Source organism: Variovorax monticola (assembly GCF_051216855.1).
GTDB lineage: Bacteria > Pseudomonadota > Gammaproteobacteria > Burkholderiales > Burkholderiaceae_C > Variovorax.
The window spans coordinates 671,312-896,289 of record NZ_JBPJZP010000001.1; the positions used below are offsets into that span (position 1 = coordinate 671,312).

The window sequence follows — 224,978 nt, forward strand, 5'->3', positions numbered from 1 at the left end:
ACGCTGCTCGGCACGCTCTGTCATTTCGACCTGCTGGAGCGCTCGTTGAGCGATGCCGAGTTCGAGCACTTGCGCAGCGTCGGCCTGGCGTTGCCGCCGTATCTGCATCCGTAGCGCAGGCAGGGTCAGCCGCCGCTGCCCTCGGGCAGCTTGGCGATCACCTTGATCTCGAACTTGAAGCCATAGAGCCACGTCACGCCGATGCCGGTGAGCGTCGGGTGCGGCGCGTTGCCCCAGTACTCGGGCACGAGTTTCCAGATGGTTTCGAAGTTCGCTTCCGGGTCGACGACGAACACCGTGACATCGACCACATCGTCGAACGTGCAGCCTGCGGCCCCCAGCACCGCGTTCAGGTTGTCGAAAGCGAGCCGCACCTGCGCCTTCAGGTCGGGCTCGGGCGAGCCGTCTTCGCGGCTCCCGACCTGCCCCGAGACGAACAGGAAGCCATTGGCGCGGACCGCGGGCGAATAGCGGTTCTTTTCATAGAGCGCCTGGCGCCCGGGCGGAAAAACCACGTCACGTTGAGTCATTGGATTGCCTTGTCGAAGCGGTTGAAGAAGAACGATGAAGGGACTTTAGGGAACCGCGTCTCGCGGATAAACAAGCAACATCAACAATCACTGTTTGCAGAACCCAAACAATCCGCGACATCAGGAGCAGACATGGACCGTTTCGATGCGATGCAGGCCTTTGTCCGCGTGGTGGAAGCAGGCAGCTTCACCAAGGCGGCCGACACGCTCCACCTGAGCAAGACCAGCGTGACGCAGCTGGTGCAGCAACTGGAGGCCAGGCTGCGCGTGAAGCTGCTCAACCGCACCACGCGCAAGGTGAACGTCACGGCCGACGGCGCGGCCTACTACGAGCGCGTGGTGCGCCTGCTGGCCGACATGGACGATGCGGAGACCAGCCTGTCGAGCGCTTCGGCGTTGCCCCGCGGTCACCTGCGGGTGGACGTGCCCAGCCCGCTGGCCCGCATGATCCTGGTGCCGGCGCTGCCGGCGTTCCACGCGCGCTACCCCGACATCCAGCTCGACATGGGCGTGAGCGATCGCATGGTGGACGTGATCGGCGACAACGTGGACTGCGTGGTGCGCGGCGGCGAACTCACCAACCCCTCATTGATGGCGCGCCGCGTGGGCGACCTGCAGCTCGGCGTGTACGCGGCGCCGAGCTACCTGGAACGCGCCGGCACGCCCGCGCACCCGAGCGAGCTGGAAGACACGCACCACCGGGTCGTGGGCTTCCTGTGGTCGCGCACCGGCAAGGCCTTTCCGTATGCGATGCAACGCGGCGGCGAGCGCATCGAGGTGCACGGCCGCCACGTGTTCTCGGTCGACGACGGCAATGCCTACCTGGCCGCCGGGCTCGCCGGGCTGGGGGTGCTCTGGCTGCCGGACTACATGTCGCAGGCGCACCGGCTGCGCGGCGAGCTGGTGCCGCTGTTCGAAGCCTGGCGCCTCGACCCGATGCCGCTGTACGTCGCTTTCGCGCCGAACCGGCATGTCAGCGCCAAGCTGCGCGTGTTCATCGATTGGGTGGCTGAGTTGATGGCGCGGCATGCGCCGCCCGCTGTGGGTCGCCCGGTGGTGAATGGCTAGCTAGCCCGCCAAGGCTTCGCACTGGCCTTCGATGCGGGCGTGAAGAAGACTCAGGGATGCAGAGAGCAGCCGCTGCAGCGATGCACGCTGGGCGACATCGAAGAGCGGTGCCGGATCTGCATCGGACGCGGCGGCTGCGCGGCGGTCTTCGTCCCAGTCGAGCAGCTGCACCAGCGTTTGCGCGCCTTGCACCACGTCGCGCGCATCATTGAGGAATGCGGCCTGGCTTTGTCGGGACGCATCGAGTTGGTCGGCTTGAACCCAGTCGAAGGGTTTGAACTGGGCGGTGGGACGGTAGGACGAGGCAGGGCTTCCGGTGTGGGTGTCGGTGCCGGCGTCTGAAGCATGGGCCATGGGGCCTCCAGGGATGTCGATTTGCAACAACCGACGCACCCGCTGCTAAACGGGGGCGGCAGCTCGAACGGGTTAGCAGACCGGGACATCCTTGCGAACACCGGCAGGGCGCGAGCCCTCCCGTTCGAGCCGCCTAAAAAAGGCACGAACGCAAAAGCCGCAGACCTGTGCGGTGACTGCGGCTTTCGTCGCAGGATGTCAGCGGGCTGCTAAACCCGGCCTCGCTCATCACGAGGCGTTGGCAATGTAAGCGCTCTCTATGGAGCGCGTCAAGTTTCGGAGGCTATGGGTACTGGGATAGCGCGGCGTGTTGAGTCGAAGAACGCTGTATCCGGCGCGCTCGCAATTTTTTTGCGCGGGCGGAGCGTCGAGCGGCAGTCGATGGCGTCACGCGATGCAGACGATGGAGGATGGCAGTTCCTGACGGGGGATGCGTTTCAAATCGCAGAAGCAATGCTGGTCACTTTGGAAAGCATGGTCGCGCGGGACCAGACGCTGCTTGAGCTTGCAGCAATGCAGCCAGGCTGGATGGCTTGGCGTGAGGCGCCCGATGCTCCTTGGACCCTCCAGGCCGAAGCCCAGCAAACAGCAGAGTAAGGCAGCGGGTACAACGCGGCCAAAACCAGCCAGTTAGCTGGTCACTTAAATGAACCCCGTAACCTTGGTCGAGGGCAGGACTGTCAGTTTGCGCAGCTGCGCTGCCCGCCAGCCTGCTCCAACTGCTCCACAAACCCGTCGAAGGCATCCAACAAGGGCTGGAACCGCGCCGCATCACCTTCCAGTTGGCACAAGGCGTAGCAGGTCGCCTCCAGCGTGGACAGTTGGTCGGGCCCATGGGCTTTGCGGATGCGGTAATGCGAAGGCGGCAGGTTGCGCAGGGCCAAGCGGGGCAACTGTTGCAGTGGCGGGCTTTGGTAGAGCATCTTTCGGCTTTTGCGCCAGGTGCCGTCCAGCACGACCAGGCGCAGGCGCGACGGGGCTTGCGGCCACTCGGGCGGTAGCGGAGGTGGGACCCGCAGGTCCGGGGCGGTATCTTGCAGACTGTCCGGGTACAGCAGCAGCGTGTGCTTGCCGTCCACCGGCCAGACCGGCACGGCAAATGCCTCACCCACCACCCAGCGGCAGTGCGCCAGGCTGAGGTGCAGCAGGCGGGCACTGCCTTTGGTCTGTTGTACCTCCAGCGGGTGCTGCAGCACCAGTACCTCCACCGCGTGCGCGGTGGGCGCGATCCAGCGGCAAATGCAGGCGCTGAGCGGGCGCAGGCAAGCGGTGCACTGGGGGCGCGGGACTAAAGCGGCGGACATGGCCGGATTTTATTCAGCGTGCCTGGCCAGACGATGCGCGGGAGTAGATGTCTCTTGGCTTTGGCGCGACGACCGGCAGCTTTGGACAATGTCGGAAGACTGCAGTGGGCCCTGAGCTGCCGTACGATTTGCCCTGAAGCGGACCTTCATGTCCTGGCGACCTATTGATCATCGGGCGTATGCCGCCGCGCCTACGAGCATCAATGCGGCCCACGTTAGACCAACCAGCGCAGTAAGGCAAATAAGCGCAGCCACTACAAATGCCCGCGCATCCGAAAGCGCCAGATATACCGCCATACACAAGCAAAAGCCGGCAGGGACTAGCCCGATGCCCATGATTCCAACCATAGAGAATGCGAGAACCCCCAAGCCATAGATCGACACAAGGAGCCACCGAAATAGGGACCATCCGATTGGGAGTTTGGGCAATGTTGAAGACTCATCGGCATCTAGCGCGCGCGTCGTTCTGCGATGGAGGGCCACACTGCGCAACCACATCGAGGCAAGCAAGGCGACCCCTGCTCCCCCGATAGAAAGTGTAGGCCAATGTTGAAACGCATTCATTCTTATGGCCGTCTCGTTAAGTGCTCGACCTTGGAGTACCGACTCGAATAGGCTCACGCCAAACACTGCTATCACCAATATAAATACGCCCAACGCGCGTCGAAACCAGTAGCGGGGTGGGCGTGGACCGCGTTTTTCCGTGTGCATGGTCGGCTAAATGGTGGAGGAGTAAAAAATTATTAAATAGGGCGCTTGCCACGCCTGTGTACCGTCGAATGTTTCCGGCTGGCCGGCTCTAGCCGTACGTTTTCATCTTCGCCGATATGTCCCGGTACAGTCGGCAGAATTCGGCCGAATGTAGCCGGTCGCGCCGCTGTCGTGAACGGGCCCCAAGCTGCCGGTCGAAACTCCGAGAAGCAGACATTTGCACGCGCCCAAACTGAACCCTGTACCAATCTGCACAGGTCTAGAACGTTGCTGGAGTGCGCGACGAGTACCAAGCACCACCGCTACCGCCGAATAGCAGGACCAATGCAACAAGCTCCATGACGAAAAGCGCGCCCGCCAGCAACCAACCCCAACTGACATAGTCGTCAAGGCGCTGCGGGTAGACGAACCAGAGGGACCATGAGCCCACTGTCCAAACCAGGAGAGAGATGCGCGCCCAGTTTCTGCGTCTTGACAAGTGGAAGATGAGCAGTGCTGTGAGCGCATTGGCGGCGAGCGCCACAGCAATCCAAACGATAGCGAATGTCATGCTTGTGCGAACCTCGCTGTCCACCGCTATGCGCCATAAGTTCTCTGCAGTTTCGACAAAAAGCACTACCAGCGACAGAGCAATCGCAATCTGAATTTGCTTCGGGGCTTTCATGGCGCGTTGTCAGTAAGGAGTCAGTGGCTTCACGGCTCGCTTCGAGCTGCGGTGACGGCCGATCACAACGATTTTTTCGTATCCGTCACCCCAGCCCGGGAGCACGCAGTGAACTCTGGTTCCTGCTGAAAAGTGTGGGTGATGACGACCCGCCAGTTGCTGAATCGAGCCAATAAGGCACCACCGCGATTCGATTTGATCAGCAGCATCATCGGGCATCACTTCCCCCAGTTTCGTTTCGCCTATGAGTTGGGCGCTGCCGGCGAACGACGGCTTCTGGCCGACCGTAGCTGGTCAAGCCGCCATCGTGAACGGGCCCGAAGCGGCCACTGAGAACGTGCGGGCCCAGTCAGCGTCGCGTGCAGTCTGCGGGCTCAGAAATGACCTCGATACCGCCGGCCGCAGCGTACTTTATCGATGGCCTAAGCCTAAACATGAATACCGCAGTGTCCAACTCAGAGGCTCTTGCGGTGAAGCTCACATAGGTTGGCGCAAGTGCGGCGCCTTGCAGACCAGACTTTTCGAGGACGCGCTTAAAAACTTCTCCACGCGCCAGTGCGAGTGCGCGCTGGCCGTCGTCGGATGTGCCCGCGCGTTGAGCGTCCGCAGTGACTTGGACGAACATATCGAGAACGCAGTTAGGTTTGGCGGACGGCTGTTTGAGATCTTTCGATTCCTTTTCAATTTGCGCTTCATGACCTGCCTGAAGATGAAGTGTTCCAGGAATGAACTTCGCCTCGATAAGATAACTTGCAGGCGATATGCACCACGCCGGTGTCGCGCACAGCAGGAAAAGAGCGAGGACGGTCGGACGGGATGGCAGGTATCTGTCGGTGCTCAGCATGGTCGATTTGCCTTGGCTGCGAGATGTCTGCTTTTGGCCGATCTCAGTCCGTCAGCATTCTCCGCGCTGAACCGCGAGCGCAATGCCATACGCTGCCCGCTCTGCCTGGCCCTTACCAGGGTAGTCGTCCGGAACCACCTCAATAGCTTCGACTTCGAGGCTGCCGCCGGTCTCGGCATTCGCTCGTGCCACGCCCGCTAGGACCTCCGACACATGTTCGGCCAAGTCGAACTTGATAGCACTGTCCTTGTCCAGCGATACCAAACGAGTCACCGTCGGGCCAGATGCTGGCGTTTTTCCGAAGCCAATCGAAACGAGCACGGCCGTTGGGCCTGTGATGCGCTGGGCACGGTAGAAAACGACGCGGTGGACTTGCATTGGCACTTTGGTGTGAATGACGGGTCATGGCCGACTCCAGAAGTCGAGCAGATCGTGATGCTTTGCTGACCGGCTAAGCGTGGCCTGGGCTGAAGCCGCTTTTTGTCGCCGATGTCGGCGCTTCAAGTTCGTCTTGCAACGACTCAAGGAGGCTGGCAATAGTGTCTGATGGGGCTTGTCCATAGCTCTCCTGGAGCGCATTGGCGATGTGGCGGATGGCATCAGCCAGCAATATGCCCCAAGCGGGCGCCTCACTACGACCATTCTCTTGCCACATGCCGATCTTGAGGGAGCAATGCAATCCGTTCTCTGCGATCCAAGCGCTGAGCATCTGAATTGACTTCTCGTCACGCTGTGCTGCCGGAGGAACGACCAGAGGTGTCATGAGGTTGAAATGGGTTGAAGGGCGGTTTGGCGTTCTGTTGGGCTGCGCCGAAGGTCGGCTTCTGGCCGACTGTAGCCGGCCTCACTGCAGTCGCGAAGGGGCCCTAAGCCGAAGTTCAGTTCTGCCGAAAGCAGACATCCAAGGCACATGGCGCGTTCACCAAAGTCGCTTGGGCGCCCCGGGCAAATTCTCCAGAAGAAACGGAAACGTGGGCTCCATGCGGCATTCCTTCATCGTTGCCACCAATGCTCGGTACCGCTCGAGCAACGCTCCCCGAGCGCCCCAATCTTCGTTCTCATCCTCAACATCGGGTTCGAGGAAGCTCGCCCCGGCGTCACCAACCATCCCTGAGGAGTAGTTCCAGTCGTAGCGAAACACGACTTCAAAGGCACCGACGAATTCGGAGATGGCACATTGCAACTCATCTTGTTGCTGCGAAGAAAGTTTGACCATAGGAGTGCGGGCGTCAGATTCCAAATGAAGAAGTGAGCAACTTGAGCCTGACTTTTGCTGGTTCGCTGGTCACGAATGTTGAAGGTCGGCTCCTGGCCGATAGCGGGAGTCAGGCGAGCAACGCGGTCACAACGCCCACGCCAACTATTCTGCTGCCTTCCAAAACTTGGAACTGGTGCCCAACGGCGAGGGCCGCGTAGTTGACGCCAGCGTTGTGCAGAAATACCACCTCCGCGGGGATTGGAACGCCCGGACAAACTGGTCCGATTGATTCATCTCCACAGAACTCCACTCCCAAGTACTCGCCATCGCCAACCCGAAGGTGTGGCCGATAGGACTCGAGAAGAGCAACAGGTGTAGCGCGGCCTCCAACGCCCTCTGTCAGGAACTCGACTACTACCTTTGCGCCTGCCATAGCTGGTGTTCTATTCGATGTTGGAAAAAGGAGCGGATGTCTGCTTTGGCCGTTTGTGCCCTATTGGGGCGCTTGCCAACTTCTTCCCACGCCGTTGATTGCCACTTCGGCGAATACCGTGAACTCACGATTCGCGATTCGGACGTTGCTGCGGCCTACCTTGCTCCGGAGGTAAGGGATGACTTCGCCAATGAGCAGCTTGTCCCCGACCTTCCGCTGAAACTCTATCAGCACCTCTTCGACGCCTCGCTCCACGAACGGCGCCAGCAGCACGGCCTGCGCCCGAATTTCCATGAGAAGGCCATGTTCGTCAACGAGGTTGGTCCATTCAGACTTCGCGGCGTCTGTCGTCGCAAAGTGAGAACGCATGAGTTCGTGGACGCAACGTGGGTTCATCAGATAGAAATTGGAGGTCGCAAGTGTATGTCCGGTGTTGGCCGCAAGGCGAATTGAGGCAAAGCTCTATGCGCCTTTAATGGTCACCAAGATTCCGGTTTGTGCGTCGGGTTTCGAATCGGCGAAGTCCAATGAGACATCGCACCGTCCTGTTTCTCTCAGTGCTTTTGCAGCACATGCAAAGAACCCCGCTAGAGCGTCCAACTCTGTCGCCGTGGCGTAGAGGTCGATGTCTTGTGCGTCCATGGGAACAAGGCCCTCTTCCTTGTTCCAAGCAGTGGGTAACGCAACGATACGCATGTGTTCAACCCTTGTATTGAGTGACTACTTCGGCCGACTGTAGCCGGTCATGCCGCCTTCGCGAGGGCTCAAAGCGAGCCTTGCGAGCGACTCACTACGTCCTCGGCTCTAGCGCTCGGTTGACTGCGTACCAAAATGCGGCTGCCCCGGCATCGCCAGCGTCCTTCGCTTGCTCAGATAGACGCAGTGCATACCTGTGTGCATCCCGGCCGTGGCGGAGCGCCAGTTCGTGCGACTCACGACCGACTTCGACGTAGTCCACTATTGCAGGTGCCGGGCAATTTTCTGACCTCATGGCGAAGGTCTGGTTGTGGCCGACTGCAGCCATGGCAACGGCTCGCTCAATGCTACGGAAGCACAAAAATTGAGAACGCGTGACAACCGACCGGTTAAGGCCGAAGGGAGTCGTCCTCAATCTTCACTAGGGCGGGCTACGACTCGGCGTGCATGTCCCCGATACGCACTCTTCCCACTCCCTGGATGTCTCTTGATGGGAGATGCCATCTGCCGAAGCCAAGTACTCACGGATTTCAACTTGATACCGCCCGGAGCGTTGATTTTCTAAGGACGATCTACTTTGGACAGTAACGCGGTACCTGCCCAAACCTGCTTCGTCACGTTCGAATTTCGAGGAGGAAACGCTGACAACATTGTGTTCGCATCGCAAACCGCGCTCGGACGCAAACCGTTCACAGAACCGCTGAGCAACCGCCTGCTGCGATAGGACGCCCGGCATATAGTCGACCTTGCCAGTGATTCCTTTCATCCGCTCGTTTTCCGCACAGTCGATTAGCTCACCGGCGAAGGGCGGTTTCATGGAAAGCACGGAGCAGTACCGATCACCTTGACGCTCGATGAGCCTGTCGTAAAAGACGTCGTTGTCCGGTCTCGCCATGCCACCACCCCGCGAAGGGTCGTACTTGAGTTGCGAGTACATCAGAAGCTCGGCGTAGTTCGTCCATGCAGGAAACTCGCCGAGCGCCACAAGCTTTCCGTCAGGGGGCTGCAGAAAGTAGACGATGATTGGGGCTATCACGTCGTAGCTTTTTCGACGGCCCGCATAAACAGTGGCAAGGGTTGCATTCGAAGTTTTCCCGCCTGAGTCTCTGAACTTCACCAACGAGGCGCCGCACCTTTTGGCCTTGTTGACTGCGGCAATTTCAGGTTTGTTGCACAGTTCCGAGTTTGGCGTGGTTACTCGCTCTGCCGGGGCACACGCAAGTAGAAACACACTTGAAAGCCCTGACACAACGGCTCTGATCGAAATGCGGAGCGCATGACTTCGTGAGCGGTTGTACATGCTATGAAATTCCTTGATCTGGCTCGTTGCATCGGTGCGTGCGGGGACTGGATTGTGCGGCATCAGCGAAGGTCTGCTCTTGGCCGTTCTGTGTCCTTGGAGGGTCAGCGCGGTCCGAACATGACATCCGAGCGCAGCGCGTACTTGATGCCCTTCAGGACCTCGGCACCCTCGTGTATCAGGCCATGCTCAAAGACCAACGCTTGCCCTACATTGCCCATGACCTTCGCGCCTTCAAATCGAGTCGCGCCGCCTTCATAGCCAGAGTTCAGATAGACCATGAATGTCAGCAGGCTGATATCCCCGTTCGGTCGATGAAATGGTGCGTCTGAGTGCCACTTAAAGCGCTGGCCCGGGCTGTAGCGATAGAGGCGAAAGCGTTCATTTAGACCGACCGCTTTGCGCCCGTTTATCGCGCCGGGAATCATGCCTTGGGCACGCAGCCAGAGCGATTCTGAGAGTGTCGAATCATCAAAGACGTAGCGGTCGTTGTCTCGTGTCGCGGCGTCCACCTGCGTGCCGCGAGCCGTGATTATGGGAGCCGCCTCGAACCCATTTTCTTCACCTCGCCGAACAAGCGCCTCGCATTCGGTCAGGTCGACCAACCGGTCGATTACGAAAATCCCACTGGCTATATGGATTCGGTTCATGCGACATGTCGAGGTTGAAGAGCATGTGAATCCTGCCACAAAGGCGGATGACCTCCTGGCCGAGGCTGTGTGAAAACGCTGGTGCTGCGCCCCTTGCGTGAAAGTCGACCTCTCAGATCGCGCCAGGATCGACGATCGAGGCTTCGGGAATGGTTTGGCTACCCATGAAAACATGACCTTCGAACGTTTTCACACAGCCTCGGCCGGATTGTGCCGTTGACTGCGACTGCGACTGCGACTGCGACTGCGTGGTGATAGCGTAGACAACCGCCTACGAGCACGCTATTTCGTATCGGCTTTCATATTTAGCTCACGGAAAATCTTGAGGGCAAGAGCGCCGTATCCGACGCCCGTACCGCGGTTGTGTTCGTCGAAATTCTGTTGATTCGATACGTCGTGCCATCTATCAGGTTGAGTCAGGTCGGCATCCAATTCAACGGCAAACTCGATAAAGCGCTCATCCTGGGAGAGAAGTAAGCCGAAGTAGGTCGGCATGCCCGGGAGGTCAACATCAAGGCTCAAAATGATTGAGCGGCTCCACTGAACTCCGTGAAGCTCACAGACTTTTGCCAATTGGAGCGGCGCATCGTGTGTGCGCCAGTAGATGGCCTCCATTCGCAGTCCTTCTTCAGTACGAGCATTCTGCTGCTGCACGTTCAACTGGAGCGGCGTTCGTTGTGCCATCTTGGTTCTGGAAATGGATTGACTCTGGGTCGGTACTCGGTGTTGACGGTCGGTCGAGTCGACCCGCCGCTATCAGCCGCATTCTGCCCCTCGCTATCGCGCCCCCTCAAGGCCTCCAACACGCGCGCGCACAAATCGCTAGATGTGCAACGCGGTCTCCTCTGGAGGCGCATCGCTCCGAAACCGGGTGCATCGCAAAGCCATCAGCTTCGGGAACCGCTCCCGTATCCGTCGCTCCTCGCTTGCTCTATTGCCAGAAAGGTAGGGTCTCGAGAGCTGCCGTCGCACGATGATTTCAACGCATGCTTCGAGCTCGAATGCGGGCAGCAGCAGCGCGGTCAATGGATCGGCTTCGATGGAGCGAAGGAGCGCTGGATACTCGGCGTCAATTTCGTCGGGGTACGTCAGAAAGCCGGACGAGAGTGCCAGAACGCTTGGGACCGCGAGTGAGTGCCTGACCGCGCGATACACAGCGACGTTCCGCTTCGCATAGCCCCTGTAGCCGGACGCCTCGATGGAAGCGCCAATGCTCCCTTCACGTGACATGAAGCGCTCATCAAGGTCGACGAACTGCCAACCGAGCCGCTGAGCCAGCAAAGGGCCCGCAGAGCTCTTTCCAGCGCCGCCAGGGCCGACGAGGTGAACAATGGGTGTCACGTTCGAGAATGTGTGGTGTCGAGGTGGAATTCCGCTTCCTGCCGCATTCGGCACGCAGGTGCACCGGCGTCAGCGGTCCCGTGATCGTTCTTCACGACGAAGAAGCTGTGACCGAGCTTGCGACAAATCAACACACGCGGCACAGTCACATTTTTACCTCGAGCTCACGAAGAGAAGATCAAATGCCAAAAGCCTACTGGGTCAGCGCGTATCGCGCAGTCAACGATCCCGAAAAACTTGCCGCTTATGCAAAGCTGGCCGGCCCGGCACTCACTGCCAACGGTGCGCGCTTCCTGGCGCGCGGCGAACCGTCCAAGGTCTATGAACTCGGCGTGATGCAACGCACCGTACTGATTGAGTTCGATAGCGTCGAACAAGCAGTTGCCGCGCACGACAGTCCGGCCTACCAGGCCGCATTGGCTGCACTGGGCGACGGAGCCGACCGGGAGATTCGCATCATCGAAGGCGTTTGAGCGCCCGCCGCGCGACGCGCTCCCTTTGAGTACCCGCGGGCAAGACAAGCTCTCGCCAAGGCGTGGTTGCAAGACACTTGGCCCGCGACCCTCGGCTACCCGCCGCCAGTCAACCTCCCGCCTCCATGCACGAGAAAGATTCCCGCGACCCCCTCATGGATCAATCCCACGCGCCGATGGCAGCGTGGGAAAACTCACTGCGGCCAGCGAAGTCATCCCATCGAGCGTGGCTGTCGGTCGGGGCGGCTGTGCTCGCGGTCGGGGCGTACCTGGCGTTCGACAGTTGGCGGAACTCGAGCCAGCTCACGAATCCAGGCACGCGCCAAGTGGCGCCGCCTGCGTCGTCGAGGGTCGCGCCTCCGTCCGCACAGCGGAACGAGCCGCGGCAGACGGCGCCAGAGTCACCGCCGCAGCGCACGCAGCGCGTCGCCAAATGCACTTCTCCTGCGGGCGCAACGACCTATTCGGACGGACCATGCCCCCACGGCACACAGGCCGGTGAAGTGTGGCTAAGGCCCGATCTCAATCTGGCCGATGGAATGTCCGAGGATGCGAGGCAAGCATCGATGCGCGACAACAGCGCCGTGGCCCAGTCTGTCCTGGCACACGAGCGTCGGGTCGCCATGAACGTCGACAGCGCGACTTCGGAGTGCGCCCAGCTGAACGCCTTGATCGCCTCGATCGACGCCGCGGCTCGCCAGCCGCAGCCGCCGTTCGAGCAGGACCGGCTCAAGGACGAACGCAGGCGCGCACACGACCGCCGATTCGCGCTGCGCTGCGGCTGATCCCCTGCGGGCAGGCCCCGCGCGTAGCGTTCGGCGTGTGAATCGTCTGCGGCGCCTCGGGGGTTCAGGAGGAATGAGGCATCTGCCACGCGCGCCGAGGGACGCCAAGCGCAGGGACGGCTTCAACAAGCCACGGCAGCGCGCAATGGCAGCAAACCCGACACCCCGCGCAGCCGCTCGTGCGCAACCCCGTCCCACGCAATGGGCTGCTGGTTCTTCGCACGCAGGTAGTGGTGCGTGAACACGGCCAGGTAGGCCTCCAGCGTTTGCCCCGCGACGTGTTCGCCTGCCAGGTCCATGCACAGGGCTGCCACCTCGCTGGTGCAGAAGTGGTCGTCGCGCCCGGAGCGGCGCAACTGGTACTGCGTGATCTGCTCCGGCTGCAGGCTCAGCACGGGCAGCGGGTCGAGATACGGGCTTCTGCCGAACATCTTGCGGGCCTCGCCCCAGGTTCCGTCCAGCAGGATGAAGAGCGGACGCTTCGCGGGCTCGCCGCCGGAGGAGTCGGCGGCGTCGGGCAAGGGCACGGTATGCACGACGCGCCCGGGCGCCGCGTACTGCCCCGGAAACACCACATACGGCTGCCACTGCGGGTCTTTCAGCAAGGCCAGCAGCGCGGGGTCGGTCTCGGTGCGCGCCCAGCCGAAGGCGAAGGTGTCGGCCACCACATCGGCGATCAGCCAGCCCGTGTTGGTCGGCTTGAGCGGCTCGATGTCGGCCATGAGCAGGCACACGCCCGCGCGCGTGGTCAGCAGGGGCCGCAAGGCACACATGCAATGACTGGGCACCAGCCGGCAACCGGCGCAGCGCTCGCGCTTGAAACCGCCGCGGGCAAGAAAGGGCTTGGCGCTCCGCGCCAGGCGCGCGGCGCGAAGGAGGGAGACGGCGTGGGGCATGCAGGGATTCTCGGCGGTGTCCGAAACCGGGTGGGCGGTCAAGAGTCCGAGTGCCGCCAGCGGCTAGGCCATCGCGGGCGGGCCAGCCGTCGGAAGAAACTTCCTGACATGCGCCGCGAATGCAGCCGTCAACGCCGTCGGCTCGTCGCGAGCGAATGCAAGCTTGACCCCGACGCCCGGCAGATCGGGGAACCCCTGGTCCGACGTCAGTATCTCCAGATCGTCAGGAACGGCGGTTCGCGTCAGCACGATGACGGCCAGGCCGGAACGCGCCATGCCGACCAGGCCCGAGAGACTGCTGCTGGCATAGGCCAGCCGGTACGCGCGACCTGCGGCCTCCAGCGCCTGCCTGGGCAGCAGATGGTCCAGCGCATCGGGCGCGCCCAGCGCCAACGGCAGCGGATCGATCGCCGCGGCGGCACCGCCACGCTGCGCCACCCAGACCAGCGGCTCGTGGCGGATCACGTCGCCACCCACCGCACCGCCCGCATCGGCCACCGACACCGACACCAGCGCCAGGTCGACCGCATGCCGGGCCAGAAGCTCATGCAGGCGCGGTGTCGGCGCGCACATCACTTCCAGTTGCACGCGCGGGTGGATGCTCGCGAAGCCTTGCAGCAGGTACGGAAGGAACACGACGGCATAGTCGTCCGGGCAACTGAATCGCAGCACGCCGGACAGTTGCTCACCCCGCAGTTCGGCCAGGGCCTCGTCGTGCTTGCGCAGCAGTTCCCCCGCGCGCACGAGCAGCCGCTCGCCGGTGGCAGTGAGCGTCACGCCTCGCCCGGTGCGATGCAGCAGCGGTTGCTCGACGATGCCTTCGAGCCGATGCATCTGCATGCTGAGCGCCGACTGCGTGCGCCCCACGCGAAGCGCAGCCTGGCCGAGCACGCCGGTCTGCGCAATGGCGACGAAGCTGCGAAGCAGGTCGATGTCCAGGGATTGGCTCACGGCATGAATTCTCCTGATAGCTGAGTTCAAAACAATTCGCTTCCCGACGCGGGCGGTGCTGCGTAACGTGCGTCATTTTGATCGGGAAGCATCGACATGAGCAGGAACAACGACCCCCAGTTCTGGCAGCAGGCCCAACGGCACCTGGTGCGCTACGGCGGCAGCTTCGAGCCGTTGATCATCGAGCGCGCGCAGGGCAGCTTCGTCTACGACGCGGACGGCCGGGGCATCCTCGACTTCACGTCGGGGCAGATGAGCGCCTTGCTGGGGCACTCGCATCCGGACATCGTCGCGGTCGTCTCGGAACATGTGCGCACGCTCGATCACCTCTTCAGCGGCATGCTGTCGCGCCCGGTCGTCGAGCTGGCCACGCAGATCGCGCGGCACGCGCCCGGAGACCTGGAGCGCTGCCTGCTGCTGAGCACGGGCGCCGAGTCGAACGAAGCGGCGATCCGCATGGCCAAGCTGGTCACGGGGCGCCACGAGGTGGTGGCCTTCACGCAGTCGTGGCATGGCATGACCGGCAGCGCGGCTGCGGCCACCTACAGCGCGGGCCGCAAGGGCTACGGCCCCACGGCGGCCGGCTCCTTCGCCCTACCGGCGCCCAACGCCTATCGGCCCCGCTTCACCACGCCGGACGGCGCGCTCGACTGGCGCCGCGAACTCGACGACGGTTTCGAGCAGGTCGACCGGCAGTCGACCGGCGCGCTGGCCGCGTTCATCGCCGAGCCCATCCTCAGCAGCGGCGGCATTCTCGATCTGCCGCCGGGCTACATGGCGGCGCTGAAGCACAAGTGCGAAGAGCGCGGCATGCTGCTGATCGTCGACGAGGCGCAGACCGGTGTCGGGCGCACCGGCCTGATGTTCGCGTGCGACCGCGACGGCATCGCGCCCGACATCCTCACGCTGTCGAAGACGCTGGGCGCGGGCCTGCCGCTGGCCGCGATGGTGACGACCGCCGCCATCGAAGAAGAGGCGCACGCGCGCGGCTTCCTTTTCTACACCACGCATGTCTCCGACCCGCTGCCCGCGGCAGTCGGCCTGAAAGTGCTGGAGGTGGTGGAGCGCGACGGGCTCGTCGAACGCGCACGCACCGCCGGCGAGCGCCTGGCGCAGGGGCTGCATCACTTGCAGCAACGCCACGAGTGCATCGGCGATGTGCGTGGGCGCGGCCTGCTGCGCGGGCTGGAACTCGTCACCGATCGCAAGACCCGCGAGCCGGCCTTCGAACTCGGCGAGGCCATCACGCGTGAGTGCATGCGGCTCGGGCTGAGCATGAACATCGTGAAGCTGCCTTCGATGGGCGGCGTGTTCCGCATCGCACCGCCGCTGACGATCAGCGACAGCGAGCTCGACCTGGGGTTGGAACTGCTCGACAAGGCGATAGACAGCGCCGTGCGAGCGGCGCCGCGCAACCGGCAACCCGTCGCGTAGCAGCAGGCAAGGTCGACGGGTTGCGAAAGCGGGCGCCGAAGATCAACTATGCAGCCCAGCGAAACCGTGCCGTGAAGTTCCGCAAGAGCTCGGGCTCGTAGGTGAAGTCCAGCCCCCGGATGGCGTGCGCGCGCCCGGCCACCGCGGCAAGTGCGTCCGCGACATAGTCCATGTGGTCGTTGGTGTAGACCCTTCGCGGGATCGTCAGCCGCATCGACTCGAGCGGCGCTTTTTCTTGCACGCCGGTGAGCGGATTGCGCCCGAGGAGCAGAGATCCGATTTCGACGGCCCGCACGCCGGACTCGATGTAGAGCTCGCAGGCCAGCGCATGTGCGGGAAACTGCTCGGAGGCGATGTGCGGCAGCAAGGCTGCGGCATCCACGAACACTGCATGACCGCCAGTGGGGTATTGAATCGGGATGTCCGCAGCGCGAAGACGTTCGCCGAGATAGGCGACCTGCCCGACCCGGTAGTTCAGGTAGTCCGGATCCATCGCCTCTTCGAGGCCGACTGCCAGCGCCTCCAGATCGCGGCCCGCCATGCCTCCGTAGGTGATGAAGCCTTCGCTGACAACGCATCGCTCCTGCACTGCGCGGAACAGATCTTCGTCGTCGCGAAATGCGCAGAACCCGCCTATGTTGACCAGTCCGTCCTTCTTGGACGACATGACGGCGATGTCGGCGCACGACATCATCTCGCGCACGATCTCCGGGATGCTGTGCTGCGCGAATTCCGGTTCGCGCTCCCGGATGAACCAGGCGTTCTCCGCGAAGCGGGTCGCGTCGATCACCACCGGAATGCCGGCCCGGCGCGCCATTTCAGAGGCCGCCCGCAGGTTGGCCAGCGCGACCGGCTGGCCCCCGGTGGTGTTGCAGGTGACTGTGGCCACGATGGCCGCGACATTGGAAGCGCCTTCGGTTTCGATGAGCCGGGCGAGCTCGACCAGATCGAAGTTGCCCTTCCAGTCGTGGTACGCCCTGGTGTCGAGGGCTTCCTTGTTGAGTGCGTTGAGGGCGCGCGCCCCGGCCAGCTCGATGTGCACCTTGGTGGTATCGAAATGGAAGTTCGACAAAAACACCGGCTGCTTGGAGGCGCGCCGCTTGACGAGCTCGGGGTAGAGAATTTGCTCCGCGCCGCGTCCCTGGTGGGCGGGCACCAGGTACGGGTAACCAAACACCTTGTCGATGGTCGCCACCAGTCGGTAGTAGCTCCGGCTGCCGGCATACGCCTCGTCGGCGGCCATCATGGCGCTCCACTGGCGATCGCTCATGGCGCCGCTTCCGCTGTCGGTGAGCAGGTCGATGTAGACGTCGTCGCTGCGCAGCAGGAAAGGGTTGAGTCCTGCCTCGCGCAGCGCCTTCTCGCGGTGCTCTCGCGTCGTCATCGCGATTCGCTCGACGGTCTTGATGCGGAATGGCTCGGGGATGCGTTTCATGAAATTCCAGTCTTGGGTTGGACGAAGCAGTGGCAATCTGAAAAGGAAGGAAATTGCGTCGATTGGCTGCATGACGCTCTTTCGTTGTGAAAGCCATTCAAATTATTCGAGCTAGGGCTGGAAATGAGTTTTCATTTACTTCCGAATGGAGACGATAAAAGAGGAAAGCTTGTACGATTCGCTTCTTCCAAGAGAACATATTGCACATGCTAAAACTCGATAAGACCGACGTGCGAATTCTTGGCCTTCTTCAAGAAAACGGCCGAATGTCGAACCTCGAGATGGCCGAGGCGATAGGTCTTTCTCCGGCGCAGTGCAGCCGGCGCCACCACCGCCTGGACGAGGGCGGCGTGATAGCCCGGTACGAGGCGCGCCTTCGACCCGCCGCGGTCGGGTTGCTGGTGACCGCGTTCGTCCATATCGGCATGGAGCGGGGCCACATGCGCGATCTCAAGCTGTTCCGGCAGGCCCTGGCGCGAATGCCCGACGTGCTCGAGTGCCATTCGGTCACGGGAGACTTCGACTACGTTCTCAAGGTCATCGCGCGCGATCTGGAGGGGCTCAACGTCTTCCTCACGGAACGGCTGGTCGCGTTGCCGGGCGTCAACTTCGTCAGGTCGAGCGTTTGCCTGGAAGAAATAAAGCCGCGATCGGGGCTGCCCCTGCCAGAGTAGCGATGCGGCAGAGCGAACGAAAAAGCCGCATACGCAAGGCGAAACTACCTGGAGCGGGGTGCACGCATGCAGGTAGAACCCGCTTCTTCACCGGAGCGGAACAGAAACCTGCGATTGAGGCATGCCTGTTGTCGACGCGCTCATTCGACGCCCCCGAACATTCCGGGTTGAAGGTGCAAGGGGCCTGCTATCAGGCCCTTGCCGAACCGCTACCTCACGAAGGCCGCGAGCGCACTCAGCTTCAGGGTCGGGTGCTTGCTGTTCCGAGGCGAAGACAGCCGCAAGGGCGCATGGTGTTCATTCACTGAACCAGAAGGCGAGCCACGAGCAAACCGAGGCCAGCACGGCGAGCAAGGCCAGTGAATTCGACCGGCTGATAAAAGCGCGGGCACACAACAGACGAAGGCTGTTCGACATTGCAGAGTCCTCCCCAACATTTGCTCCCTTCGCGTAGATTGCACGATGCAGATGTCCGGGTCAATGACACCTTAGTTCGCATCGCCGTCACTTCGATGGCGAAGCCCGATCTGAAGATCATGGCCCCAGGGAAACCCTGACTTCGCAGGCGTCTCTCGCGTGGTGAGCATGCCGGTCAGATCAACTGCAGGTCCTTCGGTGCGACGCCATCGAACACCCGCGCCAGCTGCGCGGGCGACAGCCCATACATGCGCTGGAACAGCCCGCCGAACACCGCCCGGTATTCATTGAGCACCGGATAGTCGCGGTTCTGGAACAGCGTGGCCTGCGTCAGCGCCTGCTGCTCGCCGACGACGCGCCCGCCGGCCTGCGCCGAGAGCCCGCCGCCGAGCACCCAGTAGACGGTGCCGTGCCCGTGGTCGGTGCCGCGGTTGCCGTTCTCGCGGAAGGTGCGGCCGAACTCGCTGATGACGACCACCACGGTCTGGCGCCAGGCGTCCTCGCCCATCTCCTGCGCGAAGCCGGCCACGCCGCGGCCCAGTTCCTCGAAGCGGTTGGCCAGGTAGCCCATGGCGGCGCCCTGCCCCACGTGCGTGTCCCAACCGCCGACGTCGACAAAGCCCAGGTCGTAGCGGTCGCGCATCAGCAGCGCCATGCGGCGCGCCACCAGCTCGAAGCCCTTGGCGGTCATGGCGTTGCGGCTGGCGGCGTCCATCTCGGCCTGCACCGCGCGCATCACCTCGTCGCGCACCTGAAAGCCTTCGGCCACCGGCTGGGCCAGCGCGGTGTTGCGGTACATGGCCGCAATGACCTGGCTTTGCCGCGCGTCGATGCCCGAGCGCGCATTGCCCGCGAGCGCCATGTTGGCCGCCTTGGCGTTGCCGCGCATCGAGATCGGCAACTGGTCGGTGAAGGCGATGGGCGACACGTCGGTGACGGGTCCGGCGCCGAGCACGCCGGCCAGCCGGTTGAGAAAGCCCGAGCGGTAGTCGCGGCGCTTGTCGAGCGCCTGGCCGAGCTCGATGGAGTCTTGCGTCTCGAAGTGGCTGCGCGTGAGGTCGTCGGTGCCGGCGAAGGCGATGAAGGCGGCCTGCTTCTGCTGGAACAGCGGCATCACGCTTTGCGCCAGCGCGGGGTGCAGGCCCCAGTTGCCGTCGAGCGGCAGGGCGCCGTTGGGCGTGCCGGGGCGCGCGATGGCGATGTTGGGGCGCGAGGCGTAGTAGAAGTCGCTGGCGGTGGGCACGAGCAGGCTGCTGCAGTCGTACGCGCCGCGCAGGAACACGACCAGCAGCTTGGCACCTTCGGCCGAGGGCGCGGCCATGAGCTGGCCGGCGGCGCCAGCGAAGGGGGCGGCGGCCATGAGCCGCAAGAGTTCTCGACGTTGCATGACGATGTGTCCTTTGTTCTGCCTGCCTTGCTCCTTCCCCCTTTGGGGGAAGGTTGGGATGGGGCACGGCGGCGCTTGTTTCGCCGCAGCGCTTCATCGAACGCCGCTTGCCCCCACCCCTGCCCTCCCCCAGGGGGGAGGGAGAAAAACCGAAAGCCAACCTCAGCGACGCATGAGCTCCGGCGACGCCAGCAGGAAGGTGTTCCACTCCTGCGGATTCTTCGCCTGCGCCAGCGCCTCGCGCGTGTCCGCGCTCAAGCCGCCCTGCATCGCACGCACCGCGCGCGACTCGGCCAGTTGCGGGAACGCGGGCTTCTCCAGCGGCGCCTTGTCGTCCGCACGGAACAGCACCGCGCCGTTCGCACCGATGGCGCGCGCGATCTCGAAGCGCGTGTTCATCTGCCCCGCGCTCGCCCAGGCCGCCTCGTTCAACGGATAGCCGTCGGGCGTCTCGTGGCCGTACAGCGGCTCGCCCATGCGGTTGATCCAGCCGAGCATCGGGTTCACGTTCAGCGCCACTCGGTCGTCGTACGCGAGCCGCACACCGGCCATCACGTAGTGCACCGGATCGCGGAACTTGCGGCCCAGCGAGGCCGTGAACTCGGGCGACTCGAACAGCGCCTTCAGCGTGACGGCAATGTCGCCGTCGCTGCCCGTGAAGGCCGCGGCCATGCGCTCGACCAGCGCCTGCGGCGGATCGTCCGACACGAAATACACGGCGAGCTTGCGCGACACGAAACGCGCGGTGGCCGGCGCTCGCGCCAGGCGGTCGAGTGCCTCGTCGGCCTCGGCCAGGCCGTGGCTCTGGACCGGTTGCCCGAGCAGCGTCTTCGGCCCGTAGTCGTGCCGGTTCGGGTTGAACTCGAAGAGGCCCTTGCGCACATAGTCGGCGCGCAGCGCGGGCCGTACGTTGGGCGGCGGCGCATCGAGCGGCTGCAGGGTCACGCCGACGCCGGTGAGCACGCGCGCCAGCTCCTGCACGTCGGCCTGCGAATAGCCGCTGCCCACGCCCAGCGTGTGCAGCTCCATCAGCTCGCGCGCATAGTTCTCGTTGATGCGGTTGGCCGCGTTCTGCGCGTTGTCCAGGTAGCGCAGCATGGCCGGGTGGTGCAGCGTGGCGCCGAGCAGGTCGCGGAACTTGCCGAGCGCGTGCGGGCGAATGGCGTTCTCTTCGTAGTCGCCCACCATCGCGCGGATGTTGTCCTTGCGAAGGTTGACGTTGAAGTGGTTCATCCAGAACCAGGTCATCTGCTCCTGCAGCTGGTTGGGCGAGTACAGCGCGCGCAGCACGAAGCGCGTCTGCGCCTCGCGCGCCAGGTTGTTGAGCTGCTGCTGGTAGGCCTGCCGCGCGGCCTTCTTCTGGTCTTCGTCGGGCAGCGCATCGGCGGCCTTGCGCTGCGCGTCGAGCTCGGTCACGAGCTGGTCGAGCGGCGTGCGGGAAATGGCCATGGCGTCGATCTGCGCCTGTGCGGCAGCCGGCAGCGGCGCAGGGCGCGGGTTGAGCTGGTCGCGCATCCACAGCGGCAAGCCGCGCTGCGCGAGCTGCGCGTCGCTGCTGGCGTTGGCGCCCCAGCTCACGCGGTCGAGCCAGCGCAGGCGCGTGGCTTCGTTCACCGGCGCCGAGGGCAGCGACACCGACACCAGCGCGCGCCGGTCGCCCGGTGCGCTCGCGCAGGCCGCGAGCAGGGCCAGCGCGCACGCGCCCAGCGCCATCGAGGCTCGGCGCGTGAACAACGAAGAGGCAATGGCAGGCACCGCCCTCACTCCCTGCGCATGTCGTGGTGGCGCACGTCGCCGATGGCGTGCTGCGCGGTGTTGAGCGCCAGGTCGACGTGCGCCAGGCCGCGTTGCTGGAACGGCCGCGAGCGCGGGTCGTCTTCTTCGCGCGCCACGTCGGAGCGCACCTTGCGCAACAGGTCGACCGCCACGTGCAGGCGGCCTTCGCGCGGCAGCCATGCATCGGTGGGCTCGCGCCATTGCACCGGCTTGCCGTCGAGCCAGGCGGCGTGCTGCAGGTCGCCGATGGCGGCATGGATCTCGTCGACCACCACCTGCTCGTCGCGCGAGACCTGGCCGTCTTCGGGACGGCGGTGCTCCACCTGCCACGCAGCCGTACGCAGGTCGGACAAGGCATGCAGGTAGAACGGATGCTTGCCGTATTCGTCGGCCCGGGCGGGCAGCGAAACCGCCGCCATGAGGGCAAGGGCGGCGGCAGAGACGGCCATGAGGCTTTTCTTTTTCATCTTCGGGCTCCTGAGGGTGACAGCAAATTCAAGGATGCCTCCTCAACCGCTGAAGCCCACGCCGCGTTGACGCTCTTTACCTTCGTAACGCTGCGCAAAGATGGCGCCGTGGCGCCCCTCTGGTCAGGCTACGGACAGGCTGGCCGGTGCAGCGCCGGCAATCTGCCGCAGCGCACGCTCGAACACCTCGACGGGCTGCCCGCCGGAGATGAGGTGCTGGTCGTTGATGATGATCGCGGGCACCGAGTGGATGCCGGCGTCGGTGTACATGCGCTCGCGTTCGCGGGTTTCCTGCGCGAACTCGTCGCTGTCCAGGATCTCGCGGGCACGCACCGCGTCGAGCCCCGCTTCGGTTGCCGCGCGCACCAGCACCTCGGGGTCCGAAGGGTTTTGGCTGTCGGTGAAGTAGGCCTTCAGCAGCAGCTTCTTCAGCGCCGCCTGCGTGGCCGGGCTTTCCAGCTCGGCCCAGTGCAGCAGGCGGTGCGCGTTGAAGGTGTTGTAGACACGCGGACGGCCTTCGGCGCTGAACTCGAAGCCGACGGCCGCGCCGCGCTGGCGGATCATTTCGCGCGACTGCGCCTGCTGCTCGCGCGTGGAGCCGTACTTTTCGTTCAGGTGCTCGAAGGTGTCCTGGCCTTCGGGCGGCATCTGCGGATTCAGCTCGAAGGGCTGGAAGTGCAGCTCCGTGGTGACGTCGGGCGCCACCCGCCGGATGGCCGCCTCGAGGGAACTCAGGCCCACGGCACACCAGGGGCAGGACACATCGGAGACGAAATCGATCTTGAGGTGAGAGGTCATGACGTCATTCTTCACGCGGCCCCAAGCCTTGGTGCGCGCAAGGTTTTCAGCTCAGGCGCGGGCGGTGGCCTTGGCCATGCGGGCGTCCGACAGCGTCTGCTCGCGCAGGCGGTCGTATTCCTGCTTGCCGACGGGCACGGCGTTGGCGTTGCCCAGGTCCTTCATGTGCACGCGGTACGTCTCGCGCGCGCTCATCGCGGCCAGCGCCGCAAGAATGGTCACGGCGAAGGTGATGGCGCCCACGGTGAGCCACACATTGGTCGAGCCCGGAGGCGCCACGGCGGCGAACAGGGCCGGCAGCAGCGCGGTGATGGTGGTGCCCACGTTCTGCGAGATGGCCATGGCCGACACGCGGTTGCGGGTGCGGAACAGCTCCGGATAAAAGCTCGGAAAGGTGGCGTTGTAGCCCTGGTACACGATGCCCCACATGAGCAGCGACATGCACACGGCCAGCGGCACGTTCTTGATGCTGATGGCGTACAGGTACGCGAACGACAGCAGGCCCGAGGCCAGCGCACCGAAGATGATGGGCGGGCGGCGGCCGATGCGGTCCGACAGGTTGCCCACGAACGGAATCACGATCACCGCAAGGATGTTGCCCAGCACCGGAATCCACAGGTACACGTCTTTCTGGAAGCCGATGCCGTAGGCGGCCTGCACGGCGTAGGCCGCGCCGAACACCGTGGCCACCACCGGAATGACGTTCATCAGCGCCATGCACACCACGCGCAGCATGTCGCGCCAGCTGTCGGTGAAGGCCTGGACGATCGGCGCCTTGGCGACTTCGCCCTTCTTGTCGACTTCGGCGAAGGCCGGCGTTTCGTCGACTTCGCGGCGAATGATGTAGCCGGCCACGATCACCAGGAAGCTCAGCAGGAACGGAATGCGCCAGCCCCACGAATTGAAGGCTTCCTCGGGCATGTAGTGAGCGAGCGGCAGGAACACGGCCGCCGCCAGAATCTGGCCGGCCTGCACGCCCTGCAGCGTGAAGCTCGCGAAGAAGCCGCGGCGCCCGAACGGCGCGTGCTCCAGGATCATCGAGCTGGCGCCCGAGATTTCGCCGGCCACGGCAAAGCCCTGCACCAGGCGCAGCAGCACCAGCAGCGCGGGTGCCAGCAGGCCGACCTGGTCGTAGGTCGGCAGCAGGCCCACGGCCACGGTGGAGAAACCCATCAGGAACATGCACAGCACCAGCACCTGCTTGCGCCCGTGCGTGTCGCCCCAATGGCCGAGCACGAAGGCGCCGATGGGGCGCGCGACGTAGCCCACGCCGTAGGTCGCGAGCGACGCGATGATGGCGGTCTTGGGGTCACCCTTGGGAAAGAAGATCTGCGGAAAGATCAGCGCCGCCGCGGTGGCGTAGATGAAGAAGTCGTAGTACTCCAGCGCCGAGCCGATCCAGCCGCTTGCCGCGGCCTTCTTCGACTGGTGCCTGCCTTGCGGCTCATGGGCTGTGGTGTTGGCCATGTGTTGTCTCCAGTGTTGACAGGTAAGTGATCAGAAAAACCCGGCGAATCAGTCTTGCGCCTGCGACGCCATGCGCGCCGGTGCATTGAGGGCACCGTACGCGTCGTAGCGGCCCACGCGCTGTGCGACCTCGAAGAACAGTCCGCCCTCGAAACTCTCGGTATAGATGTGCAGGTAGTCGCCGGCCGGCGAGCGGTCGAACAGCACGCCCGCTTCGCGCATGCGCGCCAGCAGTTCGGGTGCGAGCTCGATGCGCGTGGCCAGGTCGTCGTAGTAGTTGTCCGAAATGGGCACGAAGCGCGTGCCGTTGGCACGCAGCTTCGCGGCCGTGGCGAAGATGTCCGCGCAGCTCAGCGCGATGTGGTGCACCGCGCCGCCGCCGGTCACGCTCAGCGTGTGCGCGGTGCGGGTGCGCTGGCTCAGCGACACGTTCAGCACCAGGCGCAGGCTGCGCTCGGCATTGGCCACGCCGCGGCTGCGGATCAACCCGAAGGGGTCGGCCAGCTCCAGGCTTTCGCCGGGCTCCAGGCCGAGCACGGCGCGGGTGAACAGCACCCAGGTGTCGAGCTGGTCGAGCGCCAGGCCCAGGGCCACGTGGTCGATGCGCTGCAGGCCGGCGTCGTTCGCTTCCGCACCCGCGTCGTCGAGCACGAAGTCGGCTTCGTAGAGGCCGTTGGCGCCCAGCGCCTCGGGCACGAAGTGAATCAGGTTGCCGCCCGGCGCGACGATGGCCGGCACGCGCAGCTCGTTCGGCCCGACCGGGCTGTCATGCCGCTGCGAACGCATGGCGGTGGCGCGTCCGACCGCCGCGAGCGGGTCGTCGCAGCGCACGCCCAGCGCGCACACCGAGGTGCCGTGCGCGTCGAAGCGCTGCCGCGCGAAGGAATCGGGCTGCGCATTCACGATCAAGTTGATCTCGCCCTGGCGGTACAGCGTCACGGCCTTGGAGCGGTGCTGGCCGATGCGGCGAAAGCCCAGCTGGGTTACCAGCGTGGCCAGCGTCTGCCCGGAGGCCTCGTCGGCCGCGAATTCGATGAACGACAGGCCCGACAACGCCGGTGCCGACGGCGGGTTGAACAACTCCACGCGCTGCGGCTGCACGGGCTCGGCGGCCGCCATGCGCTGGCGCGTCTCGCTCTCGAGGTACAGCAGCGAACGCATCGCATCCACGGCGGTGCGGCGGTTGGGCGTCTCGCGAAAGATGTCGTTGAAGATCTCCAGCGACAGCGGCCCGGTGTAGCCGGCGCGCAGCACCTGCGCGAAGAAGCCGACGACGTCGAAGTCGCCCTGCCCCGGAAACGAGCGGTGGTGGCGCGCCCACTGCAGCACGTCCATGGCCAGCAGCGGCGCATCGGCCATCTGCAAAAAGAAGATCTTGTCGCCCGGAATGTCGGCGATGCCGGCCGGGTCGTCCTTCAGCGACAGCGTGTGGAAGCTGTCGAGAATCAAGCCCAGGTGCGCATGGTCCGCCTGCTTCACGATGTGCCAGGCCTGGCCGTACAGCGAAGTGTGGCGGCCCCAGGCCAGCGCCTCGAAGCCCACGCGCAGGTTGCGGCGCGCGGCGCGCTCGGCCAGCGCGTGCAGCTGCGCGGCGGCCAGCGCCGGGTCGTTCAGGCACAGCGGCGAGGTGTTGGAGCAGCACAGCACCAGCGGCGCACCCATGGCCTCCATCAGGTCGAACTTTCGCTCGGCGCGCTCCAGGCTGCGGCGGAACTGCGGCTCGGGCATGGCCTCGAAGTCGCGAAACGGCTGGTACAGGTCGATGCTCAGGCCCAGGTCGGCCGTGATGCGGCGCAGGTCGGCGGCCGTGCCCTTGAAGTTGATGAAGTCGGCCTCGAACAGCTCGATGCCGTCGAAACCGGCGGCCGCAACGGCTTCGAGCTTCTGGCGAAGGGTGCCGCTGAGCGACACGGTGGCAATGGAGCGGTGCATGGGGGTGGACTTTAGAAACACCCGGCCCGCGCCACAACCGATTCAGCGCCCTGTTGATCGATCATCGATCAAATACGTCCGTTAATCGCACGTAATACGGGATACACCTAGGATCCGAGGGGGCTGGCGTTGCGCCGACCACCCGCTCCCGCCCCGCCTTCTTCAGTCGAGTTTGACTTTCGCTTCACGAATCACCTTGCCCCACATCGCGCGGTCGGCATCGATGAAGGCCCTGAACTCGGCAGGCGTGTCGCAGCGCAGTTCACCGCCGTAGTCGCGCCACTTCTTGATGAGGTCGGGCGAGGTGCAGGCCTTCTGCATCGCGGCGTTGAGCTTGTCGATGATGGCCTTGGGCGTGCCGGCCGGCGCGAGGATGCCCTGCCACGCGATGGGCGCGTAGTCGGGCAGGCCCGACTCGGCAAAGGTGGGCACGTCGGGAAAGCTGGGGTGGCGCTCCTTGCCGGTGATGGCCAGCAGCTTGAGCTTGCCCGCGCGGATGTTGCTGGCCGCCGCCGGCAGGCCGTCGAACATCAACTGCACCTGGCCCGCGATGAGATCGGTGTAGGGACTGCTGCTGTTGTAAGGCACCAGGTTGGTACTGACGCCCGCGGCAGCGTTGAACCATACGGCCGACAGATGCGAATAGCTGCCGATGCCGGCGGTGGCCACATTCATGCTGCCTGGATTGGCCTTGAGCGCGGCGACCAGTGCGTGTTCGTCCTTCACGGGGAGGCCCGGTGTGGCGACCAGACCGGTGTTGAGCACGCCCAGCAGGCTCACGGGCGCGAAGTCGCGCTCGGCGTTGAAGGGCAGCTTCGAATAGAGATGCGGCACCACCGACAGCGAGCTGGTCGTGCCGATGTAGAGCGAGTAACCGTCGGCCGGTGCCTTGGCCGCGACCTCGGTGCCGATGATGTTCGACGCGCCCGGACGGTTCTCCACATAAAAGGTCTGGCCCAGGATGCGGGTGAGTTCGGCCGCGATTTCGCGCGCATTCGCATCGGGCCCGCTGCCCGCCGGGAAGGGGGCAATGATGCGCACCGCCTTGGTCGGGTAGTCGGACTGCGCCCAAGCACTCACACCCGCAGAGGCGCACAACGCCAGCGCCACTGCAACGCAGCAGCGGCCAACAGTCAAATTTCTGAATCTCATGGATTGTCTCCTGATGTGATTTCGTGTCTTCAAAATCTTCTTAAATCATACAAACACATGCTTTATTGTCAATATATGAGAATATTGATATTATTTGCTCAAGCCGAGCCAGAACCAGCTCGCCCTTTTTCGCGTGGAGACAAAACCGATGCCCGACCCGACCCCTTCCAACCTGCAGTTCAGCCATATCGGCCTGTATGTGAGCGACCTGCCCCTGATGGCCGGCTTCTACAAGAAGGCGCTTCGCTTCACGCAGACCGATGCCGGCGACCTGGGCACGGTGCAGCTCGTGTTCCTGAGCCGCGACCCGCGCGAGCACCACCAGCTCGTGCTGGCCACGGGGCGGCCCGCGGACATGGGCTTCAACGTGGTGAACCAGATCTCGTTCCGCGTGCCCGACATCGCCACGCTGCGCCAGTACCACGACCGCTTGCTGGCCGGGGGCGCGAGCGACATGCACCCGGTCACGCACGGCAACGCCGTCTCGGTGTACTGCCGCGACCCCGAGGGCAACCGCCTCGAGCTGTTCATGGACACGCCCTGGTACTGCGACCAGCCGCTGCGCGAACCCGTGGACCTGTCGCAGCCCGACGAGGCGATCCTTGCGCAGGCCGAGGCCATCGCCAAGCGCTTGCCCAGGTTCATGAGCCGCGCGCAATGGCAGGCCGACGTGGCGCGCCGCATGCAGGAAGACCAGCGTGACTGAGGCCCCCGTGCACGAGATGCACGACGTGGCCATCGTCGGCCTGGGCCCGACCGGCGCAATGCTGGCCAACCTGCTGGGCGCGGCGGGGCTGTCGGTGGTGGTGCTCGAAAAAGAAGGCGGCATCTTCGCGCTGCCGCGCGCCATTCATTTCGACGGCGAGGTGCTGCGCATTCTTCAGGGCGCGGGGCTGCGCGACGCGGCGCTGGCCATCGCGCGGCCCGGCGAAGAGGGCATGCACTTCGTCAACGGCGCGGGCGAGACCATGCTGATTCGCGGCGGCACCATGGCGCTGGGGCCGCACGGCGGCGCCAACAACTACTACTTTCACCAGCCGCAGCTCGAAGCGGTGTTGCGCGAAGGGCTCGCGCGCTTCGCCAATGTCGATGTGCGGCTGCGCCACGAAGTCCTGAGCGTCGACCAGGACGCCGACAGCGCCGTGCTGCAGGTGCGCGACCTCGAAGGCGGCCACGCATCGCGCGTGCGTGCCCGCTACGTCGTGGGCTGCGACGGCGCGCGCTCGCCGGTGCGAGCGCGCATCGGCAGCCCGATGACCGACCTCGGCCTGAAGCAGCCGTGGCTGGTGTTCGACGTGGTGCTCGCGCAAGACGTGGCATTGCCGCGGCACACGGTCCAGCACTGCGACCCGGCGCGACCCATGACGTATTGCAACGTCGTGGGCAACCGCCGGCGCTGGGAAATCATGGTCCTGCCCGGCGACGACCGCGAAGCGATGCTGCGGCCCGAGGCGCTGTGGCGCATGGTCGCGCCGTGGCTGCGGCCCGACCAGGCGCGGCTGGAGCGCGCCGCGATCTACACCTTTCATTCGGTGATCGCACAAGGCTGGCGCAGCGCGCGCCTGTTGCTGGCCGGCGATGCCTGCCACCAGACCCCGCCCTTCCTCGGCCAGGGCATGTGCGCGGGCATCCGCGATGCGGCCAACCTCGCGTGGAAGCTCGAGGCCGTGCTCCGGCGCAAGGCGGCGTCTTCATTGCTCGACACCTACGAGTCGGAGCGCGCCCCGCACGTGCGCGCCCTCATCGAACTGGCCGTGCGCCTGGGCAACATCATCCAGACCACCGACCCCGCGCTGGCCGCCGAGCGCGACGCCAGGTTTCGCACCGGCCGCCCCGAGATCTTCGAGCTGCCGCCGCAGATGCTGGGCGCGGGCGCGTTCGACGCCACGCCCGGCACGCCCGCCGGGCGGCCCTTTCCGCAGCCCCGGCTGGACGACGGGCGCCTGCTCGACGAAGCACTCGGCCCGCGCAGCGCGGTCATCGGCCATGCGCGGGCGCTGGCCTGCGCGGCACCCGCCACGGCCGAGCGGTGGCGCCGTGCCGGCGCCGTCGTCATCGACCGTCCCGACGCGTCGTTGAGCGCCTGGCTCGCGAGCAACGAGGCCCAAGCGGTGATACTGCGGCCCGACCGATACATCGTCGGCGTCGCGCGCACGGGGCTCGATCTGGATCGCATCTCGCAATACCTTCCCGCCGCGCCATGAAGTTCAAACCATTCGGAAGGAATCGGCGTGCCGGAAAAATCCATGTCCAGCCTGGGCCGCATGCTGGCCGTGCTGGACCTGTTCGACGACAGGCACCTCACGCGCACCGCGGACGACATCGCCGTGCAGCTCGAGGTGTCGCTGCCCACGGGCTACCGCTATGTGCGGCTGCTGCTGGAGGCCGGGCTGCTGCAGCGCGTGGAAGATTCGCACTACGCGCTGGGGCCGCGCATCATCTTGCTGGACCACTACATCCGCAAGGCCGACCCCGTGCTGCGCGAAGGCATTCCGGTGATGCGCGAGCTGGTCGCGGCCACGGGCTTCGACTGCGTCGCCTCGGGTGTGTTCGGCATGCAGGTGCTGGACACGCACCGCGAGATGGGCAGCACGCCGCCCACGCTGTCCTACGGGCGCGGCCGGCCACGCCCGCTGTTCCTGGGCGGCGCGCCGAAGGTGCTGCTGGCCAGCTTCACTCCGCCGCAGCTGCGCAAGGTGTTCGATGCACGCCAGCAAGAGGCCGTGCGCAGCGGCCTGCCAGCGGAATGGAGCGAGTTCCGCAAGCACTACGCGGCCATCCGCAAGGCGGGCCACTACGTGTCGATCGGCGAGCTGGAGCCGCAACTGGCGGCCGTGGCCGCGCCGATTCCCAAGGCCGACGGGGGTGCATGGGCCGCGATCTCGCTGGTCTTCGACACGTCCCGGCTGTCCATCGTCGACCTGGACAAGATGGTCCAGCTGATCACCGAAGGCGCCGCGCGCATCGGAGGTCGACTGGCCCGGTAAACCGTTTCTTCAACCCAACCGCCTGCGAAGGCAGACCATGAAACTCATCAGCTACCAACACAACCGCCAGGACAGCTACGGCGCCGTGCTCGGCGACCGCATCGTCGACCTGCGCGACGTCTTCGGCGCACGCGCCGCAGACCTCAAGGCCCTCATCGCCGCCGGCCTGCTCCGGGAAGCGGCGCAGGCCGTGGCCGGCGCCAAGGCCACGCTGCCGATGAGTGAAGTGACGCTGCTGCCGGTGATTCCCAACCCTGGAAAGATCGTGTGCGTGGGGCTGAACTACGGCGACCATGTGCGTGAAACGGGGCGCGAGATCACCGAGAAGCCGACACTGTTCCTTCGCGTCGCCGAATCGCAGGTTGCGCATGGGCAAGACATCGTCATGCCGCCCGAGTCGAGCAAACTCGACTACGAAGGCGAGATCGCGATCGTCATCGGGCAAGGCGGGCGACGCATCGACGAAGCGCACGCCTGGGACCACATTGCCGGGTACGCCTGCTACAACGACGGCTCCATCCGCGACTGGCAGACCGCCACGCCGCAATGGACGGCCGGCAAGAACTTCTGGCGTACCGGCGGCTTCGGGCCCTGGCTGGTGACGAGCGACGAAATTGCGCAGGGCCAGGTCATGACGCTGGTCACGCGGTTGAACGGCCAGGAAATGCAGCGCACGACCACCGACAAGCTGATTCACAGCATTCCGCGCCAGATTGCGCATATCTCGGCGTTCATGCCGCTGGCCCCGGGCGACGTGATCGTCACCGGCACGCCGGGCGGCGTGGGTGCCAAACGCACCCCGCCGGTGTGGATGAAGCCGGGCGACGTGGTCGAGATCGAGGTCGACGCCATCGGCATCCTGCGCAACGGCATTCGCGCGGAATGAGCGCGACCGTCCTCTTCAGAGACTGCGCCAGAAATCGATCAGCAGCTGCGTGAACTCCACCGGGCGCTCGACCGCGCTCACGTGCGCCGCGTCGATGGTGGCCAGGCGCGCACCCGGAATGGCCGCGGCCATGGCCTCGGACATGGCCAGCGGCGTGGCCTCGTCCTGCAGGCCGCCGATGACCAGCGTGGGCACCGCGATGCGGCGGTTGCTTTCGCGAAAGTCGATGGCGGCCACCGCGTTGCAGCTTTCGATGTAGCCCTGTGCGTCGGTGCGAACCAGCGTGTCGTGCAGCGCCCGGGCGGCCACCGCGCCTTCGGGCGTGCCCGCGAAGGCCGGCGTGAGCCAGCGCGACACGGCGCCCGGCGCAATGGCGGCCACGCCCTTGGCGGCGACTGTTTCGGCGCGCGCGCGCCAGGGCGCCTGGTCGGGGTAGTGGGCCGACGAATTGGCGATGACCACGGTCTGCAGCAACTCGGGGTGCCGCACGGCCAGCGCCTGCGCGGTCATGCCGCCCATCGACAGGCCGACGAAATGCACCGGCTCACCGCCCGCCTCGCGCGCGATGAGCTCGGCCGCGTCCTGCGCCAGCGTCTCGATGCGCAACGCGCCGGGCACCACGTCCGATGCGCCGTGGTTGCGGTGGTCGTAGCGCACGACAGTGTGGGCGCGCGACAGCAGCGCGGCCACGGCGTCCCACATGTGCAGGTTGCAGCCGAGCGCATGGCTGAGCACGACGATGGGGCCGTCGCCCTCGCGAACGACGTTCAAACGGGTCATGGTGTGGTGTCCTTTGTCGGGTCTGCAGGGTGTGCAGGGGGTTGAAAGTGCTGCAGGCGCGGCAGCCAGAAGAATGCAATGGCCATCAGCACGCAGCCGGCCAGCAGCATGGGCACGACCATCGGCCAGGCGCCGTGGGAGTAGCCGGGGTCGACGAACAGCGCGGCCACCTGGCCCACGCAGAACGCGACCATCATCATGCCGAAGCCCGACCACGACACCGCCCGCCCCGCCAGGTGCGGCAGGTCGCCCACGGCGCCCGCCTGCCCGCACGGCTGGTGGATGCCGTGGCCCAGGCAGTACACCGCGTGGCCCACCAGCAGCGGCACCGCGCTCAGCGGCAGCAGCAGGCAGCCCAGCGCCTGGACGACCGGGCCGGCCAGGCTCAGCGACGCGCCCAGCCGCACCGTGCGCACCGGCCCGTAGCGGCGCAGCAGCGTGCGGCACAGGATGGTGCTGAAGATGTAGACCAGCGAGCCCCCGGCCGGAATCCACCCGTACTGCGCGGGCGACCAGCCCAGGTAGCCGATGTAGACCATGGGCGAGAGCAGCAGAAAGCAGAACAGCCCGCCGTAGGTGGTCGCGGCCAGCGAGGCCCAGGCGCGGAACGACCGGCTCGCGAACACGGCGCGCGTGCTGCCGCGCGGCGCGGACAATTCGCCGCCGCTGCCGCCGCCGGGCGCGAATGGCCGGCGCGTTTCACCGAAAGAGCGCCAGCACAGCGCGAGCAGCACCGAGGCGTAGAGCGCCATCGCCACCATCACCCAGCGCCAGCCCGCCCCTTGCACCAGCCAGGCGCCCAGCAGCGGCGCGGCCAGGCCGACCACGCCCAGTCCCGTGAGGCCGCGCGCCATCACGTGCGGGCCTTCGTGCGCCGGGTACAGGTCGCGCACCGCCGCGCGCGAGCACACCAGGATGGCCGCCATCGAAAAGCCCTGCAGCGTGCGCCAGCCCGCGAGCAGCGCCACGCTGCCCGCGAAGGCGCCGCCCAATGCGGCCAGCACATAGCAGGCGAGCCCCGCCAGCAGCACCGGCCGCCGGCCGAAGCGGTCGGCCAGCGGGCCGCACAGCAGCTGCGCAAAGCCGAAGGCCAGCACGAACAGCGTGAGGCTGGTGCTGGCCGAGCCGAGCTCGCTGGCAATGGCCGGGAGCGCGGGCAGGTAGCTGTCGGTGGCCACCGGCTGCGCCGCGAGCAGCAGCGGCAGCAGCAAGGTGAAGCTGACGTCGAACCGGCCCTTGCGGGCGACCGGCGCGCTCACCTGGTGGCGGGTTGCGGTGACGGGGCGGCGGCCAGCAGGCCCTTCTCGCGCAGGATGTTCGTCGCAATGCCGAAGGCATGGTTGGCCACCGGCACGCCGCAGTAGATGGCGGCCATCATGATCACTTCCTTGATGTCTTCCGGCGTGAGGCGCGACTCGGGCGGGCCGTCGAGCGCGGCGCGCACGTGCATCGCGAACTCTTCGTACGCATGGATGCCCAGCATCATCGACAGCACCATGTAGCGGCGCGTCTTGTCGCCCAGCGCGGGGCGGCCCCAGATGTCGTTCCACGCATGGCGCGTGATGAGTTCCTGGAACTCGGCGTTGAACTCGTTGCGGTTGGCGAGCGACTTGTCGACCCAGGCGTCGCCCAGCACGCGGCGGCGGTTGAGCAGGCCGTCTTCGTAGTCGCTGCTCGGGGTATCGGGGGCGGTCATTGCGAAAGTTCCTTGTGTTCGATGAGCCGGGCCTGCAGCGCCTTCACTTCGGCGAGCGCGGTCTGTCCGGCATGGTGGGCGAGCGCGGGGTCGAACCATTCGTCGGCCGCGTCGCGTGGGAGTTCGGCGCGCAGCCGGTCGATGTTGGCGCGCATGCGCGCGGCGTCGACCTGCAGCCCGGGCAACGCACCGGCCATGGCGCGCACGCTGCCGTGCGCGGACATCAGCAGCTGCGGCCATTCGGCCAGTTCGGCCTGCCAGGCGCCGAGCGCGCGTTCGTGTTGTTGCGGCATGGCGCCGAGCAGCGCGGCCACGCGCTGCGGCGCGCGGTGCGCGGCGGCGATGGCCACCATCGAGGCCACCGGGTTGCGCTTGTGCGGCATGGCCGACGAACCGCCGCGGCCGGGCTCGCTGGGCTCGGCCACCTCGGCCACTTCGTACTGGCCGAGCAGCGCGATGTCGACCGCGATCTTGCCGAGGCTGCCCGTCATCAGGCCGAGCTCGCAGCCCAGCGCGACCCATTCGTCGCGCTGCGTGTGCCAGGTGGCGCCGGGGTCGGCCAGGCCCAGTTCCTTGGCCATGCGCTGTCTCACGGCCGGGCCGTGGCCCTTCATCTGCGCGAGCGTGCCCACGGCGCCGCCCAGCTGCAACTGCAGCGCGTGCTTCGCGGCCTCGCGCAGCCGGATGCGGCTGCGCACCAGCGGCGCGGCCCAGCCCGCGCACTTGAAGCCGAAGCTGGTGACCGAGGCCGGCTGCATCAGCGTGCGCGCGAGCATCGGCGTTTCGGCATGCGTCACGGCCAGGCGCAGCAGCGCGTCGGCCGCCTTGGCCAGGTCGGTTTCCACCAGCGCCACCGCCTCGCGCGTGACCAGCGACATGGCGCTGTCGATCACGTCCTGGCTGGTGCTGCCGAAGTGCACGAAAGGCGCGGCGTCTGCATTGAACATGCCCACCGCGTCGCGCAGCGCCTTCACCAGGGGAATGGCCACGCTGCCTGCACGTCCGCTCTCGCGCACGATCTTCGCGACGTCGAACAGCTCGACCTTGCAGCTGCCGAAGATCGAATTCGCGGCGCTCTCGGGGATCAGCCCCTCGGCGGCCTGGGCACGTGCCAGCGCGGCCTCGAAGCGAAGCATGGCGTCGACGAAGGCGCGGTCGCTGAAGGCGCCGAGCGTTTCCGACGTGGAGAGAAAGCCTTCAAAAATACTCATGCGGGAACCTGCTCTTTCAATACTTCAATTGGGCCACGGCGCGCAGTTCTTCCGGGGACGCCGTGCCGAATCCGAAGAACTCCAGGTACGCCGGAATCATCTCGAACAGCATGTCCGTGCCCACCTGCACCTGGCAGCCCTTGGCCTTGGCGGCGAGCAGCAGCGGCGTGAACTCGGCCTTCATCACGACCTCGCCGACGAAGGTGCCCGCATCGATGCGGTCCACGTCGAAGGGCAGCGGGTCGCCCTCCTTCATGCCCAGCGGCGTGGCGTTGACGACCACGTCGCAGCCGGCCGGGTCCTTCGAGCCGGTGCTGACCTTCATCTGCGGGTAGTTGTCGCGCAGCCGCGCGGCCAGTGCGTCGGCGGACGCCGCGCTCATGTCGAACAGCATCAGCTCGGCGGCGCCGGCCGCGGCGATCGACGCGGCAATGGCCGAGCCCACGCCGCCCGTGCCCGACACCAGCACGCGCGTGCCCTTGAACAGGCGCCCCTTGCGCTCCACGCCGCGCACGAAGCCCGCGCCGTCGAACTGGTCGCCCAGCAGCGTGCCGTCGGGGCGCTTGAGAATGGCGTTGCACGCGCCCGCCACGCGCGCAGTGGGCGTCACCTCGTCGACCAGCGACATCGTCGTGACCTTGTGCGGCATGGTCACCAGCGCCCCGCGCAGGTTGCTGAACCTGAAGATCTGCGGCAGCGAGGCCGCGTAGTCCTCGGGCTTCACGCCCATGGGCACCACCACCGCGTCGATGCCCTGCTTGTCGAACCAGGGGTTGTAGATCATCGGGGCCTTGAAGGCCTCGGTGGGAAAGCCCAGGTGGGCGATGAGCGTGGTCTTGCCGGAAATCATGAAAGTCGTTTCGTTGAAAGGTTCAGGGCCTCAGGCGACGCTGGGCGAGTGGTAGCGAAAGGGATTTGCAATCTCGGCCTGCATCGCCGGCGGATAGACGATTTCGCGCAAGAAATCGGCGTCGGCCTGCAGCGCCTCGGCTGCGTCGAGATGGCCGAAGTAGCGCAGGTAGTGCGGCATCTGCTGAATCAGCATCTCGAAGCCGGCCTGCGCATTGAGCCCGCGCGCACGCGCGGCCTGCACCAGCGGCGTGGGCTGGTTGCGCAGCAGGATGTCGAAGAGCGCCGCGTGACCGTCCATGCGCGACACATCCACCGGCATCGCATCGCCTTCGACCAGCCCGAGCGGCGTGGCGTTGATGACGAGGTCGTAGCCTTCGGGCGCACTGCTGTCGACCGCCACCACGGTCGCATCGAAAAAAGCATCGAGCTTGGCCGCCACGCCCGCCGCCTTGCCGGCCGCGCTGTCGAAGAAGGCGATGTGTTCCGCGCCGTTCACCGTGCCGCCTTCGGCCAGCGCCACGCCGATGGCCGCTGCGCTCACGCCCGCGCCCAGGATCAGCACGCGCTTGCCGCGAAAGGGAACGTTGCAGTGGTCCAGCGCGCCGATCAGGCCTTCGCCGTCGAACAGGTCGCCCTCGAGCTGGTCGCCCTCGGTGCGCCGCACCACGTTGACCGAGCCCGCCACGCGCCCGAACAGGCCGCAGCCGTCGAGCAGGTCGACCACCAGCGGCTTGTGCGGCGGTGCGATCACCATGCCGCGCACGTTGCGCGCCAGGAAGGCCGACTTGAAGAACACCGCGAAGTCGCGCACGGGCACCTGCATGGGCAGCAGCACCGCGTCGATGTCGTAGCGCTCGAAGGCGGCGTTGAACATGCGCGGCAGCCGAACGTTGCGAACCGGGTCGCCGGGAATCAGGTACGCCTGGGTGCTGCCGCGGATGGAATGGCTCATGTGCTTGCTTCCGTTCGTCAATCGCTCGTTTCGAGGCCGGATGCCTCGCTTTATAGACCCTTCGCTTCGCCCTTGCTGCCCTGGGGAGCTTCAAACGTGCGATTATCGAACTGTAAAAATCGATGATCGTTCGATTCAAGGGTTTTCAGGGATGCCGAGGGCACCCGTCGCCCGCTCTGCCGAAGGCACACTTCCGCCCATGACGAAGGACAGCAAGGACCCGGACAAGGACGACGGCGCCCCGCCCGCGGGGCTGGACAAGCGCGACTGGATCGCCGGCCTGGAGCGCGGCGTGAGCATCATCGAGGCCTTCGACGACGCCAACCCGCGCCTCACCGCCAGCCAGGCCGGCCAGCGCACGAACATGACCCGCACCGCCGCACGGCGCTACCTGCTCACCTTGCAGCACATGGGCTACGTGGCGAGCGACGGCAAGCTCTTCTGGCTCACGCCGCGCGTGCTGCGGCTTGGGCAGTCGTACCTGGAATCGGCCCGCCTGCCGCGCGTGGTGCAGCCCTTTCTGCAGCGCGTGGCGGCGGGAACCAACGAGTTTGCGTACCTGAGCGTGATGGACGGCGACGAGGTGGTCTACATCGCGCGCAACGGCCCCAACCGCAGCATGAGCACCGGCTACGTGCTGGGCGCGCGGGTGCCGGCGCAGGTCACGGCGTCGGGCATGCTGATGCTCGCGCTGCGCAGCGACGCGGAGCTGAACGAATGGCTGGCGACCAAGACGCTGACCGTGTTCACCTCGCACACCATCGCGAGCATGGAGCGCATGCGGCTGGAGCTGGCGCGCATCCGAGCACAGGGCTGGGCGCTGTCGGAACAGCAGCTCGACCTGAACTCGCGCGGCATCGCGGCGCCGCTGCGCGACCGGCACGGCACGCTGGTGGGAGCGCTGAACATCACGATGCCGATGGGGCATGAAAGCTCGGAAGACGCGGTGGCGCGGGTGTTGCCGGTGCTCCGGGAGACGGCGCAGGCGATGCGCAACCTGATCTGAGTTCGTGCGCTGGCGCGGACCGCGCCAGCGATCAATTCCGCTTGCTCGACCACCCGCGCTGTAGGACGCCGGTGCTGGTGGCGTCGCTCAGGGGAACAGTCGATTTCTTCTGGGTGGTTTGACTGCTCATGGATTGCGCTCGCGGGTACTGACCGCCTTGGCTGCATCGACCAGCGTCTTGCGTTCGCCATCCCAGAAGGGCAAGGAAGCGGGTGGCAATGGCAGAACCTTGTCGAGGTATGGGAAGCGAAGGTCGGGGTTGAGCTCAATGGCGTCACCTAGTTCGCTGTAACGCTTCGCTCGTGCCGTGTCGATGATGTTGCCTGTGAGAGGCGTCGCTCTGTCGAATCGGACAGACAAGGCGTTTGCACAATCCTGACAGTCCAGCTTCACACCCTCGTGATAGATCTGGAGCGCACGGGCATAGTACTCTGGTGTTTTCCCATCCCTGTTGGCAAGTGTCATGGCCAGCTCGTAAGCGCCCTCTGCGCTACCTTGCGCGAAAGAACACTGCAGCATCTTGAGTGCGACCTCGCGGTTGCCCCAGAAGCCCTGGCTTGGGTTGTCGTACGTGCCTTTGAGCTTGGCGCCCAGATAGGCCTGCGACGCCGAACTCCCCATGTCCGCCGCCAGCTCCCAGAATGCATAGGCTCGGCTGGCATCGCCGTTCACGCCGATGCCACGCTGGTGGTAGGTTCCCATCTTGTCGAAGGCAGCAGGCACGCCTCGTTTCATCAAACCTTCGACAAGAAGCACTGCCTGCTCGGTGTCAGGCTCGACGCCCAAGCCCTGTTCGTACAGCCCAGCCAAGTTCATGGCAGCTTTCCAATGTCCCAACGCCGCCGCCTGCTTCCACAGTGCAGCTGCCTTGGCATGGTCGCGCTTGTCGGGCCAGAGTTCGTAGCTGGTGGCGGCCATTCCCTGCTGGAACAGCACTTCCGCTTCCGCCGTGACGGGCGGATTGGCGTCGGCTTCGTACTTGCAGGTGTAGTCGGCCCGGTGCGGGTCGAACGCTTTCAAATTCATGTTGCGCGGCAAACTGTTCATGGAGCAGGCGGTCAAACCAGCAAGCACGAAGACGGCAGCCAACAGCGAAGCGAGAAAACGAAGGTGCATCTTCTTCATCACGTCCTGATCGATTGCATCAGCGTCACATGCACATGCCCCGAGGCATCCAATTGATTGGCATCGCCTACCCAACGCCAACGAATGTCTCGCGCCGCCACGTTCAACCCGCCCGACTCGTGCAGCGTGGTCAACGCCGGGAAAGGCTGGCCCCTCTCGACGTAGGCTTGCCGCCATTGCTCATAAAACACCGCAGCGTGTATGTGCCCCTTCTTCAGGCGCGCCGACCAGATGCCGGTCTGCGGACAAGAAACGGTACCGCTGCAGCTGTTGGGCACTTCCGGCGCAGCAACATAGCGCGCAATGCCCTGTGCAACGTACGGACTGATCGATGTCGCTTGCTGCACAGGCACACCCTTGTAGTGCCAGGACACGTCGCCGTAGCCACGCGGGATCTTGTCCGCGAAATTGGGAAGCGCCTCGCCGCGCTTGAAATTCCATGGCACCTGTGCCGCATTCCAGTCGATTTGCCAATCGCCACGGACCACGTCGATCTGGGGCAACCAATAGCCGGTGAAGTAAGCCTGTTGCTTGGCTTTGAGGCCCCATGGCCTGCCGTGGTTGTCGTGGGCGTTCTCGCCGGGGGGCAGCGTGATGTTGCCGGTCAGCACGTAGCCCTGGGGAATGTGGGTTTTGCCTGTGCGGCCGGCCCCCGGCGTGGCCGGCGTTGGTTGCTTGACGATGACCGCCTTGGCTGCATCGACCAGCGTCTCGCGCTTGCCATCCCAGAAGGGCAATGCGGCAGGCGGCAATGGCAGAACCTTGTCGAGGTTCGGGAAGCGAAGGTCGGGGTTGAGTTCCAACGCACCTCTCAACTCTCGATAGCGGTCGGCACGTACCTTGTCAATTGTGTTTCCCGTTAAAGATTCAGCGAGGCGAAAACTAACGGACAGGTCGCGTGCACAATCCTGGCAGCCCAGCTTCACACCCTCGTGATAGATCTGGAGCGCACGGGCATAGAACTCCGGTGTTTTCCCATCCCTGTTGGCAAGTGTCATGGCCAGCTCGTAAGCGCCCTCTGCGCTACCTTGTGCAAAAGAACACTCCAGCATCTTGAGTGCGACTTCGCGGTTGCCCCAAAAGCCTTGGTTGGGGTTGTCGTAGGCCCCTTTCAGCTTGGCGCCGAGATAAGCCTGCGCCGCCGAACTCCCCATGTCCGCCGCCAGCTCCCAGAATGCATAGGCTCGGCTGGCATCGCCGTTCACGCCGATGCCACGCTGGTGGTAGGTTCCCATCTTGTCGAAGGCAGCAGGCACGCCTCGTTTCATCAAACCTTCGACAAGAAGCACTGCCTGCTCGGTGTCAGGCTCGACGCCCAAGCCCTGTTCGTACAGCCCAGCCAAGTTCATGGCGGCCTTCCAATGTCCCAACGCCGCCGCCTGCTTCCACAGTGCCGCTGCCTTGGCATGGTCGCGCTTGTCGGGCCAGAGTTCATAGCTGGTGGCGGCCATTCCCTGCTGGAATAGCACTTCCGCTTCGGCCGTGATGGGCGGATTGGCATCAGCTTCGTACTTGCAGGTGAAGTCAGGTCGATGCGGGTCGAAGGCTTTCAAATTCATGTTGCGGGGCAAGCTGTTCATGGGGCACGCGGTCAGATTAGAAAGAGTGAAGACGGCAGCCAGCAGCAAAGCGGGCCAGCGACAGCGGGAGAAAAAACACAGGAGCGGGGCATTCACGTTCATGCCAATCTGACGTTGCTGGTGCGTTCGTCAAGGAACTTGACGAGGAAACTGCAAAGCGGATCCCCCGCAGCTTTCTTGTCCAAATTGGCACTGGCCTCTTTTTCCCAGCTGTCGAACGTCTCCGACATTGCCACCTGATCCGTCGCATCGCCGCCCCCATCGAACTGCCCTCTCGTGTGCTGCCGCCACACCCGCTGCCGCAAATCCTTGGACTTCTCCGCGTTGTCACTGGCAATGTTGATTTCGCTGTCCACCGCAAAGCTGCGCAGGTTCAAGTTGGCGCTCCCCAGCGTGAACATGCTGTCGTCGATGATCATCAGCTTGCTGTGAACGTAGATCTCGCGGTAGCGCAGCGCAGCCGCGTCCTTGATCTGTTTGCTGCGGTCGGCCGGCGGAATGGGTTTGATGCGGGAGTTTGTCGAAACACCCCAGCCTCCGGCATCGATGCTGCGAGCCCTTGCGTCGGCCTGTTCGGCCTGGTAACGCGTCCACTCCTTCAACTCCTGTTCGTAGCGCAGCCTCTCCTGATCGGCCTTCAGTGCCACGGGCGTGCGGCTGGCAGACCCGTCCGCGTCGAACGTCCAAAGGCTTGCAACCAGCGTTCGCATGGCCATGTTGTGGCTCAGCGCGTCGCGCACCTTCTGGCTGTCCTTGGCACCCCCTGCCTTCTTGTAGCTCTGCGCAATGTCCGACAGTGGTGGGGGTGGCCCGGGATCCACCTGCGGCTGCAGCGCGCCGCTCTGCCCCGATTCGTAGGCAAGACGCCGCCTGGTGTATTCGTCCAGATCATGCTCGGCCTTGGCGTGGCGATCCAGTTCCTTGCGGATCTGTTTTTCCTGGTTGGGCACCGAGTCGCCATGCCCCAGTTCAGCCACGATGTCATGCGTGCGCGACACCATGAATCCGTGCTCGGGCGTGGGCGCGACCACCATCACATGCAACACGGGTACTTGGTCCTTCGGAACGTTGGCCGCGGCGCAGCCGTTCACGAATTTCTCGCGCTGCGTCTTCAGGTCATGCGCCCAGTCCGCATGCTGCAAATATTGATTCTCGATATAGAGGTAGTGGCGCGCGAAGCTGCCGGCCTGGTAGTACAGCCGGCTGACGGAGCGTTCACCGCCTTCTGCGTCGGGCATCGTGCGCAGAATCTGCGCCCGCTGAAAAGGTGCCGAGACATTCTTGATGAGGTTTTTGGGCGGATTTTTCAGATCCAGCGCGCGGCCCTTGATGGCGCTCCCTGCGCCAGGACCATCCGCTCGGGCGGTGTTCCACGCCTCGGTGAAGTTCTTGCACACAGCCACCACGGCATCGCCTTCCACACGGCAGACAAAGTCTTGATAAGGCTTGAGCGTGGTCTTGTCGGCGGAAGGGCTCTCCCAGCCTTTGCCCGCAGAGTGGTCCTTGTTGACGCCCTCGAAATTTCGGCCGCGCTTCGCATCGTTGAAGAGATGTTCTTCCGTGTCCCAATACTCGGAAACGGAGTTCAGGCCCATCACGTAGGCCCGGGGATGGGCGCCCTCGTAGTCGATGACGATCGTTTTTTGATGATGGGTCGCCACCAGTTCGAAAGAGACGCGCTCGGTTTGGCTTGGTGAGGCGGCACGCCCCCTGAACTCGCCTTCGAGGCTGCTCGCCACGGCATCGTTGACCCCGCCGCGCGTGCGCAGCGACAGGCCGTCGATCTTTCCGGCCACGGCCTCCCGCCACCACCGGCTGTTGAACATTTCCCTTTGGTCGCTCACGGTGGGCCCGGGCTGCGGGGCAAGGATGGGACGGCTGGTCGCGTGACCAGCGCCGGCTTCGAGTCTGGCGCGCGCCGCAGCGTCCACCACGGGCACGTTGTGCTTATACCCGGCTTCTTCCTTGTAGCCCGGCAGGTTGCCGGCGATGGCTGTGCCGATCTTGTCCTGCCACACCAGGAGGCGCACCTGAACCTTCTTCTTGCTGGTGTTATGCCCCCGCGTGGCGTCGCGCAGCAGGTCGCCCCAGGTCATACCGCGCGGCCACTCGCCGCTGTTGCGGGTCAACTCCATCGCCGGATCGAAGCCCCAGAAAGCGAGATCGACAGACTGCTCGGCGGACTGAATGTCTTCGGCGATGCGTTTGAAGCTGTGCTCGCCGCAGATGTAGACGGTCAGGTTGTTGAAGTGAAAGACGGGTGTCTTTTCGTCTTCGTTCTTTTCCAGCTTCCATTGAAGGCTGCCGGTGGCCGTGCGACTGATATCGCTCAACGGGATCTTGGATTTCTGCTGGGTATCGGGAGCTCTGGACATGTGGGTGTCTTCGATTTTCAAGTTTGGTCAGCGTTGTCTTGACGATGCTGGTAGTGCTGCAAGCGGTCCTTCAGGTCGTTCTGGGCAGCGCGGTAGCCTTGGGCGGCAAGCCTCTGGTCCGAGCCCTTCAACTGCGCCGTGACCAGCAGCTCGAACTCGTTGCCGTTGGTCAGCTTGACCTTGTAGGAACCCGTGCCTTCCTGGTGGTCCTCGATCAACACCTGGCCGTGCGCGTCGGTGACGCCTTTCGTTACCTCGGCACCGTCCTTGTAGAGCGTGTAAGGCTCCATCGCGATGGCGCGCCCGTCTTCGGCATGCGAGCGCAGCACAAAGGTGCGTGCCGTCTTGCTGTCCTTCAGGCTGGAGCTTCCGCTCGCAGCCAAGGTGGGCGCGTTCTTTGGCCCCACCATGCTGTGCACCGCGGCGTACTCGGTGTGCTTGCCCGAGGTGGCCTCTTCGATGCCTGCAGCAGTCAGGCGGATGGTGCTCCCCCCGCCGTTGAGCACGAGTTCTTCCTTTGCGGTGATCGTGATGCTGTCGGCGACCTGCACGATGTTCAGCTTGGCAACGATGCTGATGCTGTCCTTGAGCGCCTTGATGTCGATGTCGCCGCCGAAGGCAAACAACCTGATGCCCGCCTGGTAAGCGAAAAGACGCACGGCCTGCCTGGCGCTGGCCAGAAAACTTTTGACGGCAGAGACGCTGATATGCGCGCCGCTGGTGAGTGCGACATGCTCGCCAGCATGCACATGGGTGCTTTGCACGCTGGTGCTCGCGATGCCCGCAGACGAGGCCAGTACCAGGTGCGGCTCGTCAAGCTCAGGAAACTGGCCCGCTTCAGGCTTGCTTTTCTTGCCAGCACCCGCGATGGCGTTGTTCTGGCCCTTGAGTGCCCCGACAACTTCGCCCTGGTCGCTCGCATCCTGGGCCCTGGCTTCTTGCGCGGCGCTGCCGAGCGACTCGTGCAAATCACGCCCCTGCGTCAGACGCGCCACGGTCTCGCCCATGTCGGTGAGATGGGCCTCGGCGTTGGGGCGTCCCTCGGTGGAAATGAGCAGGCCGTCTTTGGCGCGCAACGAAGCGTGACCGTCGGTGCGCAGTTCGAACCCCTGCCCTCTGTCGTCCTCGCGGCCCGCGTTGTCTTCCAGGCGAGCGATGTGTCCCAGGCTCAGCTGGCTGTGCTGATGATCGCTTTTGAGCTGGACCTGGATTCTTCCGGCCGTGTCGTCGAGCGTGAGGTTGTTCGAGCGCCCGGCGGCACTGTTGCCGCCCTCCTTGGTGAGCTCCCTGCTTTTGAAGCCCGAGAGTGCCTGCTGGCTGGGCAACGCCCATGGCGGCTTGTTATTTTGGTTGTACGCCCGTCCGGTGCAGATGGGCAGGTCCGGATCGCCACCGAAGAAATCGACAATCACTTCCTGCCCGATGCGCGGAATCTGGATGCCGCCCAGCTGGTTGCCTGCCCAAGGGCTGGACACCCGTATCCAGCACGTGCTGTGCTGGTCGCCCTGGCCAAGACGGTCCCACGGGAACTGCACCTTGATGCGGCCCAACTCATCGGTCCAGATGTTCTGGCCGGCAGGGCCGACCACCACCGCCGACTGCGGCCCTTGGGTCAGAGGCTTGGCTCGGGTCGAGATCGGGCGCAGCGGCTGCACCATGGGGTGCGCGGTGAAGTCGACCTCCACCTTCCAGTGCTGGTTTCTGCCGGACGCCGCATTGCGAATCTGGCTGTCCTGCGCGACATCTTCGATCAGGAAGTGGGTGCCCAGAATCAGGTATTCCGTATTGGCTTTCTCGCGCGGATGCTCGACCAACTGAAAGGAGCATCCCGGCACCATGCCCCGCAGATTGCCGCTGGCCTGCGCCCTCGTGCCGTGGGTGCGCAGGGCCTGCATGCGCATCAAAGCCAGCTGCCGGCCTTCGTCTTGAGGATCGTTGGCATCCGCGCTGCCCGCGCGCGGTTGAACATAGTGGCTGCCGGCCTGGCTCGCATGCCATTGGTAGACCTCGCCATCGGCATGCCCGGTGGCGCGCGGATCGCTGCGGCCAATGCCCAGAGCTGCCTTGGGCCGGGTGTAGTCGAAATCACGGGCCGCATACTTGCCGCTCGTGAGATGGCTGTGCGGAACAAAGCTGTGGACATACTCGCTGTCGGTCTTCCAGCCCGGCGCGTGGTACTCGACTTGCCGGTAGGCCGCGCTGTCGTTCCTCTTGTGCGCGCCCATGTTGTCAATGAGCACCAGGCGATGCTTTCCTTCGCTGTGCTCGAAGAAATAGTTGATTCCCCAGTATTGCGTCAGGCGTTCGAAGAAGGCGAAGTCGCTTTCGTTGAACTGGACCTGATAGTCGCGCAACGGGTAGCTTTCGATCAGGCGCTTGTCCACGGGAAAGTGGTAGTCGGCCAGCAGCTCGTCGAGGATCTGAACGACGGTCTTGTTCTGGTAGATCCGGCAGTCGGTGGTGAGCGTCGCGCGGTGTAGCCAGGGGCGCAGCGTGAGCTTGTATTGAACGTGGCGGCCTTCTTCGCCCCACAGCGATGCATCGGTGATGAGCCCGCAGATCTGGCGCACGCCGGCGCCGACGTGATCGACCGACGCACCCACGGCACCAGGCAAAAACTGGCCGAAGCCGTCGAGCTGGATGCTGCATGCGATCTGCTGACCGATGAAGCCATCGAGATCGAAGTCCATCGCACTGCTGGCGCCGAGGTTCAGGGTATCGGGTGTCTTGAGCACCAGTTCATACGCAAACAGGCTGTTGACGCTTTCGCGGCCTGCCAGGCTCACGGGCTCCAGCGCAGGCCGGCCCGCTATCACGGGAATTGCCGTGCTCTCTACGGTCAAAGTGCGCGTCATTCGAGTTTTCTCCTTTGAGAACTTGAAACCCGGGCAAAAGTCGACGCGCAGTTTGAGACCCATCGGTCCCGCACCATTGCAAACAACGGTCAAACGTCAGTCGCCCGGCAAGCCGGCCTGTCAGAGCGTGGAAAATTCACGCCGCCAGCGCCCGACTGATGCACATGCATCCGGAAACTGACAGCATTCCGACAGCAACCACCGGGCACGATGCGCACTTTCCCCAAAAAGACGGAGACAAGCACCATGTCGCAACCCTTCCTGAACGACGCACACACCCGCCGCCACTGGCTGCAAGCCGGCGGCGCCCTCACCCTGGGCGGCCTGCTGCCGTCGCTGGCCTCGGCGCAAGACACCTGGCCCAGCAAGTCGATTCGCTTCGTCGTTCCCTTCGCCCCGGGCGGCAGCTCTGAAATCGTCGCGCGCTCCACCGCCGCCGAACTCTCGCGCACCCTGGGCCAGAGCGTGTTCGTCGACAACAAGCCCGGCGCGGCCGGCAACATCGCCATGAGCGAAGTGGCGCGCAGCACCGACCAGCACACGGTCATCCTCGGCCACATCGGCACGCTGGCGGTCAACCCGTACATCTTTGCCAAGCTGCCCTACGACGCCAACAAGGACTTCAAGCCCGTGAGCCTGCTGGCCAAGGTGCCCAGCCTGTATGTGGTGCACCCCGACGTGCCCGCGAAGAACCTGAAGGAGTTCATCGCCTACGCCAAGTCCAGGCCAGGCAAGCTCAGCTATGGTTCCGCCGGCAACGGCAGCGCGGGCCACCTGGCCTTCGAGTACCTGAAGATGACGGCCGACGTGTTCATGCTGCACGTGCCCTACCGGGGCACCGGCCCGATGGTGACCGACCTGCTCTCGGGCCGGCTCGACGCCTCGGCCATCGGCGCGGCGGCGATCATTCCGTTCATCAAGGCGGGCAAGGTGCGCTGCATCGCGACCGGCTCGGCCAAGCGCCTGGCGCAGCTGCCCGACGTGCCCACCGTGGCCGAGCAGGGCTTTCAGGGCTTCGAGATGACGCAGTGGTACGGCATGCTCGCGCCGGCCAACTTCACGCCGGCCAACCTGGCCAAGCTCTCGGCCGAGACCATGAAGGCCGTGAAGTCGCCCGACTCGATGCAGCGCCTGACAGCCGACGCGGCCGAAGCCGTGGGCGGAACGCCGGAGCAGTTCGCGCAGTTCATCGCGGCCGAACAGACCCGGTGGCAAAAAGTGATCGCCCGGGCAAACATCAAGCCGGACTGATCGATTCAGGCCCTAGCATCGGCGCCATGCGCATCCTGCTGGCCGAAGACGAACACACCCTGGGCACCTGGCTCTGCAAGGCGCTGGAGCATGCGGGCATCCAGGTCGAATGGGTGGACGACGGCCGCCTGGCCGACCGGGCGCTGCAGCAGCGCGACCACGATGCGCTGGTGCTCGACCTGGGCCTGCCGGGCATGGACGGCCACACGGTGCTGCAACGCCTGCGCGAACGCGACCAGCGGCTGCCCGCGCTGATCCTCACGGCGCGCGACTCGCTGCACGAGCGCGTGGCCTCGCTCAACGCGGGCGCCGACGATTTCCTTGCCAAGCCTTTTGCGCTGGCCGAACTCGAGGCGCGCCTGCACGCGCTGGTGCGCCGCGCACGCGGCGTGGAGCATCCGCGCCTGGCCTGCGGGCCGCTGGTGTACGACGGCGCACGCAAGCATTTCACGCTGAACGGCGAGGCGCTCGCCCTGTCGCCGCGCGAGCTGGCCGTGCTGCGCGTGCTGGTGCAGCGCAGCGGCGAGCCGCTGTCCAAGCAGCAGATATTGGAGCGCGTGTTCTCCGACGACGAAGAGGTGCACCCCGAGGCGGTGGAGGTGTTCGTCTACCGGCTGCGCAAGCGGCTGGACGGCACCGGCGTGCGCATCGTCACGCTGCGCGGCCTGGGCTATGTGCTGGAAGCAGACTGAATGAGCGTGGTGCAGCGCATGGCCCATCGGCTGCGCCGTGCGAGCCTGTGGCAGCGCTTGGCGCTGCTGCTGTTCCCCGCCCTGCTGACCGTGACCGGGATCGAGCTGTGGATGACACGGCACGACGCGCTGGCCGCCGCCAACGCGGCCTATGACCGCTCGCTGCTGGGCGCGCTCAAATCCATCGACGCCAACATCTCCACCGCCTCGGGCGGCCTGTCGGTCGAGCTGCCGTACACGATGTTCGAATTCTTCGAGCTCACCGCCAGCGGGCAGGTGTTCTTTCGGGTGGCGACCTCCGATGGACTGGTAGAGCTGGGCAGCGCCGACCTGCCCGCGCCGCCTGTCGCGCTTGCCATGGGCGTGCCGGCTTTCTACGACGCCACTTATTTCGGCGAGGCCGTGCGGCTCGCGGCCTACCGGCGCGACCTCGACCGCGCGCCGGCCGGCAGCACCGGGCGCAGCGTGCTGATCCAGGTCGGAGAAAGCACACGCTCGCGCCAGGAGTTCAGCGCACGCTTCGTGCGCAGCGCGGCGCTGCGCGACGGGCTGGTGCTGGCGATGCTGCTGTGCGGCACCGCGCTGGCGCTGGCGGCTGCCTTGCGGCCACTGTCGCGGCTCGCGCGCGAGGTGCAGGCCCGCACGAGCGACGACCTGACACGCATCGCCGAAACCGACCTGCCCGCCGAAGTGCGCCCGCTGGTGGCCGCGGTCAACCAGCAGATGTCGCGCACGCAGGCGCTGGTGACGCAGCAGCGCCAGTTCCTGGACGATGCCTCGCACCAGCTGCGCACGCACCTCACCACGCTGCAGATGCAGGCCGACTACGCGCGGCGCGAGCAAGACCCGGCGCAGGTGCAAGTCGCCCTCGATGCGCTGGGCACCGAGATCGGACGCGCCACGCGCAGCGCGCAGCAACTGCTGGCGCTGGGCCGCAGCGACACGGTGTCGGTGGAGCCCGCCGCGTTCGACATGGCCGCGCTGCTGCGCGAAGTGGCGCTCGACCTTCTGCCGCTGGCACGCGCCAAGCGGATCGACCTGGGCATCGACCTGGGCACCCGTTCGCCCACGCCGGAGTTCACTGCGGTGGCCGACCGCGGCCTGATGCGCGAAGCCTTGAGCAACCTCGTGACCAACGCCATCGCGTACACGCCGGCCGAAGGCACGATCACTCTCTTCGCGGCGGGCGATGCGGCGGGCTGGAGCCTCAACGTCGAGGACGACGGCCCGGGCCTGAGCGACGAAGAACGCACCGCGCTGGGCCAGCGCTTCCGGCGCGGCGCGCGCGCGGGCAAGGGCGGCTTCGGGCTGGGGCTGGCCATTGCGCGCTCCATCGCGCAGCGGCACCAGGGCGAGCTGCGGCTCGAAGCACGCGAGGCCGGGCAGGGGCTGCATGCGATCATCTGGTGGCCGCGTACACCGGCCCCTGCCGCCACCTGACTCGCCTGCCGCGCCTGCCGCGCCTGCCGCCATGCCCTTGCAGACCACCCGCCGCCATGCACTTCGCACGCTGTCAACGCTGCTGATGCCCTGGCTCGGCACGCGCGCAATGGCGGCCGACGACCCTTCCGAAGACGCCGCCGACTGCGTCATTCCCGCCAAGGCCGGCGGCGGTTTCGCATTGACCTGCGCGCTCGCACGCGACGCGCTGCAGGCCGTGCGCCCCACGCGCCCGCCGCTGGGCCAGCGCTACCTGCCGGGCGGCATCGGCGCGGTCGCGTTCGACCGCATCGCCACCGGCAAGCTCGGCGGGCCCGGCACGCTGGTGGCGTTTTCGAGCGGCTCGCTGCTCAACCTGGCGCAGGGCCGCTTCGGTCCGCACCCGCCGTCGGCCGTGCGTTGGGTCGCCACGCTGGGCACCGACTACGGCGTGATCGCGGTGCACCGCGACTCCCCTTGCAAGCGCCTGCAGGACCTGGTCGCCGCGCTGCGGCAAGACCCGTCGCGCATTGCCTTCGGCGCGGGAGGCACCGTCGGCAGCCAGGACTGGGTGAAGGCCGCCCTGCTGGTGCGCGCCGCGGGGCGCGACCACAAGGCCATGCGCTTCGTGTCGTTCGAAGGCGGTGGGGACGCATTGGGCGCGTTGCAGGGCAAGCATGTCGACGCCTTCCCCGGCGACGCGGCCGAGGCGCTGCAGGCCATCGCGGGGGGCGCGGCGGTGCGGCTGCTCGCGGTGCTGTCGGACCAGCGCCTGGGCGGCGCGCTCACCGGCGTGCCGACGGCGCGCGAACAAGGCGTCGACCTGGTGTGGCCGACCGTGCGCGGCCTGTACCTGAGCGCGGACGTGCCCGAGCCGGCGGTGCGCGCCTGGGCCGCCGCCTTTCGCGACGCGGCCGCCGCACCCGGCTTTGCCGCGCTGCGCGAGCAGCACGGCCTGTACCCATTCGCGCTCACCGGCGCCGCGCTCGACGGCTATGTGCAGGCGCAGATCAAGGGCTACCAGCAGCTGGCCGACGAACTGGGGCTGCGGCGCTGGAAGCCTTGACCCCCCCGACACCTCATCTCCCCATGACCGAAGACGACATCACCCAATACATCATCGAGATGCTCGGCGGCGGCCGTTTCGTGGTCACCGACGACAACAGCTTTTTCTTTCGCGGGACGCACGACAAGCTTCCCTTCGCTGCGATCGTCACCAAGGACAGCGGGTCCGACAACGCATCGAACCTGAATCGCCCCGGGGTTTTCAGGCTCGACGTCCAAGTGGGCGAGGAGCGCTTCGGCTTGCTCTTCAGTGAACAGGCACAGGCAGCCACGGCCCTCGATGCGCTCGACCGTCTGATGCCGCACCCGGTGCACGCCGCAACGCACTGGGTGAGCGTGATCAACCCGAGCCAGGGAACCTTCGAGACGCTGAAGCCCCTGCTTGCGCAAGCCCGCGCTTTCGGCCCAGCCCACCAGGCTGACTCGCACTAGGCGCCGCGTCCCACGTCCGGCATGCGGCGTGGGTGCAACCTGCGTTCATGACCGACCCACGCAATGTCGCGCACGACAAAAAAGTGCAACAGGAAAAGAAACACCACGGCGAAGAAATCGCACCGGGCGCCATCCACGCGCCACAGCCCGGCCAGAAGCCCGCGCTGAAGCATGACGACGCGGAGCCACCAGAAGGGGAAAACGCCGCATCGAAGTGATCCTTCCGCCCTACCACCTCGAAGCCCCATGCCTGGGGCTTTTCTTCGAGGTGGCCAACCGGACCGGGGGACAGGGTTTCAAGCGTTGCGACTACAGAAGATGTAAACCAAAGCGCTCAGTTTCCGGTCAACGCCGCGGGGCACCCTGCATGGCTTCCCCGCATGGTCATAGTTGATTTCACAGGAAACAAGAATGCCGGAGCTGGTAATTTCAATCGGTGCCAATCTGTCGCAGGTGGCGCTGACCCAACATCGCACCACGGTCGGGCGCCGTGCCGATTGCGACATCGTGCTCGACAGGTTGACCGTAAGCGCCAGTCATGCCGCGCTGCATCTGCGCGGCAACAAGATCTTCATCGAAGACCTGGGCAGCACCAATGGGACCTTCGTCAACGGCCTGCCCGTCACCGAACAGGCGCTCGAGGACAACGACTTCATCGAGATGGGCGGTTGTCAGATTCTCTTTCTGGATGCCGACGCCGACACTGTGGACCATGGCGCGGCCGGTGAGTCGGCCACGGATCGGCCGGTACCCACGGAATTCGCACCCACGGTGCCGGCCGGCGCGGACACGCCGCGCATGCCCGTGCTGCGCGTGCTGTCAGGACTGGGAGAAGGCCGGGAGCTGCCGTGAGCAAGGTCGTCACCACCGTCGGCACGCCCGGCGTGGCAGTGGCCGCCGTCACCCGGCGCCGGCAGGGCTACGTCGCGGCCAGTGTGATGGGCAGGGTCACGCTCAACGGCAAGCTGCTGGACACCGAAGCGATGCCTTTGAAAGAGCACGACGTGCTCGAACTCGACCGCGCGACGCGCCTCGCGTTCATCGAGGTATGAACGCTGTTTTCAAGTCGGGTCGGGCGGCCGCTCGCCCGGCCTGCCCGGTGATGCAGCCGCCGCAACGGCGCGAGGAATGCGAACCGCAAATGTGGTCCCGTCGGCGTCGCTCGACGCGACGTGAATCGAGCCACCATGCGCCAGCACCGTCTCGCGCGCGATGAAAAGCCCCAGCCCGAGGCTCGTGCGCGGGCGTCCGGGCTGCTCTCCGTCGAGCGGTAGCTGCACCATCGCGCTGAAGATCGTCTTGAGCGATTCAGCGGCGATCGCGGGGCCGCGGTTCGTCACAGACAACACCACCTCGTCGGTTTCGCCCGCAACGTCGAGCAGCACGCTGGTGCCCTTCGCGCGGTACTGGGCCGCATTGGCGAGCAGGTTCACGACCACCTGCTGGAGCCGCACGTCGTCGAAATCGCCCGACAGGTCACCGCGTGCGTTCAGCTCGAACACGCAATCGGGGTTGGCCGCAGAGGCGTTGTACAGGGCAGCCTGAACAATGTCGCCCATGTTCGCCGCCGCAGGCACCATGGGCATCTTGCCGCCGAGCTGCGTGCGCGAGTACTCCAGCAGGTCGTTCACCATGGTTGTCATGGTGGCGGCGCTTCGAACCAGCCGTTTGCCGGTCACGGCGTTGCCGTCGAGGTTCTTCGAGCGCTCCAGCAGCGAGCCCGTCATGCTGATCGCGGCCAGGGGCGTGCGCAGGTCGTGCCCGAGGATGGCCAGGAAGCGCTCGCGCGTGTGCCTGGTGTGCTCGGAAAAGGTCATTGCCGACTCGGCCAGGGCCTCGTCCACGGCTTCGTTGAAGCGCGTCATTTCGTCCACCACCGCGCGGTCGAACACCTCGACGGTGGGCAGCCACAGGCGCAGAACACTCGCGCGCAGCGCGCGAAATTCGGCGGTCAGCTGCACAAGTGAAAAGCCGCTGACCTCTCGCAACGTGCCGTGGACCGCAGCCGCACTGTGGAAACTTCCCTCGTCCGCGGCGTCGCCATGCGACTTGGCCCGTTGCTCGGCCTTGCTCTGGAAGCTTTCGATGTCCAGCGCGATGGCCTTGATGATCTGGTGCGCGTGGTCGCGCAATGCCTCGCTGGTCATCAGGGTGGCGGCGGGCTTCAACGTCTTGGCGAAGGCTTCCCAGTCCACCAGGATGTCTTCGGCGCGCTCCGTGAGAAAGCGGGAAAGCTTCATGCGGTCCTTGGTTTCACCCGGGCGTCATCACCCAGACTTCCCCGAATACTCCCGCGTTCCGTGTGAATTCCGCGTAGGACGAACGAGCCAAGTCTGCCGGCAATTGCCTCACGCAGCCCGTTTAGGCCGTCTTCAGGCCGCCTTCAAGAACACATCGTGGTCCGGCGCGAAGTTGGCGTGCAGCGGCAGCATGGCGCCTCCGAGCGCACACGCCAGCGCTCCCGCCCTGCCGCCGTGCACCTGCGGGCGCCACAGGCCTTCCCAATTGCACCGGTCCAGCGCGGCGCGCGTGCGCTCCAGCAGGGCCTGCAGCAGCAGGCGCGACATCGAGCCGTCCACCACCACGTCGGCCAGGTCGAGCATGGCGGCGCCGCTCACGATGGCATGCGCCAAGGCCTGCGATGCACCGTCCAGCCAGGCCTGGGTCGTGACGGCAAAGGGCGGCTGCAACGCACGGTCGTCGTAGGCGGCCATGGCGTCGAGGCCTTCGCCGGCCAGGCGCTGTTCCAGCTCCCAGAGCGAAGCCTGCGCGATGAGCTGCGTCGGCAGCGCACCGCTGCTTGCGGGCGGCTGCATCGGCAATGAAGCGAGCGCACCCGCATTGCCGTGCGCGCCCGTATGCAGGTGCGAGTTGATGACCAGCCCGCCGCCCACGAAGGTGTCGACGAAGATGTACAGAAAGCTCTTCAGGTCGTGCCCGCGTCCGGCCACCAGCTCGGCCACGCAGGCGGCCACCGTGTCGCGCGCGAAGCTCACCGGCACGTCGGTGCGCGCGCGCACCTCGGCGGCCAGGTCCATCTGGTTCCACAGGTCGGCCTGTGCCTTCGACAGGCCCAGCGTGCGGTGCCAGCCGCCGAGCTGGAACGGCGCGGCCAGCCCCGCGCCCACGTTGCGCACGGCCAGCGAACCGAGGCCGTCGCGCAGGCGGTGGATGTGCTGCGCTATCGCGGGAAGCAAGGCTTCGGCATCGGGAAAGTCGTAGCTGATGGCGTGGCGCTCGCGCACCTGCGCGGTGAAGTCGATCAGCAGCCACTCGGCGCCGCGCCGGCCCACCTTGATGCCGATGGAGAACGCACCGTCGGGGTTCAGCGCCAGCGGCACCGACGGCTGGCCGATGCGTCCGCGCACGCGGCTCTGCTTGACGACCAGGCCGTCTTCCTCCAGCCGCGCTGTGATGAGCCCGATGGTTTGCGCGCTCAGCCCGGTGAGCCGCGCGAGGTCGGCCTTGGGCAGGCTGGTGTGAACGCGCAGTGCCTGCAGCACCGTGCGCTCGTTGAACTGGCGCATGCCGACCTGGTTGGAGCCGCGGGGCCGCAGCAGGTCGGGCATGCGCGCAGGTGCAGTGTCGGCATCAGGCATGCGCCTCCGCGGGCAACTGGTCGGCCGTCATCGCGCCGGTCATCACGGCCACCGTGTCGCTCATGCTGATCTTCTTCGGATTGAGCACCGCCGCGCGCTTGCCCAGCCGCGCCACGTGAATGCGGTCGGCCACCTCGAACACGTGCGGCATGTTGTGGCTGATGAGCACCACGGGCAGTCCGCGGTCGCGCACGCGGCGAATCAGCTCCAGCACCATGTTGCCTTCCTTCACGCCCAGCGCGGCGGTCGGCTCGTCCATGATGACCACGTGCCGCGCGAAGGCCGCGCTGCGTGCCACCGCCACGCACTGGCGCTGCCCGCCCGAGAGCGTTTCGACCGCCTGCGTCATCGACTGGATGCCCACCTTCAGGTCGGCCATGCGTGCGGTGCTTTCGACGAGCATCTTCTTCTTGTCGAGCATGCGCAGCACGTTGCCCAGGAAGCCGGGGCGGCGCAGCTCGCGCCCGAGGAACAGGTTCTCGTAGATGGTCATGGCCGGGGCCACGGCCAGGTCTTGGTACACCGTCTCGATGCCCGCGCGGCGCGCGTCCAGCGGATTGCGAAAATGCACCGGCTTGCCGTCGAGCAGGATCTGTCCTTCGTCGGGCACCACCGCGCCCGACAGCGCCTTGATGAGCGAGGACTTGCCCGCGCCGTTGTCGCCGATCACCGCGAGGATCTCGCCCTCGCGCAATTCGAAGTCGACGCCGTCGAGCGCCGTGACCTGGCCGTAGCGCTTCACCAGGCCCTTGGCCTGCATCACGATCTTGGGGTTGGCAACGGCGTTCATCAGCGTGCTCCCTTGCGCGAGAGCTGGTCGGCCGCCACGGCAAGAATCACGAGCACGCCCGTCACCAGCACCTGGTAGATCGACGACACGCCCATCAGCGTGAGCCCGTTGCGAAACACGCCCACGATGAGCACGCCGATCAGCGAGCCCAGCACGATGCCGCGACCGCCGAACAGGCTGGTGCCGCCCAGCACCACGGCCGTGATGGCGTCGAGGTTCTCGGTCTGGCCCGCGTTGGGGTCGCCCACGCCGGTGCGCGCCACCGACAGCAGCGAGGCAATGCCGTACAGCACGCCCGCGGCCACGTACACGCCCAGCAGCACGCGCTGCGTCGGAATGCCGACCAGCCGCGTGGCCTCCGCGTTGTTGCCCACCGCGTAGATGTGCCGGCCGGCGGCCGTCTCGCGCAGCACAAACCACACGAGCGCATACAGCGCCACCATCAGCACCGAGCCCCACGCCACCTCGGCGCTGCCGATGGTGAAGGTGGTGCCCAGGCCCGTGAGGCCGCCGGGCAGGTCGGTGATGGTCTGCGACGACGAATACAGCTGCGTGATCGCGAAGGCGATGTTCAGCGTGCCCAGCGTCACGATGAACGGCGGCAGCTTGATGCGCGTGACCAGCAGGCCGTTGAGCAAACCGAACAGCGTCGTCACGCCGATGCCGCACAGGATGGCCAGCGGCACCGGCATGCCGAGCTCGGTGGCGAACTTGGTCATGATGATGCTGCCCAGGGCCATCACCATGCCGCACGACAGGTCGATGCCGGCCGTGAGGATGATCAGCGTCTGGCCGATGGCGATCACGCCCACCACCATCACCTGCTGAAGAATCAGCGAGAGATTGCCACCGGTCAGGAACCGGTCGGACTGGGTCGCGAAGAAGATGCACGCGCCCAGCAGGGCCAGCCAGGGCCCCAGGGCACCCCAGGGGATGCGGTGCGTTGCGGGTTGGGTCGCCATCGGTGTGTGCTCCCTGCGTCTACGCTTTTACTTCTTGCCCCAGCACAGCTCGGCACCGGTCTTGGTGTCCTTGCTGTCGACGCCCGCCACGCTCTTGCCGGCAATGAGCGTCACGCCGGTGTCGACGTAGCCCGAAGCCTTCTTGCCCGTCTTGGCGAACTCGACGCCCGCGGCCACGCCCATGGCGGCCATCTTCAGCGGGTACTGCTGCGAGGTCGCGGCGATGACGCCGGCGTTGGTGTCCTTGATGCCCTGGCAGCCGCCGTCCACCGAGACGATCAGCACGCCCTTCTCCTTGCCCGCGCGCTTCAGTGCGTTGTAGGCACCGGCCGCGGCGGGTTCGTTGATGGTGTAGACCAGGTTCACTTCGGGCGCCTTCTGCAGGCAGTTTTCCATCGCGGTCTGCGCCTTGGCCTGGTCGCCGTAGCTGTCGGCCATGCACACGATTTCAGGCGACTTCGACAGCTCGTTCGACTTGGCGTCGTTCGCAGGCAAGCCGAAACCCTTCATGAAACCGTTGTGGCGCTGCGCACCCACCGGGTGGCCCGGCAGCAGGTCGAGCGCGACGATCTTGGGCGTCTTGCCGGCCATCGCGGCCTTGGCGTATTCGCCGATCAGCACGCCGGCGGTGTAGTTGTTGGTGGCGAACAGCGCGTCGGTGGCGTCCGGCGGATCGGCCGGGCTGTCGAGCGCGATCACCATCACGCCCTTGTCGCGCGCCTTCTTGATGGCCGGCACGATCGCCTTCGCGTCGCTGGGCGTGATGAGGATGGTCTTGGCCCCGGCCGCGATCATGTTTTCCATCGCGGTGATCTGGCCCGCGTTGTCGCCGTCGGCCTTGCCCGCGCCCGAGAGCAGCTTGGCACCGAGCTTCTTGGCTTCTTCCTGCGCGCCCTCTTTCATCTTGACGAAGAAGGGGTTGGTTTCGGTCTTGGTGACCAGGCCGATGACGGGCTGGTCGGCGGCGAATGCGCCGCTGGATGCGGCGAGGGACATGGCCGCCACGGCCAGGATGGAGCGGGTGCTGAACATGGGTTGGTCTCCTTGGGCGGGCGGCGATGCGCCTGCGGTCTTGTGGAACCGGATCGCTCGGCCTTCGTTGGAAGTGAAGGCGCGGCGTCCGGGCGCAGCGAGACTATCGGCCAGGAGAGGGACTAAATCAAGATGATTTAGTTATCGGAAACCCGGGGGTCGAACGTTCCATTTATGTTTCGCTTATTTCCAGAATTATTGGAATCTTGATTTTTCGCAAGGACCAATTTCCGCAACTGAATATCGTGCGGTCCAGTAAAAGTCTTCTGCAAATTGATGAAAAGCAATGAGCCGAGGAATGGCGCGTGACAGCCAGGCGCGCCGCGGCTCTGCATGCCGGCCAGCTCGGCATCCCGTCGGGCTGCTGGCGCACCACGCCAACTGGTTTTTCTATCGATCTGCAACCTCAAAGGACTTCACCCATGGAATGGCTGCACGAACTCTTCAAGAAGTCGCCGGAGATCGCGCTTTTTCTGTCGCTGGCGGTGGGCTACTGGATCGGCAAGATCAAGTTCGGCAAGTTCCAGCTCGGCGGCGTGGCCGGCTCGCTGCTGGTGGCGGTGCTGGTGAGCCAGGCGGGTGTGCACGTGGACGCCGGCGTGAAGGCGGTGCTGTTCGCGCTGTTCATCTACGCGGTGGGCTTCGAGAGCGGGCCGCAGTTCTTCAGCTCGCTGGGCAGGCAGTCGGTCAAGGAGATCGTCCTGGCCGCGGTGCTGGCGCTCACCGGCCTGGCGACGGTGGTGATCATGGCCAAGCTGTGCGGCCTGGACAAGGGGCTGGCCGCGGGCGTGGCGGCGGGCGGGCTCACGCAGTCGGCCATCATCGGCACGGCGGGCGACGCCATCGGCAAGCTCGGGCTGGAGGCGGCCGAGACGGCGCGGCTGCAGGCCAACGTGGCCATCGGCTACGCGGTGACCTACGTGTTCGGCTCGTTCGGCGCCATCATCGTGTGCGTCAACATCCTGCCCAGGTTGATGGGCCGCACCATCCGCGACGACGCCATCGCCGCCGAGACCGCCATGCAGGCCGGCGTGAAGGTGCTGGGGCCCGACCAGGAAGAAGCGGCGCCCTCGCTGGTGGGCCGCATCTACGAACTGACGAGCGACCCGAAGCGCACGGTGGCCGACATCGAGAACGCCGACCCGGCCACCACCATCACCCTGGAGCGCGTGAAGCGCGACGGCAAGTTCATCGAGGTGAGCCCCGCGCTGCAACTGCGCCAGGGCGACATCGTGCTGGCTGTCGGCCGGCGCGACGCGGTGGTGGCCAGCGCGCCGCTGCTGGGCAAGGAGGTGTATGCGGTCGACGGCATGGCGCTCACCATGCAAAGGCGCGAGATCGTGCTGACCCACAAGGCGTTCGACGGCAAGACGGTGGCGCAGATCCGCCAGGCCACGGCCGGCGGCGTGCGCCACGGCATCTTCGTGGTGCAGATCAGCCGCATGGGAAAGGTGTTGCCCATGCAGCCCGACACCGTGGTGCAAAGCGGCGACCTGGTGTCGATCTTCGGTGCCGAGCAGGACGTGAAGCGCGTGGCGGCCATCGTCGGCGACGTGATCGTGCCGAGCGCGAAGACCGACTTCGTCTACCTGGGCGCGGGGCTGGTGGTGGGCCTGCTGGTGGGGCTGCTGAGCGTGAAGATCGGCGGCATTCCGCTGACGCTGGGCGCGGGTGGCGGCGCACTGCTGTCGGGCCTGCTGTTCGGCTGGTACCGCGCCAAGCGCCAGACCTTCGGCGCCCTCCCGCCGAGCGCCGTGCAACTGCTGAAAGACCTGGGCTTGGCGGGCTTCGTGGTGGTGGTGGGCCTGTCTTCGGGCCTCCAGGCGGTGCAGACCATCAAGCAGCTCGGGCTGACCATCTTCGGCGTGGGCGTGGTGGTGACCATCGTGCCGATGCTGCTGACCATGCTGTTCGGGCGCTACGTGCTGCGCTACAGCAACACGGCCATTTTCGCGGGCGCGCTCAGCGGCTCGCGCAGCGCCAACCCGGCCTTCGGCGAAGTGCTCGACAAGGCGGAAAACGCCATACCCACCGTGCCCTTCGCCATCACCTATGCGCTGGCGAACGTGTTCCTCACGCTGCTGGGGCCGCTGATCGTGGCGCTGGTGTGAGCGCGGCGACGCGTTTCGCACTTTCGATTTCTTTTTTGTTTCCCCAACCAAGGAGCGTTCCATGGATTTCAGCGACGTGAAGAAACTCGGGGGCCTGAGCCCCTTCGAACTGAAAGACGCACTGATCCAGGTGGCCCGGCAAAGCGACCGCCTGATGCTGAATGCGGGTCGCGGCAACCCCAACTTCCTGGCGACCACGCCGCGCCACGGCTTCTTCCAGTTCGGGCTGTTCGCCATGACCGAGAGTGAGCGTTCATACGTCTACATGGAAGGCGTGGGCGGCTTCCCGCAGCGCGAAGGCATCGAGGCACGCTTCGAGATCTTTGCCAAGGCCAACGAAGGCCAGCCCGGCGTGCGCTTCATCGAGGCGGCCGTGTCGTACGTGCGCGACCAGCTCGGCCTGTCGGCGGGCGACTTCATCTACGAGATGTGCGAGGCCATCCTCGGCTGCAACTACCCGGTGCCCGACCGCATGCTGCGCCTGAGCGAGATCATCGTGGGCCAGTACATCCACAAGGAGATGATCGGCACGCACCCCTTCGTGGGCAGGTTCGACATGTACGCGGTGGAAGGCGGCACCGCCGCCATGACTTACCTGTTCAACAGCCTGCGCGAGAACCACCTGCTGCAGGCCGGCGACACCATTGCGCTGGGCATGCCGATCTTCACGCCGTACATCGAGATCCCGCACCTGAACGACTACCAGCTGATCGAGGCGCTGATCGACGCCCCGCCGGACAACAACTGGCAGTTCACGAAGAAGGAGCTGCAGAAGCTGCTCGACCCGAAGGTGAAAGCCTTCTTCCTGTGCAACCCGAGCAACCCGCCGTCGGTGAAGATCAGCGACGAGGTGCTGGGCTGGATCGCCGACATCGTGAAGCAGCGGCCCGATCTCATCATCCTCACGGACGACGTGTACGGCACCTTCGCGGACAACTTTCTCTCGCTGTTCGCGGTGTGTCCGCAGAACACCATCCTGGTGTATTCGTTCTCCAAGTACTTCGGTGCGACCGGCTGGCGCATGGGCGTGGTGGCCACGCACGAGGACAACATTCTCGACCGCCAGATCGCCGCGCTGCCCGAGGCCACGCGCAAGGAACTCGATGCGCGCTACGGCTCCATCACCATCGAGCCGCGCAAGCTGAAGTTCATCGACCGGCTGGTGGCCGACAGCCGCACCGTGGCGCTGAACCACACGGCCGGCCTGTCGACACCGGTGCAGGCGCAGATGGTGATGTTCTCGCTGTTCTGCCTGATGGACGAGCCCGAGGCGTACAAGAAGTCGATGAAGCACATCGTCGCGCGGCGCAAGGAGGCGCTGTACCGCGAGCTCGGCCTGCCGCTGCCGGCCGACCCCAACTCGGTGAGCTACTACCACCTGCTCGACCTGCACGACATTGCCACCCAGATGCACGGCGAACACTTCGGCACGTGGATCCTGACGAAGCTGGAGCCGAACGAGGCGCTCTTTCGCATCGCCGAGGAGACCAGCATCGTGCTGCTGCCCGGCCGCGGCTTCGGCGGCAAGCAGGCGTCGGGGCGGGTGTCGCTGGCGAACCTCAACGAATACGACTACGCGAACATCGGACGGTCGCTGCGCAAGCTGGCTTCGGAGTACTTTGCGATCTTCGAGAAGGAGAGCGAGGGCGGCAAGGGAAAGGGCGGCAAAGTGAAGACCGCTGTCGTCGAACCCTTGAAGATCGGCAAGAAGAAGTGAGCCTGGCTTCCCGCGCCAGCGGCGCGGTGACGCATGCGTGCTGCGCCCGTGACACATCGCCGGTCCTGTCCTGTGCGGACCGCGCTCAGGCTCGAACCGCTCGCTCCACGCGTTCGAGCTTCACCACCCGCCAGGCGCACAGCGTGCCCGCCACCGCCAGCAAGGCCGCCGCCGCAAACATCGTGCGATACCCGAACACCTGCGCCACCGCGCCACCCAGCAACACACCCAGCACGCCCCCGAAGCCGTAGCCGATCACCGTGAACAGCGCCTGCCCCCGCCCGCGCAAGTGGCCGGGGAAGCGGCGCGACACCACCGCGATGCAGGTGGTGTGGTGCGCGGCGAAGCTCAGCGCATGCAGCCACTGCGCGACGACGAGCGCGGCCATCGAGCCGCCGAGCCCCGCGGTGAGCCCCAGCCGCGCCACGGCCGCGATGCCGCACACCAGCATCCATCGCGGCATCGGCATCAGGCCGATGAGCCGACCCTGCAGAAAGAACCACACGATCTCGGCCACCACCGACAGCGCCCACAGCAGGCCGATGGTGCTCTTGCCGTAGCCGATGGAGTCCAGGTAGAGCGAGAAGAACGCGTACACCGAGAAGTGCGACATCACCTGGAAGAACAGCGCCGCGAAGAACCACCGCACCGCCGGGTTGCGCAGCACCGGCCCGATGGGCGGCTTGACGCTGCCGTGCGCGGCCAACGGCTCGCGCACGTCGGGCAGCTTCATCGTCGCGACCAGCACGATGGCCAGCGTGCCCGCGGCCCACGCCGGAAAGTGCTTCATGCCGAAGCGCTCGAACCACTCGCCCGCCACGAACACCGTCAGCAAAAACCCGGCCGAGCCGCACAGCCGGATGCGCCCGTAGCGGCCCCAGTCGCCGGCCACCAGCTGCGCCATGGCCGCTTCGGTGAGCGACATCATCGAGCTGGTGTGGGTGAACATGACCAGCAGCACCAGCGCGAGCCACCACGCGCCGCCGTGCCACCACAGGCCGAACGAGCTGATGAGCGCCACCGCCGCGCTGAAGCGCAGCAGCTTCACGCGGTGCCCGGTGTGGTCGCTGAGCGCGCCCCAGGCGTAGGGCGCGAACACCCGCGTGATCGACTGCACCGAGGCCAGCAGGCTGATGGTGAAGATCGGCAGCCCCAGGTCCTTCAGCCACAGCGGCAGGTAGGGGTTGAAGAAACCGATGTGCGCGAAATAGCTGGCCGACAGACCAGCGAACGCCAGCAGGTGGCCGCGCCCGGCGGCCACGGGTGGCGCGGCAGGCACTAGAGGAAAGACGCCTGCGGGGACGCTGCTTCGTTCTTCTGGGCTTCGGTCTGCACGTCGCCGCACTGCGCGCGGTTGCGCAGCACGTGCTCCATCACCACCAGCGCGAGCATGGCCTCGGCGATGGGCGTCGCGCGGATGCCCACGCACGGATCGTGGCGGCCCTTGGTGATCACTTCGACGGGGTTGTTGTGGATGTCGACCGACTGGCGCGGGCTGATGATCGAGCTGGTCGGCTTGATGGCGATGCTCACCTCGAGGTCTTGCCCCGAGCTGATGCCGCCCAGGATGCCGCCCGCGTTGTTGGTGGCGAAGCCGGTGGGCGTGATCGAGTCGCCGTGCGTGGTGCCGCGCTGGGTGACGCTGTCGAAGCCGGCACCGATTTCCACCGCCTTCACCGCGTTGATGCCCATCATCGCGTAGGCGATTTCGGCATCGAGCTTGTCGAACAGCGGCTCGCCCAGGCCCACGGGCACGTTCGTGGCGGTGACGCGGATGCGTGCGCCGCAAGAGTCGCCGGCCTTGCGCAGGCGGTCCATGTAGTCCTCCAGCGCGCTCACGTCGGCGATGGGGGCGAAGAAGGGGTTGTGGGGCACGTGGTCCCAGCGCTCGAACGGGATCGCGATTTCACCGATCTGCGTCATGCAGCCGCGAAACACCATGCCGTATTTTTCGGCCAGCCATTTCTTGGCGACCGCGCCGGCCGCCACCATGGGCGCCGTGAGCCGCGCCGAGGAGCGCCCGCCACCGCGCGGATCGCGGATGCCGTATTTCTTCCAGTAGGTGAAGTCGGCATGGCCGGGGCGGAACTGCTCGGCGATCTGCCCGTAGTCCTTGCTGCGCTGGTCGGTGTTCTGGATCAGCAGCGCAATGGGGGTGCCGGTGGTCTTGCCCTCGTACACGCCGGAAAGAATCTGCACCGCGTCGGCCTCGTTGCGCTGGGTGACGTGGCGGCTGGTGCCGGGGCGGCGGCGGTCGAGGTCGCCCTGGATGTCGGCCTCGCTCAATGCCATGCCGGGGGGGCAGCCGTCGATGACGCAGCCGATGGCCGGGCCGTGCGACTCGCCGAAATTGGTGACCGCGAAGAGTGTTCCGAAGGTGTTGCCGCTCATGGCGGGGATTATCCCCACAAAGGGGCGCCCACTCAGTCGGTCGTGTTTTCCATGCGCTTGGTGAGCGTGCCCAGCTGCAGTTCGATGGAGAACAGCCGCTCGTTCAGCACCGCGGTCTGCAGCCGGATGGCCTCGACGATGGCCTTGGTCTGGGGGTCGGTGGTGTTGTCGGCCAGCTCCGCCAGGTCGTGCAGCTTCTTGCGCAGTTCGTTGCTCATGAAAGGCTCCGGTGAAACGCATCGTGGAAGGCCCAGTATGGGGTTTCGCCGGCCCGGGGGCAATGCGGCGGCCTCGGGGTTTTCCGGGGCCTGTGCTTCGCCGAACAGGCGAATGCGCTCACTCGGGCGTATCGCCTCTTTCAGCGTAGCCACCGAGAAACACCTGCACGGCGCGCCGCGTGGTCTCCTTGAGTTCCTTGCGGGTCAAGGGCCCCTGAATGCCCAGCAGGCTCGGCTTGACGGTCTCCGAATCCAGCAGGCCCATCAGGTGGTGCGCCGCCGAGAGGGGGTCGGCCGTTCGCAAGCGGCCCTTGTGCATCTGCTGCGACAGGAAGTCCGCCAGCGCGGCCAGCCCCTTTTTGGGCCCGCCTTCGTAGAAGCGCCGCCCGATGTCGCTGCGGCCCGCTTCGGCGATCACCGCCCTTTGCGCCTGGACGACCTCCTGCGAGCACACCACAGCCAGCACCTTCTCGCCGAAACGCTGCAGCACCTGCGCAAGGTCGTCTTCCCCCTCCTGTGCCAGCGCCGAGAAGATGGGGTCGAAATGCTGGCTCGCGGCGGCGTGGATCGAGGCCACGAACAGTTCTTCCTTCGAGCTGAAGTACCCGTAGAGCGTGGCCCTGGAGCCGCCCACCCGCGCGGCGATCTCCACCATCGAGGCGCCCTCGAACCCGAGTTCCCTGAACACCTCCGAGGCCACCTGAACGATGGCGTCGCGCTTCGCTTCGGTTTTCACCCGCATGTCGTTGCCCTTCTATTTCTGTACACGTTTGATCATTATTGATTGACATGCCCTCCGAGTCAAAATACATTTCAGTACAGCACTGTCTATTTAATCGCCGATCGGGACCTTCCACACCCCGTCGCTTTCCACCGGAGAACCGCCATGCGCCCCCCTCTCACCTACGGCCTGACCTTTGCCGCGGCCCTTGTCTCCACCTGCATGCTCGTGGCGTGCGGCAAGCCGCCGGGCGGGCCGCCGCCGGCGCCCGGCACGCCCCAGGTCGGCGTGGTCACGGTGCAGCCGCAGCGCGTGGCCATCACGACCGAGCTGCCCGGGCGCACCGTGCCCTTCCTCATTGCCGACGTGCGTCCGCAGGTCGGCGGCATCGTCAAGGCCCGCAAGTTCCGCGAAGGCAGCGACGTGAAGGCCGGCGAAGCGCTCTACCAGATCGATCCCGCGACCTACAAGGCCAGCTACGACAGCAACGTCGCCGCGCTGGCCAAGGTGCAGGCCAGCCTGGTCACCACCCGGCTCAAGGCCGAGCGCTACAAGGAACTGGTGGCCATCAAGGCGGTGAGCCAGCAGGACAACGACGACGCCGCCGCCTCGCTGCAGCAGGGCGAGGCGGACGTGGCCGCGGCCCGGGCCAATGTGGAGACGAGCCGCATCAACCTGGCCTACTCGCGCATCGATGCGCCGATTTCGGGGCGTATCGGCAAGTCGGCGGTCACGCCGGGCGCGCTGGTCACGGCCAGCCAGTCGACCGCGCTGGCCACCATCCAGCAGCTCGACCCGATCTACGTGGACGTGAGCCAGCCCAGCACGGCCATGCTCCGGCTCAAGCAGGCGATGGCGCGCGGCGACCTCGAAAAGAGCGGCGCCAACGCCGCCCGGGTGCGGCTGCTGCTCGAAGACGGCAGCACCTACGCGCTGGAAGGCAAGCTGGAGTTCTCGGACGTCACGGTCGACCAGGCCACCGGCGCCATCACGCTGCGCGCGGTGTTCCCCAACCCCAATGCCGATCTGTTGCCCGGCATGTACGTGCGCGCGGTGCTGCAGGAAGGCGTGAAGGAACAGGCGCTGCTGGTGCCGCAGCAGGCGGTGTCGCGCGACGGCGCCGGCAAGCCGACGGCTTACGTGGTCGATGCCCAGCACAAGCTGCAGCAGCGCGCGCTCGAGACCGATCGCGCCATCGGCGACCAGTGGCTGGTGCGCAGCGGCCTGCAGGCCGGCGACCAGCTCGTGGTGGACGGCCAGCAGAGCGCGGCGCCCGGCGTGCAGGTGAAGACGGTGCAATGGGCGCCCAAGCCGAAGGCCCAACCCGACCCCAAGGCGGGCACCGAGACCGCCAAGGCCGCCCCCGCCGGTGCGGCCGGCGCGGCCAACTGATCGAAAGAGACCCTCATGGCACGTTTCTTCATCGACCGCCCCATCTTCGCGTGGGTTCTCGCCATCATCGTGATGCTGGCCGGCGTCATGTCCATCTCCACCCTGCCGATCGCGCAGTACCCGAGCATTGCGCCGCCGGCCGTCGCCATCACCGCCAACTACCCCGGCGCTTCGGCCAAGACGCTGGAGGACACCGTCACCCAGGTCATCGAGCAGAAGATGAAGGGGCTGGACCGCCTGAGCTACATGGCCTCGACCAGCGAGTCGTCGGGCTCGGTCACACTCACGCTCACCTTCGAGAACGGCACCGACCCCGACACCGCGCAGGTGCAGGTGCAGAACAAGCTCTCGCTGGCCACGCCGCTGCTGCCGCAAGAGGTGCAGCAGCAGGGCGTGACGGTCACCAAGTCGGCCACCAACTTCCTGAACGTGCTGGCCTTCGTGTCCGAGGACGGCAGCATGAACGGCTCCGACCTGTCGGACTACGTGGCCGCGAACGTGCAGGACGCCTTGAGCCGCGTCGAGGGCGTGGGCGACACCACGCTCTTCGGTTCGCAGTACGCCATGCGCGTGTGGCTCGACCCGAACAAGCTCGCCAACTTCAGCCTCACGCCGCTGGACGTGAAGACCGCGATCCAGGCGCAGAACGCGCAGGTGTCGGCGGGGCAACTGGGGGGCATGCCGGCGGCGGACAACCAGCAGATCAACGCGACCATCACCTCGCAGACGCGCCTGAAGACCGCGCAGGAGTTCGAAGACATCCTGCTGCGCACGCAGACCAACGGCGCCCAGGTGCGCCTGCGCGACGTGGCCCGCATCGAGCTGGGCAGCGAGTCGTACAACACGGTCGGCCGCTACAACGGCAAGCCGGCCGCCGGCCTGGCCGTCAAGCTGGCCGCGGGCGCCAACGCGCTGGACACGGTCAAGGCCATCTATGCGCGGGTGGCCGAGCTCGAGAAGTTCTTTCCGCCGGGCATGAAGGTGCAGAAGCCCTACGACACCACGCCCTTCGTGCGCATCTCCATCGAGGAAGTGGTGCGCACGCTGATCGAGGCGGTGGTGCTGGTGTTCCTGGTGATGTACCTGTTTCTGCAGAACTTCCGCGCCACGCTGATTCCGACCATCGCAGTGCCGGTGGTGCTGCTGGGCACCTTCGGCGTGCTCGCGGCCTTCGGCTTCACCATCAACACCCTGACGATGTTCGCCATGGTGCTGGCCATCGGCCTGCTGGTGGACGACGCGATCGTGGTGGTGGAGAACGTCGAGCGCGTGATGACGGAAGAAGGCCTTTCGCCCAGGGAGGCCACGCGCAAGTCGATGGGCCAGATCACCGGCGCGCTGGTCGGCGTGGCCCTGGTGCTGGCGGCGGTGTTCGTGCCGATGGCCTTCTTCGGCGGTTCCACGGGCGTGATCTACCGGCAGTTCTCGATCACCATCGTCTCGGCAATGACGCTGTCGGTGCTGGTGGCGCTGGTGCTCACGCCCGCGCTGTGCGCCACGCTGCTCAAGCCGGTGCACAAGGGCCACGCCATGGCGACCACCGGTTTCTTCGGCTGGTTCAACCGCAGCTTCGACCGCGGGAACACGCGCTACCAGGGCATCGTGCGGCACATGGTGGGCAAGGGCTGGCGCTACATGGCGCTGTATGCGGTGTTGCTGGCCGTGGTGGTGTTCGGCTTCATGAAGCTGCCGGTGGGCTTCTTGCCGGACGAAGACCAGGGCACGATGTTTGCGCTGGTCCAGCTGCCGCCGGGCGCCACCAACGCGCGCACGGAAGAAGTGATCCGCCAGGTCGAGCACCACTTCCTGGTCGACCAGAAGGACGCCGTCTCGGGCATCTTCACGGTGGCGGGTTTCAGCTTCGCGGGCAGCGGGCAGAACACGGGCTTCGCCTTCATCAAGCTCAAGCCCTGGGACGAGCGCAAGGGCGAGGCGCTGAGCGTGACGGGCGTGTCGGCGAAGGCCGGCGCCTTCTTCAACACGATTCGCGACGCGAAGGTGTTCGCCTTCGCACCGCCCGCCGTGGCGGAGCTGGGCAACGCGACCGGCTTCGACCTGATGCTGCAGGACCGCGCCAACCTCGGCCACGACGCGCTGATGCAGGCGCGCAACCAGCTGCTCGCCACGCTGGCCAAGGACAAGCGCCTGGTGGCCGTGCGCCCCAACGGGCAGGAAGACACGCCCGAATTCAGGCTGGAGATCGACCCGCACAAGGCGCAGGCCCTGGGTCTTTCGATGAGCGACATCAACGACACCTTCTCGGCCGCATGGGGCAGCAGCTACGTCAACGACTTCATCGACAAGGGACGCGTGAAGAAGGTGATGCTGCAGGCCGACGCGCAGTACCGCATGCTGCCCGCGGACATCGACCGCTGGTACGTGCGCAACAGCGCCGGAACGATGGTGCCCTTCACCTCCTTCGCCAAGGCGGGCTGGAACTCGGGCTCGCCCCGCCTGGAGCGCTACAACGGGGTTCCGTCGGTGGAAATTCTCGGCATGGCCATGCCCGGAGCCGCGTCGAGCGGCGAGGCGCTGGCCATCGTCGAGGCGGCGGTCGCGCAACTGCCGCCGGGCATCGGCTACGAATGGACGGGGCTGTCCCGCCAGGAGAAGGCATCGAGCGGGCAGACCGGCCTGTTGTACGGGCTGTCGATCCTGATCGTGTTCCTGTGCCTGGCCGCGCTCTACGAGAGCTGGGCCATTCCGTTCTCGGTGATCCTGGTGGTGCCGCTCGGCGTGCTGGGTGCGCTCGTTGGCGCGATCCTCACCTGGAAGATGAACGACGTCTACTTCCAGGTAGGGCTGCTCACCACGATCGGCCTCGCGTCGAAGAACGCCATCCTGATCGTCGAGTTCGCCAAAGACCTGCACGCGCAGGGCAAGGGCCTGGTCGAGTCGGCGCTGGAAGCGGCGCGCCTGCGGCTTCGCCCCATCCTCATGACGTCGCTGGCCTTCATCCTCGGCGTGTTGCCACTGGTTCTGGGCAGCGGTGCCGGCGCAGGCGCGCAGCATGCGCTGGGCACGGCCGTGATCGGCGGCATGCTGTCGGGCACCCTGCTCGCGATTTTCTTCGTGCCTCTTTTCTTCGTGCTGGTGCGCCGCCTGTTCAAGGGCAAGAGCGATTCCGCCGCACCGGCCCCGCTTGCACAACCGGCTGCGGCCGCATCCTGAGAGGTCTGTCATGAACCTGTTCCGCTTCACACCGCTCGCGCTCGCCGCCCTGATGGCCGGCTGCAGCCTGATGCCCGCCTACCAGCAACCCGCAGCGCCCGTGCCCGCCAGGTTCGCCGGCGACCCGGGCGCCGACACGGCCGCCACGCCGGTCTCCGATCTCGGCTGGCGCGATGTGTTCACCGATGCCTCGCTGCAGCGCGTGATCGAGATGAGCCTTGCCAACAACCGCGACCTGCGCGTGGCCGTGCTGAACATCGAGAAGGCCCGCGCGCAGTACCGGGTGCAGGACGCGGCGCTCTTGCCCACCGTCAACGCCAGTGCCGGCGGCAGCGGCAGCCGCACGCCGGCCGACCTGTCGTCCACGGGCGCGGCGCTCACTTCGCGCCAGTACAGCGCATCGCTCGGCGTCAGCGCCTACGAACTCGACCTGTTCGGCCGCGTGCGCAGCCTGAGCGCGCAGGCGCTGCAGCAGTTTCTTTCCACCGCCGAGGCGCGCCGCAGCACGCAGATCACGCTGTTGGCCGAGGTGGCGACCGGCTACCTCACGCTCGCTGCCGACCAGGACCGGCTCAAGCTCGCGCGCGACACGCTGCAGAGCCAGAACGACTCCTACAGGCTCAACCGGCGCAGCTTCGAGCTGGGCGTGGCCTCGGCGCTCACGCTGAGCCAGGCGCAGACCAGCGTGGACGCCGCGCGTGTGGACGTCGAGCGCTACACCGCGCAAGTGGCGCAGGACCGCAATGCGCTCGTGCTGCTCGTGGGCGCCGACGTGCCGATCGACCTGCTGCCCAAGGCCTTGCCCGACGGCGCAACCGCAGGCGCAAGCCCGTTGGCCACCATTCCGCCGGGGCTGTCTTCCGATCTGCTGCAGCGCCGCCCCGACATCCTGCAGGCCGAGCGCGATCTGAAGGCCGCCAATGCCTACATCGGCGCGGCGCGCGCGGCCTTCTATCCGAGCATCAGCCTCACCGCTTCGGCCGGCACGTCGAGCAGCCAGCTCTCGGGCCTGTTCAAGGGCGGCTCGGGCGCATGGAGCTTCGCGCCGCAGATCACGCTGCCGATCTTCGACGGCGGCGCCAACCGGGCCAACCTGAAGATCGCCACCGTGAGCCGCGACATCTCTGTGGCGCAGTACGAGAAGGCCGTGCAGACGGCGTTCCGCGAGGTGTCGGACGCCCTGGCCCAACGCAGCACGCTCGGGCGCCAGCTCGACGCACAGCAGTCGCTGGTCGACGCCACGTCCGAGAGCTATCGCCTGTCGCAGGCGCGCTTCCAGCGCGGCGTGGACAGCTACCTGAGCGTGCTCGACTCGCAGCGCTCGCTCTACACCGCGCAGCAAGACCTGATCGGCACGCGCCTGTCGCGCTTCACCAACCTGGTGACGTTCTACAAGACGCTGGGCGGCGGATGGGCCGAAACCACCGACGCGCCCCTTGCCGCCAAGTCTTCGGACAGGCGCTCTTGAGGCCATGCCTTGAAGACGGCGCAGGTGCGCCTCTTCAGGGCGAATGTGCCTCGCCTGCGTTCACGCCGCGCAGCCGCACCGCCACCAGCACGCTCACCGACAGCAGCACCGCGGCGCAGATGCCGGCTGTCAGGCGCAGGCCGTGCATCAGCGCTTCGCGGGCCGTGTCCAGCAGTTGCGCGCCGGCACCGCCTGCACCGGCCGAGAGCTGCCCGGCCAATGCCACCGCGCCGCCCAGCGTGCTGCGTGCGGCCTCCACCTCGGCCGGGCCCGCCAGGCCGGCGGGCACCGCGTCGCCCATCGTGGCGCGGTAGATCGCCGCACCGATGCTCCCGAGAATCGCGATGCCCAGCGCGCCGCCGAACTCCGAGCTGGTTTCCGAAATGGCCGACGCCACGCCCGCGCGCTCCGGCGGCGCGCTGCCCACCACCAGGTCGGTCGCCAGCGTGAACACCGGCGCGAGGCCGAGCGAAGAGACCACGGCGCTCGCCACCATCCAGGCCAGTCCGTCCTGCGCGGGCAGCACCGCCAGCATGCCGAAGCCCAGCGCCGCCACCGCCAGCCCGCCGCCCATCACGAAAGCCGGCGGCATGCGCCACACCAGCGGCGGCACCACCAGCGAGCCGACGATGAAGCCGCCCGCGCTCGGCATGCTCCACAGGCCCGCATGCAGCGGCGACAGGCCCAGCACCAGCTGCAGGTACTGGGCGTTGTACAGAAACATGCCGAACATCACGAAGCAGGCCAGCATGTAGGCACCCAGCGAGACGCCGAAGGCCGGCAGCGCGAACAGGCGCAGGTCGATCATCGGATCGGCGAGCCGTTTCTGGCGGCGAACGAACACCCAGCCGAGCACCGCGCCCACGGCAATGGACAACAGCGCCAGCGCATGCACCCCGTGCTCGGCGATCTGCTTCACGCCGTAGATCGCCGCCAGCACCGCGCCCAGCGAAAGCCCCGCGCTGGCCAGGTCGAGCCGGGCCGCGTCGGGGTCGCGGTACTCGGGCAGCAGCAGCGGCCCGAGCACCAGCAGCAGCACCATCACCGGCACGCCGATCAGGAACACCGAGCCCCACGCGAAGTACTGCAGCAGCACGCCGCCCACCACCGGGCCGATGACGGCGCCGGCCGAGTAGCTGGAGATCCACACGCCGATGGCCACGGTGCGCTGGGCCGGGTCGAGGAACATGTTGCGTATCAGCGAGAGCGTGGACGGCGCCAGCGTGGCGCCCGCCACACCGAGCAGCGCGCGGGTGGCGATGAGCATGTTGGCGCTGGTGGAGAACGCCGCCAGCACCGAGGCCACGCCGAAGGCCGCCGCGCCGATCAGCAGCAGGCGCCGCCGGCCGATGCGGTCGCCCAGCGTGCCCATGGTGACCAGCAGGCCGGCGACGAAGAAGCCGTAGATGTCGACGATCCACAGCAACTGCGAGGCGGTGGGCTTGAGGTCTTCGCTGATCGACGGGATGGCCAGGTTCAGCACCGTGAGGTCCATCGAATAGAGCATGCAGGGCAGCGCGATGACGCCCAGGCCGGTCCATTCGCGTGCCGTGGCGCGGACGGTGGAAGAGTCGGGGGCTGCGTTCGGAGGGATGTGCATGGGACGGGGCAAAAGAGGATGCGCGGGTGCTTCACGCAGCCGTTCAGACGAACCTGGGAATGGGCCCGACCTGCGGCGTGGTGTCGTCGCCCAGGTCCAGGGCCACGCGGTCCACGAAGCACCAGCCCCAGCCTTCGGGTGGGTCGTAGCCTTCGATGATCGGGTGCGAGGTCTCGTGGAAGTGGGCCCGCGCATGGCGGTTCGGCGAATCGTCGCAGCAGCCCACATGGCCGCAGGTGCGGCACAGCCGCAGATGGACCCAGGGGCTGCCGGTCTTCAGGCACTCCTCGCAGCCCTTGGCGCTGGGCACGACGTGGTGGATGCCGTCGGTGTGGGTGCATGGCTTGGGCTTGCTCATTCGGTGTTCCTCATGAAGTGCGAAAAGGTCGATGGCCGAAGGCTACCGCGATGGTGCCTTCACTGTCGGCAGGAACGCTTTATGCGTGCTGCGCCGCAACACCCACCCCCTGCGAAGGAGCGCCCCATGCTGGACCGTACCGCCACCCAGTTCTCCCACGTGAAACCCGACGACACGGAGTTCGTGCCGGGCGGTCTGCGAGACTTTTTTCTCTACCGCGACCTTGGCATTGCCGAAGCCACCCACGGCAAGGTCATCGCGCATCTGGTCAAGGCCAACATGGCACCGGAAACGGGCACCGGCTGGCACCGCCACGAGGCGGACTTCCAGATCGTGATCATGGTCAAGGGCTGGGCCCGCTTCATGTACGAAGACAAGGAAACGCTGGTCGAGGCCGGCGACGTGGTGCACCAGCGCCCTGGCATCCGGCACTACCTGTTCGACTACTCGCCCGACATGGAGTACCTGGAGATCGTCTCGCCGGCGGATTTCAAGAGCATCGACGTGGAGCCGGTGTGCGAGATACCGGCGGCCACGCCCTGGGAGTGATCCGGCAGTTCCCGATGGCGGCCAGGGCGGCTTCCTGAACGAACCTGCCTTTCACCTGACTCGACAGGTAAAGACGCGAGCCTGTCTCGCCGGCCAGACACCCATCGGCATGGGACTACAAATAAGAGTCATTCGCGGCCAGAATTTCCATCTCGGTGGTGCTTTTGTTTGCACCGCACGGCCCGGGCGCTCCAGCCCGTGCACTTATCGGAAATTCGCCCATGACCCGCTCCTCCCGCACACCCGTGGCCCTCGCCCTGCTCAGCCTTTGCGCTTCGCTGCCCGCCGCGTTCGCCCAGCAAGCCCCTGCGCCCACCGCACCTGCCACCGCCGCCGGCACCTCCGTGCCCGCCACGCTGCGCGAGGTGCAGGTGCAAGGCGCGCAGGACAAGACTGGCTTCGGTGCCAACCCCGCCTCCCTGAGCCGCCTGCCGGCCGACCTGCGCGACGCGCCGCAGTCGATCACCGTGATCAACCAGGCCGTGATGCAGTCGCAAGGCGCGACTTCGCTGGCGAGCGCGCTGCGCAACGTGCCGGGCCTGACCATCGGCGGCGCCGAGGGCGGGCAGATCGGCACCAACATCAACCTCAACGGCTTCTCGGCGCGCACCGACATCTACCTGGACGGCGCACGCGATCGCGCCCAGTACTACCGCGACACCTTCGCGCTCGACTCGGTCGAGGTGCTGATGGGCCCGTCGTCGATGCTGTTCGGACGCGGCTCCACCGGCGGCGTGATCAACCAGGTCACCAAGAAGCCGTCGCTCACGCCCGCGGGCGAAGTGTCGGTGTCGGCGAGCACCACGGGCCTCGTGCGCTCGACCATCGACATCAACCGCCCGCTGTCCGACACCTCGGCCTTCCGCATCGCGGCCATGGGCCAGCAGGGCGACGCGAGCACGCGCGACCAGACGAAGCTGAAGGACTTCGGGCTCGACGCCTCGCTGAAGTTCGGCATCAACACGCCCACGCAGGTCACGCTCTCGGCGCTGGTGCAGCACAACCGCGACCAGCCCGACTACGGCGTGTCGCCGCTCAACGGCCACCCGGTGAAGGTCGACCGCGACACGGCCTACGGCTTCAGCGACGACCGCACCATCTCCGACATCCAGGCCTTCAGCGCGGTGGTGCAGCACAAGCTCACGCCCGACACGTCGATCCGCAACCAGACGCAGTACAACGACGTGACCACCGACGCGCGCGAGACCGCGCCGCAGAGCATCGGCACGCTGTCGGCCAAGGGCGTGTTCACGCCGTTCTCCACCGGCACCACGGCCGTGCCGGCGGCCGCCTTCTCGTCGTTGCCGCTCGGCAGCCTGTGGGTGCGCCAGCAAAGCCATGACCGCACGATCCACGACAAGTCGCTGTTCAACCTGACCGAGCTGAACACGAAGTTCGAGACGGGCACCGTCAAGCACACGCTGCTCACCGGCCTGGAACTGGGCCACGACACCTACGACAACCAGGCCTACTACCGCAACGGCACCTGCGCCGGCGTGCCGCTGAACGCAGCGGGCGCCACCAGCGGCTATGCCACCTGCTCGCCGCTGCTGGCGCCCTACCAGGGCAACACGCCCAGCACCGCGCCCTCGCTGCCCGGCAACCTGGCCACGGCCAGCGCAACGACCGTCGCCGGCTATGTGAACGACACCATCGAGCTCAGCCCGCAGTGGAAGCTGGTGGGCGGCGTGCGACAGGACCACTACCGCGCGAACATCGCCAACAGCATCACGACAGCGACCACGCTGGCCGCCGAAAGCCAGACGGTCGACTTCACCAGCGTGCGCGCCGGCGCCATCTGGCAGCCGACGCCCGCGCAGTCTTACTACGTGTCGTACAGCACGTCGTTCAACCCCTCGCTCGAGCAGCTGGTGGCCACCACCGGCAGCACGCAGCCGCTGCCGCCGCAGAAGAACAAGGCCTACGAGCTCGGCGGCAAATGGGACATGAACGACGGCAACCTGTCGTTCACGGCCGCCGCGTTCCAGATCACGCAGACCAATGCGCGCTCGCAGAACAGCGACGGCACCTACAGCGCGACCGGCACGGTGCGCGTGAACGGGGCGCGCGCCGGCGTGGCGGGCCGCGTGACCGACAAGCTGCAGCTGTTCGGCGCCTACACGCACCTGGACGCGACCATCGTCGAGGGCATTGCGCCCGGCACGCTCGGCAAGACGCCCGCCAACACGCCGAAGGACGCGGCCAGCCTGTGGGCCACCTACGCCCTCACGCCCGAGTGGGAAATCGGCGGCGGCACCACCTACAGCGCGAAGCGTTTCGCGAACAACACCGACCTCGTGCAGGTCGGCGGCTATGCGCGGCTGGACGCGATGGTGGCTTACCATCAGCCGAAGTACGACATCCGCCTGAACGTGTTCAACCTGGCCAACCGCCACTACTACGACGCGCTCATTCCTTCGGACGGCGGCCGCGCGGTGCCGGGCTCGGGCCGCGCCGCCACGCTGTCGCTCACCTACCGCCTCTGAGTTGACGAGGAGCCTTCGCCCATGCTGGTCTGCATCCCCGGTGTTCTGGACCGCGAAGCGCTCGCGACGGTGCGCGCGCGCCTCGATGCGGCCGGCGATGCCTGGGTCAACGGGCGCGTCACCGCGGGCCACCAGGGTGCGCCGGTCAAGTTCAACCAGCAGATCGACGAAGGCTCGGCTGTGGCGCACGAGTGCCAGGCCATCGTCGCAAGCGCGCTCGAACGCCACCCGACCTTCATCAGCGCGGCCCTGCCCAACCTGCTGTACCCGCCCATGTTCAACCGCTACGGCGAAGGCATGCACTTCGGCCTGCACGTGGACGGCGGCGTGCGCATCGACCCGCGCACCGGGCGCAAGCTGCGCACCGACCTGTCGGCCACGCTGTTCCTGTCGGACGCCGACAGCTACGACGGCGGCGAGCTGCAGATGGAAGACAAGCACGGCATGCAGACCGTGAAGCTCGCGGCCGGCGACATGGTGCTGTACCCCGCCACCAGCCTGCACCAGGTGACGCCCGTCACGCGCGGCGTGCGCGTGGCGTGTTTTTTCTGGGTGCAGAGCCTGGTGCGCGACGCGGGCGACCGTGCCCTGCTGTTCGACATGGACCACGCGATCCAGCGGCTGAACCAGAGCGGCGCGGACGAGGCGGCGCGGCGCACGCTGGTGGGCACGTACCACAACCTCCTGCGGAAGTGGAGCGACACGTAGGTATTTACACTCTTCTCGCTCGCCAGATTCATAACAACCGAGGAGAGAGAACTTGCGTATTCAAACCGCCCGCCTGACGGCCGGCCTGCTGCTTTCGTGTGCCGCTTTCGTGGCGCATACCGCGCACGCCGCCTCCCCCACCGGCACTTCCACCGGTGCTTCCACCAGCCCTTCCACCACCGCCGCGCCGGCCTCGACCACCGCTTCGCCGGAGGCCGAGCAAGAAGCCGCATTCAAGGCCGCCAAGGCCGTGCAGAAGGCCGGCCCCGCCGACATCGTGCTGCGCGACCAGGCCCACCTGAAACTGCCGGAAGGCTACGTCTGGGTGCCCACGCCCGCTGCCGCACAACTGATGCGCGCCATGGGCAACCGCACCGACGACACCTTCCTCGGCGCGATCTTCCCCGTCGACGACGCCGACTGGATGGCGGTGGTGAAGTTCGTGAAAGAGGGCTACATCAAGGACGACGACGCGAAGGAGTGGAACGCCGACGACCTGCTCAAGAGCCTGAAGGAAGGCACCGAGGCCGCGAACGAGGAACGCGCCAAGCGCGGCATTACCGCCATCGAGGTGACCGGCTGGGCGCAGAAGCCCGAGTACGAGGCCGGCACGCACCGCCTGGTGTGGTCGGCCCTGTCCAAGCGCAAGGGCGGCGCGGACGACAACCAGGGCGTGAACTACAACACCTACGCGCTGGGCCGCGACGGCTACCTGAGCCTGAACCTCATCACCAACGCCCGGGACATCGACAAGTACAAGCCCGACGCCGCCAAGCTGCTCACCGCGCTGCAGTACGACGACGGCAAAAAGTACGCCGACTTCAACGGCTCCACCGACAAGGTCGCGGCCTACGGCCTGGCCGCGTTGGTGGCCGGCGTGGCGGTGAAGAAGCTGGGCCTGTTCGCGATCATCCTGGCGTTTGCCGCCAAGTTCGCCAAGCTGGGCATCGTGGCGGTGGGCGCCGCGCTGTGGGGCTTCGCGAAGATCTTCAAGAAGAAGCAACCCGAGGTGGTGGCCACGCCCGCCGCACAGGTGGCGCCGCCGCCGAACGACAACGCCCCCTTCAACGAGCCGCCCAAGCCCCCCGCGACCTGAGGCACGCGCCATGGTGAAGCTGCTGCTGTTGCTGTTGAGCGCGGGCAAGCTCGGCAAGCTGCTGCTCTCGGGCGGCACGATGCTGGTGTCTGTGCTGGCCTATGCCTTCGTGTTCGGCTGGCGCTATGCGGTGGGCTTCGTGGCGCTGATTTTCGTCCACGAGATGGGCCACTTTCTGGCGGCGCGGCAACGCGGCCTCGACGTGGGGCTGCCCACCTTCATTCCGTTCGTGGGCGCATGGATCGACCTGAAGCAGCAGCCGCACGACGTGGAGACCGAGGCGTGGGTCGGCCTGGGCGGGCCGCTGCTCGGCAGCCTCGCCGCACTGGCCTGCTACTTTGCGGCGCGCGAGACCGACAGCCGGCTGCTGCTGGCGCTGGCCTACGCGGGCTTCTTCATCAACCTGTTCAACCTGATTCCGCTGTCGCCCTTCGACGGTGGCCGCATCACCGCGGTGCTCACGCCGCGCGTGTGGCTGGTGGGCGTGCCGGTGCTGGTGGCGCTGTTCTTCTGGCGACCGAGCCCGATGCTCATTCTGGTGGCCGTGCTGGCCGCGCCGCAGGTCATGCGCGCGTGGAAGTACGACCCGAAGGACCCGGCCAACCAGCAGTACTACGCGGTGTCGGGCGAAACGCGGTTGACGTACAGCGTGTACTACATCGGGCTGCTGGCGTTCCTGGCCGTGATGGCGCACGACACGCACGAGATGCTGGGCAGCGCGCGCCTGCTGGGCGTCTGATTGTTGAAAAGAGAGCGCTGCGTGCACCCGGCGCGCTTCAGGTGCTGGTTTGCTTGACGTGGGAGCGGGCTTTTTCCTGCGCAATGGCCAGGCTGCCCTTGGCGGTGATCACCTTCACCAGCATGGCGTTCAGCGCGATGCCTGATTTGGTGATCCGCATCTGATGCGAGGCCTCGATCATGCCCTGGTCGAGAAGCCGCCTGGCCGCCGCAAAGTCGGCCTGCAAGGTCAGCAGTCGCGGCGGCATCATGCGGTCGAGGCGCAGCAGCAGTTGGATGTCCATGGGTGCTCTCTGAAGTGGAGCCGCGGCAACGCCGCGTGGTGCTCTGCTTCAGCATGGCCGGGCGGCCCTGGTGCTGTCTGTGCGCTTTCGAACATACGCACAGGGGTCACGCACGGTGCGCCTTCGCTGACACCGAGCGTAGCAACAGCCCCACCCGGTTGCTGCGGCGCAGCCCCTCTATTGAAGTCTTCAATTACTTCTTGCAGAGGCTTCCGACATGAACCGAATCACCACCACATTTCTTGCAAGCTGCATCGCCATGGGCGCTGCTTCCGCCATGGCACAAGCAGGCGGAGGCGGCGGGCCGGGCTTGAACAGCCCCGACAGCGGAGCCGCGCAGCAGAAGCCCCTGACCGGCGGAACCGGTCCGACCAACCCGAACGCCATGCGCACTGCGCCTACCGCCACGCCAGGCGATGCGGCCTCGGGCGGAAACCTGTCGGGGAACGCCAAGGCATCGGGCGGTGCGATGAGCTCGGGGCAAACGTCGCGCAGCACGTCGAAGAAGGGTGCCGCCGGCAACACGCAAGGCTCCGGCCAGGCGCAAACGCCGAGTGCGCAGTGAAGCAACAAGCCGACAAGCGCTGCGCCGACGTCGACGCGTCTGTACAGCCGTCCTGATCGAGAAGGCTGCGGGGCACACCCAAGGCTCAGCGTCCGGCAAAACGCGGCACGCGCTTTTCCACGAATGCCAGCACACCTTCGCGCGCATCCGCGCTGCCGGCGCGCTCGCGCAACAGCTTGTGTTCCATCGCAAGGTGTGCCTCGAAAGGCCGTCCCGGCGCGCTGGCGCACAGCGCCTTGATGCCCGCGAACGACGCACTCGCACCGCCAGCAAGCCGCGCCGCCAACGCTTCGGCGGCGGCGGCCAACTCGGCATCGGGGTAGAGCGCGTCGACGGCACCCCAGGCCAGGCAGCGCTGGCTGTCGATGGCGTCGCTCAGCATCAGCAACTGCTGCGCACGCACGGGACCGACGCGGCGCGCTAGGAAGTACGAGGCGCCCGCGTCCGGCGACAACCCGATGGCCGCATAACCCGTGCGCAGCTTCATCGATTCCGCCGCGAGCACGAAGTCGCCGCACAGCGCGAGCCCCACGCCCGCGCCGCCTGCGGACCCGTTCACTGCGACAACCAGCGGTGCCGGCTGGGTCGACAGGCGCAGCAACGCCGGGTGCAGACGGTCGAGGATGTCGTCGACCAGTTCGGGCAAAGCATCGCCCGCCGCCACGAACTCGCCGATGTCGCCACCGGCGCAGAACACGCGGCCCTCGCCGGACAGCAGGATGGCGCGCGGCTTCTGCGCGATCACCTCGTCGATGGCGTGCACCAGCGCGCGGCTGCTCTCCCGCCCGATCGCATTGGCGCGGTCGAGGCGTTTCAGCACGATGCGGCCGATGTCGTCGGCCACGCCCCAGGCAATGCCTTCGCTCTCTTCCATGCTCAGATGCCCGTCAGTCCGCCGGTGCACATCAGCGTCTGCCCGCTCACGTAGTCGGACTCGGGCGCGCACAGCAGGTACACCGCGCCGGCCGCCTCCTCGGGCGTGCCGCCGCGGCCCAGCGGAATCGACTGCTCCATCATCGCCAGCAGCCCCGGATTGATGCCCACCTTGATCTCGCGGCCCTCGATGTTCGCGGTGGAAGCCTCCGCCGTGCTGGCGGTCAGCCGCGTCTGGATGAAACCGAAGGCCACGCAGTTGACCGTGACGTTCATGCGGCCCCACTCCTTGGCCAGCGTTTGCGTGAGCCCGACGATGCCGGCCTTGGCGGTCGAATAGTTGGCCTGCCCCGCGTTGCCGAAGAGGCCGGCCACCGACGAGATGTTGACCACCTTGCGCACCACGCGTTGCCCTGCTTCGGCTTCTGCCTTCGACAGCGCGCGAATCACCGGCTGCGCCGCGCGCAGGATGCGAAACGGCGCCGTCAGGTGCACGTCGATCATGGCGTACCACTGCTCGTCGGTCATCTTCTGCACCACGCTGTCCCACGTGTAGCCCGCGTTGTTGACGACGATGTCCAGCCCCTTGTATTCGTTCACCGCCGTGCCGACGAAGCGCTCGGCAAAGTCCGGCGCGGCCACGCTGCCGACGCAGGCCACGGCCTCGCCGCCCGCCGCGCGAATGGCCTGCACGGTGTCTTCGGCCGGCTCGGCATCGAGGTCGTTCACGACGATGCGTGCGCCCTCCGATGCGAGCTTCAATGCAATGGCCCGGCCGATGCCGCGGCCCGAACCGGTGACAAGGGCGACCTTGCCGGCGAGTTTGGGTGTCATGTCTCTTGTCTTTCCTTGAAGTGATGTCAGCGCAGCGCCACCAGCGCCTCGCCCGCGATGCGCGCCTGACCGTACTGGTTGGCGCTGAGCACCTCGATGCGCACGCAGCGCTCGCCGTCGTGCGCGAGCTTTTCGACCACGCGGCCGGTGCAGCGCACCGCATGGCCCAGGTGCGTGATGCCCTGGAAGCGCACGTCGAAGCGGCGCAACTGCGACTGCGGCGACCACTGCGTGAGCAGCCGGCCCAGCCAGGCCATGCCCAGCATGCCCTGCGCGAACACGTCGGGCATGCCCGCCTTGCGCGCGAAGTCGGTGTCGATGTGAATCGGGTTGTGGTCGCCCGAGGCGCCCGCGAACAGCGCGAGCGCGGTGCGGTTCACCGGCGGCAGCTGCAGTGCGGGCAGTTCGTCGCCGACTTGCACGGCGTCGTAGGTCACGGCGTTCATCGGTGTTCCTTCAGTGGCGGCACACGATCACCGCGCGCAGCTCGGCGACCAGCTCGTCGCGCTGGTTGGTGGCGCGCGAGGTCTTCACGACGAACTCGAGCGCGCCGTTCTTCTTGTCGTAGATGTCGGTGATGGTGGAGCGCACCGTCACCGTGTCGCCCACGCAGGCCGGCCGGTGGTAGCTGAAGCTCTGCTCGCCGTGCAGCAGCTTCGACAGCGGAATCTGCAGGTCGTCCAGCAGCTGGCTGGACGCACCCGAGTCCAGTTCGGCCGCGAACAGGAAGGTCGGCGGCGCGGGCAGGTCGGGGTAGCCGGCGTCGCGCGCGGCGGCGGCGTCGGTGTAGACGGGGTCGGTCTCGCCGATGGCCTTGGCGAAGAACTGCAGCCGGGTGCGCTCGATGGGCAGCACCGAGGGCGGCAGCGCGTGGCCGATCCATTTTTTGTCGATCATGGCGCGGCCTTTACACGGGTTCGACGCGTTCGTACAGCGTGACCACGCATGCGCCGCCCAGCCCGAGGTTGTGCTGCAGCGCCATCCGAGCGCCCTCGACCTGGCGCTTGTCCGCCGTGCCGCGCAGCTGCTGGACCAGCTCGGTGCATTGCGCCAACCCGGTGGCGCCCAGCGGGTGCCCCTTCGACAGCAGCCCGCCCGAGGGGTTGGTGACCACCTGGCCGCCGTAGGTGTTGTCGCCGTCGAGCACGAACTTCTCCGCGCCGCCCACGGGGCACAGGCCCAGCGCCTCGTAGCTGAGCAGCTCGTTGTGCGCGAAGCAGTCGTGCAGTTCGACCACGTCCACGTCGTACGGGCCGACGCCGGCCGCGTCGTACACCTTCTGCGCGGCCTCCTGCGCCATGCTGAAGCCGACCACCTCGCGCATGTCGCGGCTCTCGAAGGTGATGGGCCGGTCGGTGGTCATGGCCTGCGCCTTGATGCGCACGCTGCGGTCCAGGCCGTGGCGCTGCGCGAAGCGCTCCGAGCACACGATGGCCGCGGCCGCGCCGCAGGTGGGCGGGCAGGCCATGAGCCGCGTCATCACGCCGGGCCACATGACCGGTGCGGCCATGACCTCGTCTTCCGTGATGACCGTGCGAAACAGCGCCACCGGATTGTTCGACGCATGGCGGCTGGCCTTGGCGCGGATCTTCGCGAAGGTGGACATCTGCGTGCCGTACTGCTGCATGTGCGCCAGCCCCGCGCCGCCGAAGTAGCGCAGCGCAAGCGGCACCTGCTCGTTGCCGACCAGCTCGTCGGTGAGGGTCTCGAACTGGTCGAACGGACTCGGGCGGTCGTTGAACACCGCGCCCAGCGCGCCGGGGCTCATGTGCTCGAAGCCCAGCGCCAGCACGCAGTCGGCCGCGCCGCTGGCCACGGCCTGGCGCGCGAGGAACAGCGCGGTCGAGCCGGTGGAGCAGTTGTTGTTGACGTTGACGACCGGAATGCCGGTCATGCCCACCTCGTACAGCGCGCGCTGGCCGGCGGTGGAGTCGCCGTACACATAGCCCACGTAGGCCTGCTGCACCAGCTCGTAGCCGATGCCGGCGTCTTTCAGCGCGGCGTTCGTGGCGTGGCTGGCCATCTGCGGATAGGGCTGGTTGGCGCCCGGCTTGGTGAACGGGATCATGCCGACCCCGACGACGTAGACGTCTTGACTCATGAAAGGCTCCTGGGTTGTTGGGTTGGAAGATGAAAGATGAAAGATGAAAGAGGGGCTTACGCAACGCTGCGCTGGCGGTCTCGCCAGAAGGGTTCGCGCAGCTTGGTCTTCAGCACCTTGCCGGCGCCCGACAGCGGCAGCGCGTCGAGCACGGCCACGCTGCGCGGGCACTTGTAGTTGGCGATCAGGGTCTTGCAGTGCGCGATCAGTTCCTCGGGCTGCACGCCCTGCCCCGGCTTGAGCACCAGCACCGCGTGCACGGCCTCGCCCCACTCGTCGCTCGGGATGCCGATGACCGCGCAGGCCGCCACCGCCGGGTGCTGGTTGATGGCGTTCTCGACCTCGGCTGAATAAACGTTCTCGCCGCCGCTGATGATCATGTCCTTCAGCCGGTCGACCACGAAGATGAAGCCGTCGTCGTCCATGTAGGCGCCGTCGCCGGTGTGCATCCAGCCGTCGCGCAGCGCGGCGGCGGTCTGCTCGGGCTTGTTCCAGTAGCCCTGCATCACGTTGGGGCCGCGAACGGCCACCTCGCCCACGGTGCCGCGCGGCACCTCGGCGCCTTCGGCGTCGACCACGCGCACTTCCATGCACACGCTGGCGCGCCCCGCCGAGCGCAGCTTGCCGGCCTTGCGGCCCTCGGCCGTGTGGAAGAACGCGGGGTTCAAGGTAGCGATGGGCGACAGCTCGGTCATGCCGTAGGCCTGCGCGAAGTCGACGCCCGGAAAGGCGTCCATGGCGCGGTTCAGCACCGCCTCGGAAATCGGCGATGCGCCATAGGTGATGTTCTTCAGGCTGCCCAGGTCGCGCGGCTTGCGCATGGCAGGGTGGTCGACCAGCATCTGGATCATGGTGGGCACCAGCAGCAGGCTGGTCACGCGGTCGCGCTCGATGGCGTCGAGCACGCCTTCGGGCGTGAACATCGGAATGACGGCATGCGTGTTGCCCACGAACCAGTGCGGCGTGCCCAGGCCCATGTCGGCCAGGTGGAACATGGGGGCGGCATGCAGGTAGCAGCCGCCGGCGGGCGCCAGGCCCTCGGCCTGCGCCGCCAGGGCCGAGCTGCAGATGTTGGTGTGGCTGAGCATCACGCCCTTGGGAAAACCCGTGGTGCCGCCCGTGTAGAAGATGCCGGCCAGGTCCTCGCCGCGGCGCCCGGTGTCGGGCACCGGCGACGCGGCGTCGATCAGGCCCTCATAGCCGTGCATGCCGGCCGGCACGGTACTTTCGCCGCAATAGATCACCTCGCGCAGGCTCTTCGACTGGCCGCGCATCTGTTCGACCACGGCCCGGAAGGTCTCGTCGACCAGGAGGATCGTGGAGCCCGAGTCTTCCAGCGAATAGAGGATCTCGGCCGGAGACCAACGGATGTTGCAGGGGTTGAGCACGCCGCCGCCCCAGGGCACGGCCATCTGGTACTCCAGGTAGCGGTCGGAGTTGAGCGACAGCATGGCGACGCGGTCGCCCGGTTGCATGCCCAGCCCCTGCAGCGCGCCGGCCAGGCGCGCCACGCGGTCGGCAAAGTCGCGAAAGGTCCGCGTGCGGCCGGCGAAGCGCACCGCAATGCTGTCGGGGCGCTGCTGCACGGACCGGTGAAGGCCCTGGGTCATGTACATGGGTTTGTCTCCGTCTCGTTCCAGTGCACGCATGGTAGAAATTCGCCCACCTCCCGGCGATTGCAGTTCACTTCGATCGCATGGCAGAAAACGTCAATTCGAAAGAGCGTCCATCGACAGACACATGCTGCAGCCGCCCGTCACGATTCCGATCGCCTTCGTCCACGGCATGCTGTCGGGCATTCGTGCGCGCGGTGCGCAAGGCACGCTCTGCATCGACACGGCGCTGCAGGACGCGGGCATCGAACCCGCGCTGCTCGACGCGGTGGGCGCACGCGTCACGGCCGAGCAGTACGTGGCGCTGTTCGCGTTGCTGATGGCGCGCATGGACGACGAGGCGCTGGGCTTCCTCACGCGGCGGCTGGGCCGTGGCAGCTTTGCGCTGATGACACGTTCCACGCTGGGCGCGCGCACCTTCGAGGTGTCGATGCGCCGCGTCGCCCGCACATTCGGCCTGCTGCAGGACGACCTGTCGCTGGTGCTGCTGCGCGAAGGCCCGCTCGCGGGCTTCGGGCTGCGGCTGAACAACGCGCCCGTCACGTACCAGAACTTCCTGCACGAGTTGATGCTGCGCGTGTACTGGCGGCTGTTCGCCTGGCTGCACGGCGGGCGGCTGGTGGCGCGCCGCTTCGACTTCGGCTTCGCGCTGCCGCCTTATGCGGACGGCTATGCCAAGGTGTTTCCGGGGCCGCTGCAGTTCGGCCAACCGCTGTCGGCGGTGTGGTTCGACGCCGGCGCGCTCGACACGCCCATGCACCGCGACGCGCAGGAGATGCAGGCGTTCATTGCCGCATCGCCTGCCAACGTGATCCTGCCGCGCGTGGCCGAGCAGGCCGTGAGCGCACGGGTGCGCGCCGCGCTGCAGCAGCACCGCCCGGCGTGGACCGACCTGGCCACTGCGGCGGACGTGCTGCACATGTCGGTCAGCACGCTGCAGCGGCACCTGGCGACCGAGGGCACCTCGTTCCAGTCGCTGAAGGACCAGCTGCGGCGCGACCTGGCCATCGTGCGGCTCGCCACGAGCACCGTGCCGCTGGCGGCGCTGGCCGAGGAGCTGGGGTTTGCCGACAGCGCGGCGTTCCAGCGGGCGTTCAAGGCGTGGACGGGGGGTGCGCCGGGGTCGTACCGGCGGCGGGTGCTGCCTGCGCACAGCCGGACCGAGCCGGACTGAGCCGGCGCGAGTTTTCAGAAGCTACCGGAACTCCAGCAATCTCGCGCGACAATTCGCGCATGGCCACCTCCGCAGAACTCCCGCCCCTCAACCGCCAGTTCGTCGCCCACTTCGGCGAGATGGGCAGCAAGTGGGGCATCAATCGCACCGTCGGGCAAATCTATGCGCTGATCTTTCTGTCGCAGCGCGCGCTCAATGCCGACGAGATCGCCGAGCTGCTGGAGTTTTCGCGCTCCAACGTGAGCATGGGCTTGAAAGAACTGCAGGCCTGGCGGCTGGTGCGGCTGCGGCACCAGGCAGGCGACCGGCGCGAGTATTTCGAGGCGCCGTCGGACGTGTGGGAAATTTTTCGGGTGCTGGCCGAAGAGCGTCGCCGGCGCGAGATCGAGCCCACGCTGTCGATGCTGCGCAACGCGTTGCTCGAATCGCCCACGAGCGATGCCGAGCGGCACGCGCAGGAGCGCATGCGCGAGATGCACGACCTGATCGACCGGCTGATGAAGTGGTTCGACGACGTGCAGCGGCTCGCGCCCGAAACCGCCATGAAGCTCATGGGGATGGGCGCGACCGTGACGAAGGTGCTGACGCTCAAGGACCGCATCACCGGCGGCGGAGCGTCGAAAAAGAAGCCTTGAGAAGGCTTGCGGGCGAACGCTAGAGCCGCTCCTGCCCTTGCGCAGGCTCGGGCGTGTCGAACTTGGCCTTGCGCACGGCGTCGTCGTCCATCAGTTCGTACCACATGGCGTTGAGCACGGCAAAGGCGGCTGCCAGGGGCAGGCCGAGAATCCAGGCGAAGTACCACATCTTTTTTTCTCCGTTCAGTACGCGTGTGCGCTCTCGTCGCGAATGGCTTGTTCGTCGACCTTGCCCCACAGCACGTGGTAGACCCAGCTGGTGTAGGCCACGATGATGGGAATGAAGAACGCCGTGACCACCAGCATGATGAACAGCGTGAGGTGGCTCGACGACGAGTCCCACACCGTGAGGCTGGCGCGCGGGTCGATCGACGACGGCAGGATGAACGGGAACATCGACGCGCCCACGCTCAGGATGATGCCGGCGATGCCGAGCGCCGCGGTCAGCAACGCCAGCACCGGGCGGCGCAGCATGAGGCCGAGCAACGCACCCAGCGCGCCGACGAAGCCGAGCACCGGTGCGGCCAGCGTCCACGGGTGCGCCGCGTAGTTGACCGTCCACGCGCCGGCGTGCAGCTCGACGGTCTTGAGCATCGGGTTCGACGGCCCCACGGCGTCGACCACGCTGCTGATGCGGTAGCCGCCGATGCTCGTCGCGAGCAGCACGCCCGCCAGCGCATACAGCGCGATGGTGAGCACCGCCGCAACCATGCCGTAGGTGCGTGCGCGCTCGGCCACCGGCCCCGCCGTCTTGAGCAGCAGCCACGAAGCGCCGTGCATCACGAGCATCGCCACCGACACCAGCCCGCACAAGATGGCGAACGGGTTCAGCAGGCCGAAGAAGCCGCCGTCATAGAAGATGTGCATGTCGGCGCTGAAGCGAAACGGCACGCCCTGCAGCACGTTGCCCACGGCCACGCCGCAGATCAGCGCAGGCACGAAGCCGCTGAAGAACAGCACCCAGTCCCAGCGCGCGCGCCACTGCGGCGACTCGCGCTTGCTGCGGAACTTGAAGGCCACGGGCCGCAGGATCAGCGCCGTGAGAATCACGAACATCGCCAGGTAGAAGCCCGAGAAAGACACCGCGTACAGCTGCGGCCATGCGGCGAAGATCGCGCCGCCGCCCAGGATCAGCCACACCTGGTTGCCCTCCCACACGGGGCCCACGCTGTTGATGACGACGCGGCGCTCGATGTCGTTGCGTGCCGCAAAGGGCAGCAGCATGCCGCTGCCCAGGTCGAAGCCGTCGGTCACGGCGAAGCCCACCAGCAGCACGCCGATCAGCAGCCACCAGATGACGCGCAGGGTGTCGTAGTCGAGGAGTGTGTGAAGGGTCATGCGGCGCTCCCGGTGGAAGAAATGGCGGCACCTGCGCTTGCGTGGGCCGGCGGAACGTGCGAGCGCGTGTCGCCTTCATCGGGCGCATGCTCCGCCTCGGGTCCCTTGCGGATGGCCTTGAGCATCAGCTTCATCTCGATGACGAGCAGCACGGTGTAGATGGCGACGAAGCCCGCAATCGTGAGCAGCAGCGTCTTCACGCCCAGGTTCGACACGGCCACCGCGGTCGGCAGCACGCCTTCGATCACCCAGGGCTGGCGGCCGAACTCCGCCACCAGCCAGCCGGCCTCGATAGCCAGCCACGGCAGCGGAATCGCGAGCACGGCGAGCTGGAGCAACCAGCGGTGGCTGTCGAGCTTGCGGCGCGCCGAGAGCACGAAGAAGGTGCCCGTCAGCAGGATCAGCAGCATGCCGATGCCCACCATCACGCGGAACAGCCAGAACAGCGGCGCCACCTGGGGCACGGTGTCCCATGCGGCCTTGGCGATCTGCGCGTCGGTGGCGGTGCGCGGGTCGTCCACATAGCGCTTGAGCAGCAGCGCGTAGCCCATGTTGATGCCGTTGTCCTCGAAGTCGCCGCGCACGCCCTGCGTCACCTTGTCGGTGCCGCCAGCCTCGCGGATCTTCTGCAGCGCGTCGTAGGCCTTGAGGCCTTCGCGGATGCGGGCTTCGGCGCGCTTGACGAGCTCGTCGATGCCGGGCATCACCGTGTCGAGCGAGCGCGTGCCGATGAGGCCCATCACGCCCGGTATGTGAATGGCGTAGTGCGTCTCGCGCGCCTCCTGGTCGGGAAAGCCGATGACGGTGAAGGCGGCGGGGGCGGGCTGGGTTTCCCACATGGCCTCGATGGCGGCCAGCTTCATCTTCTGGTGTTCGCCCGAGAGATAGCCGCTTTCGTCGCCGAGCACCGCCACCGACAGCGCGGCGGCCAGGCCGAACGAGGCCGCCACGGTCATCGAACGCTTGGCCAGTTCGATGTGACGGCCCTTGAGCAGGTACCACGCCGACACGCCGAGCACGAACACCGCGGCGCACACATAGCCGGCCGACACGGTGTGCACGAACTTGGCCTGCGCCACCGGGTTGGTCAACACCGCGGCGAAGTCGGTCACCTCCATGCGCATGGTCTGCGGGTTGAAGGCCGCGCCCACGGGGTTCTGCATCCAGCCGTTGGCAATGAGGATCCACAGCGCCGAGAAGTTGGAGCCGATGGCCACCGCCCAGGTCGCGGTGAGGTGGCCCACCTTGGAGAGCTTGTCCCATCCGAAGAAGAACAGGCCCACGAAGGTCGCTTCCATGAAGAAGGCCATCAGCCCCTCGATGGCCAGCGGTGCGCCGAAGATGTCGCCGACGTAGTGGCTGTAGTAGCTCCAGTTCATGCCGAACTGGAACTCCATCACGATGCCGGTGGCCACACCCATGGCGAAGTTGATGCCGAACAGCACGCCCCAGAACTTGGTAATGTCGCGCCAGATCACGCGCCCGGTCATCACGTAAACCGTCTCCATGATGGCCAGGATGACCGAGAGCCCGAGCGTGAGCGGCACGAACAAAAAGTGATACAGCGCCGTCACGGCGAACTGCAGGCGCGATAGCGCAACGATGTCGAGGTCCATGGGGTCTTCCTTTTGTTTTCCCTGTTTTCTTGTTCGCTGAAATCAATCCGGTCGCAGGCTGCGCAATGCGGCGTCGAAGGCCGCGCTGCCGCGCCGCAGGTCGGCCACGACGCGGCCCTGCGCCATGCACACGAGGCGGTCGGCCAAGGCGGCCTCGCGGCGCAGGTGCGTGGCGATGAGCAAGGTGCGCGGGCCGGCGTGTTGCGCCAGGCGCTGCAGCACGTCGTGCGCGGTGGCGGCGTCGAGCGCTTCGGTGGGTTCGTCGAGCAGCCACAGCGGCACCGGGCGCAGCAGCAGGCGGGCCAATGCGAGCCGGCGCGACTGGCCGCCGGAAAGGCCGAGGCCGCCTTCGCCCAGCCGTGTGGCCAGGCCCGCGGCCATGGCGCGCACGTCGCCTTCGAGCCCGGCGGCACGCAGCACCGCGTAGAGCTTTTCGTCGGTGGCGCCGGGGTCGGCGAGGCGCAGGTTGTCGCGCAGGCTGTCCTGGAAGAGTTCGGTGCGCTGGGTCAGCAGGCAGGCGGGCTGCGCGCTCGCACGACCCGACTGCGGCGTGATTTCGCCGGCGACGGCGGCGAGCAGCGTCGACTTGCCGGCGCCGCTCGCGCCGATCAAGGCCACGCGCTCGCCGGGAGCCAGGGTCAGCGACAGGTCGCGGAGCACCGGGGCGCGGCTGCCGGCGTGCGCGAAGCTCACGCCCTGCAGGCGCAGCGCGAAAGCAGGCTCTTCCTGGCGCACGGCCTCGTTCTGCGCGTTGTCCTCGCCGGTCATGCGCGGTGCAAGGCGGCGCACCGCCAGCCATGTGCGGCCCGCATCGAGTGCGCCACGGCGCAAGGCCGCGAAAGGCTCCGTGGCGGTGAGCGCCACCAGCAGGGCGAGCGCCGCGGCCGGTGCGCCGATGGCGCCCTCGCCGACCAGCGCACCCACAGCCAGCAGCACGCCGACGAGCGTCAGGGTGCCCGCGCTGCCGTAGGCGAAGCCGGCCGCGGCTTCGAGCTTGTTGAGCGCCAGGTCGGCCTTGGCGAGGTGCATGTCGGCGTTCATCAGCGCGTCGCGCTGGGCATCGATGCGCCCCGCCATCACCAGGTCGGTCTGGCCCGCCACGAGGTCGACGGCGCGTGCGCGCAGCGCCTCGATGGCATGCGCTCGCCGCACTGCCGGGCGGCGAGCGCTTCGTGCCACGGCAAAGGCGATGCCCCAGCCGGCGATCACCAGCCAGAGCCCCAGCGCCACGCCCATGCCGACGTGCATGAAGCCCAGCACCAAGCCGGCCAGCAGCGCGGCGCCCAGCGCGGCAGCAGCCGGCACGAACAGGCGCAGGTAGAGCGATTCGAGCGCGTCGATGTCCGAGGTCAGGCGAAACAACAGGCGGGCCGGCCGCCTCAGCAGCTCGCGCGCGGCCCCGGCTTTCGCCCAGCCGCGGAACAGGCGCACGCGCAGTGCGGCGAGCACGGCGAAGCTTGCGTCGTGCGTCACCAGCCGTTCGCCGTAGCGCGACGCCGTGCGGCCGAGCGCGAGCAGGCGAATGCCGGCGGACGGCATGAACACATCGAAGGTGAACGCCGTGGCGGCGTGCAGGCCGGCCAGCGCAGTCGCGGTGATGAACCAGCCGGAGAGGCCGAGCAGCGCCATGCCGGTCAACACGGTGACGGCTGCGAGCAGGCAACCCAGCAGCAACGGGCGCGGCTGCGCGGCGAGGAAGGGGCGCAGCACCGCGCGCAGGTCGCGCCAGTTCGAGGAGGCTCGGATGTCCTTCATGCCGCCTGCTCCAGCGTTTCGGCGACGAGGCTCACCGTGCGGTGCATGCGCGCGGCAAGCACCGGGTCGTGCGTGGCGACGATCAGGGTCTTGCCTCGCGCCAAGGCCACCAAGGCGTCGGCCACGCGCCCGGCGGTCTCGGTGTCGAGGTGCGCGGTCGGCTCGTCGACCAGCAGCAGGTCGGCGTGGCGGTGCACGGCGATGCGCGCGAGCGCGAGGCGCACGGCTTCGCCGCCCGACAGGCCCTGCCCGCCTTCGCCCAGCGCGACGCCGGGGTGCGCCTGCGCCACTTCTTCGAGCGCGGCGAAGCGCATCGCGGCGGCGACCTGCGGGGTGTGGACGCCGACGCGCCCCAAGGCCACGTTGGCCTCGACGGAGCCGGCGAAAACGTGCGGCGCCTGCCCCATCCACGCCATGCGCTGGCGCAAGGCGGCGACGGTGTGATCGGTGAGCGTCACGCCGCCGATGGAGATGTCGCCGCGGCGCGCCGGGACCAGGCCTGCGATCAGCGACAACAAGGCCGTCTTGCCGCAACCGCTGGGGCCGACCAGCGCGACATGCTCGCCGGCGGCGACGCGGAGCTCGAAACCGTCGAGCACCTCTTGCGGCTCGCCCGGCCAGGCAAAGTGCAGGTTGTGAATGGCGAGCGCAGGCGGGTCGTTCTGCACGCCTGCGGCGGTGCGGGTCAGCGAGGCAGCGGCACCCGGCAAGGGCAGTTCGTTGCGCTGCAGCTGTTCGAGCGATTGCAATGCGGCCTCGCCCGCGGCGCGGTCGTGCCAGACGGCCGACAGCTCGCGCAGCGGCTCGAAGAAGGCCGGGGCCAGCAGCAGCACGAACAGGCCTTCGCCCAGGCTCAGTTGCCGCCCCCAAGCACCGAACCCGAGCGTGCCCAGCAGATGAAAGCCCACATACACCGCCACCATCGCGACCCCGAGCGCCGAAAAAAGCTCGAGCACCGCGGACGAAAGGAATGCGATGCGCAACACCGCCATGGTCCGCCGGCGCAACGACTGCGCGGCGTCGCCCAGGCGCAGCGCCGTGGCGTCCACCGCGCCGAGCGCGCGCAAGGTGGCCAGGCCCCGGAGCCGGTCGAGCAGGAACGCGTTCATGCCGCCCATCTCCACCATCTGCGCCTCGCTCGCGGCCTTGGCGCGCCAGCCGACGATCGCCATGAAGACAGGAATGAGCGGCGCCGCGAACAGCAGCACCAGCGCGGCCACCCAGGAGAAAGCGGCCACGGCGCACAGGATGAACAGCGGCACCACGGTGGCGCGCCAGCGTGCCGGCTGGTAGCGCACGAGGTACGGCACCAGTGCCTCGGCCTGCTCGGCGAGCACGCTCGCTGCGAGCCCTGAAGGCGCGCGGCCGCGGTCGAGCGGCGAGCCGGCCGCCAGCGCCGCCGCCGTCTGCGCGCGCAGCGCGGTGAGTTGCGCCCTGGCGCGGCCGAAGGTCCGGCGCGAGCCCCAGGCCTCGCAGGCCGCACGCAGCAGCCCCAGCAACAGGATCGCGCCGGCCGGCCACAGCACAGCCGGCAAGCCTTCGCCCGAGGCCAGCCCCTGAACCGCCATCGCAAGGAACGCGGCTTGCGGCAACCAGAACAGCGCGGCCGCGCCTTGCACCACCCCGCCGACGTCGGGCGACGCGAAGGCCCGCAACGGCGATCGTGATGGCGTGGGCTTGGTCATTCCTTGGTTTCGTGTATTTTCAGTAATTACTGAAATTTCCACAATCATACCGAAGACAGCAGCGACTTTACGAGCCCGGAGACTGCGTGCCCCGGGCCTCCGGAGCAGGCACTTGAGATAAATCAAGCCAAGGCGCCGCAGCGGGCGCCGGGCCGTCAATGCGAAACGACGACGCCGCTGAGCAGCAAGGCAGCAAAAAGCGTGAACACCGCGCGCCACGATGCCGGGCGCGCTTCCACCCAGCGGTACAGCAGCGCCGCGGCCGCCACCGACAACCCGAAGGTCGCCACCAGGCCCGCCGCATCGAACCATGCGCCGTGCGGCCCGGCGTTGCCCACCGCCGCGTTCATGGCAAGGAGCACCGGAAAGTGAATGAGGAACAGCGAATACGACATGCGCCCCAGCCGCTGCAGCGGCACGGCCACCGCCGGCCAGTGCGGCGGCGACAGCCAGTGCCGGCGCTGCGCGACGGCCAGCAGCAGCGCCGTGACCAGCGCGGTGGCGATGCGGCTGCGCCAGTCGATGGCCAGTGCGCCCGAACCCACCAGCGCCAGCAGTGCGATGGCGCTTTGCCAGGTGCTGAAGCGGGTGGCGCGCCCGATCCAGAACACCAGCATGCCCAGGCCGTAGGTGCCGAAGAAATAGAAGGCGGTGTCGTCCAGCCCCGCATTGCGGTTGAAGAGCGCCAGCGAAGCCACCGCCAGGCCGATCACCAGCGCCACCGGCAACCAGCGCGCCCGCAGGCCCGGCGAGGTGGCGCCGCTCGAACGCTGCAGCAGCGTCGGCAAGCCGACCAGCGCCAGCGCCAACGCGAACAGCTGGAAGTCGATGGCCACGTACCAGACCCCGGTAGAAAGCGACTCGTAGCCCAGCAGGTCCTGCAGCAGCAGGCCGTGAGCGACCAGCTGTCCGAAAGTCGGCGACGCGGGCACGATGTCTTCGTCGAGCCACGGCCGCACCACCGCGGCCACCAGCACGCACACCGTGAGCGCGGCCAGGTACGGCATCACCAGCCGTCCGTAGCGCTGCAGGATGCGCGCCATCGGCCGCTCGCCGCGCAGCATGCCGTCGGGCGCGAGGCTGGCCGCCGCAAGGAAGCCGGCAATCACGAGAAACACCTGCACCGCCAGCCGGCCCTGGTCGGCCAGCCAGGCAAAGAGGTCAGGCGCGAGGGCGTACGCGCCGGCCGGCATCGGGCCGTAGCGCGAAAGATGGTGTCCGACGATCACCGCGCAGGCGATGCCCTTGGCCGCGTCGAGCAGCGGCATCCGACCCAGCGATGACGACGGCGCGCCGGCAGGCGCCGCGCCGGTCGCAATGGCGCTCAAAGCGCCAACCGTTGCCTTGCTTCCTGGTATTCGCGCTTGAGCTTCTCGACGAAGGCCGCGGTGCTGGCCACTTCGGTGACGGCGCCGATGCCCTGGCCCGAGCCCCAGATGTCTTTCCAGGCCTTGGTCTTGCTGCCGTCGCCGGTGGCGAAGTTCATGGTCTTGAGGTCGCCTTCGGGCAGGTTCGCGGGGTCCATGCCGGCAGCCACGATGCTGGGCGCCAGGTAGTTGCCGTGCACGCCGGTGAACAGGTTCGAGTAGACGATGTCGTCCGAGTCGCCGTCCACGATGGCCTGCTTGTAGTCGTCGCTCGCACGCGCCTCTTCGGTCGCGATGAACGCGGTGCCGATGTAGGCGAAGTCGGCGCCCATGGCCTGCGCCGCGAGCACGGCGCCGCCGGTGGCGATGGAGCCCGACAGCGCGATCGGGCCGTCGAACCACTGGCGAATTTCCTGCACCAGCGCAAACGGGCTCTTCACGCCCGCATGGCCGCCGGCGCCTGCCGCCACGGCGATGATGCCGTCGGCGCCCTTTTCGATCGCCTTCCTGGCGAACTTGTTGTTGATGATGTCGTGCAGCGTCACGCCGCCGTAGCTGTGCACCGCGTCGTTCACGTCGGTGCGCGCGCCCAGCGAGGTGATGACGATCGGCACCTTGTACTTGACGACCATTTCCATGTCGTGGTCGAGCCGGTCATTGCTCTTGTGCACGATCTGGTTGATGGCGAACGGCGCGGCGGGCTTGTCCGGGTTGGCCTTGTTGTAGGCCGCGAGTTCTTCGGTGATTTCGATCAGCCACTCCTCGAGCTGCGCCGCGGGGCGCGCGTTGAGTGCCGGCATCGAGCCGACCACGCCCGCCTTGCATTGCGCGATCACGAGCTTGGGGTTGCTGATGATGAACAGCGGCGAGCCGATGATCGGCAGCGGCAGGTTCGCGAGGACGGGGGGCAGCTTGGACATGTTGTCTCCGGAAATGAGTGTGCGGTTTTATAAGACAGAGAGGCTGCTGCCGCCCGTCAGATGGGCGACAGCGGGGGGCGTGTCAGAACGCCTCGAGCGCCAGGGCCGTGACGCTCTCGGCGCCGTCGACGATGCTGTCGCGAATGCCCGGCACCTTGTTCAGGATGTGCTCGGCATAGAAACGCGCGGTGGCGATCTTGGCCAGCATGAAGTCGGTGTCGAAGCTGCGCGAGGCGAGGTCCTGCGCAATGATCAGCGAGCGCGCGAGCTGCCAGCCGGCCACCAGGTTGCCCGCGAGCATCAGGTAGGGCACGCTGCCCGCGAACACCGCGTTGGGCGAAGCCTTGGTCTGGCCGGCCACGAAATCGACCACGTCGATGAACGCCAGCCGCGCGGCCGTCAGGCGCTTGAGCACGGCAGCCGCCGCCGGGTGGTCGCTCTTGGCCAGCTCGGCTTCGGTCTTCTCGATCTGCGCGGCGATGGCCTTGGCGGTCTGGCCGCCGTCGCGCGCGGTCTTGCGGCCCACGAGGTCGTTGGCCTGGATGGCGGTGGTGCCTTCGTAGATCGTCAGGATCTTCGCGTCGCGGTAGTACTGCGCCGCGCCCGTTTCCTCGATGAAGCCCATGCCGCCGTGCACCTGCACACCGAGCGAGGCTACTTCCAGGCTCATCTCGGTGCTGTAGCCCTTGACCAGCGGCACCATGAATTCGTAGAAGGCCTGGTTCTGCTTGCGCGCATCCGCGTCGGCGCTGTGGTGCGCGGCGTCGTAGGCGGCGGCGGCCACGCTGGCCATCGCGCGGCAGCCTTCGGTGTAGGCGCGCATCGTCATCAGCATGCGCTTGACGTCGGGATGGTGAATGATGGGCGCGCTGGCGTTGATGGAGCCGTCGACCGGACGGCTCTGCACGCGGTCCTTGGCGTAGGCCACGGCGTGCTGGTAGGCCCGCTCGGCGATCGCAATGCCCTGCATGCCCACGGCGTAGCGCGCCGAGTTCATCATGATGAACATGTACTCGAGGCCGCGGTTTTCCTGGCCCACGAGGTAGCCCACGGCACCGCCGTGGTCGCCGTACTGCAGCACGGCGGTCGGCGAGGCCTTGATGCCCATCTTGTGTTCGATGCTCACGCAGTGCACGTCGTTGCGCTCGCCCAGCACACCATCCTTGCCGACCATGAACTTGGGCACCACGAACAGGCTGATGCCCTTCACGCCTTCGGGCGCGCCGCTCACGCGGGCCAGCACGAGGTGCACGATGTTCTCGGCCATGTCGTGCTCACCGTAGGTGATGAAGATCTTGGTGCCGAACACCTTGTAGGTGCCGTCGGCCTCGGGCTCGGCGCGGCTGCGCACCATGGCCAGGTCGCTGCCGGCCTGCGGCTCGGTGAGGTTCATCGTGCCGGTCCACTGGCCGCTCACGAGCTTTTCGAGGTACACCGCCTTCAGTTCATCCGAGCCGGCCGTGAGCAGCGCCTCGATGGCGCCGTCGCTCAAGAGCGGGCACAGCGCAAAGCTCATGTTGGCGGAGTTGAGCATCTCGCCGCAGGCCGCGCCGATGGTCTTGGGCAGGCCCTGGCCGCCGAAGTCCGCCGGATGCTGCAAGCCCTGCCAGCCGCCCGACACGTACTGCGCGAAGGCCTCCTTGAAGCCCGGCGTGGTAGTCACCACGCCGTCCTTGAACGACGAGGGATTGCGGTCGCCTTCGATGTTCAGCGGCGCCACCACGTCCTGGTTGAAACGCGCGCATTCCTCGAGCACGGCCTGCGCGGTTTCGAGGCCGGCTTCCTCGAAGCCCGGCAGCTTGGCGATTTCGCCGATGTTGGCCAGGTGTTCGATGTCGAACAGCATGTCCTTGAGGGGGGCGGTGTAGCTCATGTCTTGTCTCCAGATACAGCGGATACGAAAAGGGCATCGCGAACGATGCCCTCTGGCTCATTGCAGCGGTGCGGTCAGAGCGCCTTGACCAGTTCGGGCACGGCCACGAACAGGTCGGCGACGAGGCCGTAGTCGGCCACGCTGAAGATCGGTGCTTCTTCATCCTTGTTGATCGCGACGATGACCTTCGAGTCCTTCATGCCGGCCAGATGCTGGATGGCGCCCGAGATGCCCGCTGCGATGTACAGCTGCGGCGCGACGATCTTGCCGGTCTGGCCCACTTGCCAGTCGTTGGGGGCGTAGCCTGCGTCGACGGCTGCGCGGCTGGCGCCCAGGCCTGCATTGAGCTTGTCGGCCAGCGGGGCCATCACTTCCTGGAACTTCTCTGCGCTGCCCAATGCACGGCCACCGGAGACGATGATCTTGGCGGCGGTCAGTTCGGGGCGTTCGCTCTTGGTGACTTCGCGGCTCACGAAGCTCGACTTGCCGCTGTCTGCGACGCCTTCGGCGGTTTCGACGGTTGCGGTGCCACCGGTGGCTGCTGCGGCGTCGAAGCCGGTCGTGCGAACGGTGATCACCTTGGTGGCATCACTGCTCTGAACCGTCGCGATGGCGTTGCCGGCGTAGATCGGGCGCTCGAAGGTGTCGGGGCTGTCCACCTTCGTGATGTCGCTGATCTGCGCCACGTCCAGCTTGGCAGCCACGCGGGGCGCCACGTTCTTGCCGTTGGCGGTCGAGGGGAACAGGATGTGGCTGTAGTTGCTGGCAATCGCCAGGACTTGAGCCGCCACGTTTTCAGCGAGGTTCTCGGCAAGGCTCGGGCTGTCGGCGGCGATGACTTTCGACACGCCAACGATCTGTGCGGCTGCCTTGGCCGCTTCCGCTGCATTGGCGCCAGCCACGAGGATGTGAACGTCGCCACCGCAAGCGATGGCAGCAGTCACCGTGTTCAGGGTTGCCGGCTTGATGCTGGCGTGGTCATGTTCGGCAATAACTAGTGCGGTCATGTTCAGATCACCTTCGCTTCGTTCTTCAGTTTGTCCACCAGCGCAGCCACGTCGGCCACCTTGATGCCTGCGCCGCGCTTGGGCGGTTCGCTGACCTTCAAGGTCTTCAGCCGGGGCTTGACGTCCACACCCAGGTCTTCAGGCTTGAAGATATCGAGCGTCTTCTTCTTGGCCTTCATGATGTTGGGCAACGTCACGTAGCGCGGCTCGTTCAGGCGCAGGTCGGTCGTGATGACTGCCGGCAGCGTGAGGGTCAGCGTCTCCATGCCGCCGTCGACTTCGCGCGATACGGTCACCTTGTCGGCGGCCAGCTCGACCTTCGAGGCGAAGGTGGCTTGCGGCAGATCGGCCAGCGCAGCGAGCATCTGGCCCGTCTGGTTGGCATCGTCGTCGATGGCCTGCTTGCCCAAAATGATCAGCGAGGGCTGTTCCTTGTCGACCAGCGCCTTGAGCAGCTTGGCCACGGCCAGCGGTTGCAGCTCTTCGGTGGTCTCGACCAGGATGCCGCGGTCAGCACCGATGGCCATCGCGGTGCGCAGGGTTTCCTGGCACTTGGCGTCACCGCAAGACACGGCGATGACTTCGGTCACGATGCCCTTCTCCTTGAGGCGCACCGCCTCTTCGACAGCGATCTCGTCGAACGGGTTCATGCTCATCTTCACGTTGGCAATGTCCACCCCGGTGCCGTCGCTCTTCACGCGCACTTTGACGTTGTAGTCGACGACCCGCTTGACAGGTACAAGAACCTTCATTGACTTGACTCCATTGGATTGCAAAAAGGGGGCTTTTGAGGGCAGCCGGTCATTCTAGGACGCGACCTTTGCAGCCTCTGCGCTCTTCTCGATGGCATTGGCGCCGGCAAAAAAGAACGATCGTGCTTTTCACAATTATAAAACAGTGTCGGACGCATAGGCGATGCCGAGTCGTAAAGATGTTTGCACAGCTCGCCGGCAGCAAAGATCCTCTTGTCTACCGACTTGCATTGAGCTTCATCAAAGACAGTGCGGGCGCGCCGTCCCATACTGGACTGCTTACCCTCACCCAGCAGGCGGTCCGACATGGTCTCGACATCCACCCAGAACGCTTCAGAAGACTTCACCCTGCTGGATGCCTGGTGGCGCGCCGCCAACTACCTCTCGGTGGGCCAGATCTACCTGATGGGCAACCCGCTGCTGCGCGAGCCGCTGACGCTGGAACACATCAAGCCGCGCCTGCTCGGCCACTGGGGCACCACGCCGGGCCTGAACTTCATCTATGCGCACATGAACCGGGCCATCAATGCTCGCGACCTCGACGCGATCTTCGTCGCCGGTCCGGGCCACGGCGGGCCGGGCGTGGTGGCCAGCACGTACCTCGAAGGCACCTACAGCGAGGTCTATCCGCACATCTCGCCGGATGCCGAGGGCCTGAAGCGCCTGTTCACGCAGTTCTCTTTCCCCGGCGGCATACCGAGCCACGTGTCGCCCGAGACGCCGGGGTCGATCCATGAAGGCGGCGAACTCGGCTATTCGCTGCTGCATGCCCACGGCGCGGTGTTCGACAACCCCGACCTGCTGGCCTGCTGCGTCATCGGCGACGGCGAGGCCGAGACCGGCGCGCTCGCGGCCAGCTGGCATTCGAACAAGTTCTTGAACCCGGCACGCGACGGCGCGGTGCTGCCGATCCTGCACCTGAACGGCTACAAGATCGCCGGGCCGACGGTGCTCGCGCGCATCGGCGACGAACAGCTCACGCAGCTGATGCGCGGCAACGGCTACGAGCCGCGCTTCGTGTCGGGCCACGACCCCGCGCTGATGCACGGGCAGATGGCGGCCGCGCTGGACGCATCGCTCGACGCCATCCGCGCCATTCAGGTGGAGGCGCGCTCCGACGGCTTCAGCCGCCGCCACCGCTGGCCGATGATCGTGCTGCGTTCGCCCAAGGGCTGGACCGGGCCGAAGACGGTGGACGGCGTACCCATCGAGGGCACGCAGCGCGCGCACCAGGTGCCGCTCACCGGCTTCGCCGACAAGCCGGCGCACATCGCCCTGCTGCAGGAATGGATGCAAAGCTACCGGCCCGAGGAGTTGTTCGACGCCGAAGGCGCCCTGCGCGCCGACATCGCCGCGCTCGCACCCCGAGGCGAACGCCGCATGAGCGCGAACCCGCACGCCAACGGCGGCCTGCTGCTGAAGAACCTCAAGCTGCCCGACTTCCGCGACTACGCCGTGGCAGTGTCCAAGCCCGGTGCGGTGGATGCCGAGGCCACGCGCGTCATGGGCGAGTTCCTGCGCGACGTGATGCGGCTCAATGCCGCGGACAGCAACTTTCGCCTCATGGGCCCCGACGAGACCACCTCGAACCGCCTGGGCGCGGTGTTCGAGGTGAGCAACCGCACGTCGACCGCCGAGATCCTGCCCGGCGACGACCACGTCGCGCCCGACGGCCGCGTGATGGAAGTGCTCAGCGAGCACCTGTGCCAGGGCTGGCTCGAAGGCTACCTGCTGACGGGGCGGCACGGCTTCTTCTCGTGCTACGAGGCCTTCATCCACATCGTCGACTCGATGTTCAACCAGCATGCGAAATGGCTGAAGGTGACGCGCCACATTCCGTGGCGCCGGCCCATCGCATCGCTCAACTACCTGCTGACCAGCCACGTCTGGCGGCAGGACCACAACGGCTTCAGCCACCAGGACCCGGGCTTCATCGACCACGTGGTCAACAAGAAGGCCGAGGTGGTGCGGGTGTACCTGCCGCCCGACGCCAACACGCTGCTGTCCGTGACGGACCACTGCCTGCGCAGCCGCAACTACGTCAACGTGATCGTGGCCGGCAAGCAACCCGAGGCGCAGTGGCTGGACATGGCCGCGGCCGAGCGCCACTGCACGGTGGGCCTGGGCATCTGGGACTGGGCCAGCAACGACAACGGCGTGGCGCCCGACGTGGTGATGGCCTGCGCCGGCGACGTGCCCACGCTGGAGACCATGGCCGCGGTCGACCTGCTGCGCACGCTGCTGCCCGACCTGAAAGTGCGCGTGGTGAACGTGGTCGACCTGATGGCGCTCGAATCGCCCTCGGGCCATCCGCACGGGCTGGACGACGCGGTGTTCGATTCGATCTTCAGCACCGACGCGCCGGTGATCTTCGCCTTCCACGGCTATCCGGCGCTGATCCACCGGCTGACCTACAAGCGGCGCAACCATGGCAACTTCCATGTGCACGGCTACCTGGAAGAAGGCACCACCACCACGCCCTTCGACATGACGGTGCTCAACCGGCTCGACCGCTTTCACCTGGCGGCCGACGCCATCGACCGCGTGCCGCGCATCCGCGACACCGCCGGCCATGTGCAGCAGCACCTGCGCGACCGGCTGCTCGAACACAGGGCCTACGTCGTGCGCCACGGCAAGGACATGCCGGAGATCGAGAACTGGCGCTGGAAACAGCACTGACAGCCCGAAGGCCGGCCGGCTTCGGCCTTCGAGGTGCCCATGCGCAGACTCCGCTTTCTCACCAACCGCCACCGGGCGCCGTCGACGAACCTGGCGCTCGGCCTGCTGCTGGCCTTCAATGCCGGCGCCATCAATGCGGGCGGCTTCCTGGTGCTGCACATGTACACCTCGCACATGACCGGCTTCGCCTCGCAACTGGCCGACGGCATGGTGCTGGGCAACGCCACCTTGCTGCTGAATGCGCTGGGCGCCATCCTGGCGTTCATGAGCGGCGCGGCCGTGTGCGCCATGCTCGTCAACTGGAGCCGGCAGCACCGCCTGCACGGTGTGTACGCACTGCCGCTGCTGCTGGAAGCCGCGCTCATGTTTCCGTTCGGCCTGATGGGCGCCATCACGCTGACATGGCCGACGCCCTTCGCGGTGCCGCTCACCGTGCTGCTGCTGTCCTTCATCATGGGCCTGCAGAACGCGGTGGCGTCGAAGACGTCGGGGGGCAGCATCCGCACCACCCACATGACGGGCAACATCACCGACGTGGGGATCGAGCTGGGCAAGATGCTCTACTGGAATCGGCGCGCGGGCACCGGCCCGGCGCCGGTTCGCCATGACCGCGCCCGGCTGCGCAGGTCGGGCGGGCTGGTGTGCATGTTCGTGCTGGGCGGGGCGGTGGGGGCGCTGGGGTTCAAGTACGTCGGCTTCGTCTGCGTAGTGCCCTTTGCCGCGCTGCTGCTGGCGCTGTCGATCCCGCCGCTCCTGCGCGACATACCGCGCTCGAGGTCGCTCGCGAGGCGGCTCGGCTGGCAGACGCGCGCCGCGGCCGATGCGCAGGCCACGAGGCGCCCGGACTGACACCCGCCAGCTGGCGCTCGATCAGCGGTCGGCGGAATTCAACACCGCGGGCTCCGCGGCGGCGGGCAGGGACTCCACCCGCACCACGCGCTGCGGATAGGGAATGTCGATGCCCGCACCGCGCAACCCGTCGAGGATGGCGATGTTGATGTCCGAGCGCAGGTTGTCCTTGCCCTTGTCGGGGTCGGCCACCCAGAAGTTCAGCGTGAACTCCAGCCCGTCGGGCGCGAAGTTCATCAGGAAGGCCACCGGCGCGGGGTCGGTCATCACGCGCGGCTGGGCCTTGGCGGCCTCGCACAGGATGGACTGCACCTGCGCCACGTCGCTCTCGTAGCCGACCACGATGGTGGTGGTGATGTTGAACTTGCGGTCGGCCAGCGACAGGTTTTCCACCCGGCTGGTGATGAGCGATTCGTTCGGCACGATGGCCTCGCGCCCGTTGCCCGCGCGAATGAGGGTGTAGCGGGTCTTGATGTCGGTGATGCGGCCCTCGAAGGTGTCGACCTTCACGTTGTCGCCGATGCGGATCGAGCGCTCCAGCAGGATGACGAAGCCGCTCACGTAGTTGGCCGCCAGCTTCTGCAGGCCGAACCCGAGGCCCACGCCGAGCGCGCCGCCCAGCACCGACAGCGCCGTCAGGTCCACCCCCACCGCCGACAGCGCGAACAGCAGCCCCACCAGCAGCAGGAAGGCACGCACCGCGTTCGACGCCACCTTGCGCATCGACAGGTCGGTAACGGCTTCGCGCAGGATGCGCTTCTCGATGGTGCTGGCGATCCACAGCGCAATCACCAGCACCAGCCCGGCCGACAGCACGCCCTGGAAGATGGTCTGCAGGCTCACGCGCGTCTTGCCGAAGGCCAGCGTGATGTCGTCGAGCTCGGCCAGCACCGGCGGCAGCAGGCCCACGATCCACAGCACCGCCGCAATCCAGGCCAGCCACGAGATGGTGCGCTCCAGCAGCCGCACGAGGTTGGACGCCGGGAACACCGCGCGCAGCACCCGCGCGAACAGCCGGATGACCGCCAGCGACAGGAACACCGACACCGCGATGCGCAGCACCAGCACGGTCTGAAAATCGATCACCACGCGGCGGGCGACCTCGGTGAGCACCAGCGCCAGCAGCGGGAACAGCACGCCGTCGAAGGTGCGCTCGCCGAACCAGATGGAGTCCTTGGGCTGGTCGCGCCCGAACCATTTGCACAAGGCCCAGGCCGCGGCCACGCAGGCCACCAGCGCGGCGAGTTCGATGCCCAGGCCGCGTGCATCGACCTGGCTCAGGCGTTGGGTGAAGTCGTTGAAATTCATCTCTTGGAAAAAAGCGGGGCGCGCCAGCGTGCGCCGGCCGTGCTAAAGATCCGCCAGCACGCGGATGTGGGCTTCCACGCTGCGCGCCAGGGCGTCGAGGTTGTAGCCGCCTTCGAGCATCGACACGATGCGGCCCCTGGCATGGCGCCTGGCCACGTCGTGCACGCGAGCGGTGATCCAGGCGAAGTCGTTCTCGTTGAGCCCGAGCTGGCCCAGGTCGTCTTCGCGATGGGCGTCGAAGCCGGCGCTGATGAACACCATCTGCGGCTTGAATTCCTCCAGCCGCGGCATCCAGACGGCCTCGATCATCTCGCGCACGTCCATGCCCCGGGTGTAGGCCGGAATGGGCATGTTCAGCATGTTCGATGCGGGATGGTCGGTGCCGCTGTACGGGTAGAACGGGTGCTGGAAGAAACCGACCATCAGCGCGCGCGGGTCGTTCGACAGGATGTTCTCGGTGCCGTTGCCGTGGTGCACGTCGAAGTCGACGACGGCCACGCGCTCCAGGCCGTGCGCGTCCAGCGCGTGCCGCGCCGCAATGGCCACGTTGTTGAAGAAGCAGAAGCCCATGGCCTGCTCGCGGCACGCATGGTGGCCGGGCGGGCGCACCGAGCAGAAGGCGTTTTCGAGCTCGCCGGCCATCACCGCGTCGGTCGCGGCAATCGCGGCCCCGGCGGCGCGGCGCGCTGCCAGCAGGGTGAAACGGGTGAGCACGGTATCGGGGTCGACCTGCGCGTGGTCGGGACCGCCGGCGGGCTCGTCGGCCACCAGGCGCTGGTGCAGGGCCTCGAGGTTTTCTACGTGCGCCGCGCTGTGCGCCCGGGTGATCTGCGCCAGGGTGGCCAGCGGCACCTCGCAGTGCTCGAGGGCATCGCCCACGCCGGTGAGCAGCAGGCGGTCTTCGATGGCGTCCAGTCGACCAGGGCACTCGGGATGCCCCTCGCCCATGTCGTGCTTCCAGAAATCGCGGTGTGTGAAGTAGCCGGTCTTGCCCATGTGTCTATCGCCACGTGCCCATGTGTCTCTGTCGCCACGCCTAGACCTCACGCGGCATGGGGCCGACAGGTCTTACGGTATCGTTTGCATATGGATACAAATATGGACGTCGCTGCGAAGCTGGCCACATTGCTAAATCAGCTTAACACGGTGATCGTGGGCAAGGAGGCCCAGGTGCGCGACTGCGTGGCCTGCCTGCTGGCGGGCGGCCACCTGCTGATCGAGGACGTGCCCGGCGTGGGCAAGACCACGCTGGCCCATGCGCTGTCGCACACCTTCGGGCTGCATTTTTCGCGCGTGCAGTTCACGGCCGACCTGATGCCGGGCGACCTGTCGGGCGTGGCCATCTACGACCGGGCGCAGCAGGCCTTCGTGTTCCATCCCGGCCCGATCTTCGCGCAGGTGCTGCTGGCCGACGAAATCAACCGCGCCAGCCCCAAGACACAAAGCGCGCTGCTCGAGGCGATGGAAGAAAAGCAGGTGACCGTCGAAGGCGAGACCCGCCCGCTGCCCACGCCCTTCTTCGTGATCGCCACGCAGAACCCGCAGGACCAGCTCGGCACCTTCGCGCTGCCCGAGTCGCAGCTCGACCGCTTCCTGATGCGCATCTCGCTCGGCTACCCCGACCGCGCCGCCGAGCGCCAGTTGCTCGCGGGCGCCGACCGCCGCGAAATGCTGGCCACGCTGCCCGCCCTGCTGACCGCCGAAGAGCTGACCGCGCTGCAGCAGCGCGTGCAGCAGGTGCACGCGGCGGATGCGCTGCTCGACTACGTGCAGGACCTGATCGCCGCCACCCGCTCGGGCCGCTGGTTCTTGCAGGGCCTGTCGCCGCGCGCCGGTATCGCGGTGCTGCGCGCGGCCAAGGCGCAGGCGCTGCTGGCCAACCGCAGCTACGTCGCGCCCGACGATGTGCAGGCCGTGCTGCCGCAGACCATCGCGCACCGCCTCACGCCCGTGGGTGACGCGGGCCGCGGCGCGGTCGAGCAGGTGCGCGCCATGATCGCGGCAGTGCCTTTGCCGTGAGGCCTGCAGGCGCCCTCCGCTCGCGCATCGACGGCTGGTTCCTGTCGCGCCGCCCGCCGTCGGACACGCTGGCGCTGACGCAGCGCAACGTCTACATCGTGCCCACGCGCGCCGGGTGGACGCTGGCGGCCACGCTGCTGGTGCTGCTGGTCGCATCGATCAACTACCAGCTCAACCTGGGCTACCTGCTGACCTTCCTGCTGGCCGGGAGCGTGGGCGTGGGCATGCACGTGTGCCATGGCACGCTGCGCGGGCTGGCGATGCACATGGTGGCACCCGAGCCCCACTACGCGGGCGCCGCTGCCGTCTTTCGCGTGGTGCTGCACAACACGCGGCGCAGCGTGCGCTACGGCATCGGCATGGCCGTGCGCGGCAGCGGGCAATGGGCCTGGACCGACGTGCCGGCCGAAGGCACGTCGACCGTGGAGATCGCCTTCCAGCCCGAACGGCGGGGCCTGCATCCGGTGCCGCCGCTGACGGCGGAAACCCGGTTTCCGCTCGGCACCTTCCGCGTATGGGCGGTGTGGCGGCCGGCCGCGCGGATGCTGGTGTACCCCACGCCCGAAGCGCACCCACCGCCGCTGCCGCCGGGCGAGCCGCTGTCGGGCGCGGCCGCGGTGTCCGCCGCGCTGCGCTCGCACAGCGCAGGCGAGTACGACGGCGTGCGTGCCTACCGGCGCGGCGACCCCTTGAAGCTGGTCGTCTGGAAGAAGGCCGCCCGCGCGCAGGCCGCCGGCTCGGAAGACCTCGTCAGCCGCGACACCCAGCAAACGCAGCGCGAAGAACTCTGGCTCGACGCGCAGCACACCGGCATCGCCGACGCGGAAGCCCGCATCTCGCGCCTGTGTGCGTGGGTGCTGATGGCCGACCGGCTGGGCGTGGACTACGGCGTGCGCGTGGCGGGCCGCGTGGTGAAGCCTTCGCAGGGCGAAGCGCACAAGCGCGCATGCCTCGAGGCGCTGGCCCTGTGCTGAAGAAGAAAGCGCGCGCATGAACAAGCTCATGACCCGGCTGGCCGCCTTGCCGCGGGACGCGAGGGACACCCTGTTCCTGCTGGCCGTCATCGCCCTCATCGTGCTGCCCCAGGTGGAGAACCTGCCGTGGTGGTGCACCGCCATCACCGCGATGGTGCTTGTGTGGCGCGGCATGCTCGCGGTGCAGGCGCAGCCCCTGCCGGCCAAGTGGTGGCGCATCGCGCTGCTGGCGATGACGCTGGGCGCCACCTACGCCACGCACCGCACCCTGCTGGGCCGCGACGCGGGCGTGACGCTGGTCGTGATTCTGCTGGCGCTGAAGACGCTGGAGCTGCGCGCCCGGCGCGACGCCTTCGTGATCTTCTTCCTGGGCTTCTTCGCGATGCTCACGAACTTCTTCTACTCGCAGTCGCTGCTGACCGCCTTCACCATGCTGCTGGCGCTGCTGGGCCTGCTGACGGCGCTGGTCAATGCGCACATGCCGGTGGGCCGCCCGCCGCTGATGCAGGCCGCGCGCACCGCCGGGTGGATGGCGCTGGCCGGCGCGCCGATCATGCTGGCGCTGTTCCTGCTGTTCCCGCGCTTCGCGCCGCTGTGGGGCACGCCGAGCGACGCCATGACGGGGCGCACCGGCCTGTCGAACACCATGCGCGTGGGCACCATCGCCGAGCTGGCGCTGGACGACAGCATCGCCGCGCGCATCAAGTTCGAGGGCGACCAGCCGCCCGCGCAAAGCCAGCTGTACTTTCGCGGCCCGGTGCTCGGGCAGTTCGACGGCCGCGAATGGACCGCGCTGCCGTCGTGGGCGCGCGGCGGCCAGTGGTCTTCCAACCTGCGCGTGAGCGGCGAGCCGGTGCGCTACGAGGTCACGCTCGAAGCCAGCAACCGGCCCTGGCTGCTGACGCTGGACGCCGCCCCCAAGGCACCCGATGCGCCCGGTGTCGAAGTCAGCGGCACGCCCGACCTGCAATGGATCACGAACCGCCCGCTCAACGACCTGGTGCGCTACCGCGCCGAGAGCTACACGCAGTTCGCGAGCGGCCCGCTCAAGCGCACCGGCGGCCAGTTGCAGGCCTACCTGGCGCTGCCGCCGGGCACCAATCCGCGCACCGCCGCGCTGGCCGCCGACATGCGGGCCGACCCCGCGCTGGCCAACGCAGATGCGCGGGCCTTCGTGCAGGCCGCATTGCGCCGCCTGCGCACCGGCGGCTACACCTACACGCTGGAGCCCGGGGTGTACGGCAACGACACCGCCGACGAGTTCTGGTTCGACCGCAAGGAGGGCTTCTGCGAGCACATCGCCTCGGCCTTCGTGGTGCTGATGCGCAACCTGGGCGTGCCGGCGCGCATCGTCACCGGCTACCAGGGCGGCGAGTTCAACAGCCTGGACAAGTACTGGGTGGTGCGCCAGAGCGACGCCCACGCCTGGGCCGAGGTGTGGCAGGAAGGCACCGGCTGGACGCGCGTGGACCCGACGGGCTCGGTCGCGCCCGGGCGCATCGGCCAGCAGCAGCGGCTGGTGCCGCAGCCCGGCCTGTTCGCCGGCGCCATCGGCGCCATGAGCCCCACGCTCGCGCAGAACATCCGCGCCGCCTGGGAGGCCGTGAACAACGGCTGGAACCAGTGGGTGCTCAACTACACCCAGAGCCGCCAGCTCAACCTGCTGAAGAACATCGGCTTCGAGGCGCCGAGCCTGGAAGACCTGGCCTATGTGCTGCTCTACCTGCTGATCGGCGCGAGCCTGGCCGGCGCGGCATGGACGCTGTGGGAGCGCAGCCGCCACGACCCGTGGCTGCGCCTGCTGGGCCAGGCGCGTGCAAGGCTCGCGAAGGCCGGCCTCCCATTGCCCGACACGGCCCCGCCGCGGCAGATGGCGCTGGCGGCCGACGCGCGCTTCGGCCCCGCCGCGCACGCCGTGCGCGACTGGCTGCTGAAGCTCGAGGCGCAGCGCTATGCGGCGGCCACGCCGGGTTCGCGCTCCGGCTCGCTGTCCGCCCTGCGCGCCGAGTTCCGCCGCCTCGCCTGGCCCAGCGCCGACCCGCGCGGCTGAAACCACATGTGTCCCCGAACAGGCGCCGCGCGAGCCGGCGGCACAATGCCTCCCATGCGATTTTTTCTTCCCACGCCGTCGCGCGCCGCTGCGGCAGCCGCCCTCTTCGTCGCCTGCTGCGCAGCGTCCACGGGAGCTGCAGCACAGAAGTCCTCCAACGGCCGAACGGCTGCGACCAGCCCGGTGCGCGGCAGCACGCTGTACGCCACGCGCGACGACGCCATGCGCTTCGCCGACGAGGTGGCCCAGCGCCGCGGCCTCGACCGCGACTGGGTGCGCGCCACCATCGGCAGCGCACGCTTCCTGCCCAACGTGCCGCGGCTCATGCTGCCGGGACCGGTCGGCACGGTGAAGAACTGGCAGGCGTATCGGAGCCGCTTCATCGACCCGGTGCGCATCGCGGCCGGCGTGCGCTTCTGGCGCGCCAATGCCGGCACGCTGGCGCGCGCCGAGCAGGTGTACGGCGTGCCGCCTGAAATCATCGTCGGCATCATCGGCGTGGAGACCATCTACGGGCGCAACATGGGCAGCTTCCGCGTGATCGACGCGCTGGCCACGCTGTCCTTCGACTTCCCCGACGGCCATCCGCGCGCGGCCGAGCGCCAGGCTTTCTTCCGCGGCGAGCTCGAAAGCTTCCTGAGCACCGAGAGCCGCACCGCCGACGACCCGCTCACGCCGCTGGGCAGCTATGCCGGCGCCATGGGCATGCCGCAGTTCATGCCCAGCAGCATCGCCAAGTACGCGGTCGACTTCGACGGCGACGGGCGCATCGACCTGGTCAACAACCCGGCCGACGTGATCGGCTCGGTCGCCAACTACTTCAAGGGCTTTGGCTGGAAGCCCGGCATGCCGGCCATCTACCCGGTGCATTTCGACGAGGCACGGCTGCAGAAGGCGGTGCTGATGGCGCCCGACATCCTGCCGACCTTCAGCGCCGACAGCTTCGTGGCCGCCGGCGCGGTGCCCGAGGGCGACGGCATTCGCCACACGGGCCTGCTCGCGCTGATCGAACTGCAAAACGGCGCCGACGCGCCGCCGAGCTACGTGGCCGGCACGCGCAACTTCTACGTGATCACGCGCTACAACTGGAGCAGCTACTACGCCATGTCCGTGCTCGACCTCGGCCAAGAGGTCAAGGCGGCGATGGAGCAGTAGACGCCATGACGCCCGAGGCGCTGCGCGCGAACTGGCACCAGGCCTGGCAGGCGCTGGGCGTCACGCTGCCAGACGACGCGCTGTGCGCCGAGCTGCAGCGCCGCTACGGCGAACCCCAGCGCCACTACCACACGATGCAGCACCTGGGCGAATGCCTGTCCTGGTTCGAGCGCGAGCAGGCGCTGGCCGAGCGCCCCGGCGAAGTCGCGCTCGCGCTCTGGTTCCATGACGCGGTCTATGACGTGCACGCGCACGACAACGAAGCGCGCAGCGCCGACTGGGCCCGGCAGGCCTTGCGCGCGGCGGGCGCGGGCGACGCAGCGGCCGACCGGGTTCATGCGCTGGTGATGGCCACGCGGCACGACGCGGTGCCCGAAGGCCGCGATGCCGAACTGCTGATCGACATCGACCTGTCGATCCTCGGCGCCGAGCGCGCGCGCTTCGACGACTACGAGCAGCAGGTAGGCGCCGAATACGCCTTCGTGCCGCTCGAAGTGCGCTTGCCGCGCCGGCGCGAGATTCTTCAGCGCTTCCTGGACCGCCCGGCCATCTACGCCACGCCGCGCATGCATGCGCTGCTAGAAACGCGGGCGCGGCTCAACCTGCAGCGTTCGATCGCGGGCTGAGCGAGCTTCGACGCACCGCGCCGCCGACCACGCCATGCCCATTGCTCCCGCGTCCCCCGCCTCCGTCGAACAGCTCCTGGCGCTGGCAATTCGCCTCGCCAACGCCGGGCAGGCCCCACAGGCGCGACAACTCTGCGAACACGCGCGCCTGCAGCACCCGCCGCACCCCGCCGTGCTGCAGTTGCTCTCGCGGCTTCAGCTGGCGCAGGGCGCGCTCGCCGAGGCCGGCACCTCCATTGCCGAGAGCCTCGCGCTGCGCCCCGGCCACGGCCCGTCGCTGTTGCTGGCCGGCGATGTGGCAAGGGCTGCGGGCGACTTCGCACAGGCGCTGCACCATCACGAACATGCCGTGGCCTCGATGCCCGGACGCGAAGAACCGCTCCACGCGCTGGCCCTCACGTTCAAGGCCGCGGGCCGGGTGGACGAAGCAGCGCAGGCACTGCGGCAGGCCGTGGCGCTGGCCCCCACCCAGGGCGGCCTGTGGTTCGAGCTGGCGCTGCTGCTGCAGGACCTGGGCGATCACGACGGTGCGGCCGACGCGCTGCGCCAGGTGCTTCGCGTGTCGCCACCGCGGGCCGAGGTGGAGGTCAACCTGGGCATCGTGCTGCAGGAGTCAGGCCGCATGGACGAGGCCCTGCGTGCGTATGGCCGCGCCTACCGCCTGCACGAGAACACCTTCGGGCGCATCGCGCATGCGCTGGCCACCGCGCCCACCGGGCGTCTCTGGCTGAACCTGGACGACCTGCGCGCCACGCTGCGCGCCACGCCGGCCTGAGCGCCGTCAGCCCGCGCCGCCGCGCTTGCTGCGAAACGCCTTCCGGTACACGCCGGGCCCGGCCATGATCTTCTCGGCGAGCTGCTCGTAACCCTTCACCCGGCTTTCGGACATGGGCGCGCACGAAAGCTCGAGCGGCTCGCGCGGTACCGGATAGCACTGCGCCACCGGCGTGCCGCGCGGCAGCACGCCGTGGAAGCCGGGGTCGGTCCAGACGGCGGGAAAGTTGATGCCGACCTCGTTGAAGCGGTCGGCATCGACCAGCCCCGTGACGAGGCGGAACGGCAGGTCGTCGCGGTTCACCGGATGCACCGCCATGAGCGACCACCCGTCGTCGAGCTCTATCGTCCAGAAGCTGTTGAACTTGACAGCCGCCTGCGTGCCGTGTGCCAGCGGAGAGCCCGCGATCTGCTCGGGCACATGAAAGCTCAGCGGTGCGCGCGGATGACCGGGCACCGACAGCGCGGGCAGCGGCCAGTCCCAGCTGAACTGCCCCGCCTGCACGGTCACGTCGCACGGCAGCAGCACCATGAAGCCGTGCGTCATGGCATCCACGAACGGCGGGCACTGCTTGACGGTGCGGATGCTGCGCTGGTGCACCGGCGACGGCACCCTGGGCGCCATCTGCCGCAGCCAGTCGGGCAGCGCTGCCTTCGCCGGCACCGGGCGCGGCAGCAGGTCGAACAGCGCGGGGTCGCAGCGGAATTGGATGTTCATGAGGCAGCGGAAGAAAGCCGGGATGTCCGCGCCATTGTCTTTGCTCCTTCCCCCTTTGGGGGAAGGTTGGGATAGGGGCCAGCGGCGTTGACCAGGCCGACGGCAATCGATGCGCCGCCGTGCCCCCACCCCTGCCCTCTCCCAGCGGGGGAGGAGAAAGAAAGAAGGCGTGAGCCCTCTTTTTCTTACCTGACGCGGCCTTCCTTCCAGGCGGTCAGCAGCTTCTCGTAAGCCACCGTCTCGCCCTTGGGCTTTTCGTTGGCCAGTTTCTTCCACGGGGCGTGGTCGCTGCTCAGCCACTTGCTCGGATCGCTCTTGGCGTTGAGCTTGGGCGGGCAGTTGGCCATGCCCGCGCGCTGCAGGCGGCCCATCACGTCGTCCATCTCGTTGGCCAGGTTGTCCATGGCGGCCTGCGGCGTCTTCTCGCCCGTCACCGCCACGGCCACGTTCTTCCACCAGAGCTGCGCGAGCTTGGGGTAGTCGGGCACGTTGTTGCCGGTGGGCGTCCATGCCACGCGCGCGGGGCTGCGGTAGAACTCGATCAGACCGCCGTACTTGGCGGCGTTCTGGGTGAAGTAGTCGGAGCGAATGTCGCTGTCGCGGATGAACGTGAGACCGACGATCGACTTCTTCAGCGAGGTGGTCTTCGAGGTCACGAACTGCGCATAGAGCCAGGCCGCCGCGGCACGGTCGGGGTCGTTGGACTTCAGGAAGGTCCACGAGCCCACGTCCTGGTAGCCGTTCTGCATGCCGTCCTTCCAGTACGGGCCGTGCGGGCCGGGCGCCATGCGCCACTTCGGCGTGCCGTCGGCGTTCACCACCGGGAGGCCCTGCTTGATCATGTCGGCCGTGAAGGCGGTGTACCAGAACACTTGCTGCGCGATCTGTCCCTGCGCCGGCACCGGGCCCGACTCGCCGAAGGTCATGCCCATGGCTTCCTTGGGCGCGTACTTCTTCATCCAGTCGATGTACTTGGTCAGCGCATAGACCGAGGCCGGCGAGTTGGTCGCACCGCCGCGCGACACGGCCGCGCCCACCGGCGTGCACTTGTCGTCGGCCACGCGAATGCCCCATTCGTCGATCGGCAGGCCGTTGGGAATGCCCTTGTCCGCGGCGCCGGCCATCGACAGCCATGCATCGGTGAAGCGCCAGCCCAGCGACGGGTCCTTCTTGCCGTAGTCCATGTGGCCGTAGATCGGCTTGCCGTCGATGGTCTTCACGTCTTCGCTGAAGAAGGCGGCGATGTCCTCGTAGGCCGACCAGTTGATGGGCACGCCCAGGTCGTAGCCGTACTTGGCCTTGAACTTGTCCTGCAGGTCCTTGCGCGCGAACAGGTCGGCGCGGAACCAGTACAGGTTGGCGAACTGCTGGTCGGGCAGTTGGTACATCTTCTTGTCGGGCGCCGTGGTGAAGCTGGTGCCGATGAAGTCCTTCAGGTCGAGACCGGGGTTGGTGTAATCCTTCCACGCGCCCGTCATCTGGTCGGTCAGCGCCAGCGCGGTGCCGTAGCGGTAGTGCGTGCCGATGTGGTCGGAGTCGTTGATCCAGCCGTCGTAGATCGACTTGCCCGACTGCATCGAGGTCTGCAGCTTCTCGACCACGTCACCCTCCTGGATGATGTCGTGCTTGACCTTGATGCCGGTGATTTCCTCGAAGGCCTTGGCCAGCGTCTTCGATTCGTACTCGTGCACGGTGAGCGTTTCGGACACGACCGAAATTTCCTTCACGCCCTTGCCCTGCAGTTTCTTGGCTGCATCGATGAACCATTTCATTTCCTCCATCTGCTTGTCCTTGGACAAGGTCGATGGCTGGAATTCACTGTCGATCCATTTTTTGGCTTCAGCCTCGCCGGCCCAGGCGCCGTGCGTGGCGAACATTGCCGCCGCCATTGCCAGTGCCGTGTAGCGCATCTTCATGACTGTGTCTCCTCGGTTGGTACTTCCCCGCTCTGTCTGGTCGCGGCTCCGGGGAGGCGGAGAGCCGGACGTCCGTCGAAAAACCGGTTGGGTTCAGCCCTTGCGCATGACCAGCGCGAGCACGACCATCGAGATCGCCAAGCCGATCCAGATCGACGGCTCGGCCTCCAGGCTCATCCATTCCTGGAACTTGCCGGCCAGGCCGACGAAGGCCAGGTTGATGTAGGCCGCGCAGAGCAGGCCGATGAAGAGGCGGTCGCCGCGCGTGGTCTCGATGGGAAGCCAGCCGCGCCGCAAGGTGGTGGGCGACTTGAACTCCCACACCGTCATGCCGACCAGCATCAGCGCGATGCAGGTGAAGAACACGGCCACCGGGGTGGTCCATACCATCCAGTTGAACATTCGGTGCTCCTTGACGACTTAAACGCGGCCCATCGCGAAACCCTTGGCGATGTAGTGACGCACGAACCAGATCACGATGGCGCCCGGCACGATGGTGAGCACGCCGGCAGCCGCCAGCGTGGCCCAGTCCATGCCCGAGGCGCTCACCGTGCGCGTCATGGTCGCCACGATGGGCTTGGCGTTCACGCTGGTGAGCGTGCGCGCCAGCAGCAGCTCGACCCAGCTGAACATGAAGCAGAAGAAGGCCGCCACGCCCACGCCGGCCTTGATGAGCGGCAGGAAGATGCGCACGAAGAAGCGCGGGAACGAATAGCCGTCGATGTAGGCCGTCTCGTCGATCTCGCGCGGAATGCCGCTCATGAAGCCTTCGAGGATCCACACCGCCAGCGGCACGTTGAACAGCAGGTGCGCCAGCGCCACGCCCAGGTGGGTGTCCATCAGGCCCACCGTGGTGTAGAGCTGGAAGAAGGGCAGCAGGAACACCGCGGGCGGCGTCATGCGGTTGGTCAGCAGCCAGAAGAACACGTGCTTGTCGCCCAGGAACGAATAGCGCGAGAACGCATAGGCCGCCGGCAGCGCCACGGTGAGCGAGATGACGGTGTTGATCGCCACGTAGATCAGGCTGTTGATGTAGCCCGAGTACCACGACTCGTCGGTGAAGATGCGCGCGTAGTTGGCCCAGGTCAGGTGCTGCGGGAAGAACGAGAAATGCGAAAGGATTTCCTCGTTCGTCTTGAAGCTCATGTTGATCATCCAGTAGATGGGCAACAGCGCGAACAGGATGTACAGCACCAGGAAGATGCTGCGCTTGTGGAATCGCCTGTCGTTCATTGCTCCACCTCCGCTTGCTGCGTACCCACCCGCTGCATCCAGTTGTAGAGCACGAAGCAGAACAACAGGATGATGAGGAAATAGATCAGCGAGAACGCTGCCGCCGGCCCCAGGTCGAACTGCCCCACGGCCTTCTGCGTGAGGTACTGGCTCAGGAAGGTGGTCGCGTTGCCCGGCCCGCCGCCCGTCAGCACGAAGGGCTCGGTGTAGATCATGAAGCTGTCCATGAAGCGCAGCAGCACCGCGATCATCAGCACGCCGCGCATCTTGGGCAGCTGGATGTAGCGGAACACCGCGAACTTGCTCGCACCGTCGATGCGCGCGGCCTGGTAGTAGGCGTCGGGAATGGAGCGCAGGCCCGCGAAGCACAGCAGCGCCACCAGCGGCGTCCAGTGCCACACGTCCATCACCAGCACCGTGAGCCACGCGTCGGTTGCGCTGCCGGTGTAGTTGTACTGGATGCCCATGGCTTCCAGGGTGTGGCCGAACAGGCCGATGTCGGTGCGCCCGTAGATCTGCCAGATGGTGCCCACCACGTTCCATGGAATGAGCAGCGACAGCGCCACCACCACCAGCACGGCCGACGACTTCCAGCCCTTGGCCGGCATCGACAGCGCGAGCGCGATGCCCAGCGGAATTTCGACCAGCAGCACCGACAGCGAAAAGCCCAGCTGGCGCAGCAGCGCCTCATGCAACTCGTCGTCGCGCATCACGGCGGCGAACCACTCGGTGCCCACGAACACGCGGCGCTCGGGCGAGATGATGTCCTGCACCGAGTAGTTGACCACCGTCATCAGCGGCACGATGGCCGAGAAGGCCACGCAGATCAGCACCGGCAGGATCAGCCACCAGGCCTTCTGGTTGATGGGTTTGTTGGTGGCGTTCATGGTGTTGCTCCTTCCCCCGCTGGGGGAAGGTTGGGATGGGGCCGGGCAGGGCGCCCGGTGGAGACGCCGCTTGCCCCCACCCCTGCCCTCCCCCAGCGAGGGAGGGAGACAGGCAAGGGAGCGCGAGCGAATGAGATCGGGTTGTTCATGCCACCAGCTCCTCGTCCTTGTAGTAGCACGTGTGCGCATCCAGCACCCGCAGCCACACCGTGTTCCCCACCACCGGGGCCGGGTCGTCCGAATGCAGCCGCACCTTCAGCATGCTGCCGCCGGCCTCCACGCTCAGCATCACGTGCGTGCCCACGTCCTGCACGTTCTTCACCACCGCCGGCACCGCGCCGGCGGCGCCCGCGCCCGACAGGCGCAGGTACTCGGGGCGGATGCCGACCTTCAGCGGCCCGGGCGGCAGTTCGCGCGTGGGCACCAGCGGCGTGCCGGCCACCTCGATGGTGCCGTTCGCGCTCTGGGCCGACAGGAAGTTCATGCCCGGCGAGCCGATGAAATGCCCGACGAAGGTGTGCGCCGGCCGCTCGAACAACGCCTCGGCGCTGCCCACCTGCACGGCCTTGCCGCGCGTCATGACCACCACCTCTTCGGCGAAGGTGAGCGCCTCGACCTGGTCGTGCGTCACGTAGATGAGCGTGAGCTTCAGCTCGCGGTGGATCTGCTTCAACTTGCGGCGCAACTGCCACTTCAGGTGCGGGTCGATCACAGTGAGCGGCTCGTCGAACAGCACCGCCGACACATCGCTGCGCACCAGCCCGCGGCCCAGCGAAATCTTCTGCTTCGCGTCGGCGGCCAGGCCGGCGGCGCGCTGGTTGAGCTGGCCGCTCATGTCGAGCATCTCGGCGATCTCGCCCACCCGTTTCTTGATCTGGTCTTCGGGCACCTTGCGGTTGCGCAGCGGAAACGCGAGGTTCTCGGCCACCGTCATGGTGTCGTAGATCACCGGGAACTGAAACACCTGCGCGATGTTGCGCTCCTGCGGCGTGGCACGCGTCATGTCGCGGCCGTCGAAGGTCACGGTGCCCTGCGACGGCTCCAGCAGGCCCGAGATGATGTTCAGCATGGTCGTCTTGCCGCAGCCCGAAGGGCCGAGCAGGGCGTAGGCGCCGCCGTCGCGAAAGCTCATCTTCAGCGGCAGCAGGGCGTAGTCGCCGTCCTCCCTGGGGTTGGCGCGGTAGGCGTGGGCCAGGTCGAGGTCGATGCGTGCCATGGCTAGTTTCCTTTGCGCCACGCGGGCGCCAGCGCCAGCTTTTCGCCGGCATCGAACACATAGGCTTGCGCCGCGCTGAAATTCAGCGTGATCGAGGCACCCAGCTCGAAACGGTGCACCCCGGTGAGCTGCGCCACCAGTTCGCCCACCGCGGTGTCCACGTGCACGAAGGTGTCGGAGCCCGATATCTCTGCCAGCTCCACCTTGCCGGGCAAGGCGATGTCGCCCGCCCCCGAATTGACATTCAATGCGCTCGCGCGCAGCCCCACGGTCACGGCACCAGACACGCCTTCGGGCACGGCCAGCGCCAGCACGGGACCGCCGGTCAGTTGCACGCGGCCGGCCGTGGCCGTGCCGGGGAGCAGGTTCATCGGCGGATCGCTGAAGGCGCGCGCCACGCGCAGCGATTGCGGCGCATGGAACACCTCGGCGGTCGGGCCGTACTGCAGCAGCTCGCCGGCGTCCATCACGGCCGTGTAGCCACCCAGCAGCAGGGCCTCGCCCGGTTCGGTGGTTGCGTAGATCACGGTCGAGTCGCCGGTGGCGAACAGCTGCGTGAGCTCTTCGCGCAGGCCCTCGCGCAGCTTGTAGTCCAGGTTGACCAGCGGCTCGTCGAGCAGCATGAGCGGCGCGTTCTTGGCCAGCGCGCGGGCCAGCGCCACGCGCTGCTGCTGCCCGCCCGACAGCTCGGCCGGCAAGCGCTCGAGGAACATGCCGATGTGCAGCTTGTCGGCCAGCGCCTTCACGCGCGCCTCGATGTTCGTCTCGCCGCGCAGCTTGAGCGGCGAGGCGATGTTGTCCGCCACCGTGAGCGACGGGTAGTTGATGAACTGCTGGTACACCATGGCGACGTTGCGTTCGCGCACCGGCATGCCGGTGACGTCCTTGCCGTCGACCAGCACCTTGCCTTCGGTGGGCGTGTCGAGCCCCGCCATCAGGCGCATCAGGCTGGTCTTGCCGGCCTGCGTGGCACCGAGCAGCACAGTCACCGCGCCGCTTCGAGGCGCGATGCTTTGCTCGTAGAGCCAGATGTGCGCGCCGACCTTCTTGGTCACGCGCTCCAGAGTCAGTTGCATGTGTCCCCTCCGCCCGTTTCGGGTCTTGGTTCAGCCGCCGGTCTTGTATCGCTTTTCTTCTCTGTCGCGTCGATCGCTTCTTTTCTGCCTGCCCTCCTCGGTCAGCCGTTCTTTTTCACGCCGTCTTCGGATGGCCCTGCAGCCAGGCCTCGACCTGTTCGCGTTGTTCGGGCGTGTAGTGCAGCCCGAGCTTGGAGCGCCGCCACAGCACGTCCTGTGCGCTCACGGCCCACTCGTGGTTCTGCAGGAAGCGCAGCTCGCGCTCGAACAGGCCGGGCGCCACTTCGGCGCCCAGGTCGGCAAAGGATGTCGCGTCGCCCAGCACGTCGGCAATGCGCGCGCCGTAGGCCCGCGCCAGGCGCCGCGCCAGCTGGCCGTAGAGCCACGGGTTCCTGGCCTGCACGGCCGACACGAAGCGCTCGAAGTCGTCGTCGGGCCGCTTCGCCGCACCGATCCAGGCCGACAGGTCGCCGCCCGGCAGGAAGGCGCCTTCGGTCCAGGCCAGGCGCTGCGCGCTCGACGGGCCCAGCATCTTGCCGACCTCGTCGGCCGCGTCCTCGGCCAGCTTGCGAAAGGTGGTGATCTTGCCGCCCCACACCGACAGCAGCGGCGCGGCGGTGGTGTTCGACTCCAGCAGGTAGTCGCGCGTGACGGCCGAGGGGTCGCCCGAGGCGTCGTCCAGCAGCGGGCGCACGCCCGAGTAGGTCCACACCACGTCGGCCGGCACGACGGGCTTGTCGAAGTAGCGGCTGGCCTGCGTGCAGAGGTAGTCGATTTCTTCCTGCGCGATGCGTGCCGCGCCAGGGTCGTCGCCGCTGATCTCGATGTCGGTGGTGCCGATCAGCGTGAACTCGTCCTCGTAGGGAATGGCGAAGATGATCCGCTTGTCGGGGTTCTGGAAGATGTAGGCGTGGTCGTGCTCGAACAGGCGCGGCACCACGATATGGCTGCCCTTGACCAGGCGCAGGCTCTTGGTGGCCAGCGCCTCGCCCCTGGCCGACTTGGCCACGCCGCGCAGGAAGGATTCGGCCCACGGCCCCGCCGCGTTGACCACCGCGCGGGCACGCAGCGTGCGATGCGCGCCGTCGGGTCCTTCGAGCGTGGCGACCCAGTCGTTGGCGCCGCGCTGCACGTGAACGCAGCGGGTGCGCGTGAGCACTTCGGCGCCGTGCGACTGCGCGTCCAGCGCGTTGAGCACCACCAGGCGCGCATCGTCGACCCAGCCGTCCGAATACACGAAGCCGCGCTTGTACTGGTCCTTGAGCGGCTTGCCGGCCGGGTGGCGGCGCAGGTCGACGCTGCGCGAAGGGGGCAGCACCTCGCGCTTTGCGAGGTGGTCGTACATGAACAGGCCGATGCGCACCATCCAGGCCGGGCGCATCGACGGGTCGTGCGGCATGACGAAGCGCAGCGGCCACATGATGTGCGGCGCGCTCTTGAGCAGCACCTCGCGCTCCTGCAGCGCCTTGCGCACCAGAGAAAACTCGTAGTACTCGAGGTAGCGCAGCCCGCCGTGGATCAGCTTGGTGGAAGACGAGGAGGTGTGGGAGGCAAGGTCGTCCTTTTCGCACAGCACCACGCGCCAGCCGCGGCCCGCCAGGTCGCGCGCGATGCCGCAGCCGTTGATGCCGCCGCCGACGACCAGCACGTCGCAATCGGCGTTGGGGCCGGATGCGGAGGCAGCTGAATCGGGGGAGAAATCGCTCACTGGAAGGGGCTCCGGGAATGCAGGACTTTGGTCACCAACGGCGGCCATTGTATTTTCGAGATTTTTCACTTGGGTTCCTTTTGGCGCGAATTTCCTCCGAGTTTTCCCTTACCCGGATTCGTTTTCTTTCGTTTTAAAGTGACGCGCACTGTACCCTTGCCGCAGTTTCCCTGCCTTCCACGACGCCCCTGTGAACTCCAACCCGCGCCAGATCAACCTCCTGGAGACCGTGCGCACGCGCGGCTCCATCACCGTCGAACAGCTGGCGGAGATGCTCGGCGTGACGCTGCAGACCGTGCGGCGCGACGTGCAACGGCTGGCCGACGCCGGCTTGCTGACGCGGTTTCACGGCGGGGTGCGCATGCCCAGCTCGACCACCGAGAACATCGGCTACCAGCAGCGCGAAAGCCTGCATGCCGACGGCAAGGCCCGCATTGCCCGCCGCGTGGCGGAGCTGGTGCCCAACGACTGCTCGCTGATCCTGAACATCGGCACCACCACCGAGGCCATCGCCAAGGCGCTGATGCGCCACACCGGGCTGCGCGTGATCACCAACAACCTGAACGTGGCGACCATCCTGAGCGGCAACACCTCGTGCGAGGTGATCGTGGCGGGCGGCTCGGTGCGCCCGCGCGACCGCGCCGTGGTGGGCGAGGCGACCGTCGACTTCATCCGCCAGTTCAAGGTGGACATCGCGCTGATCGGCGTGTCCAGCATCGAGGCCGACGGGTCGCTGCGCGACTTCGACCTGCGCGAGGTGAAGGTGGCGCAGACCATCATCGCGCAGGGGCGCGAGGTGTGGCTCGCGGCGGATGCGAGCAAGTTCAACCGGCCGGCGATGATCCAGCTGGGCACGCTGTCGCAGATCGACCGGCTGTTCACGGATGCCGAGCCGCCGGTGCCTTTTGCCGACCTGCTGCACGCTGCGCAGGTCCGGCTCGAAATCGCGCGCGAGCCATGAACGCCTCCCGCATGGCTCCCTCCCCTTCCGGGGGAGGGTCGGGGTGGGGGCACGACGGCTTGCGAAGAAGCGCGGCCTGTCATCGAAGGCCTGCCCCCATCCCAGCCTTCCCCCGGAAGGGGAAGGAGCAAGACAATGCCGCCCCATCGACCGGCCCCAGAGGAACCATCACCCCATGACCACTTACCTGCTCGCCCTCGACCAGGGCACCTCCAGCTCCCGCAGCATCGTGTTCGACCGCGAAGGCCATATCGTCGCCATCGCGCAGAAGGAACTCACGCAGATCTACCCGCAGCCCGGCTGGGTCGAGCACGACCCGATGGAAATCTGGCGCAGCCAGCTGGCCACCGCGCGCGAGGTGCTGGCAAAGGCCAAGCTGCAGCCCTCCGACATCCATGCCATCGGCATCACCAACCAGCGCGAGACCACCGTGCTGTGGAACCGCAAGACCGGCCAGCCGGTGCACCACGCCATCGTGTGGCAGGACCGGCGCGCCGAGCCCCTGTGCGCCCGACTGCGCGACGACGGCATGACGGACACCATCCGCGAGAAGACCGGCCTGGTGATCGACGCGTATTTTTCCGGCACCAAGCTGCGCTGGCTGCTGGACAACGTGCCCGGCGCGCGCGAACAGGCCGAACGCGGCGAGCTGGCCTTCGGCACCATCGATAGCTGGCTCATGTGGCAGCTCACCGGCGGCAAGGTGCATGTGACCGACGTGAGCAACGCCTCGCGCACCATGCTCTTCAACGTGCACGACAACACCTGGGACGCCGACCTGCTGAAGGCGCTGGACATTCCCGCCGCGCTCTTGCCGAAAGTGCAGCCGTCGAGCTCGCACTTCGCGGACACCGACGCCGCGCTGTTCGGGCGCTCGCTGCCCATCGGCGGCGTGGCGGGCGACCAGCAGAGCGCCCTGTTCGGCCAGGCCTGCTTCGAGGCCGGCATGGCCAAGAACACCTACGGCACCGGCTGCTTCCTGCTGATGCACACGGGCGGCGCGTTCCAGCCCTCGCACAACGGCCTGCTGGTGACCAGCGCCGCGCAGACCGACACCACGCCGCAGTACGCGATGGAAGGCAGCGTGTTCGTCGGCGGCGCGGTGGTGCAGTGGCTGCGCGACGGCCTCAAGGCCATCAAGGGCAGCGCCGAAGTGCAGTCTCTGGCCGAGAGCGTGCCCGACGCGGGCGGCGTGATGATGGTGCCGGCCTTCACCGGCCTGGGCGCGCCCTACTGGGACGCGGACGCGCGCGGCACGATCACCGGGCTCACGCGCGGCACCACGGTGGCGCACATCGCGCGCGCCGCGCTGGAAAGCATTGCCTACCAGAGCGCCGCGCTGCTGCAGGCCATGAGCCGCGACGCGGTGGCTGCCGGCGGCAAGCCCGTGGCCGAACTGCGCGTGGACGGCGGTGCGAGCGTGAACGACCTGCTCATGCAGTTCCAGGCCGACCTGCTGGGCATCCCGGTGGTGCGGCCCGAAGTGATCGAAACCACGGCCCTGGGCGCCGCCTACCTCGCGGGGCTGTCGACGGGGGTCTACAGCGACGCACGCCAGCTGTCGAAGCTGTGGAAGGTCGAGCGCCGCTTCATCCCGACCATGGGCCGCGCGCAGGCCGAAGAATCGATGGCGCGCTGGGAGCGCGCGGTGCGCCAGGCCACGGCGAGCTGATTTTCGCGGGGGGTTCCCCGAAAGCACCTTGCAGCCATCGGGGCACCGCGGTGTACGGCGCCTGTCTCGCGGCAGAATGCGCCCGCCCCGACCCTGCCGCGCACTGCCCGCTTGACCACCCTTCACGCCCACACATCCCTGGCACGCCGCGCGTCCGGCCGCAGCGCACTGCTCGCCTGCGGCGTGGTCGGCGCCACGCTGCTGGCGCTCATCGCCCTGGGCCACGACGGCCGCCGTATCGCGCAACTCGCGGTGCTGGCCGCGCCCGCGGTGCTGTGGATGCTGTGGCCGTTGCGCAGCGCGCGCATGCGGCAGTTGCGCACGGTGCTCGTCTGGCTCTGGGTGATGGGCTTCGCGCTCGACGGCGCGGTGCGCGCCTACCTGCTCGACACCTACCAGGCCGCGCCCGACGGCGCGATGGTGCTGGGCGCCGCGGCCAACACCAACGCGCGCGAGAGCGGCGAGTACCTCCGGATGCACTGGCGTTCGGCGGTCGTGTGGTGCGCCGTGGTGATCGCGGCGGGCGTGCTGGTGGGCATGTTCGCCCGGCGCGGTGCGCGCGCCTCGGGCCCAACGACCGGCCCGTCACGCTGGCTCAGGGGGCTGGTCGTGCTGGCGCTGATCGTGTGCTGCGTGGCCTATGCCAGCAAGCCATGGCGCCGGCTGCATCCCGCGATCTTCTGGACCCACTGGGTGGACTCACTTCATACGCTGCAGGCCGCCTGGGCCGACCAGCAGAAGCAGCGCGACCGCCTGACGGCGCAGGCCGAGGCCATCGCGCCTGTCATCACGCAGGCCGGGCCGTCCACCGTGGTGCTGGTCATTACCGACAGCATCAACCGCGACAACATGGGCCTGTACGGCTACGGCCGCCCGACCACACCGCGCCTGCAGGCGCACAGGGCACAGACCGGCGAGCAGATGGCCGTGCTGAAGAACGCGTGGTCGGTCGACGCCAGCACCCTGCCCGCGCTGCGCAACATGTTCCACTTCGGCCTGCCCGAGAGCGACAACCCGCCGCACGTGCTGGCACTGGCGCGCGCCGCGGGCTACAAGGTCTGGTGGATCAGCAACCACGACGACCTGGCCATCGAGCAGCAGCACGCGCGCTTCGCCGACGTGGTCGACATGGTCAACCGCACGCCGGGGCGCGCCAGCGCTTCGCTGGACGGCGAGATCCTCGACTGCGTGCAGGAGGCCTTTGCGGACACCAGCACAGACCGCAAGCTGATCGTGGTCCACCTGATGGGCGCGCACCCGCACTACAGCCTGCGCTTTCCGGCGAATGCCAACCCCTTCGACGACGATGTAGACGCGGTCGAGAACGGCCTGGTAAAGGAAGGTCGCTCCGCCTGGGTACGGCGCTTTCGCCAGGAGTACGACGCCGCGCTGCTGTACCACGACTTCGTGGTGTCCGAGCTGCTGCAACAGACGCGCACCGCTGGCAAGCCGGACGACTACAGGGCCTGGATGTACCTGTCGGACCACGGGCAGGAGGTGGGCCACGTCAGCGACCGCGCGGGCCACAGCCCGTCGACTGCCTCGGGCTACCGCATTCCGGCGGTGGTGTGGCGCAACCAGCAACCCTGGCCGCCGGAAGCCGCGCAGCAACCGTTCCGCGCGGACTGGACGGGGTGGACGCTGATGGACATGCTGCACATCCAGTGGGACGGGCAGAAGGCCGAGCGCAATGTGCTGGGAGACGCCTACCGCTGGGCGCCGCCGGCCATTCCGGTGGCCATCGAATCGTTCTCGCGCTGAGAGAACGATCGACGAACTGCGCCGTGCTCAGTGCGCAGGAACCAGAAAGTCCTGGCTGATGCGCCCGCCCAATTCATTCACGCGGTCGAGAAACTGCGTCAGGTAGGCATGCAGTCCGGTCGCCAGAATCTCGTCGACCCGCGCGTACTGCAGGTCGGCCAGCAACTTGCCGGCGCGGCGCTGCGTTTCGGCGCTCTGCTCGTTCTGCACCTTGGCCAGGTTGCTCACCACCTCGGCCAGGCTCGCATGCAGCGAGCGCGGCATGTCGGCGCGAAGAATCAGCAACTCGGCCACGCGCTCGGGCTTGATCACGTCGCGGTACACCTTGCGGTACACCTCGAAGGCCGAGACGCTGCGCAGGATCGCGCTCCAGTGATAGAAGTCGTACTCCTGGTCTTCCTCGGTGGCGGCACCGAAGAACTCGCTGTTCAGCGCGTGGAACTTCACGTCCACCAGCCGCGCCGTGTTGTCGGCGCGTTCAAGGAACGTGCCCAGGCGCGAGAAGTAGAAGGCCTCGTCCTGCAGCATGGTGCCCAGCGTCACGCCGCGCGACAGGTGCGAGCGGAACTTGACCCATTCGAAGAACTGGCCCGGGTCGCGCTCGAAGTCGCCGGCGCGCAGCATGCGGTTGACTTCGAGCCAGGTGGTGTTCTGCGTTTCCCAGGCCTCGGTGGTGAGCGCGCCGCGCACGGCGCGTGCGTTCTCGCGCGCGGCCTTCAGGCACGAGACGATCGACGAGGCATTGCTCTCGTCCTTGACCATGAACTCCATCACGTCGTGCGGCGTGATCTGCTCGTACTTCTTGTTGTAAAGCGGCAGCAGTTCGCTGATGGACAGCACGCCCTGCCAGCCGTACTTGGCGACTTCGGCGGACTGCGGCAGCAGCGAGGTCTGGTAATTGACATCGAGCATGCGCGCGGTGTTCTCGGCGCGCTCGGTGTAGCGGGACATCCAGTAAAGGTGGTCGGCGGTGCGGGACAGCATCGTGTGGGCTCCTACGACGATTGGCTTTGCGACTGGGACTGCGATGGCGCCTTGGGCGCGCGCTCGGCTTCCAGGATCCAGGTGTCCTTGGTGCCGCCGCCCTGCGACGAGTTGACCACCAGCGAACCCTCTTTGAGCGCCACGCGCGTCAGGCCGCCGGGCACCATCTGCACCTCCTTGCCCGAGAGCACGAAGGGGCGCAGGTCGATGTGGCGCGGCGCAATGCCCGCGTCGACAAACGTTGGAGAGGTCGACAGGCTCAGCGTGGGCTGGGCGATGTAGCCGTCGGGCTTGGCGAGCACGGCCTTCTTGAAGTCTTCGATTTCGGCCTGCGTGGCGGCCGGGCCGATCAGCATGCCGTAGCCGCCTGCCCCGTGCACCTCCTTCACGACCAGGTCCTTCATGTTGTCGAGCGTGTACTGCAGCTCGTCCTTGTTACGGCACATGTAGGTGGGCACGTTCTTCAGGATCGGCTTTTCGCCAAGGTAGAACTCGATCATCTTGGGCACGTAGGGGTAGATCGACTTGTCGTCGGCCACGCCGGTGCCCACGGCATTGCAGATCACCACGTTGCCCGCGCGGTAGGCGCGCATGAGGCCGGCCGTGCCCAGTGTGGAGGTGGAGCGGAACACGTCGGGGTCGAGGAAGTCGTCGTCCACGCGACGGTAGATGACGTCCACGCGCTTGGGGCCGCGCGTGGTGCGCATGTAGACGAAGTCGTCCTTGACGAACAGATCCTGCCCCTCGACCAGCTCGATGCCCATCTGCTGCGCGAGGAAGGCGTGCTCGAAGTAGGCGCTGTTGTACATGCCGGGCGTGAGCACCACCACCGTGGGCTCTGCCGTGGCGGCCGGTGCGCTGGCGCGCAGGGTTTCGAGCAGCAGGTCGGGGTAGTGGGCGACCGGCGCAATGCGGTTCTGGTTGAACAGCTCGGGGAAGAGCCGCATCATCATCTTGCGGTTCTCGAGCATGTAGCTCACGCCGCTGGGCACGCGCAGGTTGTCTTCGAGCACGTAGTACTCGCCGTTGCCGTCGGCATCGGGGGCACGCACGATGTCGATGCCCGAGATGTTCGAGTAGACGTTGTGCGGCACCGTGACGCCCATCATCTCGGGGCGGAACTGCGCGTTGTTCAGGATCTGCTCGGCCGGAATGATGCCGGCCTTGATGATGTCCTGGTCGTGGTAGACGTCGTGCAGGAAGCGGTTGAGCGCCGTGACGCGTTGCACCAGCCCCTTTTCCATGCTCGCCCACTCGTGGGCGGGAATGATCCGCGGCAGCAGGTCGAACGGAATGAGCCGCTCGGTGCCGGAACCGTCTTCGTCCTTCGCGCCGTAGACGGCAAAGGTGATACCGACCCGGCGGAAGATCAATTCCGCCTCTTCACGCCGCGAACGCATCACCTCGCCGGGTTGCTTCGCAAGCCATTGGTCGTAGCGCTTGTAGTGCTGTCGGATCGCAGCCCCCGAATAGGGCAACTGCTCATACATCTCGTCGAATTTGTGCATGGAACGACCAATCTCCTTGAGCCATAGCTTAGCAAGTTCAAGGCCAGTAGAACCCCTTATGCCAAGCCCGGAGACGGGGCCGACGACTTTTATTTTCCAGGCTGCGTCGCGGGCCCTTGGGTTGCCGCGTGCGTTTTGCGGGGAGATAGAAATGCCTTGATGCGCTCGCCGCTCTCGTCGCCGTAGAGGCTGGTGAGAAAGGATTCGCGCTCCGCGTCGAGCTGCTCGCGCCGGCTGCGCCCGCGCGCGCCGTGCACCAGTTGCTTGATGCGGGCCTGGGCCTCGAACGGGCCGCGCGCAAGCTGCTGCGCCCATTCGAGCGCGGCCGCATAGGCGGTGCCGCTGGGCACCACCTTGTTGACCACGCCCCATCCGTGCAGGCGCTCGGCGCTGACCGGCGTGCCGTCGAGCAGCATCTCCAGCGCGGCCTGCGGGGGCAGCGCGCGCGCCAGCGAATCGGTGCCGCCGGCGTCGGGCGAGAGGCCCATGTTGACGTACGACATGGCGAACTTGGCGTCCTCGGCGGCCACGACGAGGTCGCAGGCCAGGCACACCGAGAAGCCGCCGCCCATGGCCGCACCCTCGACGGCGGCAATCACCGGTTGCGGGGCCTCGTGCAAAGCCATGATCCATTCGTGCAGCGCGTCGATGTGGCCGCGCTGCTCTTCCACCGGGAACTTGCGCTGCCGGGCGAGCCGCTTCAGGTCGCCGCCGCCGGAAAAATGCGCGCCCTCCCCCGTCAGCACGATGGCGCGCACCGTGCGAAACCCCGCCGTGGCCCGCACGGCCTGGGCGGCGGCGCGGTAGACCGACGGGTTGAGCGCGTTGCGCGCCTTGGGGTTACTGAGCGTCAGCACGAGCACCGCGCCTTCGCGATGCGTGCGAAGGCGCGCACCGGGCGCCTCCGGGGCCGGCGCCGAGGGCGAATCGCTGCCGTGGCCGGTCATGGCGGAGATGAATTCGGCAGTCATGGGCACGGTCCGACAAACGGCGGCTGCATGAAATTGCAAGGGGAGCGCATGGTGTTTCCTTTCGGAATGAATACGAAGGTATACAACGCAGCAGATTCACAACCGAATGACACAGCCTGCACTTTCCCCGCAGTCTTTGGCAATTTGTTCACACTTTCAGGCTGCAAGCAAACCGCGCTGAGCCCAACCTGACCGAAAAGTCAGCCCGTTTTTCACGGCAGGCGGTGCTGCCAGTACCGCGCGCGGCGATCGCGCTCGCAGCGCACCTCCGCCGGCCGGTCGCTGGACCAGAGCGCTGCGCCACAGCGGGTGTTCTCGACCAGCCGCACGCCGCGCTGCGCGTACCGGTCGAGCACCTCGGGCGCCGGATGGCCGAAGCGGTTGCGGTAACCGGCCTGGACCAGTGCGATGCGCGGGCGCACCGCGTCGAGGAACGGCGCACTCGACGAGGTCTTGCTGCCATGGTGGGGCGCGAGCAGCACGTCGGCACGCAGGAGATCCGGCGTGCGCGCGACCAGGGCGGCCTCCTGCAGCCGCTCGATGTCGCCCGCCAGCAGCGCCGTGGCGTGGCCGTTCCCGATGCGCAGCACGCAGGACACCGCGTTCGGCTTGGTGAAGCTGCGGTAGTCCGTGTCGAACGGATGCAGCACTTCGAAGCTCACCCCGTCCCATACCCACCGCTGGCCTGCCTCGCAGCGCTGCGCCGGACGAAGTGCCTGCAGCGGATGCGTGGCTTCGATGGAGCTCAGCAGCGCGGCCTGCGGCTGCATGGCGAGCACCGCGGGCGCGCCGCCGGTGTGGTCGCTGTCGCGGTGACTCAGCACCAGCATGTCGAGGCGTTCGCCATGGGCGCGCAAGAGCGGTACGAGCACGCGGTGGCCGGCATCGCTTTCGAGGCTGTAGCGCGGGCCGGCGTCGTACAGCAGGCTGTGCGTCGCGGTGCGCACGAGCACCGCATTGCCCTGTCCGATATCGGCCGCGAGCAATTCGAAGTCGCCCGTGGCAGGCCGGGGTGCCTGCCACAGGAGCACGGGCAGCAGCAGCGGCACGCCGAGCGCGCGCAGCGACCAGGGCAACCGCATCGCCAGCAGTGCTCCGCCCGCCACACCGAAAGCCGCCATCCACACGGGCGGCGCGGCCACCGACAACGTGGCATAGGGCAGCCCGGCCAGCCATTGCAGCAGCATCGTGAGCCACCGCACGGCCTGCGCCCCGAGGTCCCACAGCGGCGCCACGGTCACACCGAGCATCGCCAGCGGCGTGACGACCAGCGTGACCCACGGAATCGCCACCGCGTTGGCCAGCAAGCCGACCAGCGACACCTGCTGGAACAGCAGCAGGCCGAGCGGCGTGATCGCCAGCGTGATGACCCATTGCTCGCGCAAGAACTGAAAGAGCCGCGAAGACGCATTTGTCTTCTTCTCTCCCGGCACCGCCGCATCGGTGGCGAACAGCACGCCGACCGCCACGAAGCTGAGCCAGAAACCCGCCTGCATCAAAGCCCACGGATCGGCCGCCACCACCACGGCGGCCGTCAGCAGCCACACATGCGGCCAAGGCCAGCGCCGCCCCGTCAGGCGCAGCAGCGCCACCGTGGCCAGCATCCACACCGTGCGCTGCGAGGGCACGCCCCAGCCGCTGAAAAGGGCATAGAGCGCGGCCAGCAGCAAGCCGCCGACCAGCGCGGCCTGTGGCGCCGGCACGCGCAGCATCAGCCGCGTGCTGCGCCGCCAGAGCCAGCCGACGACGTGCGCGGCAAGCCAGGCGAACATGGTGATGTGAAGGCCCGAGATCGACATCAGGTGGGCCACCCCTGTGGCACGGAAGACGTCCCAGCCCGCGCGGTCGATGGCGCTCTGGTCGCCGGTGACCAGGGCCGCGATCACACCCGCCTGGCCACGATCGGGCACGCGCTCGAACACGGCGTCGCGCACCGCTTCCCTCGCGCGCTCGACAGGGTGGCGCCACGTGGCCGACAGCAAGACAGGGGGCTCGTCGCGCGCGCCGGTGCGCACGTAGCCGCTGGCGTGCAGACCCTGCTCCCACATCCACAGCTCACCGTCGAAGCCATGGGGGTTGCGGTTGCCGTGCGGGGCCTTCAGCCGTACCGTGAATCGCCAGCGCTCGCCGGCATGCGGGGCATCGGCAAGATCTTCGGCATACCAGCCGAGTGCAATGCAGTCTGGCACGACCGGCGCTGCGCCCTCGATGCGGTCGGCCCAGCGCGCGGATTCGGCATCCAGACGGAATCGCGCGCCGCCCTCGTTGCGTTGAGGCATTTCCGCGACGACGCCGGTCACCAGCAGGTCGCGCCCTTCGAGCCCGGGACGCAGCGCGCCCTGCGCATAAGCCGCGGCGCGCGACCCCGCGAGGCCCGCGCCGGCCATGGCGCCGCACACGAACGCCATTGTCACGAGCGACCTCGCCGGCAAGCGCCGCCACGAGAGGCCAGCCACGGCAGCCAGCAGCAATGCTGCATAGAGCCACGCCGGCCACAGCATCGGTTGCTGCAGCTGCAATGCCGCGCCGAGCAGCGAGCCGCCCAGTGCAGCGAAGGCCGCGCCGCCGCCCGCCGTGCGAAACGGCGTCAAACCAAACCCCTCGTTCCCATGATGCAAACCCTCCCCAAGTCACGCTCAGTGGCGCGTTAATTGCTTTGCATCTGGGCTAGTATGCGTCTCATCAGAGACATCTTTTCGATGCAATCTGCCAGTACTGCACACAAAAACGCATGTCCATTCACGCCGCACTCCACCACGTCACCCACTACAAATACGACCGCCTGGTGCAGTTGGGCCCGCAGGTCGTTCGCTTGCGGCCCGCGCCGCATTGCCGCAGCAATGTGATCTCGTATTCGCTGCGGGTCGAACCCGCCGAGCACTTCGTCAACTGGATGCAGGACCCGTTCGCCAACTACCAGGCGCGGCTCGTGTTCCCCGAAAAAACGCGCGAATTCAAGGTCACCGTCGACCTCGTCGTCGAGATGGCGGTCTACAACCCCTTCGACTTCTTCCTCGAGCCGCAGGCCGAGAACTTTCCGTTCAAGTACACGGCCTCGCAGGCCGAAGAGCTCGCGCCCTACCTCGTGGCCGACCCGGTCACGCCGTTGCTGGAGGCCTACCTCGACAAGGTCGACCGCAAGGAGCAGCGCACCATCGACTTCCTGGTGGGCATCAACCAGCAGGTGCAGCAGGACGTCAACTACCTCATCCGCATGGAGCCCGGCGTGCAGACGCCGGAAGAAACGCTCACCAGCGGCAGCGGCTCGTGCCGCGACTCGGGCTGGCTGCTGGTGCAGTTGTTGCGGCACATGGGCCTGGCCGCGCGCTTCGTCTCGGGCTACCTGATCCAGCTCACGCCCGACGTGAAGTCGCTCGACGGCCCCAGCGGCACCACGGTCGACTTCACCGACCTGCACGCCTGGTGCGAGGTATTCCTGCCGGGCGCCGGCTGGATCGGCCTGGACGCCACCTCGGGCCTGATGGCGGGCGAAGGCCACATTCCGCTGGCCTGCACGCCGTCGCCCTTGAGCGCCGCGCCCATCGAGGGCGGGGTCGACGAATCCGAGGTCGAGTTCGGCCACGAGATGAAGGTCACGCGCATCTACGAATCGCCGCGCGTCACCAAGCCCTACACCGAAGAACAATGGGCCGAAGTGCTGGCCCTGGGCGACGCGGTCGACGCGCGCCTGAAGGCCGGCGACGTGCGCCTCACCATGGGGGGCGAGCCCACCTACGTGGCCACCAGCGACCGCGACGCGCCCGAATGGAACACCGACGCGCTCGGCCCCACCAAGCGCGGCTACGCCACCGAGCTCGTGCAGAAGCTGCGCGCCGAATACGGCAGCGGCGGCTTCCTGCATTTCGGCCAGGGCAAGTGGTACCCCGGCGAGCAACTGCCGCGCTGGGCGCTGTCGATCTTCTGGCGCGCCGACGGCCAGACGCTGTGGCACGACCCCGAGCTGTTTGCCGACGAACGCTTTCCCACGCACTACACGAGCGAGGACGCGCGCCGCTTCACCACCGTGCTGTCGCACAAGCTCGGCCTGACCGAGCGCTACATCCAGCCCGGCTACGAAGACACCTACTACTACCTCTGGCGTGAACGCCGCCTGCCGGTGAACGTCGACCCGTTCGAATCGAAGCTCGACGACGAACTCGAACGCGTGCGCCTGCGCCGCGTGTTCACGCAAAAGCTCGATGCGGTGATCGGCTACATGCTCCCCATCGAGCCGGGCAATGCGGACGGCGATGCACCCGCGCTCGCCGGCCCGGGCTGGAAGACCGGCCCCTGGTTCCTGCGCGACGACCGGCTGTTCCTGATTCCGGGCGACTCGCCCATGGGCTACCGCCTGCCGCTGGACTCGCAGCCCTGGGCCAGCAAGGGCGACTACCCCTACCTGATCGAGCGCGACCCGACCGCACCGCGCGGCGTGCTGCCCAGCGCCATCGACTACCGCGCGCGCTATGCAGAGACCTCGACGACGGCGCCGCAAGGAGACCGGGGCGCTGTCCCTTACGCCTTCGGCACGCCGCCGGTGGTGCCTGCCGCACTGCGCATGCAGGGAGCCGGAAGCGCCGCTGCTGCAGCAGCCGCCGCCTCGACTGCGTCCGCTCCCGCAGGCACCGGACCCGCAACCGCAACCGCCGCTGACGACGCCGGCAACGCCGCCACGCGCCAGCCGCTGCGCGGCGAATCCGCCCACTGGGTCACGCGCACCGCGCTGTGCGTCGAAGTGCGCGACCCGCGCCGCGCCAACGGGCCGTCGGCCGAGAAAAAGGGCAGCGCCTCGGGCGTGCTCTACATCTTCATGCCGCCGCTCGCGCGCCTGGAGGACTACCTCGACCTGGTCGCGGCCGTGGAAGCCACCGCGCGCGACCTGGGCGTGCGCATCGTGATGGAAGGCTATCCGCCGCCGCGCGATCCGCGCCTGAAGATGCTGGCCGTCACGCCCGACCCGGGCGTGATCGAGGTCAACATCCACCCGGCCCACAACTGGAAGGAACTGGTCGCGCACACCGAGTTCCTCTACAACGCCGCGTTCGAAACGCGCCTGTCGGCGGAGAAGTTCATGACCGACGGCCGCCACACCGGCACCGGCGGGGGCAACCACTTCGTGATGGGCGGCGCCACGCCGGCCGACAGCCCGTTCCTGCGCCGGCCCGAGCTGCTCGCGAGCCTGCTGCTGTACTGGCACAACCACCCGTCGCTGAGCTACCTGTTCTCGGGCATGTTCATCGGCCCGACCAGCCAGGCGCCGCGCGTGGACGAGGCGCGCAACGACCAGGTCTACGAGCTCGAAATCGCCCTGCAGGAAATCGCCAGGAACCGCGAGATCTACGGCGCCAACATGCCCGCATGGCTGGTCGACCGCACGCTGCGCAACATCCTGATCGACGTGTCTGGCAACACGCACCGCAGCGAGTTCTGCATCGACAAGCTCTACTCGCCCGACTCCAGCACCGGCCGCCTCGGCCTGCTGGAACTGCGCGCCTTCGAGATGCCGCCCCATGCGCGCATGAGCATCGCGCAGCAGCTGCTGATTCGCGCGCTGGTCGCCCGCTTCTGGGACGAGCCCTACAAGGCCCCCGTCACCCGCTGGGGCACCGAGCTGCACGACCGCTTCCTGCTGCCGACCTTCGTCAAGATGGACTTCGACGACGTCATCAGCGAGATGCGCCAGGCCGGCTTTGCGTTCGATGCCGACTGGTTCGCGCCGCACTTCGAGTTCCGCTTCCCGCTGGTGGGCCAGATGCAGGCGATGGGCGTGGAGCTGTCGCTGCGCAACGCGCTGGAGCCGTGGCACGTGATGGGCGAGGAGGGTTCGGCCGGCGGCACGGTGCGCTATGTCGATTCGTCGCTCGAACGCATCGAGGTGCGCGTGACGGGCCTCAACGAGAGCCGCCACGTCATCACCGTCAACGGCAAGGTGCTGCCGCTGCAGCCCACCGGCGTCACGGGCGAGTTCGTGGCCGGCGTGCGCTACAAGGCCTGGAACCCGCCCTCGGCCCTGCACCCCAGCATTCCGGCGCATGCACCGCTGACCTTCGACCTGGTCGACACCTGGATGAAACGCTCGCTGGGCGGCTGCCAGTACTTCGTGGCCCATCCGGGCGGACGCAACTACGACACCTTCCCGGTGAACGCCTACGAGGCCGAAAGCCGGCGCCATTCGCGCTTCACGCGGACCGGCCACACGCCTGGCCTCATGCGCACCCCGCCGGCAACCATCGAGTTGCCGGGCAGCCGCGAATTCCCGTTCACGCTGGATCTGCGGCGGTAAGGGGACATTCAGCACACGGCCGCCACGGACACCCCGTGAAGGCAGTGTGACAATCCCCCTCCTGTGGAACCTTTGAACGAATCCCTGTTCGACGCCCAGGCACTGGACTTTCCAGCGGCCCTGGCGTCGGCGCTCGCCCCGGCCGCGCTGCCCGGCCACTTCGACGAACTGCGCGGCAAGGCCACGGCGGCCGTGCCCGTGCGGCCGGCGCCCGGAGCGGCGCCCCCCTCTGCCGCCGCCCCCCTGCTGTACGACGCCGCCGCGGAACGCCCGGTCATGCCGGTCCCGCCGCTGCCCCTGTCGCAATCGCAGTCTCAAACACAGTCGTCGCAATCGCAGTCCCAGTCACAAGGCCCGTCCGGCGAACAACCGCCGCTCACCCCCGCCTGGAACGCCTTTTTCGAGCAACTCGGCACGGGCGGCTTCAACGACCTGCCCCGGCGCGCCGTCAGCCTGGAACGCCAGATCCGCGACAACGGCGTCACCTACAACGTCTATGCCGACGCCAACGGCCCGCAGCGGCCCTGGTCGCTCGACCTGTTCCCGCTGATCGTCTCGCCCGAGAGCTGGAGCCAGATCGAGGCCGGCGTGCTGCAGCGCGTGCGCGTGCTCGACCGCGTGATGGCCGACGTCTACGGCCCGCAGCAGCTGCTGGCCGAAGGCCTCCTTCCGCCGGCACTGGTGAGCGGCCACCCCGGCTACCTGCGCGCGCTGCACGGCGTGAAGCCGCCGGGCGACACCTGGCTGCACATCGCGGCCTTCGACCTCGCGCGCGGCCCTGACGGCAACTGGTGGGTGGTGTCGCAGCGCACGCAGGCGCCTTCGGGCCTGGGCTACCTGCTCGAGAACCGCCTGGCCATCACGCGGCAGTTCCCGCAGGCCTTCGAGGCGCTGCACGTGCAGCGCCTGGCCGCCACCTACAGCGCCATGATGGAAGGGCTGCAGCGCATGTGCCCGGCCGGCGTGCCGCCGCACATCGCGCTGCTCACGCCCGGCCCGTACAACGAAACCTACTTCGAGCACGCCTACCTGGCGCGCTACCTGGGCATCACGCTGGTCGAGGGCAACGACCTCACTGTGCGCGACCAGCGGCTGTACCTGAAGACCCTGCAGGGCCTGCGCCCGGTGCACGGCCTCATCAAGCGGCTCGACGACCAGTACCTCGACCCGCTGGAGCTGCGCCCCGACTCCACGCTCGGCGTGCCCGGCCTGCTGCAGGCAATTCGCGCCGGCAACGTGCTGGTGGCCAACATGCCCGGCTCGGCCTTCCTCGAATCGCCCGCGCTGCTGGGCTTCCTGCCCGGGCTGGCGCGCCGCCTGATCGGCGAAAAGCTCAAGCTGCCCGCGCTTCCCACCTGGTGGTGCGGCGAGCGCGCCGCGCTCGAGGCCGTGCTGCCGCAGCTCGGCGACTGCGCCATCAAGCCCACCTACCCCGGTTTCGAGGGCCGCGCCAGCTTCGACGCCGTGCTCGGCAGCCAGCTCGGCCGGCGCGAACTCGACGAATGGGCCGGGCGCATCGTGCGAGAGGGCGACGTGCACACCGTGCAGGGCTACCTGCCGCTGTCGCAGATGCCCACCTGGGCCAACGACATGGGCCCGGGCCACATCGCGCCGCGCGCCATGCTGCTGCGCGTGTTCGCGGTGAGCGACGGCGCGCAGTCGTGGCGCGTGCTGCCCGGCGGCCTGGCCCGGCTCGCGGGGCCCGACGCGCAGATCGCGTCGATGCAGCGCGGCGGCAGCAGTGCCGACGTGTGGGTGCAAACGCACGGCGAAGTCGACCGCACCACCCTGCTGCAGCCGCACGCCACGCCGGCCTCGCTCGCGCGGCACCGCGCACCCGTCACCAGCCGCGCGGCGGAAAACATGTTCTGGCTCGGCCGCTACACCGAGCGCGCCGAGAACGCGGTGCGCCTGGCCCGCCTCACGCTCAACCTGCTGGGCGGCGAAGACCAGTCTTCGCGCCCGCTGCTCGAATGGCTGCACCGCATGGCGCTGCGCAACGCGCTGGTGCCGGCCGAGGCGCCGAGCGCGCCGCAATCGCGCCGTGTGTTCGAGCGCGCACTCGTGGCCGAACTGGGCGATGTGGAACGCGGCGGCAGCGTCGGCTACAGCCTGCGCTGCATCCGCGAGGCCGCGGCCGCCGTGCGCGAGCGCCTGTCGCAGGACAACTGGAACCAGATCGTGCGCGCCGAGACCGAATTCCTGCGCCGCGCCGCCGAGCAGGCCGGCGAAGGCAGCTTTGCCACCAGCGCCGCGCTGCGCGCGCTCGAATCCGCCAGCACCGCGCTGGCCGCGATGACCGGCGCGCAGACCGACCGCATGACGCGCGACGACGCCTGGCGGCTGCTGTCCATCGGCCGACACATCGAACGGCTGGGCTTTTTGTCGAACGCGCTGGAGGCCGGCTTCGAGAACCGCGCCGTGCACGAGGTCAGCGGCTTCGAAGCCATGGTGGCGCTGTTCGACAGCACCATCACCTTCCATGCGCGCTACCAGCAGCGCCGCGACGTCGCCACCATGGTCGACCTGCTGGTGCTCGACGCCGAGAACCCGCGCTCGCTCGCCTGGGTCACGCAGACCCTGCGCGGGCGCATTGCGCGGCTGGCCGGCAGCGCGCCGGGCAAGCTCACCGCGCTGTCGTACGAGCTGCCCGACCCGGCCAGCTGGACGCTGGAGCACCTGTGCGCCGCCGGGCCCGACGCCAACTATCCGGCGCTCCTGCAGTTGCTCGCCAACTGCGAAAGTGCCGCCTACCATGTGTCGGACGCCATCGGCACACGCTATTTCACGCTGACCTCGGAATCGCTGCGCTCGGTCGGCGCGTGAACGGGCTCTCCCCCATGCTTCGCGCACTTCGTGTCGCTTCGCACCCCCCCTCGCCGGGGGCAACGCCTGCGGCCCGGCAAAGCCGGTTCCGCGGCGTTCCACGATAAGTCCAAGGAGACGCACATGCGCTGCACCGCCATCAACCGCCGCTTCGCACTGGCCGCCTCGGTTCTGTGCCTGGTCCTCGCCGCCTGCGGCAAGCAGGAAGCCGCATCGACACCCACGGCTGCCGGTGCGCCGCCCGCTCCCGTTCCCGCCCGTGTGCTCGTGGTCGGCACCGACGCCGCCTACACGCCCTTCGAGTCGCAGAACGACAAGGGCGAGATCGTGGGCTTCGACATCGACGTGGTGAAGGCCGTGGCGCAAAAGGCCGGCATCGAGGTGAAGTTCGTCAACACGCCGTGGGAAGGCATCTTCAACGCGCTCGACCAGGGCGACCGCGACCTGCTGGTGTCGGCCATCACCATCACCGACGAGCGCCGCCAGACCATGGACTTCTCGCAGCCGTATTTCGACGCGAAGCAGCTCATGGCCGTGAAGAGCGATTCGCCCGTCGCGAAATTCGACGACCTCAAGACGCTGAAGGTCGGCGTGCAGAACGGCACCACCGGCGACGAAGTGGTCGGCAAGCTGCTGGGCAAGTCGAGCACCGCCATCAAGCGCTTCGAGTCCACGCCGCTCGCGCTGAAGGAACTCGAAGCCGGCGGTGTGCAGGCCGTGGTGGCCGACAACGGCGTGGTGGTGCACTACCTCGCCAACAACACCGCGGGCGGCTTCAAGACCGTGAGCGATGCGGGCTTTCCGGTCGAGAAGTACGGCATCGCGGTGAAGAAGGGCAATGCCGAGTTGCTGGCGAAGATCAACCAGGGCCTCGAAGGCATCCGCACCGACGGCACCTACGCGAAGATCTACGCCGCGCACTTCGGTGCCGCGTCGAAGTAAACACAACACACACCACGCGCCATGCTGCTCCACGTCACCCACGAAACGCGCTACGAGTACGCGCCGCCGGTCGAGACGGCACAGCACCTCGCCCACCTGAAGCCGCTGGCCACCGGTTCGCAGCGCCTCGTGAGCCACAAGCTCGCCATCGAGCCGCCCCCCGCGCAGCGCGGCGAACAGCACGACCTCTACGGCAACACGCGCGCCTTCTTTGCGCTCGAGTCCACGCACGACCGGCTCGTCGTCACGGCCGAGAGCGTGGTGGAGACCTCGGCGCCCGTGCTGTCGCCGGCCGTCGCGCGCGAACTGCCCTGGGAGACTGTGCGCGAGCGCTTCCGCTTCCGCAAGGACGCCACCTTCGACGCGGCCTCGGAGTTCGTCTTCCCGTCGCCCTACGTGCCGCGCCACGACGACTTCGCGGCCTACGCGCGCGCCAGCTTCGCGCCCGGGCGGCCCACCTTCGACGTGGCGATGGACCTCACCGAGCGCATGTACGAAGACTTCGCCTACGACGCGGACAGCACCGAGATCAACACCCCCGCCGTCGAGGCGCTCGCCCAGCGCAAGGGCGTGTGCCAGGACTTCGCCCACATCATGATCGCGTGCTTCCGTACCCTGGGCCTGCCGGCGCGCTATGTGAGCGGCTACCTGCTCACGCAGCCGCCGCCCGGCCAGCCCCGGCTGGTGGGCGCCGACGCCTCGCACGCATGGGTGTCGGTGTACCTGCCCGGCGAGGACAACGGCAGCCCCGGCGGCTGGGCCGACTTCGACCCCACCAACGGCCGCCAGCCGGGCGAGGACTACGTCACGCTGGCCATCGGGCGCGACTACTCCGACGTGTCACCGATGCGCGGTGTACTCCATGGCGGCGCCCGGCACACATTGAGCGTCGGCGTGACCGTGCAGCCCGTGGGGGAAGTGGTCGAGGCGCTGGCGCAAACCCGGACACAATCACTTTCTCAAGACAAGGAATCTCCATGAGCGTTTACGACAAACTTTCCGGCCTCGGCATCACCCTTCCCCCGGTCTCGGCGCCCGCCGCGGCCTACGTGCCCTTCGTGCGCACCGGCAACCTCGTGTTCCTGTCGGGCCACATCGCCAAGAAGGACGGCAAAGTCTGGGCCGGCCAGCTCGGCGCCGACATCACGACCGACGAAGGCAAGCAGGCCGCGCGCGCCATTGCCATCGACCTGCTCGGCACGCTGCACGCGGCCGTGGGCGACCTGAACAAGGTCACGCGCATCGTCAAGGTGATGAGCCTGGTGAACTCGGTCGGCACCTTCACCGAACAGCACCTCGTGACCAACGGCGCGAGCGAATTCTTTGCCGAAGTGTTCGGCCCCGAGAAGGGCGCGCATGCACGCAGCGCCTTCGGCGTGGCGCAGATCCCGATGGGTGCCTGCGTCGAAATCGAGCTGATCGCAGAAGTGGGCTGATCCCGCCCCCGGCGGCAACCGCTGTTCGAGGCCTGACGGCATTGGTCGTCAGGCCTCTTTTCATTCGAAGTCATGACAACGACGCCCACCCACTTCATCGCGCAGGCCATGCGCGACCCCGTCAACGCCGCCCTGCTGTCGCGCCTGCCCGGCCTCGGCCTGCCCCAGGCCTTCCTGACCGCCGGCAGCCTCTTCCAGGCGACATGGAACCATCGCTCCGACAAACCGCCCGGCTGGGGCGTGAAGGACTACGACGTCTTCTACTTCGACGACACCGACCTGTCGTGGGAGGCCGAGGACGCCGTCATCCGCCGCGTGCAGCATGCCGTGGCCGACCTGGGCGCGACCGTCGAGGTGAAGAACCAGGCGCGCGTTCACCTCTGGTACGAAGCGCGCTTCAAGTCCCCCTACCCGCGGCTGCGGTCCGCGCGCGACGGCATCGACCGCTACCTCATCGCGTGCACCCGCGTCGGCATCGATTTGGCCGACGGAACGCTCTATGCGCCCGACGGGCTCGACGACCTGGCCGCGGGCATCCTGCGCATGAACCCGCTGCTGCCGATGCGCGAGCTGTTCCTCAAGAAGGCCGGCGACTACCAGGCCCGATGGCCATGGCTTCGGGTCGTTCAGCCCGAGGCCGTGCACACCGATCGGGCAGCTACTTGCGCTTCCAGCTCGCCACGGTGATGAACACGCCCGTTTCCTTCGCATCGCGCAAGCGCACGCTGTAGCGGCCGGCGCCATCGGTGCCGTTGAACACGATTTCGCGGCCCTCCTGCTCCGGGCTCGCGCCCTTCGTGAGCTTGCGGTAAGTGTCGACCAGGCTTTCCAGGTCGGCATAGCTGCGCAGCGTCACTTCGGCGTCGGGCAGCTGCGGCTCGTTGCGCTGCGAGCGCTGGTAGTCCGTGCGCATCGGCTTGCCCGCAAGCACCTTGGGCAGCACGACCTTGCCCGCGCTCGCCGTGCTGTTCACTTCGCCCGCCGGCACCAGCAGCGGGTGTAGCGAGACAGGAAAGCCTGGCGGCAATTCGTCCTTGCGCCATCCCGGCACATCGGGTTGGCCCACGATGTACTCGACGCTGGCGATCTTCTGCGCGTCAGCGGCCTTGGCCGGGTCGTCGCTCTCGGCCATGGCCGCCAGGAAGGCCGGCAGCGTCTTGCCCCAGACGACCAGCGGTGCGGCGTCTGCCTGCCTGGCACCGGCGGGCTGGAAGATCGACAGCACCGTCTGCGGCGCCGGGTTGCACACGTCGGGCTTGTCGCGCTGCGCCGCTGCCTTGCAATGGCCGTTGACCAGCCCCAGCGCCAGCAGCTTGCCATCGGCGTCGATCAGCATCGCGGCGCGTTTCTCGCCGTGGTCCCCGCCGTTGACCGACGCGATCACCTTGCGGCCATCGGGCCACACGGTGCGCGTGATGTCGTGCCGGGAGCGCATGCCCTCGAGCACCTGTGTCGCAATGAGGCTGTCGAGGTCGGTGTAGCTGCCGCGCGCATAGCCGACCATCGCGACCACAGCAGCGCGAATGCCCGGCTGCTCGCTCAAGCGCAGCGGTGGCGCCGGCAACTCGGTGGTGACGGCCCCCGCAGCATCGGGTTGCGCGCCTTGTGCGTGGGCGCCGAGTGCGCCGGCCAGCAGCAGCGACGCGACGAGGGTCTTGGCAATCAGCACATTCATTCGGCGAGTTCCATCTCGATGTTGGTGACAGCGGGCATGCGGCGCCCGTGCGTCAGGTTGACGACAAAGGCCACGCCCTTGCTGCTGCCCGCGATGAAGCCCGCGGGGCCGTTCATGTCGGACACGAAGTCCTTGAGCGGCGGCGACAGCTGCTTGTAGAAGGCGATCACCTGTTCCTGGCTGTCGGTGGTCTGCAGGCGCATCACGCGCCCCGCCTTGGCGTTGCTCACCGTCTGCTGGTAGGTGCTGTTCAGCTGCGCGTTCGGGTACAGCGGCACCTGCGCCGGAAAGCCCTTGGGCCGCTTCGCCACACGGACCGCGGTGTGCGTGGCGTCCAGCGTGATGTAGTCGGTGCGAACGATCTTCTCGTCTTCGCCGGAGACCAGGTCGTCCTTCGGCACCTGGGTGCTCCACGTCAGCAGCGGCTGCGCCTCGGCGCGATCGACGCCGGGGCGCAGGAACACCGCCAGCTCCGCATGCTGGTCGTCGCCGCGGCAGGTCGGCGCGGCGCCGCAACCGCGGTGCGCCAGCGCGGCGGCCAGCACTTCACCGCTGCGGTCGTCGACCAGCACGGCGGCGCGCTCGGCGCCGCCGTTCATCCGGCGGTAAGACGACAACAGCCGCCGGTCACCGGGCAACGCGAGTTCCTTGCGGTGCATGGCGGCGGCCAGACCGTCGATCAGCTGTTCGGCCACAAGACCTTCTTGCCAGAAGTAGGAACCCGACGCCATGCCCGCGAAGCGCACCACGGCGCGGTCCAAAGCGGGCACCTGCACGCGTTCCGACTGACCGCCGGCGTTCAGGAACGGAATGGGCTCGGCCGCGAAGGCAGTGCCCAGCGAGGAAAGCGACGAGACGAGGAAGGCGGAAGAAAGAGCGAGGCGAAATCTGGAAGGCATCGAAGAGAGAAAAACGAGAAAAGCGAGAAGGAGCATTGCGCTCCGCGCGGGCTGCGCGCAGCCGCTGGGGGACGGATTCTAGAAGGCAGGTGCAAACCCGTGGGTCAGTCACGGTTGATCGGCAATGGCCTCGACACGTCGACGAACAGCGCGCAGTGCGCCGCAGCGCCCTGGCGTTTCAACCCTCACACCGCGGCGGCCGCGATTTCCAGTTGCGTCAATCGCCTGGCCATGCGGCCGACGAAGTTCTGCGTCACGTGCGGCAGCACGCGCTGCGAGGGCACCACGATGCCGACCTGCAGTTGGTCGAGCGCGGGCAGTTCGAAGGGGCGCCAGATCAGGTCGCCGCGTTTCAGGTCGTCGATGAACGCGATCTTCGAGAAGCACGAGATGCCCTTGCCGGCGATGATCAGCCGCTTGAGCATCGGGGTCGAATTGCAGGTGGCGGCCGGTTCCATGTCGTCCCAGAACGCGGCGAACTCGGGCGACAGCGCCGCGCTGATGACCGGGTGCGAGCTGGAGCGCAGGAACGGATAGCGCGCGCACTCCTTCAGCGACACGCTCGCATGGTTGGCCAGCGGATGGCCCGGCGGCATCACCACGCCGATCGGCAGGTTGGCCAGCGCCACCGCCGCGACGCCGCCCGGCAGCCGGCTCACGAAGGTCATGCCCACGTCGACCTGCCCCGACATCACCATCTGCGCCACGTCCATCGGCTGCACCGCGGTGATGGTGTACGTCACGGCCGGGAACACCTGCAGAAAGTCTTCCACCGCCGAGGGCAGCATCTCCTCGAAAAACGAGTCCATGGCCGCCACCTTCACGTGGCCGGTGCGCTCGCCCTTGAGCGCATCGAGCTCGGTGCGCATCACCTGGTATTCGTGCAGCGTTTCCTGCGCATGCTTCAACAGCCGCTCGCCGGCCGCATTGAGCCGCAGGCCGTTGGGCATGCGGTCGAACAGCTCCACGCCCAGCTCGTCTTCCAGCTTGTGGATCTGCCGGTTGACGGCGCTTGCGGCCACGAAGAGCCGTTCGGAGGCCTTGCGCACCGAGCCGCAGCTCGCGACCTCGATGAAGTACTTGAGGATGCTGGCATGCATCAGCCGACCCCCCCCGCCTGCAGCCGTTCACCCGGCCGCAGGCGGCATGGCGGCAATGGCCGGATGGTCGCAGGCCACGCGCCGCGCGTCGGCGCCGCCCGGCGAACCGAGCCCGCTGACGTTCGCCGCGAAGAAGTCGCGGTTGATGGCGGTGAAGTGCGCCATGTCGGGCGGCAGCCGAAGGTCTTCGTAGATGGCCTGGGTGGGGCAGGCGGACACGCAAACGCCGCAGTCGATGCATTCATCCGGGTGAATGTACAGAGTGCGCTCGCCTTCGTAGATGCAATCGACCGGACAGCACTTGACGCACGCGCCGTCCTTGACGTCGATGCAGGCGGCGGTGATGACGTAGGCCATGGCATCGAGCGGCGTTTGCCTAGCGGCCCAGCCACTGCGGCTTGCGCTTTTGCTGGAACGCCAGCACGCCTTCGTTCGCGTCTTCGGACTGCAGCGCCGCCACCAGCGCCGGCAGCCGCATGCGGTGCGCCTCGGCCGGCGACAGCGTGCCGGTGCAGCGCACCACCTGCTTGATCGCCTTGAGCGACAGCGGCGCGCAGGCCAGCAGCTGCTGTACCCAGCGGCTCACGGCCGTATCGAGCTCCGCGCGCGGCACCACCTCGTTGACCAGGCCCATCTCCAGCGCACGCTGCGCCTTCACGCGCTGGCCGGTGAGCATCATGCCCATGGCCTGGCGGTAGGGAATCTGCCGCTGCAGCAGCAGCATGCCGCCGTCCAGCGGCAGGCGGCCGACCAGCGGCTCGGGCAGGCCGAAGCTCGCTTCCTCGCAGGCCACCACGATGTCGCAGCCGAGCACCATCTCGAAGCCGCCGCCCAGCGCAAAGCCGTTGACGCGCGCGATCACCGGCACGTCCAGCGTCTCGCGCAGCGCGATGCCGCCGAAGCCGCCGGGGCGCGCCGCCGCCCAGTACTCGACGCCCTTGAGGTTCGATGTGTTCTTCAGGTCCGCGCCCGCGCAGAACGAACGCTCGCCCGCGCCGGTGAGCACCACCGCGCGAATGTCGTCGCGCGCTTCGATCTCGCTCCAGATGCGCTGCAGCGCGGCCTCGGTCGGCAGGTCGATGGCATTGAGCACCTCGGGCCGGTCGATGGTGACCGTGGCGACATGGTCGACGACTTCAAAAAGAACGCTCATGCGCCGGCCTCCTCGATCAGCGCGCGCGCTTCGGCCAGCACCTCTTCGGTGTGCTGCCCCAGCCGGGGCGGGTCGCGCCGCAGGCCGGCCTTGGCGCCCGACATCTGGACCGGGCTGGCAATGAACCTGAGCTTGCGCCCGGACGACGAACCGCCTTCGAGAATCATCGCGTTGTGCAGCGTTTGCGGGTCGACCAGTGCCTCGCGCATGTCGCGCACCGGGGCTGACAGCAGGTCTTGCGCTTCCAGCCTGGCCAGCCAGTGCTCGCGCGTGTCGCTGGCAAAGCGCTCGTGGAAGATCGCATGCAGCGCCGTCTTGTTGGCGAACTGCGCCTTCAACGTGGCGTAGCGCGCGTCCAGCGACAGGTCTTCGAGCCCCAGCGCCGTGCAGATGTCGCGCAGCGGGTTGGCCTTGAAGGCGCCCACCAGTACCAGCGGCCCGGTCTGCGTGTCGAACACACCAGAGAGCGGCATGGCGGCCCAGTTCACCTCGGAGTCTTCCATCATCACCATGGCCGCCTCCTGCATCTGCATGGCGAGCATGGAGTTGTAGAGCGACACCGCAATCTTCTGGCCTTCGCCCGTGCGCTCGCGCTGGAGCAGCGCCAGCAGAATGCCCTGCACCATGTGCATGCCGGCCGTGTAGTCGGCCAGCGCCGTCGGGTAGATGGACACCGGCACCGAGGCGTCGGCGCGACGCGCCATCACGCCGGTGAGCGCCTGCGCCAGCACGTCCTGCCCGCCCTTGTGCGCATACGGGCCGGTTTCGCCGAAGCCCGTGCCCACCGCATAGACGATGCGCGGGTTCAGGCGCTTGCAGTCTTCGTAGCCCAGGCCCAGCCGCTCCATCACGCCGGCACGGAAGTTGTTGGTGACCACGTCGGCGCCGGCAATCAGCGCCTTCACCAATTCCATCTGCCCGGCGTCGCGCAGGTCGATTTCCACGCTGCGCTTGTTGCGGTTCAGGCTGCAGAAAATCGGGTTGTCGTGGCCCGCCACGGGCGCGAAGGTGGAGCGGCTCAGGTCGCCCGCGCCCTTGCGCTCGATCTTGATCACGTCGGCGCCATGGTCGGCCAGCATCTGCGTGCAGACCGGGCCCATCATCACTTGCGTGAAGTCGATCACGCGGATGCCGTCCAGCGGCAGTGCAGCGGTGCTCATGCGGCCTCCTGGGTGAACGAACGTGCAATGGCCGGCACGTCGGCGTTCGGGCCCTTCTGGTCGCCCGGGTCGGCGCCCTGGGCGCGCAGCGTCTTCTGCAGCTTCGCGATGTCGACCTCGCGCACCGACACGCCCGCGTTCAACGCCAGCGCCGCGGCCGTGCCCGTGGCCTCGCCCATCGCCATGCAGGGCGGAATTTCGCGCGATATTTTCTGCGCGGCCGAGGTGGCCGAGTAGTGGCGCCCGGCCACCAGCAGGTTCTCCACGCTGCGCGGCAGCAACGTGCGATAGGGGTAGTAGTAGTCGCGGCCCCGCGCCACGCTGTCCTCGAAGCGCGTGCGCTGCGCCACGTCTTCCTTGGTCATCACGTAGGCGCCTTCGAGCAGCCGCGTCTGGCGGATGCCGGTCTGCGGCGCCATGTCGATCAGCGTGCACTTCGCAAAACCCGGCAGCCTGGCGCGCACGAACTCGATCACCTTGTGGATGGTGGCGCGGCCCTGCACCTCGGCACGCGTCAGGTCGCTCACCTTCAGGCCGTCCAGGCCCGGCATGTGCGGGCAGTTGCACCACACCACGCCCGGCAGCGGCGTCTTGAGCCACCAGGCGTCCCACGCGCCGCCCAGCATGTGCTTGATCTCGCGGTCCAGCGCCTGCCAGGCCACGGGTTCCTCGCGCTCGAAGCGCTCGGCCTCTTCGGTGTCGACCGCGCCCAGGCGGAACACGGTGGTCACGATGTAGCTGCCGCTGATGTGCGGCGCGCCGGCCGAGGCGGCCACGTCGAGGTCGCCGGTGGTGTCGATCACCACCTTGCCCAGGATGGCCTCGCGCCCGCCCTTGGTCTCGCAGACCACGCCCTTCACCTTGCCGTCTTCCACCAGCGTGCGCGAGAACCACGAATGCAGCCGCAGTTCGATGCCGGCCTGCTGCACCATCTCCAGCGAGGTGCGCTTCCACGCGTCGGGGTCGAAGGCGGCGGCGAAGCAGATGGGGTGCGGCTTCTCCTTGCTGTGGAAGTCGTAGGTGCCCCAGCGCTTCCAGCGCCGCACCGAATCGGGCAGCGTGCCCCAGTCCTGCTGGCGCGGGTACTCGGCCAGGCCGAGCGCGGACATGCGCTCGATCATCTCCAAGCAGATGCCGCGCACCGAAATCTCCTGCTGGTGGCTGTCCCACATGTCGTCCAGCACCAGCACCATCCCGCCCGAGGCCAGGCCGCCCAGGTGGTTGTAGCGCTCCAGCAGCGTCACGCTCGCGCCGTTGCGCGCGGCGGCCAGTGCCGCGGCCTGCCCCGCGGGACCGCCGCCGACCACCACCACGTCCGATTCGGCCGCCACGCGCACGTCGTGCGCGGGCTCTTGCATCCAGTCGCCAATACGGCTCATAGAACTGTCTCCTTTAGAAATGTCGGGGTGCGGCGGCACGCGGGCCGCCACTTGTTGGAAGTGCGGCGGTGCTCAGTGCACGCTCTCGGGTTGCCAGCGAATGACCCACTTCTCCGCCAGGGTGACCAGCAGGAAGAACAGGCCCGACAGCGTGGCGCTCATGACGATCGCGGCGTAGAGCAGCGGCGAATCGAAGTTGAAGGTGGCCTGCAGGATCATGGCGCCGATGCCCACCGTGGCACCCACCCACTCGCCCACCACCGCACCGATCACGCACATCGACGCCGCGATGCGAAGGGCCGAGAACAGGTAGGGCAATGCGTTCAGCAGCCGCAGGCGAAAGAAGATCTCGGTCTTGCTGGCCGACAGCACGCGCATCAGCTCCATCGCCTGCGGGTTGACCGACTCCAGCCCGCGCACCATGTTCACCAGCGTCGGAAAAAAGCACACCAGCGCAGCGATGGTGATCTTCGGCTCCATGCCGTTGCCCATGATGAGCACCAGCACCGGCGCCTTGGCCACCAGCGGCACGGCGTTGAACATCAGCACCACCGGAAAGAAGATGTCCTGCAGCGTCTTGTTGTGCACGAACACCGTCGCCACCGCAATGGCCGCGAGGTTGCCCAGCACGAAGCCGCCGGCCGCCTCCATCGCGGTGGGCAGCAGGTTGTCGAGCAGCACGGCGCGCTTGGCGTAGAGCGTCTCCAGCACGGCCCACGGCGTGGGCGCGATGAAGGGCTTGACGTCGAACACGACAATCACGGCCCACCACAGAAACAAGAGCCCGACGATGCCCAGCGCCGGCAGGATGCGCCGCCGCCACAGGCGCTTTTGCCGCGCGGCGGCCCAGGCCTGGTACTCGGGGTCCAGCGGTGCGGTGAAGGCGCCGGGCACGGCGGTGTCGAGGGAGCGTGTGTTCATGGCATCGGCCTCAGCAGGTTTCCAGCACGCGCCGCAGGTGGCTTGTGAGGCGAACGAATTCGGGGGTCTCGCGCATCTCGAGCGTGCGCTCGGCGGGCAACTCCACCGGCACGATCTCGCGCACGCGCCCGGGGTTGGCCGCCAGCATCAGCACGCGCTGGCCGAGGAAGGCCGCCTCGTGGATGCTGTGCGTGACGAACAGAATGGTCACGCCGGTGTCGCGCCACACGCGCAATATTTCTTCGTTGAGCCGGTCGCGCGTGATCTCGTCGAGCGCGCCGAAGGGCTCGTCCATCAGCAAAATCTTCGGGTCGCTGGCCAGCGCCCGGGCAATCGACACGCGCTGGCGCTGGCCGCCCGACAGCTCATGCGGAAAGGCGTGCGCGCGGTCCTTCAGGCCCACCAGTTCGAGCAGCTCCTGCGGCGAGCGGCGGCCCTTGCGGCTCGCACCGCCGCCCACCTGCAGCGGGAGCTCCACGTTCTGCAGCGCGGTGCGCCACGGCAGCAGCGCCGCGTCCTGGAACACGAAGCCGATGTCACGGTTCTTGCGCGCGGCCTGCGGCGTGGACGACAGCACCTCGATGTGGCCGCGGCTGGGTTGCAGCAGGTCAGCCACCACGCGCAAGAAGGTCGACTTGCCGCAGCCCGAGGGGCCCAGCAGCGTGAGGAACTCGCCGTGCGCCACGTCGAGGTCCAGGCTCTGGATGGCGGTGACGTCGCGGCGCTCGGTGAAGAATCGCACGCCGATGTCGCGGCACGCAATGGCCGGTGCGGGTGAACGGGCTGGGTCGAGAACGGCGGCCATCGTGTCAGCCCTTCATCGCCCGCGCGGCAGCGGTGGCCTTGAGCGGGTCGAGCGAGATCACATCTTCCACCTTCGGCGTGCGTGCGGTGAACTGGCCCAGCTCTGCATAGGTGGTGATCTGCTCCTGCCACACGGCCGGGTCCATGGCGCCCCAACCCTGCGTCTGCGCGGCGCCGCCGAACGCGTACTCGAGCATCACGTCGACCGCCACGCGCTCGTCTTCGCGCTGGAGGTTGGGATACTCCTTCACCAGCATGTCCACCGACGCATCGCGGTTGGCGCGCACGTGGTGCCAGCCCTTGGCGGTGGCACGCAGGAAGGCCTCGATCACCTTGGGCTGAGTCTCCAGCGTCTTGGTCGATGCGTAGTACGGCAGCGCATAGAGGCGCACGCCCGCGTCCCACTGCGTGAGCGTGGCGATGTCGGGACCCAGCACCTTGATGGCGGTGGTGTTCGTGAGCCAACCCGTCACCACGTCGACCTGGCCCGTGAGCAGCGGCGACATGTCGGCGCCGATGGAGACGATCTTCACGTCCTTCTCGGCGATCTTGTTCTTCGCGAGCAGCGCGCGCAGCAGGATGGCGGCCGTCGACGGAATGCCCACGCGCTTGCCCACCAGGTCGGCGGGCTTGCGCACCGGGTTCTTCGCCAGCGAGAAGTAGGTGTACGGATGCTTCTGCGCGCCCACCGCGAAGCACTTGATCGGCAGGCCCTGCGACACGGCCAGCATGATCGACGGGCTCGACGACACCTGCCCGACCTCGTAGCGGCCCGAGGCGATGATGGCCACGCCGTCGATGTTGGGACCGCCCGGCTGGATCGCGAAGTCGATGCCTTCCTGCTCGTAGAAGCCCATGCGCTTGGCGACCACCTCGCCGATCTGGTTGCCCCCGACGATCCAGCCCAGCTGCATGTTGATGCGCGCCTTGCCCTGCGCGAAGGCGTCCACGCTGAGCAGGCCGCCAGCGGAGAGCCCGCCGGCGATGAGGGACGTCTTCAGGAGACTTCGGCGACCGGGGTCGCGCAGGTTGGCCATGGCGGATTCCTTGTGGATGCGATGAGGTGAACGGATGCTAGGAGCGCGCGGCGAGCGCACCAAGCACCGTTTTTCGCAACGGGTGACCTAAAAAATAGGTCCCCTTGCGTCGCCCCAATGACATCGCGGTGCACGCGGCGCGCGGGCGTGCACCACATTCGGGAAAACGTGCATCGCCGGTGCACGCCTTTCGGTTGCCGCGGGCCGGAAATCCCGGTCGCCGCGCTAGAACAGACCTTGCTGCGAGGTCGTCAGCGCCATGAAGCTCTCCCCCATGGGCTGGAGGATCGCGTCGGCAATCGGCTGCAACTGCTTGCTCAGGTAGTGCTCGTAGTCGATGCGGGCATGGCGTGTTTCCAGCGGCTCCGGCCCGTTGCGGGTCATGACGTATTGAATCCAGCCACCGCTCTGGTACTGCATGGGTCGCCCGACGCTGGCGTTGTACGCGTCGGCGATGCGCGCGGCGCGCACCTGCGGCGGCACGTTGACCAGGTAGGCATCGAGCGGGTGGCGCAGGCGCTTCCTGTAGATGAGCAGGTCGTCCTTGGCGCCGGCCAGCGTGGCGCGCGCGTAGTCGGTCACGAACGCCTTGTAGGGCTCGCCCTGGAAGATGCGCGACAGCAGCCCCTCCTGGAACTGGCGCGCCAGCGGCGTCCAGTCGCTGCGGGCCATCTCCAGGCCGCGGTAGACCATCTCCTCCTTGCCCGAGGCATCGGTGCTCAGGCCCGCGTAGCGCTTCTTGCTGCCCACGTCCGAGCCGCGGATGGTGGGCATGAAGAACTTGCTGTAGTGCGTGTCGAACTCGATCTCGAGCAGGTTCTCCAGGCCCTGTTCTTCGCGCAAGGTGCGCGTCCACCAGCCGTTGATGTCCCGCGCCAGGTCGGCCGCGACGGCGTGCGCTTCCGCGTTGGCATGGGCACGCCCCAGCCAGATGAAGATGGAGTCGGTGTCGCCGTAGATGGCCTCGTAGCCCCGGCGCTCCACGAATTCGCGCGTGAGCTTCATCATCTCGTGGCCGCGCAGGGTCACGGCGGACACCAGCTGCGGATTGAAGAAGCGGCACTCGGCCGCACCCAGCACGCCAGCGAAGGAGTTCATGAGCAGCTTGAGCGCCTGGGACAGCGGCGCGTTGCCGACCCGCTTGGCTTCGTCGCGGGCGCGCCAGAGCGTGGCCACGATTTCGGGCAGGCAATGCTTCTCGCGGGAGAAAACGGTGCCTCCAGGCCCCTTGACCCGCAGGGCCGGGTCGCCGGCGTTCGCACCTTCCATCAAGCCCACCGGGTCGACCAGGAAGGTGCGGATGATCGACGGGTACAGGCTCTTGTAGTCCAGCACCACGACGGAGTCGTAGAAGCCCGGTTTCGAGTCCATCACGTACCCGCCGGGGTAGGCCTTGCTCGCGATCTCACCCACGCTCGGCGCCACGTAGCCCAGGCGATGCATGCGCGGCAGGTAGTGGTGGCTGAACGCCGCAATGGAGCCGCCGAAGTGGTCGGCCTGCAGGCCCGTGGCGTGGGCCCGCTCCATCACGAACTGCAGCAGCTTCGCCTTGTCGAAGATGCGCAGCACCAGCTCGCAGTCGCGGATGTTGTAGCGCGCGAGCGCGGGCTTGTCGTGCTGGTAACGCCGCTCGATCTCGGCCATCTTGTCGTACGCGTCACCGATGGACTTGCCCTCGCCGAGCAGCGTTTGCGACACGGTCTCCAGGCTGAACGAAGGAAAGCTCCACACCGCGGCCTTGAGTGCGTCGATGCCGTCGATGACCACCCGCCCGGGCATGGGCGCGAACAGATAGCCCTGCTTGCCGGGGTGGGTGCGCCATGCGATGGGCCGCCGCTCCCGCCCCAGGAGCAACTGCGCCCCGCAGTCGTCGGCTGTTTTCTGCAGCACGCGCAGGTCGAACTGGATGACGTTCCAGCCGATGAGCACATCGGGGTCGTTGCGCTCGAACCAGTCGTTGAGCCGCTCGAGCATGGCCTTGCGGGTCGGGCAATAGACGAGGGCGAAGTCCATGGGCTCGTCCGGCTCGCAGGGCGAATCCGGTGGCGGCTCGCCCAGCATGAAGACCACGCGCTCCGGCGTGCCGTCCAGTGCAATGGAATAGAGCGCTTCGTCCTGGCTGGTCTCGATGTCCAGCGACACCACCTTCAGCACGGGCCGGAATTCGGGCGCGGGCTTGAGCTTGCAGTCGACGAGGGTGGCGCCGTTGGCCAGACCTCCCTCCACCCGAACGCCGGCCGTGATGAACCGCTCCATCAGGTAGCGGTCGTGCGGGCGCACGTCGGCTTCGAGCACGGGAATGCCCTGCGGCTGCAGGGCGCGTGCCAATCGGCCGAGCTGGCGGAAGTGCGTCGCATAGATGCCGACGACGGGGTCCTGCTGGAAGGTCTTGAGCTCCAATTCGCGCAACTGCATGCCCGGCATGGCCGCGAGCTGCGCCTGCACCGCGGCCCGGTGCCGCGTGGCGACGAAGGCGACGCAGGTCTGCGAGGTCAACAGCACTTTCACCGGACCTGCATCGGTGGCCAGCCAGTATTCGATTTCGGTGCCGGCAGCAGCATCGCGCCAATGGCGCGTGAGGATGAAGCCCTTGAGTTCGGTGGATGACACTAGCGCCCGCCTGCGCCCTCGATGTCGTGCGCGAACTTCTGCAGCAGCCGCACCAGGTCCTCGAATTCCTGCGGCTCCCACTGGTCGAAGATGGCGCGCCCCAGGCGTTCGCGCGCCGTGTCCACGGCATCGGTCATCACCTTGCCCTTCGGCGTCACGATGGCCTGGCGCACGCGCCGGTCGTGAACGCCGCCCTGGCGCTCGACCAGGCCCAGGCTCTCCAGCTTCGCAACCTGCCGGCTGACCGTCGTGTAGTCGCGCCCCACACGGTCGGCCAGTTCGACCACGCCGATCGGTCCCACCCGCTCGATGCCCACCAGCAACGGAAACAAGGCGCGATCGAGCGAAATGCCCGCTTCGCGCACCATCGCCTCGTCGCGCTGCGGGCGGTTCATGACGCTCACCACGGTCAGCAGCGCACCGTGCAACGCGCGCAGTTGCGTCGACATATGTGCATCTTGCACATTTATTTTCTTTGGCATAGCATCCGCTCCTGTTGAGTGCATATTACACACATTGGAGCTTTTCATGACCCAGGACTTTTCTGCAGACGTACTGATCTGCGGCGCCGGCGCGGCCGGGCTCACGCTCGCCATCGACCTGGCGCGGCGCGGCGTTTCGTTCCGCCTGATCGAGAAGATGAACGCGCCTTTCAGCGGCTCGCGCGGCAAGGGCATCCAGCCGCGAACGCAGGAGGTCTTCGAGGACCTGGGCATCCTCGATCGCGTCGTCGCGGCCGGCGGCGTGTACCCGCCCTCGCGGGAATACCGCGCCGACGGCAGCTTCACCGAATCGCTGGTGATGACGCACGAAGCGCCGACGCCCGCCGAACCCTATGGCATTCCGTTGATGGTCCCGCAGTTCCTGACCGAGGGCGCGATGCGCGAGCGCCTGGCCGAGCTCGGGGACCGGCCGGAATTCGGCTGCGAACTGCTCGGCTTTTCGCAGGACGAAAACGGCGTCACGGCGCGGCTGGCCGACGCCGCGGGCGAGGAGAAACTTCGCGTGCGTTTTCTCGTCGGCGCCGACGGCGGCCGCAGCTTCGTGCGGCATGCGCTGGACATCGGCTTTCCGGGCAAGACGCTGGGCGTGCGTGCCGTGGTGGCCGATGTCGTGCTGACAGGGCTCGGGCGCGACGCGTGGCACCGGTTCAACGAAGGCGACATGGCGGTGCAGATGTCCCTGTGCCCGCTCGCAGGAACCGAGCTGTTCCAGCTGCAGGCACCGATACCGCCGGAGGGCGACATCGACCTCGGCGCGCAGGGCCTGAACGCGATGGTCGCCGCGCGCACCGGCCGTGACGACATCCGCATCCACTCGGTCTCGTGGGCCTCGGCATTCCACGTGAACGCGCGCCTGGCCGATCGCTACCGCGACGGCCGCGTGCTGCTGGTCGGCGACGCCGCTCACGTCCATCCGCCCACGGGCGGCCAAGGGCTCAACACCAGCGTGCAGGACGCCTACAACCTCGGCTGGAAGCTGGCGGCCGTTGCCGCCGGCGCGCCCGCGACCCTGCTCGACAGCTACGAGGAAGAACGCCGCCCCATCGCCGCACAGGTGCTCGGGCTTGCCACGAAGTTGCTCGGCGATGCGAAGCGGGGCGAGATGCGGCGCGGCCGGGAGGTGCAGCAGCTCGACCTCGGGTACGCCGGCTCGTCCCTCGCAGTGGAAGCGCCGGCACGCGTCGACGGCCTGCGTGCGGGAAACCGCGCGCCCGATGCACCGGTCACCGGTGCCGCCGGCCAAGCCACGCGCCTGTTCCAGCTGTTCAAGGGCGCGCACTGGACGCTGCTGGGCTATGACGCAGACCGCCGCGACGTTGCGCCGCGCCCGGGCCTGCACGTTCACACCTTCGGCGACAAAGGCGACCTGCGCGACGATGGCGGCCACGTTCGCAATGCCTACGGGCTCGCTGCTGGCGATTGGGTGCTGGTGCGGCCCGACGGCTACCTGGGCGCCATCGTCGCACGCGCCCATGCCGAGGCTTTGGAAGGCTGTCTGCGAAGCGTCGGCCTGCACGTTTTCGCCGCTAGGACGCCTGTGAAGAGCCCCTGACCACCAGTTCGCCGGGCAGCAGCAGTTGGCGCGGCGGCACGTCGAGGCCGCGCAACCGCTCGATCAGGCAGGTGGCCGCCGTGCGGCCGATGGCGTCGGTCGGCTGGGCCACGGTGCTCAGGCCCGGGCCGATGAGCGAGGCCCACTCGGGATCGTCGAAGCCGACGAAGCCCAGGTCGTCGCCGAACCGCCAGCGCAGCCGTGCCATCGCCTGCGCGACACGCAGCGTGACCACGGCATTGCCCGCGACCACGGCCGCGCGCCGACCGCGTTTGGCGCGCTGGCGCAGGGCGCGCAGGGCTTCGTCGAGCGCGTCGTGACCCCCTTCGACGCATTCGAAGATCTCGCCCGCCACGCGCGGCTCGTGCGCCGCCACGCAGGCGCCGAAGGCGGCCGTGCGCTCGCGCCGCGAGCTCACGCCCTTCTGCGGCTCGGTCACGTACAGCAGCTCGCGGTAGCCGCCTTCGACAAGGTGGCCGCAGGTGGCCGTCATCGCGGCGTGGTTGTCGAGCGAGACGAAGTCGGTGTGCATGCCGGTGTGGCGCCGGTCGACCAGCACCGCCGGCTTGCCGTGCAGCGTGACCGCGTCGACCACGTTGCTGCCGCGGCCCAGCGTGTTGAGGATGAAGCCGTCGACCTGGTAGCCCGCCAGCGCATCGATGGCCTCGCGCTCGCGTTCGCTCTCGTTGCCGAGGTTGAACAGCATCACGAGGTAGCCGGCGTCCTGGCAGGCCTTCTCGGCGCCGCGCAGCACGGCCACGGAGTAGGGGTTGGTGATGTCGGCCACGATCAGGCCGATGAGCCGCGAGCGCCCGTGGCTCAGCGCCTGCGCCATCGGGCTCGGCGAATACTGCAGCGCCGCGATGGCAACCTCGACGCGCGCCGCGATGTCAGGGCTCAGCAGGCGTTCGCGGTGGTTGAGAAAGCGCGAGACGGTGGCTTTGGAAACGCCGGCAGCCTCGGCCACGTCGGCGATGGTGGCGCGCCCGCTGGGCTTCATGGTCGGCTCTCGCTCCCTCTCCCCTTGGGGAGAGGGTTGGGGTGAGGGCCAGCGGCGATGGTGCGGACAGCATTTGCGCGAAGGCCCCCGCCCTCACCCCAACCCTCTCCCCAAGGGGAGAGGGAGCAAGACAGGGCTGTCATGCGCTCGCCGTGTCGTACGGCGCCGTCGGCTTCTCCCCGGCCAGCACCTGCAGCAGATTGGTCGTCGCAAGCTCGGCCATCGCATGCCGCGTCTCGTGCGTGGCAGAACCGATGTGCGGCAGCGGCGTCACGCGCGGATGCGTGCGCAGCGGGGACTCCGCCGGCAGCGGCTCCTTCGCGAACACGTCGAGCCCGGCGGCGCGCAGCGTGCCGTGGTCGAGCGCATGCAGCAGCGCCTCTTCGTTCACCGTGGCGCCGCGACCGCCGTTGATGAACGACACCCCCGGCTTCATGCGCGCAAAAAAGCCAGCATCGATCATGCCGCGCGTCGCATCCGTCAGCGGCAACATCGCCAGCACGATGTCGGCACGCGCCAGCAGGTCGTCCAGCGGCGTGTGGGTGGCGCGGCCCTGCAACTCGGGCGCCTGCGCAGCCAGGTCGACCGCGCGGCGCGAGTGATAGAGCACCGGCATGCCGAAGCCCAAGGCAGCACGGCGCGCCACGGCCTGGCCGATGCGCCCGAAACCGAGGATGCCCAGCGTCTTGCCGTGCACGTCGGTGCCGAACAGCTCTTCGCCGATGTTCTTCGTCCAGCGGCCTTCGCGCACCAGGTTCGACAGCTCCACCACACGGCGCTGCGTGGCCATGAGGATCGCGAACACCGTGTCGGCCACCGTCTCGGTCAGCACGTCGGGCGTGTGGCACAGCACGATGCCGCGTTGGTGCAGCTCGGCCAGTGCGTAGTTGTCGACACCGACCGACACGCTGGAAATCACCTGCAGCTGCGGCGCCGCGTCGAGCAGCGCGGCGTCGACGTTGTAGCTCGAGCCGATGAGTCCGTTCGCGGTGCGCAGCGCGGCGGCAAAGGCCTCGGGCTCCTTGCGCGGATCGGCCACGGTGACGTGGTGCGCGGCCAGCAGGCGCGCCAGTTGGTCTTCGGGCAGCGCCCGGAATACGAGCACGTTCTTTTGCGTCATGGTCAGAGCCCCGCTTCTTCGAGTTGCGCCCGCGTCGGCAGGCCTTCGGTATCCCCCAGCACCTGCACGGCGCGCGCGCCGATCCAGGCACCGCGGCGCACGGCGTCAGGCACGCTGCGGCCTTCCAGCAAGGCGCTCACCACGCCGGCCGCGAAGCCGTCGCCCGCGCCCACGGTGTCGATCACTTCCTTCACCGGGAAGCCGTCTACATGGCCGGTACCGGCCACGTCGCTGTCGTAATAGGCGCCTGCGGCGCCAAGCTTCACGACCACCAGCTTCGCACCGCGCTCGCGGTAGAACCTGGCCACGTCCTCGGGCTTGTCGTGGCCGGTGAGCAGCAGCCCTTCCTCGATGCCCGGCAGCACCCAGTCGGCACGCGAGGCGAGCTCGTTGACCCAGTGGCGCATGGTCTCGGTGGACGACCACAGCGTGGGGCGCAGGTTGGTGTCGAAGGAGATGGTGCGCCCGGCGGCGCGCATCACGTCCATGGTCTTCAGCGCGGCCTGCAGGCTGGTGTCGGAGATGGCGGCGAAAACGCCGGTGGCGTGCAGGTGGCGCGCCGAGCGCAGCCAGGCCTCGTCGACATCGGCCGGGCCCATGTGGCTCGCGGCCGAGCCCTTGCGGTGGTATTCGATCGGCGGGTCGCTGCCGTCGGTGACGCGGCCCTTGAACTGGAAGCCGGTGCGCTGCGCCGCGTCGGTGATCACGTGCGAACACTCGATGCCTTCGGCGCGCATCGCGGCCAGCAGCGCGCGGCCCATCGAGTCGGTGCCCAGGCGGCTGGCCCAGCCCACCTTCAGGCCCAGGCGCGACAGGCCGATGGCCACGTTGGTCTCGGCGCCGGCGGTGCGCTTGAAGAACGACTCGGCGTTTTCCAGCGGGCCGGGGCGGTCGGCCACGAGCAGCAGCATGGCCTCGCCGAACAAGGCCACGTCGAAGGCGGTGGGTTCTGTCATGTCGTTGTCGGGTTTTTCGGGTCTACGACTGCGCGCGCGCGGCGCGGATGAAGTCGATCTGCGCGCGGGTCACCCCGGCCAGGTCGTCGCCCACGAGCGGGTATTCGATGGCATGCGGCACGTCGGCCGGCAGCGCGCGCAGCACCGCGCGCCACGGCGCGACCGAGTCGCCCAGCGGCACCGCCACCCATTTGTGCGGCAGGCGCTGCGCACCCTTGCAATGCACGTAGCGCACGCGTTTGCCAAGGGCCTGCGCGGCCTGCAGCGGGCACTCGCCCACCCAGTGCCAGTTGCCCATGTCGAAGGTCATGCCCAGCGACACGCCGGCGCGGTCGGCCACGTCGAAGAAGGTCTGCAGCGCGGCCAGCGTGCCGGCGCGCACGGTCTGGTCGTTCTCGATGACGAGCTCGATGCGCGTCTCGGCCAGCTGCACCTTCAGGCCCCACAGCGAGCCGTGCGACGACGCCTGGAAGTCGCCGATGGACATCTTCAGCCGCTTCGCACCCACGCGCGTGGCGGCATCGATGCCGCGCTTGAGCGCGGCGCTGTCGAGCCAGCCGCCCTCGGCCCACAGCCCTTCGGGGCTGGAGTACACGGAGGCGAGCCCGTTCAGCGCGGGCAGCTCCGCATCGGCGTCGCGCAGCATCTCGCCGCGCACTTCCACCGAGTCGGCGCCGGCCGCGCGGGCCAGCTGCGAGCACCACAACTGGCCGTGCCGGCCCACCTCGGCCGCACCGAAGGACGACAGAGAAATCAAGACCTCGAAGGACATCAGTGGCCTTGGTGGGAACTCAGGATCTGGCCGAGGAACTGGCGCGTGCGCTCGTCCTTCGGGTTGCCGAAGAATTCTTCCGGCGGCGCCTGCTCGACGATCTTGCCTTCGGCCATGAAGATCACGCGGTCGGCCACGCTGCGGGCGAAGCCCATCTCGTGCGTGACGCACAGCATGGTCATGCCGTCTTCGGCCAGGCCGATCATGGTGTCGAGCACTTCCTTGACCATTTCGGGGTCGAGTGCCGACGTGGGTTCGTCGAACAGCATGATCTTGGGCGTCATGCACAGCGCGCGCGCAATGGCCACGCGCTGCTGCTGGCCGCCGGAGAGCTGGCTCGGGTACTTCTTCGCCTGCTCGGGAATGCGCACGCGCGTGAGGTACTTCATGGCCACCTCTTCGGCCTGCGCCTTGGTCATGCCGCGCGAGCGCATGGGCGCGAGCGTGCAGTTCTCCAGGATGGTCAGGTGCGGGAACAGGTTGAACTGCTGGAACACCATGCCCACTTCGGCGCGCACAGCGTCCACGTTCTTTCCGCCCGCAGTGAGGTCGATGCCGTCGACCACGATGCGGCCCTTCTGCACCGTCTCCAGCCGGTTGATGCAGCGGATGAGCGTCGACTTGCCCGAGCCCGAAGGCCCGCAGATCACGATGCGCTCGCCCTGGCGCACCGACAGGTCGATGCCGGTCAACACCTGGAATTCACCGTACCACTTGTTGACCGCTTCCATGCGGATGATCGATTCCGTCGTCATGCCAGGGTTTCCTTCCAACGCTTTCGCTTATTGCATCTTCGGCAGGTCGGCCTGCAGCCACTTCTGGTACAGCTTGTTCAGCTCGCCGTTGGCGGTGTTCTTCTGCACGAACTCGTTCACGGCCTTGGCCAGTTCTTCCTGGCCGGGGCGCATCGCGATGCCCATCGATTGCTGCACCAGCGTGAACTTGTTTTCGAAGCTGTTGGCAGGCACGCGCTTGGCGATCTGCGCGGCCACGGTCACCGAGCAGCCGATGGCATCGACCTGGCCGGAGATGAGCGCCTGCATGGCCGAGGCGTCGTCGTCGAAGCGGCGGATCTCGGTGCCTTCCGGTGCGGCCTTGGTCACGGCCACGTCTTGCGTGGACGCACGGGCCACGCCCACGCGCAGGCCCTTCAGGTCGCCTGCCGCCTTGATGGGGGTCTTGGTCGCGCCGTACAGCACGATGGTGGCGGCCGCGTAGGGCTGCGAGAACTGCACCTGCTTGGCACGCTCGGGCGTGATGGCCAGCGAAGCCACCAGCACGTCGACCTTGTTGGTCAGCAGGAAGGGAATGCGGTTGGGGCCGGTCACCGGCACGATGTTGGCCTTGACGCCCCAGTCCTTGGCCAGCAGCTTGGCCACGTCGGCGTCGTAGCCGTCGGGCTGGTTCTTGGCGTCGGTGGTGCCGTAGGGCGGAAAGTCGACCAGCATGCCGATGGTGATCTCGCCCTTCTTCTTGATGTCGGCCACGCTTTGCGCCGAGGCGAAGGGTGCGAACACGGTCAGCGCGGCGCCAAGGCCCAAGGCGGCAATGGCTGCACGGCGGGTGGTGGTACGGGTCATTTGATGTGTCTCCTGAATAAAGAAAGGAAGCGACGAGAAAGAAAAAAGCGAAAGCGAAAGCGGAAAGCGGGACTTCAGCGTGCGCTCAGCGCGCCAGGGCACGGGCGCGCTTGCGCTCCATGCGCGCCGCCAGCAAGGACAGCGGCCAGCAGATGGCGAAGTAGATCGCCGCCACCACCGAGAACACGATGAGCGGCTGGAAGGTGGCGTTGTTGACGATTTGCCCGGCGCGCGTGACCTCGACGAAGCCGATGATGGCCGCGAGCGACGTGCCCTTGATGATCTGCACCACATAGCCCACGGTGGGCGCCAGCGCAATTTTGAAGGCCTGCGGCAGCACCACGTCGCGCATGCGCGCGCTGTACTTCAGGCTCAGCGCCTCGGCCGCTTCCCACTGGCCGCGCGGAATGGCCTCGATGCAGCCGCGCCAGATTTCGCCCAGGAAGGCGGCGCTGTTCAGGATGAGCGCCACACCCGCGGCCACCCACGGGTTGATGTCCAGCCCCAGCACCGGCGCACCGAAGAACACCAGGAACAGCTGCAGCAACAGCGGCGTGCCCTGGAAGATCTGGATGAAGGTGGTCGACACGCCGCGCGCCCAGCGCGACTCCGACGTGCGCATCAGCGCAATGGCCAGGCCCAGGACGGCGCCGCCCACGAAGGCGATGGCCGACAGCGCCAACGTCCACTTGGCCGCTTCGAGGATGAAAAGGAATTCGGGAAAGCCGAAGGTACGCATGTTGATGTCTCCGTCCGTCGCCTGTTACCGGCGGTCCGGGTAGTTGAGCGTGCGCTTGTAGATCAGCTTGAACATGCCCGAGAAGGCCAGCGCCAGCGCCAGGTAGATGCCCGCGACCACGATGTAGATCTCGAAGCTGCGGAAGGTCTGCGACTGCAGGTTGGCGGCCACCGAGGTCAGGTCGTCGGCCGAGATGACCGACACCACGGCCGAGCTCAGCATCAGCAGGATGAACTGGCTGGTGAGCGCCGGGTAGATGGCCTTCAGCGCGGGCTTGATGATGATGAAGCGAAAAATTTCCCACGACTTGAGGTTGAGCGCGCGGCCCGCCTCGATCTGGCCCTTGGGAATCGACTCGATGCCCGCGCGGATGATTTCCGTGGCGTAGGCGCCCAGGTTCACCACCATGGCCACCAGCGCGGCCGTTTGCGGCGACCAGCGCAGCCCGATGGCCGGCAGCGCGAAGAAGAAGAAGAACAGCTGCACGAGGAACGGCGTGTTGCGGATCACCTCGATGTAGGCATTGATGAAAAAGCGCAGCCACCCCGGCCCCGAGGTCTTGCCCCAGGCGCAGAAGATGGCGACCAGCAGGCCCAGCACCGTGGCGATGAGCGACAGCTGGACCGTGATCCACGTGCCCTTGAGCAGCAGCGGCCAGGCGGCAAAGACGGCGTCGAATTGAAACTGGTAGTTCATGGTGGGCAAGCGCTGCAGGGGCGCCGGATGTGCGCGTGCATGCCTCGAAAGCAATGCTTGCAGCTTATATGAAACCGGTTTCAGGTCGACCTAGGGATTCCCCTAGGTGGTCGTTTTGTCCCAGCGGCTGCCTACACTTCGCGATGCTGAACCCACCCGCGGACGCCATGCCCCCCAAGACAGATTCGGCACATCCCCACCCTGCGGGCGCTCCCGTCGTGCAGCATTTCAGGCAGGCGCTGCTGTGGCCCCTGCGGCTGATGCCCGCGCCCGGCGCCAGGCCGCCCCACCACGGGCCCTGGCACGTGCTGCGCGAGATGGGCGACGCCTCGCCGTGGCGCGAGGAGGTCGACGAATACACCGGCGACAGCAGCCGCTTTCACGAGCGGCACTACAACGAGTTCGTGAGCTTTTTGCCGTATGTGCAGCGCTTCCTGTACGGCGAGGGCCGTGGGCACGGGGACAGCGGCAGCGACGGCGATTCGCCGATGCGCATCTTCCGCCGCCACGACATCGCGGCGGTGCGCGTGGTGGCGCAGCCGGGCGACGCGCCGGTCACGCTGCAGGTGGTCCATTGCGACCTGTACTTCTTCTTCGACATCGACGTGGTGCTGCTCAACCTCGAGGTCGGCGCGGACCACCTGAGCCTGGCCCAGGCGCAGGAAATCCTCTACCGCTTCGGGCGTGCGTACCCCGCGGGCTGGGAGCCCGACGGCACCGCCCTGCACTGCATGGCCAGCGTCGAATGGCTGGCCGCCGACGGCCGCGTGCTCGCGCGCTCCGACGCGCAGCAGCGCGATGCCTTCCTGTCGCACGTGGCCCAGCACCGCGCGCCGCGCATCTCGTCGCACTGGGCGTTTTTGATGCAGCCGCTGGTGACCGACTACTCCGACGAGCCCGGCGCGCTGCGCTACCGGCAGATCGAGTACTACCGCATGCCGGTCATGGCCTACCTGTCGCTGGACGATCCGCGCCGCCTCACGCGCGACGACTTCGTTCGGCTGGCGCTGGTCACAGGCGCGGGCGCGGCCGATGCCCACCTGCCGTATGCCGAGCACCACCTCGCGGACTTCGAGCACAAGTACTGCTACGACCGCTTCTGGGTCGATGCCGGCGCGGCGCCGCGCACGCGCTACCTGTGCAACGGCCATGCGCTCGTGGTGGTGGGCGACGCGCGATCGGAGTTCTTCTGCTGCCGCGACCGCGGCGTGCTCGCGCAGTTTCGCCACCAGCACTTTCTGCTGTTCCTGATCGCGCACTTCCAGAAGGCTTCGCTGCTGATGTTCTCCGACCAGCTGGTGGAGGCGCTGAAGAAGCTGGACATCCGCAGCACGCCGAGCGTGAAGCAGTTCAAGCGCGCCATCCGTGCGAGCTTCGAGCGCTTCCTGCGCTTCACGCACCGCTACTGGTTCCACGAGATCTCGGAACAGGCGCAGGTGCGCGCGCTGTCGCACATGTGCACCACGCACCTGGGCCTGGACGCGCTCTACGACGAGGTCAAGTCGCGCATCGCCGACATGAACACCTACCTGGACGCCGACAGCCTGCGCCGCCAGGCCAGCACCGTGGTGCGGCTCACGGTGGTCACGCTGTTCGGGCTCATCGGCACCATCACCACCGGCTTCCTGGGCATGAACCTGCTGGCCGAAGCCGACGCGCCGCTGTGGCGCAAGGCGGTCTGGTTCGGCGTGGTGTTCGTCGCGACGACCTGGCTCACGATCTACACCATGGTGAAGTCGCAGCGCCTGTCGGACTTCATCGACGCGCTGTCGAACGACAGGCTGGGGTTGCGGGGGAAGATGGCTGCGCTGGCGAGGGTGTGGCGCTCGGGTTCGGACTAGCCAGGCGCGCTGCCTGCCGCAGATCCAGCGCAGCGCAGCGAGGCGGTCTGCGGCTCGGGCTGCGGCAAGCCCTTCAGCGCGCCGCCTTCTTGCGCTCCATGTCCTCCAGCAGCAGGTGCAGCGCGGTCAGGTGCTTGGCCAGCGCCGCGCCGGCCTTGTCCGCCTCGCCCTCGCGCATCAGGCGCAGCACCTTGCGGCGAACCTGCACCACGTTGCTGTGCGGCGCCTGCAGCTGCGCGATGAGCCCGCGCAGGATTTCGGAGAGCGCGTCGATCAGCATCACGATCACCTCGTTGTGCGTCGCACGGCCGATGAGCCGGTAGAACTCGGTGATCAGCGCGCTGTCGCGCACCGGCTTGCCCTGCTTCACGAGTTCGGCGAAGCGGTCGATGTCGGCCTCGATGGCGGCAAAGTCGGCCTCGGTGCCGCGCTCGCAGGCCAGCCTGATGGCCAGACCGCACATCAGGATGCGCGCCTCGGTCACGTCCGAAACCGGCACCTGGTTGAGCGCCACCATGTCGCGCACCGCCTGCGTGATGCCCTCGGGGTGAGACTGCTTGATGTAGAAGCCGCCGTTGATGCCGGTCAGCGCCTCCACCATGCCCGCCATCTCCAGGCTGCGCAGCGCCTCGCGCACGCCGCTGCGGCTCACGCCGAACTGCTCCGACAGGTCTTTCTCGCTCGGCAGCCGGTCGCCGGCGGACAGCACGCCGTCGGCCACCTGCTGGCGGATCTGGTCGCAGATGGCCTCGAAGGCGCGGCGCATGCGCACAGGCGCGAAGACAGGTGTGATTTCAGACATGGCTCTTTTCCTCCTCTGGATATCGCGAACGGGCTGAATGCCGGATTGCCGGATCAGGGCCGCTAGTGTGCCGCCTCGGGCCGGTGCGGTTGACCATTCTCTCAGTATTCATCATGGTTGAACCAATGATGCTACAAGTCAACCCCATGAGACCATCCGATCGACTGACGCCGACCCGAATGCTGGCGGCCACGGGCCGCATCGAGCCCCGAGCCGCGGGCGCGACAAGCGCAGCAGGGGCAGCGCCGATATGATTCGCGCAGCCCGCCGACGGACTCCCCGCGCTTGAACAACGACACCCCCGCAGCCCCCGCCCACGCCCCTTCCATCTGGCGTCCGCTCGAGCACCCGCCCTTTCGCGGCCTGTGGACGGCCGGCAGCCTGTTCTTCGTGGGCAACGCGATGCAGAACATGGCCGCCTCGTGGCTGATGATCGAGCTCACGGCCTCGTCGTTTCTTGCGGCGCTGGTGCAGACCGCGTCCTTCCTGCCGATGTTCCTGCTGTCGCTGCCCGCCGGCGTGCTGGCCGACACCACCGACCGCCGCAAGCTGATGCTGCGCATCCAGGGCGTGTACGCCGTGGCGGCGCTGGCGCTCACCGGGCTGGCGCTGGCCGGCTGGGCAGGGCCGGGCACGCTGCTGTTCTTCACCTTCCTGCTGGGCGTGTGCACCGCGCTGCAGTCGCCTTCGTGGAACTCCGCCGTCAGCGACACGGTGGACCGCAAGGAGCTGCCCCAGGCCATCACGCTGGTGTCCATGGCCTTCAACGGCGCCCGTGCCGTGGGGCCGGCGCTGGCGGGGCTGGTGTTCGCGTTCACCGGGGCCAGCGCGGTGTTCGCGATGGCCGTGCTCACGGCCATGGGCATGAGCTACGCCACCCGCCGCTGGCCGCCGCGCCCGCCGTTGCCGGCCAAGCTGCCGGCCGAGCGGTTGTGGGGCGGCATGCTGAGCGCGCTGCGCTATGCGCGGCACTCGCCGGCCATCTTCGCGCAGCTGGTGCGCACCGCGGGCTTCAGCGGGCTGGGCTCGGCGCTGTGGGCGCTGCTGCCGGTCATCGCGTCGCAGCGGCTGGGCCTGGGCGCGGCGGGCTACGGGCTGCTGATGGCCTGCCTGGGCACGGGCGCGGTGTCGGCGGGCTTCTTCGTCGCGCGCATCCGCTCGCGCTTCGGGCTCGACGCACTGGCCGCATGCTGCTGCCTCGTCTTTGCCAGCGCCATGCTGGTGGGCGCGCTGTCGACCTGGCGCCCGCTGGTGTACCTGAGCTTCGTGCTCGGCGGCGCGGCCTGGATGACGATGATGTCGACCTTCAACGCCGCCACGCAGACCAGCGCACCGCCCTGGGTGCGGGCGCGCGCCGCATCGCTGCACACGCTGTGTTCGCTGGGGGCGTTCGCGATCGGCTCGGCGCTGTGGGGCGCGGTGTCCAGCCTGCTGGGCTTGCCGGCGGCGCTGTGCATGTCGGCCGCCTTCATGCTGGCGAGCGTGGGCCTGGCGCGGCCGTACCCGCTGCGCATGGGCGCGGACGACGAAGTGACGCTGGCTGCGCACAGCGACGAACTGCTGCTGGCGAACGAACCCGAGTTCGAGGCCGGGCCCGTGGCCGTCGAGGTGGTCTATTGCATCCGCGAGGCCGACGCGCGGCGCTTTCTGGACACGGTGCAGCAGCTGGCCGTGCCGCGCCGGCGCGACGGCGCCACCTTCTGGCGCGTGTACCGCGACCTGGGCGACCCCAGCCGCTACGTGGAACGCTTCATCGTCACCTCATGGGCCGACTACCTGCGCCAGCGTTCGCGCGCCACGGTGGCGAGCAACGAGATGGAGGCGAGCGCGCGCGTGTTCCAGATGCCCGACGTGCCGGTGGTCACGCGGCATTACCTGGCCGAGCGCAGCCCCTGACGGCGAGCTTCAGGCGTCCACCCAGCGGGACGCCTCGTCGAGCGTGGCGCGCGTGGTGCGGAAGCGGTTGGCCGGATGTTCCGGGTCTTCGTAGCCGAACGAAATGCCGCACACCACCTGCCGGTCTGGTGGAATGTCGAACCACCGGTGCAGCAACTTCGCGCGCGACGCGATGGCCGCCTGCGCGATGCTCGCCACGCCGCGCGCCCTGGCGGCCAGCATGAAGTTGCTCACGTAGGCGCCGCAGTCGAGCACGCCGTAGGTGCCGAGCACGGCCTCGGTGGTGACGAGCGCCATGTGCGGCGCACCGAAGAACTCGAAGTTCAGCTGCGCCTGCCGCGCCGAGGCCTCGCGGTCGCCGTGCGCAATGCCCACGCTGTCGTACAGCTGAAAGCCGCACTCGCGCCGCCGCTCGCGGTACACGCCGCGGTACTCGGCCGGCGGCGCGATGTCGAACGACGGGTCGGCCGAAGCCTCGGGCTCGGCCATGGCGCGGCGCAGCCGCTCGGTGGCCGCGGCGCTGGTCACCGCCACCTGCCAGGGCTGCGAGTTGCACCATGAGGCGGTGCGCTGCGCGGCGCGCAGGATGGCGTCGATCACCTCGCGCGGCACGGGCTCGGCGAGGTAGCCTCGGCAGCTGTAGCGCGCGTCGAGCACGGCGTCGAAGGCACCGGCCTGCAAGGCGTCTGAAGGGGTGGGTTTCATGCCGGGTCCACCAAGGGTTGCATGGGTTCGGCGCGCGTGCGCAGGAAGCCCTGCGCGGGCGCGATCCAGTCGACGGTGTGCGGCGACGCGGCCACTGGAGCGAACGCGGAGAGCGCGGAGGGCGTGCAGTGGCCGCTGAAGAGCGTGTTCTCCTGCGTGAGCAGGAAGCAGCGTTCACCTGAAACCTGCACGGTCTTCAGCGTCAGGCCGCCGAGGTCGAGCAGGCCGTTCGGGTGTTGCGCCGGGTCTGCGGCGCCGGTGCACAGCGTCCAGCGGATCTCCCCTGGTGCCGCCGCCCGCACGGCGGCCAGCGCGATGTCATCGCCAGGGGGATCGATCAGCGCCCATTCGTTGCGTTCGCCGCCGCCCACCAGGTAGCTGTTGCGCTCGGCCTGCGCACCGGTCGTCACGCGCACCACATGCGGCGACAGGCGCACCACCAGCCCGTCTTCCAGCGCATGGCGGCCCTGGCCGTGGCCGTCGGGGTCGATGCGCCCCAGCTCGGCATAGGCCGGCTCCCACGGGTTCACCGGATGACGCCCGCCTTCGCCGGTGGCCACGCGCGGCATGATCATCGGCACCTCGCGCAGCGACTGCGCATGGTCCATGCAGGCCTGCGCCGTGCCGAAGGACTGCAGCTGTTCGAGGATGCGGCGCGTCACGTTCATGAGCTTCAGCGCGCGCTGCTCGCTCAGCGCCTCGGCGGGCGTGAGCCACAGGCACTCGACGGTCTCGCGCGTGTCGGCGCTCGGGGTCTGCGCCCGCGGCGCCAGCGCGACGAAGAAGCGGGTGTCGAAGCGGCGCGGCATGCCCGGCGGGGTGAGCCAATGGCTGAAATAGCGCAGCCGGTCGACCGCGAGCCGCCAGCCGCGCTCGCTGCACATGTGCAGCAGCGCGTCGGAACCCAGCTCGGCCGCGTGGCGCATGGCGGCGCGTTCGTCCTGCGGCAGTGCGTCGAGCGCCACCGGCTGGCCCGCGGCGTCCGAGGCGAACAGCAGCCCGGCCTCCTCGAAGCACTCGCGCACGGCGGCCACGTAGTAGTCGAGCCCGTTCGAGGGCACCGCCAGGCGCAGGCTCGCGGCCGCGTCGTCCAGGCCGCGGCAGGCCGCGTGCATGGCGGGGTCGTGCGTGTCGACCGTGCCGCCGGGGAACACGCTGGCGCCGCTGTTCTGGTCGGCTTCCTTCTCGGCCCTGCGCAGCATCAGCACCTCGAGCCCGGCCGCGCCGTCGCGCAGCACGATGAGCGAAGCGGCCGTGCGAATCGGCCGCACCCCGGGCGCAGCCGGCGCCTTCATGCCTTGGTTCATCGGGACATTCATCTGTGGTGGATACGTTCAAAGGTTAGCGGGTCGGTCGCCATGGGGCGTCCCGGGCGCGACACCCGACGGCTTTTCAGCGCCGGAATTTCAGGGCCGCATCGCCCTGCGGATGCGCCGCCAAAGTATCTTCCAGCCGCCCGCCGCCCGCAGCAACCGGTCGTGGTTCTCGACCACGGAGGGCGGCCTCCGGATGCCCAGGCACCTCCCTCATCGCCTGCGGCCGGTGCACACGCGATGAGCGAGTGTCACCAGGCCGACGATGCCGACGATCGCCAGCGCGGCGATCCATTCGTAGCGCTCGAGGCCCTCGAACAGACCTTGCATGGTCCGGCCGAACAGGAATCCGGCGCCTGCCACCAGGGGCGCCCAGATCGCCGCGCCGATCATGTTGAACAACAGGAAGCGCCGCGCCGGAACCTGGCTCATCCCGATCACGATCGGGCCGACGATGCGCAGCCCGTACATGAAGCGCACGCCGACGATCAGCGCGGCGTGGTGGCGCAGCAGGAGTCGATCGATTCGTCCGGCCCTGTCCGCCAGCCGCGGCAGGCGGCGAAGTAGCGCATGGCCATAGCGGCGGCCAATGAAGAAGAAGATCTGGTCCCCGAGCGTGCCGCCGCAAAAGGCCACCGCGACGACCCATGGGAAAAACAGATAGCCCTGATGGGCGGCGAAGCCCGCCAGGACGAGAACGGTTTCACCTTCGAGCAGGCTGCCCACGAAGACGGCCAGATATCCATAGTCGGCAAGCAGCCCGGGCACAGACATTGTTTCTCTCTCGGCGTGCGGGCCAGCCCCGCACTCGGCTCAGTGGATCACCGACGACCGCGCAGCGCTTTCCTGACGACGGCCAAGGGCCCGAACTCCAACGCACCCAGCAGCGTCAGGACCCAGACGATCACGGAGATCGGGCCGACCACCTGGATGACGGCCGCGGGCATTTTCAGATCGGCCCAGACATCGGCGAAGACGATGCACGTGAACACGAACAGCATGAACAAGCGGTAGGCCGACACCTGCTGCGGGCGCGGGCCGGGTTTGCGCGGAAGGCGAACTCTTTGCGGCCATGGGCCGGGGATGCCGGCGGTCGGGGGCGTTGCTGCATTCACACTCATCAAGGAAAACTCCTGGGGCTCGTAGGGAGCCTCGATCTTGAGCGCGCGGTGCATGACCATGACCTGACTTTGTCCGCGTGCCAGACCCGATTCTTCTGCCGATGCCGGCGCTGATTCTTTCTGTCTCTGACGTAGAAGCCCGGTTGCCTGGAACGTCGTGCCCTGAGAAAGGCGCACTACGAATTCGCATCGCCCACGGCTCGGCGCGGCATCCTGACAATGGCGATGGTCCTGATGCGATGACCTTCTGTGTCGAGCACACGAAACTCGAAATCGTGGTGCACGAGCACCTCATCGCGATGTGGAATACGGCCGAAAGCGGATCGTCAGGTTCGCACCGCCCAGCTCGCTGTCGGTCAGTTGCACTTCGGCGCCATGCAGGAGCGCGATTTCCTTCACGATCGCCAGGCCCAGGCCGGTTCCTTCACCGGTGGGTTCGCGTCCGCGGACAAAGCGCTCGAAGACCGCCTCTCGCTGATCGGCCGCAACGCCCGGACCCGAGTCGGCCACGCTGACAGACGCAGGGGAGGCATGCAGCGAGATCAGGACGCTTCCGCCGGCAGGCGTGTAGCGGATGGCGTTGTCGATGAGGTTGCCCAGCGCCTCGCTCAACAGGTCCGGCTGGCCACGGACCACAACCTCCGCTTCGCTCGATACCAGTTCGAGTTCGATCTTCTTTTCAGACGCCATCTCGAGATACGTCTCCCCCACCTCGTGCGCGAGCACGTTCAAATCGACGTCCACCAGATCCAGATCGACCCGGCCTTCCGGATCGAGCCGACCCATGGCGAGCAGTTGCTGCACAAGTCTCGCCGTGCGTTGGGTCGAAGCACCGAGCTCCTCCACGACTGCACGCATCGACGCAGCATCCCCGGCCTGGGCAGCGCGAGCCAGGCCCAGGCGCAATCCCGTCAGCGGGGTGCGCAATTGATGGGCCACCGTGCTTGCGAACTGGCGTTCCCGTTCCAGCATGGCTCGAATACGCTGGAGAAGATCGTTGAGGGCGGAAGCGAAGGGCATCAACTCGCGCGGAACGTCGTCAACCGGAATCGGGTCCAGCGAGACATGGGATCGCTCGTTCCATCGGGCGGCGATGCGCTCCAGGGGACCGATCGTGCGCCGCACCGTCATGCCCACGATCAACGCAGCCACCAGCACGAGAACGCCGATCGGCGCCATCGTCAGCAGCAGATCGCTGCGCGCGCGCTGTCTCTTGACGAGCGTCTCGGCGCTCAGCACCGACAAGCCGCTGGCGCCGGGCGTGGTGACCGGGATCCAGGCGACGCGAACGTCCCGGCCCTCGTAGCGTGCGTCGTAGGCGCGTGCCCCGAAGCTGTAGCTTTTCTCGCGATCGCCGTGCAGCGGCAGTCCGACGTGCCCGACAAGGTGCTGGTTGTCCTGCACGACTTCGAAGTAGATGCGGTCCGAGACGTCATAGGTCAACAGCGCTTCCGACTGCCGCGAAAGTTCGATCAGGGGCCGGCCGTCGACAACGCGCACCTGGTCGGCGAGCGAACGAGCGGTATCGAGCAACCAGCGATCGAACACCTTGTCGACCATGAGCTGCGCACCGAAGGCGCCGAGCAGGCCGGTCAGGGCCACGATGACCAGCACCGGCAGCATCAGCCGCAGGTTCAGCTCGTTCTGCAGTCGACGCACGCGGGACTGCTTCACGCCGAAGGCTCCCCGTCGGCGCCCGGCGCGCCGGTCACCGCGAGGCGGTACCCGAAACCGCGCACCGTGAGAATGGTCACGCCGGAGTCCGCCAGCTTTCGGCGCAGCCTCGACACATAGACCTCCACGGCGCTGTCGCCAACTTCCAGGTTGCGCTCCGTCAGCGCTTCGATCAGCACGCGTTTGGAAACCAGCCGCGGAGATCGCCTCCCCAGCAGGCTCAGCACCTCGAGTTCGCGTGGAAGCAGGTCCATGGGCTGGCCGTGGAGAAATGCCCGTCCCTGCTCCGGCAGCAGGACCAGCGGTCCGCACTGGGTTCCCGCGCTGCGCACCACCTGGGTCCTGCGCTGCAGCGCCTCCATGCGCGCGTCGAGTTCTTCGGGAGCGAACGGCTTGACGAGGTAGTCGTCGGCCCCTCGTTTCAGTCCTTCGACCCGGTTGGCCACCTGGTCCCGGGCCGTCAGCACCAGGACCGGCGTCTGTGCATCCTGCTGGCGGAACCGATGCAACCAGTCGAGCCCGTCGCCGTCGGGCAGCTGCAGATCGAGGACGACCAGGTCGGCACCTGCTTCGCCGATGGCCGCGTCCGCCTGGGCCAGCGTGTCGCACGAACGGACGACCCAGCCACGTGCACGCCAGCGCAACTGCAGTTCGCGCGCGATGGTGACGTCGTCTTCGATCAGAAGCAGTTGCATGGCAAACGGATGCCGGCGGCCGTCGCGGCCCGGCGACATCCGCGAGGTCTGTGGGAACTACGTAGCTGCCGTGATAGGTGTTTGCAAGGTTGCCTCACTAGCCTCATCCCGCTCGGCAGCTCCCCACCCGGGACGCCGCGAGATCCGCGACGTCGGCATGCCAAATCAGAAAGTACAGCGAACATGAAACGAAAGCAGGCTCTCTTGGGGGTGCTGGCGACAGTCATTGTGGTTTCCATGGCAGCGTGGCTTCTCGCGAACCGTCGGCAGGACCCGGTGGCCGGCAAGGCCGAAGTGGCGGCCGAGCCCTCCGTCAACGGCGCTCGCAACAGCCTGCGCTACCCGGAAGGTGCCTCGCAGCTGACGATGATCGAATCGCGTGCGATCCCTTCCTCGCCGGTCCCGCTGGCGGACGCCCTCAGTGCGCGCGTAGTGTATGACGAGGACGCCACGGCGCGCATCGGCGTCCCGATCTCGGGCCGCATCCTGACGCTGAAGGCGGCGCCGGGCGATCTCGTCAAGGCGGGCCAGGTTCTCGCCGAAATCGACTCGCCCGATGTGGGCACCGCCTACGCCGACCTGAACAAGGCGCACGCCGACGAAGGCCGCAAGCGCCTGATCCTGGAGCGCGCCAAGGACCTGGCGCCCGGAGAAGGCATCGCGGCCAAAGACCTGGAGGCCGCCCAGGCCGACTATGCGCAAGCGCGCGCGGAAAGCGCGCGCACCGAACTCCGCCTGAAGAACCTGAACCCGCGCGGCCTCGCGGTGCAAGGCCAGCGCGTGAGTCTCGCCAGTCCGTTGAACGGGGTCGTGGCGGAGCGCACGGCGAACCCCGCGCTGGAGGTCAGTCCTTCCTTGTCGGCACCGCTCTTCGTCGTCACCGACCCCAAGCGCCTGTGGCTCATGATCGACCTGCCCGAGAAGCTGCTCGGGCGCATGAAGCTGGGCAGCGCGGTCTCGGTCGAGAGCGATGCGTATCCGGGCGAAAGCTTCAACGCGAAGGTCGTGCAGCTCGGCCAGGTCGTCGACACCAACACGCGCCGGGTGACCGTGCGGGCACGGCTGGACAACGTCGACGGCCGGCTGCTGCCTGAAATGTTCGTTCGCGCCTCGGTGCTCCAGGACAGCGGCACCGGCGTGCGGGTGCCCAACGGCGCCCTTGTGAATCGCGGTGTCTATGCATTCGTCTTCGTGCAGCCGGCGCCGGGGGAATTCCAGCGCAGGCAGGTCAAGCTGCTGACGAAGGGCAGCGACTTCAGCTACGTGGGCGAAGGCCTGCAGGGCGGCGAGAGCGTGGTCGTCAGCGGCGCGCTGCTGCTGGACGCCGAGCTGAGCGCCCGCGCGGGCGACAAGCAATGATCGACCGGATCATCGTCTTCGCGCTCACGCAGCGCGTGTTCGTGCTCGTGCTGGTCGCCGCGTTGATCGGCTTCGGCGGCTATGCGCTGTCCAACCTGCCCATCGAGGCCTTTCCCGATGTGCAGGACGTGCAGGTGCGGGTGATCTCGCAATTGCCGGGACAGGCACCCGAAGACATGGAGCGCTCGGTCACCTTGCCGATCGAGCGCGAACTGTCGGGCACGCCCCAGCTGATCAACGTTCGTTCCGTCACGATGACCGGGCTGTCGATCATCACGCTCACCTTCGCCGATGGCACGGACAACTATTTCGCGCGCCAGCAGGTGACGGAGAAGCTGTCGACCGTCACCTTGCCCACCGGCGTCCAGCCGCAGCTGGCGCCGCTGTCCACCGCGGTGGGCGAGATCTACCGCTACACCGTCGAGGCACCGGGCATGACGGACGCGGAGGTGCGCACGCTCCAGGACTGGACCATCCGCCCGGTCTTGCGCATGACGCCGGGCGTCGCGGACGTGGTGAGCTTCGGCGGCGCCATCAAGGAGTACCGCATCGAGGCCGATCCGCTCGCCCTGCGCAAGTACCAGGTCACGCTGGACCAGCTCAGCCAGGCCGCCGGCAACGGCAACGGCAGCGCCGGCGGCGGCCTGCTTCGCCAGGGAGATGCTTCGCTGGTGGTGCGCTCCGCCGGTCTCTACGCGAGCCTCGAGGACATTCGCAAGGTCGTGATCGCCGCGAGGCAGGGACGCGCCATCACCATCGGCGACGTGGCACAGGTGCGCGAAGGCGAACGCCCGCGTTTCGGCATCGTGGCCGCGGACCAGCGCGACAGCATCGTCGAAGGCATCGTCTCGATGACCAAGGGCGGCAACCCTGCCAAGATCAACGCGGACCTGAAGGAGCGCATCGCCCAGGTGCAGACGCGCCTGCCGGCGGGCGCGAAGATCGTTCCGATCTACGACCGCACCGAGCTCGTGCGGCATACCGTCGCCACGGTCGCGGAGAACCTCGTGATCGGCGCGTTGCTGGTGATCGCCGTGCTGGTCGTCTTCCTGTCGAGCTGGCGCGCGGCCCTCGTGGTTGCCACGGTCATTCCGCTGGCGCTGCTGTTTGCCTTCATCCTGATGAACGCACGCGGCGTGTCGGCCAACCTGATCTCGCTCGGCGCGGTGGACTTCGGGATCATCATCGACAGCGCGGTGGTCATCGTCGAGGCCCTGATGGTGCGGCTCGCGCTCAGGTCTGCCCAGGACGAGCACCCGCTGTCCGCCCGAAAGCACCGCCTGCACGTGCTGCACCGCACGATGACGGACCTGTCCCACCCGGTGCTGTTCTCGAAGGCGATCATCATCCTGGCGTTCGTGCCGATCTTCACCTTCCAGCGCGTGGAGGGAAAGATCTTCACGCCGGTCGCGCTGACGCTGAGCTTCGCCCTGCTGGGGGCGGTGCTCCTGACGTTCACGCTGGTGCCGACCCTGCTGTCGTACGTGCTGCAGCGCAACGCCCTGGCCGAGCGTCACAAGCCCTGGCTGGACTGGCTGCAGCAGCGCTACCAGCAGCTCGTGGGGATGACGATGCGGCGCGGTCACGTGGTGCTGTGCCTTTCGGTGGTTCCCGTGGCGGTCGCACTTCTGCTGGCGCCCCGGCTCGGCAGCGAATTCCTTCCGAAGCTGGACGAAGGCAACATCTGGCTGACGGTGACGCTGCCCACCTCGGCCTCGCTGGAGACGACCAAACAGGTCGAGCGCCTGGTGCGCGCCAGGCTTTTCGACTACGCCGAAGTGGCGCATGTCATTGCGCAGACCGGCCGGCCCGACGACGGCTCGGACCCGAAGGGCCCCAACAACCTGGAGATCCTGGTCGACCTCAAGCCGCACAAGGAATGGCAGTTTTCGAACAAGGAGGCGCTGGTGGCCGACATGTCGAACCGGCTGGGCGCGATCCCCGGCATCAGCACCAACTTCTCGCAGGTGATCCAGGACAACGTGGAGGAATCGCTCTCCGGGTTCCGTGGCGAGATCGTGGCCAAGATCAGCGGCAACAACCTCGACATCCTGGAGGACAAGGGCGCGCAGGTCGCCAGCGTGATCCAGGGCATACGGGGGGCGACGGACGTTGAAGCCACCCGCATCGGCGGGCAGACGGAGGTCGTGGTCACCCCCGACCGCGGACGCCTGGCCCGGTACGGGATCGGCATCAACGATGTCAACACGCTGGTGAACCAGGCCATGTCCGGCGTGGCCGTGACCAGCTTCTTCCAGGAGGACAAGCGTTTCGACGTGGTGGTGCGCGTGGACGAGAAGAACCGCAACAGCGTCGACGCGATCGGCAACCTGCAACTCGCGCTGCCTGGCACCCAGGTCGGCAACGGTCCGGGAACCGTTGCCCTGAGCGACGTGGCGACGATCGAAGTACGCCAGGGTGCCTCGCGCATCCTGCGCGAAGCCGGTTCCCGCAGCGTGATCGTGAAGGTGAACCTGATCGGACGTGACCAGGGCAGCTTCGTGGAAGAGGCGCAGCGCGTGGTCGCCGACCAAGTGAAGCTGCCACCGGGCTACGACTTGAGCTGGGGTGGCCAGTTCGAGAACTCGCAACGCGCCACGAAGCGGCTGATGGTGATCATCCCGCTGACGGTGCTGCTGATCTTCTCGCTGCTGTTCTGGGCGTTCCGTTCCGTCCGGCTGGCGGGCCTCGTGCTCGGCATGGTGCCGTTCACGCTGATCGGCGGCCTGGCCGCATTGGGACTGGCCGGGCTGCATCTGTCGGTCTCCGCCGCGGTCGGCTTCATTGCGGTGGCCGGCATCTCGGTGCAGAACGGCGTGATCATGGTCGAGGAAGTGATGCAGCGGGTGCGCGAGGGCGCCGAGGTCGCGCAAGCGATCACCCAGGGAGCCGCCATTCGCCTGCGACCGATCCTGATGACCGCGCTCATGGCGGGCCTGGGTCTGCTGCCCGCCGCCTTGTCGCAGGGCATCGGCAGCGAAACGCAACGTCCCTTTGCCTGCGTGATCGTGGGCGGCATCGTGACGGGAACGATCTTCACCCTGCTGGTGCTGCCGGTGGCGATACGCCTGTTCGGCAACTTCTCCGAACCGGGCGACGAACCGGGCGCGCCCGCCTCGCCCGTGCCTGCGGGCCCGCTCCAGGAGGCCTGAAAAAATGAAACGCCATCTTCCCGGCATTGCCTTGACGACCTTCGCCGCCGCCGCGCTCATGGCGGGCTGCGCGGTCGGTCCGGACTATGTCCGGCCCGAATTGCCACCGTCCAGCGGCTACGGCTCGGACCCGGGGTTTCCCGGCACTGCCACGGCGGCCTCGGGTGTCGAGGCGCAGCGCTTTGCGCTGGAACGCGACATCCAGGCGGACTGGTGGACGCTGTTCGAATCGCCGGTGCTCAACGCGCTGATCGAGCGGGCCTTCCTGGCCAACCCGACCATCGAATCCGCACAGGCAGCCCTGCGTGCCGCGCAGGAGAACGTGTCCGCGCAGCAGGGCTTCTTCTTTCCGACGGTGCAGGCCAGCTACTCGCCGGCACGGACCAAGATTGCCGGCAACCTGGGCGGCAACTCTCCCGGGATCCAGGGCAACGGCTCGGTCATCAGCACCCGCCAGAACACCCCGGCCAGCGAAGGCGGCAGCGCACCGTTCAACGGTCCCGTCATCTACAACTTTCATACGGCGCAGATCACGGTCGGCTATGTGCCGGATGTCTTCGGCGGCAACCGCCGCCAGGTCGAATCGCTGCAAGCGCAGGCCAAGGCGCAGGAGCATCAACTGCGGGCGACCTACGTCACGCTGGCGTCGAACATCGTCGCCGCGGCCTTCCAGGACGCCTTGCTGCGCCGGCAGATCGAACTCATCCGGCAGATCGTCGACGCCAACGCCGCATCCGCGGACCTGGTGCGCCGGCAGCTGAAGGCCGGTTACGTCTCGCGACTGGAACTGGCCTTGCAGGAGAGCGCCCTGGCCCAGTCGAAGCAGCTGCTGCCGCCGCTGCAGAAGCAGTTCGAGCAGAACCGCGATCTGCTGCGGGCCCTGGCGGGCAAGGCGCAGGACGACGACGTTCCTTCCTTCGATCTCGACACGTTGCGGTTGCCGTCGGAGCTGCCGCTGACCTTGCCCTCGCGTCTGGTCGAGCAGCGCCCGGACGTGCGGGCCGCCGAGGAGCAGCTGCGCGCGGCCAATGCCCAGATCGGCGTGGCGCGAGCCGCCCGGCTGCCGCAGTTCTCCATCGACGCGACGGTCGGCGGTGCTGCGAGCCGTTTCAGCCAGATGTTCTGGAACAGCGGCCGGTTCTTCGATCTGGCGCTGGGCGTGGCCCAACCCATTTTCGACGGCGGCACCCTGCGGCATCGCGAACGTGCCGCGTACGAGCAGCAGCGCCAGGCCGTGGCCCAGTACAAGTCGACGGTCATCGTTGCGTTTCAGAACGTGGCCGATGCGCTGCACGCCATCCAGGCCGACGCGGACGCACTGGGCGCGGCTGCCGAGGCGACCAGCGCGGCGAAGACCGCGCTCGACCTGACTCGGCGCCAACACAGCCGCGGCTATCTCGACCGGGTCGCGCTGATCGCGGCCGAGCAGTCTCACAGACAAGCCGAACTGAGCCTGGTGCAAGCGCGCGCCAGCCGCCTCGGCGACACCGCGACGCTCTTTCAGGCACTGGGCGGCGGCTGGTGGCACAGCGATGCGAAGGGCCTCGCCGAGGAGGCGGTCTCGGCAAAATGACGGTCAAGGCGATGCATATCCTTCTGGTCGACAACGACCCGGTTCTCAGCGACTTCCTGCTGACCAGTCTGAGCGACTCGGGTCACCAGGTCGTGCTGGCGACGAATGTCGAAGACGCCGACTGCAAATGGCGCACGCAAGGCGCGGATGTGGTCGTGCTGGATCTGCTGCTGCCGCATACCGCCAGCACGACCAGTGGCTTCGCACGTGAACTGGCGGTGCTGCGTCTGGCGCGCGACCGCGGCGATCGCACGCCAGTGCTCGTCCTGAGCGCGCGCGACACCCCCGACGAGCGCATCGCCGGACTCGATGCAGGGGCCGACGACTACCTTGGAAAGCCATTCGACGTCAGTGAGGTCCAGGCCCGGTTGCGTGCGCTGGTGCGCCGTTCGCAGGGGATCGAAGACGTCGTCACGGTCGGGCAGCTGAGGCTCGATCGCAAGGCGCGCCGCTTCGCCGTGGCGGGCACGCCGCTCGAGCTCCCGGCCCGGGAGTTCCAGATCCTGTGGGAGCTCATGAGTGCGCCAGGGCAAGCGGTTGCCAAGAGGGTGTTGTCGGGGGCGCTCTCTCTGGAGACCGAGTCGCTGCGCGACAACGCCATCGAGGCTTTTCTCTCCCGGCTGCGCAAGAAGCTGTGCGGCAGCGGAGCGTCCATCCTCACGATGCGCGGCGTCGGCTACCTGCTGCAAGCCACGACGGCCGGCGAGGACGATCGCCATCGATGACGATGACGCAGGCCTGTGGCGCGCGGGCCTGCACGGTGACGCTCGGAGCGGTACCGCACAGACGCAGGGCCTCGCGCATGCGACAGTGCCGGGGGCATCGGCCTGCGCCGATGCCTGCGCGCCACCCTGCCTCCAGAAAGATCTCCACGATGTCCGACGCCCCCTACTTTCATGACGCCTCCGGCACGGTCCGCTTCTCGGTGACCGTGGACGGCGGCCAGGCCGTGAGCGCCAGCATCGGCAGGGAGGCGCTGCGCTACCACTTTCGCACCGCCGAGAGCGCCGATTCGCTCGAGACCTTCGGGCAGCACGTCGAGGAGATCGAGGCGGCCGTGCGGCGCCGGCTGGCGCAGGGCGCGATGGAGCCCGTGATGCTGCGCGAGCACGACATGCGCAGCCCGGCCTGAGAAGCCCGCGAGCGAGCCCCAGGCTTGACTCCTAGCCTTGGGCGAGCAGGTCCGCGTAGCTGCGCCGGTTCGCCCGGTAGCAATCGCAGGCCGCGTTCTCCAACCCTTGTCGGTCGGTGATGGTGATGACGCCGCGGCGATAGTCGATCAGGCTGCGCGTGTGCAGCGCCGTGGCCGCGTTGGTGATGCCCACCCGTCGCACGCCCAGCATGCGCCCCAGCACCTCGTGCGTGAGCGTCAGGCGCGCCGAATGCGCGCAGTCCTGCGTGGTGAGCAGCCAGCGCGCCAGGCGCTCCTCGATCTGGTGGAACTGGTGGCACAGGCCCAGGCGGCCGAACTCGGCCAGCAGCACGCACACATAGCGATTGAGCACGCGCTTCAGCGTGGCGCTTTCCAGCAGTTCCTCTTCGAACGATTTCGCCGTCAGCCGCCATGCCAGGCCCGCGCCCTGCACCAGCGTGCGCAGCGGCGCGCGCTGGGCGTCCAGCGACAGCTCGTAGCCCAGGGCACCGTCGTTGCCGACCATGCCGGTCTGCAGGCCGTCGTGGCCGTCCGCCACCGACACGAGCGACACAAAGGCGCTGGTGGGAAAGTGAATGTGCCGGATCGCGTCGCCAGGCTCGTACAGAACCTGCGCCGCCCCCAGCTGCACGTTGTCGCAGCGAGCGAGCAGGCGGTCCCGGTCCGCGGGCGGCAGCGCTTCGAGCAGCCGGTTGAGAACCGGGGCGGCGGGGTCTGGAGTCACGGAACCGCCTGTTGAAAAGGGGAAAGAGCCGAAGCGCCTTCGCATGAACACGTCGGCGTCTGCATTGTTGCCCGCCGGAGTGTCGTCATCTGTGCGCCTGCGTACCGAGTGGAATACGGAAGCCCGGGCGCGCAGGCTCAGGTGGCGGGCCGGTCCGGCAGCAGCCGGTCCGTTTCGCGCTTGACGACTTCGTAGCACTCGCACACCTGGCGTTCGAGCCCGGGCCGGTCGAGCACGGTGATATGGCCGCGCGCGTACTTGATGAGGTTCAGGCGCTGCAGCTTGCCCGCCGCCTCCGTCACGCCTTCGCGCCGCACGCCGAGCATGTTGGCAATGAGCTCCTGCGTCATCACCAGCTCGTTGCCGGGCAGCCGGTCGAGGCTCAACAGCAGCCATCGGCACAGCTGCTGCTCCAGCGAATGGTGCCGGTTGCACACCGCCGTCTGCGACATCTGCGTGATGAGCGACTGGGTGTAGCGCAGCAGCAGGTGAAGCAAAGGGCCGCCTTTTTCGGTCAGTTCCTTGATATGGGTCGAGCTCACCCTGTAGGCATTGCCCGCGCTTTGCACCACCGCCCGATTGGGCGTGCTGCCCCCGCCCATCAGAAGCGAAACCCCCACCATGCCCTCGAAGCCCACCACCGCAATTTCAGCCGATTGCCCGTTTTCCAGCACATACAGCAGCGAAACGATGGCGTCGGTCGGAAAAAACACGTGCTGCTGCACCACGCCGGACTCGTAGAGCACTTCTCCCAGACGCAGCGGCACCAGTTCGAGAAGCGGTTTCATCCGGGCCATCACCTCGGCGGGGATGACATCCAGCAGGCTGTTGCGCGCGGCAGCCGCAGGCAACGAAGATGAACGCGAAGGCAATGCCATGACAGGGAGCGGCTTCCAAAGTTCACATGATTCTGCGGCGCAACCGCCTGCGTCTGTGCGGTTGCGCACAAAGCGCGGTCAATTTGTTTTGGGGCGCGTCGGTGCGCTGGCGAACGGTGCCGGCACCGCTTTGCGGCTAGCGTGGGAACAAGTCACCCCTGCGCCAGAGGAAAACCCATGCGGGGGCGCAGGAGGTCGAATGCCCATGCGAATGCTCAGCCGCCTGTGCTGCGCGCGATTGCCGTTGACGATCGACGACCAGGAAGAAATCCAGATGTGCGACGTGCTGCGCAACGCGGGACTCATCGAGGCCGACCTGCCGCCGGTGCTGTATCAGCGCGGGCGCACCGTGTATTCCGGCCAGGCCACCGTGATGCGCGTGACGCCCAAGGGCCACTCCGCGTCGGGCCGGAAGCGCTAGCGGCGGCGCAAGCCGGCGCCGGGCCGGAAGCCGATGGCCTGCATCAGTGCGCTGGGGAATTTGTCGATTTCCATGCGCGCATTCCCGTCGGCGGCATGAAATTCGATCGCCATACCACAGTGCCCGAAAAAAACCGATTTTCGCCACCCTGAAACCTTTCGATTGCAGCAAAATTCCGGGCTTCGAGAAAACTCATTCCAAGATCGCGATGACGCTGGACGACCTGTTTGCCGATAGCCATCTGCTGCCCACGGTACCGAAGGTGGTGTTCGATCTCATCGAGATCCTGCGCGACGAAGATGCCGCGGTCAGCGCAGTGGCACGCAGGCTCGAACTCGATCAGGTGCTGACCGCCAGGGTCTTGCGCCAGGTCAACTCCCCCTATTTCGGGCTTCGCCGAAAGATCTCGTCCATCCAGGACGCGATCCAGATGCTGGGTTTCTCCTCGATCCGCTCCCTCGTGGTGAGCTCTGGCCTCACGGGCACCTTCCGCAAGGTCGACGGCGTGAACCTGCCGGCGTTCTGGTCGCACAGCCTGCGCGTGGCATCGGTGGCGCGCTACCTCGCCGGCAAGACCCGGCGCGTGGACCAGAGCCTTGCATTCACCGTCGGCAGCATGCACGCCATCGGCCACCTGATCATGGCCGGCGCCATGAAGGAGCAGATGGCAGCGCTCAATGCAGCCCACCCCTTCGACGCCATGGGCCGCCTGGAAATGGAAAAGCAGCAGTGGGGCTACCACTACGGCGACGTCAGCGCCCGGCTGGCGGCACGCTGGGAATTTGCCTCCGACTTCACCAGCGCCCTGGCCGGCTTTGCCGACCCGATGGCTTGCGAACAGCAAGACCCGCTGGCCAATGTTCTGCATCTCGCGGTGTGGCGCGTCGCGCTGGAGCGCGAAGGGCTCGTGATCGGCGATGCGAAGCACGTCTGGCCGGCCCTCTCGGCCGACGCCATCGGCCTGTCCGAGGAAATCGTCCAGGAAATGCCGGCACCGCGCGAACTGGCGTTCGATCTGGAATCGATGATCGCCTGAGCCCGCGCAGTCCATGGCACAAGGCAAGCGGGTTTCCGCCGACATCGGCGAGAACGCTCTTCAGGCGATCAAGGACATGGGTGCCGCCGCCAAGGCGGGGCGCATCGGCGCGGGCGAGGGCCAGTCCGCGGCGGCCGCTCGACTGGGCGTGCACGTGCAGACGATCGCGCGGATCGAGTCCGGCGAACCGGGCGTCGCCATCGGGCACGTGGTGGGCATGCTGGTGCTGTACGGCATCACGACGCAGCTGCGGCAGCCGTAGTCCCCAACCAGGCGGCGAGCCCGTTCAAAGGGCACCTGCAAGGGTCAGATGTCGCCGGCTCACCCAAAGGTTGACCAGGGCGTCGAGTTCCGTGGCATGGAGCCGGTCGGGCCGGACAGTTCCTTCGTCGACCAGGACCCCGGTCGCGAGCGAGGCCTGCCAGCAATTTTCAGAGCGCTTCCTGAAGTGGCCGAGGCATATGTATCCAAATGGCGCCGAGATAGAAAAAGCACACCGCCGCAGCAGCATGCCGTCGCTGCGGGCGCCTTCCACGTCCTTTGTCGACACGAGCACGTGCACGCCATCGTCCTGGAGGATGTTCTGCCTCGGCAGGATGGCCAGGAGCTGTGGAGGGCGGTGGGGACTCGAATCGGGCATGACTGTTCATGTATCGGCAATCGGGTGCGCAATTTGAAGGGGGTGCTGCCCGGACAAGGTTGAGCGGGCCCGCCCGCCCCCAAGCAAAAACCCCGAAGTCGCGCTATGGTTCGGTGCCGCTCCCCCCGGCGGAATTTCACAAAAAAGGCACGGCCCATGATCGACCTCCAAATCAACGGCCAGTCCGTTGCCGTCAACGCCCCCGCCGACATGCCCTTGCTCTGGGCATTGCGCGACATCGTCGGCCTGACCGGCACCAAGTTCGGCTGCGGCATCGCCCAGTGCGGCGCCTGCACCGTGCACCTGGACGGCCAGCCCGTGCGCTCGTGCGTGCTGCCGGTCGGCAGCATCGGCAAGAAGGCCATCACCACCATCGAGGCCATCGCCCAGACGCCGGCCGGCCAGAGCATCCAGAAAGCCTGGCTCGACGTCGACGTGGTGCAGTGCGGCTACTGCCAGTCGGGGCAGATCATGTCGGCCGCCGCGCTGATCCAGCGCACGCCCAACCCGAGCGATGCCGACATCGACGTGGCCATGTCGGGCAACGTCTGTCGGTGCTGCACCTACTCGCGCATTCGCGCGGCCATCAAGCAGGCTGCGACCGGCAAGCCCGAGGTGCTGCAGTCGGTCGTCGCCATGCCCGCCAGGAGCGCATCGTGAGCGCGGCACGGACGCAAGTCGCCTCTGGCGCCGCGGGCATCGGCCGGCGCGCCGCCCTGCAGGCCGGTGGCCTGGCACTCGCCTTCACCTGGGTCGGGGGCAGCAAGGCCTTCGCGGCCATCAGCGCCCGCCAGCAACCCGCCGACGCGGCCGCCGCGCTGGCGGACGGCAACCCGGCCTTCGCGCCCAACGCCTTCATCCGCGTCGATGCCGACGGCGGCGTGCGCCTCGTGATGCCGATGGTCGAGATGGGCCAGGCCATCTACACCGGCTCGGCGATGCTGCTGGCCGAGGAACTGGGCGTCGAGCTGGACCAGGTGCGCGTGGAACATTCGCCGCCGAACGAGGCGCTCTACGGCATGCCGCTGCTGGGCGGGCAGATCACCGGCGGCTCGACCAGCACGCGCGGCACCTACGCCGTGCTGCGCGAAGCCGGCGCCGTGGCGCGCACGCTGCTGGTGGCGGCCGCCGCTGCGCAGTGGAAGGTCGACCCGGCGAGCTGCACCGTGGCGCGCGGCGTGGTGAGCCATGCGGAGTCGAACCGGCAGCTCGGCTTCGGCGCGCTCGCCGGTGCCGCCGCCAGGCTGCCGATGCCGGGCAAGGTGGCGCTGAAGGAGCCGAAGGACTTCAAGCTCATCGGCCAGCCGCTGCGGCGCGTCGACTCCGCCGACAAGGTCAACGGCAAGACGCAGTTCGGCATCGACGTGCGCGTGCCGGGCATGAAGGTGGCCACGGTCAAGGCCTGCCCCACGCTGGGCGGCGTGCTGGCCTCGGTGGACGACAAGGCGGCGCGCGCCATTCCGGGCGTGGTAGCCGTCATTCGCATCAAGGACGCGGTCGCGGTGGTGGGCGAGCATTTCTGGGCCGCCAAGCGTGGCCTCGACGCACTGAAGCTCACCTGGACGCCCGGGCAGAACGCCGCGCTCACCACGCAGCAATTGCGCTCGTCGCTTGCCGACGCGCTGGCCAAGGGCAAGGCGATCGTCGGCAAGGAAACCGGCAAGCGGCCCGAGGGCACGCTGGTGCAGGCGACCTACGACCTGCCGATGCTGGCCCACGCGACCATGGAGCCGCTCAACACCACGGTGCATGTGCGGCCCGACGCGTGCGAGATCTGGGTCGGCACGCAGGTGCCGGCGCGCTGCGTGAGCGTGGCGGCCAAGATCACGGGGCTGTCCGAAGACAAGGTGGTGGTGCACAACCAGTACCTGGGCGGCGGTTTCGGGCGGCGGCTGGAGACCGATTCGGTCGAGCAGGCCGTGGCCTTCGCCAGGCAGGTGCCCTACCCGCTGAAGGTGGTGTGGACGCGCGAGGAAGATATTCGCCACGACATCGTGCGCCCGATGTACCACGACGACATCTCGGCGGTGGTCGACGGCGACGGCAACATCCTGTGGTTCGGCGACCGCATCGCGGGCGGCACGGTGCTGGGCCGCTGGGCGCCCGCCTTCATGGGCAAGGACGGCATGGACGGCGACCTGATCGAGTGCGTGGCCGAGCCCTGCTATGACCTGCCCAACCTGAAGGTCGAATGGGTGCGGCACGACATGCCCGCGGGCCTGAACGTGGGCTGGTGGCGCGGCGTGGGGCCCACGCACAACCTGTTCGTGATGGAGAGCTTCATCGACGAACTGGCGCAGCGCGCCAAGAAAGACCCGGTGGCCTACCGGCGCGCCCTGCTGAAGAAGAACCCGCGCACGCTCGCGGTGCTCGACCTGGCCGCCGAAAAGATCGGCTGGGGCAAGGGCGCGCTGCCAGCGCGTGTCGGCAGAGGCGTGGCGGTGGGCGACCCTTTCGGCAGCCGCGTGTGCGCGATGGTCGAGGTGGAGGTTTCGCCGCAGGGCGAGGTGCGCCTGCGGCGCGCGGTGGTCACGCTGGACTGCGGCATTGCCGTGAACGCCGGCTCCGTCGAGGCGCAGATCCAGGGCGGTCTGCTGTTCGGTCTGAGCGCGGCGCTTTTCAGCGAAATCACGCTGCAGGGCGGCGCCATCGAGCAGAGCAACTTCCACGACTACCGGATGCTGCGCATCAACGAGTCGCCGCCGATCGAGGTGCACACCGTCAAGAGCAGCGAGGCCCCCGGCGGGCTGGGCGAGGTGGGCACCGCCATCGCCGCGCCGGCGCTGGCCAATGCGATCTTCGCGGCCACGGGCGTGCGGCTGCGCGCGCTGCCGGTGAACCGCGCGCTGCTGGCGCAGGACAAGGAGGCGCTGAAGAAGAAGGTGGCCGATGCCGGACACGGAGCGCATGAAGCCCAGGGCGAAAGGAGCGCGGCATGAAGCGGTTCTTCAAGGTGCTGGTGGCGCTGTTCGTCGTGGCCGCGGGGCTGTATTTCTTCCTGAACCGCACCGACAAATCCGAAGGCGAGGCGCCGGTGCTGGCCGGCGCGCCGAGCGATGCGGCGCTGCTGGTGCGCGGCGAATACCTCACCAAGGCCGCCGACTGCATCGCGTGCCACACGGTGGCCGGCAAGGGGCAGCCCTTTGCCGGCGGCGTGCCCTTCGTGCTGCCTTTCGGCACCATCTATTCGTCCAACATCACCGCCGACCCGGCCACGGGCATCGGCGGCTGGAGCGACGAGCAGTTCGTGCGCGCGGTGCACGACGGCGTGAGGGCGGACGGCAAGCGCCTGTACCCGGCGTTCCCGTACACCTCCTACACGGCGCTCAGCCGCAACGACGTGCTCGCGATCAAGGCCTACCTCTTCAGCCTGCCGCAGGTGAACCAGCCGAACAAGGAGGCCGACCTGGGCTTTCCGTTCAACCAGCGCTGGGCCATGGGCTTCTGGAACGCGGCCTTCTTCAAGAGCAGCCGTTTCGAGCCCGACCCGGCCAAGCCCCTCGCATGGAACCAGGGCAAGTACCTGGCCACGGCGCTGGGCCATTGCGCCGAGTGCCACACGCCGCGCAACCTGGCCTTCGCGCTGGAGACGAGCAACAACCTCGCGGGCGAATCGATCCAGGGCTGGCGCGCCTACAACATCACGTCTGACGCGAAGAACGGCATCGGCGCCTGGAGCGACGCCGACATTGCCAGCTACCTCACGACTGGCCATGCCGACGGCCGCGGCTCGGCCTCGGGCCCGATGGGCGAGGCGGTGGAGCACAGCCTGCAGCACCTGAAGCCGCAGGACACGGCGGCGCTGGTGAGCTACCTGCGCACCGTGCCGGCCAGGACGGGCAAGGACCCGATCGAGATCGACGCCAAGGCGCCGTGGGCCGTGGCGGCCAGCGCGGCGGCGCCCGCCGCCAACACGGCCGAAGGCCACGAGCAGGGGCTGCGGCTTTTTGCGGCGGCGTGCGCCAGCTGCCACCAGTGGAACGGGCAAGGCCAGCAGACCAACTTCGCGTCGCTGCTGGGCACGCGCGGCGTGAACGATGCGGGCGGCGCCAACGTGACGCAGATGATCCTGCAGGGCGTGAACATGCGCGTGCACGACAACGAGGTGTACATGCCCGCGTTCGGCAAGGCCTACACCGACACCGAAGTGGCGGCGCTCGCCAACTACGTCATTGCGCAGTTCGGCAACAAGCAGGGCACGGTCACGCCGGAGTTCGTGGCGAAGCAGCGCACGCGTTGAGGCAAAGAGGCAAAAGGGGATCCGTGCATCGTCGATGACCGGATCCAGCAACTCAAGCTCAGCTCTTGATGAACGCCAGCAAATCCGGATTGATCACATCCGCCTGCGTCGACAGCATGCCGTGCGGAAATCCGTCATAGCTCTTGAGCGTGCCGTGCTTGAGCAGCTTGGCCGACAGCGGGCCCGAGTCCGCGTAAGGCACGACCTGGTCGTCGGTGCCGTGCATCACGAGCACCGGCACGTCGATCTTCTTCAGGTCTTCGGTGAAGTCGGTCTCGGAGAAGGCCTTGACGCACTCGTAGTGCGCATTGGCCGCGCCCATCATTCCCTGCAGCCACCAGCGGTCGATGAGGCCCTGCGAAATCTTCGCGCCCGGGCGGTTGAAGCCGTAGAACGGGCCGGTCGGCAGGTCGATGTAGAACTGCGCGCGGTTGGCCGCGAGCGCGGACCTGATGCCGTCGAACACTTCCATGGGCAGGCCGCCGGGGTTGGACGGGGTCTTCACCATGACGGGCGGCACGGCGCTCACCAGCACCGCCTTGGCCACGCGGCCCGGCTTGGCGCGCGCCACGTAGCGCGCCACCTCGCCGCCGCCGGTCGAGTGGCCGATGTGCACGGCGCCCTTCAGGTCCAGCGCGTCGGTCAATGCGGCGACGTCGGCGGCGTAGGTGTCCATTTCGTGGCCGCCCGAGGTTTGCGACGAGCGTCCGTGGCCGCGGCGGTCGTGCGCGATCACGCGGAAGCCCTTGCCCAGGAAGTACAGCATCTGCGTGTCCCAGTCGTCGCCGCTCAGCGGCCAGCCGTGGTGAAAGACGATGGGCTGCGCGGTGCGCGGGCCCCAGTCCTTGTAGAAGATGTTGGTGCCGTCCTTGGTGGTGACAAAGCTCATGGTGGATCCTTTGGTGTGATGGGAATGGGTTGCGGCTGGCGCTGAGAGCTTCTGCGCGGCGGCCAGGGTCGAGGTGCCGAGGGCGGAGACCGTCACGATGCCTGCCGCACTTGCCAGAATGCTCCGCCGCGAGGCGCCTGTCGATGTTTTCGTGTGAATGTCGGACATGCTTCTTTCTGTGCCTGGAGTTGCTCGGCAGCGAATGCGGGATTGCCTCGCTGGACACCGGTACTCTCCGCGAACCGGCGCGGCAAATCTTGAACGGAATGCTTGCGCTTTGAACGTTGTCGCTGGCCGCCTGCGCTCCCTGCGCCCCACCGGCAGCGTCGGACACCCCGAACTCGGGATACACCTCACCCTGCGGCGCCCGCGCCGCGTTCTGTGGAACCGAGTTGCAGCAAGCCAGACCGTCGCACGAGAAGGCCGCCCGCAAGGCCTTGTCGGGGATCGTCGCGGGGGGCTTCTTCATGCAGTCGCTCGACACCACGGTCGTCAACACCGTGCTGTCGGACGAACTGGCCGCCACCGCGCTGGCGTTCCGCTACACCTTCATCGCGGTCGGCGTGATCACGCTGCTGTCGGCGGGCGTGTTTCGCTGGCTCGACGAGGCGCGGATCAAGGCGCAGCCCCGGCGCACCTGAACGCCAGGCCCCGCGCCTCCCGCAAGGTCAGCGCGTCACCCGCACCAGCTCGAGTGTCTCGTCGGTGGCGCTGAACGGCGGACGCGTGTTCTGCGCCTCGAACCGCACGACACGCGCCAGGCCGGGTGCGTACAGCAGCTTGATGGACAGCCGGGTGGCGCGCGGCGCCAGCGGTGCGCCACCCGCATACCCCGAGTAGATCCAGCCTTCGTAGCTGACCTCCATGGCCTGCACCTCGTTGCCGTCCACTTTCGTCGTCCGCTCGCCGCCCGCGGTCGCCTTGAGCTCGTAGCGCAGCTTTTCGCCCGTGGCGGGCATGTAGTCGAGGTACCAGAGCATGCCGGGCCGGATGTCCTTGCGCACCCATCCGCCGGGCGGCGATGCGGTGTCGTAGATGCCGCCGACCGGCGTCGTCACGGACAGCACGCGCCCATCGGTTGTCTCGATGCGCCCGCCTGCGTTGAACGACACCTCCTCGCCGCTGACCCGGTCGACGCGGTAGGTCACGGGAATGCGGGTGCCGGTGAGGCGGTCGGTGCGCACGTACTCGAGCGCGTCGCCCATGCGCAACGGGGACGCGGGCGTCAAGGCGGCGCGGGCGCCGGCCGGCTCCCGGCCGCGCGCCGCCATGGCGGCCTGCGCCCGTACCGGGAGTTCCGCGAAGAACGACGCCGGAATGGCAACGCCGCCGGCGCCCCCGTCCGGCGCGGCGGCGCTGGTGATGCCCAGCAGCCGGCCCTCGGCGTCGAACAAGCCGCCGCCGCTCGCGCCCTGGGCCACCGCGGCGGTCATCTGCAGGAGCGGCAGGTCGGGGTCTTCGCCGCCACGCAGGCCCGTGAGCATGCCTTCGGTCAGCGTGTTCTCGAGCCCGCGCGGATTGCCCACGGCATATACGCGCTGCCCCACCCTTGCGGCGCCGGCCGGTGCCACGGGCACCGGCGGCGCGTTGAAGTTCGCCACCCGGATCTGGCACAGGTCGCGCGCCGGGTCGGGTTGCTCCAGGGTCGCCCCGTAGGTGACGTTGTCCTGCCGGATCACGAAGGTGCTCGCCTTGGCGAGCACGTGGCAGGCCGTGACCAGGCGGCCCGGTGCGACGACGACCGCGCTGCCGTTGCGCAGCGGGCGCTCCTGCGCATCGAAGGTTCGCACCGACCACACGCTGGGCGAGACCCTGCCGAACAGCACGTCCGGCTCGATCGCCCGGGCGCCTGAAACAAGACCGCAGGCAAGAACGGCGCAGCCGGCGAACGGCAGCAGGCGCGAGTTGCCGGCCCTCATGGCTTGGCGGGCAGCAAGCCCCGGAGGTCGTCGATCGACACGCGGGTGGCCGGCGCAGAACGCGGCGCCGCGGCGGCAACGGGTGGTGCGACGGAGACATCCGGCACCGCGGGTGCCGCGGCGACCGGCACAGGGGGCGATGCCGGTGCCGGTGCCGGTGCCGGTGCCGGTGCCGGTGCAACCGATATGGCCGCTGTCGAGGCCGGTGGAGAGGACGGCGCCGGTGGCGTGGCCGAGGCAAGGCGCGTTTGACCGATCTTCAAGCCCGCCAATGCCTGGTCGCCGTTCTGGCTGCTCCTGTCGAAGGTGCGGACCTCGCCGAAGACCAGCTGCATCCAGCTCGGGTAGTTGAAGCCGGCGCCCGTGCCCGAATCGATGGCCGCCCCCACGAGGCCGCCGAGCAGGATGTTGCCAACCATGCCGCCGTTGACACGCGACGTGGCCTGGCCGCTCGCCGGTGGCTGGCCGGGCTGCGTGCATTCGATGCTCAGGTTGCCGCCCGAGCGGCGCACCGGCACGGTTTGGCCGGAGCGCATGACGGCTTCGCTCTTGTCATTGGCCACCGTGCACTCGGCGCCGTCGACAAGCTCGCCGCTCGCGGTCAGGGTTTCGATCTTCACCGCCTGCGTGGTGCCGTGCGTCACCGACGCGCAGCCCGTCAAGAGGGACAACAAGCAAGCCAAGGCCCACGGGCCCAAAAAACGCAAGTTCACGACAACCATCTCCTCGATCCTTTTTGTATGGAAATGCTACGGCCGGCAGGAGTCTAGCGGCTGCATCGCCATTCCCTCCCGCTGCCGAACCGGGCCGGCGCATCAGGCACTCATCGGCAACCCATCTCGCCCACCACCCGCCGCACCGTCTGCAAGGCGCTGCGCAGGCCGTCCAACCCGACAGAGCCCAGCGCCAGGCGCAACGCATGCGGCAACTGCGCCGACGTGGCGAAGGGCTCGGCCGTCGACACCGACACCCCTTCGCGCAGCAGCGCCGCCGCGACCCCGTCGGCACGGGTGTCTTCCGGCAAGGGCAGCCAGACGAAGTACGACGCAGGGTGGCGCACGCACCTGAGCCCCGCCAGCGCTTCGGTGGCAATCGCCTGCCGCAGCGCGGCGTCCTGCCGCTTTTCCGATTCGAGCCGGCCGACCGTGCCGTCCGCCAGCCATGCGCAGGCGATGGCGGTCGTCACGCCCGGGGTGCACCAGGTGGTGGCCCGGATCGCGCGTTCGATCTTCGGCACCCAGGCCTCGGGCGCCACCACGAACCCCACGCGCAGGCCGGTCGCCACGCTCTTGGACAGGCCCGAGACATACACCGTGGTCTCCGGCGCCAGCATGGCCAGCGGCGCGGGCGGCATCTTGTTCGGATCGTCGGCCAGGAAGGCATAGGCCGCGTCTTCGATGACCAGCAACCCGTGCCGCCGCGCGATGGCGACCAGCCGGCGGCGCCGACTTTCGCTCATCACCCAGCCCAGCGGGTTGTGCAGGGTCGGCATGGTGTAGACGGCTTTCACGCGGCGCTTCGCGCACAGGCGCTCCAGCGCGTCGAGGTCGGGCCCCTGCCCCGAGGCGGGAACGGGTGCCAACTCCAGGCGATGCGCTTCGGCGAGCGCCTTGAAGCCCGGGTACGTCAGGGCGTCGACCGCGACCACGTCGCCCGGTTTCAGCAGCGCCATCACCGTCACCGCCAGGCCGTGCTGCGCGCCGTCCACCAGCATCACCCGCGACGGCTCTGCCGCCAGCCCCCGCGACACCAGGTGCCGGGCGACGCAGGCGCGCTCGTGCATGCGCCCGCCATGGGGCGCATAGCGCAGCATCGACTCCAGCTCGCCACCGGCGGCGAGTTGCCGCAACGCTGCGCGCAACAAGTCGGCCTGCCCCGGCAGCGACGGGTAGTTGAAGTTCAGGTCCACCAGGCCCGCCGCCACCGCCTGCTGGTCGATGCCCTGGCCCGGGGGCAGCGCGGTCTCGCGCACGAAGGTGCCGCGCCCCACTTCGCCGCTGACCAGCCCCATCGCCTCCAGCTCCGCGTAGACACGCGAGGCCGTGGCCAGGGCCAGGCCGTAGTGTCCGGCCAGCCGCCGGTGCGTGGGCAGGCGGGTGCCGGGCGGCAGGCGCCCGGTGCGGATCTCGGCCGCGAGCTCGTCGACCAGTTGCTTGTATCGGGCTTCAGCCATCGCGGGATGTATCCATGACAATTTTTTGATTGTATGGACCGACCTGCCTACGATCGGCACATTCCGCGCCCCCAACCCCACGACAGCCCCCGCCATGCACATCGCCATCCTCACCTTCGAAGGCTTCAACGAACTCGACTCGCTCATCGCGCTGGGCGTGCTCCACCGCATCAAGAAGCCGGGCTGGCGCGTGACCCTGTGCTGCCCGAGTCCGCAGGTCACGTCGATGAACGGTGTGACGGTGCATGCGCAGTCCTTGCTGGAAGAAGCGCGCCATGCGGATGCCGTCGTGATCGGCAGCGGAAGCAGGACGCGAGAGGTTGTCGGCAACCCCGAGTTGATGGCGCGCCTGGCGCTGGACCCTGCGCGCCAGTTGGTCGCCGCCCAGTGCTCCGGCACCTTGATCCTGGCCAGGCTCGGGCTCGTGGGCAGCGTGCCGGCATGCACCGACCTGACCACCAGGCCGTGGGTGCAGGAGGCGGGCGTGGAAGTGCTGAACCAGCCCTTCTACGCACGCGGCAACGTGGCGACCGCGGGTGGGTGCTTTGCCGCGCCCTACCTGGCCGGCTGGATCATCGCCCGCACCGAAGGGCTGGAGGCCGCGGCGGCGGCGCTGCACTACGTGGCGCCTGTGGGCGAGAAAGAAGCGTACGTGGCCAACGCGCTCGGCAACATCACGCCGTACCTGCCGAAGCAAGGCAGCGCGGCCTAGTTGCGTTGCTGGAAGACGGGCACGTGCACGTTCCACTTCTGCGCGGGGTTCACGGCCCGCGTGCAGACCACCGAGATCACGCGACGGCTGTGCTCCGACAGCTCGCCGCCCTTGGCGTTCGAGAGCCAGCGGATCGTGTCCCACCGGGCCGTCAAAGGCACCGCGCACCTCGGCACCAGAACCTTGAGGTTCGGCTCCATGGCTTCCCAGGTGCCTTGGGTCTTGGCGTTCTCGCGGGCGACGAACTCGCGCGCCGCCTCGCGTATTTCGTGGAGGCCGTGGACCGTGTCGCTGGAGCGCATGCCCTCGATGCCCGACGCGGCGAGGCAGTGCACGGAGGCCGTCAGGCACGAGAGCGCAACGAGGCGCAGCAGGCGGCGAAAGAAGTGCATGGTTTCATGGCGGAAAAAGCGGAAAAAGCGGCTCAAGCTGAAGTCTCGCCTGGCCGAGGTCACGGCGCCCCTTGCAACGCGTCGACCAGAAAGTCGACCATCACGCGCACCTTCGCGCTGAGGTGCCGACGGCTCGCGTAGATCGCCAGGATGTCGATCGGGGGCATGCGATAGCCGGGCATCACCTCGACCAATCGCCCGGCCTGCACATCGTGGCCCACCACGAAGCTCGGCTGCCAAATGACGCCCGCACCCGCAAGCGCCGCCGCGCGGGCGGTGTCGCCGTTGTTGGCCCGCAGGGCCCAGCGCACCCGCACGGATTGCAGCGTTCCGCCAGGGCCGGCAAACTGCCATTCATCGGATGTCGCACCGTACGTGTAGCCCAGGCACAGATGCCGCGCAAGGTCCGCCGGGACCTCGGGCATGCCATGGGTCGCAAGGTACGCGGGCGACGCGCAGACCAGGTTTTGCGAACACCCCAGGCGGCGCGCGATGTGGTTGCCCGACGTGGCGCGCGAGATGCGGATGGCCAGGTCGTAGCCCTCTTCGACGATGTCGACCACGCGGTCGATGAGCGCAATGTCGAGCTCGACGTCGGGGTACTTCGCCATGAACCTGGGCCACAGGGGCGCCAGCACCAGGCTGCCGAAACTCAGCGGCGCATTGATGCGCAACCGCCCGCGCGGCTGCAGCGATGCGGTGGTGGCCAGCGCCTCGGTTTCCGCCACTTCTTCGAGGATCGACCTGGCCCGGTCGAACAAGGCTTCGCCGCCTTCGGTAAGCGACAAGCGGCGCGACGTGCGGTTGATGAGCCGCGTGCGCAGGTGGGCTTCCAACTCGTTGACATAGCGCGTCACGTTGGCCGGCGAAGTGTCCAGGGCATCGGCCGCCTTGGTGAAACTGCCCCGCGCCACCACGGTGACGAACACCTCGTATGCACGCAATCGGTCCATGGGCGTCGGCTCCAATCATTCAGAAAAGCTGAATGAGTAAACCACTTTTGAGGCCTTTCTGAAAGCGAAGCTGAAACATAAATTCACGTCCACCCTACCCACCGACAGAAAGGACCTCCACATGACCGACACCCAACCCACCCCGAGCCGCCGCGCGCTGATCGCAGGCGCCCTCGGCATCGGCGCCGCCCTGACCCTGGGCCGCGCAGCGCACGCCGCCCCTGCCGCCGACGCGGTGCCGGGCTTTCGCGCAGGCACCGCGGACGTGAACGGCACCCGCATCCACTACCGCATCGGCGGCAGCGGGCCGGCCGTCGTGCTGCTGCACGGCTACGCCGAGACCGGGCACATGTGGAACCCGCTGATGCCGCTGCTGGCGAAAACGCACACCGTGGTCGTGCCCGACCTGCGGGGGGCGGGCGATTCGTCGAAGCCTGAAGCGGGCTACGGAAAGAAGAACATGGCTGTCGACATCCACGAACTGGTCCTGTCGCTCGGCATCCGCAGCGTGAGCATCGTCGGCCACGACATCGGCCTGATGGTGGCGTACGCCTATGCGGCGCAGTTTCCTTCGCAGACCGACAAGGTGGTGCTCATGGACGCCTTCCTGCCCGGCATCGGCGCATGGCAGAACGTGTGGCTCCTGCGCGACCTGTGGCATTTCCATTTCCATGGCGCAACACCGCTGGCGCTGGTCAAGGGGCGCGAGCGCATCTACTTCGAACATTTCTGGAACGACTTCGCGGCCGACCCCAGGCACTCGGTGCCGCAAGCCGATCGCCGGTTCTACGCCAAGGCCTACGCACAACCCGGCGGCATGCGCGCCGGATTCGAGTACTTCAAGGCCTTCGAGCAAGACGCGGCGGAGTTCGCGGAACTGGGCAAGACGCCTCTGCCCATGCCGATGCTGGTCCTCTCCGGTGAAAAGGCCGGCGGAACCTTCCTGATCGAACAGGGGAAGATGGTGGCGACCGACGTGAAGGGCGTGATCGTGAAAGGCTCGGGACACTGGTTGATGGAAGAGGCGCCCGACCAGGTCATTCCGGCGTTGATCGACTTCCTCGGCTAGCGCAAAGTCAGGCTTCGTTCGAAACGGGTGCACGAGCACCGAACTCGATGGACACAATCGTTCGGCCCATCAACCCATCACCCCATCAATCAACCAACCAAGGAGATCGACATGGATTTGCAACTGAACGGCAAGCTGGCCCTGGTCAGTGGCAGCACGGCCGGGATCGGCTACGCCATTGCGCGCACGCTGGCCGCGGAGGGCGCAAGCGTCATCGTCAACGGCAGGACGCAGGCGGCGGTCGACGAGGCGGTGGAGCGCATCCGCTCGGAGACGAAGGGCACGGTCGTCGGCCATGCCGCGGACCTGAGCCGGGCCGATGCGGCCGAGGAGGCGGTGCGCCGTCACCCCGGCATCGGCATCCTCGTCAACAACCTGGGCATCTTCGAGGCCAAGGCTTTCGAAGATATTCCCGACGAAGACTGGCGGCGCTTCTTCGACGTCAACGTGTTGAGCGGCGTGCGCCTTGCGCGCCTGGTGCTGCCGGAGATGAGGCGGGCGAACTGGGGACGGATCATCTTCATTTCGAGCGAAAGCGCGGTGCAGATCCCGACCGAGATGATTCACTACGGTGTGACGAAGACCGCGCAGCTTGCGGTGTCGCGCGGGCTTGCGGAGTCGGTCGCCGGGACGAACATCACCGTCAACAGCGTGCTTCCGGGCCCGACGAAATCGCGCGGTGTCGGCGACTTCGTGGAAGGCATGGCGCGGTCGAGCGACAAGAGTTTCGAGCAGGTCGAGGCGGAGTTCTTCGACCACGTTCGCCCGACGTCGCTGATCAAGCGCTTCGCCTCGCCGCAGGAGGTGGCCTCGCTCGTGGCGTATGTGGCGAGTCCGCTCGCGTCGGCGACCACGGGCGCGGCGCTTCGCGTCGACGGCGGCGTCGTCAAGAGCGCGTTCTGACGAAGGCACGCCGAACATTGAACCGAGTGCGGCTCGACGGAACTTGCCGCACATCCTTGGAAGCAGCCGACCCCGCCTCACCCCGGCTGCTTCCGACGGTGCCGCTCGACCCGCGGCGGCGAAGCCGCCAGGCCGCCAAGCCGCCAAGCGCCGCCTAATTCGTGTCCCAGACAATGCGCCCCATGCCCCCCCGCAACCGCATCGTCCCCCTCATCGTCGCCTCTCCGCTCTTCCTGCAGAACCTCGACACTTCGGTGATGGCCACCGCCCTGCCGACCATCGCCGGCGCGCTCGACGTGAGCGTGCTGCACCTGAACCTGGCCATCACTTCTTACCTGCTGAGCCTGGCCGTGTTCCTGCCCGTGAGCGGCTGGCTGGCCGAGCGCTTCGGGGCCCGACGGGTGTTCTGCGTGGCGGTGGCGTTCTTCTCGCTGGGCTCCACCTTGTGCGGCGCCGCGCAGACGCTGCCGCAGCTGATCGCGTTCCGCGTGCTGCAGGGGCTGGGCGGCGCGATGATGCTGCCGGTGGGCCGGCTCATCCTGCTGCGCAGCGTGCCTCCCGCACAGATGGTGTCGGCCATGGTGTGGTTCACCGTGCCACCCGCGTTCGGCCGGCTGGCCGGGCCGCTGTTCGGTGGCGCCATCGTCACGCTCACGTCGTGGCGGTGGATTTTTCTCGTCAACATTCCCTTCGGCCTGCTTGCCATTGCCGGGGCGCTGCGCTTCATCGACAGCGACCTGCCCGAAGACAGCGCGCACTCGCCCTTCGACATCGAAGGCTTCGTGCTGCTGGCCGTGGGGCTCACCGCGCTGCTGGGCAGCCTGGAGATGGTGGGCAAGGCCCTGCTGCCGGTGCCGGCCATCTGGGCGCTGGCGGGCTTCGGCGCGCTGGCCTCGCTGGTGTATCACCTGCGCAGCCGCCACAAGGCCAGCCCGCTGATCGACCTGGGCATCTTGCGGTTCTCGACGTACCGCGCATCGATCGTCGGCGGCACGCCGCTGCGCATTGCGATCGGTGCCTCGCCGTTCCTGCTTCCGCTGATGCTGCAACTGGGCTTCGGGCTGTCGCCGCTGGCCTCGGGCAGCCTGACGATGGCCACGGCACTGGGCTCGCTGGCCACGCGCACGGTCATGGCCCGCGCGATTCGCACGGTCGGGTTCCGCTCGCTGCTGGTGGGCGCCACCTGCCTCACCTGCCTTTGCTATGTGAGCTACGGCCGCTTCAAGCAGACCACGCCGCATGTGCAGATTTTCATCACGCTGCTGTTCGGCGGGCTGGTGAACTCGATGGCGATGGTGTCGCTGCAAACGCTGGGCTTCTCGCAGATTCCCAAGCCCCGCATGAGCCATGCAGCCACGCTGAACAGCATGGCGCAGCAGCTGTCGCTGAGCCTGGGCGTGACGCTGGGCGCCTCGCTGGTCACGCTGGCGGCCTGGTGGCACGGCAGCGGCGCCCAGCTGACGGCGGCCGATTTTTCGCCGGCCTTCGGCGTGGTGGGGGCGATGACGCTGCTGTCGCTGCTGTCTTTCACCAAGCTCTCGAAGGACGAGGGGGCGGGGTTGCGCTGACACGGCGCCGCGTGGCCTGTGCGTGAAGAACCTCAGCCGACGATCCGCTCAACCCAGCACCGCCAGCAAACTGGCAACCCCGAGCCCCACCGCGGCGAGCGCATCGCCGGCGATCAACCCGCCGCCGAACAGCGACGCGCTGTTCATGTCCTGCGGCGCATCGTGCCGCGCGGGCGCACGCGACGACCACACGCTGCCTGCGACCCCGCCCGCGCCGAGCCACAGCGACGTGGGCAGGCTGACGAAGCCGCCGAAGGACAGCGCATAGGGCGACGGCAGCACGATGGCGTCGAGCACGAAGCTGCGCGGACGCAGCCACTTGCGCAGCACCTCGATCGCCAGGCCCGCCGCCATGCCCACGCCGATGGCCGTGCGCTGGAACGGCAGGTCGGTGGTCAGGCTGCGCAGCACGCCGACGAACTTGTACGTCATGGCCGAACTCCATTCCGCCGGCTGCTGGTCGGCCTTCAGCACCGTCTGGTCCTGCAGCAGCACCGGGTAGGCGGCCATGAAAAGCCGCGCGAAGACCACCGCCAGCACCGCCCCCACCACGACGCCCAGCACCTGATAGCGGAACTGCACCACGCGCGAGGTGCCGAGCCGCCAGCCGGTCGAGCGGTCCTGCTGCATGTCGCAGGCCACGCCGGTCGCCACCAGCAGCACGGCACCGGCCATCAGGCCCACGCCGGGGTCGCGCAGGCCCAGGGTGGCAAGGATGACGATGGTCACGACGAACGCCGAAGAGATCGGGTTGGCGTCGCTCACGCCCACCGAGATGCCGTTGACCAGCGCGAACAGGAACACCAGCGCCACCGCCGCCGCGAGGTAGAACACGGGCTGCCCCAGCAGCCAATGGCCGCAGGCCACGGTGGCGCCCGCCCAGAACACCACCCACAGCACGAGGCGCCGGCCGCCGATGCCCAGCCCGGCACCGGCGACGTTCGCCGCGGGCTGCGGCGCATCGAGCTCGGCCTGCCGCCGCGCGCGCGGCAGGGCCCGCGCGAAGATGAGCGCCATGTCCACCAGGGCCGCGCCCATGATCGCGCCGAGCGCAATGAGGAACATGATCTTGCGCGGCGGATCGCCGGCCTGGAGCCAGCCGATCGAGACGAAATGCGGCTGCATCGCCACGCCGATCAGGCCCCCCGTCACCGCCGGAATGCCGATGCGCGCGCCCACGACCAGTCCCGCGCCGAAGGTCGATGCCGACAACCCGATGGCGCCCAGCCAGGGCAGGCGCGCCGCGGCCAGCCCGGTCATCAACCCGAGACCCATGCCCCCGCCGAGCTGGCGCACCGAGCGCCGCAGCAGCGTGGGGTCGGTCAGCGCCCGCAGGATGTTGGCCACGGCCAGCCCCGACGGAAACGCCAGGCGCATGCGGTCGACCAGCACCGGCGTGTAGAGCATGCCCACGCCGACGCCGAACATGCCGACGCAGCCCAGGTACAGCACCATCTGCCAGGCCGGCGGCTGCGGCAGCCCCATCCACGCCATGGCCTGCAGCAGCACGCCCAGGCCGCTCATGCTGGCGACCGAGGCGGCGGCGGTCTGGATGTAGTTGGCGCCATGCCGCCCGCCGGCGCCATAGCCCGCGGTGACGACGGAGCCGAGCAAGCCCGCCAGCACCTGGCCGCCGACGAAGAAGCCGAGCGAGAGGTTCATGTAGGCCGCGGTCACGCCGGCCAACGGCCCCAGCACGAACATGCCCATGGCCGCCAGCAGCAGGTGATAGCGCCAGCTGCCCTCGACGGGCAGCCAGCGCCAGCGTGGGCCTCGGGGTGAATCCATGGGCACGGTGATCGCGCGCTTGAACTGGTGGCCGAAGACGGCCCGTCAGGCCGCGGTCGGCACCTGTGTGCGCAGCGCGGGCTGATCGGCCTCGGGCTGAGGTTGCAGCGGCAGCCAGAGCGTGAAGCGCGTTCCACCGAGGCCGGACTCCCAGCGCACCGCGGCGCCGATGGCCCGCGCGCGCCGCTGCTGGTTGTGCAACCCCCGGCCGCCGCGCTGCAGGGCCGCCTGCACATCGAAGCCCGCGCCGTTGTCCTCGATCACCACGCACACGCCCTGGCCGTCCGTGGCGGTGCTGAAGCCGATGGTCGTGGCCCGCGTGTGGCGCAGCACGTTGGCCACGCACTCCTGCATGATCCGCAGGATGTGCAGCGCACTGCTCGGGTCCAGCCAGGGCAGCGCAGGCACGGGCTGCACGTCCCAGCGCAGCGCCACGCCGGCGCTCTCGATGCGCGGCGCCAGGCGAAAGCGCAGGGTGGCCAGCAGCAGCAGCAGGTCGGCGTCCAGGCTCTCCATGGAGTCGATGGCCAGCTTCAGGTCGTCCATGCAGCCCTTCAGCACGCCGGACACCTCGGCGTCGTTCATGGCGCCCTGCTCCACCGACCGGATGGCGCTGATGAGCGACGAGCCCAGCCCGTCGTGCATGTCCTGCATCAGGCGCCGGCGCTCGGCACCGAGCATCTGCTGGTTCTCGATCACGCGCAGCCGCTGGTAGCTTTGCTCCAGCTCGGCCTCGCGCGCCCGCAGCCGCTGCGCCAGGCCGGTGTTCAGGCGGCCCACCTCGGCGAAGGCGTCGGTGTACCGCTGGAACATGATGTACGAGAAGATGAAGAACAGGCCGATGATGGCGTAGGGCGAGGTGTACACGCTCTCCGGGCTGACCAGGTTGTTCTGCAGCAGCCCGTCGTACGAGGTGAACACGACGGTGAACACGGCCCAGCCCGCCACCAGCCGCCCTTCGGGAAATTTCGAGCGCAGGGCCTTGCGCAGGTTCACCGAGAAAATCAGCACGGCCACGGGCAACACCACCAGGTTGAGCAACGGGGTGAACAGGTAGAGGCTGGCAATCGACCTGGACACGTGAGGCAGCGTGGCGACATTGCAGACCACCGTCAGGGCCACCGACAAACGGGTCAGCCAGACCGAGGGTTGCCGGTGCAGCCGCTGCAGGAAAAGGTGGATGAGAATGATCAGCCACAGCATCGAGGCCACGGTCATCCATTCGAACCACTCGTCCGAAACGGGCAGGTAGTCGCCGCTCACGAAGTAGTGAAGCATGCGCACGAAAGCCAGCGCCGAGATGACCGAAAACAGCAGGTAGAGCGATTCGCGCCGCTTGCCCGCCCACACGGCGAAAGCGAACGCGCCCACCGCCAGGAACGCGGCGCTGCCCATGAACGGCAATTGCACCTGCAGCAGCTGGCGGACCTGGTAGCGCCAGTTGAGCGAAGCCCGGTCGCCGACCCACGCCGTCGAAAATCCGCTGCCGCTGCTGCGCAGGCGGTCCACGCGAATGAGCACGGTCGTGGGCGCCGGCGTGCGTGCCGTCGCGTTCAGCGGCAGCAGCAGCGGATGGTTGAAGCCGTTGTGCACGGGGCTGCCCTGCGACTGGTAGAGCAGCACGCCGTCGCCGTACACCGCGATGTGGCCCAGGGTCTTCCAGCGCGGCAGGTAGAGCAGCAGCGGCTGCGCCGACGGGGCCAGCCCGGCCAGGTCGATGCGGTACCAGTCGGTGAGGGTCTGCACGCCGCCAGCCGGTGTGGGCACCAGTTCGCGCGGGGCCGTGTGCGGCAGGCCGACTGCGTTCCACCCTTCGCTCGGCAGCCCGGCGTCCTCGATGCGCCGCACCGGCGCGGAATAGCCGGTGCCGGGAACGGACAGCAGTTCGGCCCGGGTGATGTGGACCGCACCGTCGCGCTGCACCTGCACCTGCACCTGCACCTGCACCTGCACCTGCACCTGCACCTGCGCCTGCGCCTGCGCATCCGCTGTCGCCGGCTGGCTCGCGGCCATGCAGGACAGGGCGATCAACGGCAGGGCCAGCCACAGCTTCGCGGTCCACCCGCCGAGCCGCCACGCGTGCTTGCCGGGTAGCTTCACGGCAGCGGAAGAAGACCGAAGTGCGGGCATGGTGCGATCGAAGTGACCAATGGCGGGAACAGCCGGGAAGGCCGGCCATTATCCATACGCCTGCGCAATGGCACCTTCACACCTTCGCTCCCTCGCGCGACCTCAACTCACCATGTAGCCGCCGTCCACCGGCAGGATCACGCCGGTCATGAACGACGCGGCCGGCGTGCACAGGAACACGGCCGCGCGGGCCACGTCGTCGGGCGTGCCCCAGCGGCCCATGGGCGTGCGCGCCAGGATGGGGCCGGCGCGCGCCGGGTCGTCCTGCAGCGCCTGGGTCATCGGCGTGGCGATCCAGCCCGGCGCCACCGCGTTCACGCGAATGCCGTCCACCGCGTAGGCGATGGCCAGCGACTTGGTGAGCTGCGCCACCCCGCCCTTGCTGGCCGCATAGGCCGGCACCAGGCCGCCGCCGAAGAAGCTCAGCATCGACGCCGTGTTGACGATGCAGCCCTTGCTGGCCTTCAGCCGCTCGCGCGTGGCGCCGCACACGCGCATGGTGCCGGTGAGGTTCACGGCCAGCACTTTCTCGAACACCTCGATGTCGTGCTCCGCGCCGCGCTGCAGGATGCCCGCGCAGTTGAAGACGATGTCGAGCCGGTCGATGCCGGCCAGCGCCGCCTCCAGGCTCGCGCCCGAGCCGATGTCGGCCTGCCGGACCTCGACCGCCGCATCGAGCGTGCCGTCGCCGCCGCTGCGCCCCAGCGCCGTGACCTGCGCGCCGAGCGCGGCCAGGTGGTTGGCGATCACGGCGCCGATGCCCTGCGTGCCGCCGGCGACGAGTGCGCGCTTGGCGTTGAAAAGTCCGGGCTGGTAGGTCATGGTGTGTGTTGTCTCGGGAGGTGGCAATGTGCGTGCGCAGTGTAGACAGGCAACCGCGAAGGCCCGGGCCTCCACGAAATCTCCCAGATTGGTCGCCATCATTCCCCTGTCCGCTTGATTCCTCCGGCGGACACCTCCCTCCACTGGCCCTTTGCGAGATCGGGGCCATTCAGCCCGCCTTCGTGCGGGCTGTTTTTTTGGCTCGGCGGGCCGTCGATGCTCGCACCGACCCCGACCTGCTCATCCTGGCGCGCACCGCCGCGGCCGGGCCGCGGCTTCGCGTCGCGCTCTTCGCTCAGCACAACAACTGCCCCAGAAAAGCCTGCGTGCGCGCGTGCCGCGGGTTCGAGAAGAACGCATCGGGGGGCGCCATCTCCACGATCTGCCCCTGGTCCATGAAGATCACCCGGTCCGACACCTGGCGCGCGAAGCCCATCTCGTGCGTGACGCACAGCATGGTCATGCCTTCGTCGGCCAGAGAGACCATGGTGTCGAGCACTTCCTTCACCATCTCGGGGTCGAGGGCGGAGGTGGGCTCGTCGAACAGCATGAGCCTGGGCTTCATGCACAGCGCGCGCGCAATGGCCACGCGCTGCTGCTGGCCGCCCGACAGCTGACCCGGGTGCTTGTGCGCCTGGTCGGCGATGCGCACGCGCTCCAGCAGTTGCATGGCCGTGGCCCTGGCGGCCGCCGGGCTGGCGCCCTGCGCCCACACCGGGCCGATGGTGCAGTTCTCCAGCACGGTCATGTGCGGAAACAGGTTGAAGTGCTGGAACACCATGCCGACCTTGCGGCGCAGCGCGGTGATGGCCTTGGGGCTGCCGCCGGTGGTTTCGCCGTCGACCTCGATGCTGCCCTGCTGGTACTCCTCCAGCCGGTTGATGCAGCGGATCAGCGTGGACTTGCCCGAGCCCGAAGGCCCGCAGATCACGATGCGCTCGCCCTGCGCCACGTCGAGCTGCACGTCGCGCAGCGCGTGATACGGGCCGTACCACTTGTTCAGCCCCGTGATGCGAACCAGCGGCGCTTGGGCAGGGGAGGCGGGGGTTGCGGTGCTCATGGGGTCGGGTTCCGGAGTGCGCTCAGGGCTGCGCATCGCGTGCCCTGGCTTCGAGGCTGCGGCTGTAGCGCGACATCGAGAAGCAGAAGATGAAGTACACGAGGCCGACGAACAGGTACACCTCGGTGCCGAAACCCTGCCAGTCGGGGTCGGCCACCGCGCGCTTGGCGGCCGTCATCAGGTCGAAGATGCCGACGACGATGACGATGGAGGTGGCCTTGAAGAAGCTGATGAAGGTGTTGACGATGCCCGGCACCGCATGGCGCAGCGCCTGCGGCAGGATCACCAGCGCCATCTTGCGCGTGTAGCCCAAACCGATGGCGTCGGCCGCTTCGTGCTGGCCCTGCGTCACGGCATGGAGCCCGCCGCGAATGACCTCGGCCAGGTAGGCGCCCACGAACAGCGCAATGGCCACCTGCACGCGCAGCAGCTTCGACACCTCCACGCCCGCGGGCAGGAACAGCGGGACCATCACGCTCGCCATGAACAGCACGGTGAGCAGCGGAATGCCGCGCGCCAGCTCGATGCAGGCCACCGCAAAACCGCGCAGGGCCGGTGCCTTCCTGGCCTGCCGAGCCAGCGCCAGCGCCACGCCGATCGGAAAGCCCACGCACAGCCCCACGGTCGACAGCAGCAGCGTCACGGGCAGGCCGCCCCACTGGTCGTCGGGCACGGGGGTCAGGCCCAGCACGCCGCCCCACATCAGCACGGCGACCGCCGCGCCCGCCGCCAGCCACACCAGCGCCAGCCACGGCCGCCAGCTTCTGCGCCACATCGACAGCGCGTAGAGCAGCACCAGCACCACGCAGGCCAGGGCTGGGCGCCATTGCTGGTCGTACGGATAGAGCCCGAACACAATGAGCCGGCCCTTCTCGGCCACCACCGGCCAGCAGGCGCCATGCCCGGCCGCCGCGCGGCATGCGGCCAGCGCGGCCTTGGGGTCGCCATGGCCGAACACGGCCGACAGCACGCTCCACTCGAAGAAGGCCCATGCGCCCCAGCCGAGCAGCAGCACGAGCGCGATCGTCAGCACGCCCGAGGTCCAGCTGCCGAAGTAACTGCGCGCCACGGTCTGCGCAAGGCGCGTGCGCGCCACCGGGCGCGGCTGCGCCGCGATAGCCTCGGTCCGGATGAAATGCGTTGCCATGCCGCTCACCGCTCCCGCAAGGCAAAGCGCCGTTGCACCAGCTCCATCACGGCGCTGACCGCCAGGCTGACCACGACGTAGAACAGCATGACGAGCCCGACCACCTCGATCGCCTGCCCGGTCTCGAACAGCACCGAGTTCCCGATCGCCACCACGTCCTGGTAGCCGATGGCCACGGCCAGCGAGCTGTTCTTCAGAATGCCCAGGTACTCGCTGGTGACAGGCGGCATCGACAGGCGCGCCGCCTGCGGCAGCACCACCTTGCGGAACACCACGCCGCGCGTGAGGCCGATGGAGCCGCCCGCCTCCCACTGCCCGTGCGGAATGGCGAGGATGGCACCGCGCACGATTTCGGCGATGAACGACGCCGCATAGGTCGAGATGCCGATCAGCAGCGCCGCGTACTCCGGGCTCATGCCGATGCCCCCCGCCACGTCGAAACCGTCGACCCTCGGTATGTCGAAGGACGGCAGCCACTGCCCCAGCTCCCAGTGCAAGGCCGGCAGGAAGATGCCCCGGTTCGAAGCGATGAACAGGCCGAAGGGGTTGTACGCGTCGGTCGGCCCCGGCAGGTTGATGGCCAGCTGGTACCAGATGAAGATGTGCAGCAGCACCGGCACGTTGCGCATCGCCTCCACGTAGGTGGCGCACACCGCGCGCACCAGCGGGTTGGCGGACAGCCGCCCCGAGCCCACCAGCACGCCCACCACCGTGGCCAGCACGATGGCCGCGATCGAGATCTTCAGCGTGTTGACCACGCCGATCAGCAAGGCGCGCGCATAGCTGTCCTGCCCGCTCTCGAACGCCAGCGAGGCGTTGGCCACCGGCACGCGCGCCACCGCATGCAGGAAGTCGAAGCCCGACGCGATGCCGCGGGCATGCAGGTTCTGGCTGGTGGTGCGCAGCAGCAGGAACACCCCGATGCCCATCACGCCGAAGGCCGCGGCCTGCCACAGCACCAGGCGCAGGCGTTGCGCATTCATCGCCGAGGGCGGCGGCGGCACGGGTGGCTTCAGCGCCCGGTCCATCGGGCTCGACTCAGCGCAGCGGCGGCGCGTACTGCAGGCCGCCCGCCGACCAGAGGCGGTTCAGGCCGCGCGGCAGGCCGGTGGCGGCAAAGTGGCGCGACCACATCTCGCCGTAGTTGCCCTCGGCGCCCACGATGTTGGCGGCCCACTTGTTGTCCAGCCCCATCGCGCTGCCGAGGTCGCCCTCGACGCCCAGGAAGCGCTTGACCGCCGGGTCGGTGGAGCCTGCGAAGGTCTTCACGTTCTCGGCCGTGATGCCCAGTTCTTCGGCCGTGACCATCGCGAAGTGCGTGTAGCGCACGATGTCCAGCCAGCGGTCGTCGCCCTTGCGTACCGCACCGCCCAGCGGCTCCTTGCTGATCACTTCGGGCAGCAGCACGAAGGCATCGCCGCCCGCGCCCATCGAGGCCTTGAAGTTGGCCAGGCTGGAAGCGTCGCTCATGTAGGCGTCGCAGCGCTTGGCCAGGAAGGCCTTGCGCAGCTCCTCGCCGTCCGAAAAGATCACCGGCTTGTAGGGCGTCCTGATTTTCGCGAAGTACTCCTGCGACACCGCCTCGGCCGGCCCCGCCAGCATGCAGATGCTGGCGCCCTTGAGCTTGGCGGCGGTGTCGACCTTCAGCGCCTTGGGCACGATGAAGCTCGCGCCGTCGTAGTAGTGAATGGTCGCGAACTGCACGCCCGAGCGGGTCTCGCGCCCCATGGTCCAGGTCAGGTTGCCGAACACCACGTCGACCTCGCCGGTTTGCAGCGCGGTCAGGCGTTGTTGCGGCGTGAGCGTCACGAACTTGACCTTGGCCGCATCGCCGAACACCGCCGCCGAAATGGCGCGGCAGGCGTCGGCGTCGATGCCGCGCATCACGCCCTTGCTGTCGGGCAGCGAGAAGCCCGGGCTGCTGCCGATCACCCCGCAGGCCAGCGTGCCGCGCGCCTTGACAGCGGTGAGCGTGGGCGAAGCATTGGACGGCACGGCATCGGCCGCCGACGACGGGGTGGTGACCATCGGCAGCAAAGCGACGAGGGCACACGCAATCAGGCGAGAAAGGTGATTCATACCGGGGCCATGAAGTTGAGACATGCGTCGAATCTTAGGCATCCGCGCCGCGCCGACGAGGCCAATCGTCGATGCGGGTGTTGCAGGATTTCGAACGCCGCCGCAGCGAGCCGGCGCCGCGGCGCGGCGGGGCCGCTCTTAGACTCGGCCCCATGAACAGCCCCTTTCGCCGTCACTTCGATCTTCCGTCGTCGGTCTGCTACCTGGACGCCGCATCGATCACGCCGCGCGCGACGCACGTCGCCGCCGTCGGCATCGAAGCCATCGGGCGCACCGTGCGGCCCTGGGCGCATCGCAACTTCGACAAGGCGCCGCTCGTGCAACGGCTGCGCGAAATGACGGCGGCGCTGATCGGCGCGAACCCCGGCGACATGGCGCTGGTGCCCGCCGTGAGCTACGGGATCGCGACGGCCGCGGCCAACGTGACGGTGCGCGCCGGCAGCCGGGTGCTGTCGCTGGAAGGCGACCATCCGTCGTCGGTCCTGGCGTGGCAGGGCGCGGCGCTGGCCGCCGGCGCCAGCGTCGACATGGTGGCGCGCCCCCCAGACGGCAACTGGACGCGCGCCATCCTCGAACGGGTGGAAGACACGCAGGCACCGGACGTGAGCGTGGCCGCGCTCGCGCCCGTGCACTGGTCCGACGGCGCGCTCATCGACCTGTCGCGCATCGCGCCGCTGCTGCAGGCGCGCGGCGCCGCGCTGGTGATCGACGCGACGCAGGCAGCGGGCGTGATGCCGCTCGACGTGCAACAGCTGCAGCCCGACTTTCTGGCCTTCCCCGCCTACAAGTGGCTCATGGGCCCGTACGGCTGCGCGTACCTGTATGCGCACCCCAGGCATCAGCAGGGCGTGCCGCTCGAACACCACATGGGCAACCGCGTGTTCCCCAACCTCACGCTGCGCGATGCGCCGCGCGACTTCGCGTTCCTGCCAGGTGCGCAGCGCTTCGACCGGGGCGAACGCGACGACGGGTTGCTGCTGTCGCTGGCGGTGGAAGGTCTGGCGCTGGTGCATTCGGTGCCGGCGACGGAACGCCTCGCACACGTGAGCGCATTGAGCGCCCGGCTGGTCGAAGGGCTGGCCGGCCTGCCGCTGGATTGCCTGCCCGCGCCGCTGCGGGCGCCGCACATCGTGGGCCTGCAACTGCACGGTGCCGAAGCCTTGCCGACGGCCCGGGCGCTGGAGCAGGTGTCGGTGTTCACCAGCGCGCGCCTGGGCAACCTGCGCGTCGCGCCTTACTTGTACAACGACCACAACGACATCGACACCTTCATCGCCAGGCTGGCGCCGTTGCTGGGCGCCTGAGCGACAGGCTAGGCGAAGGCGATCAGCCCGGCCTGGTTCTCCAGCGCGGCCAGCACGCTCATGCCGGTGATCTGCGAGGTCTTCGGGTTGTCCGCCGCGCTCTTGCCGCCGACCACCACGCTCAGGCTGGCGTAGGCGCCTTCCGCGTCGATGCGGCCGATGTTCTCGGCGATCGACGGGTCGGCCACCAGTTCGACCTGGGTGCGTTCGAGCCCCAGCCCGGCGAGCGCCACGGCCGCGGCGAGGTTGGCGTTCTTCGGATACAGGCGCGCGGCCTCGGCCGCCGTGCCCGAGAAGATCACCGTGGCGCGCGTGAGCTCGTCGAGGCGGAATGCGTCCTCGGCGGGCGTGTCTTTCCATGAGGCGGGCGGCTTGGTCGAGGTGTACTTGACCTTCGACAGGCCGGCCCGGCGCAGCGACAGCAGGCCGTCCAGCCCGGCGATGGCGCCCGCCGGCAGCAGCATGCGGCTGCCGCCTTGCAACGCCGCGCGCTCCAGGCGGTGCAGCAGCGCGGCATCGGCGAGGCTGCCGACCGAAACCAGCATGAGGTCGACGCCGGCGACAAGAATCTTCTCGCCATGCGCGCGCACCGCGCCGTGCCCCGCCACTTCGACCACGCGGTGCAGGCCGCTCGCAAGAAACTCGTCGATGCCCGTGCACACGGCCACGCCGGCCGGCACGCTGCGCGCGGCTTCTTCGCGCTGATGCTCGCGCACCAGCAGCGCCGCCAGTGCATGCCCGGGGACCTGTCGTGCCCGCCATGCGTCGACCACCGAACGGCCGATCGCGCCAAAACCAATGATGCCTACGCGTTTGTCCATGGCCGGGAGTGTGTCGCACGGCGCATGCGCTGGGAACGCACGGCTCGCGCACACGGCGGTGCAGAAATCGCAACGCCGCGCGGGCGCCATCGCGTTAGGCCGCGAGCGCCACCTTCTGCATTTCCTCGATGAACAGGCGCAGCAGACGCGCAGGCTCCCGCGCGCGCAACGCGATCACGTCGGCCGTCGTGCGGTTCAGGCCGTCGTCGCTCAGCGTGAGCATTTTCAGGAGGCCGGCCTTGCGCTCGGTCTCGATCGTGAGCCGCGGCAGGATCGAGCCGCCGGCGCCCTGCCGCGCAAAGCCGCGCAGCGCCTCGAAGGAATCGCTCGTGAGCGCGGCCTGCAGCGTCAGTCCCTGCGCCTGCAGCGCCGCGTCGAACAGGCGCCGCACGCCGAAGCTGGGCTCGGGCATGCCCAGCGGAATGTGCCTGAGCTCGGCCAGCGCCACCGCGCTGCGGTCGGCCCACGCATGGCTCGGCGAGATGGCCAGCACCACCGGCTCGGCAAAGCGCGCGAGAAAGCTCAGCTCGGTGTCGGGCGGCGCGCAGAAGGTGACGCCGATGTCGACCTCGCCGCGCTTGATCACCTCGATGACCTTGGGCGCGGGCAGCATCTTCAGCTGGAAGTTGACACCCGGAAAGCGCTCGCGGAACCGGGTGATGGCCGACACCACCCGCTCGGAAATCGTGCTTTCCACCGCCGCGATGCGGATGAGCCCGGTACGCACGCCACGACGCTCGTTGATGTCCGAGCGCAGGCTGTCGTAGTCGAGCAGCACCGTGCGCGCGAACTCCGCGACCATGCGGCCCGCGTGCGTGGGCACCACGCCGGCCGCGGAGCGGTCGAACAGCTGCGCGCCCATTTCGTGTTCGAGCAACTGGATCTGCCGGCTGACCGACGAGGGCGCGAGTTCGAGCTTTTCGCTGGCACCGCGGATGGAGCCCACCCGGATGGCTTCGTAGAAAGCCCGGAGGCCGCCTGGGAACGACATGAGTGAAATCCTTCTGCCTGGACGCCATGGCCGCGACGAAGGGGCCTCGCGCACATGAACTGCCTGAAAAGAGCGAACCGCGTACCGCGCCGAACGCCCGGCACTTTTGCGCCCGATCCGCTGTCCGGCGCGTGAAGCAGATTGTCAGCGTTGGGCAACTTGCCCGTCATGCACAACGCTCATGTGCCGGCGCCGGCAGTGCCGCTGGCGCTCACGCGCACTCGGGCGCCACGGTGTCCAGCACCCGTGCCAGGTGTTCGACGAGCCGGGTCGAATACACCTGTGCCGGATGAATGATGTCCGCCATTTCCGTGGCGTGCACCGGCACGCTGCCCCAGTCGACGAAAGGCACGGCCAGGTCCCGGGCCACGCGCCGCACCGTCGCGTCGGCCTGCGCGCGCACGTCGGCCCCGCCCAGCGTGCGCGACAGGCCGGTCAGCACCACGTGCCGGCCCTCCGCCCTGGCCTTGGCGACCATGGCGCGCAAGGAGGACTCCAGGGGCAGCCCCTGCATGGCGTCGTTGAGCCCATGCTCGATGACCACGATGCGCCCCGAGCGCGCTTCGCCGGCGAACGAGGCCGAGCGGCTGCTGGCCGTTTCGCCGTTCACGGATCGATCGACCACGCTGTACCGGGGGCGCAGCCGCCGCAAGGCGTCGGCGGGCGGCTCCCGCAGCCGACGGTCGCCCGAGTAGCCCCCGTGCAGGATCGAATCGCCGTACAGCTCCACACTGCATGCGCCTTGCAGCCCCGCGGCAGCCGCGTCGACGCCCCGTTGCCCGTCTGTCGAAGGGCCAGGGCGCGATGCTGCCGAGACCCGCGCACGGTCTTCGACCCGCGCGACATGGGATTGCGAACAACCGGCGGCCAGCGTCGCGCCGAGCACGGCGGCCAGGGTCTTGAGCAGGCGTGCTCGGCGAGTGATGAGGCGGGTGGAGTAAGGCACCCGCCGACACTAGGGAGCAATCGAGGGGGAATTGTGGAGACGGCGCGCGGGCAGACGCCGGTCACCGTCTTCAGGCCGGCCCCCGTGACATCGCAGGCGCCGGCCCACCGGCCTCGAAGCGCAGGAACCGCGTGGCCACCGCGGCCGCAATGTCCTCGTCGTGCGTGACGAGTACCAGCGCGGCCTGCGCCTCTTCCACCGCGTCGAGCAGCACGGCCATGGCTTCCTGCTGCGAGATCGGGTCGAGGCGCGAGGTGGGCTCGTCGGCGAACAGCAGGGCCGGCCGCACGAGCAGCACCCGCGCCAGCGCAATGCGCTGCAGCTCGCCGCCCGACACCTCGCCGGGGCGGCGTGCGAGCAGTGCTTCGGGCACGCGCAGCTGCGCCAGCCGCGACTGCACCGCCGACCAGGCCTGCCCATGCCGGCGCGCCACGTCGCGCAGCGAGCGCGCCAGGCTGATGTGCGGCGCGAACGAGGCCACCGGGTCCTGGTAGAGCTTTTGCAGGGCCTGCGGCGGCAGCGACGGCGCCCGGAGCACCTGCCCCCGGTCGGGCGCCAGCAGCCCCAGCAGCACATTGCCCAGCGTGCTCTTGCCGGTGCCGCTCTGGCCCTGCACCGCGAGACGGTCGCCGCGGTGCAGGTCGAGGTCGATGCCCTCGAAGACGGCGCGCCCGCCAAAGTGCCTGGCCAGCCCGCGCGCCTGCAGCACCGGCGCACCTTGGGCTGGTGCGCCTTGAGCCGCTGCACCTCGTCCCGGCAAGGCGGCGCTGCCGGCCCGCGGCCAATGCACCGGGTCCGCAGCCACGAGCCGGCGCGTGAACGCGTGCGCGGGCCGGGCCAGCACACTGCGCGCGTCGCCCTGCTCCACGACTTCGCCGTCGCGCAGCACCATGAGGCGACCGCCCAGCGCCTGCGCCACGCGCAGGTCGTGCGTGATGGTGACCACGCAGCCGCCCGCCCGCTGCACGCCCTGCAGCAGCGCGACCATGCGGTCGCGCCAGTGGGCGTCGAGCCCCTTGGTCGGCTCGTCCACCAGCAGCACCGGCGCGCCGCCGGCCAGCGAGACGGCCGCCGCCACGCGCTGCGCCATGCCGCCCGACAGTTGCCAGGGGTACTGCCGCACGGCGCCGGCGAGCCCCGCCGCGTCGAGCTCCTGCAGCGCGCGCAATTCGGCGGCACCGCGCCCGGCGCCGCGCACCAGCGCATGCACCTCGGCCAGCTGGGGCGCAATGCGCACCAGCGGGTTCAGCGCCACGGTCGGCTCCTGCGGCAGCAGCGCCAGCTTGCGGCCCCACAGCGCCCGGCGTGCGCGCGGCGCATCGGCGCGGCTGTGCATGCCGTCGAGCGTCACGCTGCCGCTGGCGCGCAGCGCGTCGGGCAAGGTGCCCATGACGGCCTGCGCCAGCAGCGACTTGCCGGCGCCGCTCTCGCCGAGCAGCGTCAGCGCCTCGCCGGCCTGGAGCGCGAAAGACACGTCGCGCAGCAGTGCACGGGCGCCGACGTGCACGCACAGGCCGTCCACGGCCAGCAATGTGGTGTGGTCGCTCATGTGGTCTCCCCTTCTTTTTTGCCGTCGCCGGTCACGAGCATCATGCCGAGCACCAGCAGCATCAGCAGTGCGACGGGCGCCGCAATGAGCCACGGCGCCTCTTGGTAGTGGGGCAGGTACTCCGTCATCATCAGGCCGAGTTCGGCGGTCGGCGGCTGCAGGCCCACGCCGATGAAGCCCAGGGCCGCGAGCGACAGCACGGCCTGCGCCGCGCTGAAGGCCAGCAGCGTGCCGAGCACCGGCGCCAGCGCCGGCAGCAGGTGGCGCCGCAGCACATAGGCCTGGCCGAAGCCCAGCAGCCGCGAGGCCTGCACCGCATCGCCCGTCAGCACCGGCCGGCTGGCGGCGCGGCTCACGCGAAAGTACTCCACCCACAGCGACAGCGACAGGCCGACGTACAGCGCCCAGTGGCGACCCGGCGCCAGCGCGGCGAACAGCAGCACCAGCAGCAGGCCCGGCACCGCGAGCACGGCGTCGGAGAGCATGACCAGCGCGCGCTCGGTGCGCCCGCCGCGCCAGGCGGCCGTCACGCCCAGCAGCACACCGGGCACGGCGGCCGTGACCGCCGCCAGCAGCGCCAGGCCCAGCGACAGTTGCGCGGCGTGCGCGAGCCGCGCCAGCACCGAGCGGCCCAGAAGGTCGGCGCCGAGCCAGTAGGCCGCGCCGGGCGGCGAGAGGCTGTCGGCCAGCACCTGCCGCGCGGGGTCGATGCCCACGGCGAACGGGCCGAACAGCGCGAAGGCGGCCAGGAGCGCGAGCAGCACGATGCCCATGCGCCGGCCGAGTTTTCCGAGCCGGCCGACCCGGCGTGGCGACAGCACAGCGGAGGGGTTCGCGTCGTTCATGCGCGTGCTCCCTGGCGTTGCCGCGGATCGAGCGCAATGCACGCCGCATCCACCAGCAGGTTGAACACCACGAACAGCAGGCCCATGCACAGCGCGGTGCCCTGGACCATGGGCACGTCGCGGCCGAACACCGCATGCACCAGCGCATGCCCGATGCCGGGCCAGGCGAACAGCGTCTCGACGACGACCGCGCCCTCGACCAGCAGCACCGCGTGCACGCCCAGGTAGGCCACCACCGGCACCGCGGCATTGCGCAGGCCATGGCGCAGCAAGGCCTGCATGTCCGACAGGCCCTTGGTGCGCGCGAACTCGTAGTGCGGCGACACCACCACCTCGCGCATCGCGCCGCGGGCCACGCGGGCCAGGCCCGCCGCCAGGCCCAGGCCGAGCGTGAGCGCGGGCAGCAGCAGGCCGGCGCCGTGACCGTGACCGTTACCGTTGCCGCTGCCTCTGCCGCCGATGGGCAACATGCCCAACTGCACCGCGACGACCAGCATCAGCAGCACGGCCAGCAGAAACGGCGGCATGGCGCGCAACACCACGGCGAACACGACCGTCGCGCGGTCGACCCAGCCGCCGGCGTGCAGCCCGGCCCACACGCCCAGCGGCAGGCCCGCGGCCACCGCGACGAAGAGTGCGCTCGCGGCCAGTTCGACGGTCGCTCCCAGCTGATGCGCCACCTCGCGCCACACGGCATGGCCGGTGACCAGCGACGTGCCGAGGTCGAGCCGCGCCATGTCGCCCCACCAGTGCAGCAGCGCGAGCCACACCGGGCGGTCGAGGCCGAGCTCGCTGCGCACCGCGTCGGCTGCGGCATTGCTGACCAGGTCGTAGCCGTAGCGGCCCGCGGCGATGCGCGTGGCGAGGTCGCCCGGCAGCGAGCGGACCATGAAGAAGCAGAGCGTGCCGATGAGCAGCGCCAGCGCCACCACCTGCACGGCGCGGCGGGCCAGCAGCCCGGGCCATGGGGATGCGGTCATGTTGTTCCTGTGGTTGTTCCTGTGGTTGTTGTTGTTCATGCGCGCCATCCCATCTGCGACAGGCGGTAGGAGCGCTCGAGCACGTCGAGGCTCACGCCCGTGACGCGCGGGCCCACGGCCACCTGCTGCCGGTACCAGGTGACGGGAACGACGGGCAGTTCGCTTTGCAGCGTGGCGGTGATGCGCCGGCGCAGCGCGGCCACGCGATCCGGCGGCAGGCCGCCGCGCGCGAGTTCGGCCAGCGCGGCGGAAAGGCCGGCGTCTTGCCAGCCCATCGCGCCCCAGTCGCCTCCCCCGCTGTTCGCGCCACCCGTGCCGAAATCCTGGATCAAGGTGCCCGTCGGGTCGGGCACGTTCGCGTAGTTGCGCGCCGCCAGCGCCAGTTGCAGGCTGCCGTCGCGGTGGCCCAGCGGAATGTCGCCCGAGTTGCCCACGCTGACCTGCACCGCAATGCCGGCCTCGCGCCATTGCGCCTGCAGGGCGGTGGCGATCACCGGCAGTTCGGGCCGGTCGACGAAGGTGCGCAGCACCAGCCGCAGCGGCTGGCCGTGCGCATCGCGAAGGCCGTCGGCGGCGCGCCGCCAGCCGGCCTCGGCCAGCAGCCGAACTGCGGTGGCCTGGTCGTGCGCGAGCGGTGTCAAGTCCGGGTCGTGCCAGCCTGTGAGTGTGGGTGGAAACAGCTGCGTGGCGGCCAGCGTGGGGTCGCGCAGCAGTGCCTTGGCGATGCCGGTGCGATCGATGCACAGGCTGAGCGCCTGGCGCACCCGCACGTCTTTCAGCGCCGGCAGGCCGGCGTTGAGTTTCAGGATCACCGTGCGCGGCAGCGTGACCGTTTCCACACGCAGATCGGTGCGTGCGGGCCGTGTGCGCAGGCGCTGCAGGCTCGCCGGATCGAGCCCGTAGGCCAGGTCGGCCTGCCCGCCCTCGACCATGAGCGCGCGGGTCTCGGCGCGCCCGGCCGTGAGGTAGCGCACCGACTCGACGGCCGGGCGCGCGCCGTCGAAGCCCTCGAAGACCGTGGTCGCGATGTGCTGCGGCGGCGTGACCGACACGATGCGGTACGGGCCGCTGCCCACGATGGCGCGCACGCGGCCGTCCGCGCCGTAGCTCGCGGGTGCGAGCACCAGCGTGCTGCTGTGGGCCAGCAGCGACGGCAGTCCGGCATACGGCGCCGTCAGCCGCACAACGACGACCGAGGCGCCCTGCGCCTCGATGGCGCGAACCGGCGCCGCGCTCAGCATCGCGGGCGCGACGCGCGCGGCCTCCAGGCAGCGCACCACGGCCTGGGCCGTGACCGCCGTGCCGTCGTGAAAGCGCGCGGTCGGGCGCAGCTCGAAGCGCCACGCCAGACCGTCGGCCGACACGCTCCAGCGCTGCGCGAGCGCCGGCCGGGGCGTGCCGTCGTCGGCCGCGTCCATCAGCGTTTCGGCCACCTGCAGGCGGGTGAACATGTAGCCGCTGTTGACGGGGGCGAGTCCGCTGATTTCCCAGGGCCCGACGATCTGCAGCGGCGCGCGCGTCTGCGTCTGCGTCTGCGTCTGCGCCAGCGCTGCGCGAGCGGCGCCCGCTGTAGACAGCGCGGCAATGGAACATCGAAGCGCCTGGCGGCGCGAGGCATCGAAAGCTGTCATGGCCATCAGAACCTGGCCTGCAACCCGAGCGTGACGCTGCGCGGCGTGCCCGGTGTCACCCATACGCGGCTGTACGAGCTGGTGTAGTAGGTCTTGTCGAACAGGTTGTCGACGTCCAGCGTCACGCGCAGCATCGGGTTGATGCGCCAGTAGCCCACCAGCTTGGCCGTGGTGTAGCCGGGCAGCTCGAAGGCCGGCGTGCCCGCCATGGCCTCGGCCTGCGTGCGCGCCTGCCCGAGCCGCTTGCCCATGTGGGTGACGCCGCCGCCCAGGCCCCAGCGCTGGCCGTTGGCAAAGGCGTCTTCGTACACGGCCAGCACGCTGCCGTTGACGCGGGGCACGTTCAGCAGGCGGCCGCCGGCTTCCAGCGTGTTGTCTCGCGAAACCTCCACGTCGTTGAGCACCAGGCTCGCGTTGACGCGCCAGTGCTTCGTCGCCTGCCCCGCGAAGTCGAGCTCCAGGCCGCGGCTGCGCACCTCGCCGGCCGCGACCGAGAAGCCCGCGTTGGCCGGATCGGCGGTCAGCACGTTGCGCTTGCGAATGTCGAACAGCGCCGCGGTCACGCCCATGTCCTGCGCGGCGCTTTCCCATTTGGCACCGAACTCGAAGGCGCGGCCGGTTTCCGGCGCGTAGGCCTGCGCGTTCACGTCGGCGCCGGTGTTGGGCCGAAACGAACGCCCGGCGTTGGCGTACACCGTCCACTGCGCGCCAGGCAACCAGCTGAGCCCCAGGCGTGGCGAGGTGGACGACGGTGTCTGGCGGGTGGTGGTGCCGACGATGCGGTTTTCCAGCGACTGGCGGTAGTCGTCGACCCGCACGCCCGCCACCAGGCGCCACTGCGGCGCGAGCTTGACTGCGTCCTGCACGTAGAAGGCCGTGCCGCGCTGGCGCTCGTCGGTGTCGGTGTTGCGCAGCGGCACCGGCTGCGCCTGGCCGTACACCGGGTTGTAGATGTTGATTGCGTAGGGCCGCGCGGTGCTCGGGTTGGCGCGCAGCATCAGCGAGTCCATGTGGAAGCGGAAGCTCTCCATGCCCAGCAGCAGTTCGTGCTCGGCGGCGCCGGTGTCGAACCTGCCCTGCACCTCCGCCTGCAGCGCCACGTCGTTCGAGGCGAAGTCGCGGTAGCGGCGCTGGCGCGTGAGCGTGGCGTTGTCGGCACGCAAGGCGGTGGGCTCGGTGGAAAAGCCCTCGAGCGTGGTCTCGCGGTACGACACGCCGACGCGGCTGCGCCACCGGGTGTTCCATTCGTGCGTGAGCACCAGCTGGTGGGTCTGGTTGTCGACCGTCATGCGGCCGTCGGCCGGCTCGCCGAGAAAGCGGCTGCGCGGCACCGCGCCCAGGCGGTTGCCCACGGCCACCACGCCGCGGTCCAAAGGCGTGGCATGGCGCAGGAACTCGCCCGTGTACTCCAGCACGGTGTCGCGCCCCAGCTTCCAGGTGAAGGCCGGGGCCAGCACGCTGCGGCGGGCACCCACGTGGTCGCGAAAGCTGTCGCGGTCTTCCACCGCCACGTTCAGGCGGTAGGCGAAGTTTTCGCCCACCGGGCCGGTGCTGTCGAAGGCGCCGCGCCGCAGGCCGTGGCTGCCGGCGTAGGCCTCGACCGAGTTGGCGCGCTGCCACAGCGGCTTCTTGGTGACGATGTTCAGTGTGCCGCCGGGCTCGCTGCTGCCGTAGAGCGCGGCGGCCGTGCCCTTGAGGAACTCGATGCGCTCCACGCCGGCCAGGTCGCGCGGCGCATTGAAGCCGCGGTTGGCCGAGAAGCCGTTGAGCAGCGTCGCCATGCCGGTGTTCTCGTTGCCGGGCAGGCCGCGAATGGCCACGTTGTCCCACAGCCCTCCGAAGTTGTTCTGCCGCGAGACGCCGCCCACGTAGTCGAGCACGTCGTCCAGCCGGGTCGCGCCCAGGTCGTCGATGGCCTGGCGCGTGACGATGCGCACCGACTGCGGCAGCTCGCGCAGCGGCAGCTCGGTCTTGGCGCCGGCGGCTTCTTCGGCGTGGTACGCGCCCGACTCGGTGCGCCCGACCACTTCCACGGTGGAAAGCGCGGGCGCATCGGCCGACACGGGGGTGGGCTCGGCGGCCACGGCGGGCGCGCAGGCGAGCAGCAAGGGAGCCATGGCAGTGGCAAGGGGGTTTTTCATTTCAGGCAATCGGATGCGGCGTGGCCGCGCACCGCAGGCACAGGCGCATTGCGCCAGGCTCGGCGGGGGCCACAGGGGTTCGAAGACGCGGGCACGCGGCGCCGCGCGGCCCGTCAGGGGCCTGTGCGTCGCGTGCGGGGCGAAAGAAAGCGCGCCGCGAAGGCGCGTGTCAGACGGCGAGCGCCGGGGGGTCGCGCGAGGCGAAGCGCCAGCGGCCCGTGCCGGGCACGAAGGTCAGCACCAGCGCGGGGGGCTGCGGGCCGGCCGATGCCGCAGGGCCTTGCCACGCCGAGGGCGCGGGCCACGCGGCGGCTTCGAGTGCATGCGTCAGGCACCAAGCGCAGCGGGCGTGGCTTTCGGCGTCGGGCGCGGAATCGTCGGCCTGGGTCTGTTCTTGCGCTTGCGCTTGCGCTTGCGTCTGGGCCTGTACCGCTTCGACGCCCTGCTGCGCGATGTGCCAGGCCTCGTGCACAGGCGCGCCGACCACGGCGTTGAACAACGCCGTGAGCAGAAGAAGCCAGAGCAGGGAGCGGCGCAGATGCATGGGAGGGCGGGATCATACGGGCCGTCGATTGCGCAACCGCTGAAACCCGCCGTTGGCAGGGGCAGGCGCGCCAAAAGGTCGCCGTCGCCTTTCCGCGGTGCACGACATCGCCGCAAAAAAGCCGGAAGCGCTGCGGCGGAGGCAGCATCAAAACACCATGATTAATCTATCGAAATAGACAATTTGCTTTGAAAATTTCCGTTATTTGCCTACTATGATGGTCAATATGGCAATGAGTGTCCCTGCCCCCTTTGCGTCGGAAACAACCATCGAAATCCATGCGGACGGGCAGTGGCGGCCGGCTGCCACCTTGCAGGTGTCCGGTGGCGCCAGATGCCGCTTCGAGTACCTGCCGGACTACGTCTTCAGCGACGCCCCGCTGCCGGTTGCGCTGGGCCTGCCCCTCGGCATCGCGCCAGACCGCCTCGTCGACGGGCCGACCGGGCGGGAACCCGACCGCCGGCCCCCCGCGTTCCTCTACGACCTGGTGCCCCAGGGCAAAGGCCGCAGGTATCTGCTCGATCGCCTGAACCTGGCGGACGGGGACGACGTGGTGCTGCCGCTCGTGCTTGCCGGCGCCTTCAACCCGATCGGCAACTTGCGATTCACGAGCGCGCTCGCGTTCTTCGGCGAACAGGCCCGGCTCAACGCCGACGCGGCGACCGACAGGGGCTTCGACTTCAAGGAAATCCTGGCGCACAGCCAGGCGTTTCTGGACCACCTGTCCCTGCATGCGATGCTGGCCTCAGGCACCACCGGCGTGCAGGGTGTCGCACCCAAGTTCTTGCTCACCTCCGACCTTGACGGGCGCTGGTTCGCCGACATGGCGCTGCCCGACGATCGCGCGCATGCGCATTGGCTTCTCAAGCTCCCGCGCGGCAAGAGCGAGACCGACCGTGCGGTGCTGCGCAACGAGGCCGGCTTTCTGCTGCTGGCCGAGCGCTGCGGAATCCGCACCTTCGCCCCACCGCAGCTGCACAACGAAATCCTTTTCGTGCGGCGCTTCGACCGCCGGGTGATCGACGGCAAGGTGCACAGGCTGCACCAGGAGAGCCTTGCAAGCATCTGCAACCTGCGCGGCTTCGGCATGCCCGCCAGCCAGCAGACCCTGCTCGAAGGGCTGCGCCGCGCGGTGTCCGACCCGCTGGGCGAGACGATCGAATTCATGAAGCGCGATGTGCTGAACCTGGCCATGCGCAACACCGACAACCATGCGCGCAACACCGCGGTGCAACGCCTCGTCGACGGATGCGTGCAGCTCACGCCGGTGTTCGACTTCGCCCCGATGTACCTGGACGACGAGGTGGTCGTACGCAGCTGCCACTGGCGCGATGCGCAAGGCAGGACGCAACGCACCTGGACCGAGGTGGTGTCCTCGCTGAACGTGCCGGACCCCGAGCGCGCGCAGATCGCAGCCGCGCTGGCGCAGTTTGCGCAGGTGGTCGCCGCGCTGCCCGAAACGGCGAGGGACTGCGGCATCGAGCCCGCGGTGATCGCGGCATGCCGCGCGACGATCGATGCCCAGGCGGGGCAGTTGCAGGCGCTCGCAAGCATCGCCGGAGCCAATGCGCAGCCGAAGGCCCCCCGTGGATAAGCGCCGCAAGCGCTCCGATGCGCGCGCCGAAAGCGCGCTGCGCACCGCCATCTACGGCGCCATCGCCGCGGGCGACATGTCGGTGGGCCAGGCCGTGGCCGCGATGCGCCGCATCAGCAGGTTGACGCAGCCGGAGTTCGCCAGGCACCGCGGGCTGAGCGTGCAGAGCTTGCGCGCCATCGAAGCCGACAAGGGCAACCCCACGCTGGAGACGCTCGACAAGGTAGCCGGCATCTTCGGCCTACAGGCCGGCTTCGTGCCGAAGGGCATCCAGCGCGTGTCATGGCGCGATCTCGAGGAGGCGCAGTCCGCGCAGCCGGCGCCGGATGCCGGCGGCGTGACCCCGCCCTGAGCCGGCTCAGGGCGCCTCCATGCCCTTCTGCACCAACACCGCGCGCCCCTCGTCACTGCCCAGCAGCGCCAGGAAGGCCTGCGCAGCCGAGGCGTCGCGCGCCGCCGAGCCCACCGCGCCCGCATACACCGTGTAGTTCTGCACCTCCGCCGGAATCGGCCCGACCAGCGTGGCGCCCGGCACGGCCAGAATCTCGCTGACCTGGTGCACCGCGATGTCGGCCTCGCCGTTCACCACGCGCTGCGCCACCAGCCCGCCGGGCACCAGCACCGCATTGGCCTGGATCTGCGGGGCGATGCCCATCTTCACGAACAGCTGCGACAGGTACACGCCGCTGGAGCCGCCCGCGGCCGGGTCGATGTAGGCGACCGCGCGCGCGTCCAGCAGCGCCTGCCTGAAGCCGGCCACGCTGGAGATGTCCGGCGCGGGCGCGCCCTGCTTCACCGCCACGCCGATGGCCACGCGCGCCAGCCGCGCGGCGCTGCCCGCCACCACCTTGCCCGACGCACCCAGCTGCTCGATGGCCGCGGGCGTGAGCACCACCAGGTCGAAGGCCTCGCCGTCGCCGATGCGCTTTTGCAGCGCGCCGGCCGTGTCGTTGTCGATGCGCAGCTTGTGCCCCGTGCGCTGCTCGAACACCGGGGCCAGCGCCACCACCACGGGCTTGAAGGCGCCGGCGGTCAGCACCTTCAGCTCGGCCGCCAGGGCGCCGGTGCACAGGGTCAAAAGCGCGAGGGTCAGGGTGAGTTTTTTCATGTGTTTCCTTGAAGGAGGAGTGCGGCCGCCACGGGCCGAAGTCTCGCATTTGCGTTGCGACGGAATGACCCTGCCGCACTGTATCGACTAAGCTTTGCCGCCATGCAGTTCCCGCGCAAGACCCGATGGCTGTGCGCAGCCCTCCTGACCGTGGCATGCCTCCAGAACGCGCTCGCCGCCGACGAAGAGTCGGTGCGCGAACTCGCCGAGGCCTCCCAGCACATGCTCAACGACCTGGCCAGCCAGGTGACCGACCTGCGGGCCATGGCCGAGCGCAAGACCTTCGACACCGTCACGAAGACGCTGGAGAAGCAGGTCGGGCAATGGCCCACCGAGACCGACGCCACCGAGAAATACCGGCCGTGCAGGAACGCGCTCGAACGCGCGCTCGACGTGGCGCGTCTCACGCACGCCAAGGCCACCGGCACGAAGTCCGCCACGCCGGCCGACGAAAAGGCATGGCTGCAGGAACATGCGAAGCTGACCGACAGGCGCACGGTCTGCGAGCGCGTGCTGCGGCATCCGCTGATCCGGGCGTCCTGAGCCCCACGCTCCCGCCGCTCTCCTTTCACTTTCCGGAGCCCGCATGGCGTCTTCATCCCCCGCCGCACACACCCACGCACACCCTCATTACGACCGCCTGATCGCCGCGGCGCGCGCCCTGCCCCCGCTGCGCGTGGCGGTGGTGCATCCGGTGAACGAGGTGTCGCTCGAAGCGGTGCTGTCTTCCGTGCGGCTGGGCCTGATCGCGCCGGTGCTCGTGGGCCCGCGCGATCGCATCGAGGCGGCTGCGGCGGCCATCCGCGCCGACCTGTCGGCGTTCGACATCGTCGACGCGCCGCACAGCCATGCGGCCGCCGACGCCGCGGTGGCCATGGCCCTGCGCGGCGAGGTCGACGCGCTGATGAAGGGCAGCCTGCACACCGACGAGCTCATGGGCGCCGTGGTGCGCCGCGAAGGCGGCCTGCGCACCTCGCGGCGCATCAGCCACTGCTTCGTGATGGACGTGCCGGGCCACTCGCAGCCGCTGGTCATTTCGGACGCGGCGATCAACATCGCGCCCACGCTCGAAGAGAAGGTCGACATCGTGCAAAACGCGATCGACCTCGCGCATGCGCTGCACATGCCCGCGGTGCGGGTGGCGATTCTGTCGGCCACGGAAACGGTCAACCCCAAGGTGCCCTCCACGCTGGACGCCGCCGCGCTGTGCAAGATGGCCGACCGCGGCCAGATCACCGGCGCGCAGATCGACGGCCCGCTGGCAATGGACAACGCCATCGACCCCGAGGCGGCGCGCATCAAGGGCATCGTCTCGCCGGTGGCGGGGCGCGCCAACGTGCTGATCGTGCCCGACCTCGACGCGGGCAACATGCTCGCCAAGAGCCTCACCTTCCTGGGCGGCGCCTATGCCGCGGGCATCGTGCTGGGCACCAGGGTGCCGGTGATCCTGACGAGCCGCGCCGACTCGGAGGCGGCACGGCTCGCCTCGTGCGCGGTCGCGTCCATGTTGGCGAAGGCGGGCCGCGAGCGGCTCATCAAGGCCGTGGGCTGAGCGCCCTTCGGCTCAGTCCTGCAGGCAGAGGTACTTGAGCTCCAGATAGTCCTCGATGCCGTGGCGCGAGCCCTCGCGCCCCAGCCCCGACTGCTTCACGCCGCCGAAGGGCGCGACCTCGTTGGAGATGAGCCCGGTGTTGATGCCGACCATGCCGGTCTCCAGTTGCTCGCCCACGCGCCAGATGCGGCGGCGGTCTTCGGTGAACACGTAGGCCGCGAGGCCGAACACCGTGTCGTTCGCCATGGCGATGGCTTCTTCTTCGGTGTCGAAGCGGAACAGCGGCGCCAGCGGGCCGAAGGTTTCCTCGCGCGCCACGCGCATGCGCTGCGTCACGCCGGTGAGCACCGTGGGCTCGAAGAAGGTGCCGCCCATGGCATGCGGCTTGCCGCCGGTGCGCAGCTGCGCGCCCTGCGAGAGCGCGTCGTCGATGTGCTCGCGCACCTTGGCCACGGCGCGCGCATCGATCAACGGGCCTTGCGTGACGCCGGCTTGCAGCCCGTTGCCCACCTGCATCGCTTCCACCGCCTGCACCAGCCGCTGCGACAGCGCGTCGTGGATGCCCGACTGCACGTAGATGCGGTTGGCGCACACGCAGGTCTGCCCGGCGTTGCGGAACTTGGAGGCCACGATGCCCTCGACCGCGCGCTCGAGGTCGGCGTCGTCGAACACGATCAGCGGCGCGTTGCCGCCGAGTTCGAGCGACAGCTTCTTGATGGTCGGCGCGCACTGCTGCATCAGCAGCCGGCCCACGCCGGTGGAGCCGGTGAAGCTGAGCTTGCGCACGGTGTCGCTTTCGCACAGCGCGGCGCCGATGGCGGGCGCGTCGCCGGTCACGATCTGCAGCACGCCCGGCGGCAGGCCGGCCTCGAGCCCCAGCACGCCGAGCGCGAAGGCGCTCAGCGGCGTGAGCTCGGCCGGCTTCACGACGATGGTGCAGCCCGCGGCCAGCGCGGGGGCTACCTTGCGCGTGATCATCGCGGCCGGAAAATTCCAGGGCGTGATGGCGGCGCACACGCCGATGGGCTGCTTGAGCACCACGATGCGCTGGCCGTCGCGCTGCGGCTGCAGCACCTCGCCGTCGACGCGCTTGGCTTCTTCGGCGAACCATTCGATGAACGAGGCCGCATAGGCAATTTCGCCGCGCGCCTCAGCCAGCGGCTTGCCCTGCTCCAGCGTCATGAGGCGGCCCAGGTCGTCCTGGTGCGCGAGCATCAGGTCGGCCCAGCGGCGCAGCACCTGGGCGCGTTCGCGCGCGGTGCGTGCGCGCCATGCGGGCAGCGCCGCGGCGGCACCGGCAATGGCGCGCTCGGTCTCGGTGCGGCCCATGCGGGGCACATCGGCGATGTGCTGGCCGGTGGCCGGGTCGGTCACGGCGAGCGTGGCGCCGCCGTCGGCGGCGGTCCATTCGCCATCGATGAGGCAGGCGGCCTTCAGCAGGTCGGGGCGCTTCAGGCCCAGGGCGTGGGTGTGGGTGTGGTCGCTCATGCCTTCAATGCTCCGTCGATGATGGTCAGGGCGCGCTCGAACAGCGCATCGGGAATGGTCAGCGGGTACAGGAAGCGGATCACGTTGCCGTACATGCCGCAGCTCAGCAGCAGCAGGCCCTGCTCCATCGCCCTGGCCTGCACGCGCTTCACGGCTTCGGCGTCGGGCGCGCCGGTGGCGGGGTCGCACAGTTCGATGGCGACCATCGAACCCTGCGCGCGCACTTCGGCAATGGCCTTGTTCGACTCCTTCGCGTCGAGCAGGCGCGACACCAGTCGCGAGCCCAGTTCGGCGGCGCGGTCGCACAGCTTTTCGTTCTCGATCACGTCGAGCACCGCGTGCGCGGAGGCCACCGCCAGCGGGTTGCCCGCGTAGGTGCCGCCCAGGCCGCCTGGGGCGGGCGCGTCCATGATGTGCGCGCGGCCCGACACCGCCGACAGCGGCATGCCGCCCGCCAGGCTCTTGGCCAGCGTCATGAGGTCGGGCTCCACGCCGTGGTGCTGCATGGAGAACAGCTTGCCGGTGCGCGCGAAACCGCTCTGCACCTCGTCGGCGATGAACACGATGCCGTGCGCGTCGCACAGCGCGCGCAGGCCCTGCATCAGCTCGGTGGGCGCGACGTTGAAGCCGCCCTCCCCCTGCACCGGCTCGATGACGATCGCGGCCACGCGCTTCGGGTCGATGTCGGTCTTGAACAGGCGCGCCAGCGCGGCCAGCGAATCGGCCGAGCTCACGCCGTGCAGCCCGCTGGGAAACGGCACATGGAACACGTCGGCCGGGAACGGGCCGAAGCCCAGCTTGTAAGGCGCGACCTTGCCCGTCATGGCCAGCGTCATGAGCGTGCGGCCATGGAAGGCGCCGCTGAAGGCCACCACGCCGGCACGGCCTGTGTGGGCGCGCGCGATCTTCACGGCGTTTTCGAGCGCCTCGGCACCGGTGGTGAAGAAAGCGGTCTTGACCTCGCCCGAAATGGGCACCAGCGCGTTCAGGCGCTCGGCCAGCGAAATCACGCTTTCGTAGGGAACGATCTGGTAGGCGGTGTGCGTGAAGTTCGCCAGCTGCGCCTGAATGGCCGCGACCAGCTTCGGGTGGCGGTGGCCGGTGTTGAGCACCGCGATGCCGGCGGCAAAGTCGATGTACTCGCGGCCTTCCACGTCCCACAGGCTCGCGTTCTCGGCGCGCTGCGCGTGAAAGTCGCACATCACGCCGACGCCGCGGGGGGTGGCGGCCAGGCGGCGGGTCTTGAGTTCGCTGTTGGTGGTCATGGAGGCTCGCTTGAAAAAGAAGGGGGGTGGTGATCGTTCGGAACTTCTGATTGAATCCCCTATTGGCCCCACCGAAAAGATCCGCTTCTGCTCCAACGCATGGAGCCAATTGAAAACCGCATGAAATCCATCTGCGCCGACCTCGTGCTGCAACGCATGGCCCCCGACGCGGCCACGGCGGCGATGGCGCTCAACCGCCAGCTTTACGACTGCCTGCGCGAGGCCATCCTCGACGGCAGCCTGCCGCCGTCGAGCCCCCTGCCCGCCTCACGCGACCTGGCGCGCGAAACCGCCATGTCGCGCAACACCGTGCTGCACGCCTACGCCCAGCTGCAGGCCGAGGGCTACGTGCATTCGCGCGTGGGCAGCGGCACCTTCGTGGCCGCGACCACGCCCGAGAGCCAGCTGAGCGCCGGCCGCGCGCGCACCGCCGCACCCGAGGCGCCCGGCACCGTGCGGCTCGCCAGGCGCGCGCAGGCCCTGGTGGCCGACGCCTCCGCCGCGCCGCGCCAGTGGGGCGCCTTCATGCCCGGCGTGCCCGACGTGACGCAGTTTCCGCACCGCACCTTCGGTCGCATCGTGTCGCGGCTGTGGCGCGCGCCCCCGCCCGAGCTGCTGACCTACTCGCACGGCGGCGGCCACCCCGCGCTGCGCGAGGCCATTGCCGAGCACCTGCGCGTGGCGCGCGGCGTGCGCTGCAACGCCGACCAGGTGCTGGTGACCGAGGGCGTGCACCAGGCCATCGACCTGTCGCTGCGCATGCTGGCGGACCCGCGCGACACGGTGTGGGTCGAAGAGCCTGGCTACTGGGGCTTTCACAAGGTGCTGCAGATGGACGGCACGCGCGTGCGCGCGCTGAAGGTCGAGGCCGGCGACGAAAGCCCCCAGGCCGGCTGGCCGCGCGGGGGCACGCCGCCGCGCCTGATCTTCGTGACACCCTCGCACCAGTACCCGCTGGGTTCGGTGATGAGCCTGGCGCGCCGCCGCGCGCTGCTCGACCACGCGCGCGCCTCGGGCGGCTGGGTCTTCGAGGACGACTACGACAGCGAATTCCGCTTCGCGGGCCGACCGATTCCCTCGATGCAGGGCCTGGAGGCCGACAGCCCGGTGATCTACGTCGGCACCTTCAGCAAGACGCTGTTCCCGGGCCTGCGCGTGGGCTACATGGTGCTGCCGCGCGCGCTGGCCGCGCCCTTTCGCACCGCGCATGCCGACCTGTACCGCGAAGGCCATGCCATCACGCAGGTGGCGCTGGCCGAGCTGATCGAGCAGGGCCACTACGCGGCGCACATTCGACGCATGCGAGTGCTGTATGCGCGGCGGCGCGCGCTGCTGGCCGGGCTCATCGCCACGCAACTGGGGCCGGCCTGGCTGCATTCGCAGGCCAGCAATGCCGGGCTGCAC

The 224,978-nt window shown here is 67.9% G+C and carries 207 protein-coding genes (2 of these 207 running past the window's edge); 76 read left to right on the top strand and 131 right to left on the bottom strand.

Going from position 1 to position 224,978, the window contains the following annotated elements:
• Window positions 1-114, top strand: partial view of a hypothetical protein gene (locus ACSFA5_RS03020; RefSeq protein ID WP_435442524.1) — the 3' end only. The gene continues 144 nt to the left of window position 1, outside the view; the window shows 114 of its 258 coding nt (coding positions 145-258); its start codon lies beyond the left edge, outside the window; it ends in the stop codon at window positions 112-114.
• 11 nt (window positions 115-125) lie between these two features.
• On the opposite strand, the gene ACSFA5_RS03025 is transcribed toward ACSFA5_RS03020, so the two are convergent.
• Window positions 126-530 carry a Rid family hydrolase gene (locus ACSFA5_RS03025; protein WP_435442525.1) on the bottom strand — a complete coding sequence of 135 codons (405 nt, stop codon included), beginning with the start codon at window positions 528-530 and terminating at the stop codon, window positions 126-128.
• Window positions 531-662: 132 nt separating this feature from the next.
• Here ACSFA5_RS03025 and ACSFA5_RS03030 point away from each other — a divergent pair, with 132 nt between their 5' ends.
• Window positions 663-1,598 (top strand): LysR family transcriptional regulator, encoded by a 936-nt coding sequence (locus ACSFA5_RS03030; protein WP_435442526.1) that lies wholly within the window; start codon window positions 663-665, stop codon window positions 1,596-1,598.
• Here the strand turns inward: ACSFA5_RS03030 and ACSFA5_RS03035 are convergent, their stop codons facing one another.
• Window positions 1,599-1,952 (bottom strand): hypothetical protein, encoded by a 354-nt coding sequence (locus ACSFA5_RS03035; RefSeq protein ID WP_435442527.1) that lies wholly within the window; start codon window positions 1,950-1,952, stop codon window positions 1,599-1,601.
• 381 nt (window positions 1,953-2,333) lie between these two features.
• On the opposite strand from ACSFA5_RS03035, the gene ACSFA5_RS03040 reads away from it, so the two are divergent.
• A complete protein-coding gene (locus ACSFA5_RS03040; RefSeq protein ID WP_435442528.1) occupies window positions 2,334-2,549 on the top strand; it encodes a hypothetical protein in 216 nt (71 codons plus the stop codon).
• An 83-nt stretch (window positions 2,550-2,632) separates the two neighbouring features.
• Here ACSFA5_RS03040 and ACSFA5_RS03045 read toward each other — a convergent pair whose 3' ends face one another.
• The 6 genes from ACSFA5_RS03045 to ACSFA5_RS03070 all read right to left on the bottom strand — a co-directional run bounded on the left by ACSFA5_RS03045 (window position 2,633) and on the right by ACSFA5_RS03070 (window position 6,691).
• On the bottom strand, window positions 2,633-3,256 hold the full coding sequence (locus ACSFA5_RS03045) for a tRNA-uridine aminocarboxypropyltransferase (protein ID WP_435442529.1): 624 nt from the start codon (window positions 3,254-3,256) through the stop codon (window positions 2,633-2,635).
• 970 nt (window positions 3,257-4,226) lie between these two features.
• Window positions 4,227-4,631, bottom strand: a complete 405-nt coding sequence (locus ACSFA5_RS03050; protein ID WP_435442530.1) for a hypothetical protein — start codon at window positions 4,629-4,631, stop codon at window positions 4,227-4,229.
• Window positions 4,632-4,980: 349 nt separating this feature from the next.
• Window positions 4,981-5,475: a hypothetical protein gene (locus ACSFA5_RS03055; protein ID WP_435442531.1), complete on the bottom strand. Its 495-nt coding sequence runs from the start codon at window positions 5,473-5,475 to the stop codon at window positions 4,981-4,983.
• A gap of 51 nt (window positions 5,476-5,526) precedes the next feature.
• Window positions 5,527-5,853, bottom strand: coding sequence for a hypothetical protein (locus ACSFA5_RS03060; protein WP_435442532.1), 327 nt, complete (start codon window positions 5,851-5,853; stop codon window positions 5,527-5,529).
• A 73-nt stretch (window positions 5,854-5,926) separates the two neighbouring features.
• A complete protein-coding gene (locus ACSFA5_RS03065) occupies window positions 5,927-6,238 on the bottom strand; it encodes a DUF5076 domain-containing protein (protein WP_435442533.1) in 312 nt (103 codons plus the stop codon).
• A gap of 156 nt (window positions 6,239-6,394) precedes the next feature.
• Entirely contained in the window at window positions 6,395-6,691 is a 297-nt protein-coding gene (locus tag ACSFA5_RS03070) for a hypothetical protein (RefSeq protein WP_435442534.1), read from the bottom strand.
• A 451-nt stretch (window positions 6,692-7,142) separates the two neighbouring features.
• On the opposite strand from ACSFA5_RS03070, the gene ACSFA5_RS03075 reads away from it, so the two are divergent.
• On the top strand, window positions 7,143-7,559 hold the full coding sequence (locus ACSFA5_RS03075; protein ID WP_435442535.1) for a hypothetical protein: 417 nt from the start codon (window positions 7,143-7,145) through the stop codon (window positions 7,557-7,559).
• Window positions 7,560-7,568: 9 nt separating this feature from the next.
• On the opposite strand, the gene ACSFA5_RS03080 is transcribed toward ACSFA5_RS03075, so the two are convergent.
• The 5 genes from ACSFA5_RS03080 to ACSFA5_RS03100 form a co-directional block, all read right to left on the bottom strand.
• Entirely contained in the window at window positions 7,569-7,802 is a 234-nt protein-coding gene (locus ACSFA5_RS03080) for a hypothetical protein (RefSeq protein ID WP_435442536.1), read from the bottom strand.
• 421 nt (window positions 7,803-8,223) lie between these two features.
• Window positions 8,224-9,102 (bottom strand): hypothetical protein, encoded by an 879-nt coding sequence (locus ACSFA5_RS03085; RefSeq protein ID WP_435442537.1) that lies wholly within the window; start codon window positions 9,100-9,102, stop codon window positions 8,224-8,226.
• 104 nt (window positions 9,103-9,206) lie between these two features.
• A complete protein-coding gene (locus ACSFA5_RS03090; RefSeq protein WP_435442538.1) occupies window positions 9,207-9,752 on the bottom strand; it encodes a 2OG-Fe(II) oxygenase in 546 nt (181 codons plus the stop codon).
• A gap of 282 nt (window positions 9,753-10,034) precedes the next feature.
• A complete protein-coding gene (locus ACSFA5_RS03095; RefSeq protein ID WP_435442539.1) occupies window positions 10,035-10,367 on the bottom strand; it encodes a hypothetical protein in 333 nt (110 codons plus the stop codon).
• 207 nt (window positions 10,368-10,574) lie between these two features.
• Window positions 10,575-11,093, bottom strand: coding sequence for a shikimate kinase (locus ACSFA5_RS03100; RefSeq protein WP_435442540.1), 519 nt, complete (start codon window positions 11,091-11,093; stop codon window positions 10,575-10,577).
• A 182-nt stretch (window positions 11,094-11,275) separates the two neighbouring features.
• On the opposite strand from ACSFA5_RS03100, the gene ACSFA5_RS03105 reads away from it, so the two are divergent.
• On the top strand, window positions 11,276-11,566 hold the full coding sequence (locus tag ACSFA5_RS03105) for a DUF1330 domain-containing protein (RefSeq protein WP_435442541.1): 291 nt from the start codon (window positions 11,276-11,278) through the stop codon (window positions 11,564-11,566).
• 584 nt (window positions 11,567-12,150) lie between these two features.
• The gene (locus tag ACSFA5_RS03110; protein WP_435442542.1) at window positions 12,151-12,351 is read left to right on the top strand and encodes a hypothetical protein; all 201 of its coding nucleotides are present in this window, start codon (window positions 12,151-12,153) and stop codon (window positions 12,349-12,351) included.
• 122 nt (window positions 12,352-12,473) lie between these two features.
• Here ACSFA5_RS03110 and ACSFA5_RS03115 read toward each other — a convergent pair whose 3' ends face one another.
• Together ACSFA5_RS03115 and ACSFA5_RS03120 are read right to left on the bottom strand one after the other, a co-directional pair.
• Complete coding sequence (locus tag ACSFA5_RS03115; RefSeq protein ID WP_435442543.1) at window positions 12,474-13,247, bottom strand: tRNA-uridine aminocarboxypropyltransferase; 774 nt, start codon at window positions 13,245-13,247, stop codon at window positions 12,474-12,476.
• A 63-nt stretch (window positions 13,248-13,310) separates the two neighbouring features.
• Window positions 13,311-14,198 carry a LysR family transcriptional regulator gene (locus tag ACSFA5_RS03120; RefSeq protein WP_435442544.1) on the bottom strand — a complete coding sequence of 296 codons (888 nt, stop codon included), beginning with the start codon at window positions 14,196-14,198 and terminating at the stop codon, window positions 13,311-13,313.
• Window positions 14,199-14,294: 96 nt separating this feature from the next.
• Between ACSFA5_RS03120 and ACSFA5_RS03125 the strand changes: the two genes are divergently transcribed.
• Window positions 14,295-15,632 carry an aspartate aminotransferase family protein gene (locus tag ACSFA5_RS03125; RefSeq protein WP_435442545.1) on the top strand — a complete coding sequence of 446 codons (1,338 nt, stop codon included), beginning with the start codon at window positions 14,295-14,297 and terminating at the stop codon, window positions 15,630-15,632.
• A 46-nt stretch (window positions 15,633-15,678) separates the two neighbouring features.
• On the opposite strand, the gene ACSFA5_RS03130 is transcribed toward ACSFA5_RS03125, so the two are convergent.
• Entirely contained in the window at window positions 15,679-17,067 is a 1,389-nt protein-coding gene (locus ACSFA5_RS03130; protein ID WP_435442546.1) for a tryptophanase, read from the bottom strand.
• Window positions 17,068-17,267: 200 nt separating this feature from the next.
• Here ACSFA5_RS03130 and ACSFA5_RS03135 point away from each other — a divergent pair, with 200 nt between their 5' ends.
• Window positions 17,268-17,741, top strand: coding sequence for an Lrp/AsnC family transcriptional regulator (locus ACSFA5_RS03135; protein WP_435442547.1), 474 nt, complete (start codon window positions 17,268-17,270; stop codon window positions 17,739-17,741).
• A gap of 592 nt (window positions 17,742-18,333) precedes the next feature.
• Here the strand turns inward: ACSFA5_RS03135 and ACSFA5_RS03140 are convergent.
• From ACSFA5_RS03140 to ACSFA5_RS03170, 7 genes are all read right to left on the bottom strand, one after another.
• Window positions 18,334-19,545 (bottom strand): DUF1501 domain-containing protein, encoded by a 1,212-nt coding sequence (locus ACSFA5_RS03140; protein WP_435442548.1) that lies wholly within the window; start codon window positions 19,543-19,545, stop codon window positions 18,334-18,336.
• A 162-nt stretch (window positions 19,546-19,707) separates the two neighbouring features.
• Complete coding sequence (locus ACSFA5_RS03145; protein ID WP_435442988.1) at window positions 19,708-21,258, bottom strand: DUF1800 domain-containing protein; 1,551 nt, start codon at window positions 21,256-21,258, stop codon at window positions 19,708-19,710.
• A gap of 47 nt (window positions 21,259-21,305) precedes the next feature.
• Complete coding sequence (locus ACSFA5_RS03150) at window positions 21,306-21,788, bottom strand: hypothetical protein (protein WP_435442549.1); 483 nt, start codon at window positions 21,786-21,788, stop codon at window positions 21,306-21,308.
• A 123-nt stretch (window positions 21,789-21,911) separates the two neighbouring features.
• Window positions 21,912-22,586 (bottom strand): DsbA family oxidoreductase, encoded by a 675-nt coding sequence (locus ACSFA5_RS03155; RefSeq protein WP_435442550.1) that lies wholly within the window; start codon window positions 22,584-22,586, stop codon window positions 21,912-21,914.
• A 51-nt stretch (window positions 22,587-22,637) separates the two neighbouring features.
• The gene (locus ACSFA5_RS03160) at window positions 22,638-24,053 is read right to left on the bottom strand and encodes an MFS transporter (RefSeq protein ID WP_435442551.1); all 1,416 of its coding nucleotides are present in this window, start codon (window positions 24,051-24,053) and stop codon (window positions 22,638-22,640) included.
• Window positions 24,054-24,101: 48 nt separating this feature from the next.
• Entirely contained in the window at window positions 24,102-25,985 is a 1,884-nt protein-coding gene (locus ACSFA5_RS03165) for a bifunctional sugar phosphate isomerase/epimerase/4-hydroxyphenylpyruvate dioxygenase family protein (RefSeq protein WP_435442552.1), read from the bottom strand.
• A 162-nt stretch (window positions 25,986-26,147) separates the two neighbouring features.
• On the bottom strand, window positions 26,148-27,137 hold the full coding sequence (locus ACSFA5_RS03170; protein WP_435442553.1) for a Bug family tripartite tricarboxylate transporter substrate binding protein: 990 nt from the start codon (window positions 27,135-27,137) through the stop codon (window positions 26,148-26,150).
• Window positions 27,138-27,285: 148 nt separating this feature from the next.
• Between ACSFA5_RS03170 and ACSFA5_RS03175 the strand changes: the two genes are divergently transcribed.
• From ACSFA5_RS03175 to ACSFA5_RS03190, 4 genes are read left to right on the top strand one after another with little or no spacing between them, the layout of a single operon-like run.
• Window positions 27,286-27,843, top strand: a complete 558-nt coding sequence (locus tag ACSFA5_RS03175) for a VOC family protein (RefSeq protein WP_435442554.1) — start codon at window positions 27,286-27,288, stop codon at window positions 27,841-27,843.
• Window positions 27,836-29,341: a bifunctional 3-(3-hydroxy-phenyl)propionate/3-hydroxycinnamic acid hydroxylase MhpA gene (gene mhpA, locus ACSFA5_RS03180; RefSeq protein WP_435442555.1), complete on the top strand. Its 1,506-nt coding sequence runs from the start codon at window positions 27,836-27,838 to the stop codon at window positions 29,339-29,341. The genes ACSFA5_RS03175 and mhpA overlap by 8 nt, the downstream gene beginning before the upstream one ends.
• Before the next feature lie 27 nt (window positions 29,342-29,368).
• Complete coding sequence (locus tag ACSFA5_RS03185; protein WP_435442556.1) at window positions 29,369-30,124, top strand: IclR family transcriptional regulator; 756 nt, start codon at window positions 29,369-29,371, stop codon at window positions 30,122-30,124.
• Between the two features lie 37 nt (window positions 30,125-30,161).
• On the top strand, window positions 30,162-31,010 hold the full coding sequence (locus ACSFA5_RS03190; protein WP_435442557.1) for a fumarylacetoacetate hydrolase family protein: 849 nt from the start codon (window positions 30,162-30,164) through the stop codon (window positions 31,008-31,010).
• 15 nt (window positions 31,011-31,025) lie between these two features.
• Here ACSFA5_RS03190 and ACSFA5_RS03195 read toward each other — a convergent pair whose 3' ends face one another.
• The 6 genes from ACSFA5_RS03195 to ACSFA5_RS03220 are packed head-to-tail and all read right to left on the bottom strand — an operon-like array spanning window position 31,026 to window position 36,501.
• Complete coding sequence (locus tag ACSFA5_RS03195; protein ID WP_435442558.1) at window positions 31,026-31,790, bottom strand: alpha/beta fold hydrolase; 765 nt, start codon at window positions 31,788-31,790, stop codon at window positions 31,026-31,028.
• The gene (locus ACSFA5_RS03200; protein ID WP_435442559.1) at window positions 31,787-33,049 is read right to left on the bottom strand and encodes a multidrug effflux MFS transporter; all 1,263 of its coding nucleotides are present in this window, start codon (window positions 33,047-33,049) and stop codon (window positions 31,787-31,789) included. The genes ACSFA5_RS03195 and ACSFA5_RS03200 overlap by 4 nt, the downstream gene beginning before the upstream one ends.
• On the bottom strand, window positions 33,046-33,486 hold the full coding sequence (locus ACSFA5_RS03205) for a carboxymuconolactone decarboxylase family protein (protein ID WP_435442560.1): 441 nt from the start codon (window positions 33,484-33,486) through the stop codon (window positions 33,046-33,048). The genes ACSFA5_RS03200 and ACSFA5_RS03205 overlap by 4 nt, the downstream gene beginning before the upstream one ends.
• Window positions 33,483-34,697, bottom strand: a complete 1,215-nt coding sequence (gene pcaB / locus ACSFA5_RS03210; protein WP_435442561.1) for a 3-carboxy-cis,cis-muconate cycloisomerase — start codon at window positions 34,695-34,697, stop codon at window positions 33,483-33,485. Before pcaB ends, ACSFA5_RS03205 begins: the two co-directional genes overlap by 4 nt.
• A gap of 16 nt (window positions 34,698-34,713) precedes the next feature.
• On the bottom strand, window positions 34,714-35,547 hold the full coding sequence (locus tag ACSFA5_RS03215) for a shikimate dehydrogenase family protein (protein WP_435442562.1): 834 nt from the start codon (window positions 35,545-35,547) through the stop codon (window positions 34,714-34,716).
• Between the two features lie 30 nt (window positions 35,548-35,577).
• Window positions 35,578-36,501 (bottom strand): shikimate dehydrogenase family protein, encoded by a 924-nt coding sequence (locus ACSFA5_RS03220; protein WP_435442563.1) that lies wholly within the window; start codon window positions 36,499-36,501, stop codon window positions 35,578-35,580.
• 199 nt (window positions 36,502-36,700) lie between these two features.
• Here ACSFA5_RS03220 and ACSFA5_RS03225 point away from each other — a divergent pair, with 199 nt between their 5' ends.
• A complete protein-coding gene (locus ACSFA5_RS03225) occupies window positions 36,701-37,507 on the top strand; it encodes an IclR family transcriptional regulator domain-containing protein (RefSeq protein ID WP_435442564.1) in 807 nt (268 codons plus the stop codon).
• Window positions 37,508-37,633: 126 nt separating this feature from the next.
• On the opposite strand, the gene ACSFA5_RS03230 is transcribed toward ACSFA5_RS03225, so the two are convergent.
• Genes ACSFA5_RS03230 through ACSFA5_RS03245 form a run of 4 tightly spaced genes read right to left on the bottom strand, consistent with a single transcriptional unit; the run spans window position 37,634 to window position 45,442 of the window.
• Window positions 37,634-38,632, bottom strand: coding sequence for an SEL1-like repeat protein (locus ACSFA5_RS03230; protein WP_435442565.1), 999 nt, complete (start codon window positions 38,630-38,632; stop codon window positions 37,634-37,636).
• Window positions 38,632-40,314 (bottom strand): SEL1-like repeat protein, encoded by a 1,683-nt coding sequence (locus ACSFA5_RS03235; RefSeq protein WP_435442566.1) that lies wholly within the window; start codon window positions 40,312-40,314, stop codon window positions 38,632-38,634. The genes ACSFA5_RS03230 and ACSFA5_RS03235 overlap by 1 nt, the downstream gene beginning before the upstream one ends.
• On the bottom strand, window positions 40,311-42,608 hold the full coding sequence (locus ACSFA5_RS03240) for a phospholipase D-like domain-containing protein (protein ID WP_435442567.1): 2,298 nt from the start codon (window positions 42,606-42,608) through the stop codon (window positions 40,311-40,313). Before ACSFA5_RS03240 ends, ACSFA5_RS03235 begins: the two co-directional genes overlap by 4 nt.
• Complete coding sequence (locus ACSFA5_RS03245; protein WP_435442568.1) at window positions 42,605-45,442, bottom strand: type VI secretion system Vgr family protein; 2,838 nt, start codon at window positions 45,440-45,442, stop codon at window positions 42,605-42,607. Before ACSFA5_RS03245 ends, ACSFA5_RS03240 begins: the two co-directional genes overlap by 4 nt.
• A 246-nt stretch (window positions 45,443-45,688) precedes the next feature.
• Here ACSFA5_RS03245 and ACSFA5_RS03250 point away from each other — a divergent pair, with 246 nt between their 5' ends.
• The 8 genes from ACSFA5_RS03250 (at window position 45,689) to ACSFA5_RS03285 (ending at window position 51,353) form a co-directional block, all read left to right on the top strand.
• Complete coding sequence (locus ACSFA5_RS03250) at window positions 45,689-46,693, top strand: Bug family tripartite tricarboxylate transporter substrate binding protein (protein ID WP_435442569.1); 1,005 nt, start codon at window positions 45,689-45,691, stop codon at window positions 46,691-46,693.
• A 26-nt stretch (window positions 46,694-46,719) separates the two neighbouring features.
• On the top strand, window positions 46,720-47,385 hold the full coding sequence (locus ACSFA5_RS03255) for a response regulator (protein WP_435442570.1): 666 nt from the start codon (window positions 46,720-46,722) through the stop codon (window positions 47,383-47,385).
• Window positions 47,386-48,825, top strand: coding sequence for a sensor histidine kinase (locus ACSFA5_RS03260; protein WP_435442571.1), 1,440 nt, complete (start codon window positions 47,386-47,388; stop codon window positions 48,823-48,825).
• 31 nt (window positions 48,826-48,856) lie between these two features.
• Complete coding sequence (locus tag ACSFA5_RS03265) at window positions 48,857-49,870, top strand: Bug family tripartite tricarboxylate transporter substrate binding protein (protein WP_435442572.1); 1,014 nt, start codon at window positions 48,857-48,859, stop codon at window positions 49,868-49,870.
• 23 nt (window positions 49,871-49,893) lie between these two features.
• On the top strand, window positions 49,894-50,301 hold the full coding sequence (locus ACSFA5_RS03270) for a DUF6194 family protein (RefSeq protein ID WP_435442573.1): 408 nt from the start codon (window positions 49,894-49,896) through the stop codon (window positions 50,299-50,301).
• Between the two features lie 47 nt (window positions 50,302-50,348).
• Window positions 50,349-50,519: a hypothetical protein gene (locus tag ACSFA5_RS03275; RefSeq protein WP_435442574.1), complete on the top strand. Its 171-nt coding sequence runs from the start codon at window positions 50,349-50,351 to the stop codon at window positions 50,517-50,519.
• Between the two features lie 193 nt (window positions 50,520-50,712).
• Window positions 50,713-51,153, top strand: coding sequence for an FHA domain-containing protein (locus ACSFA5_RS03280; protein WP_435442575.1), 441 nt, complete (start codon window positions 50,713-50,715; stop codon window positions 51,151-51,153).
• Window positions 51,150-51,353, top strand: a complete 204-nt coding sequence (locus ACSFA5_RS03285; RefSeq protein WP_435442576.1) for a hypothetical protein — start codon at window positions 51,150-51,152, stop codon at window positions 51,351-51,353. Before ACSFA5_RS03280 ends, ACSFA5_RS03285 begins: the two co-directional genes overlap by 4 nt.
• 9 nt (window positions 51,354-51,362) lie before the next feature.
• Here ACSFA5_RS03285 and ACSFA5_RS03290 read toward each other — a convergent pair whose 3' ends face one another.
• From ACSFA5_RS03290 to ACSFA5_RS03310, 5 genes are all read right to left on the bottom strand, one after another.
• Entirely contained in the window at window positions 51,363-52,541 is a 1,179-nt protein-coding gene (locus ACSFA5_RS03290) for an ATP-binding protein (RefSeq protein ID WP_435442577.1), read from the bottom strand.
• Between the two features lie 132 nt (window positions 52,542-52,673).
• On the bottom strand, window positions 52,674-53,900 hold the full coding sequence (locus tag ACSFA5_RS03295; RefSeq protein ID WP_435442578.1) for an ROK family transcriptional regulator: 1,227 nt from the start codon (window positions 53,898-53,900) through the stop codon (window positions 52,674-52,676).
• Window positions 53,893-54,690, bottom strand: a complete 798-nt coding sequence (locus tag ACSFA5_RS03300) for an ATP-binding cassette domain-containing protein (protein WP_435442579.1) — start codon at window positions 54,688-54,690, stop codon at window positions 53,893-53,895. Before ACSFA5_RS03300 ends, ACSFA5_RS03295 begins: the two co-directional genes overlap by 8 nt.
• Window positions 54,690-55,652: an ABC transporter permease gene (locus ACSFA5_RS03305; protein ID WP_435442580.1), complete on the bottom strand. Its 963-nt coding sequence runs from the start codon at window positions 55,650-55,652 to the stop codon at window positions 54,690-54,692. Before ACSFA5_RS03305 ends, ACSFA5_RS03300 begins: the two co-directional genes overlap by 1 nt.
• A 27-nt stretch (window positions 55,653-55,679) precedes the next feature.
• Window positions 55,680-56,684, bottom strand: a complete 1,005-nt coding sequence (locus ACSFA5_RS03310) for a sugar ABC transporter substrate-binding protein (RefSeq protein ID WP_435442581.1) — start codon at window positions 56,682-56,684, stop codon at window positions 55,680-55,682.
• A 422-nt stretch (window positions 56,685-57,106) separates the two neighbouring features.
• On the opposite strand from ACSFA5_RS03310, the gene aspT reads away from it, so the two are divergent.
• Window positions 57,107-58,795: an aspartate-alanine antiporter gene (gene aspT / locus ACSFA5_RS03315; RefSeq protein ID WP_435442582.1), complete on the top strand. Its 1,689-nt coding sequence runs from the start codon at window positions 57,107-57,109 to the stop codon at window positions 58,793-58,795.
• 61 nt (window positions 58,796-58,856) lie between these two features.
• Complete coding sequence (locus tag ACSFA5_RS03320) at window positions 58,857-60,512, top strand: bifunctional aspartate transaminase/aspartate 4-decarboxylase (protein WP_435442583.1); 1,656 nt, start codon at window positions 58,857-58,859, stop codon at window positions 60,510-60,512.
• 85 nt (window positions 60,513-60,597) lie between these two features.
• On the opposite strand, the gene ACSFA5_RS03325 is transcribed toward ACSFA5_RS03320, so the two are convergent.
• From ACSFA5_RS03325 to ACSFA5_RS03340, 4 genes are all read right to left on the bottom strand, one after another.
• On the bottom strand, window positions 60,598-61,791 hold the full coding sequence (locus ACSFA5_RS03325) for an MFS transporter (RefSeq protein WP_435442584.1): 1,194 nt from the start codon (window positions 61,789-61,791) through the stop codon (window positions 60,598-60,600).
• Window positions 61,791-62,903 carry a chorismate synthase gene (gene aroC / locus ACSFA5_RS03330; RefSeq protein WP_435442585.1) on the bottom strand — a complete coding sequence of 371 codons (1,113 nt, stop codon included), beginning with the start codon at window positions 62,901-62,903 and terminating at the stop codon, window positions 61,791-61,793. The genes ACSFA5_RS03325 and aroC overlap by 1 nt, the downstream gene beginning before the upstream one ends.
• Window positions 62,904-62,935: 32 nt before the next feature.
• The gene (locus tag ACSFA5_RS03335) at window positions 62,936-63,121 is read right to left on the bottom strand and encodes a hypothetical protein (protein WP_093017646.1); all 186 of its coding nucleotides are present in this window, start codon (window positions 63,119-63,121) and stop codon (window positions 62,936-62,938) included.
• 118 nt (window positions 63,122-63,239) lie between these two features.
• Entirely contained in the window at window positions 63,240-63,863 is a 624-nt protein-coding gene (locus tag ACSFA5_RS03340) for a TetR/AcrR family transcriptional regulator (RefSeq protein ID WP_435442586.1), read from the bottom strand.
• Window positions 63,864-64,007: 144 nt separating this feature from the next.
• Between ACSFA5_RS03340 and ACSFA5_RS03345 the strand changes: the two genes are divergently transcribed.
• Genes ACSFA5_RS03345 through adeC form a run of 3 tightly spaced genes read left to right on the top strand, consistent with a single transcriptional unit; the run spans window position 64,008 to window position 69,873 of the window.
• On the top strand, window positions 64,008-65,234 hold the full coding sequence (locus ACSFA5_RS03345) for an efflux RND transporter periplasmic adaptor subunit (protein WP_435442587.1): 1,227 nt from the start codon (window positions 64,008-64,010) through the stop codon (window positions 65,232-65,234).
• Between the two features lie 15 nt (window positions 65,235-65,249).
• Window positions 65,250-68,405 carry an efflux RND transporter permease subunit gene (locus ACSFA5_RS03350; RefSeq protein ID WP_435442588.1) on the top strand — a complete coding sequence of 1,052 codons (3,156 nt, stop codon included), beginning with the start codon at window positions 65,250-65,252 and terminating at the stop codon, window positions 68,403-68,405.
• Between the two features lie 10 nt (window positions 68,406-68,415).
• Entirely contained in the window at window positions 68,416-69,873 is a 1,458-nt protein-coding gene (adeC, locus tag ACSFA5_RS03355) for an AdeC/AdeK/OprM family multidrug efflux complex outer membrane factor (protein WP_435442589.1), read from the top strand.
• A 34-nt stretch (window positions 69,874-69,907) separates the two neighbouring features.
• On the opposite strand, the gene ACSFA5_RS03360 is transcribed toward adeC, so the two are convergent.
• A complete protein-coding gene (locus ACSFA5_RS03360; protein ID WP_435442590.1) occupies window positions 69,908-71,473 on the bottom strand; it encodes an MFS transporter in 1,566 nt (521 codons plus the stop codon).
• Window positions 71,474-71,516: 43 nt separating this feature from the next.
• A complete protein-coding gene (locus ACSFA5_RS03365; protein WP_435442591.1) occupies window positions 71,517-71,831 on the bottom strand; it encodes a UBP-type zinc finger domain-containing protein in 315 nt (104 codons plus the stop codon).
• Window positions 71,832-71,957: 126 nt separating this feature from the next.
• On the opposite strand from ACSFA5_RS03365, the gene ACSFA5_RS03370 reads away from it, so the two are divergent.
• The 5 genes from ACSFA5_RS03370 (at window position 71,958) to ACSFA5_RS03390 (ending at window position 77,409) form a co-directional block, all read left to right on the top strand.
• Window positions 71,958-72,380, top strand: a complete 423-nt coding sequence (locus ACSFA5_RS03370; RefSeq protein ID WP_435442592.1) for a cupin domain-containing protein — start codon at window positions 71,958-71,960, stop codon at window positions 72,378-72,380.
• 221 nt (window positions 72,381-72,601) lie between these two features.
• Window positions 72,602-74,866: a TonB-dependent receptor gene (locus ACSFA5_RS03375; protein ID WP_435442593.1), complete on the top strand. Its 2,265-nt coding sequence runs from the start codon at window positions 72,602-72,604 to the stop codon at window positions 74,864-74,866.
• A 21-nt stretch (window positions 74,867-74,887) separates the two neighbouring features.
• Window positions 74,888-75,574 carry a Fe2+-dependent dioxygenase gene (locus tag ACSFA5_RS03380; RefSeq protein ID WP_435442594.1) on the top strand — a complete coding sequence of 229 codons (687 nt, stop codon included), beginning with the start codon at window positions 74,888-74,890 and terminating at the stop codon, window positions 75,572-75,574.
• A gap of 52 nt (window positions 75,575-75,626) precedes the next feature.
• Window positions 75,627-76,670: a DUF2167 domain-containing protein gene (locus ACSFA5_RS03385; protein WP_435442595.1), complete on the top strand. Its 1,044-nt coding sequence runs from the start codon at window positions 75,627-75,629 to the stop codon at window positions 76,668-76,670.
• Window positions 76,671-76,680: 10 nt separating this feature from the next.
• A complete protein-coding gene (locus ACSFA5_RS03390) occupies window positions 76,681-77,409 on the top strand; it encodes a site-2 protease family protein (RefSeq protein ID WP_435442596.1) in 729 nt (242 codons plus the stop codon).
• Between the two features lie 37 nt (window positions 77,410-77,446).
• Here ACSFA5_RS03390 and ACSFA5_RS03395 read toward each other — a convergent pair whose 3' ends face one another.
• Window positions 77,447-77,692, bottom strand: coding sequence for a hypothetical protein (locus ACSFA5_RS03395; RefSeq protein ID WP_435442597.1), 246 nt, complete (start codon window positions 77,690-77,692; stop codon window positions 77,447-77,449).
• A gap of 217 nt (window positions 77,693-77,909) precedes the next feature.
• On the opposite strand from ACSFA5_RS03395, the gene ACSFA5_RS03400 reads away from it, so the two are divergent.
• Window positions 77,910-78,257: a hypothetical protein gene (locus ACSFA5_RS03400; protein ID WP_435442598.1), complete on the top strand. Its 348-nt coding sequence runs from the start codon at window positions 77,910-77,912 to the stop codon at window positions 78,255-78,257.
• 85 nt (window positions 78,258-78,342) lie between these two features.
• Here the strand turns inward: ACSFA5_RS03400 and ACSFA5_RS03405 are convergent, their stop codons facing one another.
• Genes ACSFA5_RS03405 through ACSFA5_RS03430 form a run of 6 tightly spaced genes read right to left on the bottom strand, consistent with a single transcriptional unit; the run spans window position 78,343 to window position 83,681 of the window.
• A complete protein-coding gene (locus tag ACSFA5_RS03405; protein WP_435442599.1) occupies window positions 78,343-79,131 on the bottom strand; it encodes an enoyl-CoA hydratase-related protein in 789 nt (262 codons plus the stop codon).
• 2 nt (window positions 79,132-79,133) lie between these two features.
• Entirely contained in the window at window positions 79,134-79,964 is an 831-nt protein-coding gene (locus ACSFA5_RS03410; RefSeq protein ID WP_435442600.1) for an SDR family NAD(P)-dependent oxidoreductase, read from the bottom strand.
• Window positions 79,965-79,990: 26 nt separating this feature from the next.
• Complete coding sequence (locus ACSFA5_RS03415) at window positions 79,991-80,410, bottom strand: MaoC family dehydratase (RefSeq protein WP_435442601.1); 420 nt, start codon at window positions 80,408-80,410, stop codon at window positions 79,991-79,993.
• Window positions 80,411-80,420: 10 nt separating this feature from the next.
• Window positions 80,421-80,861 (bottom strand): MaoC family dehydratase N-terminal domain-containing protein, encoded by a 441-nt coding sequence (locus ACSFA5_RS03420; protein ID WP_435442602.1) that lies wholly within the window; start codon window positions 80,859-80,861, stop codon window positions 80,421-80,423.
• 10 nt (window positions 80,862-80,871) lie between these two features.
• A complete protein-coding gene (locus tag ACSFA5_RS03425; protein WP_435442603.1) occupies window positions 80,872-82,065 on the bottom strand; it encodes a lipid-transfer protein in 1,194 nt (397 codons plus the stop codon).
• Between the two features lie 56 nt (window positions 82,066-82,121).
• On the bottom strand, window positions 82,122-83,681 hold the full coding sequence (locus ACSFA5_RS03430; protein WP_435442604.1) for a long-chain-fatty-acid--CoA ligase: 1,560 nt from the start codon (window positions 83,679-83,681) through the stop codon (window positions 82,122-82,124).
• A 124-nt stretch (window positions 83,682-83,805) separates the two neighbouring features.
• On the opposite strand from ACSFA5_RS03430, the gene ACSFA5_RS03435 reads away from it, so the two are divergent.
• Together ACSFA5_RS03435 and ACSFA5_RS03440 are read left to right on the top strand one after the other, a co-directional pair.
• Window positions 83,806-84,852: an AraC family transcriptional regulator gene (locus ACSFA5_RS03435; RefSeq protein ID WP_435442605.1), complete on the top strand. Its 1,047-nt coding sequence runs from the start codon at window positions 83,806-83,808 to the stop codon at window positions 84,850-84,852.
• Window positions 84,853-84,911: 59 nt separating this feature from the next.
• A complete protein-coding gene (locus ACSFA5_RS03440) occupies window positions 84,912-85,487 on the top strand; it encodes a GbsR/MarR family transcriptional regulator (protein WP_435442606.1) in 576 nt (191 codons plus the stop codon).
• A gap of 19 nt (window positions 85,488-85,506) precedes the next feature.
• On the opposite strand, the gene cydX is transcribed toward ACSFA5_RS03440, so the two are convergent.
• The 10 genes from cydX to ACSFA5_RS03490 form a co-directional block, all read right to left on the bottom strand.
• The gene (gene cydX, locus ACSFA5_RS03445; protein ID WP_435442607.1) at window positions 85,507-85,656 is read right to left on the bottom strand and encodes a cytochrome bd-I oxidase subunit CydX; all 150 of its coding nucleotides are present in this window, start codon (window positions 85,654-85,656) and stop codon (window positions 85,507-85,509) included.
• A gap of 14 nt (window positions 85,657-85,670) precedes the next feature.
• Window positions 85,671-86,825, bottom strand: coding sequence for a cytochrome d ubiquinol oxidase subunit II (cydB, locus tag ACSFA5_RS03450; RefSeq protein ID WP_435442608.1), 1,155 nt, complete (start codon window positions 86,823-86,825; stop codon window positions 85,671-85,673).
• Window positions 86,822-88,441: a cytochrome ubiquinol oxidase subunit I gene (locus ACSFA5_RS03455; protein WP_435442609.1), complete on the bottom strand. Its 1,620-nt coding sequence runs from the start codon at window positions 88,439-88,441 to the stop codon at window positions 86,822-86,824. The genes cydB and ACSFA5_RS03455 overlap by 4 nt, the downstream gene beginning before the upstream one ends.
• Before the next feature lie 42 nt (window positions 88,442-88,483).
• On the bottom strand, window positions 88,484-90,196 hold the full coding sequence (locus ACSFA5_RS03460; protein ID WP_435442610.1) for an amino acid ABC transporter ATP-binding/permease protein: 1,713 nt from the start codon (window positions 90,194-90,196) through the stop codon (window positions 88,484-88,486).
• Window positions 90,193-91,881 carry a thiol reductant ABC exporter subunit CydD gene (cydD, locus tag ACSFA5_RS03465; RefSeq protein WP_435442611.1) on the bottom strand — a complete coding sequence of 563 codons (1,689 nt, stop codon included), beginning with the start codon at window positions 91,879-91,881 and terminating at the stop codon, window positions 90,193-90,195. The genes ACSFA5_RS03460 and cydD overlap by 4 nt, the downstream gene beginning before the upstream one ends.
• A gap of 155 nt (window positions 91,882-92,036) precedes the next feature.
• Window positions 92,037-93,149, bottom strand: a complete 1,113-nt coding sequence (locus ACSFA5_RS03470) for an acyltransferase family protein (protein ID WP_435442989.1) — start codon at window positions 93,147-93,149, stop codon at window positions 92,037-92,039.
• Between the two features lie 56 nt (window positions 93,150-93,205).
• The gene (locus ACSFA5_RS03475; RefSeq protein ID WP_435442612.1) at window positions 93,206-94,168 is read right to left on the bottom strand and encodes an NAD(P)H-dependent flavin oxidoreductase; all 963 of its coding nucleotides are present in this window, start codon (window positions 94,166-94,168) and stop codon (window positions 93,206-93,208) included.
• An 82-nt stretch (window positions 94,169-94,250) separates the two neighbouring features.
• Window positions 94,251-96,041, bottom strand: coding sequence for an acyl-CoA dehydrogenase (locus ACSFA5_RS03480; RefSeq protein ID WP_435442613.1), 1,791 nt, complete (start codon window positions 96,039-96,041; stop codon window positions 94,251-94,253).
• 74 nt (window positions 96,042-96,115) lie between these two features.
• Window positions 96,116-97,048: an electron transfer flavoprotein subunit alpha/FixB family protein gene (locus tag ACSFA5_RS03485; RefSeq protein ID WP_435442614.1), complete on the bottom strand. Its 933-nt coding sequence runs from the start codon at window positions 97,046-97,048 to the stop codon at window positions 96,116-96,118.
• Between the two features lie 2 nt (window positions 97,049-97,050).
• Window positions 97,051-97,800 carry an electron transfer flavoprotein subunit beta/FixA family protein gene (locus ACSFA5_RS03490; protein ID WP_435442615.1) on the bottom strand — a complete coding sequence of 250 codons (750 nt, stop codon included), beginning with the start codon at window positions 97,798-97,800 and terminating at the stop codon, window positions 97,051-97,053.
• A gap of 306 nt (window positions 97,801-98,106) precedes the next feature.
• On the opposite strand from ACSFA5_RS03490, the gene ACSFA5_RS03495 reads away from it, so the two are divergent.
• Together ACSFA5_RS03495 and ACSFA5_RS03500 are read left to right on the top strand one after the other, a co-directional pair.
• Window positions 98,107-100,479, top strand: coding sequence for a phosphoketolase family protein (locus tag ACSFA5_RS03495; protein ID WP_435442616.1), 2,373 nt, complete (start codon window positions 98,107-98,109; stop codon window positions 100,477-100,479).
• Window positions 100,480-100,518: 39 nt separating this feature from the next.
• The gene (locus ACSFA5_RS03500) at window positions 100,519-101,328 is read left to right on the top strand and encodes a YoaK family protein (protein WP_435442617.1); all 810 of its coding nucleotides are present in this window, start codon (window positions 100,519-100,521) and stop codon (window positions 101,326-101,328) included.
• Window positions 101,329-101,349: 21 nt separating this feature from the next.
• Here ACSFA5_RS03500 and ACSFA5_RS03505 read toward each other — a convergent pair whose 3' ends face one another.
• A complete protein-coding gene (locus tag ACSFA5_RS03505; RefSeq protein WP_435442618.1) occupies window positions 101,350-102,636 on the bottom strand; it encodes a mechanosensitive ion channel family protein in 1,287 nt (428 codons plus the stop codon).
• Between the two features lie 42 nt (window positions 102,637-102,678).
• Window positions 102,679-103,632, bottom strand: coding sequence for a histone deacetylase family protein (locus tag ACSFA5_RS03510; RefSeq protein WP_435442619.1), 954 nt, complete (start codon window positions 103,630-103,632; stop codon window positions 102,679-102,681).
• 102 nt (window positions 103,633-103,734) lie between these two features.
• On the opposite strand from ACSFA5_RS03510, the gene ACSFA5_RS03515 reads away from it, so the two are divergent.
• From ACSFA5_RS03515 to ACSFA5_RS03540, 6 genes are read left to right on the top strand one after another with little or no spacing between them, the layout of a single operon-like run.
• Entirely contained in the window at window positions 103,735-104,655 is a 921-nt protein-coding gene (locus ACSFA5_RS03515) for an AAA family ATPase (protein WP_435442620.1), read from the top strand.
• On the top strand, window positions 104,652-105,629 hold the full coding sequence (locus ACSFA5_RS03520) for a DUF58 domain-containing protein (RefSeq protein ID WP_435442621.1): 978 nt from the start codon (window positions 104,652-104,654) through the stop codon (window positions 105,627-105,629). Before ACSFA5_RS03515 ends, ACSFA5_RS03520 begins: the two co-directional genes overlap by 4 nt.
• A gap of 16 nt (window positions 105,630-105,645) precedes the next feature.
• Entirely contained in the window at window positions 105,646-107,679 is a 2,034-nt protein-coding gene (locus ACSFA5_RS03525) for a transglutaminase TgpA family protein (protein ID WP_435442622.1), read from the top strand.
• Window positions 107,680-107,733: 54 nt separating this feature from the next.
• A complete protein-coding gene (gene mltB, locus ACSFA5_RS03530; protein WP_435442623.1) occupies window positions 107,734-108,834 on the top strand; it encodes a lytic murein transglycosylase B in 1,101 nt (366 codons plus the stop codon).
• Between the two features lie 5 nt (window positions 108,835-108,839).
• Window positions 108,840-109,460 (top strand): HD domain-containing protein, encoded by a 621-nt coding sequence (locus ACSFA5_RS03535; protein ID WP_435442624.1) that lies wholly within the window; start codon window positions 108,840-108,842, stop codon window positions 109,458-109,460.
• A gap of 34 nt (window positions 109,461-109,494) precedes the next feature.
• Window positions 109,495-110,235 carry a tetratricopeptide repeat protein gene (locus tag ACSFA5_RS03540; protein ID WP_435442625.1) on the top strand — a complete coding sequence of 247 codons (741 nt, stop codon included), beginning with the start codon at window positions 109,495-109,497 and terminating at the stop codon, window positions 110,233-110,235.
• A gap of 6 nt (window positions 110,236-110,241) precedes the next feature.
• On the opposite strand, the gene ACSFA5_RS03545 is transcribed toward ACSFA5_RS03540, so the two are convergent.
• The 8 genes from ACSFA5_RS03545 to glpD all read right to left on the bottom strand — a co-directional run bounded on the left by ACSFA5_RS03545 (window position 110,242) and on the right by glpD (window position 119,057).
• Window positions 110,242-110,952: a hypothetical protein gene (locus ACSFA5_RS03545; protein WP_435442626.1), complete on the bottom strand. Its 711-nt coding sequence runs from the start codon at window positions 110,950-110,952 to the stop codon at window positions 110,242-110,244.
• 185 nt (window positions 110,953-111,137) lie between these two features.
• Window positions 111,138-112,868, bottom strand: a complete 1,731-nt coding sequence (locus ACSFA5_RS03550; protein ID WP_435442627.1) for an ABC transporter substrate-binding protein — start codon at window positions 112,866-112,868, stop codon at window positions 111,138-111,140.
• Window positions 112,869-112,961: 93 nt separating this feature from the next.
• On the bottom strand, window positions 112,962-113,270 hold the full coding sequence (locus ACSFA5_RS03555; RefSeq protein WP_435442628.1) for a DUF2160 domain-containing protein: 309 nt from the start codon (window positions 113,268-113,270) through the stop codon (window positions 112,962-112,964).
• An 18-nt stretch (window positions 113,271-113,288) separates the two neighbouring features.
• Complete coding sequence (locus ACSFA5_RS03560; protein WP_435442629.1) at window positions 113,289-114,101, bottom strand: carbohydrate ABC transporter permease; 813 nt, start codon at window positions 114,099-114,101, stop codon at window positions 113,289-113,291.
• Window positions 114,098-114,988 (bottom strand): carbohydrate ABC transporter permease, encoded by an 891-nt coding sequence (locus ACSFA5_RS03565; RefSeq protein ID WP_435442630.1) that lies wholly within the window; start codon window positions 114,986-114,988, stop codon window positions 114,098-114,100. The genes ACSFA5_RS03560 and ACSFA5_RS03565 overlap by 4 nt, the downstream gene beginning before the upstream one ends.
• 145 nt (window positions 114,989-115,133) lie before the next feature.
• Complete coding sequence (locus tag ACSFA5_RS03570; protein WP_435442631.1) at window positions 115,134-116,204, bottom strand: ABC transporter ATP-binding protein; 1,071 nt, start codon at window positions 116,202-116,204, stop codon at window positions 115,134-115,136.
• Window positions 116,205-116,206: 2 nt separating this feature from the next.
• Entirely contained in the window at window positions 116,207-117,280 is a 1,074-nt protein-coding gene (locus ACSFA5_RS03575) for an ABC transporter ATP-binding protein (RefSeq protein ID WP_435442632.1), read from the bottom strand.
• 115 nt (window positions 117,281-117,395) lie between these two features.
• Window positions 117,396-119,057, bottom strand: a complete 1,662-nt coding sequence (gene glpD / locus ACSFA5_RS03580; RefSeq protein ID WP_435442633.1) for a glycerol-3-phosphate dehydrogenase — start codon at window positions 119,055-119,057, stop codon at window positions 117,396-117,398.
• Window positions 119,058-119,178: 121 nt separating this feature from the next.
• On the opposite strand from glpD, the gene ACSFA5_RS03585 reads away from it, so the two are divergent.
• From ACSFA5_RS03585 to ACSFA5_RS03595, 3 genes are all read left to right on the top strand, one after another.
• Window positions 119,179-119,949, top strand: coding sequence for a DeoR/GlpR family DNA-binding transcription regulator (locus tag ACSFA5_RS03585; protein WP_435442634.1), 771 nt, complete (start codon window positions 119,179-119,181; stop codon window positions 119,947-119,949).
• A 175-nt stretch (window positions 119,950-120,124) separates the two neighbouring features.
• Entirely contained in the window at window positions 120,125-121,621 is a 1,497-nt protein-coding gene (glpK, locus tag ACSFA5_RS03590) for a glycerol kinase GlpK (protein WP_435442635.1), read from the top strand.
• Window positions 121,622-121,732: 111 nt separating this feature from the next.
• Window positions 121,733-123,382, top strand: a complete 1,650-nt coding sequence (locus tag ACSFA5_RS03595; protein WP_435442636.1) for a sulfatase-like hydrolase/transferase — start codon at window positions 121,733-121,735, stop codon at window positions 123,380-123,382.
• A 27-nt stretch (window positions 123,383-123,409) separates the two neighbouring features.
• On the opposite strand, the gene ACSFA5_RS03600 is transcribed toward ACSFA5_RS03595, so the two are convergent.
• The 4 genes from ACSFA5_RS03600 to ACSFA5_RS03615 form a co-directional block, all read right to left on the bottom strand.
• Window positions 123,410-124,366 carry an alpha-E domain-containing protein gene (locus ACSFA5_RS03600; RefSeq protein WP_187109085.1) on the bottom strand — a complete coding sequence of 319 codons (957 nt, stop codon included), beginning with the start codon at window positions 124,364-124,366 and terminating at the stop codon, window positions 123,410-123,412.
• A gap of 11 nt (window positions 124,367-124,377) precedes the next feature.
• Window positions 124,378-125,874, bottom strand: a complete 1,497-nt coding sequence (locus ACSFA5_RS03605) for a circularly permuted type 2 ATP-grasp protein (RefSeq protein ID WP_435442637.1) — start codon at window positions 125,872-125,874, stop codon at window positions 124,378-124,380.
• Between the two features lie 89 nt (window positions 125,875-125,963).
• Window positions 125,964-126,845, bottom strand: a complete 882-nt coding sequence (locus ACSFA5_RS03610) for an oxepin-CoA hydrolase, alternative type (protein ID WP_435442638.1) — start codon at window positions 126,843-126,845, stop codon at window positions 125,964-125,966.
• A 212-nt stretch (window positions 126,846-127,057) separates the two neighbouring features.
• Entirely contained in the window at window positions 127,058-129,346 is a 2,289-nt protein-coding gene (locus tag ACSFA5_RS03615) for a DNA internalization-related competence protein ComEC/Rec2 (protein WP_435442990.1), read from the bottom strand.
• Between the two features lie 230 nt (window positions 129,347-129,576).
• Here ACSFA5_RS03615 and ACSFA5_RS03620 point away from each other — a divergent pair, with 230 nt between their 5' ends.
• The 6 genes from ACSFA5_RS03620 to ACSFA5_RS03645 all read left to right on the top strand — a co-directional run bounded on the left by ACSFA5_RS03620 (window position 129,577) and on the right by ACSFA5_RS03645 (window position 139,019).
• Complete coding sequence (locus ACSFA5_RS03620) at window positions 129,577-133,128, top strand: transglutaminase family protein (RefSeq protein ID WP_435442639.1); 3,552 nt, start codon at window positions 129,577-129,579, stop codon at window positions 133,126-133,128.
• A gap of 63 nt (window positions 133,129-133,191) precedes the next feature.
• Window positions 133,192-135,954, top strand: a complete 2,763-nt coding sequence (locus ACSFA5_RS03625; RefSeq protein WP_435442640.1) for a circularly permuted type 2 ATP-grasp protein — start codon at window positions 133,192-133,194, stop codon at window positions 135,952-135,954.
• A 123-nt stretch (window positions 135,955-136,077) separates the two neighbouring features.
• Window positions 136,078-136,896 carry a basic amino acid ABC transporter substrate-binding protein gene (locus ACSFA5_RS03630; protein ID WP_435442641.1) on the top strand — a complete coding sequence of 273 codons (819 nt, stop codon included), beginning with the start codon at window positions 136,078-136,080 and terminating at the stop codon, window positions 136,894-136,896.
• Between the two features lie 21 nt (window positions 136,897-136,917).
• Window positions 136,918-137,877 (top strand): transglutaminase family protein, encoded by a 960-nt coding sequence (locus ACSFA5_RS03635; RefSeq protein ID WP_435442642.1) that lies wholly within the window; start codon window positions 136,918-136,920, stop codon window positions 137,875-137,877.
• A complete protein-coding gene (locus tag ACSFA5_RS03640) occupies window positions 137,874-138,332 on the top strand; it encodes a RidA family protein (protein WP_435442643.1) in 459 nt (152 codons plus the stop codon). Before ACSFA5_RS03635 ends, ACSFA5_RS03640 begins: the two co-directional genes overlap by 4 nt.
• A 72-nt stretch (window positions 138,333-138,404) precedes the next feature.
• The gene (locus tag ACSFA5_RS03645) at window positions 138,405-139,019 is read left to right on the top strand and encodes a nucleotidyltransferase family protein (RefSeq protein ID WP_435442644.1); all 615 of its coding nucleotides are present in this window, start codon (window positions 138,405-138,407) and stop codon (window positions 139,017-139,019) included.
• On the opposite strand, the gene ACSFA5_RS03650 is transcribed toward ACSFA5_RS03645, so the two are convergent.
• The 12 genes from ACSFA5_RS03650 to ACSFA5_RS03705 all read right to left on the bottom strand — a co-directional run bounded on the left by ACSFA5_RS03650 (window position 138,991) and on the right by ACSFA5_RS03705 (window position 151,519).
• Window positions 138,991-140,007: a hypothetical protein gene (locus tag ACSFA5_RS03650; RefSeq protein ID WP_435442645.1), complete on the bottom strand. Its 1,017-nt coding sequence runs from the start codon at window positions 140,005-140,007 to the stop codon at window positions 138,991-138,993. The genes ACSFA5_RS03645 and ACSFA5_RS03650 overlap by 29 nt on opposite strands.
• Window positions 140,004-140,906, bottom strand: a complete 903-nt coding sequence (locus ACSFA5_RS03655) for a hypothetical protein (RefSeq protein ID WP_435442646.1) — start codon at window positions 140,904-140,906, stop codon at window positions 140,004-140,006. Before ACSFA5_RS03655 ends, ACSFA5_RS03650 begins: the two co-directional genes overlap by 4 nt.
• A gap of 185 nt (window positions 140,907-141,091) precedes the next feature.
• Window positions 141,092-142,006: a LysR family transcriptional regulator gene (locus ACSFA5_RS03660; RefSeq protein WP_435442647.1), complete on the bottom strand. Its 915-nt coding sequence runs from the start codon at window positions 142,004-142,006 to the stop codon at window positions 141,092-141,094.
• Between the two features lie 27 nt (window positions 142,007-142,033).
• The gene (gene fdxA / locus ACSFA5_RS03665) at window positions 142,034-142,363 is read right to left on the bottom strand and encodes a ferredoxin (protein WP_435442648.1); all 330 of its coding nucleotides are present in this window, start codon (window positions 142,361-142,363) and stop codon (window positions 142,034-142,036) included.
• A gap of 19 nt (window positions 142,364-142,382) precedes the next feature.
• Window positions 142,383-143,159 (bottom strand): enoyl-CoA hydratase-related protein, encoded by a 777-nt coding sequence (locus ACSFA5_RS03670; protein ID WP_435442649.1) that lies wholly within the window; start codon window positions 143,157-143,159, stop codon window positions 142,383-142,385.
• Window positions 143,156-144,319, bottom strand: a complete 1,164-nt coding sequence (locus ACSFA5_RS03675; RefSeq protein WP_435442650.1) for a CaiB/BaiF CoA transferase family protein — start codon at window positions 144,317-144,319, stop codon at window positions 143,156-143,158. Before ACSFA5_RS03675 ends, ACSFA5_RS03670 begins: the two co-directional genes overlap by 4 nt.
• A complete protein-coding gene (locus ACSFA5_RS03680) occupies window positions 144,316-145,698 on the bottom strand; it encodes an FAD-dependent oxidoreductase (RefSeq protein WP_435442651.1) in 1,383 nt (460 codons plus the stop codon). Before ACSFA5_RS03680 ends, ACSFA5_RS03675 begins: the two co-directional genes overlap by 4 nt.
• Before the next feature lie 72 nt (window positions 145,699-145,770).
• Window positions 145,771-146,619 (bottom strand): ABC transporter permease, encoded by an 849-nt coding sequence (locus ACSFA5_RS03685; protein ID WP_435442652.1) that lies wholly within the window; start codon window positions 146,617-146,619, stop codon window positions 145,771-145,773.
• A gap of 10 nt (window positions 146,620-146,629) precedes the next feature.
• A complete protein-coding gene (locus tag ACSFA5_RS03690; protein ID WP_435442653.1) occupies window positions 146,630-147,424 on the bottom strand; it encodes an ABC transporter ATP-binding protein in 795 nt (264 codons plus the stop codon).
• Between the two features lie 4 nt (window positions 147,425-147,428).
• Window positions 147,429-148,460, bottom strand: a complete 1,032-nt coding sequence (locus ACSFA5_RS03695) for an ABC transporter substrate-binding protein (protein WP_435442654.1) — start codon at window positions 148,458-148,460, stop codon at window positions 147,429-147,431.
• Window positions 148,461-148,685: 225 nt separating this feature from the next.
• Window positions 148,686-151,070 (bottom strand): DNA polymerase II, encoded by a 2,385-nt coding sequence (locus ACSFA5_RS03700; protein WP_435442655.1) that lies wholly within the window; start codon window positions 151,068-151,070, stop codon window positions 148,686-148,688.
• Complete coding sequence (locus ACSFA5_RS03705) at window positions 151,070-151,519, bottom strand: MarR family winged helix-turn-helix transcriptional regulator (RefSeq protein WP_435442656.1); 450 nt, start codon at window positions 151,517-151,519, stop codon at window positions 151,070-151,072. Before ACSFA5_RS03705 ends, ACSFA5_RS03700 begins: the two co-directional genes overlap by 1 nt.
• Window positions 151,520-151,598: 79 nt before the next feature.
• Between ACSFA5_RS03705 and ACSFA5_RS03710 the strand changes: the two genes are divergently transcribed.
• Window positions 151,599-153,125 (top strand): FAD-dependent oxidoreductase, encoded by a 1,527-nt coding sequence (locus ACSFA5_RS03710; RefSeq protein WP_435442657.1) that lies wholly within the window; start codon window positions 151,599-151,601, stop codon window positions 153,123-153,125.
• Here the strand turns inward: ACSFA5_RS03710 and ACSFA5_RS03715 are convergent.
• From ACSFA5_RS03715 to ACSFA5_RS03750, 8 genes are all read right to left on the bottom strand, one after another.
• Complete coding sequence (locus ACSFA5_RS03715) at window positions 153,100-154,125, bottom strand: LacI family DNA-binding transcriptional regulator (protein WP_435442658.1); 1,026 nt, start codon at window positions 154,123-154,125, stop codon at window positions 153,100-153,102. The genes ACSFA5_RS03710 and ACSFA5_RS03715 overlap by 26 nt on opposite strands.
• A gap of 139 nt (window positions 154,126-154,264) precedes the next feature.
• Window positions 154,265-155,245 (bottom strand): 2-hydroxyacid dehydrogenase, encoded by a 981-nt coding sequence (locus ACSFA5_RS03720; RefSeq protein ID WP_435442659.1) that lies wholly within the window; start codon window positions 155,243-155,245, stop codon window positions 154,265-154,267.
• A gap of 2 nt (window positions 155,246-155,247) precedes the next feature.
• On the bottom strand, window positions 155,248-156,201 hold the full coding sequence (locus tag ACSFA5_RS03725; RefSeq protein ID WP_435442660.1) for a sugar kinase: 954 nt from the start codon (window positions 156,199-156,201) through the stop codon (window positions 155,248-155,250).
• Window positions 156,202-156,223: 22 nt separating this feature from the next.
• Window positions 156,224-156,973, bottom strand: a complete 750-nt coding sequence (locus ACSFA5_RS03730; RefSeq protein WP_435442661.1) for a sugar phosphate isomerase/epimerase family protein — start codon at window positions 156,971-156,973, stop codon at window positions 156,224-156,226.
• The gene (locus ACSFA5_RS03735; protein WP_409169477.1) at window positions 156,973-157,728 is read right to left on the bottom strand and encodes an amino acid ABC transporter ATP-binding protein; all 756 of its coding nucleotides are present in this window, start codon (window positions 157,726-157,728) and stop codon (window positions 156,973-156,975) included. The genes ACSFA5_RS03730 and ACSFA5_RS03735 overlap by 1 nt, the downstream gene beginning before the upstream one ends.
• A 27-nt stretch (window positions 157,729-157,755) precedes the next feature.
• On the bottom strand, window positions 157,756-158,553 hold the full coding sequence (locus ACSFA5_RS03740) for a transporter substrate-binding domain-containing protein (protein WP_435442662.1): 798 nt from the start codon (window positions 158,551-158,553) through the stop codon (window positions 157,756-157,758).
• Window positions 158,554-158,638: 85 nt separating this feature from the next.
• Window positions 158,639-159,292, bottom strand: coding sequence for an amino acid ABC transporter permease (locus ACSFA5_RS03745; RefSeq protein ID WP_435442663.1), 654 nt, complete (start codon window positions 159,290-159,292; stop codon window positions 158,639-158,641).
• A 24-nt stretch (window positions 159,293-159,316) separates the two neighbouring features.
• Window positions 159,317-159,988 (bottom strand): amino acid ABC transporter permease, encoded by a 672-nt coding sequence (locus ACSFA5_RS03750; RefSeq protein WP_435442664.1) that lies wholly within the window; start codon window positions 159,986-159,988, stop codon window positions 159,317-159,319.
• A 167-nt stretch (window positions 159,989-160,155) separates the two neighbouring features.
• Here ACSFA5_RS03750 and ACSFA5_RS03755 point away from each other — a divergent pair, with 167 nt between their 5' ends.
• Window positions 160,156-161,829, top strand: coding sequence for a hypothetical protein (locus tag ACSFA5_RS03755; protein ID WP_435442665.1), 1,674 nt, complete (start codon window positions 160,156-160,158; stop codon window positions 161,827-161,829).
• 73 nt (window positions 161,830-161,902) lie between these two features.
• Here ACSFA5_RS03755 and ACSFA5_RS03760 read toward each other — a convergent pair whose 3' ends face one another.
• On the bottom strand, window positions 161,903-162,631 hold the full coding sequence (locus ACSFA5_RS03760; RefSeq protein ID WP_435442666.1) for a FadR/GntR family transcriptional regulator: 729 nt from the start codon (window positions 162,629-162,631) through the stop codon (window positions 161,903-161,905).
• A 285-nt stretch (window positions 162,632-162,916) separates the two neighbouring features.
• On the opposite strand from ACSFA5_RS03760, the gene ACSFA5_RS03765 reads away from it, so the two are divergent.
• Window positions 162,917-164,527 carry an MFS transporter gene (locus ACSFA5_RS03765; RefSeq protein WP_435442667.1) on the top strand — a complete coding sequence of 537 codons (1,611 nt, stop codon included), beginning with the start codon at window positions 162,917-162,919 and terminating at the stop codon, window positions 164,525-164,527.
• A 9-nt stretch (window positions 164,528-164,536) separates the two neighbouring features.
• On the opposite strand, the gene ACSFA5_RS03770 is transcribed toward ACSFA5_RS03765, so the two are convergent.
• From ACSFA5_RS03770 to ACSFA5_RS03800, 7 genes are all read right to left on the bottom strand, one after another.
• The gene (locus tag ACSFA5_RS03770; RefSeq protein ID WP_435442668.1) at window positions 164,537-165,232 is read right to left on the bottom strand and encodes a nitroreductase; all 696 of its coding nucleotides are present in this window, start codon (window positions 165,230-165,232) and stop codon (window positions 164,537-164,539) included.
• Window positions 165,229-166,539: an NUDIX hydrolase gene (locus ACSFA5_RS03775; protein WP_435442669.1), complete on the bottom strand. Its 1,311-nt coding sequence runs from the start codon at window positions 166,537-166,539 to the stop codon at window positions 165,229-165,231. The genes ACSFA5_RS03770 and ACSFA5_RS03775 overlap by 4 nt, the downstream gene beginning before the upstream one ends.
• A gap of 219 nt (window positions 166,540-166,758) precedes the next feature.
• Complete coding sequence (locus ACSFA5_RS03780; protein WP_435442670.1) at window positions 166,759-167,319, bottom strand: DedA family protein; 561 nt, start codon at window positions 167,317-167,319, stop codon at window positions 166,759-166,761.
• A gap of 47 nt (window positions 167,320-167,366) precedes the next feature.
• Entirely contained in the window at window positions 167,367-167,726 is a 360-nt protein-coding gene (locus tag ACSFA5_RS03785; protein WP_435442671.1) for a hypothetical protein, read from the bottom strand.
• A gap of 116 nt (window positions 167,727-167,842) precedes the next feature.
• Entirely contained in the window at window positions 167,843-167,956 is a 114-nt protein-coding gene (locus ACSFA5_RS03790; protein WP_435442672.1) for a hypothetical protein, read from the bottom strand.
• Between the two features lies 1 nt (window position 167,957).
• Window positions 167,958-169,340, bottom strand: a complete 1,383-nt coding sequence (locus ACSFA5_RS03795; protein ID WP_435442673.1) for a sensor histidine kinase N-terminal domain-containing protein — start codon at window positions 169,338-169,340, stop codon at window positions 167,958-167,960.
• Window positions 169,337-170,035 (bottom strand): response regulator transcription factor, encoded by a 699-nt coding sequence (locus ACSFA5_RS03800; protein WP_435442674.1) that lies wholly within the window; start codon window positions 170,033-170,035, stop codon window positions 169,337-169,339. The genes ACSFA5_RS03795 and ACSFA5_RS03800 overlap by 4 nt, the downstream gene beginning before the upstream one ends.
• A 237-nt stretch (window positions 170,036-170,272) precedes the next feature.
• Here ACSFA5_RS03800 and ACSFA5_RS03805 point away from each other — a divergent pair, with 237 nt between their 5' ends.
• The 5 genes from ACSFA5_RS03805 (at window position 170,273) to ACSFA5_RS03825 (ending at window position 177,251) form a co-directional block, all read left to right on the top strand.
• Window positions 170,273-171,394, top strand: a complete 1,122-nt coding sequence (locus tag ACSFA5_RS03805; protein ID WP_435442675.1) for an efflux RND transporter periplasmic adaptor subunit — start codon at window positions 170,273-170,275, stop codon at window positions 171,392-171,394.
• A complete protein-coding gene (locus ACSFA5_RS03810; RefSeq protein ID WP_435442676.1) occupies window positions 171,391-174,546 on the top strand; it encodes an efflux RND transporter permease subunit in 3,156 nt (1,051 codons plus the stop codon). Before ACSFA5_RS03805 ends, ACSFA5_RS03810 begins: the two co-directional genes overlap by 4 nt.
• A 31-nt stretch (window positions 174,547-174,577) precedes the next feature.
• Window positions 174,578-176,119 carry an efflux transporter outer membrane subunit gene (locus tag ACSFA5_RS03815; protein ID WP_435442677.1) on the top strand — a complete coding sequence of 514 codons (1,542 nt, stop codon included), beginning with the start codon at window positions 174,578-174,580 and terminating at the stop codon, window positions 176,117-176,119.
• 11 nt (window positions 176,120-176,130) lie between these two features.
• Complete coding sequence (locus ACSFA5_RS03820) at window positions 176,131-176,844, top strand: response regulator transcription factor (RefSeq protein ID WP_435442991.1); 714 nt, start codon at window positions 176,131-176,133, stop codon at window positions 176,842-176,844.
• 149 nt (window positions 176,845-176,993) lie between these two features.
• A complete protein-coding gene (locus tag ACSFA5_RS03825; protein WP_435442678.1) occupies window positions 176,994-177,251 on the top strand; it encodes a DUF1488 family protein in 258 nt (85 codons plus the stop codon).
• Between the two features lie 31 nt (window positions 177,252-177,282).
• On the opposite strand, the gene ACSFA5_RS03830 is transcribed toward ACSFA5_RS03825, so the two are convergent.
• Window positions 177,283-177,996, bottom strand: coding sequence for a Crp/Fnr family transcriptional regulator (locus ACSFA5_RS03830; RefSeq protein ID WP_435442679.1), 714 nt, complete (start codon window positions 177,994-177,996; stop codon window positions 177,283-177,285).
• 137 nt (window positions 177,997-178,133) lie between these two features.
• Window positions 178,134-178,874 (bottom strand): Crp/Fnr family transcriptional regulator, encoded by a 741-nt coding sequence (locus ACSFA5_RS03835; protein WP_435442680.1) that lies wholly within the window; start codon window positions 178,872-178,874, stop codon window positions 178,134-178,136.
• 205 nt (window positions 178,875-179,079) lie between these two features.
• Here ACSFA5_RS03835 and ACSFA5_RS03840 point away from each other — a divergent pair, with 205 nt between their 5' ends.
• The 3 genes from ACSFA5_RS03840 (at window position 179,080) to ACSFA5_RS03850 (ending at window position 180,593) form a co-directional block, all read left to right on the top strand.
• Window positions 179,080-179,295 carry a hypothetical protein gene (locus ACSFA5_RS03840; RefSeq protein ID WP_435442681.1) on the top strand — a complete coding sequence of 72 codons (216 nt, stop codon included), beginning with the start codon at window positions 179,080-179,082 and terminating at the stop codon, window positions 179,293-179,295.
• Between the two features lie 208 nt (window positions 179,296-179,503).
• Window positions 179,504-180,331, top strand: coding sequence for an HDOD domain-containing protein (locus ACSFA5_RS03845; protein WP_435442682.1), 828 nt, complete (start codon window positions 179,504-179,506; stop codon window positions 180,329-180,331).
• 13 nt (window positions 180,332-180,344) lie between these two features.
• Window positions 180,345-180,593 carry a helix-turn-helix domain-containing protein gene (locus tag ACSFA5_RS03850; protein ID WP_435442683.1) on the top strand — a complete coding sequence of 83 codons (249 nt, stop codon included), beginning with the start codon at window positions 180,345-180,347 and terminating at the stop codon, window positions 180,591-180,593.
• Between the two features lie 24 nt (window positions 180,594-180,617).
• Here ACSFA5_RS03850 and ACSFA5_RS03855 read toward each other — a convergent pair whose 3' ends face one another.
• A complete protein-coding gene (locus ACSFA5_RS03855; protein WP_435442684.1) occupies window positions 180,618-180,971 on the bottom strand; it encodes a hypothetical protein in 354 nt (117 codons plus the stop codon).
• A gap of 156 nt (window positions 180,972-181,127) precedes the next feature.
• On the opposite strand from ACSFA5_RS03855, the gene ACSFA5_RS03860 reads away from it, so the two are divergent.
• Genes ACSFA5_RS03860 through ACSFA5_RS03870 form a run of 3 tightly spaced genes read left to right on the top strand, consistent with a single transcriptional unit; the run spans window position 181,128 to window position 185,211 of the window.
• Window positions 181,128-181,631, top strand: a complete 504-nt coding sequence (locus tag ACSFA5_RS03860; RefSeq protein WP_435442685.1) for a (2Fe-2S)-binding protein — start codon at window positions 181,128-181,130, stop codon at window positions 181,629-181,631.
• Window positions 181,628-183,910, top strand: coding sequence for a xanthine dehydrogenase family protein molybdopterin-binding subunit (locus ACSFA5_RS03865; RefSeq protein ID WP_435442686.1), 2,283 nt, complete (start codon window positions 181,628-181,630; stop codon window positions 183,908-183,910). The genes ACSFA5_RS03860 and ACSFA5_RS03865 overlap by 4 nt, the downstream gene beginning before the upstream one ends.
• Window positions 183,907-185,211, top strand: coding sequence for a c-type cytochrome (locus tag ACSFA5_RS03870; RefSeq protein ID WP_435442687.1), 1,305 nt, complete (start codon window positions 183,907-183,909; stop codon window positions 185,209-185,211). Before ACSFA5_RS03865 ends, ACSFA5_RS03870 begins: the two co-directional genes overlap by 4 nt.
• A gap of 58 nt (window positions 185,212-185,269) precedes the next feature.
• Here ACSFA5_RS03870 and ACSFA5_RS03875 read toward each other — a convergent pair whose 3' ends face one another.
• Window positions 185,270-186,100: an alpha/beta fold hydrolase gene (locus ACSFA5_RS03875; protein ID WP_435442688.1), complete on the bottom strand. Its 831-nt coding sequence runs from the start codon at window positions 186,098-186,100 to the stop codon at window positions 185,270-185,272.
• 392 nt (window positions 186,101-186,492) lie between these two features.
• Here ACSFA5_RS03875 and ACSFA5_RS03880 point away from each other — a divergent pair, with 392 nt between their 5' ends.
• Window positions 186,493-186,741, top strand: coding sequence for a hypothetical protein (locus tag ACSFA5_RS03880; protein ID WP_435442689.1), 249 nt, complete (start codon window positions 186,493-186,495; stop codon window positions 186,739-186,741).
• Window positions 186,742-186,768: 27 nt separating this feature from the next.
• Here ACSFA5_RS03880 and ACSFA5_RS03885 read toward each other — a convergent pair whose 3' ends face one another.
• The 3 genes from ACSFA5_RS03885 to ACSFA5_RS03895 all read right to left on the bottom strand — a co-directional run bounded on the left by ACSFA5_RS03885 (window position 186,769) and on the right by ACSFA5_RS03895 (window position 190,192).
• Entirely contained in the window at window positions 186,769-188,019 is a 1,251-nt protein-coding gene (locus ACSFA5_RS03885; protein ID WP_435442690.1) for a S1 family peptidase, read from the bottom strand.
• On the bottom strand, window positions 188,016-188,690 hold the full coding sequence (locus ACSFA5_RS03890) for a hypothetical protein (protein WP_435442691.1): 675 nt from the start codon (window positions 188,688-188,690) through the stop codon (window positions 188,016-188,018). Before ACSFA5_RS03890 ends, ACSFA5_RS03885 begins: the two co-directional genes overlap by 4 nt.
• A 152-nt stretch (window positions 188,691-188,842) precedes the next feature.
• On the bottom strand, window positions 188,843-190,192 hold the full coding sequence (locus ACSFA5_RS03895; protein ID WP_435442692.1) for an aminotransferase-like domain-containing protein: 1,350 nt from the start codon (window positions 190,190-190,192) through the stop codon (window positions 188,843-188,845).
• A gap of 94 nt (window positions 190,193-190,286) precedes the next feature.
• Here ACSFA5_RS03895 and ACSFA5_RS03900 point away from each other — a divergent pair, with 94 nt between their 5' ends.
• Complete coding sequence (locus ACSFA5_RS03900) at window positions 190,287-190,904, top strand: DJ-1/PfpI family protein (protein WP_435442693.1); 618 nt, start codon at window positions 190,287-190,289, stop codon at window positions 190,902-190,904.
• Here the strand turns inward: ACSFA5_RS03900 and ACSFA5_RS03905 are convergent.
• Both ACSFA5_RS03905 and ACSFA5_RS03910 read right to left on the bottom strand, forming a co-directional pair.
• Entirely contained in the window at window positions 190,901-191,296 is a 396-nt protein-coding gene (locus tag ACSFA5_RS03905; protein WP_435442694.1) for a hypothetical protein, read from the bottom strand. The two genes, ACSFA5_RS03900 and ACSFA5_RS03905, sit on opposite strands and share 4 nt — an antisense overlap.
• Window positions 191,297-191,355: 59 nt before the next feature.
• The gene (locus ACSFA5_RS03910) at window positions 191,356-192,249 is read right to left on the bottom strand and encodes a LysR family transcriptional regulator (protein ID WP_435442695.1); all 894 of its coding nucleotides are present in this window, start codon (window positions 192,247-192,249) and stop codon (window positions 191,356-191,358) included.
• A gap of 121 nt (window positions 192,250-192,370) precedes the next feature.
• Between ACSFA5_RS03910 and ACSFA5_RS03915 the strand changes: the two genes are divergently transcribed.
• The 3 genes from ACSFA5_RS03915 to ACSFA5_RS03925 all read left to right on the top strand — a co-directional run bounded on the left by ACSFA5_RS03915 (window position 192,371) and on the right by ACSFA5_RS03925 (window position 195,789).
• Window positions 192,371-193,318: an alpha/beta fold hydrolase gene (locus ACSFA5_RS03915; RefSeq protein ID WP_435442696.1), complete on the top strand. Its 948-nt coding sequence runs from the start codon at window positions 192,371-192,373 to the stop codon at window positions 193,316-193,318.
• Window positions 193,319-193,429: 111 nt separating this feature from the next.
• Window positions 193,430-194,221: an SDR family NAD(P)-dependent oxidoreductase gene (locus tag ACSFA5_RS03920; RefSeq protein ID WP_435442697.1), complete on the top strand. Its 792-nt coding sequence runs from the start codon at window positions 193,430-193,432 to the stop codon at window positions 194,219-194,221.
• Between the two features lie 182 nt (window positions 194,222-194,403).
• Window positions 194,404-195,789: an MFS transporter gene (locus ACSFA5_RS03925; protein ID WP_435442698.1), complete on the top strand. Its 1,386-nt coding sequence runs from the start codon at window positions 194,404-194,406 to the stop codon at window positions 195,787-195,789.
• Between the two features lie 48 nt (window positions 195,790-195,837).
• Here ACSFA5_RS03925 and ACSFA5_RS03930 read toward each other — a convergent pair whose 3' ends face one another.
• The 7 genes from ACSFA5_RS03930 to ACSFA5_RS03960 form a co-directional block, all read right to left on the bottom strand.
• Complete coding sequence (locus tag ACSFA5_RS03930; protein WP_435442699.1) at window positions 195,838-197,577, bottom strand: OPT/YSL family transporter; 1,740 nt, start codon at window positions 197,575-197,577, stop codon at window positions 195,838-195,840.
• Window positions 197,578-197,622: 45 nt separating this feature from the next.
• Entirely contained in the window at window positions 197,623-199,707 is a 2,085-nt protein-coding gene (locus tag ACSFA5_RS03935) for a sensor histidine kinase (RefSeq protein ID WP_435442700.1), read from the bottom strand.
• A 102-nt stretch (window positions 199,708-199,809) separates the two neighbouring features.
• Window positions 199,810-200,529: an SDR family NAD(P)-dependent oxidoreductase gene (locus ACSFA5_RS03940; RefSeq protein ID WP_435442701.1), complete on the bottom strand. Its 720-nt coding sequence runs from the start codon at window positions 200,527-200,529 to the stop codon at window positions 199,810-199,812.
• A gap of 295 nt (window positions 200,530-200,824) precedes the next feature.
• Window positions 200,825-201,589 (bottom strand): amino acid ABC transporter ATP-binding protein, encoded by a 765-nt coding sequence (locus ACSFA5_RS03945; RefSeq protein ID WP_435442702.1) that lies wholly within the window; start codon window positions 201,587-201,589, stop codon window positions 200,825-200,827.
• Between the two features lie 22 nt (window positions 201,590-201,611).
• Entirely contained in the window at window positions 201,612-202,736 is a 1,125-nt protein-coding gene (locus tag ACSFA5_RS03950; RefSeq protein WP_435442703.1) for an amino acid ABC transporter permease, read from the bottom strand.
• A 5-nt stretch (window positions 202,737-202,741) separates the two neighbouring features.
• A complete protein-coding gene (locus ACSFA5_RS03955; RefSeq protein WP_435442704.1) occupies window positions 202,742-203,764 on the bottom strand; it encodes an ABC transporter permease subunit in 1,023 nt (340 codons plus the stop codon).
• Between the two features lie 10 nt (window positions 203,765-203,774).
• Entirely contained in the window at window positions 203,775-204,815 is a 1,041-nt protein-coding gene (locus tag ACSFA5_RS03960; protein WP_435442705.1) for an amino acid ABC transporter substrate-binding protein, read from the bottom strand.
• A 152-nt stretch (window positions 204,816-204,967) separates the two neighbouring features.
• Here ACSFA5_RS03960 and ACSFA5_RS03965 point away from each other — a divergent pair, with 152 nt between their 5' ends.
• A complete protein-coding gene (locus ACSFA5_RS03965; RefSeq protein ID WP_435442706.1) occupies window positions 204,968-206,119 on the top strand; it encodes an aminotransferase class V-fold PLP-dependent enzyme in 1,152 nt (383 codons plus the stop codon).
• Between the two features lie 8 nt (window positions 206,120-206,127).
• Here ACSFA5_RS03965 and ACSFA5_RS03970 read toward each other — a convergent pair whose 3' ends face one another.
• The 9 genes from ACSFA5_RS03970 to ACSFA5_RS04010 all read right to left on the bottom strand — a co-directional run bounded on the left by ACSFA5_RS03970 (window position 206,128) and on the right by ACSFA5_RS04010 (window position 216,567).
• On the bottom strand, window positions 206,128-206,940 hold the full coding sequence (locus tag ACSFA5_RS03970; protein WP_435442707.1) for an aspartate dehydrogenase: 813 nt from the start codon (window positions 206,938-206,940) through the stop codon (window positions 206,128-206,130).
• A 94-nt stretch (window positions 206,941-207,034) separates the two neighbouring features.
• The gene (locus tag ACSFA5_RS03975) at window positions 207,035-207,931 is read right to left on the bottom strand and encodes a LysR family transcriptional regulator (RefSeq protein WP_435442708.1); all 897 of its coding nucleotides are present in this window, start codon (window positions 207,929-207,931) and stop codon (window positions 207,035-207,037) included.
• Between the two features lie 211 nt (window positions 207,932-208,142).
• Window positions 208,143-208,877, bottom strand: coding sequence for an SGNH/GDSL hydrolase family protein (locus ACSFA5_RS03980; RefSeq protein WP_435442709.1), 735 nt, complete (start codon window positions 208,875-208,877; stop codon window positions 208,143-208,145).
• A 70-nt stretch (window positions 208,878-208,947) separates the two neighbouring features.
• Complete coding sequence (locus ACSFA5_RS03985; protein WP_435442710.1) at window positions 208,948-210,426, bottom strand: ABC transporter ATP-binding protein; 1,479 nt, start codon at window positions 210,424-210,426, stop codon at window positions 208,948-208,950.
• On the bottom strand, window positions 210,423-211,271 hold the full coding sequence (locus tag ACSFA5_RS03990) for an ABC transporter permease (RefSeq protein ID WP_435442711.1): 849 nt from the start codon (window positions 211,269-211,271) through the stop codon (window positions 210,423-210,425). The genes ACSFA5_RS03985 and ACSFA5_RS03990 overlap by 4 nt, the downstream gene beginning before the upstream one ends.
• The gene (locus ACSFA5_RS03995; protein ID WP_435442712.1) at window positions 211,268-212,251 is read right to left on the bottom strand and encodes an ABC transporter permease; all 984 of its coding nucleotides are present in this window, start codon (window positions 212,249-212,251) and stop codon (window positions 211,268-211,270) included. The genes ACSFA5_RS03990 and ACSFA5_RS03995 overlap by 4 nt, the downstream gene beginning before the upstream one ends.
• A 35-nt stretch (window positions 212,252-212,286) precedes the next feature.
• Window positions 212,287-213,882, bottom strand: coding sequence for an ABC transporter substrate-binding protein (locus ACSFA5_RS04000; protein ID WP_435442713.1), 1,596 nt, complete (start codon window positions 213,880-213,882; stop codon window positions 212,287-212,289).
• 5 nt (window positions 213,883-213,887) lie between these two features.
• Window positions 213,888-215,999: a TonB-dependent siderophore receptor gene (locus ACSFA5_RS04005; protein ID WP_435442714.1), complete on the bottom strand. Its 2,112-nt coding sequence runs from the start codon at window positions 215,997-215,999 to the stop codon at window positions 213,888-213,890.
• Window positions 216,000-216,192: 193 nt separating this feature from the next.
• A complete protein-coding gene (locus ACSFA5_RS04010) occupies window positions 216,193-216,567 on the bottom strand; it encodes a DUF2946 family protein (protein ID WP_435442715.1) in 375 nt (124 codons plus the stop codon).
• A 232-nt stretch (window positions 216,568-216,799) separates the two neighbouring features.
• On the opposite strand from ACSFA5_RS04010, the gene ACSFA5_RS04015 reads away from it, so the two are divergent.
• Both ACSFA5_RS04015 and ACSFA5_RS04020 read left to right on the top strand, forming a co-directional pair.
• Window positions 216,800-218,161, top strand: a complete 1,362-nt coding sequence (locus tag ACSFA5_RS04015) for a type II toxin-antitoxin system HipA family toxin (RefSeq protein ID WP_435442716.1) — start codon at window positions 216,800-216,802, stop codon at window positions 218,159-218,161.
• The gene (locus tag ACSFA5_RS04020) at window positions 218,154-218,513 is read left to right on the top strand and encodes a helix-turn-helix domain-containing protein (protein ID WP_435442717.1); all 360 of its coding nucleotides are present in this window, start codon (window positions 218,154-218,156) and stop codon (window positions 218,511-218,513) included. Before ACSFA5_RS04015 ends, ACSFA5_RS04020 begins: the two co-directional genes overlap by 8 nt.
• 6 nt (window positions 218,514-218,519) lie before the next feature.
• Here ACSFA5_RS04020 and ACSFA5_RS04025 read toward each other — a convergent pair whose 3' ends face one another.
• A complete protein-coding gene (locus ACSFA5_RS04025) occupies window positions 218,520-219,269 on the bottom strand; it encodes a substrate-binding domain-containing protein (RefSeq protein WP_435442718.1) in 750 nt (249 codons plus the stop codon).
• A 102-nt stretch (window positions 219,270-219,371) separates the two neighbouring features.
• Between ACSFA5_RS04025 and ACSFA5_RS04030 the strand changes: the two genes are divergently transcribed.
• On the top strand, window positions 219,372-219,812 hold the full coding sequence (locus ACSFA5_RS04030) for a hypothetical protein (protein WP_435442719.1): 441 nt from the start codon (window positions 219,372-219,374) through the stop codon (window positions 219,810-219,812).
• A gap of 43 nt (window positions 219,813-219,855) precedes the next feature.
• Window positions 219,856-220,821: a phosphate acetyltransferase gene (locus tag ACSFA5_RS04035; protein ID WP_435442720.1), complete on the top strand. Its 966-nt coding sequence runs from the start codon at window positions 219,856-219,858 to the stop codon at window positions 220,819-220,821.
• A 12-nt stretch (window positions 220,822-220,833) separates the two neighbouring features.
• Here the strand turns inward: ACSFA5_RS04035 and ACSFA5_RS04040 are convergent, their stop codons facing one another.
• Complete coding sequence (locus ACSFA5_RS04040) at window positions 220,834-222,309, bottom strand: NAD-dependent succinate-semialdehyde dehydrogenase (RefSeq protein WP_435442721.1); 1,476 nt, start codon at window positions 222,307-222,309, stop codon at window positions 220,834-220,836.
• Complete coding sequence (locus ACSFA5_RS04045; protein ID WP_435442722.1) at window positions 222,306-223,574, bottom strand: 4-aminobutyrate--2-oxoglutarate transaminase; 1,269 nt, start codon at window positions 223,572-223,574, stop codon at window positions 222,306-222,308. The genes ACSFA5_RS04040 and ACSFA5_RS04045 overlap by 4 nt, the downstream gene beginning before the upstream one ends.
• 120 nt (window positions 223,575-223,694) lie before the next feature.
• Between ACSFA5_RS04045 and pdxR the strand changes: the two genes are divergently transcribed.
• On the top strand, window positions 223,695-224,978 hold the 5' portion of the coding sequence (pdxR, locus tag ACSFA5_RS04050; protein ID WP_435442723.1) for a MocR-like pyridoxine biosynthesis transcription factor PdxR. It continues 234 nt past the right edge of the window; the window shows 1,284 of its 1,518 coding nt (coding positions 1-1,284); it begins with the start codon at window positions 223,695-223,697; its stop codon lies off the right edge, out of view.

Excerpts from the sequence above, each read along its gene's own strand:
- ACSFA5_RS04005 (WP_435442714.1), bottom strand. The coding sequence starts at position 215,999 with ATGGCTCCCTTGCTGCTCGCCTGCGCGCCCGCCGTGGCCGCCGAGCCC.
- ACSFA5_RS03065 (WP_435442533.1), bottom strand. The coding sequence starts at position 6,238 with ATGACACCTCTGGTCGTTCCTCCGGCAGCACAGCGTGACGAGAAGTCA.
- ACSFA5_RS03215 (WP_435442562.1), bottom strand. The coding sequence starts at position 35,547 with ATGATTTCCGGCAAGACCACGCTCATCGCCCACCTGGGCTTTCCCACC.
- ACSFA5_RS03680 (WP_435442651.1), bottom strand. The coding sequence starts at position 145,698 with ATGAGCCGTATTGGCGACTGGATGCAAGAGCCCGCGCACGACGTGCGC.
- ACSFA5_RS03430 (WP_435442604.1), bottom strand. The coding sequence starts at position 83,681 with ATGTACATGACCCAGGGCCTTCACCGGTCCGTGCAGCAGCGCCCCGAC.
- ACSFA5_RS03295 (WP_435442578.1), bottom strand. The coding sequence starts at position 53,900 with ATGCCTGATGCCGACACTGCACCTGCGCGCATGCCCGACCTGCTGCGG.
- ACSFA5_RS03845 (WP_435442682.1), top strand. The coding sequence starts at position 179,504 with ATGACGCTGGACGACCTGTTTGCCGATAGCCATCTGCTGCCCACGGTA.
- ACSFA5_RS03220 (WP_435442563.1), bottom strand. The coding sequence starts at position 36,501 with ATGAGCCATTCCATCCGCGGCAGCACCCAGGCGTACCTGATTCCCGGC.
- ACSFA5_RS03060 (WP_435442532.1), bottom strand. The coding sequence starts at position 5,853 with ATGCAAGTCCACCGCGTCGTTTTCTACCGTGCCCAGCGCATCACAGGC.
- ACSFA5_RS03345 (WP_435442587.1), top strand. The coding sequence starts at position 64,008 with ATGCGCCCCCCTCTCACCTACGGCCTGACCTTTGCCGCGGCCCTTGTC.
- ACSFA5_RS03930 (WP_435442699.1), bottom strand. The coding sequence starts at position 197,577 with ATGGATTCACCCCGAGGCCCACGCTGGCGCTGGCTGCCCGTCGAGGGC.
- ACSFA5_RS03095 (WP_435442539.1), bottom strand. The coding sequence starts at position 10,367 with ATGGAGGCCATCTACTGGCGCACACACGATGCGCCGCTCCAATTGGCA.
- ACSFA5_RS03655 (WP_435442646.1), bottom strand. The coding sequence starts at position 140,906 with ATGCCTTCCAGATTTCGCCTCGCTCTTTCTTCCGCCTTCCTCGTCTCG.
- ACSFA5_RS03560 (WP_435442629.1), bottom strand. The coding sequence starts at position 114,101 with ATGAACGACAGGCGATTCCACAAGCGCAGCATCTTCCTGGTGCTGTAC.
- ACSFA5_RS03340 (WP_435442586.1), bottom strand. The coding sequence starts at position 63,863 with ATGCGGGTGAAAACCGAAGCGAAGCGCGACGCCATCGTTCAGGTGGCC.
- ACSFA5_RS03990 (WP_435442711.1), bottom strand. The coding sequence starts at position 211,271 with ATGAACGACGCGAACCCCTCCGCTGTGCTGTCGCCACGCCGGGTCGGC.
- ACSFA5_RS03915 (WP_435442696.1), top strand. The coding sequence starts at position 192,371 with ATGACCGACACCCAACCCACCCCGAGCCGCCGCGCGCTGATCGCAGGC.
- ACSFA5_RS03820 (WP_435442991.1), top strand. The coding sequence starts at position 176,131 with ATGCATATCCTTCTGGTCGACAACGACCCGGTTCTCAGCGACTTCCTG.
- ACSFA5_RS03410 (WP_435442600.1), bottom strand. The coding sequence starts at position 79,964 with ATGACACCCAAACTCGCCGGCAAGGTCGCCCTTGTCACCGGTTCGGGC.
- ACSFA5_RS03165 (WP_435442552.1), bottom strand. The coding sequence starts at position 25,985 with ATGCACCGCTCCATTGCCACCGTGTCGCTCAGCGGCACCCTTCGCCAG.
- ACSFA5_RS03965 (WP_435442706.1), top strand. The coding sequence starts at position 204,968 with ATGAACAGCCCCTTTCGCCGTCACTTCGATCTTCCGTCGTCGGTCTGC.
- ACSFA5_RS03555 (WP_435442628.1), bottom strand. The coding sequence starts at position 113,270 with ATGTTCAACTGGATGGTATGGACCACCCCGGTGGCCGTGTTCTTCACC.
- ACSFA5_RS03045 (WP_435442529.1), bottom strand. The coding sequence starts at position 3,256 with ATGTCCGCCGCTTTAGTCCCGCGCCCCCAGTGCACCGCTTGCCTGCGC.
- ACSFA5_RS03255 (WP_435442570.1), top strand. The coding sequence starts at position 46,720 with ATGCGCATCCTGCTGGCCGAAGACGAACACACCCTGGGCACCTGGCTC.
- ACSFA5_RS03855 (WP_435442684.1), bottom strand. The coding sequence starts at position 180,971 with ATGCCCGATTCGAGTCCCCACCGCCCTCCACAGCTCCTGGCCATCCTG.
- ACSFA5_RS03810 (WP_435442676.1), top strand. The coding sequence starts at position 171,391 with ATGATCGACCGGATCATCGTCTTCGCGCTCACGCAGCGCGTGTTCGTG.
- ACSFA5_RS03645 (WP_435442644.1), top strand. The coding sequence starts at position 138,405 with ATGACAACGACGCCCACCCACTTCATCGCGCAGGCCATGCGCGACCCC.
- ACSFA5_RS03280 (WP_435442575.1), top strand. The coding sequence starts at position 50,713 with ATGCCGGAGCTGGTAATTTCAATCGGTGCCAATCTGTCGCAGGTGGCG.
- ACSFA5_RS03500 (WP_435442617.1), top strand. The coding sequence starts at position 100,519 with ATGCGCAGACTCCGCTTTCTCACCAACCGCCACCGGGCGCCGTCGACG.
- ACSFA5_RS03885 (WP_435442690.1), bottom strand. The coding sequence starts at position 188,019 with ATGAGGGCCGGCAACTCGCGCCTGCTGCCGTTCGCCGGCTGCGCCGTT.
- ACSFA5_RS03640 (WP_435442643.1), top strand. The coding sequence starts at position 137,874 with ATGAGCGTTTACGACAAACTTTCCGGCCTCGGCATCACCCTTCCCCCG.
- ACSFA5_RS03390 (WP_435442596.1), top strand. The coding sequence starts at position 76,681 with ATGGTGAAGCTGCTGCTGTTGCTGTTGAGCGCGGGCAAGCTCGGCAAG.
- ACSFA5_RS03670 (WP_435442649.1), bottom strand. The coding sequence starts at position 143,159 with ATGAGCGTTCTTTTTGAAGTCGTCGACCATGTCGCCACGGTCACCATC.
- ACSFA5_RS03970 (WP_435442707.1), bottom strand. The coding sequence starts at position 206,940 with ATGGACAAACGCGTAGGCATCATTGGTTTTGGCGCGATCGGCCGTTCG.
- ACSFA5_RS03080 (WP_435442536.1), bottom strand. The coding sequence starts at position 7,802 with ATGCGTATCGTTGCGTTACCCACTGCTTGGAACAAGGAAGAGGGCCTT.
- ACSFA5_RS03850 (WP_435442683.1), top strand. The coding sequence starts at position 180,345 with ATGGCACAAGGCAAGCGGGTTTCCGCCGACATCGGCGAGAACGCTCTT.
- ACSFA5_RS03900 (WP_435442693.1), top strand. The coding sequence starts at position 190,287 with ATGCACATCGCCATCCTCACCTTCGAAGGCTTCAACGAACTCGACTCG.
- ACSFA5_RS03455 (WP_435442609.1), bottom strand. The coding sequence starts at position 88,441 with ATGGACCTCGACATCGTTGCGCTATCGCGCCTGCAGTTCGCCGTGACG.
- ACSFA5_RS03630 (WP_435442641.1), top strand. The coding sequence starts at position 136,078 with ATGCGCTGCACCGCCATCAACCGCCGCTTCGCACTGGCCGCCTCGGTT.
- ACSFA5_RS03460 (WP_435442610.1), bottom strand. The coding sequence starts at position 90,196 with ATGAAGGACATCCGAGCCTCCTCGAACTGGCGCGACCTGCGCGCGGTG.
- ACSFA5_RS04035 (WP_435442720.1), top strand. The coding sequence starts at position 219,856 with ATGGCGTCTTCATCCCCCGCCGCACACACCCACGCACACCCTCATTAC.
- ACSFA5_RS03570 (WP_435442631.1), bottom strand. The coding sequence starts at position 116,204 with ATGGCACGCATCGACCTCGACCTGGCCCACGCCTACCGCGCCAACCCC.
- ACSFA5_RS03760 (WP_435442666.1), bottom strand. The coding sequence starts at position 162,631 with ATGTCTGAAATCACACCTGTCTTCGCGCCTGTGCGCATGCGCCGCGCC.
- ACSFA5_RS03515 (WP_435442620.1), top strand. The coding sequence starts at position 103,735 with ATGGACGTCGCTGCGAAGCTGGCCACATTGCTAAATCAGCTTAACACG.
- ACSFA5_RS03305 (WP_435442580.1), bottom strand. The coding sequence starts at position 55,652 with ATGGCGACCCAACCCGCAACGCACCGCATCCCCTGGGGTGCCCTGGGG.
- ACSFA5_RS03730 (WP_435442661.1), bottom strand. The coding sequence starts at position 156,973 with ATGTCCTTCGAGGTCTTGATTTCTCTGTCGTCCTTCGGTGCGGCCGAG.
- ACSFA5_RS03905 (WP_435442694.1), bottom strand. The coding sequence starts at position 191,296 with ATGCACTTCTTTCGCCGCCTGCTGCGCCTCGTTGCGCTCTCGTGCCTG.
- ACSFA5_RS03040 (WP_435442528.1), top strand. The coding sequence starts at position 2,334 with ATGGCGTCACGCGATGCAGACGATGGAGGATGGCAGTTCCTGACGGGG.
- ACSFA5_RS03505 (WP_435442618.1), bottom strand. The coding sequence starts at position 102,636 with ATGAATTTCAACGACTTCACCCAACGCCTGAGCCAGGTCGATGCACGC.
- ACSFA5_RS03440 (WP_435442606.1), top strand. The coding sequence starts at position 84,912 with ATGGCCACCTCCGCAGAACTCCCGCCCCTCAACCGCCAGTTCGTCGCC.
- ACSFA5_RS03485 (WP_435442614.1), bottom strand. The coding sequence starts at position 97,048 with ATGACCGCACTAGTTATTGCCGAACATGACCACGCCAGCATCAAGCCG.
- ACSFA5_RS03660 (WP_435442647.1), bottom strand. The coding sequence starts at position 142,006 with ATGCATGCCAGCATCCTCAAGTACTTCATCGAGGTCGCGAGCTGCGGC.
- ACSFA5_RS03945 (WP_435442702.1), bottom strand. The coding sequence starts at position 201,589 with ATGAGCACCGCAACCCCCGCCTCCCCTGCCCAAGCGCCGCTGGTTCGC.
- ACSFA5_RS03150 (WP_435442549.1), bottom strand. The coding sequence starts at position 21,788 with ATGAAAAAGAAAAGCCTCATGGCCGTCTCTGCCGCCGCCCTTGCCCTC.
- ACSFA5_RS03935 (WP_435442700.1), bottom strand. The coding sequence starts at position 199,707 with ATGCCCGCACTTCGGTCTTCTTCCGCTGCCGTGAAGCTACCCGGCAAG.
- ACSFA5_RS03300 (WP_435442579.1), bottom strand. The coding sequence starts at position 54,690 with ATGAACGCCGTTGCCAACCCCAAGATCGTGATGCAGGCCAAGGGCCTG.
- ACSFA5_RS03720 (WP_435442659.1), bottom strand. The coding sequence starts at position 155,245 with ATGACGCAAAAGAACGTGCTCGTATTCCGGGCGCTGCCCGAAGACCAA.
- ACSFA5_RS03650 (WP_435442645.1), bottom strand. The coding sequence starts at position 140,007 with ATGAATGTGCTGATTGCCAAGACCCTCGTCGCGTCGCTGCTGCTGGCC.
- ACSFA5_RS03400 (WP_435442598.1), top strand. The coding sequence starts at position 77,910 with ATGAACCGAATCACCACCACATTTCTTGCAAGCTGCATCGCCATGGGC.
- ACSFA5_RS03195 (WP_435442558.1), bottom strand. The coding sequence starts at position 31,790 with ATGACCCGTTTGAACGTCGTTCGCGAGGGCGACGGCCCCATCGTCGTG.
- ACSFA5_RS03960 (WP_435442705.1), bottom strand. The coding sequence starts at position 204,815 with ATGAATCACCTTTCTCGCCTGATTGCGTGTGCCCTCGTCGCTTTGCTG.
- ACSFA5_RS03610 (WP_435442638.1), bottom strand. The coding sequence starts at position 126,845 with ATGACTGCCGAATTCATCTCCGCCATGACCGGCCACGGCAGCGATTCG.
- ACSFA5_RS03225 (WP_435442564.1), top strand. The coding sequence starts at position 36,701 with ATGACGAAGGACAGCAAGGACCCGGACAAGGACGACGGCGCCCCGCCC.
- ACSFA5_RS03370 (WP_435442592.1), top strand. The coding sequence starts at position 71,958 with ATGCTGGACCGTACCGCCACCCAGTTCTCCCACGTGAAACCCGACGAC.
- ACSFA5_RS03090 (WP_435442538.1), bottom strand. The coding sequence starts at position 9,752 with ATGAACCGAATCCATATAGCCAGTGGGATTTTCGTAATCGACCGGTTG.
- ACSFA5_RS03175 (WP_435442554.1), top strand. The coding sequence starts at position 27,286 with ATGCCCGACCCGACCCCTTCCAACCTGCAGTTCAGCCATATCGGCCTG.
- ACSFA5_RS03690 (WP_435442653.1), bottom strand. The coding sequence starts at position 147,424 with ATGGCCGCCGTTCTCGACCCAGCCCGTTCACCCGCACCGGCCATTGCG.
- ACSFA5_RS04000 (WP_435442713.1), bottom strand. The coding sequence starts at position 213,882 with ATGACAGCTTTCGATGCCTCGCGCCGCCAGGCGCTTCGATGTTCCATT.
- ACSFA5_RS03510 (WP_435442619.1), bottom strand. The coding sequence starts at position 103,632 with ATGGGCAAGACCGGCTACTTCACACACCGCGATTTCTGGAAGCACGAC.
- ACSFA5_RS03365 (WP_435442591.1), bottom strand. The coding sequence starts at position 71,831 with ATGAGCAAGCCCAAGCCATGCACCCACACCGACGGCATCCACCACGTC.
- glpK (WP_435442635.1), top strand. The coding sequence starts at position 120,125 with ATGACCACTTACCTGCTCGCCCTCGACCAGGGCACCTCCAGCTCCCGC.
- ACSFA5_RS03425 (WP_435442603.1), bottom strand. The coding sequence starts at position 82,065 with ATGAGTCAAGACGTCTACGTCGTCGGGGTCGGCATGATCCCGTTCACC.
- ACSFA5_RS03525 (WP_435442622.1), top strand. The coding sequence starts at position 105,646 with ATGAACAAGCTCATGACCCGGCTGGCCGCCTTGCCGCGGGACGCGAGG.
- ACSFA5_RS03615 (WP_435442990.1), bottom strand. The coding sequence starts at position 129,346 with ATGCTGTGGCCGGCGTGGCTCTATGCAGCATTGCTGCTGGCTGCCGTG.
- ACSFA5_RS03775 (WP_435442669.1), bottom strand. The coding sequence starts at position 166,539 with ATGAACCAAGGCATGAAGGCGCCGGCTGCGCCCGGGGTGCGGCCGATT.
- ACSFA5_RS03160 (WP_435442551.1), bottom strand. The coding sequence starts at position 24,053 with ATGGCCAACACCACAGCCCATGAGCCGCAAGGCAGGCACCAGTCGAAG.
- ACSFA5_RS03785 (WP_435442671.1), bottom strand. The coding sequence starts at position 167,726 with ATGGTCATGCACCGCGCGCTCAAGATCGAGGCTCCCTACGAGCCCCAG.
- ACSFA5_RS03050 (WP_435442530.1), bottom strand. The coding sequence starts at position 4,631 with ATGAAAGCCCCGAAGCAAATTCAGATTGCGATTGCTCTGTCGCTGGTA.
- ACSFA5_RS03535 (WP_435442624.1), top strand. The coding sequence starts at position 108,840 with ATGACGCCCGAGGCGCTGCGCGCGAACTGGCACCAGGCCTGGCAGGCG.
- ACSFA5_RS03480 (WP_435442613.1), bottom strand. The coding sequence starts at position 96,041 with ATGAGCTACACCGCCCCCCTCAAGGACATGCTGTTCGACATCGAACAC.
- ACSFA5_RS03835 (WP_435442680.1), bottom strand. The coding sequence starts at position 178,874 with ATGGCATTGCCTTCGCGTTCATCTTCGTTGCCTGCGGCTGCCGCGCGC.
- ACSFA5_RS04040 (WP_435442721.1), bottom strand. The coding sequence starts at position 222,309 with ATGAGCGACCACACCCACACCCACGCCCTGGGCCTGAAGCGCCCCGAC.
- ACSFA5_RS03075 (WP_435442535.1), top strand. The coding sequence starts at position 7,143 with ATGTCTGCTTTGGCCGTTTGTGCCCTATTGGGGCGCTTGCCAACTTCT.
- ACSFA5_RS03055 (WP_435442531.1), bottom strand. The coding sequence starts at position 5,475 with ATGCTGAGCACCGACAGATACCTGCCATCCCGTCCGACCGTCCTCGCT.
- ACSFA5_RS03245 (WP_435442568.1), bottom strand. The coding sequence starts at position 45,442 with ATGACGCGCACTTTGACCGTAGAGAGCACGGCAATTCCCGTGATAGCG.
- cydD (WP_435442611.1), bottom strand. The coding sequence starts at position 91,881 with ATGACCAAGCCCACGCCATCACGATCGCCGTTGCGGGCCTTCGCGTCG.
- ACSFA5_RS03910 (WP_435442695.1), bottom strand. The coding sequence starts at position 192,249 with ATGGACCGATTGCGTGCATACGAGGTGTTCGTCACCGTGGTGGCGCGG.
- ACSFA5_RS03375 (WP_435442593.1), top strand. The coding sequence starts at position 72,602 with ATGACCCGCTCCTCCCGCACACCCGTGGCCCTCGCCCTGCTCAGCCTT.
- ACSFA5_RS03395 (WP_435442597.1), bottom strand. The coding sequence starts at position 77,692 with ATGGACATCCAACTGCTGCTGCGCCTCGACCGCATGATGCCGCCGCGA.
- ACSFA5_RS03475 (WP_435442612.1), bottom strand. The coding sequence starts at position 94,168 with ATGTCCAAGCTGCCCCCCGTCCTCGCGAACCTGCCGCTGCCGATCATC.
- ACSFA5_RS03145 (WP_435442988.1), bottom strand. The coding sequence starts at position 21,258 with ATGGCGCTGGGCGCGTGCGCGCTGGCCCTGCTCGCGGCCTGCGCGAGC.
- ACSFA5_RS03380 (WP_435442594.1), top strand. The coding sequence starts at position 74,888 with ATGCTGGTCTGCATCCCCGGTGTTCTGGACCGCGAAGCGCTCGCGACG.
- ACSFA5_RS03125 (WP_435442545.1), top strand. The coding sequence starts at position 14,295 with ATGAGCAGGAACAACGACCCCCAGTTCTGGCAGCAGGCCCAACGGCAC.
- ACSFA5_RS03950 (WP_435442703.1), bottom strand. The coding sequence starts at position 202,736 with ATGGCAACGCATTTCATCCGGACCGAGGCTATCGCGGCGCAGCCGCGC.
- ACSFA5_RS03415 (WP_435442601.1), bottom strand. The coding sequence starts at position 80,410 with ATGAACGCCGTGACCTACGACGCCGTGCAAGTCGGCGACGAACTGCCC.
- ACSFA5_RS03030 (WP_435442526.1), top strand. The coding sequence starts at position 663 with ATGGACCGTTTCGATGCGATGCAGGCCTTTGTCCGCGTGGTGGAAGCA.
- ACSFA5_RS03740 (WP_435442662.1), bottom strand. The coding sequence starts at position 158,553 with ATGACCCGTACCACCACCCGCCGTGCAGCCATTGCCGCCTTGGGCCTT.
- ACSFA5_RS03705 (WP_435442656.1), bottom strand. The coding sequence starts at position 151,519 with ATGTCGACGCAACTGCGCGCGTTGCACGGTGCGCTGCTGACCGTGGTG.
- ACSFA5_RS03735 (WP_409169477.1), bottom strand. The coding sequence starts at position 157,728 with ATGACGACGGAATCGATCATCCGCATGGAAGCGGTCAACAAGTGGTAC.
- ACSFA5_RS03035 (WP_435442527.1), bottom strand. The coding sequence starts at position 1,952 with ATGGCCCATGCTTCAGACGCCGGCACCGACACCCACACCGGAAGCCCT.
- ACSFA5_RS03920 (WP_435442697.1), top strand. The coding sequence starts at position 193,430 with ATGGATTTGCAACTGAACGGCAAGCTGGCCCTGGTCAGTGGCAGCACG.
- ACSFA5_RS03685 (WP_435442652.1), bottom strand. The coding sequence starts at position 146,619 with ATGAACACACGCTCCCTCGACACCGCCGTGCCCGGCGCCTTCACCGCA.
- ACSFA5_RS03470 (WP_435442989.1), bottom strand. The coding sequence starts at position 93,149 with ATGCCGCTGCTCGACGCGGCCAAGGGCATCGCCTGCGCGGTGATCGTC.
- ACSFA5_RS03870 (WP_435442687.1), top strand. The coding sequence starts at position 183,907 with ATGAAGCGGTTCTTCAAGGTGCTGGTGGCGCTGTTCGTCGTGGCCGCG.
- ACSFA5_RS04010 (WP_435442715.1), bottom strand. The coding sequence starts at position 216,567 with ATGCATCTGCGCCGCTCCCTGCTCTGGCTTCTTCTGCTCACGGCGTTG.
- ACSFA5_RS03235 (WP_435442566.1), bottom strand. The coding sequence starts at position 40,314 with ATGAACGTGAATGCCCCGCTCCTGTGTTTTTTCTCCCGCTGTCGCTGG.
- ACSFA5_RS03130 (WP_435442546.1), bottom strand. The coding sequence starts at position 17,067 with ATGAAACGCATCCCCGAGCCATTCCGCATCAAGACCGTCGAGCGAATC.
- ACSFA5_RS03270 (WP_435442573.1), top strand. The coding sequence starts at position 49,894 with ATGACCGAAGACGACATCACCCAATACATCATCGAGATGCTCGGCGGC.
- ACSFA5_RS03770 (WP_435442668.1), bottom strand. The coding sequence starts at position 165,232 with ATGAAACCCACCCCTTCAGACGCCTTGCAGGCCGGTGCCTTCGACGCC.
- ACSFA5_RS03860 (WP_435442685.1), top strand. The coding sequence starts at position 181,128 with ATGATCGACCTCCAAATCAACGGCCAGTCCGTTGCCGTCAACGCCCCC.
- ACSFA5_RS03495 (WP_435442616.1), top strand. The coding sequence starts at position 98,107 with ATGGTCTCGACATCCACCCAGAACGCTTCAGAAGACTTCACCCTGCTG.
- aroC (WP_435442585.1), bottom strand. The coding sequence starts at position 62,903 with ATGAGCGGCAACACCTTCGGAACACTCTTCGCGGTCACCAATTTCGGC.
- ACSFA5_RS03780 (WP_435442670.1), bottom strand. The coding sequence starts at position 167,319 with ATGTCTGTGCCCGGGCTGCTTGCCGACTATGGATATCTGGCCGTCTTC.
- ACSFA5_RS03405 (WP_435442599.1), bottom strand. The coding sequence starts at position 79,131 with ATGGAAGAGAGCGAAGGCATTGCCTGGGGCGTGGCCGACGACATCGGC.
- ACSFA5_RS03750 (WP_435442664.1), bottom strand. The coding sequence starts at position 159,988 with ATGAACTACCAGTTTCAATTCGACGCCGTCTTTGCCGCCTGGCCGCTG.
- cydX (WP_435442607.1), bottom strand. The coding sequence starts at position 85,656 with ATGTGGTACTTCGCCTGGATTCTCGGCCTGCCCCTGGCAGCCGCCTTT.
- ACSFA5_RS03755 (WP_435442665.1), top strand. The coding sequence starts at position 160,156 with ATGCCCCCCAAGACAGATTCGGCACATCCCCACCCTGCGGGCGCTCCC.
- ACSFA5_RS03335 (WP_093017646.1), bottom strand. The coding sequence starts at position 63,121 with ATGAGCAACGAACTGCGCAAGAAGCTGCACGACCTGGCGGAGCTGGCC.
- ACSFA5_RS04045 (WP_435442722.1), bottom strand. The coding sequence starts at position 223,574 with ATGACCACCAACAGCGAACTCAAGACCCGCCGCCTGGCCGCCACCCCC.
- ACSFA5_RS03170 (WP_435442553.1), bottom strand. The coding sequence starts at position 27,137 with ATGAGATTCAGAAATTTGACTGTTGGCCGCTGCTGCGTTGCAGTGGCG.
- ACSFA5_RS03620 (WP_435442639.1), top strand. The coding sequence starts at position 129,577 with ATGTCCATTCACGCCGCACTCCACCACGTCACCCACTACAAATACGAC.
- ACSFA5_RS03800 (WP_435442674.1), bottom strand. The coding sequence starts at position 170,035 with ATGCAACTGCTTCTGATCGAAGACGACGTCACCATCGCGCGCGAACTG.
- ACSFA5_RS03320 (WP_435442583.1), top strand. The coding sequence starts at position 58,857 with ATGGATTTCAGCGACGTGAAGAAACTCGGGGGCCTGAGCCCCTTCGAA.
- ACSFA5_RS03565 (WP_435442630.1), bottom strand. The coding sequence starts at position 114,988 with ATGAACGCCACCAACAAACCCATCAACCAGAAGGCCTGGTGGCTGATC.
- ACSFA5_RS03115 (WP_435442543.1), bottom strand. The coding sequence starts at position 13,247 with ATGCCCCACGCCGTCTCCCTCCTTCGCGCCGCGCGCCTGGCGCGGAGC.
- ACSFA5_RS03955 (WP_435442704.1), bottom strand. The coding sequence starts at position 203,764 with ATGGACCGGGCGCTGAAGCCACCCGTGCCGCCGCCGCCCTCGGCGATG.
- ACSFA5_RS03550 (WP_435442627.1), bottom strand. The coding sequence starts at position 112,868 with ATGAAGATGCGCTACACGGCACTGGCAATGGCGGCGGCAATGTTCGCC.
- ACSFA5_RS03605 (WP_435442637.1), bottom strand. The coding sequence starts at position 125,874 with ATGCACAAATTCGACGAGATGTATGAGCAGTTGCCCTATTCGGGGGCT.
- ACSFA5_RS03260 (WP_435442571.1), top strand. The coding sequence starts at position 47,386 with ATGAGCGTGGTGCAGCGCATGGCCCATCGGCTGCGCCGTGCGAGCCTG.
- ACSFA5_RS03105 (WP_435442541.1), top strand. The coding sequence starts at position 11,276 with ATGCCAAAAGCCTACTGGGTCAGCGCGTATCGCGCAGTCAACGATCCC.
- ACSFA5_RS03265 (WP_435442572.1), top strand. The coding sequence starts at position 48,857 with ATGCCCTTGCAGACCACCCGCCGCCATGCACTTCGCACGCTGTCAACG.
- fdxA (WP_435442648.1), bottom strand. The coding sequence starts at position 142,363 with ATGGCCTACGTCATCACCGCCGCCTGCATCGACGTCAAGGACGGCGCG.
- ACSFA5_RS03985 (WP_435442710.1), bottom strand. The coding sequence starts at position 210,426 with ATGAGCGACCACACCACATTGCTGGCCGTGGACGGCCTGTGCGTGCAC.
- ACSFA5_RS03360 (WP_435442590.1), bottom strand. The coding sequence starts at position 71,473 with ATGCACATCCCTCCGAACGCAGCCCCCGACTCTTCCACCGTCCGCGCC.
- ACSFA5_RS03250 (WP_435442569.1), top strand. The coding sequence starts at position 45,689 with ATGTCGCAACCCTTCCTGAACGACGCACACACCCGCCGCCACTGGCTG.
- ACSFA5_RS03895 (WP_435442692.1), bottom strand. The coding sequence starts at position 190,192 with ATGGCTGAAGCCCGATACAAGCAACTGGTCGACGAGCTCGCGGCCGAG.
- ACSFA5_RS03290 (WP_435442577.1), bottom strand. The coding sequence starts at position 52,541 with ATGAAGCTTTCCCGCTTTCTCACGGAGCGCGCCGAAGACATCCTGGTG.
- ACSFA5_RS03745 (WP_435442663.1), bottom strand. The coding sequence starts at position 159,292 with ATGCGTACCTTCGGCTTTCCCGAATTCCTTTTCATCCTCGAAGCGGCC.
- ACSFA5_RS03725 (WP_435442660.1), bottom strand. The coding sequence starts at position 156,201 with ATGACAGAACCCACCGCCTTCGACGTGGCCTTGTTCGGCGAGGCCATG.
- ACSFA5_RS03310 (WP_435442581.1), bottom strand. The coding sequence starts at position 56,684 with ATGTTCAGCACCCGCTCCATCCTGGCCGTGGCGGCCATGTCCCTCGCC.
- ACSFA5_RS03575 (WP_435442632.1), bottom strand. The coding sequence starts at position 117,280 with ATGCAACTGACTCTGGAGCGCGTGACCAAGAAGGTCGGCGCGCACATC.
- ACSFA5_RS03600 (WP_187109085.1), bottom strand. The coding sequence starts at position 124,366 with ATGCTGTCCCGCACCGCCGACCACCTTTACTGGATGTCCCGCTACACC.
- aspT (WP_435442582.1), top strand. The coding sequence starts at position 57,107 with ATGGAATGGCTGCACGAACTCTTCAAGAAGTCGCCGGAGATCGCGCTT.
- ACSFA5_RS03925 (WP_435442698.1), top strand. The coding sequence starts at position 194,404 with ATGCCCCCCCGCAACCGCATCGTCCCCCTCATCGTCGCCTCTCCGCTC.
- ACSFA5_RS03190 (WP_435442557.1), top strand. The coding sequence starts at position 30,162 with ATGAAACTCATCAGCTACCAACACAACCGCCAGGACAGCTACGGCGCC.
- ACSFA5_RS04030 (WP_435442719.1), top strand. The coding sequence starts at position 219,372 with ATGCAGTTCCCGCGCAAGACCCGATGGCTGTGCGCAGCCCTCCTGACC.
- ACSFA5_RS03540 (WP_435442625.1), top strand. The coding sequence starts at position 109,495 with ATGCCCATTGCTCCCGCGTCCCCCGCCTCCGTCGAACAGCTCCTGGCG.
- ACSFA5_RS03205 (WP_435442560.1), bottom strand. The coding sequence starts at position 33,486 with ATGACCGCCCCCGATACCCCGAGCAGCGACTACGAAGACGGCCTGCTC.
- ACSFA5_RS03675 (WP_435442650.1), bottom strand. The coding sequence starts at position 144,319 with ATGAGCACCGCTGCACTGCCGCTGGACGGCATCCGCGTGATCGACTTC.
- ACSFA5_RS03840 (WP_435442681.1), top strand. The coding sequence starts at position 179,080 with ATGCGAATGCTCAGCCGCCTGTGCTGCGCGCGATTGCCGTTGACGATC.
- ACSFA5_RS03995 (WP_435442712.1), bottom strand. The coding sequence starts at position 212,251 with ATGACCGCATCCCCATGGCCCGGGCTGCTGGCCCGCCGCGCCGTGCAG.
- ACSFA5_RS03350 (WP_435442588.1), top strand. The coding sequence starts at position 65,250 with ATGGCACGTTTCTTCATCGACCGCCCCATCTTCGCGTGGGTTCTCGCC.
- cydB (WP_435442608.1), bottom strand. The coding sequence starts at position 86,825 with ATGACCCTTCACACACTCCTCGACTACGACACCCTGCGCGTCATCTGG.
- ACSFA5_RS03545 (WP_435442626.1), bottom strand. The coding sequence starts at position 110,952 with ATGAACATCCAATTCCGCTGCGACCCCGCGCTGTTCGACCTGCTGCCG.
- ACSFA5_RS03975 (WP_435442708.1), bottom strand. The coding sequence starts at position 207,931 with ATGTCGTTCCCAGGCGGCCTCCGGGCTTTCTACGAAGCCATCCGGGTG.
- ACSFA5_RS04025 (WP_435442718.1), bottom strand. The coding sequence starts at position 219,269 with ATGAAAAAACTCACCCTGACCCTCGCGCTTTTGACCCTGTGCACCGGC.
- ACSFA5_RS03025 (WP_435442525.1), bottom strand. The coding sequence starts at position 530 with ATGACTCAACGTGACGTGGTTTTTCCGCCCGGGCGCCAGGCGCTCTAT.
- ACSFA5_RS03085 (WP_435442537.1), bottom strand. The coding sequence starts at position 9,102 with ATGTACAACCGCTCACGAAGTCATGCGCTCCGCATTTCGATCAGAGCC.
- ACSFA5_RS03155 (WP_435442550.1), bottom strand. The coding sequence starts at position 22,586 with ATGACCTCTCACCTCAAGATCGATTTCGTCTCCGATGTGTCCTGCCCC.
- ACSFA5_RS03420 (WP_435442602.1), bottom strand. The coding sequence starts at position 80,861 with ATGATCGACAAAAAATGGATCGGCCACGCGCTGCCGCCCTCGGTGCTG.
- ACSFA5_RS03230 (WP_435442565.1), bottom strand. The coding sequence starts at position 38,632 with ATGAAGAAGATGCACCTTCGTTTTCTCGCTTCGCTGTTGGCTGCCGTC.
- ACSFA5_RS03490 (WP_435442615.1), bottom strand. The coding sequence starts at position 97,800 with ATGAAGGTTCTTGTACCTGTCAAGCGGGTCGTCGACTACAACGTCAAA.
- ACSFA5_RS03710 (WP_435442657.1), top strand. The coding sequence starts at position 151,599 with ATGACCCAGGACTTTTCTGCAGACGTACTGATCTGCGGCGCCGGCGCG.
- adeC (WP_435442589.1), top strand. The coding sequence starts at position 68,416 with ATGAACCTGTTCCGCTTCACACCGCTCGCGCTCGCCGCCCTGATGGCC.
- ACSFA5_RS03875 (WP_435442688.1), bottom strand. The coding sequence starts at position 186,100 with ATGAGCTTTGTCACCACCAAGGACGGCACCAACATCTTCTACAAGGAC.
- pcaB (WP_435442561.1), bottom strand. The coding sequence starts at position 34,697 with ATGAGTATTTTTGAAGGCTTTCTCTCCACGTCGGAAACGCTCGGCGCC.
- ACSFA5_RS04015 (WP_435442716.1), top strand. The coding sequence starts at position 216,800 with ATGAGTGTCCCTGCCCCCTTTGCGTCGGAAACAACCATCGAAATCCAT.
- ACSFA5_RS03715 (WP_435442658.1), bottom strand. The coding sequence starts at position 154,125 with ATGAAGCCCAGCGGGCGCGCCACCATCGCCGACGTGGCCGAGGCTGCC.
- ACSFA5_RS03275 (WP_435442574.1), top strand. The coding sequence starts at position 50,349 with ATGACCGACCCACGCAATGTCGCGCACGACAAAAAAGTGCAACAGGAA.
- ACSFA5_RS03825 (WP_435442678.1), top strand. The coding sequence starts at position 176,994 with ATGTCCGACGCCCCCTACTTTCATGACGCCTCCGGCACGGTCCGCTTC.
- mltB (WP_435442623.1), top strand. The coding sequence starts at position 107,734 with ATGCGATTTTTTCTTCCCACGCCGTCGCGCGCCGCTGCGGCAGCCGCC.
- ACSFA5_RS03140 (WP_435442548.1), bottom strand. The coding sequence starts at position 19,545 with ATGCAACGTCGAGAACTCTTGCGGCTCATGGCCGCCGCCCCCTTCGCT.
- ACSFA5_RS03070 (WP_435442534.1), bottom strand. The coding sequence starts at position 6,691 with ATGGTCAAACTTTCTTCGCAGCAACAAGATGAGTTGCAATGTGCCATC.
- ACSFA5_RS03940 (WP_435442701.1), bottom strand. The coding sequence starts at position 200,529 with ATGACCTACCAGCCCGGACTTTTCAACGCCAAGCGCGCACTCGTCGCC.
- ACSFA5_RS03435 (WP_435442605.1), top strand. The coding sequence starts at position 83,806 with ATGCTGCAGCCGCCCGTCACGATTCCGATCGCCTTCGTCCACGGCATG.
- ACSFA5_RS03695 (WP_435442654.1), bottom strand. The coding sequence starts at position 148,460 with ATGGCCAACCTGCGCGACCCCGGTCGCCGAAGTCTCCTGAAGACGTCC.
- ACSFA5_RS03805 (WP_435442675.1), top strand. The coding sequence starts at position 170,273 with ATGGCAGCGTGGCTTCTCGCGAACCGTCGGCAGGACCCGGTGGCCGGC.
- ACSFA5_RS03635 (WP_435442642.1), top strand. The coding sequence starts at position 136,918 with ATGCTGCTCCACGTCACCCACGAAACGCGCTACGAGTACGCGCCGCCG.